The sequence below is a fragment of the Paenibacillus polysaccharolyticus genome, assembly GCF_900102085.1.
GTDB lineage: Bacteria > Bacillota > Bacilli > Paenibacillales > Paenibacillaceae > Paenibacillus > Paenibacillus polysaccharolyticus.
Genome location: NZ_FMVM01000009.1, coordinates 1 through 230,686 on the forward strand (window position 1 = coordinate 1; position 230,686 = coordinate 230,686).

Annotated in this window: 214 protein-coding genes and 4 pseudogenes (1 of these 218 cut by a window edge); 31 read left to right on the forward strand and 187 right to left on the reverse strand. The window is 44.5% G+C overall.

Annotated features, from left to right (window positions below; all coding sequences use genetic code 11):
• A partial coding sequence (locus tag BLQ13_RS13435) for an integrase core domain-containing protein (RefSeq protein ID WP_139168893.1) occupies positions 1 to 278 on the forward strand: 278 nt, incomplete at its 5' end.
• Positions 279 to 793: 515 nt separating this feature from the next.
• Here the strand turns inward: BLQ13_RS13435 and BLQ13_RS13440 are convergent.
• The 11 genes from BLQ13_RS13440 to BLQ13_RS13490 form a co-directional block, all read right to left on the reverse strand.
• Positions 794 to 1,768, reverse strand: a complete 975-nt coding sequence (locus BLQ13_RS13440; RefSeq protein ID WP_090920541.1) for a sugar phosphate isomerase/epimerase family protein — start codon at positions 1,766 to 1,768, stop codon at positions 794 to 796.
• Positions 1,769 to 1,886: 118 nt separating this feature from the next.
• Positions 1,887 to 3,581, reverse strand: a complete 1,695-nt coding sequence (locus tag BLQ13_RS13445; RefSeq protein ID WP_090920544.1) for a hypothetical protein — start codon at positions 3,579 to 3,581, stop codon at positions 1,887 to 1,889.
• A gap of 20 nt (positions 3,582 to 3,601) precedes the next feature.
• Positions 3,602 to 4,474 (reverse strand): carbohydrate ABC transporter permease, encoded by an 873-nt coding sequence (locus BLQ13_RS13450; RefSeq protein WP_090920547.1) that lies wholly within the window; start codon positions 4,472 to 4,474, stop codon positions 3,602 to 3,604.
• Positions 4,475 to 4,534: 60 nt separating this feature from the next.
• The gene (locus BLQ13_RS13455) at positions 4,535 to 5,437 is read right to left on the reverse strand and encodes an ABC transporter permease (RefSeq protein WP_090920550.1); all 903 of its coding nucleotides are present in this window, start codon (positions 5,435 to 5,437) and stop codon (positions 4,535 to 4,537) included.
• 116 nt (positions 5,438 to 5,553) lie between these two features.
• Positions 5,554 to 7,158 carry an extracellular solute-binding protein gene (locus BLQ13_RS13460; protein ID WP_090920553.1) on the reverse strand — a complete coding sequence of 535 codons (1,605 nt, stop codon included), beginning with the start codon at positions 7,156 to 7,158 and terminating at the stop codon, positions 5,554 to 5,556.
• A gap of 392 nt (positions 7,159 to 7,550) precedes the next feature.
• Positions 7,551 to 7,922 (reverse strand): hypothetical protein, encoded by a 372-nt coding sequence (locus BLQ13_RS13465; protein WP_090920557.1) that lies wholly within the window; start codon positions 7,920 to 7,922, stop codon positions 7,551 to 7,553.
• 170 nt (positions 7,923 to 8,092) lie between these two features.
• A complete protein-coding gene (locus BLQ13_RS13470) occupies positions 8,093 to 10,336 on the reverse strand; it encodes a helix-turn-helix domain-containing protein (RefSeq protein ID WP_090920560.1) in 2,244 nt (747 codons plus the stop codon).
• A 45-nt stretch (positions 10,337 to 10,381) separates the two neighbouring features.
• Positions 10,382 to 11,605 (reverse strand): MFS transporter, encoded by a 1,224-nt coding sequence (locus BLQ13_RS13475; RefSeq protein WP_244159311.1) that lies wholly within the window; start codon positions 11,603 to 11,605, stop codon positions 10,382 to 10,384.
• Between the two features lie 62 nt (positions 11,606 to 11,667).
• Positions 11,668 to 12,684: an ROK family protein gene (locus BLQ13_RS13480; RefSeq protein ID WP_090920563.1), complete on the reverse strand. Its 1,017-nt coding sequence runs from the start codon at positions 12,682 to 12,684 to the stop codon at positions 11,668 to 11,670.
• A 74-nt stretch (positions 12,685 to 12,758) separates the two neighbouring features.
• The gene (locus BLQ13_RS13485) at positions 12,759 to 13,997 is read right to left on the reverse strand and encodes an ROK family transcriptional regulator (protein ID WP_090920566.1); all 1,239 of its coding nucleotides are present in this window, start codon (positions 13,995 to 13,997) and stop codon (positions 12,759 to 12,761) included.
• A gap of 176 nt (positions 13,998 to 14,173) precedes the next feature.
• Entirely contained in the window at positions 14,174 to 15,013 is an 840-nt protein-coding gene (locus BLQ13_RS13490; protein WP_090920568.1) for a YitT family protein, read from the reverse strand.
• 422 nt (positions 15,014 to 15,435) lie between these two features.
• On the opposite strand from BLQ13_RS13490, the gene desA reads away from it, so the two are divergent.
• From desA to BLQ13_RS13505, 3 genes are all read left to right on the forward strand, one after another.
• A complete protein-coding gene (gene desA, locus BLQ13_RS13495) occupies positions 15,436 to 16,494 on the forward strand; it encodes a Delta(5) desaturase DesA (protein WP_090920571.1) in 1,059 nt (352 codons plus the stop codon).
• 92 nt (positions 16,495 to 16,586) lie between these two features.
• On the forward strand, positions 16,587 to 17,735 hold the full coding sequence (locus BLQ13_RS13500; protein ID WP_090921108.1) for a sensor histidine kinase: 1,149 nt from the start codon (positions 16,587 to 16,589) through the stop codon (positions 17,733 to 17,735).
• The gene (locus BLQ13_RS13505) at positions 17,732 to 18,331 is read left to right on the forward strand and encodes a response regulator transcription factor (protein ID WP_090920573.1); all 600 of its coding nucleotides are present in this window, start codon (positions 17,732 to 17,734) and stop codon (positions 18,329 to 18,331) included. The genes BLQ13_RS13500 and BLQ13_RS13505 overlap by 4 nt, the downstream gene beginning before the upstream one ends.
• Before the next feature lie 173 nt (positions 18,332 to 18,504).
• On the opposite strand, the gene BLQ13_RS13510 is transcribed toward BLQ13_RS13505, so the two are convergent.
• From BLQ13_RS13510 to BLQ13_RS13540, 7 genes are all read right to left on the reverse strand, one after another.
• Complete coding sequence (locus BLQ13_RS13510) at positions 18,505 to 19,389, reverse strand: hypothetical protein (protein WP_090920576.1); 885 nt, start codon at positions 19,387 to 19,389, stop codon at positions 18,505 to 18,507.
• 64 nt (positions 19,390 to 19,453) lie between these two features.
• Complete coding sequence (locus tag BLQ13_RS13515; RefSeq protein WP_090920578.1) at positions 19,454 to 20,197, reverse strand: polysaccharide deacetylase family protein; 744 nt, start codon at positions 20,195 to 20,197, stop codon at positions 19,454 to 19,456.
• A 447-nt stretch (positions 20,198 to 20,644) separates the two neighbouring features.
• Entirely contained in the window at positions 20,645 to 21,148 is a 504-nt protein-coding gene (locus tag BLQ13_RS13520; protein WP_090920581.1) for a ferritin, read from the reverse strand.
• Positions 21,149 to 21,313: 165 nt separating this feature from the next.
• Positions 21,314 to 21,433 carry a hypothetical protein gene (locus tag BLQ13_RS13525; RefSeq protein WP_017688846.1) on the reverse strand — a complete coding sequence of 40 codons (120 nt, stop codon included), beginning with the start codon at positions 21,431 to 21,433 and terminating at the stop codon, positions 21,314 to 21,316.
• Between the two features lie 104 nt (positions 21,434 to 21,537).
• A complete protein-coding gene (locus BLQ13_RS13530) occupies positions 21,538 to 21,795 on the reverse strand; it encodes a YolD-like family protein (RefSeq protein WP_090920584.1) in 258 nt (85 codons plus the stop codon).
• A gap of 161 nt (positions 21,796 to 21,956) precedes the next feature.
• Entirely contained in the window at positions 21,957 to 23,669 is a 1,713-nt protein-coding gene (locus tag BLQ13_RS13535) for a DUF11 domain-containing protein (protein WP_090920587.1), read from the reverse strand.
• Positions 23,666 to 30,379 (reverse strand): DUF7507 domain-containing protein, encoded by a 6,714-nt coding sequence (locus tag BLQ13_RS13540; RefSeq protein ID WP_090921110.1) that lies wholly within the window; start codon positions 30,377 to 30,379, stop codon positions 23,666 to 23,668. Before BLQ13_RS13540 ends, BLQ13_RS13535 begins: the two co-directional genes overlap by 4 nt.
• A 232-nt stretch (positions 30,380 to 30,611) precedes the next feature.
• On the opposite strand from BLQ13_RS13540, the gene BLQ13_RS13545 reads away from it, so the two are divergent.
• Positions 30,612 to 31,730 (forward strand): GGDEF domain-containing protein, encoded by a 1,119-nt coding sequence (locus tag BLQ13_RS13545; protein ID WP_090920590.1) that lies wholly within the window; start codon positions 30,612 to 30,614, stop codon positions 31,728 to 31,730.
• Between the two features lie 121 nt (positions 31,731 to 31,851).
• Here BLQ13_RS13545 and BLQ13_RS13550 read toward each other — a convergent pair whose 3' ends face one another.
• Together BLQ13_RS13550 and BLQ13_RS13555 are read right to left on the reverse strand one after the other, a co-directional pair.
• The gene (locus BLQ13_RS13550; RefSeq protein ID WP_090920593.1) at positions 31,852 to 32,376 is read right to left on the reverse strand and encodes a hypothetical protein; all 525 of its coding nucleotides are present in this window, start codon (positions 32,374 to 32,376) and stop codon (positions 31,852 to 31,854) included.
• A gap of 90 nt (positions 32,377 to 32,466) precedes the next feature.
• Positions 32,467 to 34,107, reverse strand: coding sequence for a sensor domain-containing diguanylate cyclase (locus BLQ13_RS13555; protein ID WP_090920596.1), 1,641 nt, complete (start codon positions 34,105 to 34,107; stop codon positions 32,467 to 32,469).
• Between the two features lie 308 nt (positions 34,108 to 34,415).
• On the opposite strand from BLQ13_RS13555, the gene BLQ13_RS13560 reads away from it, so the two are divergent.
• From BLQ13_RS13560 to mnhG, 6 genes are read left to right on the forward strand one after another with little or no spacing between them, the layout of a single operon-like run.
• Positions 34,416 to 37,370 carry a Na+/H+ antiporter subunit A gene (locus BLQ13_RS13560; protein ID WP_090920599.1) on the forward strand — a complete coding sequence of 985 codons (2,955 nt, stop codon included), beginning with the start codon at positions 34,416 to 34,418 and terminating at the stop codon, positions 37,368 to 37,370.
• 1 nt (position 37,371) lies between these two features.
• Positions 37,372 to 37,710, forward strand: a complete 339-nt coding sequence (locus BLQ13_RS13565; protein ID WP_090920602.1) for a Na(+)/H(+) antiporter subunit C — start codon at positions 37,372 to 37,374, stop codon at positions 37,708 to 37,710.
• Complete coding sequence (locus tag BLQ13_RS13570; protein ID WP_090920604.1) at positions 37,703 to 39,181, forward strand: Na+/H+ antiporter subunit D; 1,479 nt, start codon at positions 37,703 to 37,705, stop codon at positions 39,179 to 39,181. Before BLQ13_RS13565 ends, BLQ13_RS13570 begins: the two co-directional genes overlap by 8 nt.
• A gap of 6 nt (positions 39,182 to 39,187) precedes the next feature.
• The gene (locus BLQ13_RS13575; protein ID WP_090920607.1) at positions 39,188 to 39,664 is read left to right on the forward strand and encodes a Na+/H+ antiporter subunit E; all 477 of its coding nucleotides are present in this window, start codon (positions 39,188 to 39,190) and stop codon (positions 39,662 to 39,664) included.
• Positions 39,664 to 39,948, forward strand: coding sequence for a Na(+)/H(+) antiporter subunit F1 (locus tag BLQ13_RS13580; RefSeq protein WP_090920611.1), 285 nt, complete (start codon positions 39,664 to 39,666; stop codon positions 39,946 to 39,948). The genes BLQ13_RS13575 and BLQ13_RS13580 overlap by 1 nt, the downstream gene beginning before the upstream one ends.
• Positions 39,932 to 40,324 carry a monovalent cation/H(+) antiporter subunit G gene (mnhG, locus tag BLQ13_RS13585; RefSeq protein ID WP_090920613.1) on the forward strand — a complete coding sequence of 131 codons (393 nt, stop codon included), beginning with the start codon at positions 39,932 to 39,934 and terminating at the stop codon, positions 40,322 to 40,324. Before BLQ13_RS13580 ends, mnhG begins: the two co-directional genes overlap by 17 nt.
• 333 nt (positions 40,325 to 40,657) lie before the next feature.
• Here mnhG and BLQ13_RS13590 read toward each other — a convergent pair whose 3' ends face one another.
• The 4 genes from BLQ13_RS13590 to BLQ13_RS13605 form a co-directional block, all read right to left on the reverse strand.
• Complete coding sequence (locus BLQ13_RS13590) at positions 40,658 to 41,776, reverse strand: rhamnogalacturonan acetylesterase (protein WP_244159323.1); 1,119 nt, start codon at positions 41,774 to 41,776, stop codon at positions 40,658 to 40,660.
• A gap of 142 nt (positions 41,777 to 41,918) precedes the next feature.
• Positions 41,919 to 42,938: an alpha/beta hydrolase family protein gene (locus BLQ13_RS13595; RefSeq protein ID WP_090920618.1), complete on the reverse strand. Its 1,020-nt coding sequence runs from the start codon at positions 42,936 to 42,938 to the stop codon at positions 41,919 to 41,921.
• A gap of 265 nt (positions 42,939 to 43,203) precedes the next feature.
• Positions 43,204 to 45,354, reverse strand: a complete 2,151-nt coding sequence (locus BLQ13_RS13600; RefSeq protein ID WP_167375730.1) for an MMPL family transporter — start codon at positions 45,352 to 45,354, stop codon at positions 43,204 to 43,206.
• 181 nt (positions 45,355 to 45,535) lie between these two features.
• Entirely contained in the window at positions 45,536 to 46,156 is a 621-nt protein-coding gene (locus BLQ13_RS13605) for a flavin reductase family protein (RefSeq protein WP_090920624.1), read from the reverse strand.
• A gap of 250 nt (positions 46,157 to 46,406) precedes the next feature.
• Between BLQ13_RS13605 and BLQ13_RS29020 the strand changes: the two genes are divergently transcribed.
• Positions 46,407 to 47,045: a hypothetical protein gene (locus BLQ13_RS29020; RefSeq protein ID WP_090920627.1), complete on the forward strand. Its 639-nt coding sequence runs from the start codon at positions 46,407 to 46,409 to the stop codon at positions 47,043 to 47,045.
• Positions 47,046 to 47,119: 74 nt separating this feature from the next.
• On the opposite strand, the gene BLQ13_RS13615 is transcribed toward BLQ13_RS29020, so the two are convergent.
• Together BLQ13_RS13615 and BLQ13_RS13620 are read right to left on the reverse strand one after the other, a co-directional pair.
• Positions 47,120 to 48,358 (reverse strand): multidrug effflux MFS transporter, encoded by a 1,239-nt coding sequence (locus tag BLQ13_RS13615; RefSeq protein ID WP_090920630.1) that lies wholly within the window; start codon positions 48,356 to 48,358, stop codon positions 47,120 to 47,122.
• Between the two features lie 45 nt (positions 48,359 to 48,403).
• On the reverse strand, positions 48,404 to 49,150 hold the full coding sequence (locus BLQ13_RS13620) for a GTP pyrophosphokinase (protein WP_090921112.1): 747 nt from the start codon (positions 49,148 to 49,150) through the stop codon (positions 48,404 to 48,406).
• A gap of 232 nt (positions 49,151 to 49,382) precedes the next feature.
• Here BLQ13_RS13620 and BLQ13_RS13625 point away from each other — a divergent pair, with 232 nt between their 5' ends.
• On the forward strand, positions 49,383 to 50,108 hold the full coding sequence (locus tag BLQ13_RS13625) for a YoaK family protein (protein WP_090921114.1): 726 nt from the start codon (positions 49,383 to 49,385) through the stop codon (positions 50,106 to 50,108).
• Between the two features lie 44 nt (positions 50,109 to 50,152).
• Here BLQ13_RS13625 and BLQ13_RS13630 read toward each other — a convergent pair whose 3' ends face one another.
• Positions 50,153 to 51,064, reverse strand: coding sequence for a LysR family transcriptional regulator (locus tag BLQ13_RS13630; RefSeq protein ID WP_090920633.1), 912 nt, complete (start codon positions 51,062 to 51,064; stop codon positions 50,153 to 50,155).
• 175 nt (positions 51,065 to 51,239) lie between these two features.
• Between BLQ13_RS13630 and BLQ13_RS13635 the strand changes: the two genes are divergently transcribed.
• Together BLQ13_RS13635 and BLQ13_RS13640 are read left to right on the forward strand one after the other, a co-directional pair.
• Entirely contained in the window at positions 51,240 to 51,956 is a 717-nt protein-coding gene (locus BLQ13_RS13635) for an O-methyltransferase (protein ID WP_090920637.1), read from the forward strand.
• 77 nt (positions 51,957 to 52,033) lie between these two features.
• The gene (locus BLQ13_RS13640; RefSeq protein WP_090920640.1) at positions 52,034 to 53,368 is read left to right on the forward strand and encodes an MFS transporter; all 1,335 of its coding nucleotides are present in this window, start codon (positions 52,034 to 52,036) and stop codon (positions 53,366 to 53,368) included.
• 84 nt (positions 53,369 to 53,452) lie between these two features.
• On the opposite strand, the gene BLQ13_RS13645 is transcribed toward BLQ13_RS13640, so the two are convergent.
• The 11 genes from BLQ13_RS13645 to BLQ13_RS13695 form a co-directional block, all read right to left on the reverse strand.
• Positions 53,453 to 53,656, reverse strand: a complete 204-nt coding sequence (locus BLQ13_RS13645; protein ID WP_090920643.1) for a hypothetical protein — start codon at positions 53,654 to 53,656, stop codon at positions 53,453 to 53,455.
• 73 nt (positions 53,657 to 53,729) lie between these two features.
• Positions 53,730 to 53,993: a YkgJ family cysteine cluster protein gene (locus BLQ13_RS13650; protein WP_090920646.1), complete on the reverse strand. Its 264-nt coding sequence runs from the start codon at positions 53,991 to 53,993 to the stop codon at positions 53,730 to 53,732.
• Positions 53,994 to 54,030: 37 nt separating this feature from the next.
• Positions 54,031 to 54,885 (reverse strand): chemotaxis protein, encoded by an 855-nt coding sequence (locus tag BLQ13_RS13655; RefSeq protein WP_090920648.1) that lies wholly within the window; start codon positions 54,883 to 54,885, stop codon positions 54,031 to 54,033.
• A 243-nt stretch (positions 54,886 to 55,128) separates the two neighbouring features.
• Entirely contained in the window at positions 55,129 to 57,123 is a 1,995-nt protein-coding gene (treP, locus tag BLQ13_RS13660; protein WP_090920651.1) for a PTS system trehalose-specific EIIBC component, read from the reverse strand.
• A gap of 37 nt (positions 57,124 to 57,160) precedes the next feature.
• Positions 57,161 to 58,876 carry an alpha,alpha-phosphotrehalase gene (gene treC, locus BLQ13_RS13665; RefSeq protein ID WP_090920654.1) on the reverse strand — a complete coding sequence of 572 codons (1,716 nt, stop codon included), beginning with the start codon at positions 58,874 to 58,876 and terminating at the stop codon, positions 57,161 to 57,163.
• Positions 58,877 to 59,166: 290 nt separating this feature from the next.
• Complete coding sequence (locus tag BLQ13_RS13670; protein ID WP_090920657.1) at positions 59,167 to 59,859, reverse strand: metal-dependent hydrolase; 693 nt, start codon at positions 59,857 to 59,859, stop codon at positions 59,167 to 59,169.
• Positions 59,860 to 60,009: 150 nt separating this feature from the next.
• On the reverse strand, positions 60,010 to 61,713 hold the full coding sequence (locus tag BLQ13_RS13675; protein WP_090920660.1) for a glycoside hydrolase family 13 protein: 1,704 nt from the start codon (positions 61,711 to 61,713) through the stop codon (positions 60,010 to 60,012).
• A gap of 182 nt (positions 61,714 to 61,895) precedes the next feature.
• Positions 61,896 to 62,765, reverse strand: a complete 870-nt coding sequence (locus BLQ13_RS13680; protein ID WP_090920663.1) for an AraC family transcriptional regulator — start codon at positions 62,763 to 62,765, stop codon at positions 61,896 to 61,898.
• 271 nt (positions 62,766 to 63,036) lie between these two features.
• Positions 63,037 to 65,469: a glycogen/starch/alpha-glucan phosphorylase gene (locus BLQ13_RS13685; RefSeq protein WP_090920665.1), complete on the reverse strand. Its 2,433-nt coding sequence runs from the start codon at positions 65,467 to 65,469 to the stop codon at positions 63,037 to 63,039.
• A 332-nt stretch (positions 65,470 to 65,801) separates the two neighbouring features.
• Positions 65,802 to 66,905 (reverse strand): glucose-1-phosphate adenylyltransferase subunit GlgD, encoded by a 1,104-nt coding sequence (glgD, locus tag BLQ13_RS13690; RefSeq protein WP_090920668.1) that lies wholly within the window; start codon positions 66,903 to 66,905, stop codon positions 65,802 to 65,804.
• 34 nt (positions 66,906 to 66,939) lie between these two features.
• Positions 66,940 to 68,103: a glucose-1-phosphate adenylyltransferase gene (locus BLQ13_RS13695; protein WP_090920670.1), complete on the reverse strand. Its 1,164-nt coding sequence runs from the start codon at positions 68,101 to 68,103 to the stop codon at positions 66,940 to 66,942.
• A 756-nt stretch (positions 68,104 to 68,859) separates the two neighbouring features.
• Between BLQ13_RS13695 and BLQ13_RS13700 the strand changes: the two genes are divergently transcribed.
• On the forward strand, positions 68,860 to 71,163 hold the full coding sequence (locus BLQ13_RS13700) for a tetratricopeptide repeat protein (protein WP_090920673.1): 2,304 nt from the start codon (positions 68,860 to 68,862) through the stop codon (positions 71,161 to 71,163).
• Here BLQ13_RS13700 and BLQ13_RS13705 read toward each other — a convergent pair.
• The 5 genes from BLQ13_RS13705 to BLQ13_RS13725 form a co-directional block, all read right to left on the reverse strand.
• Positions 71,141 to 72,121, reverse strand: coding sequence for a D-alanine--D-alanine ligase family protein (locus BLQ13_RS13705; RefSeq protein ID WP_090920676.1), 981 nt, complete (start codon positions 72,119 to 72,121; stop codon positions 71,141 to 71,143). The genes BLQ13_RS13700 and BLQ13_RS13705 overlap by 23 nt on opposite strands.
• Positions 72,122 to 72,164: 43 nt before the next feature.
• Positions 72,165 to 73,103, reverse strand: coding sequence for a tyrosine-type recombinase/integrase (locus BLQ13_RS13710; protein ID WP_090920680.1), 939 nt, complete (start codon positions 73,101 to 73,103; stop codon positions 72,165 to 72,167).
• A 144-nt stretch (positions 73,104 to 73,247) separates the two neighbouring features.
• Positions 73,248 to 74,582, reverse strand: a complete 1,335-nt coding sequence (locus BLQ13_RS13715; protein WP_090920683.1) for a glycoside hydrolase family 32 protein — start codon at positions 74,580 to 74,582, stop codon at positions 73,248 to 73,250.
• A 228-nt stretch (positions 74,583 to 74,810) separates the two neighbouring features.
• Positions 74,811 to 75,962, reverse strand: coding sequence for an iron-containing alcohol dehydrogenase (locus tag BLQ13_RS13720; RefSeq protein WP_090920686.1), 1,152 nt, complete (start codon positions 75,960 to 75,962; stop codon positions 74,811 to 74,813).
• Positions 75,963 to 76,167: 205 nt separating this feature from the next.
• Complete coding sequence (locus BLQ13_RS13725) at positions 76,168 to 77,862, reverse strand: M3 family oligoendopeptidase (protein WP_090920688.1); 1,695 nt, start codon at positions 77,860 to 77,862, stop codon at positions 76,168 to 76,170.
• Positions 77,863 to 78,456: 594 nt separating this feature from the next.
• Between BLQ13_RS13725 and BLQ13_RS13730 the strand changes: the two genes are divergently transcribed.
• Both BLQ13_RS13730 and BLQ13_RS13735 read left to right on the forward strand, forming a co-directional pair.
• Entirely contained in the window at positions 78,457 to 79,212 is a 756-nt protein-coding gene (locus tag BLQ13_RS13730) for a hypothetical protein (protein WP_090920690.1), read from the forward strand.
• A 120-nt stretch (positions 79,213 to 79,332) separates the two neighbouring features.
• Positions 79,333 to 79,545 carry a cation:proton antiporter regulatory subunit gene (locus BLQ13_RS13735; protein ID WP_090920691.1) on the forward strand — a complete coding sequence of 71 codons (213 nt, stop codon included), beginning with the start codon at positions 79,333 to 79,335 and terminating at the stop codon, positions 79,543 to 79,545.
• 107 nt (positions 79,546 to 79,652) lie between these two features.
• Here the strand turns inward: BLQ13_RS13735 and BLQ13_RS13740 are convergent, their stop codons facing one another.
• Together BLQ13_RS13740 and BLQ13_RS13745 are read right to left on the reverse strand one after the other, a co-directional pair.
• Positions 79,653 to 79,988 carry a response regulator gene (locus BLQ13_RS13740; protein WP_090920694.1) on the reverse strand — a complete coding sequence of 112 codons (336 nt, stop codon included), beginning with the start codon at positions 79,986 to 79,988 and terminating at the stop codon, positions 79,653 to 79,655.
• Between the two features lie 3 nt (positions 79,989 to 79,991).
• Positions 79,992 to 82,412, reverse strand: a complete 2,421-nt coding sequence (locus BLQ13_RS13745) for a PAS domain-containing protein (RefSeq protein WP_090920697.1) — start codon at positions 82,410 to 82,412, stop codon at positions 79,992 to 79,994.
• A 202-nt stretch (positions 82,413 to 82,614) separates the two neighbouring features.
• Between BLQ13_RS13745 and BLQ13_RS13750 the strand changes: the two genes are divergently transcribed.
• Entirely contained in the window at positions 82,615 to 83,439 is an 825-nt protein-coding gene (locus BLQ13_RS13750) for a protein-glutamine gamma-glutamyltransferase (RefSeq protein ID WP_090920700.1), read from the forward strand.
• A gap of 116 nt (positions 83,440 to 83,555) precedes the next feature.
• Here BLQ13_RS13750 and infC read toward each other — a convergent pair whose 3' ends face one another.
• The 19 genes and pseudogenes from infC to BLQ13_RS13840 form a co-directional block, all read right to left on the reverse strand.
• Positions 83,556 to 84,047, reverse strand: coding sequence for a translation initiation factor IF-3 (gene infC, locus BLQ13_RS13755; protein ID WP_090921116.1), 492 nt, complete (start codon positions 84,045 to 84,047; stop codon positions 83,556 to 83,558).
• Positions 84,048 to 84,236: 189 nt separating this feature from the next.
• The gene (locus BLQ13_RS13760) at positions 84,237 to 85,169 is read right to left on the reverse strand and encodes a manganese-dependent inorganic pyrophosphatase (protein WP_090920703.1); all 933 of its coding nucleotides are present in this window, start codon (positions 85,167 to 85,169) and stop codon (positions 84,237 to 84,239) included.
• A 210-nt stretch (positions 85,170 to 85,379) separates the two neighbouring features.
• Positions 85,380 to 85,703 carry a (2Fe-2S) ferredoxin domain-containing protein gene (locus BLQ13_RS13765; RefSeq protein WP_090920706.1) on the reverse strand — a complete coding sequence of 108 codons (324 nt, stop codon included), beginning with the start codon at positions 85,701 to 85,703 and terminating at the stop codon, positions 85,380 to 85,382.
• Positions 85,704 to 85,820: 117 nt separating this feature from the next.
• Positions 85,821 to 86,567 carry a metallophosphoesterase family protein gene (locus BLQ13_RS13770; protein WP_090920709.1) on the reverse strand — a complete coding sequence of 249 codons (747 nt, stop codon included), beginning with the start codon at positions 86,565 to 86,567 and terminating at the stop codon, positions 85,821 to 85,823.
• Positions 86,568 to 86,708: 141 nt separating this feature from the next.
• Positions 86,709 to 87,716, reverse strand: coding sequence for an LLM class flavin-dependent oxidoreductase (locus BLQ13_RS13775; protein ID WP_090920719.1), 1,008 nt, complete (start codon positions 87,714 to 87,716; stop codon positions 86,709 to 86,711).
• 213 nt (positions 87,717 to 87,929) lie between these two features.
• Positions 87,930 to 89,873 (reverse strand): LTA synthase family protein, encoded by a 1,944-nt coding sequence (locus tag BLQ13_RS13780; protein ID WP_090920722.1) that lies wholly within the window; start codon positions 89,871 to 89,873, stop codon positions 87,930 to 87,932.
• Between the two features lie 271 nt (positions 89,874 to 90,144).
• Entirely contained in the window at positions 90,145 to 92,304 is a 2,160-nt protein-coding gene (locus tag BLQ13_RS13785) for a putative PEP-binding protein (protein WP_090920725.1), read from the reverse strand.
• A 233-nt stretch (positions 92,305 to 92,537) separates the two neighbouring features.
• Positions 92,538 to 93,944 (reverse strand): helix-turn-helix domain-containing protein, encoded by a 1,407-nt coding sequence (locus BLQ13_RS13790; protein WP_244159312.1) that lies wholly within the window; start codon positions 93,942 to 93,944, stop codon positions 92,538 to 92,540.
• Positions 93,945 to 93,947: 3 nt separating this feature from the next.
• Positions 93,948 to 94,205 (reverse strand): annotated as a pseudogene (locus tag BLQ13_RS29175) (AraC family ligand binding domain-containing protein); the annotation flags it as partial.
• Between the two features lie 110 nt (positions 94,206 to 94,315).
• A complete protein-coding gene (locus BLQ13_RS13795) occupies positions 94,316 to 95,302 on the reverse strand; it encodes an ABC transporter substrate-binding protein (RefSeq protein WP_090920731.1) in 987 nt (328 codons plus the stop codon).
• 222 nt (positions 95,303 to 95,524) lie between these two features.
• A complete protein-coding gene (locus BLQ13_RS13800; protein WP_090920733.1) occupies positions 95,525 to 95,968 on the reverse strand; it encodes an Imm8 family immunity protein in 444 nt (147 codons plus the stop codon).
• Positions 95,969 to 95,998: 30 nt separating this feature from the next.
• The gene (locus tag BLQ13_RS13805) at positions 95,999 to 96,358 is read right to left on the reverse strand and encodes a hypothetical protein (protein WP_090920736.1); all 360 of its coding nucleotides are present in this window, start codon (positions 96,356 to 96,358) and stop codon (positions 95,999 to 96,001) included.
• Positions 96,355 to 97,044, reverse strand: coding sequence for a 3'-5' exonuclease (locus BLQ13_RS13810; RefSeq protein WP_167375733.1), 690 nt, complete (start codon positions 97,042 to 97,044; stop codon positions 96,355 to 96,357). Before BLQ13_RS13810 ends, BLQ13_RS13805 begins: the two co-directional genes overlap by 4 nt.
• A gap of 5 nt (positions 97,045 to 97,049) precedes the next feature.
• Positions 97,050 to 97,628 (reverse strand): histidine phosphatase family protein, encoded by a 579-nt coding sequence (locus BLQ13_RS13815; RefSeq protein ID WP_090920743.1) that lies wholly within the window; start codon positions 97,626 to 97,628, stop codon positions 97,050 to 97,052.
• Positions 97,625 to 99,784: a class I SAM-dependent methyltransferase gene (locus BLQ13_RS13820; protein WP_090920746.1), complete on the reverse strand. Its 2,160-nt coding sequence runs from the start codon at positions 99,782 to 99,784 to the stop codon at positions 97,625 to 97,627. The genes BLQ13_RS13815 and BLQ13_RS13820 overlap by 4 nt, the downstream gene beginning before the upstream one ends.
• Positions 99,785 to 99,806: 22 nt before the next feature.
• Positions 99,807 to 100,640 (reverse strand): aminoglycoside phosphotransferase family protein, encoded by an 834-nt coding sequence (locus BLQ13_RS13825; RefSeq protein WP_090920748.1) that lies wholly within the window; start codon positions 100,638 to 100,640, stop codon positions 99,807 to 99,809.
• A 33-nt stretch (positions 100,641 to 100,673) separates the two neighbouring features.
• Positions 100,674 to 101,174: pseudogene (locus tag BLQ13_RS13830) on the reverse strand (GNAT family N-acetyltransferase); the annotation flags it as partial.
• Positions 101,175 to 101,630 carry a RidA family protein gene (locus tag BLQ13_RS13835; protein ID WP_090920754.1) on the reverse strand — a complete coding sequence of 152 codons (456 nt, stop codon included), beginning with the start codon at positions 101,628 to 101,630 and terminating at the stop codon, positions 101,175 to 101,177.
• Positions 101,631 to 101,702: 72 nt separating this feature from the next.
• Entirely contained in the window at positions 101,703 to 102,599 is an 897-nt protein-coding gene (locus BLQ13_RS13840; RefSeq protein ID WP_090920756.1) for an AraC family transcriptional regulator, read from the reverse strand.
• Positions 102,600 to 102,724: 125 nt separating this feature from the next.
• On the opposite strand from BLQ13_RS13840, the gene BLQ13_RS13845 reads away from it, so the two are divergent.
• Together BLQ13_RS13845 and BLQ13_RS13850 are read left to right on the forward strand one after the other, a co-directional pair.
• Entirely contained in the window at positions 102,725 to 104,014 is a 1,290-nt protein-coding gene (locus tag BLQ13_RS13845; RefSeq protein WP_090920758.1) for a Gfo/Idh/MocA family oxidoreductase, read from the forward strand.
• A 209-nt stretch (positions 104,015 to 104,223) separates the two neighbouring features.
• Complete coding sequence (locus BLQ13_RS13850; protein ID WP_090920760.1) at positions 104,224 to 104,649, forward strand: hypothetical protein; 426 nt, start codon at positions 104,224 to 104,226, stop codon at positions 104,647 to 104,649.
• A 171-nt stretch (positions 104,650 to 104,820) separates the two neighbouring features.
• Here BLQ13_RS13850 and BLQ13_RS13855 read toward each other — a convergent pair whose 3' ends face one another.
• From BLQ13_RS13855 to BLQ13_RS13910, 12 genes are all read right to left on the reverse strand, one after another.
• On the reverse strand, positions 104,821 to 107,994 hold the full coding sequence (locus BLQ13_RS13855; RefSeq protein ID WP_090920761.1) for a bifunctional cytochrome P450/NADPH--P450 reductase: 3,174 nt from the start codon (positions 107,992 to 107,994) through the stop codon (positions 104,821 to 104,823).
• A gap of 365 nt (positions 107,995 to 108,359) precedes the next feature.
• Positions 108,360 to 109,085, reverse strand: coding sequence for a LutC/YkgG family protein (locus tag BLQ13_RS13860; RefSeq protein ID WP_090920763.1), 726 nt, complete (start codon positions 109,083 to 109,085; stop codon positions 108,360 to 108,362).
• Entirely contained in the window at positions 109,075 to 110,595 is a 1,521-nt protein-coding gene (locus BLQ13_RS13865) for a LutB/LldF family L-lactate oxidation iron-sulfur protein (RefSeq protein ID WP_090920765.1), read from the reverse strand. Before BLQ13_RS13865 ends, BLQ13_RS13860 begins: the two co-directional genes overlap by 11 nt.
• On the reverse strand, positions 110,592 to 111,320 hold the full coding sequence (locus BLQ13_RS13870; RefSeq protein WP_090920801.1) for a (Fe-S)-binding protein: 729 nt from the start codon (positions 111,318 to 111,320) through the stop codon (positions 110,592 to 110,594). Before BLQ13_RS13870 ends, BLQ13_RS13865 begins: the two co-directional genes overlap by 4 nt.
• 50 nt (positions 111,321 to 111,370) lie before the next feature.
• Entirely contained in the window at positions 111,371 to 112,132 is a 762-nt protein-coding gene (locus BLQ13_RS13875) for a DeoR/GlpR family DNA-binding transcription regulator (protein ID WP_090920803.1), read from the reverse strand.
• 2 nt (positions 112,133 to 112,134) lie between these two features.
• The gene (locus tag BLQ13_RS13880) at positions 112,135 to 113,631 is read right to left on the reverse strand and encodes a rhamnulokinase (protein WP_090920805.1); all 1,497 of its coding nucleotides are present in this window, start codon (positions 113,629 to 113,631) and stop codon (positions 112,135 to 112,137) included.
• Between the two features lie 254 nt (positions 113,632 to 113,885).
• On the reverse strand, positions 113,886 to 114,377 hold the full coding sequence (locus tag BLQ13_RS13885) for a DUF2500 domain-containing protein (protein WP_244159313.1): 492 nt from the start codon (positions 114,375 to 114,377) through the stop codon (positions 113,886 to 113,888).
• A 92-nt stretch (positions 114,378 to 114,469) separates the two neighbouring features.
• Positions 114,470 to 116,272: an oligoendopeptidase F gene (pepF, locus tag BLQ13_RS13890; protein ID WP_090920807.1), complete on the reverse strand. Its 1,803-nt coding sequence runs from the start codon at positions 116,270 to 116,272 to the stop codon at positions 114,470 to 114,472.
• A 220-nt stretch (positions 116,273 to 116,492) separates the two neighbouring features.
• Positions 116,493 to 116,867, reverse strand: coding sequence for a winged helix-turn-helix transcriptional regulator (locus BLQ13_RS13895; RefSeq protein ID WP_090920809.1), 375 nt, complete (start codon positions 116,865 to 116,867; stop codon positions 116,493 to 116,495).
• A gap of 181 nt (positions 116,868 to 117,048) precedes the next feature.
• Positions 117,049 to 117,612: a 6-phospho-3-hexuloisomerase gene (gene hxlB / locus BLQ13_RS13900; protein ID WP_090920811.1), complete on the reverse strand. Its 564-nt coding sequence runs from the start codon at positions 117,610 to 117,612 to the stop codon at positions 117,049 to 117,051.
• 4 nt (positions 117,613 to 117,616) lie between these two features.
• On the reverse strand, positions 117,617 to 118,249 hold the full coding sequence (hxlA, locus tag BLQ13_RS13905; RefSeq protein ID WP_090920812.1) for a 3-hexulose-6-phosphate synthase: 633 nt from the start codon (positions 118,247 to 118,249) through the stop codon (positions 117,617 to 117,619).
• A gap of 633 nt (positions 118,250 to 118,882) precedes the next feature.
• The gene (locus tag BLQ13_RS13910; protein WP_090920814.1) at positions 118,883 to 119,965 is read right to left on the reverse strand and encodes a lactonase family protein; all 1,083 of its coding nucleotides are present in this window, start codon (positions 119,963 to 119,965) and stop codon (positions 118,883 to 118,885) included.
• A gap of 222 nt (positions 119,966 to 120,187) precedes the next feature.
• Between BLQ13_RS13910 and BLQ13_RS13915 the strand changes: the two genes are divergently transcribed.
• Positions 120,188 to 121,117 (forward strand): AEC family transporter, encoded by a 930-nt coding sequence (locus BLQ13_RS13915; protein ID WP_090920816.1) that lies wholly within the window; start codon positions 120,188 to 120,190, stop codon positions 121,115 to 121,117.
• Here BLQ13_RS13915 and BLQ13_RS13920 read toward each other — a convergent pair.
• The 5 genes from BLQ13_RS13920 to BLQ13_RS13940 form a co-directional block, all read right to left on the reverse strand.
• Positions 121,095 to 121,691, reverse strand: a complete 597-nt coding sequence (locus tag BLQ13_RS13920; RefSeq protein WP_090920818.1) for a DUF2062 domain-containing protein — start codon at positions 121,689 to 121,691, stop codon at positions 121,095 to 121,097. The genes BLQ13_RS13915 and BLQ13_RS13920 overlap by 23 nt on opposite strands.
• Before the next feature lie 58 nt (positions 121,692 to 121,749).
• Positions 121,750 to 122,208, reverse strand: coding sequence for an OsmC family protein (locus BLQ13_RS13925; RefSeq protein WP_090920820.1), 459 nt, complete (start codon positions 122,206 to 122,208; stop codon positions 121,750 to 121,752).
• A 42-nt stretch (positions 122,209 to 122,250) separates the two neighbouring features.
• Complete coding sequence (locus BLQ13_RS13930) at positions 122,251 to 123,018, reverse strand: DeoR/GlpR family DNA-binding transcription regulator (protein ID WP_090920822.1); 768 nt, start codon at positions 123,016 to 123,018, stop codon at positions 122,251 to 122,253.
• A 169-nt stretch (positions 123,019 to 123,187) separates the two neighbouring features.
• Positions 123,188 to 124,321 carry an NADH-dependent flavin oxidoreductase gene (locus tag BLQ13_RS13935; protein WP_090920824.1) on the reverse strand — a complete coding sequence of 378 codons (1,134 nt, stop codon included), beginning with the start codon at positions 124,319 to 124,321 and terminating at the stop codon, positions 123,188 to 123,190.
• A gap of 296 nt (positions 124,322 to 124,617) precedes the next feature.
• Complete coding sequence (locus BLQ13_RS13940; RefSeq protein WP_090920826.1) at positions 124,618 to 125,295, reverse strand: SOS response-associated peptidase; 678 nt, start codon at positions 125,293 to 125,295, stop codon at positions 124,618 to 124,620.
• A gap of 228 nt (positions 125,296 to 125,523) precedes the next feature.
• Here BLQ13_RS13940 and BLQ13_RS13945 point away from each other — a divergent pair, with 228 nt between their 5' ends.
• Both BLQ13_RS13945 and BLQ13_RS13950 read left to right on the forward strand, forming a co-directional pair.
• Complete coding sequence (locus tag BLQ13_RS13945) at positions 125,524 to 126,045, forward strand: zinc metalloprotease (protein ID WP_090920828.1); 522 nt, start codon at positions 125,524 to 125,526, stop codon at positions 126,043 to 126,045.
• Between the two features lie 60 nt (positions 126,046 to 126,105).
• Positions 126,106 to 126,771: a hypothetical protein gene (locus BLQ13_RS13950; protein WP_090920830.1), complete on the forward strand. Its 666-nt coding sequence runs from the start codon at positions 126,106 to 126,108 to the stop codon at positions 126,769 to 126,771.
• A gap of 146 nt (positions 126,772 to 126,917) precedes the next feature.
• Here BLQ13_RS13950 and BLQ13_RS13955 read toward each other — a convergent pair whose 3' ends face one another.
• The 6 genes from BLQ13_RS13955 to BLQ13_RS13980 form a co-directional block, all read right to left on the reverse strand.
• The gene (locus BLQ13_RS13955) at positions 126,918 to 127,958 is read right to left on the reverse strand and encodes a sensor histidine kinase (protein ID WP_090920832.1); all 1,041 of its coding nucleotides are present in this window, start codon (positions 127,956 to 127,958) and stop codon (positions 126,918 to 126,920) included.
• Positions 127,955 to 128,659: a response regulator transcription factor gene (locus BLQ13_RS13960; RefSeq protein WP_090920834.1), complete on the reverse strand. Its 705-nt coding sequence runs from the start codon at positions 128,657 to 128,659 to the stop codon at positions 127,955 to 127,957. The genes BLQ13_RS13955 and BLQ13_RS13960 overlap by 4 nt, the downstream gene beginning before the upstream one ends.
• Before the next feature lie 118 nt (positions 128,660 to 128,777).
• A complete protein-coding gene (locus BLQ13_RS13965; protein ID WP_090920836.1) occupies positions 128,778 to 129,332 on the reverse strand; it encodes a hypothetical protein in 555 nt (184 codons plus the stop codon).
• 202 nt (positions 129,333 to 129,534) lie between these two features.
• On the reverse strand, positions 129,535 to 132,084 hold the full coding sequence (locus BLQ13_RS13970; protein ID WP_090920838.1) for a beta-mannosidase: 2,550 nt from the start codon (positions 132,082 to 132,084) through the stop codon (positions 129,535 to 129,537).
• Between the two features lie 245 nt (positions 132,085 to 132,329).
• On the reverse strand, positions 132,330 to 133,361 hold the full coding sequence (locus tag BLQ13_RS13975; RefSeq protein ID WP_090920840.1) for a LacI family DNA-binding transcriptional regulator: 1,032 nt from the start codon (positions 133,359 to 133,361) through the stop codon (positions 132,330 to 132,332).
• A 201-nt stretch (positions 133,362 to 133,562) separates the two neighbouring features.
• The gene (locus tag BLQ13_RS13980) at positions 133,563 to 134,474 is read right to left on the reverse strand and encodes a DMT family transporter (RefSeq protein WP_208606789.1); all 912 of its coding nucleotides are present in this window, start codon (positions 134,472 to 134,474) and stop codon (positions 133,563 to 133,565) included.
• A gap of 182 nt (positions 134,475 to 134,656) precedes the next feature.
• On the opposite strand from BLQ13_RS13980, the gene BLQ13_RS13985 reads away from it, so the two are divergent.
• A complete protein-coding gene (locus BLQ13_RS13985; protein WP_090920841.1) occupies positions 134,657 to 135,538 on the forward strand; it encodes a LysR family transcriptional regulator in 882 nt (293 codons plus the stop codon).
• 48 nt (positions 135,539 to 135,586) lie between these two features.
• Here BLQ13_RS13985 and BLQ13_RS13990 read toward each other — a convergent pair whose 3' ends face one another.
• The 4 genes from BLQ13_RS13990 to BLQ13_RS14005 all read right to left on the reverse strand — a co-directional run bounded on the left by BLQ13_RS13990 (position 135,587) and on the right by BLQ13_RS14005 (position 138,413).
• Complete coding sequence (locus BLQ13_RS13990) at positions 135,587 to 136,069, reverse strand: tetratricopeptide repeat protein (protein ID WP_090920843.1); 483 nt, start codon at positions 136,067 to 136,069, stop codon at positions 135,587 to 135,589.
• Positions 136,070 to 136,190: 121 nt separating this feature from the next.
• Positions 136,191 to 137,048 carry a heme o synthase gene (gene cyoE, locus BLQ13_RS13995; RefSeq protein WP_090920845.1) on the reverse strand — a complete coding sequence of 286 codons (858 nt, stop codon included), beginning with the start codon at positions 137,046 to 137,048 and terminating at the stop codon, positions 136,191 to 136,193.
• Positions 137,049 to 137,208: 160 nt separating this feature from the next.
• A complete protein-coding gene (locus BLQ13_RS14000) occupies positions 137,209 to 137,775 on the reverse strand; it encodes a hypothetical protein (RefSeq protein WP_090920847.1) in 567 nt (188 codons plus the stop codon).
• 284 nt (positions 137,776 to 138,059) lie between these two features.
• Entirely contained in the window at positions 138,060 to 138,413 is a 354-nt protein-coding gene (locus BLQ13_RS14005; RefSeq protein WP_090920849.1) for a DUF3243 domain-containing protein, read from the reverse strand.
• 221 nt (positions 138,414 to 138,634) lie between these two features.
• Here BLQ13_RS14005 and BLQ13_RS14010 point away from each other — a divergent pair, with 221 nt between their 5' ends.
• Entirely contained in the window at positions 138,635 to 138,844 is a 210-nt protein-coding gene (locus BLQ13_RS14010; protein ID WP_090920851.1) for a hypothetical protein, read from the forward strand.
• Positions 138,845 to 138,933: 89 nt separating this feature from the next.
• Here the strand turns inward: BLQ13_RS14010 and BLQ13_RS14015 are convergent, their stop codons facing one another.
• The 27 genes from BLQ13_RS14015 to BLQ13_RS14145 all read right to left on the reverse strand — a co-directional run bounded on the left by BLQ13_RS14015 (position 138,934) and on the right by BLQ13_RS14145 (position 161,533).
• Positions 138,934 to 139,848: an NAD(P)/FAD-dependent oxidoreductase gene (locus BLQ13_RS14015; protein WP_090920853.1), complete on the reverse strand. Its 915-nt coding sequence runs from the start codon at positions 139,846 to 139,848 to the stop codon at positions 138,934 to 138,936.
• Positions 139,849 to 140,034: 186 nt separating this feature from the next.
• Positions 140,035 to 141,678 (reverse strand): S-layer homology domain-containing protein, encoded by a 1,644-nt coding sequence (locus BLQ13_RS14020; RefSeq protein ID WP_244159314.1) that lies wholly within the window; start codon positions 141,676 to 141,678, stop codon positions 140,035 to 140,037.
• Between the two features lie 122 nt (positions 141,679 to 141,800).
• Positions 141,801 to 142,400 (reverse strand): nitroreductase family protein, encoded by a 600-nt coding sequence (locus BLQ13_RS14025; protein ID WP_090920855.1) that lies wholly within the window; start codon positions 142,398 to 142,400, stop codon positions 141,801 to 141,803.
• A 102-nt stretch (positions 142,401 to 142,502) separates the two neighbouring features.
• Positions 142,503 to 142,751, reverse strand: a complete 249-nt coding sequence (locus BLQ13_RS14030) for a hypothetical protein (protein ID WP_090920857.1) — start codon at positions 142,749 to 142,751, stop codon at positions 142,503 to 142,505.
• A 240-nt stretch (positions 142,752 to 142,991) separates the two neighbouring features.
• Positions 142,992 to 143,840, reverse strand: coding sequence for an AraC family transcriptional regulator (locus BLQ13_RS14035; RefSeq protein WP_244159324.1), 849 nt, complete (start codon positions 143,838 to 143,840; stop codon positions 142,992 to 142,994).
• 86 nt (positions 143,841 to 143,926) lie between these two features.
• Positions 143,927 to 144,475 carry a glutathione peroxidase gene (locus BLQ13_RS14040; RefSeq protein WP_090920861.1) on the reverse strand — a complete coding sequence of 183 codons (549 nt, stop codon included), beginning with the start codon at positions 144,473 to 144,475 and terminating at the stop codon, positions 143,927 to 143,929.
• Positions 144,476 to 144,561: 86 nt separating this feature from the next.
• The gene (locus BLQ13_RS14045) at positions 144,562 to 145,041 is read right to left on the reverse strand and encodes a GyrI-like domain-containing protein (RefSeq protein ID WP_090920863.1); all 480 of its coding nucleotides are present in this window, start codon (positions 145,039 to 145,041) and stop codon (positions 144,562 to 144,564) included.
• Between the two features lie 76 nt (positions 145,042 to 145,117).
• The gene (locus tag BLQ13_RS14050) at positions 145,118 to 145,975 is read right to left on the reverse strand and encodes an aminoglycoside phosphotransferase family protein (RefSeq protein ID WP_090920865.1); all 858 of its coding nucleotides are present in this window, start codon (positions 145,973 to 145,975) and stop codon (positions 145,118 to 145,120) included.
• A 14-nt stretch (positions 145,976 to 145,989) separates the two neighbouring features.
• The gene (locus BLQ13_RS14055; protein WP_090920867.1) at positions 145,990 to 146,271 is read right to left on the reverse strand and encodes a hypothetical protein; all 282 of its coding nucleotides are present in this window, start codon (positions 146,269 to 146,271) and stop codon (positions 145,990 to 145,992) included.
• Positions 146,272 to 146,287: 16 nt separating this feature from the next.
• Positions 146,288 to 146,563, reverse strand: a complete 276-nt coding sequence (locus tag BLQ13_RS14060; RefSeq protein ID WP_420848940.1) for a hypothetical protein — start codon at positions 146,561 to 146,563, stop codon at positions 146,288 to 146,290.
• 231 nt (positions 146,564 to 146,794) lie between these two features.
• Positions 146,795 to 147,334 carry a GNAT family N-acetyltransferase gene (locus BLQ13_RS14065; protein WP_090920869.1) on the reverse strand — a complete coding sequence of 180 codons (540 nt, stop codon included), beginning with the start codon at positions 147,332 to 147,334 and terminating at the stop codon, positions 146,795 to 146,797.
• Between the two features lie 218 nt (positions 147,335 to 147,552).
• On the reverse strand, positions 147,553 to 148,755 hold the full coding sequence (locus tag BLQ13_RS14070) for a glycoside hydrolase family 5 protein (protein WP_090920871.1): 1,203 nt from the start codon (positions 148,753 to 148,755) through the stop codon (positions 147,553 to 147,555).
• A 228-nt stretch (positions 148,756 to 148,983) separates the two neighbouring features.
• Complete coding sequence (locus BLQ13_RS14075) at positions 148,984 to 150,015, reverse strand: alpha/beta fold hydrolase (protein ID WP_090920873.1); 1,032 nt, start codon at positions 150,013 to 150,015, stop codon at positions 148,984 to 148,986.
• Positions 150,012 to 150,662 (reverse strand): hypothetical protein, encoded by a 651-nt coding sequence (locus tag BLQ13_RS14080; RefSeq protein ID WP_090920875.1) that lies wholly within the window; start codon positions 150,660 to 150,662, stop codon positions 150,012 to 150,014. Before BLQ13_RS14080 ends, BLQ13_RS14075 begins: the two co-directional genes overlap by 4 nt.
• The gene (locus BLQ13_RS14085) at positions 150,659 to 151,192 is read right to left on the reverse strand and encodes a GNAT family N-acetyltransferase (RefSeq protein WP_090920876.1); all 534 of its coding nucleotides are present in this window, start codon (positions 151,190 to 151,192) and stop codon (positions 150,659 to 150,661) included. The genes BLQ13_RS14080 and BLQ13_RS14085 overlap by 4 nt, the downstream gene beginning before the upstream one ends.
• 40 nt (positions 151,193 to 151,232) lie before the next feature.
• The gene (locus tag BLQ13_RS14090) at positions 151,233 to 151,472 is read right to left on the reverse strand and encodes a hypothetical protein (protein ID WP_208606790.1); all 240 of its coding nucleotides are present in this window, start codon (positions 151,470 to 151,472) and stop codon (positions 151,233 to 151,235) included.
• A 41-nt stretch (positions 151,473 to 151,513) separates the two neighbouring features.
• Positions 151,514 to 151,972, reverse strand: coding sequence for a GNAT family N-acetyltransferase (locus BLQ13_RS14095; RefSeq protein WP_244159315.1), 459 nt, complete (start codon positions 151,970 to 151,972; stop codon positions 151,514 to 151,516).
• A complete protein-coding gene (locus tag BLQ13_RS14100) occupies positions 151,947 to 152,438 on the reverse strand; it encodes a GNAT family N-acetyltransferase (protein ID WP_090920880.1) in 492 nt (163 codons plus the stop codon). Before BLQ13_RS14100 ends, BLQ13_RS14095 begins: the two co-directional genes overlap by 26 nt.
• Before the next feature lie 41 nt (positions 152,439 to 152,479).
• On the reverse strand, positions 152,480 to 153,463 hold the full coding sequence (locus tag BLQ13_RS14105) for a phosphotransferase enzyme family protein (RefSeq protein WP_090920881.1): 984 nt from the start codon (positions 153,461 to 153,463) through the stop codon (positions 152,480 to 152,482).
• 34 nt (positions 153,464 to 153,497) lie between these two features.
• The gene (locus BLQ13_RS14110) at positions 153,498 to 154,376 is read right to left on the reverse strand and encodes a class I SAM-dependent methyltransferase (protein ID WP_090920883.1); all 879 of its coding nucleotides are present in this window, start codon (positions 154,374 to 154,376) and stop codon (positions 153,498 to 153,500) included.
• A 149-nt stretch (positions 154,377 to 154,525) separates the two neighbouring features.
• Positions 154,526 to 154,993: a DUF2691 family protein gene (locus BLQ13_RS14115; RefSeq protein ID WP_090920885.1), complete on the reverse strand. Its 468-nt coding sequence runs from the start codon at positions 154,991 to 154,993 to the stop codon at positions 154,526 to 154,528.
• Between the two features lie 17 nt (positions 154,994 to 155,010).
• Positions 155,011 to 155,538: an AAA family ATPase gene (locus BLQ13_RS14120; protein ID WP_090920887.1), complete on the reverse strand. Its 528-nt coding sequence runs from the start codon at positions 155,536 to 155,538 to the stop codon at positions 155,011 to 155,013.
• Between the two features lie 112 nt (positions 155,539 to 155,650).
• A complete protein-coding gene (locus BLQ13_RS14125; RefSeq protein WP_090920889.1) occupies positions 155,651 to 156,712 on the reverse strand; it encodes an ABC transporter substrate-binding protein in 1,062 nt (353 codons plus the stop codon).
• Positions 156,713 to 156,839: 127 nt separating this feature from the next.
• The gene (yjfF, locus tag BLQ13_RS14130; RefSeq protein WP_090920891.1) at positions 156,840 to 157,814 is read right to left on the reverse strand and encodes a galactofuranose ABC transporter, permease protein YjfF; all 975 of its coding nucleotides are present in this window, start codon (positions 157,812 to 157,814) and stop codon (positions 156,840 to 156,842) included.
• Positions 157,804 to 158,847 (reverse strand): ABC transporter permease, encoded by a 1,044-nt coding sequence (locus BLQ13_RS14135; protein WP_208606791.1) that lies wholly within the window; start codon positions 158,845 to 158,847, stop codon positions 157,804 to 157,806. Before BLQ13_RS14135 ends, yjfF begins: the two co-directional genes overlap by 11 nt.
• 4 nt (positions 158,848 to 158,851) lie before the next feature.
• Entirely contained in the window at positions 158,852 to 160,384 is a 1,533-nt protein-coding gene (locus tag BLQ13_RS14140) for a sugar ABC transporter ATP-binding protein (RefSeq protein ID WP_090920893.1), read from the reverse strand.
• A 123-nt stretch (positions 160,385 to 160,507) separates the two neighbouring features.
• Complete coding sequence (locus tag BLQ13_RS14145) at positions 160,508 to 161,533, reverse strand: ABC transporter substrate-binding protein (protein WP_167375734.1); 1,026 nt, start codon at positions 161,531 to 161,533, stop codon at positions 160,508 to 160,510.
• Positions 161,534 to 161,780: 247 nt separating this feature from the next.
• On the opposite strand from BLQ13_RS14145, the gene BLQ13_RS14150 reads away from it, so the two are divergent.
• From BLQ13_RS14150 to BLQ13_RS14160, 3 genes are read left to right on the forward strand one after another with little or no spacing between them, the layout of a single operon-like run.
• Complete coding sequence (locus BLQ13_RS14150; protein WP_090920897.1) at positions 161,781 to 163,592, forward strand: cache domain-containing sensor histidine kinase; 1,812 nt, start codon at positions 161,781 to 161,783, stop codon at positions 163,590 to 163,592.
• Positions 163,589 to 165,187, forward strand: a complete 1,599-nt coding sequence (locus tag BLQ13_RS14155; RefSeq protein WP_090920899.1) for a response regulator transcription factor — start codon at positions 163,589 to 163,591, stop codon at positions 165,185 to 165,187. The genes BLQ13_RS14150 and BLQ13_RS14155 overlap by 4 nt, the downstream gene beginning before the upstream one ends.
• Entirely contained in the window at positions 165,180 to 166,190 is a 1,011-nt protein-coding gene (locus BLQ13_RS14160; RefSeq protein ID WP_090920901.1) for a sugar ABC transporter substrate-binding protein, read from the forward strand. The genes BLQ13_RS14155 and BLQ13_RS14160 overlap by 8 nt, the downstream gene beginning before the upstream one ends.
• A gap of 95 nt (positions 166,191 to 166,285) precedes the next feature.
• On the opposite strand, the gene bglB is transcribed toward BLQ13_RS14160, so the two are convergent.
• The 10 genes from bglB to BLQ13_RS14215 form a co-directional block, all read right to left on the reverse strand.
• Positions 166,286 to 167,365, reverse strand: a complete 1,080-nt coding sequence (bglB, locus tag BLQ13_RS14165) for a beta-galactosidase BglB (protein WP_090920903.1) — start codon at positions 167,363 to 167,365, stop codon at positions 166,286 to 166,288.
• Positions 167,366 to 167,400: 35 nt separating this feature from the next.
• Positions 167,401 to 169,956: a hypothetical protein gene (locus tag BLQ13_RS14170; protein WP_090920904.1), complete on the reverse strand. Its 2,556-nt coding sequence runs from the start codon at positions 169,954 to 169,956 to the stop codon at positions 167,401 to 167,403.
• A 5-nt stretch (positions 169,957 to 169,961) separates the two neighbouring features.
• Positions 169,962 to 170,786: a carbohydrate ABC transporter permease gene (locus BLQ13_RS14175; protein WP_090920906.1), complete on the reverse strand. Its 825-nt coding sequence runs from the start codon at positions 170,784 to 170,786 to the stop codon at positions 169,962 to 169,964.
• On the reverse strand, positions 170,786 to 171,691 hold the full coding sequence (locus tag BLQ13_RS14180) for a carbohydrate ABC transporter permease (protein ID WP_090920908.1): 906 nt from the start codon (positions 171,689 to 171,691) through the stop codon (positions 170,786 to 170,788). The genes BLQ13_RS14175 and BLQ13_RS14180 overlap by 1 nt, the downstream gene beginning before the upstream one ends.
• 112 nt (positions 171,692 to 171,803) lie before the next feature.
• Positions 171,804 to 173,075, reverse strand: a complete 1,272-nt coding sequence (locus BLQ13_RS14185; RefSeq protein WP_090920909.1) for an ABC transporter substrate-binding protein — start codon at positions 173,073 to 173,075, stop codon at positions 171,804 to 171,806.
• Between the two features lie 22 nt (positions 173,076 to 173,097).
• Complete coding sequence (locus BLQ13_RS14190; RefSeq protein WP_090920911.1) at positions 173,098 to 173,979, reverse strand: AraC family transcriptional regulator; 882 nt, start codon at positions 173,977 to 173,979, stop codon at positions 173,098 to 173,100.
• Between the two features lie 598 nt (positions 173,980 to 174,577).
• Positions 174,578 to 175,024: a GNAT family N-acetyltransferase gene (locus BLQ13_RS14200; protein WP_208606792.1), complete on the reverse strand. Its 447-nt coding sequence runs from the start codon at positions 175,022 to 175,024 to the stop codon at positions 174,578 to 174,580.
• 117 nt (positions 175,025 to 175,141) lie between these two features.
• The gene (locus tag BLQ13_RS14205; RefSeq protein ID WP_139168895.1) at positions 175,142 to 176,086 is read right to left on the reverse strand and encodes a hypothetical protein; all 945 of its coding nucleotides are present in this window, start codon (positions 176,084 to 176,086) and stop codon (positions 175,142 to 175,144) included.
• Between the two features lie 25 nt (positions 176,087 to 176,111).
• On the reverse strand, positions 176,112 to 176,936 hold the full coding sequence (locus BLQ13_RS14210; RefSeq protein WP_090920917.1) for a methyltransferase domain-containing protein: 825 nt from the start codon (positions 176,934 to 176,936) through the stop codon (positions 176,112 to 176,114).
• A gap of 43 nt (positions 176,937 to 176,979) precedes the next feature.
• Positions 176,980 to 177,756, reverse strand: coding sequence for a class I SAM-dependent methyltransferase (locus BLQ13_RS14215; protein ID WP_167375735.1), 777 nt, complete (start codon positions 177,754 to 177,756; stop codon positions 176,980 to 176,982).
• Positions 177,757 to 177,930: 174 nt separating this feature from the next.
• On the opposite strand from BLQ13_RS14215, the pseudogene BLQ13_RS29240 reads away from it, so the two are divergent.
• Positions 177,931 to 178,014: pseudogene (locus BLQ13_RS29240) on the forward strand (DUF1569 domain-containing protein); the annotation flags it as partial.
• A 116-nt stretch (positions 178,015 to 178,130) separates the two neighbouring features.
• On the opposite strand, the gene BLQ13_RS14220 reads toward BLQ13_RS29240, so the two are convergent.
• From BLQ13_RS14220 to BLQ13_RS14500, 57 genes and pseudogenes are all read right to left on the reverse strand, one after another.
• Positions 178,131 to 179,699 carry a glycoside hydrolase gene (locus BLQ13_RS14220; protein WP_090920921.1) on the reverse strand — a complete coding sequence of 523 codons (1,569 nt, stop codon included), beginning with the start codon at positions 179,697 to 179,699 and terminating at the stop codon, positions 178,131 to 178,133.
• Between the two features lie 173 nt (positions 179,700 to 179,872).
• Positions 179,873 to 180,886 (reverse strand): carbohydrate ABC transporter permease, encoded by a 1,014-nt coding sequence (locus BLQ13_RS14225; RefSeq protein ID WP_090920923.1) that lies wholly within the window; start codon positions 180,884 to 180,886, stop codon positions 179,873 to 179,875.
• Between the two features lie 20 nt (positions 180,887 to 180,906).
• Positions 180,907 to 181,806, reverse strand: a complete 900-nt coding sequence (locus tag BLQ13_RS14230; protein WP_090920925.1) for a carbohydrate ABC transporter permease — start codon at positions 181,804 to 181,806, stop codon at positions 180,907 to 180,909.
• A complete protein-coding gene (locus tag BLQ13_RS14235; protein WP_090920927.1) occupies positions 181,803 to 184,475 on the reverse strand; it encodes a DUF5696 domain-containing protein in 2,673 nt (890 codons plus the stop codon). The genes BLQ13_RS14230 and BLQ13_RS14235 overlap by 4 nt, the downstream gene beginning before the upstream one ends.
• A gap of 22 nt (positions 184,476 to 184,497) precedes the next feature.
• Complete coding sequence (locus tag BLQ13_RS14240; RefSeq protein WP_090920930.1) at positions 184,498 to 185,121, reverse strand: Yip1 family protein; 624 nt, start codon at positions 185,119 to 185,121, stop codon at positions 184,498 to 184,500.
• Complete coding sequence (locus BLQ13_RS14245) at positions 185,108 to 186,547, reverse strand: hypothetical protein (RefSeq protein WP_090920931.1); 1,440 nt, start codon at positions 186,545 to 186,547, stop codon at positions 185,108 to 185,110. The genes BLQ13_RS14240 and BLQ13_RS14245 overlap by 14 nt, the downstream gene beginning before the upstream one ends.
• Before the next feature lie 17 nt (positions 186,548 to 186,564).
• Positions 186,565 to 187,428, reverse strand: coding sequence for a carbohydrate ABC transporter permease (locus tag BLQ13_RS14250; protein WP_090920933.1), 864 nt, complete (start codon positions 187,426 to 187,428; stop codon positions 186,565 to 186,567).
• Between the two features lie 3 nt (positions 187,429 to 187,431).
• Positions 187,432 to 188,337: a carbohydrate ABC transporter permease gene (locus BLQ13_RS14255; protein ID WP_240037208.1), complete on the reverse strand. Its 906-nt coding sequence runs from the start codon at positions 188,335 to 188,337 to the stop codon at positions 187,432 to 187,434.
• 72 nt (positions 188,338 to 188,409) lie between these two features.
• Positions 188,410 to 191,283: an extracellular solute-binding protein gene (locus tag BLQ13_RS14260; RefSeq protein WP_186812291.1), complete on the reverse strand. Its 2,874-nt coding sequence runs from the start codon at positions 191,281 to 191,283 to the stop codon at positions 188,410 to 188,412.
• A gap of 147 nt (positions 191,284 to 191,430) precedes the next feature.
• On the reverse strand, positions 191,431 to 192,840 hold the full coding sequence (locus BLQ13_RS14265) for an ABC transporter substrate-binding protein (RefSeq protein WP_090920935.1): 1,410 nt from the start codon (positions 192,838 to 192,840) through the stop codon (positions 191,431 to 191,433).
• A 31-nt stretch (positions 192,841 to 192,871) separates the two neighbouring features.
• Positions 192,872 to 194,263 carry an ABC transporter substrate-binding protein gene (locus BLQ13_RS14270; RefSeq protein WP_090920937.1) on the reverse strand — a complete coding sequence of 464 codons (1,392 nt, stop codon included), beginning with the start codon at positions 194,261 to 194,263 and terminating at the stop codon, positions 192,872 to 192,874.
• A 382-nt stretch (positions 194,264 to 194,645) separates the two neighbouring features.
• Positions 194,646 to 195,236, reverse strand: coding sequence for an HAD-IA family hydrolase (locus BLQ13_RS14275; RefSeq protein ID WP_090920939.1), 591 nt, complete (start codon positions 195,234 to 195,236; stop codon positions 194,646 to 194,648).
• Positions 195,237 to 195,341: 105 nt separating this feature from the next.
• Positions 195,342 to 196,277 carry an acetamidase/formamidase family protein gene (locus BLQ13_RS14280; protein ID WP_090920942.1) on the reverse strand — a complete coding sequence of 312 codons (936 nt, stop codon included), beginning with the start codon at positions 196,275 to 196,277 and terminating at the stop codon, positions 195,342 to 195,344.
• Positions 196,274 to 196,762, reverse strand: coding sequence for a DinB family protein (locus BLQ13_RS14285; RefSeq protein WP_090920944.1), 489 nt, complete (start codon positions 196,760 to 196,762; stop codon positions 196,274 to 196,276). The genes BLQ13_RS14280 and BLQ13_RS14285 overlap by 4 nt, the downstream gene beginning before the upstream one ends.
• Before the next feature lie 117 nt (positions 196,763 to 196,879).
• Entirely contained in the window at positions 196,880 to 197,266 is a 387-nt protein-coding gene (locus BLQ13_RS28855) for a DUF5662 family protein (RefSeq protein WP_338060876.1), read from the reverse strand.
• Positions 197,267 to 197,291: 25 nt separating this feature from the next.
• Positions 197,292 to 197,804, reverse strand: coding sequence for a DUF6886 family protein (locus BLQ13_RS14295; protein WP_090920946.1), 513 nt, complete (start codon positions 197,802 to 197,804; stop codon positions 197,292 to 197,294).
• Positions 197,805 to 197,827: 23 nt separating this feature from the next.
• The gene (locus tag BLQ13_RS14300) at positions 197,828 to 198,361 is read right to left on the reverse strand and encodes a hypothetical protein (RefSeq protein WP_090920948.1); all 534 of its coding nucleotides are present in this window, start codon (positions 198,359 to 198,361) and stop codon (positions 197,828 to 197,830) included.
• 55 nt (positions 198,362 to 198,416) lie between these two features.
• Positions 198,417 to 199,010 carry a hypothetical protein gene (locus BLQ13_RS14305; protein ID WP_090920950.1) on the reverse strand — a complete coding sequence of 198 codons (594 nt, stop codon included), beginning with the start codon at positions 199,008 to 199,010 and terminating at the stop codon, positions 198,417 to 198,419.
• 116 nt (positions 199,011 to 199,126) lie between these two features.
• A complete protein-coding gene (locus BLQ13_RS14310) occupies positions 199,127 to 199,645 on the reverse strand; it encodes a phosphotransferase-like protein (RefSeq protein WP_090920952.1) in 519 nt (172 codons plus the stop codon).
• A 110-nt stretch (positions 199,646 to 199,755) separates the two neighbouring features.
• Positions 199,756 to 200,295, reverse strand: a complete 540-nt coding sequence (locus tag BLQ13_RS14315; protein WP_090920954.1) for a class I SAM-dependent methyltransferase — start codon at positions 200,293 to 200,295, stop codon at positions 199,756 to 199,758.
• A gap of 111 nt (positions 200,296 to 200,406) precedes the next feature.
• Complete coding sequence (locus BLQ13_RS14320; RefSeq protein WP_090920955.1) at positions 200,407 to 200,706, reverse strand: hypothetical protein; 300 nt, start codon at positions 200,704 to 200,706, stop codon at positions 200,407 to 200,409.
• Positions 200,703 to 201,248, reverse strand: a complete 546-nt coding sequence (locus BLQ13_RS14325; protein ID WP_090920957.1) for a P-loop nucleotide/nucleoside kinase family protein — start codon at positions 201,246 to 201,248, stop codon at positions 200,703 to 200,705. The genes BLQ13_RS14320 and BLQ13_RS14325 overlap by 4 nt, the downstream gene beginning before the upstream one ends.
• A 131-nt stretch (positions 201,249 to 201,379) precedes the next feature.
• A complete protein-coding gene (locus BLQ13_RS28860; protein WP_244159325.1) occupies positions 201,380 to 201,880 on the reverse strand; it encodes a helicase in 501 nt (166 codons plus the stop codon).
• A gap of 63 nt (positions 201,881 to 201,943) precedes the next feature.
• Positions 201,944 to 202,450: pseudogene (locus BLQ13_RS28865) on the reverse strand (YfiT family bacillithiol transferase); the annotation flags it as partial.
• A 146-nt stretch (positions 202,451 to 202,596) separates the two neighbouring features.
• A complete protein-coding gene (locus BLQ13_RS14335; protein ID WP_090920961.1) occupies positions 202,597 to 202,884 on the reverse strand; it encodes a hypothetical protein in 288 nt (95 codons plus the stop codon).
• 39 nt (positions 202,885 to 202,923) lie between these two features.
• Positions 202,924 to 203,406, reverse strand: coding sequence for a macro domain-containing protein (locus BLQ13_RS14340; protein WP_338060877.1), 483 nt, complete (start codon positions 203,404 to 203,406; stop codon positions 202,924 to 202,926).
• Positions 203,407 to 203,596: 190 nt separating this feature from the next.
• On the reverse strand, positions 203,597 to 204,256 hold the full coding sequence (locus BLQ13_RS14345; protein ID WP_090920963.1) for a hypothetical protein: 660 nt from the start codon (positions 204,254 to 204,256) through the stop codon (positions 203,597 to 203,599).
• A 64-nt stretch (positions 204,257 to 204,320) separates the two neighbouring features.
• Positions 204,321 to 204,755 (reverse strand): DUF6557 family protein, encoded by a 435-nt coding sequence (locus BLQ13_RS14350; RefSeq protein WP_090920965.1) that lies wholly within the window; start codon positions 204,753 to 204,755, stop codon positions 204,321 to 204,323.
• 89 nt (positions 204,756 to 204,844) lie between these two features.
• Positions 204,845 to 205,294 (reverse strand): hypothetical protein, encoded by a 450-nt coding sequence (locus BLQ13_RS14355; RefSeq protein ID WP_090920967.1) that lies wholly within the window; start codon positions 205,292 to 205,294, stop codon positions 204,845 to 204,847.
• 63 nt (positions 205,295 to 205,357) lie between these two features.
• Positions 205,358 to 205,813, reverse strand: a complete 456-nt coding sequence (locus BLQ13_RS14360; RefSeq protein WP_090920969.1) for a hypothetical protein — start codon at positions 205,811 to 205,813, stop codon at positions 205,358 to 205,360.
• Between the two features lie 14 nt (positions 205,814 to 205,827).
• On the reverse strand, positions 205,828 to 206,409 hold the full coding sequence (locus BLQ13_RS14365) for a hypothetical protein (RefSeq protein WP_090920971.1): 582 nt from the start codon (positions 206,407 to 206,409) through the stop codon (positions 205,828 to 205,830).
• Between the two features lie 30 nt (positions 206,410 to 206,439).
• Entirely contained in the window at positions 206,440 to 206,859 is a 420-nt protein-coding gene (locus BLQ13_RS14370) for a GTP pyrophosphokinase (protein ID WP_338060878.1), read from the reverse strand.
• Positions 206,860 to 206,876: 17 nt separating this feature from the next.
• The gene (locus BLQ13_RS14375; protein WP_090920973.1) at positions 206,877 to 207,206 is read right to left on the reverse strand and encodes a low molecular weight protein tyrosine phosphatase family protein; all 330 of its coding nucleotides are present in this window, start codon (positions 207,204 to 207,206) and stop codon (positions 206,877 to 206,879) included.
• Between the two features lie 24 nt (positions 207,207 to 207,230).
• The gene (locus BLQ13_RS14380) at positions 207,231 to 207,704 is read right to left on the reverse strand and encodes a hypothetical protein (protein ID WP_090920975.1); all 474 of its coding nucleotides are present in this window, start codon (positions 207,702 to 207,704) and stop codon (positions 207,231 to 207,233) included.
• Between the two features lie 40 nt (positions 207,705 to 207,744).
• Positions 207,745 to 208,311, reverse strand: a complete 567-nt coding sequence (locus tag BLQ13_RS14385; RefSeq protein WP_244159318.1) for a DinB family protein — start codon at positions 208,309 to 208,311, stop codon at positions 207,745 to 207,747.
• 4 nt (positions 208,312 to 208,315) lie between these two features.
• Positions 208,316 to 209,311, reverse strand: coding sequence for a phosphotransferase enzyme family protein (locus BLQ13_RS14390; protein ID WP_090920980.1), 996 nt, complete (start codon positions 209,309 to 209,311; stop codon positions 208,316 to 208,318).
• Positions 209,312 to 209,370: 59 nt separating this feature from the next.
• Positions 209,371 to 210,021, reverse strand: a complete 651-nt coding sequence (locus BLQ13_RS14395; RefSeq protein WP_090920982.1) for a Type 1 glutamine amidotransferase-like domain-containing protein — start codon at positions 210,019 to 210,021, stop codon at positions 209,371 to 209,373.
• Positions 210,022 to 210,074: 53 nt separating this feature from the next.
• Complete coding sequence (locus tag BLQ13_RS14400) at positions 210,075 to 210,620, reverse strand: GrpB family protein (protein WP_090920984.1); 546 nt, start codon at positions 210,618 to 210,620, stop codon at positions 210,075 to 210,077.
• Positions 210,621 to 210,773: 153 nt separating this feature from the next.
• Positions 210,774 to 211,706 (reverse strand): aminoglycoside phosphotransferase family protein, encoded by a 933-nt coding sequence (locus BLQ13_RS14405; RefSeq protein ID WP_090920986.1) that lies wholly within the window; start codon positions 211,704 to 211,706, stop codon positions 210,774 to 210,776.
• 19 nt (positions 211,707 to 211,725) lie between these two features.
• Positions 211,726 to 212,214 (reverse strand): NUDIX hydrolase, encoded by a 489-nt coding sequence (locus tag BLQ13_RS14410; protein WP_090920989.1) that lies wholly within the window; start codon positions 212,212 to 212,214, stop codon positions 211,726 to 211,728.
• Between the two features lie 246 nt (positions 212,215 to 212,460).
• Positions 212,461 to 213,342, reverse strand: a complete 882-nt coding sequence (locus BLQ13_RS14415) for a GNAT family N-acetyltransferase (protein WP_090920991.1) — start codon at positions 213,340 to 213,342, stop codon at positions 212,461 to 212,463.
• A 66-nt stretch (positions 213,343 to 213,408) separates the two neighbouring features.
• Positions 213,409 to 213,915: a hypothetical protein gene (locus BLQ13_RS14420; RefSeq protein ID WP_090920993.1), complete on the reverse strand. Its 507-nt coding sequence runs from the start codon at positions 213,913 to 213,915 to the stop codon at positions 213,409 to 213,411.
• A gap of 161 nt (positions 213,916 to 214,076) precedes the next feature.
• The gene (locus tag BLQ13_RS14425) at positions 214,077 to 214,604 is read right to left on the reverse strand and encodes a GNAT family N-acetyltransferase (RefSeq protein ID WP_090920995.1); all 528 of its coding nucleotides are present in this window, start codon (positions 214,602 to 214,604) and stop codon (positions 214,077 to 214,079) included.
• 70 nt (positions 214,605 to 214,674) lie between these two features.
• Positions 214,675 to 215,340, reverse strand: coding sequence for a P-loop NTPase family protein (locus tag BLQ13_RS14430; protein WP_090920999.1), 666 nt, complete (start codon positions 215,338 to 215,340; stop codon positions 214,675 to 214,677).
• A 378-nt stretch (positions 215,341 to 215,718) separates the two neighbouring features.
• Complete coding sequence (locus BLQ13_RS14435; RefSeq protein ID WP_090921001.1) at positions 215,719 to 216,126, reverse strand: hypothetical protein; 408 nt, start codon at positions 216,124 to 216,126, stop codon at positions 215,719 to 215,721.
• A 300-nt stretch (positions 216,127 to 216,426) separates the two neighbouring features.
• Positions 216,427 to 217,122 carry a hypothetical protein gene (locus BLQ13_RS14440; RefSeq protein WP_090921003.1) on the reverse strand — a complete coding sequence of 232 codons (696 nt, stop codon included), beginning with the start codon at positions 217,120 to 217,122 and terminating at the stop codon, positions 216,427 to 216,429.
• A gap of 106 nt (positions 217,123 to 217,228) precedes the next feature.
• Entirely contained in the window at positions 217,229 to 218,026 is a 798-nt protein-coding gene (locus BLQ13_RS28540; protein ID WP_090921005.1) for a TIGR02391 family protein, read from the reverse strand.
• Between the two features lie 206 nt (positions 218,027 to 218,232).
• Complete coding sequence (locus tag BLQ13_RS14450; protein WP_090921007.1) at positions 218,233 to 219,657, reverse strand: hypothetical protein; 1,425 nt, start codon at positions 219,655 to 219,657, stop codon at positions 218,233 to 218,235.
• Between the two features lie 199 nt (positions 219,658 to 219,856).
• Positions 219,857 to 220,456 (reverse strand): hypothetical protein, encoded by a 600-nt coding sequence (locus tag BLQ13_RS14455; protein ID WP_090921008.1) that lies wholly within the window; start codon positions 220,454 to 220,456, stop codon positions 219,857 to 219,859.
• Between the two features lie 160 nt (positions 220,457 to 220,616).
• Positions 220,617 to 221,357 (reverse strand): hypothetical protein, encoded by a 741-nt coding sequence (locus BLQ13_RS14460; protein WP_090921010.1) that lies wholly within the window; start codon positions 221,355 to 221,357, stop codon positions 220,617 to 220,619.
• A gap of 198 nt (positions 221,358 to 221,555) precedes the next feature.
• Positions 221,556 to 222,491: a hypothetical protein gene (locus tag BLQ13_RS14470; protein WP_090921014.1), complete on the reverse strand. Its 936-nt coding sequence runs from the start codon at positions 222,489 to 222,491 to the stop codon at positions 221,556 to 221,558.
• A 782-nt stretch (positions 222,492 to 223,273) separates the two neighbouring features.
• Positions 223,274 to 224,371, reverse strand: a complete 1,098-nt coding sequence (locus BLQ13_RS14475; protein WP_090921016.1) for a Gfo/Idh/MocA family protein — start codon at positions 224,369 to 224,371, stop codon at positions 223,274 to 223,276.
• A gap of 111 nt (positions 224,372 to 224,482) precedes the next feature.
• Positions 224,483 to 225,655, reverse strand: coding sequence for a Gfo/Idh/MocA family protein (locus BLQ13_RS14480; RefSeq protein ID WP_090921018.1), 1,173 nt, complete (start codon positions 225,653 to 225,655; stop codon positions 224,483 to 224,485).
• Positions 225,652 to 226,572, reverse strand: a complete 921-nt coding sequence (locus BLQ13_RS14485) for a sugar phosphate isomerase/epimerase family protein (RefSeq protein WP_090921021.1) — start codon at positions 226,570 to 226,572, stop codon at positions 225,652 to 225,654. Before BLQ13_RS14485 ends, BLQ13_RS14480 begins: the two co-directional genes overlap by 4 nt.
• Before the next feature lie 276 nt (positions 226,573 to 226,848).
• Positions 226,849 to 227,346: a metallophosphoesterase family protein gene (locus BLQ13_RS14490; protein ID WP_090921023.1), complete on the reverse strand. Its 498-nt coding sequence runs from the start codon at positions 227,344 to 227,346 to the stop codon at positions 226,849 to 226,851.
• A gap of 17 nt (positions 227,347 to 227,363) precedes the next feature.
• Entirely contained in the window at positions 227,364 to 227,813 is a 450-nt protein-coding gene (locus BLQ13_RS14495; RefSeq protein WP_090921025.1) for an Rrf2 family transcriptional regulator, read from the reverse strand.
• Between the two features lie 41 nt (positions 227,814 to 227,854).
• On the reverse strand, positions 227,855 to 228,232 hold the full coding sequence (locus BLQ13_RS14500) for a DivIVA domain-containing protein (protein ID WP_090921028.1): 378 nt from the start codon (positions 228,230 to 228,232) through the stop codon (positions 227,855 to 227,857).
• A gap of 201 nt (positions 228,233 to 228,433) precedes the next feature.
• Between BLQ13_RS14500 and BLQ13_RS14505 the strand changes: the two genes are divergently transcribed.
• A complete protein-coding gene (locus tag BLQ13_RS14505; protein ID WP_090921030.1) occupies positions 228,434 to 229,000 on the forward strand; it encodes a TraR/DksA C4-type zinc finger protein in 567 nt (188 codons plus the stop codon).
• 203 nt (positions 229,001 to 229,203) lie between these two features.
• On the opposite strand, the gene BLQ13_RS14510 is transcribed toward BLQ13_RS14505, so the two are convergent.
• Positions 229,204 to 229,983, reverse strand: a complete 780-nt coding sequence (locus BLQ13_RS14510) for an ArsR/SmtB family transcription factor (RefSeq protein WP_244159319.1) — start codon at positions 229,981 to 229,983, stop codon at positions 229,204 to 229,206.
• Positions 229,984 to 230,072: 89 nt separating this feature from the next.
• Positions 230,073 to 230,686: the 3' portion of an MFS transporter gene (locus BLQ13_RS14515; RefSeq protein ID WP_208606793.1), read on the reverse strand. Its footprint extends 643 nt past the window's final position; the window shows 614 of its 1,257 coding nt (coding positions 644-1,257); the start codon falls outside the window, past its right edge; the stop codon is at positions 230,073 to 230,075.

A 230,686-nucleotide genomic window follows, 5' to 3' on the forward strand; every position in this document is an offset into this window, starting at 1 on the left:
ATAACTTCTGTGAAGAAGCAGGTTTAGAGCATGAGCGGACACCCGTTCGAACACCGAATAAAAATGCTTTTATTGAATCGTTTCATAGTGTTCTGGAACGTGAGTGTTACCAACGACATTGTTTCGAAAGCTACGAAGAAGCCTTTTCCGAGGTAGATCGATACATCCGTTATTACAACAAAGACCGTATTCACGGCAGTCTACACGACTGGTCGCCGACAGATTACCTGCGCCTGGTCAACGAAGGAACCATAGAATCCAAATCCATTGCGTTATGATGCGTCAATCTGAGAAAAAGCTAGCTAGTGTCCAATATTAAGGGGTTGAACCGTGAGAGAGCTTATTTGGACCTTTGTGGCGGTTTTAAAATTCTAACGATCTCAGATGACGCTATTTTCCAAAAAAGGCCTAAATACACCCAAAAAGTTACTGAAACAACGAAATAAGCTCTCTGGTGATCGTTAGAATTTTATATCAGTCTAGATGGAGGAAATAAGCTTCCTGCAGATCGTTAGAACTTTAAGGGTCAGGATTAGAACTCATTTTTGCTATTCTTATCTGATACGTTAACGTGTTCCGATCACCGCTCCGTTCAATCGCTCTCTCCATTCCGTTCCTCCCCTTGACTTGCTTGACGCACTCAGCTTCAATGCATTAAACAAAAAACACGAGAGAGTGTATGCTCTCCTCGTGTTTCTGTGTTTCTGTGCTTTCTCTGTTTTCTGCAATTTCTGTGTTTGCTCTATTTACTCACGCTTGTTGTACTTTGCACTTCCCCAATTCCACTACTGCATCACAATTCGTTCGCCAGCTGCTTATCCTCCCGACGTTCAGCAATACGAGCGGTAATGAGTTTATGACTTTCGTCAATCTCCTCGGGTGTGCAGGCCGCTTTCAGTTCATACACTTTCACAGGAGATCGATCGATGATATCTAGAAATGAATCAAAATAGCTCATGTCCTGACTATGAATATACGGACACCAGTGATCGGACAATCCTACCGTTTCATGTATGTGAACCCCCACGACATGATCGATCAGCGCATTCGCTTCGCGCACATTGTCATACAATCCCATGCGATCCATCATCATGCCGTGGCCGATATCATACCATAACCCAAGCGGTGCACCCTTCATCTGACCAATGATCGTTCCTGCTTCCTGCAACGTAGGCATCTGATAACAGCGCGAACGGGTTTCAATTCCGAAATTCACACCATATCCACGCTGCTCTGACAGATTACATACCTCTTCCAGACTTTCCTGTATACGTCTCAAGTAGTGCTCACCACTAGCCTGTCTCTTCTCCAGCATCTCATGCCACAACGCTTGATAAGCCGGTGAATCCTTGCCTTGCTTGTGATAGATCTTTTTCAGAGCTTCATCAATGTTATACTCAAACGGTACTTCCCCCGGGTGCACAACAACCGCCTTCGCACCGTAGCGATGAGCATATTCGGCAGAACGAAGCAGCAGTTCAATCGCCTTTTTACGCCGCGCCTCATCGTCGAATCCAAGCAGCACCGAATCCGTTCCATAATCCGGATCGGCTACATGCGGAAACGTGTTATGCACGCTCGATACACCCACTTGCCCACGTTCAATCATCGGTTCAATCGTCTTTAATAGCTCATCCGTCACATTATAATTCAACTCCACCTGTCTGAAACCAAGCGACAGTATCTCGTCGATCATACCTTCACCCGTCGTATGGCGCTTGATATTCCAACATGTCGAGAACGAGTATTCTTTTTTGTCTGTATACATTTACTCTGCCCTGCCTCCTTCCGCACATTAGCCCTATCCCAGTCCTTCTAATAGCCTTCTATAGAAGTCCACTTTTAGTCTCCTGCCTAACCTTATGATACCGTCTCGTCTCATCGATCTATTCGCTGATCTCGAGTTCAAACTTCATCCGGTTCTCCGTCACACCCGGAACATAACGATAGATTATTTCAGCATAGTCGGTATACATTAATACTGCCGGCGCTGGCGCTTCTGCTTTTACAGAACAGGTTAGCCCCGGAAGCGTCCAGCGTGTCGGTTGTAAATGCTGAAGATGCAGGTGAGGTCCTTTGATTTCAAAATAAACCTCGATCTCTTCCGCCGTATCCAGCTGCACTTCAATATGCAATGTTTCCGGCGTGACCTCCGCTTCAAAAGTGATACCCCGCAGATGGCTGTTCCAGTCTCCACCTGTTTCGCGCCGAACAAGACGCAAATAATACCGCTCTCCTGTCTCGGTCTGCCAATGAATCGTTGCCGGATGCATCTGGCCGTTGGTATTGCGACTGCCAGACATCGCTCCCATCATTCGTCTCTCCCCAATCCAGGCCGAAGCGGTGCACAAGTTTCGATTCGCTTTTGGATCGTTACGTTCACACAGCTCCATGAACTGTTTTTGCACGAGTCGGTCTCCTTGATGGGCTTTGAAATACGGTACAGCCTCTTCAGGGACATCAACACCCAACAACGCGATCATCGGATCATGCCCCGATTCACAGTTCATGCCTGTCAAATACTCGTAGCCTTCTCCCAGCAAAAGATAGAGAAAGACACCGATCGAGCTATGCTCCCGCATCTCCATATCATATGCCCGTGCAAATGGCCCGGAGAGATTCTCCAGATTGGCATTGTAATACAGCGCGATATTGTTCCATAATCCATGCTCAATCGAGTGAGCAATTTCAGTCATGCGCTCAGTTACAGCATACTTTCGGAACATGCCAAGTACGGCGAGGTCCACTCCGTAATAGGTCGTGGTATTGAACTCGGCAAACGTGCCTCCGAACTGCTCAAACTCCTGTAACAGACTTTCGGCCTGTGCATCCGCATGCTGAATCCAATCCATCCGCTGGAACCGATGTCCATAATAATGGGTAATAAAAATATGCATCAGTTCAATGTTGGTGTTCATTGGAATCACATCTGACCTTCTGCGATCAACTGAGCCCTGAACGGCACGTTCCATCGCTTCATCCATCCGCCGAATAAGCGTATCCGGCAGAAGTGCCGCAAACTCGGCTGTTGCTATAGCACACACACATGCGATAAATTCCCGCCAGTTCGGATCATAACTGATCCAGACCGGGGGCAAAACAGCGTTCACGGACGCATAGAACAGTTCTTTCAATTGTTTGGCGTCTGCACCTTCCTTCATCAAATCATTCTCTTGCTGCAGATTATGAATAAACTGCGCAGACACCTTCTCAAAGGTGCGTTCCAGGAAATAGGCTGTGCCTGGCGCAAATGATTTCCATGCATAATGACCCGCGGGTGGGTGCTCTTCGTTTGTCTGGGTAGCAAAGGTGCCGTGATAGATTTCTTCTGGCGCATCATATTGATAATCGAACACTTTGTGAAACACACGAACAGCCCGCTCCACATCGCCGGGCTCCTGACGAATCAGCAAGCCCAGCGCATAATGTGCACTGCCTCGTGTACCATGCTCTGATGCATCGTCTTCAAAGCTGCGAAGCAATGCGAATTCATCGTCATAAAAACGATCCATCATAATCATGGACTGGTGTACTAGATGTTGCTGCTCCTTGGACATCTTCTTAACCATCGGTTGTGTCATGCCTATGACCTCCTGGGACGTTAACCTTTTACAGCACCTACCATTACACCGCTGATGAAAAATCGTTGCAACCATGGATAGACGAGCAGGATTGGCAACGTCGAAAATATTACGCTAGCTGCTTTCAAGCTTTCCGGTAACACATGAACTGCACCAATACCTTCATTTTGCATCAGTTCAGTGATTTGGTTTTGCTGAATCATCTGATATAACTTCAATTGTAACGGATACAACTCCGGTTTGGTAATATACATTAACGCATCCTGGAATCCATTCCAGCGTCCTACAGCGTAAAACAGGCTGAGCGTTGCCATTACCGGCAGAGATAGTGGCAGTATAATGCGCATTAACGTTCCAATCTGGGTACTGCCATCAATATCAGCAGCTTCCTCCAGACTCTCCGGAATGCCGCGGAAAAAGGTGATTAGAATAATCATATAAAACGGACTGATCAGGCCGGGAAGAATTAAACCCCATGTGCTGTCAAGCAGATGCAAATTTTTGATCAAAATATATTCCGGGATAATGCCCCCGCTAAAAAACATCGTCACAACAATGACCAGCATGAACCATTTGCGGCCTCTCAGACTGCTTTTGGCAAGGGGATATGCTGCCATAATCGTCATAAGCATACTAAGCACCGTACTCAGAACCGTTAGCCAGATCGTATAGATCAGGGAACGAATCATGGAACCATCACCGAATACCTTGCCATAGGCCTCCCAGGACAGCTCTTTTGGGAAAAAGGAAACCTCTCCCGAACCGATCGCCCGGTTCGAGCTAAGCGAGATCGCAATGATATGGATAAATGGTGCAAGGCACAGTACCATCGCAATGACAATCAGAATTACATTTACTGTGTTGAATATTCGATTCGCCGTGTTTTCCGACATCTCACTCACTCCTTACAGATCATAGATGGATACCGTGTTGCCGCAGAAGCATTCATTCCGTTACATAATGCTCTCATCTGTCAATTTTTTAGATGCGTAGTTTGCACCGAGGATGAAAATCAGTCCAACGACAGCCTGGAACAGTCCCACTGCGGTCGCCAGAGTTACCTGGCCGGATTGCAGACCCAGACGGTACACAAACGTACTAAGCACATCCGAGTATTCGCGTACTGCCACATTTCCGATGATAAACGGCCTGTCAAAACTGATAGAAATCATGTTACCAACATTAATGATTAGCAAGGTAACAATCGTCGTTTTGATGCCTGGCAGGGAGATATGCCAAATTCTGCGCAAACGGCTGGCTCCGTCTACCTCGGCTGCTTCATAGAGTTCACGGTTAATGCCTGTAAGGGATGCCAGATACAAAATCGTTCCCCAGCCTGCGCTCTGCCACACGCCCACGGCGAGATACGTAAAGATCCAATAGTTTTTATCCGATAGAAATGGAAGCGGATCAAGCCCCATGCTCATTAACATGTTGTTAATGAATCCAGATTGTGTGCCAAACACCTGGAGTACGATACCACCAATGATAACCCAGGAAATAAAGTGCGGAATGTACAGCAGCGTCTGTGCCATCTTTTTGAACCAGGCAACTCGTAATTCAAACAGCAGGATGGCCAGAATCAGCGGTGCCGGAAAAGATACTAGCAAGTCTAGCAAGTTAAGCACAATCGTATTACGCAAGGCGGTGTAGAACCCCTGATTCTGAAACACTTCCTTAAACCCATCGAATCCAATCCACTCACTGCCACCGATTCCTTGGAAAAAGTTAAAATCCTTGAATGCGATCTGTACCCCATACATTGGACCGTATTTGAAAATGATGAAGTATAACATGGGCAACACAAGTAATGCGTACATTTGCCAGTTTCTGCGGAAATAAGTGCCTGTCTTCATAATGTTCCCCCCAAGTCATGAAGGATGTCTCATGGAAGGCGATCCTTACATCGCCCCCATGAAAAATCCTGTTCAATACGGCCAGACCTGTCTAACCTGCGCTATATGATGAATAATTACTTCATCGCTTTGTAAGCCTCCGTACGCTCATCAAGAACAGCTTGGCCTCCACTTGCCATATAATCACTCATCATACTGTTATACACAGCTTCAAAATCAGCCGGTTTGGAGATGGTTGTTTTCACAATAAACTCAGAGAATTTGTCTTTTAAGCCGTTACCATAACGAGATTCCGCTTCAATAGGTTTGGAGAAACGCACGGGTTGAATCGTATCCGTATTGGAGATGGCTACCGATTTACGCATGTCATCCCGATATTTGGGATCTACCTGAACGACATAAGCCTCTTCGTTTTTCTTTTCATCTCCGACATATTTTCCGTTTACAATGATGGCAATGTCACCAGAGTTGTAGATCCGACCAGCAATTTCAGGAGAAGCATCTTCTTTAATCTGTGGTACTCCGTCCACCAGTTCATAGTTCTCGTCTTTCACGCCGTATTGCAGATCAAACAAATTGTTGCCAGAAGCCATCCAATCCAGATATTTCATAGCCGCTTCTGCGTTCTGACTTGTTTTGGGAATCATGACATACATCGCATTGGGTGCATATGCCGGCTTGGCAAATTTGCCTTCCGAATTTTTGAATGCATCAATCGGTGTCATCACCGCATCAGGTTTATTCGTTTGCAGATTTTTATACGTACCTGAGATGTAAATCTCTCCTGCATCTTCACTGTAGAAACCTACTTTCCCGTTGGATACATCTTCCCATAGTTTTTTCTTGTCTTTATCCAGCCCGAAGTCTGCGCTCATTAATCCCTCGTTATACAACGTGTTCATATATTTCAGTGCATCTTTGAAGCCAGGGAGCAACGTTGGATAATCATTAGAGCCTAGCTGTTGAGTCAGTGTATATCTCTGTTCTTCCGTAAGAGGTTGAATGAAAGACCAGATCAATGGCTCATATTGCGCCGAAGCGATTGACATCCCCATGGGAATGAGTGCCGAGCCCACCTTGCCCGGGTCTTTCTCCTTGAATGCTTTCAGGGCGGTGTGCAATTCTTCAGCCGTTTGAGGCGTTGGCAGTCCAAGTGCATCCAGCCAGTCCTGCCGAACATAAGAAGCGTACTTTCCTAACACCAGACGTTTACCCGGAACTGCGAATTGTTGTCCGTCATACTGACCGTATGCCAGCGTGTCATCACCCAAAAATGTTTTCAGATTGCTTCCCTCTTTGTTCAGCAGATCAGTCAACTCTGTCAAACCGCCTTGTGAGGCATAACGATTAAATGTACCGGAATCATAAGTGAATACAATATCAGGCACTTCAGAACCACTTGCCATGAGCACGTTAAGCTTCTGCACTTCTTCTGAGCGGGGAACGGGAACAAATTGAACATCAATGTTGTTCGGGTCACCAAATTCCTTTTGAATGAAGCGTGTCAGATAACTATCGGAGATGGTGTAACCAGCCGGTGTATTTCCCCGGTCAAAAATTTCTACTTTCAACGTGGTTCTGTTCCCCGCCCCCGCTTCCCCGGATGATGAAGATGATGATTCACTGCCTGACGAACACGCGGATAATAATAGAGTGAATGCTGTTACCGCTGCGAGAATCGAACTTGCCTTTCCTGCCTTACGTCTTTGAAATAATTTCATTTGACCTTTCCCCTTTCGCACTCATTCTGTAATGATTCACATGATCGCCACTCCGTTATGGTTGTCCAACTTGTTGCACCTGTGAATGTCATTAATTATTACATTGTTTTCTGAAAATCGACAATAAACTATTTTCAAAACAGGATAAAGCTATTATCACGTTAAATAACCTACCTTTATAAACAATTTTCCTGACAATAAACTTTTTTCACACTGATTATGTTATATAAACTAACACGAATATAAGTTATTCTCACTCTTTTTCAGGTGGTAATTCACTCTAATTCGACAATCAACGACAAATACTAATCCATTTTCCTGATCTGCGCGCAAATAAAAAAGACCGCCTTATCCGCGGTCATTTCTAAACAATCTATGATGATGCTACCCGGCTAGTTTCTTGGAGCAAGATTAAAACGCACTTCTCCAAAAATCGTATCTACTGCGCTTCCTCCGAATCCATCCAGTACATACTCTTTACTCTTGTCGAGATGTTCCAGAATTAATACGTTCAGCTTCTCATCATCATGAATCCCGCCCAGCCTGAACTGTACAGGTAAGCTCAGATGCTCAGCTGTCTCAGTCATGATCTGAACAAGCTCTGACTCATGTCTGTTCCTACTGGTCATGTAGCTTCCCGCTGGAATGTCGAAAGAATATTGCAAACCATCTACGCTAAAACCGAAGGTACTGTTATCCGTTGTAATGTTAACTTCGCTACCCAGTTCCACGGAGCCCCAAACTTGCTGTCCATACTGATGCATTTTGTCCCCTCCTTTTGATATATGTATATATAGTTTAGAACATATTGTTTATTTTCTAACTGTGTTCTTACGTCATTTTTCCAGTAGCGTCACAAAAAAACTCCCCTACGACGCAACAGTGAACATGTACGTTGCTAAAGTAGAGGAGTTTTCAATAATAATGCTTCTCTTCATTGTTCTTCTTGTTTGCCATATTGCTTGCGATAATCCCCAGGAGTCACGCCAATCACACGTTTGAACACTCTACCAAACGAGATCGCATTAGCGTATCCCACTTGCTGGGCGATATCCTGAATAGCTGTATCCGTTGATGTTAGCATTCGGCATGCCTTTTCTACTCTCAATTTCACAAGAAAATCAACAAACTTCATACCGAACTCTTCTTTGAACAAATAACTCGCATATTTACCCGAGATTTGAAAACGGTCACTCAGGTGTTTCAGCGACAGATCCGGATCATCGAAATGCTCCTCAATGTATACGCGCAGCTCGTTTATCATCGCACGGTGACTTTTCGTTTCGTTAACGGCAACATAATTGCGATAGACCTCTTTGAGCCAATCCAGCAAAATCCCCCGAATGCCTTCGAGCGTATCGTCCTCCTGAATTTGCGAGCGAAGCCGCGCCAAAACCAGCTCATCAAATTGGTTTTGCAAACGTTCAGATAACTCCCCGAACTCACGCGCCATCATCTGGATCAACGATTGCAAGAGCATACGAATATCTTTATCGTTCATTTGGTCTTCATTGAACGCAATAAACATCTGGTCAAGCTGTGCTCGCCAGCCATCCCCCGTAAGCCTGAACTCCCGAACGATGTCTGCGAGCATTTGCAAATATTTATACGAATGCAGTTCCATGTGGCCTGGTAGTTGTTCACTGAGTACAATCGCATTCTGACCAAGGGTGAGCCGGTGCTGCAGAGCTGTGTCTGCACTGCTATAGGATCGAGTGATTTCTTCCCAGCCATTAACCGTCTGCCCGATTCCAAACGTAAACCGAATCCGGAAATGCTCAGCGATCCACATATGCAACTGTTTAGCCAAATCCATCAGCAGTTCACGACTCAGTCTTTCTTTTTCATTGCAGGCTACCACAACGATTAAACGCCGATTGCCAAACCATTCTGCCCACGCACCAAAATTGCTCTCTTTTTGCACCAGTTCCTTGAACACATTCATCAGTGCCATTTTCAGCGTATTGGAAGGAGCGGGCAGGTCTGCCCCATTCATCTCAGCTACCAATACAGCGGCGCACTGCGGTTCAAGAAACCTTTCCTCAAGCGGTTGCAAGTGACGAAGACGCTGACGGAAAGAATCTATACGTTCACCCTCCATCAAGTCCACAAGCAACTGCCTGCGATGAATCAGCAGATTCTCATGATGCTGTTTCTCGTAATCTACGGTTTGAGCAATGAGATGTTCAAGCGCCCGGTCGATCAGTGCAAGCTCGTTTTTGACAGAAGGTGCGGCATCCTCTTCATGCACACGGGGCTGTAACGCCTGAATGCGATTCATCATCAGTTGCATGGGTTTTACGTTTCTACGTGTAATATAGATCAGACCTGAGACCGCACCAGCAATGGTGAGAATACCAATTCCAATCCACACATAGGACACCAGCGATACCCATGAATATAACTGACCTGTCTGAATGCCACTCTCAAAGGTAAGTCCTAGCTTCTCAGCCTTGACCTGATTAAGGACATTCCCCTCCGCCGCATCAATCTGATGAGCCGAATATACGAGATCCCCATGACTATCCTTCACCTGTAGAAAAGAGAGATTCGCATCCGTCATATTGTCAATTTGCCTCTCCAAGGCATACATCCGTATGGTAATAACAAGCAGACCTTCACCACCCCAAGGCAGTGGTAGCCATTTATTCATGCTGATGACCTGTGAAGGGACATCAAATGAACGTTCTTTGTAGGATCTGGGCTGATTCCAACCCAGATTCAATTTATTTTTCAACGCCTGTTCGATATACGATTTATCCTCAAATTCCTCAAAACTTACCATTCCTCTAGGTGTAATAATGCTCGAATCCGACATTCGGTAGAGGTAAATCGACTGCACCATACCCTGTTGATCCACCATACGGTTCAGATCACTGGCTGCATCATAAATAAACTGACTGGACAATTGTCCTTTTTCGGCTTCCAAAAAACGACTGTACATTGTGTTCGTTACAATTTCATCCAGCAGTCTCATCTCAATATCGCCTAATGAACGCTCCAATGTGCTGACGATGTAATGTGTAGAGATCATATCCGCTTTTCTGGTTTCTTTTCGTGACAGTTCGTTAACAACCAGGAAGGAGAGAAAGATCAGAATGGAAATCGTGAGCAGAAATAGGGGGAAATATGAATAAATCAACCTGGTGTGCCATGTCCGCTTCAGATTTACCTTCATAGGCCTCAGTTCCTTCCGTTTCTACTTTAGTTTCTAACTCCATTTCTACTCTAATGGGTAGGCCCTTCTCTGCTCTTTGGCCTGTCTGCTGACGATATACAGAATGATTGCCCCCATTGCCGCACTGATGGTACAAGCCAGATACATCATTGACGGACCGCCAGTATCCAACAAATAGCCGTTAAGCATATTTCCCACAATGCCTCCGAGTCCTGCAAACACCATGTTAAACAAGCTTTGACCTGTCGCCTGCATCTCACGTCCAGTAACAGACGCCACATATTCCACTGCCGCGATATAGAAAAATCCAAATGACAATCCGTGCAACACCTGAACACCAATCATCACTTCAGGACTTGGCCACAACCATTGAATTCCCCAGCGTAACATGTAGGCTCCCGCTGCCAGCAACATGGTTCGTTCATGTCCCCACCTGCGTAACACATAAGCGGCTACCAGCATAGAGGGTACATTGGTGATGGAAGCGATCAAAAGAGCTGTACCCGTCAAGGCAACCGAGCCACCAGCCATCTGAAATGAAATAACAAAAAAGGAGTTAAATGCTGTAAGGGTCTGATTCACCAGAAAACAACCCGTGAGAAAGAGAAGGAACGTGCGATTTCGAAGTAATCTTGCCAAACCTACGGAGAAAGTTACCGAGGACGAGGAGATGCTCGTCTGCTTGGGGAGTGTGCCCGCCAGTATTGCGCTCAAGATGTTGAAAAACAGAAAGGGCAACCATAACATATGAATGGAAAACTGGGAGAGATACATCCCTGCAGCGAATCCGCCAACCCCTGTCCCCAGGCTCCCGAACAGCCGAATCATACCGTAAGAGGTATTCGCCGCTCTTGCTGCCGTTACCGCGTAGGAGTCAGCTACAGGTATCTGTGTCACTTGAAATATAGTGCACAAAGTATAAATCAAAATTAATATAATGTACACCTGAATATTATAAAAATACGCTAACGCTGCTGGAACAAGCAGGCTGACCACCAATACAAGGCGTGTCTTTTTGAATTTATCCACCAAAATCCCCCAGACTGGCTGGAGAATAATGGATATTAATGTTCCGAATGCCATGATGAATCCGGTATCCTTACTCGAAAAACCCTGAGCAACCAATATCGGATTGATGTAAGGGTTAAATATGCCTCCAGCAAGTCCCATAAACAGATATAAACCCTGCAATTTAATTAATACAGCTTTTGCTTCATTGAATTCGGCTTTTGTTTTTTTTGTAGTAGCCGTCATATGTCTATCGCTCATCCGGATCTCCATCCTTTGATTTCTGTAGTCTCTGTGTATGGTTTACTCCTATGACTTAGCCGCTACATACGTTCAAGGTGACGTCTAATGGAAGCTAGCGCCCCGATTGCCCCTGCTTTATTGCCAAGCTCGGCAATAACCACTTGGACCGGGAGCACAACATAACGTTTGAGTCTGGCCTGAACTTCATTCAGATAATAGGCTGGATTGGATGCAGCTACTCCGCCGCCGAGTACGATAATCGACGGGTTCAGCAGCGCCGTAATATTCGCGAGTCCTCTTGCCATATAACGCATAGGCAGTTCCAGAATTTCAAGTGCAGCTACATCGCCTGACTCCGCCGCCTTGAACACATGTCTTGCTTCAATCTGTTCCACTTCGCCTCCGGCCAGACTCCAGATCAGGGATAGTTCACTTCCCTTACCCGAATTAAAATAATGCCTTGCCCGCTCCGTAATGCCGGTCCCCGACGTCACTTGTTCAAATACACCGAAGGCATCACCATCTGCTACATATTCGGAACTCAGTCCCTCATCACCTGTGATAAAATGTCCTATCTCACCGGCCGCACCGTGCTGCCCACTGTGCAATTCTCCATTGAGCACGAGCGCAGCGCCAATGCCTGTACCTACGGTTACCATTACACTATGACGATGTCCTTTGGCTGCCCCCTGATCCACTTCTCCCATGGCCGCCATGTTCACATCGTTATCCAGAACGATCTTTCCGCTGTAGTACTTAGCGATTATTGGCCGAATATCTTCTTCAGGCCACTGGAATGCAGGAGCATTCCGAAGCACAGCTTCATCTTGCAAAATAACACCCGGGAAACCTAGCCCTACACCCGCGAGCCGATCCAAATCACATCCAATCTCTGCACAGAACGTTTTTAATTCCGTGAATAACCACTGGAAAAACAGTTCCGGTTGCTCCGCGGATTGTGTTGGCAATCTGCGCTCATGCACTTCTCCACCGCATTTCTGATTGGATAACAACATCAGTATTTTGGTTCCTCCGATGTCAATACCGGCGACCCATGAGCCTTTCGCTTCGAACCCTTCAAGCTGTGCTTCTGTCATTACACTTCCTCCTTGGCAGATCTGTTCTTTATTATTCGTAGTACAACGGTTCAAAAACTTATTTTCTTTGATTTCTACTCTTCAGTCGTCCCTTGTTTAAGCTTCATCAATGTATGTTGCAAAGCTACTTGCACAGCCCCTGTAACGACCGCTCGCTCTCCAAGATCCGAACATATCAGCTGTGGTTGCACCGGAAATTGTTCGGCAACAGCTTTCCTTAGCAGAGGTAACAATACATCACCATTCCCGCCAATGCCGCCTCCAAGCACGATTAATTCAGGGGCAAGCAACGTGCTAATCTGACGCAACGCCGAAGCGATCATCTGACTGTACTCCTTCATCATGCTTATAGCCCATCCCTCTCCGCTACGAGTCGCCGCAAAGATATCCTCAGGTTGCATGTCTGAACTTAAAAGGCCTTTTAAGTAATGTCGCTTCGCCAGTCTTATCAGCCCATCAGCCGACAACACATCTTCCAGACGGCAGCCATCCTGCATCCGCATCTCAGCTACTTCACCAGTTAGTCCCCCCAAGCCATGTAATAAATGACCCTGAACCATAATCCCTGCACCCGTTCCCGCCCCAATGGAGAAAAATATGAACAAAGGCGAATTCATCGCAGCTCCCTTTCTATATTCCCCGAGCGCAGCGAGATTCACATCATTGTCCAGCATAATATCACATGGAAAAGCACGAGCTAAGGCATCACGGGAGAAGTCCTGCTCCATGCCTGCAAGCGGGTCAACAATCCGGCTAATCTTGCCTGAGACAGGCAAGACAACACCTGGAATTCCAAACCCAATGCAGCGAAGATCACTCCACTGAAGGCGATTCTTCTGAAGCAGCTGATCCACATAGCTGTGTAACAAGCGAAGTACAGGCACCTCAGAGGGAACAGATGTCTCCTGTCCATCCTCGACTCCAGCCACTCCAGAGGACTGCACGTTTACTGAGTTGAACTGCACGTACTGACCTGGATCAATTGGCGGATAGGTATCATATGCAATGATTTGCCCATTCAGGTCAGACAGGGCAATTCGAATTCGTGTAGCCCCGATATCAATACCACAGACATAATAAGCTGTTTCATTAAATTGAATTAAAGTGGCTTTACGCCCTTGGGCATTGTCTGCCCGACCTGTCTCCTTCACCAGATTACGCTCAATCAGGTGCTCTACCGCTGATGATACTGTCGGTTTACTAAGTCCTGTTTGACGGCTGATATCCGCTCTCGACATGGAGCCTTGTGTAATCAAGGCATCCATAATCAAGTTTTCATTCAGATTACGGATATATTGCGGTGTGCCAGCCATTTTATCACCTTGGTTTCATAGTTAGTTAAGTTTCTTAACGAATTAAATTCAATATATCATCCTCATTGAAGTGTGTACAGCACATTTTCCGTAAATCCACAACGCAAAAAGGACCAAATGGGAATGGTTTCCCCACTTCGTCCTTATCCACGCTTGAACCTGTACAATATCATATATTATGACTTCGAAAGCTCGATAAAACCTTCCCCGAATACGTCGCGCACGTCATGAATGGTGATAAACGCAATCTCATCCTCTGCACGTACAATTTTCTTCAGCATTGGAACTTCTTGCTTGCTGATCACAATATACAAAATCTCTTTCGGATTCTTCGTATAATAACCGTGGCCGGACAGAACCGTAACCCCACGATCCATCTTCTCAATGACCTGCTTCGCGATCTGATCCTGCTTCGATGAGATAATCATAACTGCTTTTTTCGGATTCAATCCTTCAATAATAAATTCCATCGTTTTCGTTCCAACGAATAGCAATACAATCGTACACATCAAACCCTGTGGCCCAATGATAAAGTAAGAAGAGAATGCTACGATCAGATCAAAGAAAAGCAATCCGTAGCTGATATTCCAATCCAGGTATTTGTTCGCAAGCCGTGCCAGAATGACCGTGCCTGCCGTTGTTCCTCCTACTTTAACAATTAAACCGATCCCGAGACCTGCAAATACACCTGCAAAAATGGTATTAACCCACAGCTCATCTGATGCAATGCTCCAGCTTTCTGTCAGGTGCAGGAAGAGCGAGTTAAAGATAACCGCAATAATCGTATACACTGTCGTGGTTCGATCCAAAAACTTATAACCTACGAGTAGTAATATACCGTTGAGAATCAGGTTCATCAGTCCGGGAGACCAGTGAAAGAGATAGTACAAAATGATCGTGATCCCTGTTACGCCCCCCTCTGCCAGATCATTGGGGATGACAAACAAGTTTACCGCCAGCGCAAACAGAAACGCACCAGCCATAATAAATAAAATATCCGTGATTCTTCTTTTCATTCGGCGCTCCATCCAATCCATCCAAAAATAATAGCTTATCTAAATCTTCTAAATTAATCGCCTTACCTTAACTAATACATCTAAAAATAACCCTATACCTAATAACCTGTCATATACACTCCAGGATAGATTCTACCATGCTCTTCGCAAAATTTGTATACATAATACAAATTGTTGCGTCATTTGTGCAAAGGAAATTTGGAAACGTCATCTTTTCGCGCTCTGTATCATGTAAAACGGAAACAGACCATGACAAATGTCATGGTCCATACTTGATATTTGTCATTACAGCAGGCTGACGTTTGTGACTTACCGTCATGCGCGCATTCTTTTACAATTATAAAAACGCTTCCCAAAAGAGCATTATCGGGGATCGGCAGGGTACAGACCGCTATGGTTTGTACGCATAAGGAGGAACATGTATGAGTAGAGGCAAAGAAATGGCGCTAAAAAAAGAAGTTACACCTTTTGAAAAAAATGATCTCAAACTTAGCATTCGTCAATTAATCAATACATTAGTCCCGCTCTTTGTATTATGGGCAGCTGCATATTACAGCTTATCGATCTCGTACTGGCTTACGTTCCCTATTGCATTAGTGGCATCGGGATTCGTGCTTCGAACGTTTATTATTTTTCATGACTGCTGTCATGGCTCATTCTTCAAAAGCAAGCGGGCTAACGATATTCTCGGCACCATCACGGGCGTATTAACCCTGACCCCCTACCAGCAATGGAAAGCAGAGCACTCGATCCACCATGCGACAAGCGGCAATCTGGATAAACGCGGTGTAGGCGACATCTGGGTTATGACCGTCGATGAATATAAGGCTGCTACACCTTGGATGCGTCTCTTCTATCGTGTGTATCGTAACCCAGTGATCATGTTTGGCATTGGACCGATCTATGTGTTTCTGTTTGCCTATCGTTTTAACCGCAAAGCGGCAAGACGCAAGGAAAGAATTAATACCCATTTAACAACGATTCTAATCATTGCTCTGTATAGCTTTATGTGCTGGTTGATTGGATGGCAAGCTTTTGTCATGGTGCAAGCACCCGTATTTTTCTTCTCCGGTTTCTTTGGCATCTGGCTGTTCTACGTACAGCACCAGTTTGAAGAAACATATTTCGAACACGAAGACGAATGGAGTTATGTCAAAGCTGCAGTAGAAGGAAGCTCCTATTACAAGCTGCCGAAGTTGCTACAATGGATCAGCGGAAATATTGGATTCCACCATGTGCATCACTTGAGCCCACGTGTGCCGAACTACTATCTGGAAGAAGCACATAACTCAACACCGCCTTTGCAGAAGGCCACAACGATCACACTACGTTCCAGTCTGGTTGCACTCCGCTTCCGTCTGTGGGATGAAGAGCACAAACAATTCATCAGTTTCAGAGAGCTGAAACAAGCATCACGCAAAAAGTATATTCCGAATCCTATTCGGGTAACTAATCAAGCGGGTCTGACAGAGAAGCCTTAGGCTCTGTCGGATTCGTTTTCTTGTATTCGGACAGCAGTCATGCTACAGTCAGGCTAAAGTCCAGTAACACCTTTTTCAAGGAGGAGAATGATATTCAGAAGTGGTCGCAACTATTTTATAAAAATACAGGGTTGAATCCATATGTATGGCTTGTTTTTTTCATTCTGCCCTTCTACTACATCTCTCAATATTCGCAATTGTGGACACTGGTAACTGGTATTATCATTATTCTTGTATTTTTCGTGTGTTATCTACTGGCCTTCATTACCAAGGGCTGGCAGGTCTACATGTGGATCGGACTACTGATTGCCATATCCATTACGATGACGATTGCATATGATTATGCCTATTTCTCATTATTTCTCGCTTTTTTTATTGGCAATATTAAAAATAAAGCTGGATTTTTCACCCTTTACTCGGTAAATCTCGGTGCAAGCTTCCTTACGGTCAATTATGGTTTTATCAATCAAAACTCAATGCTGCTCAGCCAGTTTCCATTTGTCTTTATCAGCCTGATGGCCTCTATTCTCCTACCGATTAGCACGTACAATAAAAACAAGCGAGAGCAACTAGAAGGCCAGCTGGAAAGTGCGAACAAACGGCTGGACGATCTGGTGAAAATGGAAGAGCGTCAACGGATTGCACGAGACTTGCACGATACACTGGGGCAAAAGCTCTCGCTGATCGGTCTCAAAACAGATCTGGCCAAGCGCTTGCTTCGCAAAAATCCGGATCAAGCCATCATTGAACTGAATGAACTTAGACAGACAGCAAGCACAGCTTTGAAGGAAGTTCGCGAGATGGTTACAACGATGCGCGGAACGCAACTTGTGGATGAGATGTTCCGGGCGGAGCAGATTCTGAAAGCCGCTTCCATTGAATTTATTTTACAAGGCAACCCCAAGCTACAGGACACCTCTCAATTAAATGAAAATGTGCTCGGAATGTGTTTAAAGGAAGCGGTGACCAATGTAGTCAAACACAGTCAGGCTACAAGGTGTATTATTGGAATTGAAGAAACCCCTTCCCACAATGTCTTAACCGTAGACGATAATGGGATAGGCATGGAGCGCACGCGCAAGCAAGATCGACGCGGAACGGGCATTCTCGGCATGAAAGAACGACTGGAATTTGTGAACGGCTGCATGGACATTCGGTCAGGTACAGGAATCGAAGGTACATCGCTGATCATCCATGTGCCCAAGCTGGTACGCAAACCGATAAAGGAGGCAGAAGAATGATCAGAATCGTCATTGCTGAAGATCAGCGCATGATGCTAGGCGCATTATCTTCGCTACTTAATCTGGAGGAAGACATGGAGGTTGTTGGACAAGCTAGCAATGGCCAGGATGCTCTTGCGCTCGTACAACAACATACGCCTGATATCTGTTTAATGGATATCGAAATGCCTGTTAAGAGTGGGTTAGAAGCTGCCGAGGAACTCAAAGGCATGAACTGCAAAGTCATTATTCTTACCACGTTTGCCAGAACCGGATATTTCGAACGTGCGCTTAAAGGCGGTGTTCGCGGTTATTTGCTTAAGGACAGCCCTATAGAAGAGCTCGCCGAAGCGATTCGTCAAGTGATGAATGGCAGACGCATCTTCGCTCCTGATCTGGTCGATGAAGCTTATGTAGAGGAAAATCCATTAACCGAACGTGAACACGCTGTACTTGGCCTCATGGCTGACGGAAAAAACACAAAGGAAATTGCCGGACACTTGTTCATTACAACGGGCACTGTTCGGAATTACATCTCGATTATTCTTAACAAATTGAATGCAAGTAACCGCATTGAAGCGATCACCCGTTCCAAAGAAAAAGGGTGGTTTAAGTGAAGGAGCCGGTAATGGACGCAAACGATAAACGGTCCCCATTACCTTGCATCAGAAACGCAATAACCAAAAAGGCTCGGCTCAAGAAGGTTCCTCTTGTGCCAAGCTTTTTTTGCTTATTTGCCTTTGGTTTGACTGTTCGCGATCATCATTAAGATACGTTATGCAATAAGCCATCATTTTACCGACACAACCATGCCAAGCGCATCCAGTGGAACTTGGTCTGTTTTCAACTGATGAATTCGTTTGCCGTCTTGCCATGAAATTGCAACACGCACGCTTTTTCCGCCACTAGCATATTGCACGTCCACAAATCCTTTGTCTTTGGGGGCAGGAAGCGTATGTGACTCCAGATACTCAACCATTTTCTTCGCAATCCCTGGGTTGTTCATCTGATCCTCAGACACAGATCGAATCTGTAATGTCCACCGGCCCTCTTGCCATGTCAGATACTGACTCCCTGCGGCACCTTCGACCATACCTTTGATACCGTGTCCCAGATCCACACTCATATCCTTCGGTATGTTTTGCACATCCGTTTGAGGGAATAAGTCCGTTTGATCGGGATTCTCATAGGTTTTCACTTCATAACTGGCTAACCAAGGCGTTTTACTGTTTGACTTCGTAAATGAGGGATCATTTAAAGTCGTTGGTTTGTCTCCTGTATAGAAATTTACATGTGAAGCATCTATCGTATTTGTTGTAATGGCTGCGCCCAAATACTGACCCTTAGCTAATGGGAAGGTTGTCGGAAGTGACACATCCTGATTCTTCAACTCATTACGAACAGCCTTTACTACTTCGTCAACATCGGATAACTCTGAATGAGTTGTACTTTCATTCGTGCTTGAATTGGCTGTGCTGTCTTTGCCCGTTGAAGCAGAAGAATCATCGGAAGAAGCGGAGTTCCCGCTGCCAGACTGCGTTTGCTCACTACCGGTTGTTGTAGATGGTTGCCCACTTGTTGATGGCTGATTGGAGTCTGGCCCTCCGCATCCAGCCAGCGCGAGCACAACGGCTGTCGTCACCGGAATGGTCATCCATATCGATTGTTTTTTCATGATGTATACCTCCTAATGATTGCACCGGCCCAGTTTCTAGTTTTTCGTTTCAAGTAACCTGTTCTCAGCGCTTGTCATTCCAGAAATTCACCGGTTGCACATTTTTGGTTAAAATTTCGAATTGATATCCTTCAGCCTTCAATGTTTTCAATACTTGAGGCAGTACTTTCAACGTAGCCTCCTGATCATGCATAAGTACTACTGGCGTGGTACCATTTTTGTGGACGTTGTGAACTTGCTGCATGACATTGTTGTAAACTTTCTGATGATCCTTTTTGTATTTCCAGTCGAGTGAGTCAACATTCCAATCCCACAGATGAAATCCTCCCTGCGCAAGAAGCACGTTACGGTAAGCAGGTTTCAAATAAGGTTTACTGCCATAGGGCGTGCGGACAAGACTCGTTTTAACACCGGCAACCTTATTCAAGCTTTCATTGGCTTGTTGCATTTCTTTCAATCCGCTGTAAGCATTTTTATAAAATTTGCTTGGCACATGGGTTACACCATGCAATCCAAGTCCATGTCCTTCTTTGACAATACGCTTCGTTGCTTTCTGATATTGCTCCATATGAGGCCCAAGCATGAAAAAGGTAGCTTTAACTTTATATTGATCCAAAATATCGAGAAGTTGATCGGTATGTGCTGTAGGGCCATCATCAAAAGTCAGATATAAAATTTTCGTACTGGCCTTAGAGTTTGATTTATCGGCGGATGACGCTGTGGCCGATGCAGACTGTGGCAACAATAACAACGGAAACAGAAGTAAAATAGCAAGTGTAGCAACGAATGATTTACGAAGTTGTAGCATAATAATAGTCTCCCTTGTGTGTGTTTTTACCCGGGTGTGTGTATCCTCTTAACTCGTATCCCTTGGCGATTAATTTTAATAGTATCAGAGACACCTTTTATTCTTCTCGCTTCAAAGGCTACGGATGAGTTACACTTTTGTCAGATAAACTTAAAAATTAAAACGATTTTGATAGATTTGATCTCCAACCTAGCATCTGTATCCATAGATCAATGTTGACATATTATTTATTACCCTATTTTTATATTCTGATAGACTTATAATGAATTTAGGAGGATTGAACACAGCAAAAAAGCTTGCACGAATGCAAGCTTTCTTCCGTATACACCACAATCTGAGTGGAGCACTGACCATTTTATAAAATGACTTGGCACTCCTTCTAGGGATACAGTAGTAGGCTATACGGTATGTAATGTTACGAATATACGCTTTGACGTTTAGCTCTGCTTACTCCGCAGGAGCCGTAAATGAACGTTTGCTGAACTCTGCATCCAGCATGTAGAAGGCGTTGCTGTCATTCTCAATGCGGCGCAGCTTCTGAATGATGTTATCAAACAAAGCTTCCTCTTCAACCTGTTCATCGATGAACCATTTCAAGAAATACATGGTTGCGTGTTCACGCTCATTCAGCGCGATATCCGCCAGCGCATAAAATTTCTTCGTGTTTTGCTGCTCGTGTGCATAACCGTGTTCAAACACATCCAGCATGGAGTTGTATTCGTTTTTCGGTTCAGGCATCGCAGCCAGTGTAGCACGATGTCCGCGGTCATTCAGAAATTTATAAATTTTCATGCCATGGAAACGTTCTTCTTCCGCTTGTACAAGGAAAAAATTGGCGAATCCATCCAGGCTTTTGCTGGAACAATACGCAGCCATCGCCATGTATACATGAGCAGAGTAAAACTCGAAGTTCATCTGCTCGTTTAAAGACGCAGTCAGTTCTTGACTCATGAAAAAACACCTCTTTCTGTGGGAATGTTTTCATTTTAACACAACACGAAAGTAGCTTGCATCCGATTTTCTACATTATTCGTCAAAGGACGAATTCACGGAACATAATAATAAAAAAGCTCTGCCATGACGGCAGAGCTTTCTTTTATCATTTTTATAAAATGATTATACCAAGAACGCTTTGGAGATGATTACCAACAGGATGAACAGAACGAGAATCGCGCCTACAGAAGTGAAACCACCATAGCCGTAACCTCTTGTTTCTCCACCTAAAACTTCGCTCATTGATTGTACCTCCTCTGCAACAGGTATGGGTTATCTTATGCAGAGAACAAAACTTTGACAGGGCGAATGCCCCATTGTTAAAATTCGTTTGAATTCATTTTGAATCAGTACCGTGGCGACTGCACCTGCATGATATCCATAAAAGGCACCTTCGCCGTGAATTCCTCTTCCGTATGCTCAACATGTACAAGGCGTGTACGCGAATCCATTTTTACAATAATGCCCTGCACCTGCTCCTCCTTACCCCAGACGGTCAATAACACTTCTGAGCGCTCATGAAAAGCCTCCACAAGTTGATTCCCTAATTCCTCCAGTTCGAACTCATCCCGTGTGGGTCTTTTTGCGACTTTTGCTTTGGCCAAAACAGCTACCTCCTCTACTACGACGTCCCGATTCCACGGTTGCTTGCCGAGTGCATATTCAATTAGTATACCATTCATTTACGTTTGTGTAATGTCATGACACCTTTTTTTCGGTAAGTTCCTTCGTATATATTCAACTTGTATTCACTTCCCATCATCTCTTACTCATCCTGAGCTTCAACCAGTATGGTATATTCGTTCGATCTAGTCTCTCCTGAGCGTCGTTGTGCATTCCACTCATACGTGTAGAGGGCCGTCAAGGTCCCTTGCAGAATACCCGTTTGCTCAGGAGCAAGTTGAACAAGATAAGCAAATTCTTTTACCGATCCTGCGCCGAGCTCACCAATGTGAAGATACCTTGGAGTCGAATATTCGGGGACATTTAACTGCATCGGACCACTCTCCTGTCCCACCCATTTAGCTCCCTGAGGCAGAATATTGCCCAACTGCACGCGTGCAGGCAACGAACCCGTATTACTGACACTTACGTTGAAAGTGACCGTGCCTCCCTGCTCAACAATAGGGGGAAATACCTCCACATGAACCTGAATAACAGGCAATCTGACCTCCAGAACAGCTTCATTTGAGATAAGTCTGCGTTGAACTGTACGAGAATCCGGCAAGCGGAATGTGTATAGTAATACGGCGCGATTCACATAACTGTGTTGCGTGGAAGTCACTGCCCCAGCCACTTTGTTTTCCACCTGAGCCTCAAATTGAATATGTAGCTCGGAGCGGGCAGTTAATGTGCCCAGGTTTATCCCTGTATTGGGGTTCGAACCTGGACGTTTGACTCCGTTCCAGCTGAGACTACCTTCAACAAAGACCAGCGCCGCAGGCAAAACATCCTGTAGTTTGGCATCCACCGCATAATTGCTTTGGTTGGACACGGTGATATGATATTTCGCCGTATCTCCTGGTGTCGTTATTACAGGTGAGACCGTTTTGACAACAGAAATTTGAGGTTCAACAATAATCAGTGTGACCACATTGGAATATACAACTTCTTGTTTCCCCGCAGTAATGTATTTTAGGACAGCTTCACTTGATAATTGATCCGGCGCTTGCGAACCTGTCACCTGGGTTACAGTTACCTGTACTCGATACTGCACCCGAACCACACTTCCTGGCCCAATATCACCAAGATCAATTCCAGCATCCGGTGTGACTTGTGGTGCGAACATATCGTTAATCGTCACACTTGCCGGGATAAAGATGGCACCTTGGGGTAACCTCACTGTTAATACGGCATCTGTCGCCGCGGCAAACCCCGGATTGCTCACCAGCACCGTATACATCAAGATATCTCCAGCAAACGTGTTACTTCGGTCCACTTGCAAACTTACTTCGAGCCGCGATGTTTCGATACGAACTTCAACAACGTTGGACTTTTCCGTCCCGTTAACCGTTCTGCTCTCTGTTGTGACAAACTCATATTTCACTTCCGCCTGGTTCAATAGCGTGAGATTCTCAGGCACTCGCACAATAACGACTTGAAAATGATAGGTCAGCACTGCACCAGGTGCTATTTCTGAGGGAGGTAATCCCTGCGCGGGAGAGACTCCCGGCAACGGGATGCCATTCCTCAGCACGCTGTTCGGCAGAAGCGAGGTTTCCTGAGAGATCGGGTCTACCACACGGACAATTGCCGTGCGGTTTCCGGTGTTTACAATCTCAATCTGATAAGTCAGAGATTGGCCCAAGGCTGCTGTCGTTACATTGCATTGTTTGCTTACCTTGATCCTGGGGCCGATCCATGGTGTCACAACGGTGTTGGAATAAGCCACCTGTTCCAGTTCAGTCGTACCCGAGCTGAATCGAACCAGGGACTGATTCTTTAACCAGTGGGACAACGTACCTGGAATTTCGCTCATATCACCACAACCTCTACATTGAATGTAACTGTAGTAGAAGCTCCAGCAGCAATGGAACCTAAAGTTATACCCGTATTCGGATTACCCGTCGGTCTCGCCACACCGTTCACGACAACGCTCCCCGGCACAAATACAGTACCGACAGGTACCGGGTCGACCATGACCACGTTGTTCACCGTTTCGATGCCACTATTGGTCACAACTACCGTATAGGTGATTACATCACCAACGACAGCATCAATCGCACTAGTGCTCTTGGCAACAACTACATTTGGAGCTGATACAGGAATGATAAGTACATTGGATGATACCGTTCCCGATAGTACGCGACCGTCTGGCGGACTAAACGTATAGTTTGCGACTGCTTGGTTGCGGAGTTGCTGATTTTGAGGCAACGAATCGACTGTTACGCCCAGGGTGACCGTAACATTTACAGAGCCACCAGGAGGAATATTGCCTACGACGATACCCGTTTCGGGATTAGCCCCCGGCTGCGGAACACCATCGATCAGAACGCTGTTCGGGAGAAGCACCGCACCGGTTGGAATGTTATCTGTTAATGTAAGATTGGCAACAAGGTTACCGCTGTTGTTAATTGTAAATGAATACACGATGTCGTCACCAACCGTAGCGTTGGATGTGCTTGCTGTTTTGGAAACGGCAATAATGGGCTGATAGATCGGAGTAACAATCGTATTGGAATACGCTGCTCCGGAGAACACACCTGATGTAAAACTTACGGAAGACTGGCTGCTGACTTGCGGCGGTGTCGGAAGTGAGTTAACACGGACCGCGTAGGATACCGCAACCGACTCTCCCGGAGCCAGCGTACCGAGTGCAATGCCAAGTGCCGGGTTTGCCAAAGCCCGAGGTATGCCGTTAACCAGTACACTTCCCGTAACAAAAGTGGTCGCCGGATCAATCGGGTCTGTCAGGACGATATTATTGACTGGGTCTATACCACTGTTGGTCACAACCATCTCATAAACAATGGTGTCGCCTACGACGGCATCTGTAGAAGTTGTTGTTTTCACAACAGTGACATTCGGTGCAGAGACCTGAATGATCAGAGCGTTCGAAGTAATGCTTCCCCCAAGTGTTCTTCCATCCGGTAGCGTGTACGTAAAGGTTGCTGACGCCTGATTTGTAATGGACTGGCTTACGGGTAGCGTTGTGATGACGATTGAAAAAGTAACGATGGTCGTGGTGGATACCACACCAAGTGAAATTCCAGAAGCAGGGTCAGCGCCAGGCGCCGATGCCCCATTAATTACGACACTGTTCGGCACAAACTCTGTACCGGCAGGAATCGTATCCGTCAGTGTCACAGAAGCACCATAGTTTCCGGTATTTGTGACAGCAATGCTATAGATTACTGTATCCCCCACCGTGGCAATAGCTTGATCCCCTGTTTTGACTGCAGCCAAAATAGGCTGGTATACCGGGGTCGATACTGTATTGGAGAACGTAGTCGCAGAGAATGCTCCTGAGGTAAAACTTACCGTTGATTGATTGTTCAATACTGCTGGTGAAGGCAGACTCGTCACACTTACACTAAATACAACGGTTACGGTAGCTCCAGGTGCAATGGAACCCAAAGTAATGCCTGTGGAAGGATTTGCATTAGGACGAAGCACCCCATCCACAAAGACACCGCTAGGCGCGAGTACTGTACTTGCAGGCAAAGCATCGGTAAATATGACATTGCTGACATTGGCGATTCCATTGTTGGTCACTGCAATGCTGTAGGTTACGATATCACCCACAGAAGCGGCTGTGGACGTGGTAGATTTAACAACATTTACGTCAGGAGCCGACACCGGGATTGTCAGTACATTAGACAGTACGGATCTGTTGATAGTTCTCCCATCTGGCAAGGTGAACGATAAAGCAACTGAAGCCTGATTCACAAGTTGTTGCGGGCTTGGAAGTGTATCTATGACAACCGAAAAAGTAATCGTCGTTGTCGCTCCGGCTGCAACCGTCCCGGCAGAAATACCCGTTGTCGGACTGGCAGCTGGCAGTGGCTGACCATTGACGATAACACTGTTCGGCACAAGCACTGTGCCTGCAGGCAAATTATCGGTCAGGTTAATCTGCGCTCCATAATTCCCCTGATTATTCACACTAATCGTATAACTGACCGTATCACCTACGGTGGCATTCTGAGTACTGGCTGTTTTCTGAGCGACTAATACGGGCTGGAATACCGGAGTTAAGACGGTATTCGAGAACGTTGTACCCGAGAATGTTCCGGAAGTGAACGTAACCGTTGACCGATTACTCAACTGATTATTCGTAGGAATTCCGTTAACAATGACGCTAAATGTAACGGTTGCCGTTCCGCCTGGAGCAAGGGTACCTAGCGGTATTCCTCCTGACGGACTTGCTGCGGGTTGTGCCACACCATTTATCGTTACAGTGCCTGGAACAAATGAAGCCCCTGACGGAATCGGGTCTGAGAACTGCACACTGTTCACAGGCGCAATACCGCTATTAGTCACCAATACGGAATAAACAATAGTGTCACCTACGGTTGCAGCTGTAGATACCGTGCTTTTAACTACACTTACATTAGGCGATGAAACCGGAAAAGTAAGTGTGTTGGACGTTGCTGTTCCTGTCAACGTTCGCCCGTCAGGCGGCGTAAATGTAAACGTCGATGAAGCAAAATTGCTAAGTTGTTGCGGAGATGGCAAAGAATCCACAACAACCGCAAACGTTACAATGGCTGTTGCCCCTGCCGCTACAATACCTACCGGAATGCCAGCGCCTGGCGTAACTCCCGGCTGTGGTACACCCGAGACAACAACACTATTAGGCACAAGGGTTGTCGCTGCCGGGATCGTATCCGTTACGGTAACATTGGCTTGCAGATTTCCGGTATTGCTCACCGTTATCGTATAAACAACAGTATCTCCCACGGTAGCATTGATGGTGTTTGCCGTTTTGACTAGTGCAATTTGCGGCTGTATGACAGGGGTCTGTGTTGTATTGGAAGATGATGAACCCGAGAAAGAGCCGGAAGTAAAGCTGACCGTCGACTGATTGTTAATCTGGGAAGGGATCGGCATAGTTATCCTCACCTCAAAAGTTACGGTAACTTCAGCTCCCGGGGCCAAAGTACCGATTGGGATGCCGGCGGTCGGATTGGAGAGCGGTGAAGCAGCGCCGTTCACCAGGACACTTCCGGATATAAATGGGGTGTTCGAAGGCAGCGGATCGATAAAAATGACGTTATTCACAGCGGTGGTTCCATTATTTCGAATCACAGAAGTATAACGGATCACATCTCCAGACACCGCATAATCAGCATTATCCGTTTTAACAATGCTGACGTTCGGCAAGGACACCGGGATCGTAACCGTATTGGATGGAACAAAGCCTGCAATAACTCTTCCGCTCGGCAGTGTATAGTTATATGAGGCAACTGCCTGGTTAATTAACTGTCTTGGATCAGGCAGACTTGTGACGGTTGACAGAAAAGACAGCGTCACGGACGCTCCGGCAGCCAGTGTTCCCAGACTGATTCCTGTATTCGGACTCACACCTGGAGCCGGGTTTCCATTAATCAAAACACTGTTTGTCACAAATATGGCCCCAGCAGGAACAGGATCGGTCAGGGTAACGACTGCAGGAATATTGCCGGTATTGGTAATTTGAACATTGTAGTTGAATGTGTCTCCCACCGTCAGACTTGACGTACTTGCTGACTTCAGCACTTGAATGACCGGTTGATAGACGGGGGTGTTCACGGTTACTGATGAAGACACACCATTAAAGCTGCCTGAAGTAAAGGCGGCACTTGCCCTGTTACTCACGACACCTGATGAGGGAATAGCAGTAATTCTAGTCTGATACGTCACTGTGATACTAGCGGAATTACTCAAAGTCCCCAAGGCGATACCTGCGACAGGACTGGCATTACTTTGCACCACCCCGTTCACTGTAACCGTTCCCGCTATGAATTCGGAGCCGGCTGAAGGTATGTCGGAGAGCACCAGATTTTGTACAGCACCCCCACCAGCGTTTGTGATAACAACCCTGTATGTGAGAGCATCTCCAACTGTGCCATCTGTGGTGTTTACTGTTTTCGACAAGCTAATATTAGGTGCTGAAGCAGGGATACGGACGATATTGGAACTGGAGCTGCCAGATAGATTTCGGCCACTTGGAAGCTGATAGGTGTAAGTGGAGAACCCCTGATTTTCTAATACAGGTGGAGAAGGAATAGTAGTTAATGTGGCTCGGAATATTACAGTTGCGCTTCCTCCAGGCAAAATACTTCCCAGTGTAATCCCCGTCAGTGGACTTGTTCCTGGTCTAGCTGTGCCGTTAACCGTTACTGAATCCGGCACAAATGTAAGGCCCGCCGGAATCGTATCTGTCACATTGACTTGAGCCGCAATATTCCCTGTATTGCTGACAACGAGTGTATAAGCAAGCTGATCTCCCTGTGTTGCATTGGTCTGACTTGCCGATTTCACAATGTTAATCACAGGCTGATATACAGGTGTGGTTATTGAGTTGGAATTGGATATGCCTGTAAATGCTCCTGAACTGTAAGACACAGAGGCCCGGTTAAGAAGTGATCCTCCTGTTGGTACAGACTGCACACTTACTTGAAAAGTCACCGTTGCGGAGGTCCCTGCATTTAATGTTCCCAGAGCGATTCCGCTGGCGGGGTTAGCTGACGGCACACTTGTACCCCGAACCGTGACACTTCCAGGGACAAAGTTCAGCCCTGTTGGAAGACTATCTGACAATATTGCATTCGTGATTGGCTGTATGCCCCCGTTGGTCGTGACCACTGAATACGTGAAGGTCTCTCCGACAGCAACATCCGTAACCGTTGCTGTTTTGAGAACCGTCACATTCGGCAGAGTTACCGGGATGGTTAGTGTGTTTGATGCCGCTGAGCCCGTGATGGTTCTTCCGTCTGGTGAGTTAAACGAATACGAAGCAGTCGCCTGATCAACCAATGTGGGCGGTGTTGGCAGGTTGGTTACCAGCACTTGAAACGTAATGGTTGTCACACTCCCTGCTGCCAGTGTACCCAAATTGACACCCGCAGCAGGATTGGCTCCTGCCACCACCGTTCCATTGACACGGAAACTACCAGCTACATAGGAACTGCCAGCTGGGATATTATCAGCAATCGTCACACTTGCTCCTACATTTCCTCCATTCGTCACCTGAAGCGTATAGGTCACCTGATCGCCTACCGTTGCATTCGTGGTATTCGCTGATTTTACGATAGAGAGATTCGGTGAATATACAGGAAGTGTTGAATTATTAGAAGGAATAACCCCACTAATTACCGGACCACCAGCAACACTTTGAAAAGTAAATGCGGCATTCGCGGAATTGACGAGTTGTAATATACTTGTATCGTTTGTAATCTGAGCTCGGTAAGTGACGACAACACTGCTATTGAGCGCCAAAGAGCCTAAAGGTATACCTGATGTCACATCCAGTGTTGGCCTGGACACCCCGCCTACCGTAATGCTTCCAGGTACAAATGTTAAACCGGCAGGTAGCGTATCCGACAGAACCACACTGGCTGCACTAGCTGAGCCACCATTCGTAATGGTCGCTGTATACGTGACTGTATCTCCGGCAACTGCGCCCGTTGCTGTAAATGACTTCGCCACCGTAATCCGTGGTGCGTTAATATCGACCTGAATGGCGTTACCATTCACGATGTACGCATCGCCAGATGTGGTAAGTGTCAATACTGCTGAAGACTGATTGTTAATCAGCCTTGCTGACACATCCACATTGGTAATATCCCAGCCCTGACGTCCCCCGACGATATTGGTTCCGGGTGCTCCATTGATCTGGTTGCGAGTTCCAAAGGTACCTGTCGTATTCAGGGCACCTGTATCTCCATTAATCTGTGACGCAAAAAAATTGGCCGCTAGATTGTTGGGCCCGGACAAGGCGACTGAAGTTGCGGATGTCGCTCCAAATAACGCCTGATCTCCTGTGCGGTTCGCATCCCCCTCCTGCGCACTGAACAGCGCTCTGCCCCCCAAAGCTCCTGAGATGGGTGTTGCAAAGCCTGTAAGCGTCGTAACAACCGGTGCCGAACTCGCTTGAACCAGTACTCCTCCCGCACGTAAAGACATGTTACGAAAAGGTAGATTTCCATTTTGATAAATAACGCCCAGCGTCCAGCCTGCATGATTCGCTGTAGCATCATTGGTAATCACAATCGTTCCTACGACTCCCCCGGTGACATATGTACCTGCTCCCCCATTTTGTACAAGGGTGGTAACGTTAGCCGATCGGACATACCCCGCTGCGTTGTTGCCAAGGTCAAACTGATTATATGTGGCCGGATCAGGCGTAACACTGGTTGTGCCCGCAGGGGTAGTAAACGTAACCGGGTTATTGATTGCCGAACTGAGGTTAACCGTCCCGTTAATATAACTTCCGCCCCAGATCAACTCCGCATAAAGAACAGTACTTCCCGCAGGCAGAACCAGAATCGCTGCTGAACTGTTGCTTTGGTACAGACTGGTTGTACCTGCCGGGTACGTTCCATAAGTGGAAGCCGTATTAATCGTTGTAAATCCTCCGATACTGTCTTGCGTCCCTGGCACTCCTGCCGTGTCAGAACGGCTTAGTCCAAGTGTATTGCCCGTGAACGTAATTGCACCTGTAGCGTTGACAGTTGAACGAACGACAAGAGGAATGGATTTCACCTCCCCTTCAGCGGAAAATGGGAATTCTGCAACAGAGCCTGTTATCAGTCTATGATGCAAAGTCAGGGAATTTGTATGTCCACTTCCGAAAGTTTGGATATTCATTGGATTATTATGTAAGGTTTATTATCATGTTTAAAATTTTATCCCTTGCGTTTTGCCGATTCTATCTTATAATCTACTTATACGAGAGCAATCTGTCGTATCATTTTGATGCAGTCAGCGGTGATTTATGAACAGTTCAGCAGAACATAGCAGACATATTCCAAGAGAGTATGAGATCAAGCATTCCAAATGGTTACGTAAAATGCTTCATGCTTATTGGGTCGTTGTTATTGTACATTTTTTAGTTCAGATTGGTTGTTATCTTTTTTTGAAATATGATCGCGCCCCCCTGGATTTCATCGTAAACGTTTTATTTTGGCCCACAGTTTTAGCTGTTTTTTGTATTTTGCTCACCAGTTATATGGATCGAAAATTTCCTTCCTGTTCGTTCACTACAATGTCCATAACCAGTACAGTAATTGCCTGGACCATTATTCATGTTAATTACGACATTCGAATTATGCCAGCCATATGTCTTTTACCGATCTTTGCCTCTGTGTTGTTTTATGACAGCAAACGCGTTTGGTTCATTTTTTCATTACAAGTGGCAGGATATGGTCTTCTACTACTTGACCCGGTGTATCGTGCATATCTTAGCTCCTTTGACATGGTTTCCATTCCGATATTTCTGATCCTGGCCACCTATGTGGCACAAATCATTGTGACTACCGGCATCGAAGTACTGGACGATTTGCAGACAAGCATGAACGCCAAGGAAGACCTTATCGTCAGAAATGCCATCATTGCAAAACAGTCTAAAACAGACGGGTTAACGAATCTTTATAATCAGAGCTCGTTCAAAGATTATTATGAGAAGGCATTTGAGTACGCCAATCTCGGGATGAGTCTGCATTTGGCGCTGATCGATATTGATGATTTTAAAGTGATCAATGATACGTATGGTCATCGTGTGGGCGACATCATTTTGGAAAAGGTGTCCTTGATCATTCAGGAGAGCATCACGGCTAGTGACATTGCTGCGCGGTATGGCGGTGAAGAATTCGCTTTGTTAATGTTCGAACAATCCTTTGAACAAGCTTATGATCTGGTTGAACTTATCCGGCAAAAAATTTCATTAATGGGCCATCTGGAACTTGGGGGTGCTTCCATCACCGTAAGTATCGGCCTCAAAGGATACAACCTTGATTTGAGTAAAGATAAGTTGTTTGAAGATGTGGATGCTTGCCTGTATGCTGCCAAACGTACTGGTAAAAATAAAACCGTAACCTCACTAGTTCCAGCATGATGATTAATGAGAAAGTAAATTGAAAAAAGTTGTGTGGTGTACACCCGGTCAAACGGATCACCACACAACTTTTTTTGTTTTCATACGAATCTGCCTGTTTTTTTGAACTGTGGTTCTTTCTTTATTCTGTTGCCCACTCCCAGCGATGGCGATATTGCTCCAGCCTTGGATGGACCTCGTCAGACTGACCGTCAATAATGAGGCGAAGTTCCTTGATCCAATCGGTAAAGGAGTCAAAGGATGCCCATTGATTAGCCATTTCTAAAGTCATATACAGAAAAAGAGGTGACGGGTATTCCGCTTGAATATGTCTTAAGGCTGTATCAATCGGGGTATACTTTTTGCGCTTCCCCTCTAGTCCTTCCACCCGGATTGGTGCAGATGCGTGATCACGCCGCCATTCGTGAAGACGATCCTCTCTCTTGTAAAAGGATTGTACCGCGTCTCGGCTCATTCGTTTTACCGTGCTTTCATGTAATGGGTAAAGCACTAGCTGCTTGAAAGCTCTCGCATTCATAATCGTTGCTGCACGCTCAAGCTGTTCGTTCGTTACGTTCTCGAACGAGTCGTAGAAGATCAACGTGCCCTTGCGACTAGGCTGAACAGGCTCATAGCCAAAGGGTACGTTTGCATATTTTCCAGACAAGCGCCCCACCTCCCTTCTCAATTACCTCACTGTCCATGCACACCTGCCTTAATGCTCAAGTGACTCCCCACTTCATAGTACTATTATATGCTAATCCTCGTTTTCCAACTCGAAATAAAATGTGACTCTGTTCTTGCCCGCACGTTTGGATCTATATAGTGCCTCGTCTGCCATTCGAATAATCTCACTCGGATTGTTACTATTCGTCGGATACTCCGCTCCTCCAATACTGCATCCAATATGAACTCGCTCATACTCAATAATGAATGGTTTGTTCAGAGTTTGAATAATATCTTGCGCATACTCCATCGCTTCCTGCCGCGGATCATCCAAGGCTGAGCGAAGTACAATCAGGAATTCATCACCGCCAAGCCGAACCGTTATACCATCCTCATGACTTAGGGCTGTAAGTCGCTGAGCAACTTTTTGCAGTAAAACATCCCCCGTCTGATGTCCCAGCGAATCGTTCACACTTTTGAAACCGTCCAGATCCAGATAGAGAAAAGTTAACGTATGATCCTCGCTCTCCATCTCCAGAGTTTCCTCAAGATACGTCTCTAGGGCTGTGCGGTTCTTCAATCCGGTCAGCTGATCATAATGTGCAAGATTCTGCATCACAACCAGTTCCGAGTCTTTATTCATGATCGAAGAAACCATGTTTCGTAGTGACCGTGACAATGCCTCAATTTCCTTCAGCCCTTTGGTCTCGGGGATGTCAATATTTTCTCCTGCACCAAGACGATCTGCAACACGGGTTAATCGAACCAGTGGAGCCGAGATGAGTCTGGAGAGAAGCCACCCAATCGGCGCAAACAAAAGCATCACAACGATGCCCGCACCGATGTTAAACCACATCAGATCAACAACGGAGGAAAAAGCTGCAGATTTACCCTGACGGATGATAATGGTCCAACCCAGTCCCGGATAATCTTTATATCCCTGGCTATAGGCTAAACCGGTAACATATTCCTTGCCATCCGGCCACTTTTCAGTGGACCAGCTGCTTTTACTGTTCTGATGATTTTCAATCTCTTCTAGTGCAAGTGGTTTACCTACCCACTCTTTGGGGCCGAGAAGCACAGTGTGCTCTTTTTTGCTAACGATAAAGAATTCAATATCTTTCTCCTCACGTTGTAAGGGAACGAGTACGGAAGCCTCGACTTCTTTGGCCCACGCCCAACTGAGATGTGCTGCTAATACACCATGAATCTGTCCATCACTATCCTTAAGCGGGAAGCTGATATCTACAAATTGCAATGGCTCTCCCGATGGATTAGGCAATAGTTTGGCGAGCAGCACCGCATTATGTACGTCTCCAATAAATTTACCCTTGATTCCTTCCTGGTACACAGGCCGCTCCGATAAATCTTCGCCTAAAAGTATTCCGTCTGTAGCGGCTAGCACTTTTCCTTTTGGATCCATGAATCCAACCCATGAAAAAGAGGGGAAACTATTTTGCAGCTGATCCAACAGCATTTGAATATCCTTGTGATTAAATTCATCATTCATAGATGCCATGTTGCCCAAAAGATTCATTTCACCAGAACGAGAGTACATGAAACGATCCAGCTTGTCCACGGTCTGTAGAGCCGTGCTTTCCAAAGAGTGCCCGATTTCGGTTTCCACCGCATCAAATGATTTTTGGCTGAAAACATAACCAATGGTTAAGATAACAAACAGAGATAACACAGCGAAAATGACGGTGAGCACCGTTCTAAGTTTAAATGACATAATTCCTCCTGCACATACGGTGAACCGCTCTTACAATCTCAATCATCCACAGCTCTGCGCTGCAAAATGATAAGAAATAGCTCTCACTTATTTTGAATTATATCGGTATTTTAGTTTGCATTTTTAATATATGCACCCATACAAAATTCACCCGAAATCACGACCGAGTTTCTTCCATTCAAAGAATAGTCACGATTCTGTATATACAAACTTGGGTTATGAATAGAGAGAGCAAGCATATCCTTAAAGGATTGCGCCTGTATGTCACAGAGAGAATGACGAGAAAAAAACATTGGGGGTGTAATTATTTGAGCCTGCTTCACATTGCTGTTATTTTGCCTTTTGTAGCTGGCATCGTACTCGCACTGATGCACAGAATATTCAGTAAAATTCATCTGGGATGGCTGGTACTCGTCGTACCGGCATCGTTATTTGTCTATTTTGCAAGCCAGATTTCTGCCGTGTCCCAGCGTCACCCGGTATCCGGACAGATTCCCTGGATTCCGTCCCTGGACATCGGATTTAATCTATATTTGGACGGACTAAGTCTACTGTTAACGTTGCTGATCAGCGGAATAGGCGTGCTTGTTGTCTTTTATTCCATCTTTTATATGAGCAAAACAGAGGCTTTAAACCGGTTCTATCTCTACTTGTTAATGTTTATGGGCGCCATGCTTGGTGTCGTATTATCTGATAATATGATCGTGCTGTATGGATTTTGGGAACTCACCAGCATTACGTCATTTTTGTTAATTGCCTTTCATTACAAGCGTAAAGCTTCCACATCGGGTGCACAAAAATCGTTCCTGATTACGGTTTTTGGCGGATTCGCCATGCTTGCCGGATTCATGTTGATGTACCTGATGACAGGTACGTTCAGTATCCGTGCAACCATTACCGAGTGGGGGCATATTCAGGACAGCCCACTATTCTTGCCGGCTCTCGTTCTTATTCTGATTGGGGCGTTCACCAAATCGGCACAATTCCCGTTCCACATCTGGCTGCCTGACGCCATGGAAGCTCCAACTCCAGTCAGTGCGTATCTGCACTCCGCTACCATGGTCAAAGCCGGGCTGTATGTTGTTGCCCGCTTCACACCCATCTTCGGTGGACAGGGACTCTGGTTCTGGCTTGTAACTGGCGTCGGACTGCTCACACTGGGTTACGGATCATTTTTAGCCGTGAAGAAAAACGATCTCAAGGCCATTCTTGCGTATTCCACCATTTCACAACTCGGTCTGATCATGTCCCTCTTCGGGATCGGATCTGCTGCTCTCTATTTCGGATATGGCGAGTCCTCTGCCATGTACACCGTAGCGATCACTGCTGCACTGCTCCATTTATTCAACCACGGTACCTTCAAAGCTGCTTTGTTTATGGTCGCCGGCATTGTCGATCATGAGACAGGTACACGAGATATTCGCAAGCTTGGCGGACTGGCAGCATTCATGCCTGTCACATTCAGCCTGGCGCTGATCGGTTCACTAGCTATGGCAGGTATTCCGCCCTTTAACGGATTCCTTAGTAAGGAATTGTTCTTTCAAGCGATGGTACAGATTACAGATCTTCGTATCTTTGGAATGGGCTCCTGGAGTATTCTCCTACCTGTCATCGCGTGGCTTGCCAGCGTTTTCACATTGATCTATGCCCTGATTTTTGTGTTCAAAACATTCCTCGGTCGTAGCCGAAGTGAGTTACCTGTCGAGAAATTACATGAAGCGCCTATCGGCTTGCTCATCCCACCGATCGTTCTAGGCGCGCTGGTCATCGGTTTTGGACTCTTTCCGGATCTACTGTCCGGGTCATTGATCGAACCGGCAATGGCTGCCGTTCTCCCTTCCCTTCTGAATGGGGATGAACGCTTTGATGTACATTTCTCCTTATGGCATGGCTGGACTCCCGAATTGTTCATGACTATCGGCGTTATTGTGCTGGGGGTCATGTTATACAAGTTACTGCCACGATGGAGGAATATTTATGAGCATTATCCACAGGGATTAACGATTAACAATATGTATCATGTTGTTCTAGACAATGTACAGCACTATGCACAGAAGTGGACAGAAGCTTATATGAACGGCTCCGTCCGCAATTATCTGGTTTATATATTATCATTTACCGTTGCGCTACTCGTTTACGCCTTCTTCCGGTCTGGTGAAAATATTACCTGGCATGTGCAGGATAATGCACCCTACTCATTCTATGAAGTCGTGTTGCTGGTCACGCTGATTGCAGCCGCCATTTCCATTCCTTTTGCGAAAAACCGATTATCTGCTGTCATTATGACCGGAGCTGTCGGCTACCTGGTTACACTGCTGTTTGTCTTGTTCCGGGCACCCGATCTTGCGCTGACGCAGATGATTGTAGAGACGGTCTCCGTCGCATTGTTCCTGCTCTGCTTCTACCATCTGCCCGAGTTACAACGCGGCAAGTCCAGCTCCCGCTATCTCACGGTGAATGCCATTGTAGCTGTTTCCGTTGGCGTTGTGATGACATTCGTCGCACTCGCTGCAAGCGGCACAGTATCCTTGGATAGCATCTCGGCTTTCTTTCTTCAGGAAGCTTACAGTTCCGCGGGTGGTAAAAATGTCGTAAACGTATTGCTGGTGGATTTCCGCGGTTATGATACATTACTTGAAATTATGGTTCTTGGCGTAGCCTCATTGTCCATCTACTCCATGATCAACCTGAATCTCGAAGCGAAGGATCTTGGAGCCCGTTTGAAATTCCGTAAAAATGAGGAGAAAAAGGACGAAGAACCCGAACTTGACGATGAAGCGGACAACACCAAAAAATACGGAAACCGCGAGCGTAGTACATTGTCCTGGGACACGGTTCCTTTGCAAAGTAATGATGTTTTGTTGCAAACCACAACGAAAGTGGTTGTGTTTATCATTTTAACCTTCTCCATGCATCTGTTCTTTGCCGGGCATCATAATCCTGGCGGTGGTTTCATCGGTGGACTCGTCACAGCTGCAGCCCTCGTACTGATCGCTCTGGCCTTCAGTACGGATACGATACGCAAAGCGCTGCCCATCGATTTTCGAAGTTTGACAGCCATTGGTTTAGCCATAGCTTTGCTTACTGGTGCAGGTTCATTCCTGTTCGGTGTCCCATTTCTCAGCCAGACATTCGGATATTTCGAACTGCCCCTGCTGGGCGAAACAGAGCTTGCTACAGCCATGCTGTTTGACCTAGGCGTATACCTCGCTGTGCTCGGCGTCACCATGACTATCATTTTACAGATCGGGGAGGATCGTTGATATGGAAATTTTGATGTGTGTGGCCGTAGGCATTTTGTTTGCGGTTGCCGTCTTTCTAATCTTGTCACGGAGCCTGCTCCGTATCGTACTAGGAATGTCGATTCTGACACATGGAGTGCACCTGTTGTTAATTACGATGTCACGTCTCAAGACGGGGGCTCCTCCACTACTGGGAGAAATGGCGGAGAAATACGTTGATCCGCTCCCTCAGGCGTTGATTTTAACGTCCATTGTCATCAATTTTGGTCTGACAGCCTTCTTTTTTGTCCTTTCTTACCGTTCTTATCTGAAGCTGAGAACGGATGACATGGAAGAAGTAAGGGGGCGTCCATATGAATAATCTTGTGGTTCTGCCTATCCTGCTTCCACTGGTCACGGGCGTGATCACTCTGTTGTTCTTCCGTAAAATCAATATACAACGTTTCTTTAGCGTGATGGGTCTGTTAGCCACTGCAACGGTCTCAACCATACTCATCACACGTGTTGCCCAATCTGGCGTATTGACACTCAATATGGGTGGCTGGAAAGCACCTTATGGAATCGTACTTGTTGCCGATATGGTCGCAGCCTTGCTGGTTGTTGCTGCTTCCATCATTGCGCTGGCTTGCCTGCTCTATGCTTTTCGAAGCATCAACAAGGAGCGGGAGCAACATCACTTCTATCCGTTCTTTCATTTTTTGATTGCGGGCGTGAACGCATCGTTTCTAACCGGGGATCTGTTCAATTTGTTTGTCAGCTTTGAATTGATGCTGATCTCTTCTTACGCTCTCATTGTACTCGGAGGCACGGAAAGACAGCTGCGTGAAACGATTAAATATGTACTGATCAATATCGTGTCTTCTGCCTTATTTGTCGCTTCCATCGGCTTCCTGTATTCCATCACAGGTACGCTGAATATGGCCGACTTGTCGGTACGCATTGCTGAAGTGGGACAGAGCGGAGTCGTCACACTGATTGCAGTTCTTTTCTTGATCGTATTCAGCATTAAGGCGGGCTTGTTCCTGTTCTTCTGGTTGTCCGGCTCTTATGCGGCTCCGCCTGCCGTCGTTACCGCGTTATTCGCCGGTTTGCTCACCAAGGTTGGCCTGTATGCCATTGTGCGGACATTTACGTTGATCTTCTATCATGATCCAGACTTCTTTAATGCTCTGATCGGCTGGATGGCGGGTGCCACAATGGTTTTGGGTGTGATTGGAGCGATCTCCTACCGTGATGTGAACAAAATTTTGATCTATAATGTCGTCGCTGGCGTAGGTTTCGTCGCGTTTGGTATGGCTGCTGCCAGCCGTAGTGCTCTGGAAGGATTACTGTTCTATATGTTGCATGACATGTTGATCAAAACACTGCTTTTCCTGCTCGGCGGTGCTCTCATTGCTGTTGCGGGAACTTCCAGGCTCGATAACATGGGCGGACTAATCCAACGTTATCCCGTGCTGGGATGGATGTTTTTCATCAGTGCGCTTGCGCTTGCGGGTCTGCCTCCGTTCAGTGGATTCCCGGGAAAATTGATGCTGTTTGAGGGTGGCTTCGAAGCCGGATTATACGGTTTAACTGGTGTTGCCGTTCTCTCTAGTCTACTCATGCTGTATTCGGTACTCCGCATTTTCATTCAGGCGTTCTGGGGTGAGCCTCCTGCAGGCATGGCAAGACGTCCCTATGCAGTGAACGGACTGCTGATTCCTGCCGGAATTCTGTTTGCTTTTATCATCGTCATGGGTCTGGGGGCTGAAGGTATGTTTCAGCTCACGTCTCGCGCAGGTGATATTCTGCTACATCCCAACATTTATATTGATGCCGTATTGAAGGAGTAGATGTCTATGGCCTTTCAAATTGTACTCAATCTTATCATTGCCTTTGTATGGATGTTTTTGAATAATGCCTGGAATGGCGTTGGTTTTCTCATTGGATATATGCTTGGATTGCTCCTCATCGGAGGCATGCGACGTTTCTTCCCGCAGCGCTTCTACATCGTTCGAGTGTGGGCTATCTTCAAATTGATCGGATTGCTGTTCAAAGAACTCGTTCGAGCAAGCATTGAGGTCATTCGAGAGATTATCAAACCACGGCTAGACATTCGACCAGGCATTTTCACCTATCGTACACAGTTATCTTCCGATTGGGAAGTGACACTGCTGTGTCTGCTGATCTCATTGACGCCAGGTTCACTGCCGCTTGAAATTTCGGGGAATCAGCGTAAGCTTTTCATCCATGCACTGGATATCAAAGATGAAGAGAAACTGCGAAACGATATTCAGAATACGTTTGAAAAAGCAATCATGGAGGTGACACGTTAATGTTATCCTCACTACTGTTTATCTCACTGCTCATTCTATCTCTAGCGATTCTGGCCTGTTTGTATCGTGTTCTTCGCGGTCCCTCCATGGCTGACCGGATTACGGCTCTTGATACGATCGGTATCAATGTCATTGCCATCGTAGCTGTACTCTCCATGATGCTGAAGACACAGGCTTATCTGGACATCATTTTGCTGATCGGCATTCTGGCTTTTCTAAGCACAGTCGCATTTGCACGTTATATTGAACGAGGGGCGGTGTTTAAAAATGAAGGAGATCGTTAGTAGCACCGCTGAAACGGGAATTGGGCTACTGGTGTTACTAGGGGCCCTCCTCAGTGCACTTAGTGCCTTCGGACTCCTTCGTCTGCCTGATGTATATTTGAGAGCCCACGCTGCCACCAAAAGCATGACACTAGGCGTGTTTTGTGTGCTGAGCGGTGCATTTTTCTTCTTTTGGTATTTTGACAACTATATCAGTGCTCGCTTGCTACTCGGTATTTTGTTTGTTTTCATCACTGCGCCTGTTGCGGGGCACCTGAACGGCCGTGCGGCCTACCGCACCGATGTACCTCTCTGGGAGCAAAGTGTACAAGACGAACTTGAACCGTTGTTAAAAGGGAAAAAGATGAACCACGAAGCAAAGGATATGATGGAGTAGCTTATATAGAGGCTAAATTAAGAGGTTTACACTGGACACTCCGATGACAGAATAACCTTCCGATCGCTGTTATCCCCGGATTTTTTTTATTCCCTTTTCCAAAGGGGAAAATCCGGGGATAAAGGCGAGCGCTTCGCTTCTTCAGGTTTTTTCTGTCCTCTCCGTTAAAGTGTAAAAAATAATTCAACTTATATAGTGGCGAAATATAATACAAACAAATCCCCGAAGGATGCATCGCTCTTAAGCGGCTTTCCTTCGGGGATTTCTTATACAATCTAATATGGTGTGCATACTTCGGTACAGAGCGAGTGTATTTATAAAGTCACTATTTTATCAGAAACCGTTTAAGCCTTGGCGTTTCAGATCCGCAGCCACGATTCGAGCAAGCTGTGATGCCCCTTGCCGATTCGGATGCAAGCTATCGCCATTCATGTACAGAGCAAGCGTAGCTGCCGGCCCAATCGAAGTGAAGTATGCCGAGCTGAGCTTGTTCAGATCCACGAGTGTTACTCCCTCTTCCTGTGCCAGTGCACGCGTAGATGCGTTATACCAACGGTTCTCGGCTTGATGCACATTGGCCGAATTAAAGTCTGTTGCCCGCCCTTGAGGTGTCGAGAGAATAACGGTTGCGCCTTTGTTTTTCGCCTGACGAACCATATCACGCATGATTTCTTTGAACTGGGCCTCAGTTGTATTGTTCTTGGCGTTTGTATCATTAATTCCGAGCTGTAGAATAAAATAGTCACCCGGTTTGATATACTTCAGAATCGCTTCCATCTGACCATCATCACGGAACCCTCTGGCAATCTGCCCGCTTGTCGCCATGTTACGAACCTGGAAAGTTGTATTGTTTACATAGGTGGGAAGCAACTGCCCCCAGCCCCCCTGTACACTGCTACCAAGCGGATAATAGTTGCACACCGTTGAATCTCCACCAATATAGATCGTGCGATTCGTCACAGGCTGGTTGGACAGTTTCCGAATTTCAAGGGCACTTAACGTAAAAGCAGTACCCGCCTTCCCTTCCGTTACCAGCAGATTCAACTGTCCGTCTGTCACTGGAATCTGGAATTGATCGGTTGCACCATTGCCCGTCATATTCATAATCTGATAGACCCCTTCGGCTGCCACACTAGCTCTGGCGGTGTTACCCAGAGTCACTTTGACCTCATACAGACCATTCGGCAGGTCAACATTGAACGTATTATCACTTTTCGTACCAAATTTCAGAAATTGAACGGCATCACTTGCAACACCACTACCGGATGCGGAAACATTTTTCATATTACCCGGAGTGTTGAAACCATACCCCCTTGCAGCTGTATAGGCCGTTGAGGCAGACACTCCAGTATATCCGTTCGCGACTGCTCCTGCGCCAAAATCGAATTTGTAATGATCCGATGCCGCCTCAGCTACATCTACTCTGTCACTTCCAAACCCAACCGCGATCATACTCGCAGCAAGTACAGTACATAACATCATTCGTAAAGAAGTTGACCATTTCATCATACAGTGCTCCTCTCGAATTCAAATGATAAGGTTTTGTACCCATCACATTCCAGATCATGATGAAAAATTACGGTTAATACTACGATTACAATACCTGTTCAAGCCAATCATAAGCTTTTGCACCGCTTATCTCATGTCCACCGTCGAAATAATCGGCATCCAGCGCTTGTTCTGCTCCTGCATGTTCATAAATCATTTTCAACCGTACGTGAGCCTCCCGTGCGGAATGAAGCGGAAATACAAGATCTTCACTTCCGATCTCCAGAAATAGAGGACGCGGAGCAATCAGACCGATGATATCCGGCAGCTCTGCTTCCTGCAGAATCCCCGGAATGTAGTTGTCGAGGCAATGATTGCGATCCAGAATGCTGCCATGGAACGTACTTGCGTAACCACTGACCACGACCACTTTGCATCGTTCGTCCAATGCTGCTGTAAAGGCTGTAACCAGCCCCCCACCGGAGATACCCATGCTTCCGATCCGCTCTGAATCAACTCCAGGTCGAGTGGATAAATAATCCAACACACGCGTTGTTTCATAGACCCGATGTCCTGCGAGCGTTTTACCCACCATAAGCAGATGTGCGGCGATCTTCGTACAGGAACTTGCGCCTGGCGGCGCCTCTCGATCCTCATCCAGTCTTCTGTCTCCAAACCCAAGCAGTTCTGGAGCAGCCACAACGTACCCACGCTTCACGAGCGCAACGGCAAAATCTTTGTGTAATCCAGGCTCCCCTGCCCGCGGTGAACCATCCGGCTCCATTCCGCAAATCTCCCGGCTCCCATAGCCGTGTCCATGACAAGCAACAATAGCAGGCCTCTTCATATCGGTAGCGCTTACATTATTGGGGGTTAAAAGATAAATGGGCATCCGTAATCCCTCATACGTTGTGATCTCAATCCGCTCACGGATGTAGCCATCGCATGGAACACGTTCCAGTACGACAGGGTTCAAAGCAGCGGGCATCATCGGAAAATCGCCCAGCCTTTCTTGGACACGTGTACGCAATTGATGTTGCCATAACTCCAATGGTTGATCTGCATCATACGCAGAACGACCTCGAAGTGTGGTTTGTTGCTGCAGATAAGCTTCGATTTCGGACATGTTTCAGTGTACCTCCTATAGGTGCTGGAATGATGCTAGTGGTGAATTGAAAAATTTGGTAACCCTTATCTATTATAGTACTAGAAGTAACATCGTCGCCACCTTTAGTTTACGGCTTTAGACCACAAATCGCTTTCATTCTAATAAGTTAAATAAAAAAGAGTATTCCGTAGCCCGAATTCAGGTTACATACAAAATACCCTTTTTCTTTCTACAGACAACAGAAGTCTGGTGCTTCCATATCCCCTTCTTTGTTTACACTACGTCAGCCAGGTAACCACCAGTTCCATCTCCCCATTAGTTTCATCAAGGACGGAACAAGCACAAGACGGATCAGCGTCACGTCGATGAATACAGCTGCTGTTATGCCAATCCCTAGCTGCCTTACCCCTTCAATCTCGGCAAAAGCAAAAGGAACCGTTACTGCCAGTAAAATACCTGCTGCAGACGTAATTAAACGACCTGTTGAAGCCAAGCCTTGTTGAACCGCTGTGTCACTATCTCCTGTTTGTCTGTATACTTCCTGAATACGGCTTAACATGAAGACGCCATAGTCCATCGATATGCCGAACACAAGGCCAGCAATGAATACCGGAATCATGATCGCAATTGAAGATACTTCCATACCCAGATGACCTTCGTTAAAGACCCATACAAGTATGCCAAAGGATGCGGCCAGACTAAGCAGGTTCATCAGAATCGCTTTTAGTGGTATTAGTAGTGAACGGAATGCGAGTAGCAACACCAGATAGTTGCTTACCACGACAAATACAAGTACTTTGGGCAACTGTTGCGCAATTTCATGCATAATCTCATCCTCATAAACTGCTTCGCCGCCATAACGAATCGGAATGCCTTCCGGCCCAGCTGTTACATCCTCTGCTCTTGTCTGTCGCAACCATTCTTTCATCTCATCTGAACCCGCTTCGCCGTATACACCGACCGTTAAGCGAATAAAAGAATCCGAAATATCCCCTTGAGAGTGAATACTCACCACTCTTTCATCCTGTTGAAACCTGGTTACTTTGTGTTTGGCCACCTTCCAGTGAGAGTCTGTTAACGGCTCATCCTTTTTCCCGATGATCATATCGACCAGAGTAATATGCTTCTGACCGAAATTTTGCTCGATCTGCTCCGATGCTTGACGGGACTCCATTCTGGCAGGTAAGGAGGAAGCATCGGGAACGGACAAATCCATCCGTGTAAAGGGAAACACACAACATAGCAGCAGCGTAGTACCTGCAAGCCCCATCCATACAGGACGTTTCATGACCATCGCTGACCAGCGGTGCCAGAAGTTTCGTTCAAGCGTTTCATCTTTTATTCGTTCTCCAGAATTGCTGGCTGTGGGTTTTATCTGAGCAAATACTCTGTTTGCACTTATTGAAAGAATGGCTGGCAACAACGTTACATTTAACAATAAGGACAGCACCAGAACAATGGTAGCCCCAAGCGATACACTGAGAAACATAGGTAGCCTGATCCAGAGAAGACCCAGCAAACCCAGGAACACACATGCCGCTGAGAACAGAACCGCTCGACCAGCTGTGCACAATGTCCGTTCCAAAATTTCGCGTTGGTTGATGCTGTTGCGCTCACTATTGAACTTGTCTCTGCTTGCGTAACGCTGCTTTAATTCCTCCCTGTATCTGCTCAAAATAATAAGTGCAAAATCAATACTGAGCGCCATACCCACCATTGGAATAACGTTAATAATAAAATTGGACAGTTCCAGGTATTGACCCAGTAGAGACGTTATGCCCATTGCCATAATCACTGCACTGATTCCCATCATGACAGCAATACATGCCGCATACAGTCCTCTGAATGCAAAGCAAAGAACGATTAATGCAATCGGTATCCCGACGATCTCTGCTCGTTCTAAATCCTGAAAGCTCAGTCGATTTACATCCTGTTGCACAACTGTTTTCCCTGTAAGTTGTACGGTTCCAGGCAGATGGACTTGCTTGTCCTCTTCAAGAAGCTCGCGTAATTGAGCTAGTGGATGCTTCATTCGGTGAGGTGCGATGTCCATGTGCACCAGAGCGTAAGCCTGATTATCACGCAACATTCTACCCTGTGTGTTTACATCAAAAGGGGAAATCACTGAGGATATCGCTGGCAAGGTACGGACTGCGGCAAGCTGTTCTTGAATCCACGTCTTGAAGGATATCTCAGAAGTATTGGGATGTTTATTAAAAAGTAACACGACCGGATCGGGCGGGGAGCCAAATTCCTGGTCCAATATCTGTTCTACGGCTTGGGCTTGTCCCCCAGCCAGCTTCAACCCGTGATCCTGAACCATGTCAGGCAACTTCCATGCCCAGGCGACCGACATCCCGATGATAAACACCCAGCAGATGATAATAAACCACGGATATCGACTAATGAGAGCAGCCAAGCTTCGATATCCCATCCCCAAGCTCCTCTGCATATAAATTGGATTCTAATTATGGTTAGCACCATATGATATGCTTTGTGTAGTACAAGTCTATTCATGACCAAACATGATTATGTTCCTAATAAAACAAAGACAAATAGCCTCATGTATATGCTACATGTGGCTGTCCGTCCTCACTGTTTTAATTTACATCCAATTATTCTGGCCGAATGACGGTGAATCGATCACCCAGTTTGGCATAATCATTCCCTGCCAGACGGCTGACTGGTTTTAATTGATCCATTAAGATATAACCTTTATCCGCAAGATAGACCTTTTCGCTAAAATGATAATGTACAATGCGCACGAGAAGCAGGTCACTTACAGGCACGCCTGCATCATTCGAGATCGGAATATGTTGATACAGCTTGCACTCCATCCGGATCAGCGCTTCCTGAATTCCGGGTACAGCGACCACGGAACTGGGTACAGTCGTCAGATGAGTCCGTTCTAATTCACTTTCATGTGGCTCCAGTAAAGCCGCAGTTTCATTCACGTCTTCAATCATGTCTTCGTCACAAATGTGCACAACCAGTTCATTATGGGCGAGCACATTGCGTGCCGTATCCTTCATTACACCATTTTTACGTCCCACCGAGATGGATAACAGTGGTGGATCAGAGCTCACGATATTGAAAAAGCTAAATGGCGCTGCATTAATGATTCCATCATGATCTGAGAGCGTAGTTACAAAGGCAATCGGACGCGGTACGATTGAACCGCTCATTAATTTATAATTATCTTTAGCCGTGAGTTCTTCCGGATTTAGTGTATACATATGTAAGTCCCCTTTCCTAATCGCATGCATGAGGCTGATCCTCAGCTTCTTAACCTTCGACTTCTCCTTCGTTATTATATATGCATACCGTCCATAAAAACAAAAAAATACTTGTATAGACCTAATGGCCATCATGAGTGTCCCATTTTCATTGCTCATGTTTAGAAATACACTTGTTAACAATCACATCTAGGCGAATACCGTCATAGACTGTTTTCAGAATAAGATGACAGGAAGGATGTTTTTGAATATGAACCATGTTTATTCCCCTTATGAAGGTTATTATGATGGTCGTTATACAAGTTACGGTGAAGATCGTTCCATTCAATTCCCTCCACTCTTCCCGGGTGGAGGCAGTCTCCCTGGAGGGCAAACTCCGCCAGGCATTCCCGGAAGCCCGGGCTCCTATCCTCCTTTCATTCCTGGTGCAGGAACCCCTCCTGGTCCCTATTTCCCTGGCGGCATGCCGGGTCCTGTTCCTGGTCCAGGCCCAGCTCCAGGTGTGCCAGCACAGCTAGCTCAGGGGAATCTTCCTTCCTTGCTAAGTGCCTATCCTCGCCCGGTTGGTCAGCCGCCTGCCGAGATGTTATTTTTGTATAACCTTATCAAAAGCAGTCCTGGTCTGCTGCCACTCTTCCTGCAGCAGCAACCGCAAAGCCTGACACAAGCCGTTCAATTTGCCCAAACAGGTGCGGCCGCGCCACGTGATCAAGAGCAGCGTGTACTCCCTAATTTCTGTTATAACCGTTGGTCGCTCGTGTTTACGTATAATGATGTGTATTTAATGTGGCCTGCTATTAATCTGTTTGGCTTTGTTGTCGGCTATTTCTATCCATACCAGACACCAGGAATTCTGCTCAACACCCAAATTCTGTTCGCCCTTTGTTAGTGGCAGACAGACTAAAACGGCCCGCATTGGAAGACTATGCTTCCCTGCGGGCCGTTCCTGGTTATACTTAAGCACTATGATGTTGTAGAAACAGTCTGTTTCGGTTTACTCCTACCGATCATGACAACATACAAGAGCAATGCCCCCAGATCAGCACATGCGATCACAATTCCCATGGGCACTGCTGTATGTTCTCCTCCAAGACCCACGAGTGGAGCAACGAGTCCGCCAAACAGAAAGGTCATAACACCAATCAACGCTGATGCACTTCCAGCCGATTTCGCCTGATCAGCCATAGCCAGCGCGAACGACGCTGTATTAATCAACCCCACGCTGGACACAACCAGGAATAAGGGGATTAGAACTGAAATCAGCCCGCCTCCAGCAAGAATCGCGACAAGTAAGGAAGTTCCTCCGACAGCCGCTATAAGTAATCCGGCGATTAACAGCCGTGTCTCCGATACCTTACCGGCTAGACGTCCGGCAATCTGGCTGGCAAGAATAATGCCAAATCCATTGATGGCAAAACATATACTGAACATTTGAGGGGACACCCCGTATATTTTCTGAAGCACAAATGGTGATCCCGATATGTAAGCGAACATGCCTGCCGCTGCGAAACCTTGCGTTAGAGCATAACCCATAAAACGGCGATTCCTCGCTATGCTGCCAAACGTCAGCAGCGTCTGCTTAAGCCCCCCGCTCGATCTTTTATGCGCCGGAAGTGTCTCGCCCAAACCAAAGATGACTGCGAGAAGCGCGAGCACCCCGATAAGACTTAGCAAAATAAATACGCCTCGCCATGAAGTATACGTCAGAATTTGTCCACCTATAATCGGTGCCGCGATAGGTGCCACTCCATTAATAAGCATTAACAGAGAAAAGAACCGAGTCAGTTCTGGACCCTCGTATACGTCCCTGACCACTGCACGTGCGATGACAATCCCCGCCGCTCCGGCCAGACCTTGAATAAAACGTAACACAACGAATGACCCCATCGTTGGGCTAACCAGGCATAATATAGACGCAATCGTATACAGCACAAGTCCGGCAATCAGCGGTATGCGACGGCCTCTCACATCGCTTAATGGCCCCGCAAGCAGCTGGCCCAGCGCAAGCCCGATCATACAAGCTGTCAGGCTGAGCTGGGCGTACGAAGTGGACGAGCCAAATTCATCCGCGAGCGTTGGCAGGGCTGGCAGATACATATCCAGAGACAGCGGTCCGAATGCGGAGAGCGTCCCGAGAATTAGCGCCATTCTCACTCTTGGCGTAGCCGTGGTGTGTAATGAAGCTGCTGCTTTATTTTTCATCCCAAAGATGTCCCTTTCGTTCCAATCGTGTTGCCATGTTCATTTTTAGTTCTCTCCATCTCCAAGCAATCTGAGCAAGTTGTTCGGCAGGGTGAACTGTTGGTTATTGATAATAATCCGGCGTAACTCCTCCTCATCCCGCTCGTTCTCGGCGTCCTTGATCTCCTGGATCTCACGGTGCAAGCGTTCCATTTGGTGATCCAATGCATTGGCAGAATCCGCCGCACTTTTCAATTCCCTTGTTAAATGTTCCGGAACATCTTTGTTATATTTATAAAAGATTTTATGTTCCAGACTCGCCCAGAAATCCATCGCGATCGTACGAATCTGAATTTCAACACAGGCACGTTCCTCGCCATTGGACATGTATACCGGCACTTCAACAAGAAGATGCAAACTTTGATACCCGTTCGGTTTCGGATTTTGGATGTAGTCTTTCACTTCGAGGACACGCAAGTCACTTTGGTTGCACAGCATATCCTTAATTCGATAAATATCAGAAATGAACGAACATGTGATACGTACACCAGCAATATCCTTAATATTTTGCTTGATGCTTTCAAATGTCAGCTCATGATTTTTACGGAACATTTTGTTCATAATGCTCTCGGGAGACTTCAATCTCGACTTGGTATGCTCAATCGGACTGTAGTCATGAAGGGACTGGAACTCTTCCTTCAGCACTTCAATTTTGGTTTCCATCTGATCCAGCGCAAATTTATAGATCATCATAAATCGTGTAATTTCGTATTTGAATTTCTTGAACTGGTCAATCGGATGCGGAGCATTCATCATCAGTTTCTTCCTTTCTTTTGACACCTCTATGATTTGATAACCAACTTGTATACGTTCGTATGCATGCTGGTCTTATGACATGTCTTCTATATCATTATAAAACATCTGACATGAATAAACGAATTTTAGAAATGTGCGTGTGCCGCTTTGGTTGAGATTTCGTTTTGATGAAGGCGGTAAAATAGCTGTATACTGGAGAAGTTATGTTTGCTTGAAAGGACGGGAAAATATGAATCACAATCACCTCCAGAAATACGCCATGTTACTGCTCTGCATGTCAGCCGGTATGGTCGATGTCATCGGATATCTGGGACTTGGGCATGTACTCACAGCTAATATGACTGGAAACATCGTGCTGCTGGGTACCGCGATTGCCCGCGCTCAGGAATTTGTTGTACTGCGGGCTTTGCTCGCCCTCATCGGTTTTATTGCGGGGAATGCAATTGCGGCACATATGCTTGGAAAGGTCAAAACCAAAAATGGTTGGTCACCGCGGGTAACTGCCGTATTTACCGTTGAAAGCATACTACTTCTGCTCTTTGCAATCCTTATGATCACTCCCTTTTCCGAGCAATTATCCTATCTGTTAATTGTACTGCTTGCGATCGCCATGGGGATGCAAACAACGGCTGCCCGAAGGATTGGTATTGCGGGAATCTCTACAACGGTGCTCACCAATAATCTGGCAGCGGTGATTGAAGATGCTGTAAGCATTCTTCATCGGTTAAAACATGCCAATATCCGCTCCTTGGTCAAAGCGCTGTCCACTGACGCCTACCTGCGAGCAGGCGCAGTTGTGATCTATCTCGGCGGGGTCATCATCGCAGCATTGCTTTTCCATCATGTGCCATTAGTAGCGGTCTGGGTTCCTGTACTGGTCATTGCTGGCGTAACGCTTCAGGCAAAATTCGCGTCTTGGGGCAAAGAATTAGAGCTACATCGTAATCCCGAGTGAGGAACATCTTGCGAATATGTGCTACTGAAACAATTTCACAACGCTCAATGATTTATTGCAGAGTGCATCGCAAGGGCTTCTTTCCTGATCCATTGAACCAATTGTCTTGCTGCCGGCGTCAGCTGTTCCCCTGCCCGTGTACAGATGGCAATCGTATTCTGTAACTGTACGTTTTGCACGTATACACGGGCAAGTTTGCCTTGATTAACGTCCTCTCTTACAACAAGGGATGAGATGAAATTAGCACCATATCCTGCCTTTACTGCGCTAATCGTTTCGTTCAATCCGTTGAACTGAAGTGTGATCCGTGGGGAGGGCAGGTTATTGGTCGTACACAAGGCAGCCAGTCGTTCTCGTGTTGCACTGCCTTTCTCACGCATGATGAATGGCTCAGCCATCATCTCGTGTAATGTAATGTTTTGACCTGCATACGGATGATCTGGATGCACCACAAACCACATTTCATCTTCGAATAACTTATCCCAATGCACACCCGGATGACTGACTCCACTTCCTCCGTATATCGCAATCTCGGCTTCATAACGAAACAACTGGTCAAAAGCCATCTGTGTATTGCTTGTGCTTACGACAAGCTCGACATCCTCATGTGTCTGCTTGAACGTGGCAATCCAACGTGGCAGCAAAAAATTGGCTGGCAAGTAAGTCGCCGTAAGACGGATCAGTCCTTTTTTCCCCTCCCTCATGTCCTCTACAAATTGCTCCACCTCCTGTTCCAGCATGAACACACGCTCGGCATATTCCATTAAATGTTTCCCTGCATCTGTGAGTACAAGCTTTCGTCCTTCGGAACCAAACAGCACTATGCCTAGTTCACGCTCAAACCGTTTGACCTGAGAAGATACCGCAGGTTGACTGATATTCAATTCTTCCGCAGCCCGGGTAACTCCGCCGTACTTCACAATGGCGTGAAACAATCGTAATCCGTGCAAATTCATACATCTTCTCCTCTTCCTTGCTTACTTACGTACTGGTCCAACATTTTTATCCATCATAATATATAACTTTAATATATATTAACATACAAAATATATATTTTATTTATATGCCAATCCCCTCTATAGTTGAATTATAAGAAATACGAATTCAGCTAAACAGAAAGGAAGATGTGTAATGAGTAAGTATGATTTGAACAATAGCAAAGTTAACCCGTCCGCCCGTTGGAATGAGGTCGATCATTATATAAACAGCCTTCTTCTTCCAAACGACAAAGACTTGCAAGCTGCACTTGAAGCCAATGCAGAAGCAGGGCTACCGTCACATGATGTCACACCGAATCAGGGAAAGTTCCTTCAGCTATTGCTGAAAATACAGGGGGCCTCGCGCGTACTGGAGATCGGAACTCTAGGTGCTTACAGCACCATCTGGATGGCCAGAGCCCTGCCAGATCATGGACGAATTGTCTCGCTGGAGTCAGAACCTAAACATGCGGCAATCGCACAAGCCAATCTGACCCGGGCCGGACTAATGCACAAAGTAGATCTTCGAGTAGGCCCGGCACTAACCTCCCTTCCTGATATTAAGGAAGAGTACCCTGAACCCTTTGATCTGATTTTCATCGATGCTGATAAACCGAGTAATCCGGATTACCTGAGATGGGCTTTACGTCTGACACGACCAGGAAGCTTGATCATCGGAGATAATATTATAAGGGACGGGGAAGTCATTCACTCTGACAGTGAAGACGCAAGAGTTCAAGGGGTTCGAACTTTTCTCGAATGCATCGGAGATCACCCTCATCTTGAAGCCACGGCACTGCAAACCGTAGGTAGTAAAGGATACGACGGATTTGTGATTGCTCGTGTCACAGATTCCCCTGTAACAAAATAAACAGTGGTCAATTCTTCCGAAAATCTGCCTTTCCTGTTACACTGGTATCACTGCACAGGCAGACTGGAGGGAGTCACTTGAGAGCTTTACGACAGATTCATGTTGAAATTGGCGGGTGGTCTCGCAATATTCAACTGTTCTTTCTGGCAAGTCTGCTGTATCAGATCGGAAACGGCATGTTCTCGGTTCTTTATAATCTGTACATTCAAGGCTTAGGTTACGATGACACCATGAATGGTCAAATTGTCAGTATCCAATCTCTTGCTACAGCAATCATGTTCATTCCTATTGGATTTGGCGGTGACAAGTTCAGCCGCAAAAAATTGTTGATTATCGGGGCACTATTCAGCGGTGCTTTTCTGATCGGACGATCCTTCGATTATGCCGCCAGCGGGTTGATCTGGTTTGCTGTATTTTCTGGGCTGTTTGCTGGTGTTTTTCAGGTACTCGCTATTCCTTATCTCGCAGAGAACGTCAAAAAAAGTCAGCGTCTCAAAATGTTCAGCTATTATTCCTCTTTGGTGCTCGCATCTCAGGTTCTGGGCAGTCTGGGCGGAGGCGTGCTTGCAGACGTGCTTCACTCTGCCGGCATGGCCAAAGTCACCGGATTGCAGACGGTCCTATTTATGGGTGGAGCTGCGACACTAGCCGCATTCATTCCGTTGCTTTTTGTAACCGAGAATCAGAAATCTAGTACAGATCTAAATACGAAACAACTTCAGCCTGGCCAACAATCTGTTCAGGGGGCTGAAGCGGAGCTTACTCGTGCTGTGATAACACCATTACCCGTTGATGATGACACACGTATTAAAAAAAGAGATACCAAACTGATTGCTCAGTTCATTGTGACACAGTTGCTAATCGGATTAGGATCAGGACTCGTTGTGCCTTATCTGAATTTGTATTTTACGAATCGCTTCGCCGTATCATTAAGCGGCATGAGCATCCTGATTGCACTCGGTCAGATCATGACCATTGTGTCCATGCTGATTGGCCCAACGTTAGCTGCCAAAGTTGGCAGTGTACGAGCTGTAGTTATTTTTCAAGTATTATCGCTACCCTTCCTGTTATTTACAGGTTTCACCAACCTGCTTTTCATTGCATCTGTCAGCTTTTTGTTCAGGCAAGCGCTGATGAATGCGGCTAATCCAATTCATTCCGCCATATTAGTGGACCGGATCTCGGATAAACGCCGCGGGATCGCCAACTCCATGATGCAAACTTCGTTTATGATTGGTTGGGCCACGATGGGGCCCGTGCAGTCATATCTGGTTACTACCTATGGAACCTATTGGGGATACGCGATTACGTTCAGCATTACAGGCTGTCTTTATGTCATCTCTTCCCTGATGTACTTCTTCATGTTTAGAGAGCCAAAGCCCTCTGTTACTGTTCTTGCAGACAGATCGTAACCATAAACAACTAAAAAAAGAGTATCCTCATGCTGTAGCACTCACGGGATACTCTCTTTTTTTGGATTATTTCTCCTTGATTACCTACCAATATTTTGGATTATACATAAGAACGACTATACCCACCGTGACTACCGTTGCTAGAACTACAAAAGTGTAATATCTCGGTTTATTTTTTGGACTTGGAGCTTGCTCATCATAATGATCGGAGTTGCGGCGATATGAACCCATCCACAGATCGCTCATCATATGGCCAACCACTTTCACTAGACGTTTGATCCAATCCATTATTAATCCTCCTTCCACAATCAATATTATTCCATATTAAGTATAATTAACCTTCTATAATCAAACAAGTCTTTCATCTTAGGCCCGGTGCTGTCTGCCGTTCCAACTGTGTCAAAATATGAAAGGCTTCCTGATTGTTGCTGCCGCACATCGCTTCCTCAGCCTGCAATCCACTACATACTGCCGGGCGGCTGGCCTGACCGAATATACCGCAGCGATTATCGTCCGTCAGTTGGATGCATCGCATTCCCGCAGGTTTGCCTTCAGGCATGCCGGGAATCGGTGATGATATGGATATGGCAATACAACATGCGGCACATCCCGTCCTGCATTCCATGATGTTTCCTCCTTCATCTGCTTCATATAGCATTCTGTTACCTTGAGCGATTTACCCATGTCCATGTTCGCGCTAACCCTTGGGCGATTCTGCGGTTCATGTGCTCACTGGTAAAATATCCTCCGTGGCTCAGTGGATTCCAGCTTGTAGCTGGTCCACCGACACGCACCTCAATATCCTCCTTCACAGCGACCGCATATGCCGGGTCAATGGGACGTAATGGATAACCTAATATATCGTTGCTTTCATAAAAATTAACCCACTCCCCTTCCAGATGTGGAAAGTAATGCGTGGCCTGCGGCGCAGGCACCCGAATGGGACGGCTGAAATTATCGTAGCGCAGACTCCATAGCGGCAATGTTGTGCCAAAAGAGTAAAAATTGGTCAGCGTATCTCCCCGCTCCAAAGCCGAATTCACATCCACTATTTCCGGTATTCGGTTGGATGACGGATACTGCAGATCATAGAAAAAGTTGCTTGCAATGACAGCTCCGAGACTATGAGCGACGACACAAAGCGGCGCTTCCGGCCCATTGCGCTGTGCGAGAACGTGCATGGCCTGATTCAGCGTCCGGTGCACGGCATCATAATGATGTCCTTGGTTCTCTACAGGTTGATAAGCCACCGCATCGGCGAGATAATGAATGACAAAACGGCGCAATGCCTGATAGTGCAGTCCTGGTGAACGAACCAACTGTTGAAACAAAGCCTCTTCCCGCTCCTCGAACACGTCCGCCCAGAAGACAGGTTCAATATCCAGCATCTGTTTCGCGGCGCCTGGCAGCACCATGACACGTTCCATTTCTTTGCTCAAGCAAGCGATCAGCTTGTCAGCATAATCCTCTTTTTGCATACCCAGTCCATGAATGACCATCACCGCTACCCGAGTCATGGCTTTCCTCCTTATCATTTGACTAGGAACACGCCTTGTACACCCACTGTATGAACTGCTTTTTCTCCGTATGACTGACATTCAACTGAAGCGCCAAACGAGTGCACTTCGACTCATTATCAAAAATTGTAATTACTTGATGGCATAACTATTTTATCATGATGACTATAGAAAATCACACCTGTAAACGCCAAAAGAAGCTGCAGGTTTCACAGCTCCTTTTGACTACTACCAGATATGAATTTATCCTTTCAGATGAATCCTTAGAACGCCGCTCTGACTTGAAGTGACATCTCCTGTCACCGTTTCAACCCGTTCAACCATATCCTGACCATCCGGGATAATAATAGGCGTAATGAGTGAATAACCGGCATTTTCGATAACGTTACGGTCAAATTCAAGCAGCTTCTCTCCGGCTCTCACGCGATCACCCGTGTCTACATACATAGAGAAACCTTCTCCTTTAAGGGATACCGTATTAATGCCGACATGAATCAACACTTGAAGTCCGCTCGCGTGTTCCAATATAACCGCATGTTTGCTTTTAATGACATGTGCCACTTTTGCGTCAAATGGGGCAACCACTTGATTCCCCGAAGGTTCGATTGCGATGCCTTCACCCATTTGTTTCTCGGCAAACGCCGGGTCAGGAACTTGCTCCAGCGGTACCGCTTTACCCGTCAATGGCGCCATGACTTCGAGTGTTTTTGATGATGCATTTCCAGGCTTCGCTGTACTACGATTACGCTCAGCCATCTCTGTTCCTGCTCCTGTCTCGGCAGATGTGATCCCTGAAGCGGACTCTCCGTTCGCCATGAGTCGATCTTCTTTTCTCAACTTCGCCCGTCCAAACACAACGGTCAACAGGAACGGCACCACCAGAACGATAGCCATACCGATAAAGAACACACCCCATTTATCCGGGAAAATGGACAGGAATCCAGGCACACCGCCTACACCGATGGACGTGGCCTGAACATTATTCATCGTAAGCAGTACACCACCAATGGCGGAACCGACCATACCGAAGATAAAAGGATAACGATAACGAATATTCACACCAAAGATGGCTGGCTCGGTCACTCCGAGGAAAGCAGATACGGATGAGGTCGCCGCAAGCCCTCTCATTTTCTTCTCACGTAACACAAGCATCATCGCAAGTGCCGCCGAACCCTGCGCAATATTGGACAAAGCCAGCATCGGCCACAAGAAGGTGCCACCTTGGCTACCAATTAGCTGTACGTCTACGGCAAGGAACGTATGGTGCATACCTGTAATAACGAGTAACGCATACAGACCACCGTAGATCAGACCACCCAGCGCAGCATACGAATCATAGACGTAAATCAAACCGGATGTGATGGCGTTTGCAATTGCAAATGTAACCGGTCCAATAATCGTAAATGCCAGAAATCCGGTAACCAGCAATGTCACAGGAGCTACGACCAGCAATTTGATGGAATCATGCACCCTTTTATTCAGGAAAATTTCCATCTTGGCAAGTAGATACGCCGATACCAATACGGGTAATACCTGACCCTGATAACCGATCTTCTCAATCTCCCAGCCAAACAGATTCCAGGTCGGAACCGTGCCTTTGTTTACCGCATCAGCGTAACCATATGCACTCAGCAGATCGGGATGTACCAGAATCAGACCCAGCACAATCCCGAGCAACGGACTGCCGCCGAATCGGGTCACCGCTGACCAACCGATCAAAGCGGGAAGGAATGTAAACGCAGTGCTTGCTATGGTGTTAATGATGGAGGCAAGGTCTTTCCATGCCGGGTACACATCCACTAATGATTTTCCATCAAAGAAAATACCAGGACCTGTCAAAATGTTGTTAATCCCGAGTAGTAGACCTGCTGTAATAATTGCTGGCAAGATCGGAATGAAAATGTCCGAGAGCGTTTTGATGGCACGTTGCAACGGATTTTGCTTTTTGCCCGCGGCTGCCTTCACATCATCTTTGGAAGACCGTTCGCCTCCGGTAATCTGAATCATCTCTTCATATACTTTATCCACCAGACCTGGACCGATGACGACCTGGAATTGACCTTGGGAGGAGAACTGCCCTTTGACCAGATCATTCTGATCGAGAAGCTCTGTATCCACTTTGTCCTCATCATATAGAGCAAACCGTAGCCGTGTCACACAGTGTGTCGCCGCTTCAATATTGTCTTTGCCGCCGACCGCCCGGACGATCTCTTCGACCTGTTTTTTATCGATTGCCATAGTGTCACTTCCTATTTATAAAATGGACTTCATTCTGTTACTGCTGGATTAACCACATATAAGAAGCATACGGACTGAGCGTGATTTGCTGCTTCAGCTCAGGTTTTGCATCGGTATTACTGACAAGTAGTTCAGGTGATTTACCTGCAATATGATTGTTCCAGACCGCTTCAGGAACTTGAAATGCTGTATCCTGTTTGCGGAAGTTGGACACTACGATTAATGTCTCATTGCCGTTGGTGCGTGCATATGCAAATACTTCAGGGTGGGCATCATCCAACCGTTCATACAAACCGTCAGTCAGTACATTCACCTCTTTACGCAGAGCGATCAGCTTCCGGTAATGATGATAGATGGAATCCGGATCAGCCATCTGCTCTTCCACATGAATGGACGGATATCTCTCATCCACCTTGAGCCAAGGTGTTCCGGTTGTGAATCCAGCATTAGCCGAACCGTCCCACTGCATCGGTGTTCGGGAATTATCCCGGGAACGCTCCTTCACAATCCGGAAAGCTTCTGCGGCTGTTTTGCCCCGCTCTTCCTGCAACAGACGATACATATTTGTGGACTCAATGTCGCGGAACTCGCTGATGTCATTCCAAACAGGGTTAGGCATACCAATCTCTTCGCCCTGATAGACATAAGGCGTTCCTTGTAATCCATGTAAAGTCGTCGCCAGCATTTTGGCACTCTCCACGCGATAATCCCCATCATCCGCAAAACGGGATAACGCACGCGGTTGATCATGGTTGTTCAGGAACAGTGCATTCCATCCGCCACCAGCCTGCATTCCGGTCTGCCACTCACTGAACAGTTGCTTTAAGGATTCAAAATCGTATGGCATGAGCTCCCATTTCTGCCCATCCGGATAATCCACTTTCAAGTGATGGAAGTTAAAGGTCATCGAGAATTCTCTGGAAGCCGGATTGGAATAACGAATACAGTGCTCAAGCGTAGTCGAGGACATCTCCCCTACCGTCACCATGTTATAGGGTCCAAATACCTCATCGTACATTTCTGTAATATATTCGTGCACACGCGGCCCATCCGTGTAATACTTGCGTCCATCGCCCGGTGACACGCTACCATCGTCGTCCGGGAAACGCTGGTCTTTGGAGATGAGGTTAATGACGTCCATCCGGAATCCATCGACTCCTTTTTCAGCCCAGAACTTGATCATATCGCGCACAGCCTTGCGCACTTCTTCGTTCTCCCAGTTCAAATCTGCCTGCGTTCGATCAAACAACGTTAGATAATATTGTCCGGTCTGCTCATCATACTGCCAGGCTGGCCCGCCAAATTTGGATTGCCAGTTGTTGGGTACACCGCCGTCCGGCGCGGGGTCTCTCCAAATGTAATAATCCCGATAAGGATTGTCCTTCGATGAGCGAGACTGTTTGAACCATTCATGATCGGTTGAGGAGTGATTCACTACAATGTCAATCATCAGCTTCATATCACGCGCTTTCAACTCGGCAAGCAATTCATCGAAATCCTCCATTGTTCCAAAGTCAGGGTTAATGCGGTAATAGTCTGCTACGTCATACCCGTTATCCCGCTGCGGGGATACGTATACGGGTTGCAACCAAACAATGTCGATCCCCAAGTGCCGCAAATAATCCAGCTTCTCGGTTAACCCCCGAATGTCGCCCGTTCCCGATCCAGTTGTATCATTGAAACTCTTCGGATATACCTGATATACCGTTGATTTCTTCCACCACGTGGACGGCTCCTTATGATTTGCACTCATGTTAACGCCTCCAATATGTTGTATTGCCCTGATCTAACCCACCTGTTAGCTTCTTCATCTATATTACATAAGTAAACATGTATATACAAGTTGAAACGGAAATTTGGTTGATGTACCTCTTCTACAACTTCCCCATAAATAGTTACTCTGTAACAACTATTTTCGAACTCACGTTTCGTAAATCCACTGATAGCAGTCTTTATTCAGAAAATATTGACAAGAATGAGAACGCAAAAAAGACGATACGGATCAACTCCGCTTCGTCTTTTTGTTTGAATATGTGAACATCGTTACAGTGAAATGGACTCACCAGGGGCCAGCACACGACCCTCTAATCCTTTGGAAGCCAGTTGCTCTACAAAATGCTCCGCATCCTGACGAATCGCAGGGAAGGTATCGTAATGAACGGGAATCGTCAATTTGGCGTTAAACCATTCCGCTGCCTGCAATGCATCTTCAGGCCCCATCGTATAATGTCCACCAATAGGCAGGAATGCAACATCGATTTGATGCCGATCCCCAATCATTTTCATATCGCCGAACAAGCTTGTGTCGCCAGCATGTAGAACCGTTTTACCACCGATATCTATGATATATCCGGCAGGCAAACCTGCATACATAATCCGCTGTTCCTCTTCCAGTACAATACCGGAAGTATGGAATGCCTGAATCATTTTCGCTTTGGCAAATTCAAGATCCACCGTACCGCCCATATTCATGCCAAGAGTATCAAGCCCCTTCCACGACATATATGTAGCCAATTCCACAATCGCCACCACTTTGGCATTGTTGGCTTTGGCAATCGGTTCCGCATCCAGAATGTGATCCATGTGCGCATGTGTCAACAGGACAACATCCGTCTTGATGTCCTCTGGTTTGGTTACCGCTAACTCATTGCCACGCAAAAACGGATCAATCATGAGTGATTTATTTTCTGTGCCCAGTTGTACACTGGAGTGTCCGTGGTACGTAATATTCAACAATTCATATTCCTCCTGACTTTAATATAAGTTGTCCTCTCCGTTGCTGTGTGAACCAAAAACTCAACTTATATTTTTAGATTATTATAATTCAGAAAGCTTTGCGAGCGCAAAACTGTCATCCTTGTTACGTTCGACAGCTAGTTATGCATATTACTCGCCGCTTGTACGCTTTTTGCAATACACCCTTGCTTCATACGGCTGGAGCAAGATAGCTCCTTCATCCGTAGAATAACGTCTGCTCACGTTGCCGATCATTAATTTGCAGTCTTCTGCATTCCAGCCTTCCGGCCATGTCATCTCTGGCTCATTCGCACTGAAATTCATTACAATTAACCACTGCTCATCATCCAGTGTACGTGTATATGCATAAATCTCCGGGTCATCTGGCAAAAGCAGTTCATACGCGCCATAGATTAACACATGATTTTGCTTACGCAATGTGATTAATTTACGATAATAATGCAGAATGGAATGTGGGTCCGTCTCCGCATCCGCCACATTGATGTCCTTATAATTGCTGTTCACTTCAATCCAAGGATTACCTGCCGTAAAACCGGCATGCTCGGATTCATCCCATTGCATCGGTGTTCGTGCATTATCCCGGCTTTTCAGCCAGATCGCCTCCATCACCTCATGCTTGGATTTCCCTTGGCCTATATAGTGATTGTAATAATTTTTAGTTTCGATGTCCCGGTATTGGTCAATGTCAGGGAACGCTACGTTGGTCATGCCAATCTCTTCTCCCTGATAGATATACGGCGTGCCTTCCAGCGTTAACATCCAGGTTGCCAGCATCTGTGCAGAACGAACTCTGTATTTACCGTCATCTCCAAAACGCGAAACCGGGCGCGGCTGATCATGATTGCCCATATAGTTGGCGTTCCAGCCCCGGCCGTGCAGCACCGTTTGCCAGCGGCTCATGATTTCTTTTAGCTCTGTCAGCTTCCACGGTTTGTAATTCCATTTCCCTATACCAGAGGACTCAGCATCCACAAACATGTGCTCAAACTGAAACACCATATTCAATTCATCCCGATCCGTACCTACATAAGCTAGAGCCTGCTCAGGCCCAAGCCCAGAGGTTTCACCCACCGTCATCGGGCCGTATGGCTTCAGTATCATCTGATTCAACTTGCGGAGGATGGAATGTACCTGCTCCAGATTGGAAAACAGCTCATATGCCTGCACCACAGGCAGGTTGTTCGGATTATGTGCATTTGGCAAGCCATCGGCTTTGGCAATATGGGCAACTGCGTCAAAGCGGAAGCCATCCACCCCTTTTTCCAGCCACCAATGCACCATTTCGTACATTTCTTCAGCCATCTCCGGATTATTCCAGTTCAGATCGGGTTGATGCTCAGAGTATAGATGCATGTAATATTCGTTCGTTTCCGGATCATGCTTCCATACCGAACCCCCGAAATAAGACTCCCAGTTGTTCGGCACCTGCCCGTTTTTACCGGAACGCCAGATGTAATAGTCGCGTCTTGCATTGGTTTTGGAAGAACGGGACTCCGCAAACCAGGCATGTTCATCCGAAGTATGATTTAGCACAAGATCCATCATGACTTTGAGTCCACGCTTATGCGCTTCGGCAAGTAGCCGGTCAAAGTCCTCCATCGTGCCGTATTTTCGTAAAATCGCGTAGTAATCTCGGATATCATATCCGTTATCATGACCTGGGGAATCATAGATAGGACACAGCCAGATGACGTCTACGCCGAGCTTTTGCAAATAATCAAGCTTTTCATAGATCCCCTGCAAATCGCCATATCCATCTCCGTCGCTGTCCTTGAAGCTACTTGGATAAATCTGATATACCACACTTTCCTTCCACCAAACGATAACACCCACCTCGCTTTCTTCTCTTGTGAAGCAATTCACCCGTTAATATGTTTTATCCGAAAAGAAACCCTTATAAACACCTGAACTCAGGTTTTATACAAAAAGACAAAAGACCCGAAACCGCAATCGCAGCACGCGATCAGCTTCGAGTCTTTCTTGACCTTCTTTTCCCGCCAAATAAGCAGTAAGGTCTATTTTATCGGGATGTAGATCTTCATGTCTAACCGCTCAGGTGTTGATTTCCACACATCGGTCACTTCAAAGTCCGGCCCCTCCCGGCGCTCATACTTGGAAGCTGGCAGCCAGCTTCCGTAGATCATTTTGCGCACATCCTGCTCTGAGCCTTCGGTTGTAAACTCGGCATACAGCCCGCCTGGAATCTCCAGACAGGTATATCCGGGTTCTAAGGAATCACCGCTTCCTGAGCTCTCTTCGCCAACGATAAAAGAAAATGCCCCATCCTCCTGAAAATGAGCCGCAACACCATACGCCATATCGAGGCGAATTCGCTCTGGAATGTTCATAAACTTCTGCTCACGCCCAAATTCATGATAGAATCCGGGAATCTCTGTATAATGTTGCTCTGAATTCAGGTTGGTCTTATATTCATATCCAATGATCCGGATCGGCTCCAGTGTCACCATACGTGGCGGATTCATATGGAACGCGGTGCCAAGCTGTAAACGATATTCATTAAAATCAATACGTTGTTGCATGAATTCCTCTGTTAAAGCCTTCTGCTCCAGCTTGCGAAACCGCGCCGGTGTGATACCAAAGTGCGTATCGAAAGCGCGGGTAAAGGCTTCCTGCGAATGATAACCATAGCTAAGCGCAATCTCAAGTACACCCTGCGCCGTGTTTCTCAAAGTCGAAGCAGCCTCCGTTAGTCTTCGTCTGCGCAAGTATTCCAGAACAGTAAAACCTGTAATTGCCTGAAACAAACGTTGAAAATGAAATGCCGAAAAACTGGCCGCCGCCGATACATCCTTCATGTTGAAAGGCTCCTGCAGATGCTTCTCCAGATGCTCGATGGCAAGCTGAATACGTGCATAGTGATCCATATGTCCCGTCTCCTATTCATTTGCGTGATATGTAGTCTACGTTGTCTTCCGTGCTGGTTTGTTGCTTCCCTAAGTATGACTGAAATGCCCCAGCATTTTTTGATGCTGAATGCGAACTTAGGGTATTCATAACAAAAATCTCTTGTTCCTGTCCGCAGCCCTGCAGCGAACTTCCCACTGCCAGGCGCAGACATCAAACAAGAGAGCGTGAACTTCCGTTTGTAAAGCTAATTTATCAGTTCTATTTTTTTAAACATGCTTCTTCTTTACACTAACCATTCCAGTGCCCGGACACAGGATGAATACCCCATATATCGGTTGCATACTCACTGATTGTCCGGTCACTGGAGAAAATACCTGAATGAGCTGTGTTAAGCACAGCCTTGCGAGTCCAATCCGAAATATCACGATATGCTTGATCAATCGCTACATGTGCGTCAGCATACGCTGCAAAATCCCGTAATACAAAATATTCATCCCCATGTGCGAGCAAAGAGTCATAAATATCCCAGAACTCCCCATCCCGATAACAGAATGCCCCCGGATGCACCAATTGCTCCACGACTTCACGAATACGTTCATCCTGATCCACGATTTCGTTCGGACGGTAGTTACCGTTCCGATAATATTCCAGCACTTCGTCGGCACGCAAGCCATAGATGAACATATTCTCTTCACCGACCTGCTCTGCCATCTCCACGTTTGCCCCATCCATCGTGCCAATCGTCAGTGCGCCATTCATCATAAATTTCATATTACCTGTACCCGAGGCTTCTTTTCCCGCTGTCGAGATCTGTTCACTGACATCTGCCGCAGGGATAATTTTCTCGGCAAGCGAGACAGAATAGTTCTCCAGGAAAAAGACCTTCAACCGGTCATTTACCGCTGCATCGCGATTCACGGTATCTGACACCGTATTGATCAGTTTGATGATCTTCTTGGCAAAATAATAACTTGGCGCGGCCTTTGCTCCAAAAATAAACGTACGCGGCACCATATCAAACGACGCATCGCTTTTCAACTTGTTATACAGATGCATTACATGCAGAATGTTCAGGAGCTGTCTTTTGTACCCATGCAGCCTTTTCACCTGCACGTCAAACACGGAATCCGGGTCAACGGGTACACCCGTGTGATCCAGGATGTAGGACGCCAGACGGTTTTTGTTATCTCGTTTGATTGCACGAAATTGCTCCTGGAACGCGGATTGATCGGCGTAATCAGCCAGTTGCTCCAGTTTGCCTGGTTCCGTGACCCATTCATTGCCGATCGTCTCTGTAATAAGATTCGACAGCTTCGGGTTGGCGTGCATTAACCAGCGACGGTGTGTAATACCATTGGTTTTATTGTTAAAACGTTCAGGGTACAGGGCATAAAACGGCGCCATCTCCCGCTCTTTCAAAATCTCGGTGTGCAGTGCAGCCACACCATTGACACTATGACTGCCTACGATGGCAAGGTGTGCCATGCGAACTTGATCATTCGCAATAATTGCCATGTGCTCGATACGTTCGCCATCACCCGGATAACGATCCAAGAGCAACCCGCAGAAACGTTTATTAATCTCTTCAATAATCATATAAATACGTGGCAGTAGCTTGCTGACCATGGATACAGGCCATTTTTCCAGAGCTTCGCTTAGTGTCGTGTGATTGGTATAAGATACCGTGCGGGTAGTAATATCCCACGCTTCATCCCAGCCGTAGCCTTTATCATCCATTAGAATTCGCATCAGTTCGGGAATAACCAGCGTAGGATGGGTGTCATTGATATGAAAGGCCACTTTGTCCGGCAGGCGGTCATAAGACAGTCCCAGCTTGCTAAATGTACGCAGCGCACTCTGCACTCCTGCGGAACACATAAAATACTGCTGTTTCAAACGTAGCAACTTGCCTTCGTATTGGGAATCATCCGGGTACAGGAATTCCGAGATCGACTCCACGGAACGGCTGTAATCCAGGTATCCGTAATAGTTCGACGGGGTGTCCAATGACGTCTCCCGTTTCGGCTCTGCACTCCATAACCGTAATGTGTTCACATGGGACTGGCCATAACCGATAACGGGCACATCATACGGTACGGCAACAACCGATTCAGCATCCTTTGTCACAAAATGGTAATGTCCATCCTGCTCATAGGCTTCAACTCGGCCCCAGAACTGAACCTCCACCTTTTTGTCTGGACGGCGAACTTCCCATTCATTGCCCTTATCCAGCCAGTTATCAGGCAATTCGACCTGATTACCATTAATAATTTTTTGCTCGAACAGACCGTATTTATAGCGGATACCACATCCATGTCCCGCATAGCCAAGTGAGGCCAAGGAGTCCAGGAAACAGGCAGCAAGCCTTCCGAGTCCTCCATTGCCTAGCCCTGCATCTGCTTCCTGTTCCTCAATACATTCCAGTGAAAAGCCAAGTTCCGCCAAACTGTCACGAACCAGTTCCAGCTCATTTACGTTCAGCAGATTGTTACCAAGCAGACGTCCAATCAGAAACTCCAGCGAGAAGTAATACACCTGTTTATCCTGACGCTGCTTGAATCCCTGATTCGAGGCTGCCCAGTCCTGACCCACATATTCCCGAATCATACTGCCGAGCACATGGTACACATCTTCCTTGGTAGCTTCTTCAATTGGTTTGCCCAGTTTGCTGACGAGATTCCGTTGAAAGATTGATTTGAACGTTTCTTTGTTGTCAAACAAAAGTAGGTTCCTCCCGGTGAAATCCTGCGGGTGAGGACGGTTCGTGATTTAAAGTAATCAGGCCTCTCTGCTAAGTGACCGTTTCGGTCACGAATCATTCTTTCGATCGCTGTTGTCTCTTCCATTTCCTGATCACCTTTCACAAGGTAGAAATGGAGAGACAAAGGCGAGCGCTTCGCTTCTCCAGAATTGATTTCGTGCCCTGCACTACGCTGCACGTTAGTGAGAACGCGAACCCTGAGTTACTTCTAGTGCACACAAACCTGAAAACTTACCCGTAGGATTTTATTTTTTTATATATAGTTATGGATGATATCGGATAGATTTCGGTTTTAAATAATAGTGCTTTTGGCTAAAATATACGGGTTCGACGGGGCACCGATTAACGTCTGCCCGCCGGTCAGCTTCACATCTTTATCCAGAATGACATTCTCCAGCACAGTCCCCTCGCCAATGTAACATTTCTGCATAATGATCGAACCCTTAATCTTCGCCCCCTTAGCCACATGCACACCCCGGAACAGGATGCTGTCCTTCACTTCACCGCCTACGATGCAGCCATTGGCAAGCAAGGAATGTTTGACATCCGCTGATTCCAGATATTTGGCGGGGGCTTCGTATTTGATTTTGGTTTGCACGGGATCTTCTTTGAACAACTGTTCATATTGTCCTGTATTCAGCAGATCCATGCTATTACGGTAATAGCTGTCAATCGAGTTAATTACGGCATGATATCCTTCGTAGGCATAAGCCGCAATCTTCAATCCACTCGGATTTTTCAGGATGGCGTCACGGAAGAAATGAGTCTCCCCATGTTCAATGCAGCGCTGCACCTGTTTAAGGAAAAGTTCTTTTTCCATGATGAAAATCTCCGTATATATATTCGTGTGGTCAGCACATTGGTGAATGTCCACCACATTGCCATCTTCATCATGATCAACCTTGACGCAGGATTCATGCTCAGGCAACACACGGTCTACTTTTTTGCAAACAAGCGTGACGTCTGCTCCTTTACGGATATGATACTGATAGACATCCTGAAGATCGGCTTTGGTCACATGGCGGCTGCCTGCGTGCACAACGTATTGCCCGGCGCCTCTGTGGAAGAAATCCAGATTGTTGTGAAAATGTTGCAAATCTCCCTGCGACGTGTCCGTTGGATCGTTCCAATCCGGAGGAAGAATAAACATGCCCCCATGTTTGCGGTCCAAATCCCAAGGCTTACCGTCACCCAGATGATCCATCAGCGAACGGTATTTGCGGCGAACAAAGACACCAATGCTCTCAATACCCGCATTCATCATGTTAGATAGGACAAAATCAATCAGACGATAACGCCCGGCATAAGGTACCGCGGCTCCGCAGCGAAAGTACGTCAATTCCTTCAATTCTTCCAGTTCATGGTCAAGGTTAATAACTCCAATTAGTGATTTCATGCCGCGCACCGTCCTTTGCCAACATTTTGGTCAATCAATTTGCTATGCCTTGACGCAATTGTCTTTCCAATTCTTCCTGATCTACCAGTAAGATGTCACTCTCGTCTCCAGGCGCGGGGGCAATCTGGGTTCCATCCGGAATGACTAAGCCTTCGGCGATAATGGCGTTGTGAATGGACACATTACGGCCAATTTTGACCCGAGGCATAACAACGGAATCGATTACTGCACTGTTCTCTCCCACCTCAGTTCCATAGAACAGGACGGAATGATTCACCTCACCGTGCACGATGCTGCCCTCACTGATGATGCAATTGCGCACCTTGGCGGCAGGCGATATATATTGAGCAGGCTGGTTCGGGTTGCGCGTGAAAATGCGCCAGTTGGGATCATTCAGATTCAGCGGTGTCTCCTCGTCCAGCAGATCCATATTGGATTCCCACAGACTGCGAATGGTTCCAACGTCTTTCCAGTATCCTTGGAACGGGTAAGCAACTAAAGATTTATCATTTTCAAGCAACAACGGAATGATGTCTTTACCAAAATCGTAGGAGGTGGATGCCTGCTGTTCGTCCTGAATCAGGAAACGTTTCAGTACATCCCATTTGAAGAGATAGATGCCCATGGAAGCAAGTGTGCTTCGGGGCTGAGAAGGTTTTTCTTCGAACTCATAAATGCTGTAGTCTTCATACGTATTCAAAATGCCAAAGCGGCTCGCTTCTTCCAGCGGCACGTCAATCACGGAAATGGTGCAATCGGCATCTTTTTCCTTGTGATACTGGAGCATCTTGTCGTAGTCCATCTTATAGATATGATCACCGGATAGAATCAGCACATGTTCGGGATCAAATTGTTCGATAAAGTTCAGGTTACGGTAAATCGCGTCAGCAGTCCCACGATACCAGTTACTTCCATCTTCCCGTTCATGAGGAGGAAGCACATAAACCCCGCCATTTTTACGATCCAGGTCCCAGTCACTGCCAATACCGATGTAGGAATGCAAGACAAGTGGTTCATATTGGGTCAACACACCCACGGTATCAATACCTGAATTCGAGCAATTGCTGAGCGGAAAATCAATAATGCGGTAGGTTCCCCCAAAATAAACAGCGGGTTTTGCCAGTGATTTCGTCAATCCCTTTAATCGTTTCCCCTGCCCTCCGGCGAGCAGCATCGCTACAACCTCTTTTTTTGCCATCATTACAGCCTCCTCCACGTGCATTCATTCTGATTCATTTCAGAGCCCATAATCGATATTCTGTTGTGAAAATACGACTGTCTTGATTAGGAGCATGCTGTACAGATGTGTAACGGAATAAAGACATCATTCATATGTAACCGGACGTCTTTCGTTAGATGATCACTGGAATGTTGATGCGGATCGAATTAATGATCCAGTTTGGTTCGAATTTCTCTTCAAATGCAAATAATGCGACGATGATGGTGTGTTTTAAATCATGTAGATGGTGTTGGTGTTGCAGAGCATGTTGATTGTGTAGAAAATGACTTGGCTTGCATTGTAGACTGTGCTAATGATGGGTAATGAAAAATGAGCTTATTACCCATTAAACAGGAATTCGATCGGGGAATCTTGCGGTAACAGCAAATTTGAAAAAAAATCAGGGCATCGCTGGTTTGAACCTTACGCGCTCCTGTAACGACGCTGTTATTTTAATCTATTCGATAGACACGAATTAAAATCCTCTTGGTAATAATATGGTAAACAGCGGGTGATCTGAACCTTTTATCCTATGGTACTAACAAAGAGGGTCTTATGAATCAGAAATGGGCGATTTTTTTGTAAATTTTTAGAGGAATATAATAGAAATGTGTCGAATAACAAAGGTGGTATGAAAGTAAGATCAAGACATTCAGCAATGAATCGAGAAATTACATACTAATAACTATAAATTATTTGGAGATAACTCTCTATAAAAAGATTGGAGTGGGATATATGACATTTTACAACAGAGTGCAGGAAACTAGAGATATAGTTAAGATTATGGAAGATAAGAAAAGTTGGAACAAGATTATTTTACTTTATAGTCCAAGCGGTGTTGGAAAAAGCGGTCTTGTTCAAAAGTTATTTAATGAAGAATTTAAAGATTATTTATCCTTTAGAGTAAAAGTAAGTCGAAGTTCACCAGATACAATTGAGAATCTATGTTATATAAATAGGCTTTATAAAGAGATATCCGAATTAGCTAAAAATGAAGCCCAATCAATTCCTACCCCAGAAGGCCATGCTCTTAAGAATCTTAAGGGAATAGCCCTATTCTTTTATAATTTTTTGAGAAATAAGGTGGGGATCGAAAATGAGAACAAGCTTTATGAGTCTTCTGAGGATATTGGTATTACCAGAAAAAAAGATTATCTAATTCATGTGTTAAGTACACAAACTTTCTTTATATCCATTGAGAATATACAAAACATAGACACTCAGTCTATTGAAATACTTTCAGATATCTTAAAGAAAGTATCTAATTTAAAATTAATCTTCGAATATACTAGTGAAATTGAAGACTATAAAGATGTTTCGACATCTGTAGTTCGCTTCATGGAACAATTGGATTTAGACAAAAATACTTCATATGAATGTTATGAAATCAAAAAAATGGATTTCAGCGAAGCGAAAAAGCTAATTCCTCCTACAGCCTTAATTACTGACTTAGAAAAGGTTAAGGAAATATACGATAACGGATATGGGAATTTACAAAGAATGAAGCTTCTAACATCAGATATACCAAGTGAAAATAGCCCTATACAGTATTCGCTTGAAAAATTAGATTCCAGCGAGAGATACGTCGTTAATACTGTCTATCTCAATGAAGGTAAAATTGATTCTACTCTCCTTGTGCAACTTCTAACAAATGAACAAGATCAATTTTTACTCTTCACCCAACAAAAAGTTGCTGAAATTTTAAAAAAATTAGAGCAGAAATACATAATTTCTACAATATCAAATGAAATTGAAATTTCCCATGATTCAATTATTTTAGAATTGGAAAGACAGAGCCATAATCCTACATTAGCTGCTGCATATCGTCTCTTGACAAACTATTACAACAAATCAAGAAATGAGATGCGTGACAACAATGTAGCAACTGAGAAATTATTCATGCTGTATCTTAAATTCCATGATGAATCTATCATTGGCATTTTGAAAGAAATTAAAGAAATGATAATACAACAAAAATATCCCCAAAGAATATTATCCAAATTAGTCTACTTACGTGATAAATTATTAGACAAAAATAATCCAAATATTAGAATTAGTGATGAAATCTCACTCGCTTTACTTGAAGTTTCATATCAGATGGAATTAGGACAGTTTGCCGAAGAATCACTAAATATAATTTACAATAAAGCTAATCCTCTTCATAGAGCCTACTATGTAGGCCTAAAGGTATTAAATAATAACAATTCTGAGACTCAAGATGAAGTTCAGCAATTAATTCAAGATGAAGTCCAGGGAAGCCAATGTCGCTTAACAATGGAATTAATGCTACTTTCATCTATGATGGAGACTAAAGGCTTACATGAATCAAAAGTTTTTGCTCTAAAAATGCTCTCAGTAAAAAGTTACGAGAAATATATGGAATATGCATTTCTTTTGAGAAACTATGCTGAACTTGTTGAATCCACAGAAAGCTTAAAATTATATAATAAATGTTTAGATATATTTGATTCCTTTAATCGAAAAGATCTCCAAGCGCAAATATATATATCTATAGCAATGTGCCATTCATATTTAGGAGAACTAGATGCTGCCAAAGAAGATCTCGAAATGGCAGTAGAATTGAGCGAAGGAAAAGTAAAAGAAAATATGATATTAAATAATTATGCAGTAATAGACATGCTCTCGGGAAATTTTACGGAACCAGTTCTAAAGAACTTGAAGGACGCTTTACTCTTAACCTCAAATCCTTATGAAAAAATCATTGTTAAATGTAACCTTCTGGTTTTCTACACAGTAAAAAAGGATTACACAATTGCTCACGAACTATGCAGAGAGATCGAACAATCAGAGTTTGAAAACTACAAATATGAAGAGTTTTTACACATCGTATATTCAAACTTGTCCTTTTATTATCAAGAGATAAATAACCCCAACCAACTAATTTACTCCAAAGAAATAAGTGAATTGCAATCTGTGAGAGCGGAAAATTTGAACCCATATGTTACTCCAAATACACCCTATCGTCTTGATTTTTTAGGGTATTGGAATATTGAAGTTAGCAGAGATTTGCAGCATTAATGATTAGTGACTCAAACATCTCCTCAAACAATAAGTTATTTTGTGCAAAAACATGATAAAAAGCACAGTCTTTACCCAGAAAACAATCTGGAGATAATTCAATAAGATAAAACTCATCATTACTAATGCGGCCATCAACACGCATAAACTCAATTTTATCGAAAGACTTGAACAATGTGATCATTTTTTCTTTCACACTAGTTGGTATCAAATTACTAGTTAGAAAATCAACAGAAGAATCATCAATTTTCTTAGTTTCATATCCCCAAATTTCTCGTTTAAAAAATGTTGTTTCATCAATTTTTAACTGTGCTTCTCCTGAAAGAATAATCTTGTTTTTGTTTCCGAAAATTGAGTATTCGACTTCATATCCTTCAATATATTCTTCAACTATAATTGGAATATTATGAAAAACAAAAAGTTTATTTATTAAATCTTCAGCCTCGTTATATGAATAGACCAAATTATTATTTGAAATGCCAGTCGACCCACCTCCATAATTTGGTTTTATTACAAGAGGAAGATTCAAAGTAGGGAGATATTCAAGAATTCTATCATTAAGTTTACGAACTAGAAAACCTTTAGGGACAGAAATCCCAAATTCTTTCGCATATAATTTTGATAAATGTTTATCATTGCATAATGAATGTGTGAAAGAATCTCCTCCCACGTATTTTAAGTTGTTAGCTTCACAAATGGCTGGTAAAAGGCTTTTAGAGTTGGGAGAGTTCTCACCGAATCTCATGGGGAATATAATATCATCCTTATGTTGAGGAATATTCGTTGTAAATAGTTCTAGATCAGTGTAATGAATAACTTTCTTGCATATTTTATTGAGGGCGTCGATTATGCTTTCCGTTGAAGAAGCATTATTTCCTTCAAGGTCTTTTCTAGACAAGTCTGCAAAGTTATATTCTTTTTTTTCATCTGTGATAAGAACTATGTTATGATCAATCACTACAAAACCTCCAAATAATTTATAGTTATTTGGAGGTTTTTCTCTACACTTTTAAGTTATTTCTTGGATTAAACCTCGACAGTACATCCTTCTTTCGTTCCACAGAGACTTCGGTATAGATTTGTGTCGTGCTTACATTGGTATGTCCAAGAATCTCCTGTACCGATCGCAGATCTGCACCATTATTTAGCAAATGAGTAGCAAAACTATGGCGAAGATAATGCGGAGTTGAATTTTTACTTACTTTTGACATATCTCTAAATTTCGAAAAAATGTCCTCTATAGAATATATGGAGAGCCTATGGCCGTATTTATTAAGAAAAAGAGCGTCACTTTGAGGTTCGAAGTTCTCACGAACTTGGAGCCAGCTCTTAATCTTTTGAATAACCTCTTCACTTGAAATATATAAGAGTCGCTCCTTACGCCCTTTCCCAAAGATGAGCACGGTTCTCTCTTCAAGATCAATATGCTCAATATCTATACTAACCAATTCACCAATACGAATCCCGATGACGTATAACAACTCAATAATTGCGGCATTTCGCAGGTTTATCCTCTTTCGAAAAATCGTGTGTAACTGTTTCATATGCTCTTGGGGGGCATTTAACAATTTCTCAATCTCATTGACGGAAAGTGTCTTGGGAATGCGCCTTGCCGTTTTGAATTTCTTCCCGTAACCATCAATGGGTGATTCCTTCAGATTTCCGTTCTGCACGAGATAATTGAAAAATGCTTTAAAACATATGTATTTCCTCTTAATCGTAGAGTCTTTAAGTGTCTGTTCACTCGTTAATTGTTCAAGATATTTGCGCAGATTATCTCTAGTCACTTCGTGTAATACATGCGAATCAAGCCAGATTACAAGTCTATTCAGATCAGATAAATATGCTCTAATGGATTTATGAGAAAGATTGCGTTCTACACTCAAATAGATCTCATACTGTCGCAAATAATGGTTTAGATCAGTTGTGCTGAGTTTCATGATGCCTCCTGAAGTGCATGTCATATGCTGCCAATAGTCCGACCTACATTATTACGCATTAGACTTTATTTGTGAAGATGTCTATAGACACATTGAATACGTATGCATCAAAGAAGCCGGATTTCTCCGGCTCTAACACTGCACTTATCCTATTTTACACTCTAATTCACCCGTATAGCTTACATAAGCTTTCAGATCATATACCACATTGCTTAATACATACTGCCCCTGATTCACAAAAATTTCAATCAAGTTAGGCTCTACAAAGATGTCGAGTTCACAGTTCCCCTGAAGCTCCGGCGTCTGAAATTGAAGATCATATTGATCCAGGCCTCTAAACACCTCTGCCCGATCGGTATGCACTCTTCCGTTTTCCAGCCATATGCGATAACCGCCAATATCCAGAACCTGATGTTCCTGCAACGCAACTTTCAATTGAAATGGCTTGGCATAATTAATCTGCTCGACAGGGATAGGGGTCTTAAAATGTGTCTCCACCTCAGGATGCACTCGGAAATATATCTGTTCGTCCTCGACCTCGATGACTCGTGGCAGGGCCATCATGCCAATCCACGACTTCTCACCCGGATTCTTCACAGGTAGCGGCATTCGCATCCAGGCTACCATAACCCTGCGCCCTGCGGCATCCAGATTCGTCTGAGGCGCATACAAGTCCCCACCATAATCAACCATATTCAATTGATCCGGAATGACGATATCACAGCTTTCTTCTATGAAGGAAACCAGACTGCACATCGCGTGACTTGTATACAACGGTTCCTTTTGAATCCCTTCAGGAGACATCAGTAGTACAGTCTGCTCGGCTCCACTCGAACGATCTGACAACCTGAAAATATCCGGACATTCCCACATATAACCGAGCCCTGGCTTGGTATAGCTGTTCACATACGTCCACTGGAGTAGATCCTCGCTTGAATAAAACAAAAGCTTGCCCTGCTGATCTCTCGTCTTCGTGCCCAAAATCATATAATACCGATCCCGATACTTCCACACTTTAGGATCACGTGTATGCGTGCGATGCCCCAAAACAGAATCGACGATCGGCGGGATGATCTGTTGCTTGGAAGCGAGGTTGTCAAACGTATAACCATCCTCCGAGATCATCAAAGCCTGACTGGACTCGAATTGATCATCCACAATCACATGAACGTTCTCCTCATTGAGCACATCGTATTTGACAGCGGTATAAAATATAAACATTTTGCCCTGCACTTCGAGTGCCGTTCCAGAGAAACACCCATTTTGGTCATACCCTTTGCTTGGATATAGAGCGATAGGATGATGTGTCCATGTGACCAAATCCGGACTGGTCGCATGCCCCCAATGCATCGTGCCCCATTGCAGGCCATACGGGAAGTATTGATAGAATAAGTGGTACTCTCCCCGGTAATAGATAAACCCGTTCGGGTCATTCATCCAGTTGCCAGGTGCTTTTACATGTAATTGATCCTGTTTCATCACGGCCTCCATCAACGATTTAAATAAACCGGAGTCTCCATCATAATATGTAAAGCCAACATCGTTAACTTTTCTCAACGACAGATGTAAGCGTATCCTACAATACATATCTGTTCAAGCCAAAAAAGCCGCCGATCTCAGCGACTCCATTGTAACATTATTTTTTTCTCTGTAGTCTATATCGGAGCAGATATATAGGTTTCTCTCTATCATTTATTTGTATCTGTTCTAGATTATCTTTCGGAAAAGGTTCATAACCTCATCCTTGGACGGTTGATACGGATTACCTGGTGCACAAGCATCTTTCATTGCATTACTTGCAAGCAACTCCACATCCGGGTTCTGTACCCCAAGTTCGGACAGCTTTTCAGGAATCCCCACTTCTTTGGCCAGGTTCCGAATCGCAGTAATGACGTATGCTGCACATTCCTCATCGGTGCGCTCCTTTACATCCATCCCGATCGCCTTGGCGATATGACGGAATTTGTCCGGCACATGTTTGGCATTCATCTCTTCAACATAAGGAAGCAACATCGCGTTACACACACCATGCGGTAGATCATATACCCCGCCTAATTGATGTGCCATGGCATGAACATATCCGAGACCCGCATTGTTAAAAGCAATACCTCCCAGGAAACAGGCGTAAGTCATATACTCCCTTGCTTCCAGATCAGTCCCATCCTTCACTGCTCTTGGCAAATATTCAAAGATCAATTTGACCGCCGCAGCAGCCGTTGCACTTGTAACCGTAAACCCACCTGGTGTAACCATCGCTTCAACCGCATGGGTTAACGCGTCCATCCCCGTTGCAGCAGTCAGACTCGCAGGTTTACTCAGCATAAGCTCAGGATCATTTACCGACAGATCAACTAGACAGTTCCGGTCTACCATCACCATTTTCACTTTTCGCTCCTCATCTGTAATGACGTAGTTCATCGTCACCTCGCTTGATGTACCAGCTGTTGTATTCACAGCTACAAGCGGAACCGATTTGGTTCGGGATTGGTGCAGTCCTTCATATTGACGGATGTGTCCACCGTTTGCAGCAACGATTCCAATCGCTTTTGCAGCATCCTGCGGTGAACCTCCGCCTATCGATATAATGGCGTCACAGCCATGGTTCTGGAATACTATTAACCCTTCATGCACTTGCTCGCATGTTGGATTGGGCTGTACCTCATCATATACGACATAGTCTAACCCTGCTTTCCGCAGCGTAGACAGTACACGTTCGGCAATACCTGACGTAACCAGTTCTTGATCCGTAACGACCAGAGCCTTACGTATACCCATCTGTCCAATCATTGGAGCTGCATCCTGCAAACACCCTCTACCCATCAAATTCACGGGTGGGACATAATATGCATGCGTTGCCATCTGAACCAGCCTCCTGTAACCCTGATTTACTACCTTTATTGTAACTGAATCCGTTTCCAGCTATAGTGAAATAAATCACAATCAACTGATAAATGTTACATTGTCCCATGCAAATAACCGGATTTTATAGTTTCTTTGATCATAAAAAAGACGACTTGGACACCCTCAGGGTCTAAGCCGCCATATCGTTTGATTACTTTTCCGATTACAATGCCTTGTCGTTAACACCATCAAGCCAAGCTTCAATCTCACCAATGACGGATGATACACAGCCGTCTTCAAATGGTGATTTTAAACCGGCAAGCTCCACCAGACCTGTGAAGGACAGGCTACCACCAGCTTTGCACAATGTCAGATAATCAGCCCATGCTGATTTCATATCTTCATTACTGCGTTTCCAGAACTGGAACGCACAGATTTGTGCCAGCGTGTAGTCAATGTAATAGAATGGTGAAGAGAAAATATGACCTTGTTTATGCCAGAATCCGCCTTGCTCCAGATATGCGTTATCCTTGTAGTTGATATGCGGCAGATAAGTTTTCTCAATGTTACGCCAAGCCTGCTTGCGTTCTGCTGGTGTCGCATCCGGGTTCGCATAGACAAAATGCTGAAATTCATCCACAGATACACCATATGGAATAAACAACAGGGCTGAGGACAAATGATCGAACTTGTACTTGTCTGTATCTTCCTTGAAGAACAATTCCATCCACGGCCAAGTGAAAAACTCCATACTCATCGAATGAATCTCTGCGGATTCAAATGTAGGCCAGTTATATTCCGGCACAGCAAAGTTACGGCTCTCATACACCTGGAAAGCATGTCCAGCTTCATGGGTCAATACATCAATGTCACCTGACGTACCGTTGAAGTTGGAGAAAATGAACGGCACTTTGTAATCATTCAGGAACGTGCAATATCCGCCGCCCTGTTTGCCTTTTTTGCTTACCAGATCCATCAATTCGTTGTCAGTCATCATCTGGAAAAACACATCTGTTTCTGGTGAAAGTTCTGCGTACATGCGTTTCCCGTTCTCTACGATCCAGTCCGGATCACCTTTGGGTGTTGGATTGCCTGTTTTGAAACTAAAACCTTGATCGTAAAAATAAAGCGTATCGACATCAATCCGGCTACGCTGACGCTCTCTGAGCTTGGTCGCAACAGGTACGATGTAGTCGCGGACTTGCGCGCGGAAATTAGCGACCATCTCCGCATTATAATCTGTACGGTTCATACGGTCATAACCAAGCTCCACATAGCTCGGATACCCCAGTTTTTTCGCAATCTGTGTACGTACCTTCACCAGTTCATCGTAAATGCGGTCAAATTCAGCTTCGTGCTCCGCCATAAATGTATACCGGGCTTCCGAAGCACGTTCACGCATCGAGCGATCCGTAGACAGCTCAAACGGATGAAGCTGAGGCAGCGTGCGCTCTTCACCTTCGAATGGAATTTTGGCAGAAGCAATCAGCTGATTGTATTCTGTAGAAAGTTTATTTTCCTTTTGAAGATCCTCAATGATCTCCGGGCTGAATGTTTTCAAAGCTTGCTCAGCGAGCTGAAACAGCTGGGGTCCCCACTTTTTCTCTAGTTCTGCACGGAACTTGGAGTTCACCAGCGCACGGTAAAAATCGGTAATGTATTCTTGGACAACAGGCTGACTATCATCCAGGAATTCATTCTCTGCCTTATAAAACTCATCATTGGTATCAATAGAATGACGGATATAGACCAGCTGTGCTTGCGTTTCAAAATCGTTACGCAAAGCATTGATCTTGTCCATGAATTCACTCTGCTCTTCCACTGTAGATGCCGCTTCGAATCCCTTCAGCAGTTCACCGAAAGAGGTCTTGATGTGTTCCAGATCGGGACGTGTATACGTGTATTCACTAAACTTCATTTATGTACACCCTTTCCTGTTTGGCAAATTTCGGGAAAAACCCGAGAAGCTATCCCTTATTATACAAAAGTGAAGCCTAAAAATCCCAACTTTACGAAAAATATTTGTCCATCGGTCAAATGCTTTTACAAAAATATCAAATAAGCCCGCCTCGCATCCGCGAAGCAAGCTTATAGGCTTGTCTTTTTTTCAATTGTTCCTATGGATGGTTCCACAATTAATGTTTGTCTTCGTCAACAATCTTATAGAACCAGCCCATTCCAATCATACCCACAACCATAATCGCAGCTAGAATAATAATATAAGTCATGAATGTACCTCCCTTGCCCGTATATTCATCTCTATCTTAGTGTACACGCGGAATGGCCGTTTGAATTAACCGAACATTGACAAAAATACGAAATCTTTAATTTTAATCAACGATAAACATCACTTTTACTTTACTTTTTTAATCCAGCGCCATAGTAATCTCACCATTTACCCCGTTTTATACATCTTGTTCGCATCTCCGGTCGTTCCGTTGTATACTATACTTCTGGATTGGATAGATATGGACATTACCACACTAGACCTACGCAGAAAGGCAGGCTTCACATGTCAACTCGCATTTATATACGTCAATTATCGCTTTCTATTATGTTTGCCCTCATGCTTATCATGTTGTCCGCCTGTGCAGATGGAGAAGCCCATGTAACTGTGAATACAGATGGAACGGCCGATCTGGATCTGAATCTAAGTGTGTCGGACTCGGCCCTTGGCAAAATTGGACAAGACAATCTAATGCCCTTGCTAGCTGAAGCGTTGGAACGGAATAATTTTAAGACAGAAGTGACCAAACAGGCGGACCAGAACGTGTTGAAAGCAACGACTCATTATGAAAAAAGCAACATGACCGGATTCGATTCCTCGAAGCTACCGCCAGGAATTCATATCGAACAATCCAAGACACCAGGCTTTTTCACATCCCAATTGCATATCCTTGCCGAAGCTGACCTTATGGAATCCATGCCCGATGGGGATATTAAAGATAGGATCAATAGCGTTCCGGGTTTTCTCAAACGGCTTTTGTTAAAAGATGTGAATTTTGACTTCAAACTCTCTCTGCCGATTAAAGCCCAGAATTCCAATGCTGACCAGGTAGAAGATGGTGGTAAAACGCTAATCTGGAACGTTTCTCCTTTGCAAAAGAATAAGCTGGATTTGACAGTACAGATTCCGAATATTCGGAATATCCTGTTAGTTGCCATCGCAGGCCTTGTGTTGGTCCTGGCCTTGCTCATCTGGTTCTTCATACGGCGCAGACGGACAAGACGACGGCGAAATTCGATTGCAGATCTAAAAAATTCATGACCCCTTCCGGGCAATGAGATTTGTGACTTGCCAAACGGTGTTATGGATAGTAGAATACATCCGTACTGTGAGAACGGTTAACGATGATTAAAGCAAAAACTAAAGAGGTGAACAAGTTTCATGAATATCCGGGAATGCGCCCTGCCTGGTATCGGGGTGAAGTACCAGTTTCATACAAAAGGTGGTAATCAGTTAGTTATCATCAAACACGAAGATGGACGCCGTGAGTTATTTTCGGTAAATCCGCAAGATAATGAAGAGCTCACACTGATTGCAGAATTGGAAGATGATGAATGTGTAACACTCTCAGGATTAATCGGAGGATGGTCCTGAGTACGAGCTTCCTAGCAGTTTAGTAACTTCAACACACTTAAGCGCAAAAAAACAGCAAATTTTACCCAAAAAAACCTGTACTCCATTGGAGTTACAGGTTTTTTGAGTTAATCATTCCAATTCCCCCGGTGGGATTGAATATAAGGTACCCATGTGTTCAGCACTCGGATAATTTCTGCAGAGTGGAAAGGTTTGCTTATGAAGTCTTGCATTCCGCATTGCAAACAAGCTTCCCGATCTCGCTCCCCTGCAAAGGCTGTTATCGCAGCGATCACAGGGATTTCCGGATGCATTTTCCTAATCTCACAAGTCGCTTCAATCCCATCCATCACAGGCATTTGGATATCCATGAAAATCAGATCATAAGGGGTAGTTGCAAGCAAATGTATAGCTTGTTCTCCATTTTCCACAATATCGCACACCCCGCCAAATTTGCGAAGCATTTCCTACAGAAGATGGCTATTCACAGCCTGATCCTCGGCAATCAAAATCCGAATGCCTCGTGCAAGGCGGTTACGCTCTGGCAATTCTACCGTGACAGCAACCTCACCTTCTTCTGACACCATTTCCTCCTCTCTCCACTTGTCCAGCATAATAGTAAACTGGAATTCCGCCCCCTGCCCAATCTCACTTTGAACTCCGATAGCTCCGCCCATTAGCTCCACTAATTTCTTGCTAATGGCAAGTCCCAGCCCCGTTCCTCCAAATTTCCGATTAATCGCTGGGTCCAACTGGGAGAAGGATTGAAATAATTGATGCTGTTTATCAAATGCAATACCAATGCCTGTATCTTTAACTTTAAACGAAAGCATCAGCTGATCTGGACCATATGCTTGCGAAGAATCCATCTCCGCAACGATCGTGACGCTTCCTTTTTCAGTAAATTTAACAGCATTACCCACCAAATTAATCAGAATTTGACGAATTCTTGTCTCATCTCCGCATACACGTTCCGGAATGTGATCCGATATTTCACTGTACAGCTCAATATTCTTCTCAGAGGCTTTAATGGAGAACAGCTCTATTACACTGCCTAACATGTCCCGAATATCTACTGGCCCCTGTTCCAGATCCATTTTGCCTGCTTCGATTTTACTGAAATCCAGTATTTCATTCAAAATATAGAGTAGCGACTCCCCGCTATCAATCATGATCTCGGCAAATCCCTGTTGCTCCTCATTCAGCTCCGTTTCCATCAAAAGATGTGCCATTCCCATAATCCCGTTTAGCGGTGTACGAAGCTCGTGGCTCATAATGGCAAGAAACTCGGATTTTGCACGATCCGCATGCTCTGCTGCTTCCTTGGCACGAATGATTTCTTTTACCGAAGTCATATCACGGAAGACCAGCACAGCACCACGTGTTTTCCCTTGATCCATAATCGGCTTCAGTTGGAACTCTGCAAGAAAACTCGATCCGTCCTGACGCCAAAATACGGATTCTGTACGAGGCAAGGCCCTACCTTCACGCACAGCACGCAAAATAGGTGTGCCGTTCGTCGGATATGGAATGCCCTCGCTCTGCATCTGTATCATCATTTTTTCCAAAGGTTTACCGTTCATCTCACTCGGACAGATATTCATCATCTCCGCCGCTGCAGGATTGGCAAAATTCACGTTTCCATCCAGATCCAGCCCAATCACACCTTCGGACATTCCATTCAAGATCAGTGCTCTTTCATAACTTAAATTTTCAATCTCTTCGACGTAACGTTTGGCTGCTGTAACATCACTCGTAATGCCATAGACACCAACCACTTTATCTTCTAATAAAATAGGAACGTTGATCACACTTGTCTCGATTCGTTGTCCATCCTTATGAATCAGACCAATCTCATAACGCTGCGCTACACCCTTGACCGATTCTTCAAAATGATAACGCGTCTTCTCCAAGTCGACCGGATCAATCAGATGATCAAAAGGTCGGCTTAACAGTTCTTCTTTGCTATGCCCTGTTAATTGCTCCTGCCCAACATTCGCTTTCAGCAAGTTCCCGTCCAGATCCAGAGATGCCACACCAAGCGGATTACAATCAAACAACGACTTGTACTCCTGCAAATTCAATTGTTGCTGTTTGCTTTCTGTAATATCACGTGTGACTGCAACCATCTCTTGCAAATTTCCCCACTCGTCACAAACATAATGAGTCAGCGTATCCGCCCATACAAGGGAACCATCTTTGTGCACTAGACGATAACTAATCCGCTCCGGAGTGAGCCCGATCATCTGACGGCGGATATAAGCCTTTACAGCCGGGATATCGTCCTGATGAATACAGAACATTCCTGAGCGTCCGATCATTTCTTCAGGCTCGTAACCGAGCATTTTTCTGCTGGCATGTGATACATATTTGAACGTGCGCTCGGCATCCGCTTCGTGAATTGCAATCAGATCCATGGATGATTCAGCCAGGATGCGCGAAATACGACTACTTTCTTCCAGTTGTTGACGCTGATTAAGAAGCGTTTCTTCCGCCTCTTTTTGCTTCGTAATGTCTGCAGCTTGTACTAGTAAATATAAAGGCTCTCCGCTTACCTCGTCCCGGACAATGCAAGCTCTAATTGTTGCCCACAGCAACGTGCCGTTTTTTCGTTTCAGGCGCACCTCTGTTTCATACATCGGCTGTTCACCGTTGGTCATTTCCCAGAAATTACGGCGAAACTCTTCGTACCTGAGGTCCTCTTCATAAATCATATGTACAACGGAAGTATGCAACAGTTCTTCCTCCGTTGATCCAAGCATCTCGCAAAAAGCTGGATTTAACTGCACCCATAGTCCATTAACATGAGAAGCGACAGCAATGCCGATTGGCGCGTGTGTGTATAATTGTTCGAACAGAGACCGGCTCTGTGTGATGGAGTTCGACACTACGTATCCTCCCTTACCGAGAATGTAAATGTTATTCGTATGAACAGATCGACCTGAACATAACTATATCTTATAGAGTAGTACCCCAAATACCACGATAGTTAAACGAAACAAAAGTAAAAAAACATGGCAACAATCGACACGTTAAGATCTTCAGCTTTTCAGCACACCCAGGTCATGAAAGAACGGAGGTTATTGCCCCATGATTATTGTTGCGAATCAACCGATTCAACTGTCGCCATCCGAATGGTCTGCATTTGAATGGTACTGGTTACAGCAGCTACAAAACCGCCCCATAAGGTATGTGTATCAATCCATGGAACATCTCCATTTTGAATGGAGCTTAAGAGAATCCCTTGTTGATGCAGCCGAAGGGTTGAACCGAAGCGGTGTCAGCTTTGCCTCATTCGAAGACTCCAGGTGTAACCCTGCCTTTTGGAATCGAAATGCACGGGGTGGATTCGAGCTAAGGCCAGATGTAACACCTGCAGAAGGCATCCGAGATATATGGAGAAACGGACGCTTATATGCGTTCGAGTGTGCAACTGCTACCGTTATTGTACTCTATGGAGGCGTACTTGGAAGCATCCGTGAGGATGCCTTTAATTCATTATTCCGTAATCTGTTGCTATTTGACTGGCATTACGACAGTGATCTGCGTTTGACAGAAAAGAATGGCAAGGAACTCGCACTACCTGGAGATGTGCTTTATTTCAAAAATCCAGACGTGTCACCCAAAACCCCTGAATGGCAAGGTGAAAACACCATTATGTTGAGGGAAAACTGGTACTACGGACATGGTATTGGCATTGCAAACGGTCAGGAAATTATTCGAACCTTAAATCATTTTCGTTTTCCCGGCAGCATGACCTCGGCCTATTTAATGGATATGGTCATATATCCAGACTTCCTTTATTTATCCCGCTATGCCAAAAATGCCACCGGCAACAACCCGGACATAACCACACCCGTATTACCTGGACAAATGTATGTTCGAGTGGGCGGCAGTCGCTATTTGCGTACTTGAATGTCCGATCATGAGATCAGTTACGCGTCATTAATAGAATAACCCACACGTTGCAAAAAGCCCAATCACAAGCAGCCATGGCGCTGACTTGATATTGGGCTCCTTGCAATATGTTATCAGTTCAGTGGATCAAGCTGAACCACGACTTGCTTGCCGCTAACCTGAACTCCTGTTGTTTTAGTGCCGTATTCTTTCAACGCTTTGCACAGTTCTTCTGCCCAGGCTTTGCCTGACTCTCCCTCTTTGGCTCCATGCACTTGGATGACCAATTTCACGGAGTCACCTTTTTTCAGAATACGCTCTGCTTGTGACTGCTTCACATCCCGGTCATGATCCTCCATTTGCAGATGCAGGCGAATTTCCTTTACTTTGCGTTTATCCGGAGATTTGCCTGCCTTTTTCTTCGCCTGCTGTGCTTCTTCACGGGCAGCGCCCTCACCAATCAGTTTACACGGAGGTGGGCTAGTCATCAGGGACAAACATACCAAATCTACCTTATGCTGTTTGGCCAGCGCCAGTGCTTCCCGTGTTGACATGACGCCCAGGTCTTCTCCATTCAGACCGGTGAGTTGCACTTCGTTAGCTTTGATCTTTTCATTTTTAATGATCTGAGCCATGCATCTTCCTCCTTGACATGAAAAGCCTGTCCTGATCACTGAAGATCAGAGCAGGCTTAAATATTAGACTACATTTCGTGTGCTGTTATAAACGTTACCTACATTGCATACGTTGCGTTAAGATTAACAACCTGTCATAACGATGACTTTTTCTCGTAATATCGTGGCGTGTCCCCCGAATTACAACGAGTTAAATGCTTCTGTCAGAACAGGTACGATCTGCGATTTGCGAGATACAACACCTTTGAGCAATGCTTTGTTATCTGTCAGCGTTACGTTGTATGCTTTTTCAACCGCTTGAGTAGATGCACCATAAGCCAGTCCAACGGAGTCATTGTTCAAGATATCCGTCACAACAAACAAGAACAGGTCAAGTCCTTTGCTGGAGATAATCGCTTCAATCGCCGCTTCAAGCTCTGGCTGTTTTACCAGCACATCATTAACGTCAACCGCATTCACTTGGGCGATTTCCACTTTCGCTGTACCCATAGCGAATTCTTTCGCATCCAGAGAGATCAGCTCAGCAATTGTTTTCTGACTCAAGTCTGCGCCAGCTTTCAGCATGTCCAGACCATAGCTATCTGCATCTACACCGGCAATAGCAGCCAGCTCACGTGCTGCAGCTACGTCTTGCTCTGTGCAAGTTGGAGATTTGAACAACAAGGAATCCGAGATAATCGCGGACAACATCAGACCTGCGATCGGCGCACTGATTTCAATGCCGTTCTCTTTGTACATTTTGTTCAAAATCGTTGCAGTACAGCCTACAGGCTCCGCACGGAAATACAAAGGCTGACTTGTCTCAAAATTGGCAATACGGTGATGGTCAATGACTTCAACAACGGTTACATCTTCAATATCACTTACACTTTGCTGACGCTCATTGTGATCCACCAGAATGACTTTATTCACTTCGTTAGCCGCTGTTTTGATCATACGCGGTGCTTCAACTTTGAATTGATCCAGTGCGAACTGCGTTTCGCCATTCACTTCGCCCAGGCGCACGGCTTCAACTTCCTGTCCCAATTTGCTTTTCAGGTCTGCATACGCGATTGCTGAGCAGATCGTGTCTGTATCCGGGTTTTTGTGGCCGAAAATTAGTACTTTTTCCATATTCATAGCCCTCCGTCAATTCGAGTTTAAGTTAATCTTATCCTTATTTGAATCATACCTTACTGATTATAGCGCTTATACGTCTTAATTCCAATCCCTTTACAGCGAATTAATCAGAGATTACATGAAGGCCAGTTTCGCAAGTAGCGAACGCCGGGAATAAAGAAGAAGCTATTGGCTTATTATCATCAACAGGTATCCACGTCTGTTCTAATTTGCAGGGGTGTTCGCTACATTTGTAATCAGATGTCCGTCCAGCTTGTCACCTTTACACAGGGCTTGCACGAGCTCCCGGCCTGATTCCGGGGTCATTTTACCGTACCAGTCCCCTTGCGGATACACAATGGTTACACATCCATCATCACAGCGGCCATTACATTTGGTACGTGTTGTATGAATGAATCCTCCGGCCTGTTGTTTCGCAATTTCGTCCCGCACCGCCTGAGTGACTTCTTCCCCCTCATTACGCATGCATGTTCCGCCGTTACAGAGTAAAATATGGTGTTGCAGTTGATCCAGATCATAGATAGCCAAACTCGCTTCATTCCTCTCACATCAATAGGATATGTATCTTTTTATGATTGCACAGTATAACATTACAACTCTATAAATTAGCACATCTATCCAGGTTTGTGCAACGATAACGATAAACTACAGCTCAGGATCGAACGTATTCAATCCTTTTTTCACAAAGAATGTCTGCAAACGACCTGCTTCGTTAATCTCCAGCAAATTCAATTGTGCGCCATAAGCACATCCACCGTCTATACCGATCTTGTCTCCGCGCGGGTCCATCCAGATTCCAGGCTCATCCTGCAAATATTGCACAGGGGTATGCCCAAACACAACAATCTCCTTAAGTGCTGTAGGTCTGCTGTAAAAAGGTTCGCGAATCCAGATAAAATCCCGTTCGGACTGGTTTCTCCAGTCGGCTACATCCGGGTTAATGCCCGCGTGTACGAAAATGTATCCCGGAATTTCATACGACAACGGAAGCTCGTCCAGAAAATGCAGATGATGCTCATAATGAGAGCGCATCCATTGTTTATCCTGAGCATACGCTTGCCAGTCCATCTGATCACCATCATACGAAACGGGGAGATAACTCGCCAGCGTCTGTAATCCGCCATTGCGAATCCAGTGTAAATCGTACTCTTCGACATCATGGGTCAGAGCCTTCACCATCATGGCATCATGATTCCCCTTGAGAATAACGATTTGGTTCTCTTGTCTTAGCTTCATAATCTGCTCAATGACCTGTTTGCTATCAGGGCCTCGATCTACATAATCCCCCAGCAAAATCAACTCATCCTGCGACGGGTCATAATGAACCTGCTCCAGCAGTGCATTGAATTCATCATAACAACCGTGAATGTCACTGATGACACATCTGCGCAAGTGAATCTCCTCTCTTTCCGGTTGAGCCCAAAATGCAAACCGAAACCTTGTCTTCCTGCTGCAACAACAACTGCAGCCAAGTCAGCAAGGTTCCCGTCTTATCCAAACTTATATTCCAGATCCTATAGGTATAATCCTGCTTTAGTTCTGATTCAGACCGAAAGCTTCTGCAATCAGACGGAAAGAACGAAGACGTGCTTCGAACGAATGGATGGCAGACGCAATAATCACTTCATCGGCTTCGTGACGTTCAGCCATCGCAATAATTTTGTCCTTCACCTGATCCGGCGTGCCAATGATGGAGAATGAGCGGCGCTGACGAATCTGTTCGAGCTCCATCGCTGTATATGGGTAGTTATTCACCGTTTTCAGAGAAGGGAAGGACTTCTGTTCCAATCCGCGTCCAAGTCGCAGGAAAAATAACTCATTGCTGCGAGCCAGTTCAGCAGCTTCTTCTTCTGTATCCGCACAGAAAGCGGAGACCGCAATCATGGAGTGAGGTTTGTCGCCTAGAATGGACGGTTTGAAGTGGCGACGATAATGTTTCATCGCTTCCTCGCCGCCTGGTGTTCCGAAGAACTGGGCAAAGGCATAGGCAGTCCCTTGCGCCGCGGCAATCCTTGCCCCTTCCGAGCTGGACCCCAAGAGCCATACTTCGGGTACCGTTGGAACGGAAGGTCCGGCTACAAGGGAAGCAAAACGATGATCTTCAGGCAACTGCTCGTGGAAGTAACCACCAAGATCCGCAATCTGTTGCGGGAAAAACTGTACATTCGATGATTTGCCCTCGTTCAATGCCCTACTGGCAATAGGCATACCTCCTGGTGCACGCCCAATACCAAGGTCGATACGTCCGGGGTGCAAAGCTTCAAGCAAACGGAAGTTTTCCGCCACTTTATACGCGCTGTAATGCGGCAGCATAACGCCTCCTGATCCTACTCGGATACGCTCCGTATGGGCAGCCACATGGCCAATCATGATTTCCGGGCTTGAAAAGGACAGCGCACCTCCGCCGTGATGCTCGGACATCCAAAATCGGGAATAACCTAGTTGTTCAGCATGTTGCGCTAACGTTACAGCTTCCTGCAAGGCATCATGTACATGGCGACCCTCACTAATGTGTCCATGCTCCAGTACACTCAATTTCATATATATTCATTCCTCTCGTCAGTGAAGTGATAGAATAAAGGTGCTTTTCCTTCTTGCTTACTTGTCCATTGTAACATTAAAAATTACAGTTTGAAACTTTACATTGCTTTACTCTTCATTTTCCCCTGACATATCGAAAAGAAAATAAAAAAACACAGCCAGTTTTTAGCTGGCTGCGTTATAGGACATTATGCACTATTTAACTCATTTAAATTAAGGTGCTCGTTTAGGTAATAACTTCACGTACTCATCAGACAGCTTCATCAAGCTGAGCACATGTTCGTAATCGGAACGGTATGGTTCCAGATTCGTGACTGGCTCATAGGTTTTGAGCGAGTATGCCGTTCCATCGTCAAAGCCTGCACCAGGAATGAACATGATGTCATTATTCACAAATGAACCTGTTGGCAAGTAATAACGAATACCGAATGCATTGTGATCCATATTGAGCAAGTCGTGCCCAAACGCTGTGAACTTCTCTTGCTTCAGCGATACGCCCATCAGATTCATGACGGTAGGCAGAATATCCAGTTGACCACCCGGCTGCTCAATCACTTGCCCTTTCGTTTGTTTCGGCGTATGAATCATCAGCGGAATATTGAATCGGCTTACTTTTCCATCGTAAGGGATATCCAAGTTTTCCTGAATCTGCTGTGTAATCTCTGGTTCCTCCGGTAGTCCAAAGTGATCGCCATAGAGCACAAGCGTTGTATTATCCCATAAACCGTTGGCCTTCAATTCGTCAATCAGTTGACCTACTGCGTAGTCTGTATAATTGATCGCTTGCAGGTAATCATGTAACAGTTTGTTTGTAATCGTCGCCGGGATTTCAATACGTGCGCGATCGGCTGGAACAGTAAACGGCGAATGGCTTGACGCTGTGATGAACTGAGCATAGAACGGCTGTTTGGCAGCCTGATGCGCAGTCATTTTTTCCACACCCACCCGATACAATTCTTCGTCCGATGGCCCAAAATCGTTGAATTTATCATTCGTAAAGCTCGGTTTATCGAAGTATCTTGTGAAACCCAGGGCAGGGTACATCTTGTTGCGGTTCCAAAAAGTTACGTCATTGACGTGGTATGTCTCGGACTCATATCCTTCTTTCGCCAGCAGTTTGGGAAGGCTTGGAAGGTCACGGTCACTATACCCGGCTGACATCGGTACAACTCCTGTAGGATAAATGGACGTATTCGACATAAACTCCGCATCCGATGTATTTCCTTGACCGATCTGTTGGAAGAAATGAGAGAAATAATAGCTTTCTTTCGCAAGATTATTTAAGACTGGCGTTAATTCTTGACCATTTAGCGAAGCATTAATCGGAAAATTTTGAAAGGATTCCAATTGAAGCACAATCAAGTTACTGCCTTTTGCTTGACCAAAATATTTGGCCTTCACCAGTGCACCGTTATCCGTGTTGTTCTGGTATGGATATTTGCTCACCAATGCATTAATCTTGGCAATCGTTTCGTTAATATTGCCACTCGCAATGGCTTCATTTTCCTTGCTCGTCAGTATTGCCGAGGACACCTGATAGTTCAGAAAACCGAGATTTTCAGCCCGTACCAGCTCGTTATCAATCGTTTCCCCCTTGACGATAAAGCTGCCAGACAAAACGATGCAGAACGCCGCTGTAAGTGCAACACCCAGTTTGCCCCAGTAACGGCTACGATGTTTGCCAAATGTCAGGCTACTCTCATGGTAACTGCTGCGATACGCCCCTCTGCTACGTCTGCGTCTGATCAACCCGAGCGGTATAGCCAGAATAATATCGGCAAAAAACATAAAGTGTTGCGGCCGGACCAGCGGTCCGATACTTCCTCTCACCTGAGCGACCTGCCCCAGTTCACTTAACGCGGTGTACGTAGGTACCGAACTGAAGTGTGCATTATATAGCGTGGCTGCAAACAAAATCAGGGAGAACAACACATTAAACGCCCCGTATACCGTGCGCTTCCAGCTCAGCGGTACAATTAAATCCAGCACGCATACAATGGTAAGCGCAGCGAGAGCATCGGTGAAAAGGCCTATGCCCGATAACCCATTGAAGAAAAAATAACGCAGAAGCGATAACTTCAGCAGCATTAAAATAAACAAGACGGCAAATAAGGTCCGTGATGTTGACTGCTTGCTTTTATTCGTCGATGTAAACATGGTCGTTTTCAACCCTTATCTGAAATTTTACGTTCATTTTACAAAACGCATATTTCAGTATAACAGTTTTCGTGTCACTGTTCCATTGAGGTTATGCTATATAAGTAGAACTAAAATGATTTACACGGGCACTCCAAAGACAGAATAACCTTTCAATCGCTATTATCCCCAGATTTTTCTGTCTTCTCCGTTCTTGTGTAAATGAATCGTTCAACTTATAAAGACGTCCACACTGGTTCAGATGTGTTTTAATGAAGGACGAGGATGGGACTCAGGCGATCGTGGATATATCCTCGTTCTTCATGCTTTGATGGTTGCGCGATGCTCGAATGACTGCCTGCGCTGCTGCAATTCGAGCCCATGGAATCTGCTCGGGTCTGCAACATACAGCCACTAACTTGATATCATGGATAAACGAAATGGACGCTGCATCTAGTATATGTTCACCGGTTATGGATGTTTTCAGATGTGGTTTGCGAATTCGCCCTTGCGTAGCTGTCATCTCCACTAAACTGCCTACCCCTTCTATATCAAAGGTATGAGAAGAACTACATTCCCTCTGGAAAGTCTCCTCGTCCACCAGCTCTCGCCCAGTTGTTTCCTCACGAGTGTTGCCGTATATAGATTGTGTCAGAGTATCTGCATCAAACGAGATAAAGTCTGCATAACGCGCGATTTGTGCTGCTTTCCTTGCAGAGTTTTGTGAGGTAACTGCAGCCCCTACCTTATAAATACAGTGGCGTCGCTCTTCACCAAGCACCTGATCCGCTACATGATCCACCAATGCTCTCATTTTTTGAATTTCTTGTACATGCTCCACATGCGGAATCATGATTTCGGGACGAACCCATAGCCCTTTACGGATACTCTTGACCGCTGCCTTGAAAATAGCCTCCAATTGCATTTCATGAATCCGGGATAAAATCAGTGCCGAAGCATTACTATCCTGCTCCAGCACATTTACATCCTGGAACAACTCTTGCAGCGAAAAATCAAATAATTGAATGTTCACCGGTCGTCCGTCCATCACTTCAAAAAGACATTCCATATCTGACTGCTGCATCGGCAGCAATCGTTCCAACCCACACCTGCGATCTGCTTCCGTATCCGCCAAGAGCATCTTCTGCATATAAGGCTTTCTGGACGGAGACAACAGCATGGTCTCGGTTACACATAACCCGATTCCCTCTGCATCCCATGCTCGCGCATGTCCAGCCTCTGATACATATTCCACCTTGGCGAGAATGGATAACTCTTTTATGTCATCAGCCCATTCCAGCAAAACTTTCAGTTCGGGCAGCTCCTGCTGCATACACGCTGTTACATCTTCTGATCTCATTCGGAGGAGAGCTTCCTCTTTTGAAACCAGCCCCTCATGCACGAAATGGACTGCGTTTCTGATCGTAGCCAATGAACTTAATTTCGCAGGTTGCACATGTTGTATGCATACCGAGCCCGACTTCACCACGTAGGAGAGTTCAAGTACTATTCCTGTGCGTCTCTCTAGCTCCGTACAGATTATCTCTAGATCTGTATAGCGCTTTGAATTATTTCTTTTTAAGTAAGAGAGCGCATGCACCATTCCAGACTCGCTTCTTGACGGCAGATAATCTCCTATCATGCCTTGTTCCCCCGTTGCCGGATTACGGGTGAAGACTTTCCCTGAACCTATATAATCGACATCTTTACCCTCTACCATGGCCTGTATAAGTACAGCTGACCCGCTTGTTGCTCCGTTTGCTGTTCCTTTTATTGCTTCTTCCTTTGTTTGATCCTCAAGGAGACCAGCTCTATGATTCATCTTGTTAGCAGAAGAGAACACCGCTCTAACAGCTGTTTGAAGTTGAGAAAATACATCCTGTGGAAAAGGACTTCCGCTGACCCCCTGAATCAAATCCTTCCATTCTTTAATCAATGATTCAAGCTCCGCTTCTCCTGAAAAATAAGGCTCTGAATCTGCCATCTTCACAAATGTCATTTTATAAGGAATACCATGAACCATGTGCCCGTACTGCTGAAGTAAGGCGAGATAACATTGAAGCGCATAAAAACGATTGCCTGTCTGGTGAGCGAGATGTTCGGCGGTTTCATCATTCAGACCTACGTAAGATATAGCGTATTCTTCGGATACCGAAGAAGAACCAGCCTCATCTGATCGCACATCAAACAGAAGCGGATGGTTCGGTCCTCCAAAAGATGTACCCGTCTGTTGCTCCAGATGTCGGATGGCTCTAACCAGCTCTTCCATGATTTCATCGGAAAGTTGACCAAGACGGGTACAATATGCGCGACAGCCATCCGTCGTAACGACCATTCCCGCTGGAACAGACCATCCTGCTCGCATCAGTTCTGCGAGGGCTACCCCCACACCATGCGTCAGTCCTTCCACGTCTGCACCTCTTTCTCCCAACAGCATTACCCGTTTAGTCATTGCAACTCTCCCATCTGCCGTCCATGGCTGTGATTAGTTAGCAGCGTCGTTAGGCCTTAAAACAGCGCTGCCTTCACTCTAATGTTATGTTGCAGGAGCGTCTTCAAAGACTACAGGTTCAACATTTTGTGAACGTTATTCTGTTTTTTTTGTTAAATTTGATTCCGTGCAAAGCAAAAACTCCCTCAGCATGAGCTGAAGGAGCCTTTGTTTGTTTTTTTGCATAACCAATACTACCCTATAAACCGCAAGATATCGTCGATTTTCTTCCCATGAGAGATCACACCGTAGTTCATCCACGTCAAAAAATCTACCTCATAAACATTACCACTCTTCACGGCAGGAAGTTGCCTCCATTCCGTTCTATCCAGCAGTTGCCGTTCCTCTCCGAAACTTAAAGAGTCACGAGTATCAAAGGTAATCAATAGATGATCAGCTCGAAGCTGACTTAATTGTTCTAATCCAATGTCGACTCTCCGCTCATGTTGTGTCCACTGTGTCACATATTCATGAGGGTTGAGACCGAGATCCCGATAGATGACTGGGCCTACATAACCAGATTGATCACCGTAAAGTGTAATTCCCGAAGCCGAAACACGGAGAAAAGCAACCGATTCTTTGCGCATACGTCCTTGCAGATGTTTTTTGGCCTCCATGGCTTTATCTTCATATGACTCAATAACGTCCTGGACTCTATTGTTTCTGCCAAGCACGTCTGCCGCCGATTTCAAAATGGCACGCCAATCTTCACCCTCTTGATGTACATAATACACGGGCGCCACCTGCTCGAATCGATCCAGGTTCCATGTTTTATATCCCATGTCCAGCATGATGAACTCTGGTATATGCTCCGCCTGAAACTTGGCATCCCGCTGACTGACGTCAAATTCGGGCACATCATCCAGCTGTAAATAACGTTGTTTGCCCCATGCCCTGTGCGAACCTTGCAATATCGGCTTTACTCCGAGCGCCAACAGGAAATCCTCCAAGTAAGGAGCAAACACTCGCACCTCCTGGCGGTGATGACGACGGTACACACCTGGTGAGACACCCGAGTATTGCTTGAAGCGGCGACTAAAATAATACTCATTGTTAAATCCCACATGACTCGCAATATCATGCAGACGATCATCCGTTATCTGTAACAGCTGTTTGGATCGCTCCAGTCGAACACGGTTCACATAATCAAGAGGAAGCTGGCCTGTCAATCTCTTGAAATGCCGCGTATAACTTGTTCTGGATAGACCGGCTCGGGAAGCTAGCTCGTCCACTGTAAGTATCTGATTATAATGTGATTCAATGTATTGAACGGACTGCTGGAGAGGGGGCCGATCATGATTCGGTTGAAGCTCTGGATCATTTTGACGAATGACATCTCGGAACCACTGTTGAAACTGGATTTGTACATCCCACACGTCATGCACAACTGTAACATGTTGCTGGCGATATAACTGTTCTATACACTCCACACAAGCACTCCAAGGGGTATATGTAAACTCAATTACGGATACTATATTGTCAGTAACCAAACTTATTTCACGGTTAATAGCCTGCTTCTCCAGATTGTTTTGGATCGGCATTAACTTACCCGAACAGCTGTCTTCGAACATTGAATTCATATCCATTTTATAAAATGTCAAGGCCTCTTCTTCTCCAACATCAGCTGTTACAGAGAAAGAAACATCTGCACGTACCAAACATATGGAACCCGGTTCCAGCTTTGTTTGACCCTCAGAATACGTTAGAATACCCCTTCCTTGCACCACAATAATAAAAGAATGAGCTTCCGTTTGCTGAAATGAATATGTTGAGCTTGTTTCCAATGTATAATTTACGTATTGTATGCGTTGTAAGGAGCAGAGCCATGGCTTGGTCATGATGTGCTGTATTGAAGCGTACATTGTGCATCCATCTTCCTTATATGAGAATTGTTATCAATTAGATTTAGTGTAAACGAAAAAAGAAAGCTCTTCAACCCACGCTGAAGAACTTTCTCTATTCAATTCACAAGTTATGGCGTCATCTTTTCCAACAAATCATCAATCTTCATGGAATTTGCAATGACTGCTCCGGACTGCCACTGAGACCTTTCCATCATGTAGACATGTTTATTTTTAACTGCAGGAAGCGACTGCCACAGTTTTCCGTCCAACATGTGGATGGCTTCCTGATTTTCTGCGGAATCCCAGGTTCCGTTCGAAGGAAACACGATAATGTGATCGGCATCCAGACTCGGAATCGCCTCTTCGGACAGAATCTCTTGGTACTCTTTCATATCTCGTGCAAGTGGATGTGGAGTAAGTCCAAGATCAGAGTAAACAAATCCGGTATACCGATTTTTGACCCCGAATAACGCCAATCCTTTGTCTGCTACGTTTAACCTCACAACCGCAACCGTCTCATTTCCGATGGTTTGTTGTAATTTTGCTTTTGCATCTGCAATTTTTTGTTTGAATTGCTTTTCAAATGCTACCCCTTTTTCTGGCTGCCCTACAATATCGGCAATGGTCGTCAATACCTGATTGGAGTCCTGAAGAACACTCTCCGGCAAACGGTAGGTTGGGGCTACTTTGCTATATTGTTCGTATTGTGTTGCATCTACCCCACCGTCCACAATGATCAGATCCGGGTTGTATTGCAAAAGTGCCTCGATGCTGCCTGTTGTATCAAACTTTGGCGCATCTAACTTCAAATAATCCTGTACTCCCCAAGTGGGATGATACCACTGTACAACCGGTGTAATATCCAGCGCCTTGAGATAGTCCTCGACATAGATACCCGCAATCCGCTGTGGATGGACAGGGATCGTTACTTCTCCAAACTCATCCTTCACAACACGTGTCTCGTTGTTTGGAGCCTCCGTTTCTACAGAGGTACTATTCTTGGCTTCTCCCTGTTGTGCTGACGTTTCCGTATTTGCGCTACAACCGGATATCACCATTGCAGTGAGCAATAACAACATCAACCACCCTTGAATTACTTTGCTTAGCCTTACCATCATGCATTTCCCCCTATGTGTAATCTGTAGATGTCATCATGAGAACAGAATACTTTAATCTATAATGATAATCATTCTCATAAAACTCTGTAGGTGAATTGTACATGATGTAGCTGTGTCGTCACAATACACATTTGAAGACTCTTTTTTATACAAACGAAGCATTCTTGATAAAAAATAACCCCTGCAAACAAATGCAGGGGCTGTTTATCTACACGTGTTTTAATTTAGACTCTCTTCCTGATGTCTTCTAATCATCTCAAGAAGCTCTTCCTCACTATTTAAGCGTACTGAACCGGTATATTCGAAATCGAAATAAGGCGCGAGATTTACGGCAATATCAATATCCTCCCATGTGTCTCCTTCGTGCTGTAGAAGTATTTGATTTATTTTATTAGTAATCAATTCAAAATCTAGCCGACTAACGATAAAACACTTCGCACCCGTTATAATATCTGAGCTCTCTTTAAGTTCTCTTTCCAGCGCTTTTGGGGTTATTATTCCAAAGTCAAAATTATACGCACCTGTGTCATCTTCAGTTCCGATGCAAGCGGTACCTGACAGATAAAAGTCATCTCCAATATCTTCTGTTTCTGTGAACTGTAATTTGCCATGAATATTGGGGTTTCCTGTAATGACAATATCTTTTAGTACGGGTTGGATCATATTAGTGCACCTCTTATTTCCCTAATCTCCCTACGTCTTAACGTATCCCTCATACAACCGTTCCACAAATGCATCCTGCTCGCCACCTTGCAACAAGTAACAACCGATCAATCCAAAATCATCGCTGACATATCCCGCTAACTCCGGTTCACCTGTTAAGGCCAGTGTTCGTTTAAATGCTGTCTCCCTGATCTGTCGCAACACTTCATCTTCAGCTACGACCGAGTCCCCTGCATAACGTTCGTAGGCCTGCATCCACGCATCTGCAAATGGGGGTTCATCCCTTTCATCCAGATACGCATCTACATCAAGTCCTTCAAAATTCCGTTTGTCAAGCAAGCGTCCTTCCTTCAAATCTTGCAACAACGTGTCTACATCGCTTCTGCTCATTTCGTCACTCCTTCATTTTCCTTCTTCAAATACATCTCAGGTATAACAAAACGTTTCATGTGTTTACTTGAATCTGCTATAAAATGATCTAATCCCCGTTCCTCGTATTCTTCAAGTACACATTCGAAGATACGAGCAATAATGCCACAATCCGCCAGCGCATCATGTCTGTGAATGCCTTCTGTGTTCAGATCGTAATATGCGATAAGAAAATCGGTTGAAACAACGTCCGTTACCTCTGGATGAATATATGTAAACATCGCCTTGGTATCCAGCACCTTGTTGGTAAACATGGTTAACCCGAATTCTTGACAATGACGCTCCAGCATGGGCAGATCATATTCGTATCCCGCATGAGTCACGAGCACTTGATCTCCGATAAAGCTGCAGAATCGCTCGTAAACCTCTTTAAAAAGCGGAGCCTGTGACATCGCTTGATTCGTAATACCAGTGAGTTTCTCCACCGATGCCGGAATTGGTTTGGATGCCCGAACCAGAGAAGAGAAACTGGATCCACTGGCTCCCTCGCTCCTTTTGTAGCGTACTGCACCAAACTGAGTGACACTCTCCACGGCTACATCAATACCTGTTCCTTCCAGATCAAATATGCAGTATGTTCTATCCTGTAGCGGTGTCACATTTAGCTCGTCCACCGTATATGTACCCGGCAAAAACGTGATTTTCACATCTTTCACTCCCACATTCGTGTAATCTGAAGCATCTTGTCAGCTTGATCCAAATCCATCCTGTAGATATCCGGCATCGTCGTGCCCTTCCAGAAATCGAAACCATAACTCGGATTATAATGCTGAAAAATAAGGGTCATGATATCACCATGCGTACCGATTACGACCTTTTTCCCCCTGTGCTCGCCTAACATTTGTTCAATGGTGTTAATAGCCCTCTTCTGAGCCTGAATACCAGACTCTCCACCTGGAAAAGCAAAAGTGGCATCACGATACAGCTGCCGCTTGGCTTCATGAAAATCATCATGTTTTACGTGGGAACAAGACAGCGTACGCTCACGTAAATCTTCCTCAATGAATACAGACTTTCCGCACAAGTCAGCCAGACGCTGAATGGTGTGTACAGCCCTGAGATAAGGACTGGAGTAAAATACCTCCACGTCCTCTTTATGCAAAAGCTGAGCGACCTTGTCCGCGTCCAAATCCCCTTGCTCAGTCAGTCCACGTTCGCGCTCTTGACCTTCGATGAACCTGGATTCTGCATGTCGCACAAAATACAAGCTTGTATAAGCTTCTACGCTCATGCATCTACTCTGCCCTTCTTCTCGATCACAATCAGACAGGTGCTGTCAGGCAAGGAGACAGGTTTACCCTTCTCATCCATAAAAATAATCCGATCTGCCAAAGCTTCGGTATACCCTTCTTGCAGTAAATGACGTAGCATGATGATATCCGCTTGCTCCCCTAACGTGTCGCGTATGCATTTCTCATAGGCTTGTGGTGTGAATATACCAAACTGCTCCTGAACTTCATGCACATAGGCTTCCTCCCCCCAAGTATACGTGTACAAAAACTCCATCGCATCATTAATTGGCATAATCACCTCATCATCGGATAGACGCTTGTAACTGATCCCGCGCCCTTTAAAGTCAGTTGCATAACGTTCCAGCCAGCTTAAACCATCCGGCTCCATGAATCGAATTCGTCGTTTTTGTGACTCCGGTTCACTCATAATACCATCCCGAATAAGGATTCTTCCGCCCGGCGAGAGCACCTGAAAAGCACTTTGCAACGCAGCCGCCACCGTATCAGTATTAAATCTGCGTCCGTCACGCTCAATATATGAATACAACTCATGCAGGATAGAGGAAAAGATCACCGTATCTACTGTTCCCGGCTCCACATACTGATTCAGTTGCAGCGCATCCCCTTTCATCACATGCCAGCGATGGGACTCCCGTTGCTTCTTGCGTTCCAGCGCTTCGATCACGTTAGCCGAAATATCGATGCCGATCGCTTCAACCTCGGGCTTCTCCTGCTCAATCAAATCCAGCAACACACCGCCACCCGGACCGATATCAAGCACACGTTTGCCCACCATATAGTCGAGTAGCACTTTTTTGTAGTCTCCCGAACTATTCATATCCGAAAGGTACGTCTCTTCGTTGTGGAACCGATCATACGCATCCCGTCGCAGGCCAAACAGATCAAATAAAAGCAGTACCGCCTGTTCGTACAACGGAGATTTCTCTGCTTCGATGCAAAAAGCGATCAATTTCTCGGCCGCAGGCGAGAATTCAAAGGTTACAAACAACGTATCCGGCAGATCGGGATACCGTTCAATCCGATGTCCCAGATGCGGATAAGGTAATTGCTCGCCAGCAGTAATCTGTTCCCATGAATACTGCTCCAGATATTTTTCAATCATACGTTTCTTGTAAATATTTAGCTTTTTGACACCTTTGTAGTCGTAATACATCGTGTTCATTAACGGTTCGAAGCTGATATGACGTATAGAAGTCAATGAAGAATCCTTTGAATGTCCCTCCATTTTCTTCTCCCACTCTTCGCTATGAAGTGCAAGTAAAAACACCTTGACCATCTCTTCCAGCGAAAAATCCCTCATGGCTGACTCCACATACCACAATGTACGCGAAGCAAGAGCAGACAGTTGTTGCTCCACAGGAAACTGTTGTTTCAGCTTGGCATACGTTTCATCCATCGCTTCACCTTGCTGGATTGAATTACTTCTTAAGCGAGATAATCGCTCCTTCACGCTCCAATCTGTATGTTCCGTTCCTGACACGATCCAGTCCACAATCTGCGTTACTTCACCCTGAACCTGCTCCCAAAGACCAGAATCAACCGCTCCAATAATACATTGGTTCAGAGCCATTAACAGAATACGAAGTTCACCGCTGGTAACCCAGCCTTCGGTAATCAAAGCACGCAACGGTGCATTCTCAGCGTACGGAATTTCCCCCCGTATGTATTGCCCAATCAGTCCATGTGTTGATATTAAAATACGAATGATCTCCTGTCTCGGCGAAGCTGCCGATTCCAGTCCATTTTCTTGCTCTGTAGTATATCGATGATATAGCTGAGCCGAGCCAATATTATGTACAAACAGGTTAATTCCTTGCTGTTGCCACGTTCTGCGCTGTTCTAGTGAACCCCCTTTTGCGGTTTCCGACCAGGCCAGCACCTCTTCCAGCAGTTCCCGAATCCAGAACGAAAGTTGCATTCCATCCAGCATGTGAAGTGTGCGTTCGGTGTAATCCAATACCGCATTCGTCTTCTGAAGTTCGGCAATGGAGTGAATACGCTCCAGATTAATTCGCGGCTTCTCCGCCGCTACTAACCATTGCAGCCATTGTGGCTCTTGTTGTTCTTTTTGCAAATGTTGTTGTTGGGTCTTTCCTGATTTATAACGTTGAATCACTTCCAGCGCGTGCAGCATGGATTCTCCACCCTCTTTATTTTCATGATGTTGTATGAACCGTTTCATCCAGCAAACGCAGTCTGTCCCGCACTAACTGAAGGAGAACCTCCTCTTCCGAGAAAGGCAAGCTTTCGTCCAAACGTGCCGCTGCGACAGGTAACATCCAGGCATCGATCTGCTCACGCGTGATCCCGGAAAGAGCGACGTAATGTGCTATATACTGCTCCAATATCAAATTTCGAGCTTGCTCGAATCCTTCTCGAATCGCAGGTTCCGCATCGTCTGGCAGCTTGCCGCTCTTTAATATTACCCATGTCCTGGCCACATCACCCGCAGGATCACCTGCCATGCCAGTCATCCAGTCTATGACACAATGTTGTTCTCCGTCCTTGCTTAGCATTACATTATCAGGATGATAATCACCATGGCAAATCGCCCGTTGTTCAGGCAATACGGACAAATAGTGAATCAGTCGTTCGTGTTCAAGATCGGAGAAGAGCGATACGCGCAGCATCGCGTGCTCCAGAATTTTTTTTTGAGAAGGCAATAAGTCACCCTCATCCTGTACCATGTGCACTTTATAATGAGTTGCCGCCATGATGTAGGATAGATGTTCCAGCAATTCCGGTTGCTGAATCATCAGCGATAACAATGTTGTTCCCTCAAACCGCTCAAATACAATACCCGTACGTGTAGCATGATGCATTTGTTTCACAGCTCGAGGAACGGGCAACCCCTTTTCATATACCCACTGACTCATGCGATATTCATTCTGTACCGCTTCCTTTGAGAACCCTGTCCGGTATAATTTTAAAATAAGATCATCTGCATAATGGTAAATTTCCGCCGTTCTTCCTTGCCCAATCAGCTTCATCTGCTTATCCCCCTGAGTACGTGAGATTTTTTGCTAATCAAACTCAATGCCTCTGACTTTGGAAAAAATGATCATATCTACCCATGCATCTGTGCGATCTCGTTTTATCCTACGCAATATTCCTTCTTGTGTGTAACCGAGCCGTTTAGCTACACTGGCACTGCGCACATTTCGAGTATCACAACGAATTTCAAGCCGATTGGCCTGCAAATGTACAATGGCAAACTGCTCTATACCCCGCACAGCCTCTGTAACCAAACCTTCGCCCGACCGGGAGGTCCGCACCCAGTAACCAATCTCGAAAGAGCGTGCATTCCAGTCCATCCGGTGTAGACCGCTACTGCCCACAAACTCATCTGAAGCTTTATCGCGTAAGTGTAACATGAGGTCACTGCGTTCCAAAAATTGTAGTCTGGCTTTACGTACAGAAGCTTCTGACTCCTCTAATGTAGGAATGTTCTCTGCAAAAGGTAACCACGGCCGTAGCTCTTCCACACTTTCCTGAAGGGCTTCATTAACATCTGCGCCATCACCCTACTCCTCCACCTGAAAGATCGAATCAATAATTAGCGGTAGCTGATCTCTGACAGAAACGGCCCCGAGAACAGAGCGGGCATGCATTCCCTGTTCTTCTCCAAAAACGTCGATCATCAGATCCGAGAACCCATTCAGCACCTTATGATGCTCCTGGTAGGAAGCAGAAGCGTTGATGAATCCTTGCACTTTAACTACCCTTTTAACCCGATCAAGCGAACCTAGCACGTCACGAACAACCGCGAGCACCTCAAGTCCTGCATTCCGGGCAAAATCATATCCCTGTTCTGTCGTAAATTCCACGCCAAGCTTGCCGCGCTCATCCGTAGCCGGTCCTTTTCCTGATACATACATCATGCCATTTACAATGACAGCATTCGCATATTTCCCCGCAGGAGAACTGGATTGCGGTAGCGTGATTCCTAGTTCCTGTAGTCTGGCATCGATTATGTTCATATCATCAGGCTCCTTCTCTATTTTAGTCATGCATTCGTTGAATTCTTTCCCTACCTCACTATAGTTAACTCCTCAGTTTATTGTTGTTTGTGTTTTTATAATTCCATCCCGTCCATTGTACTCCTGCCTGTAAGTTCTTGGCGACATCTGAACCGAGCGTTTGAACATCTTGCCAAAATGCGAAAAATTGCCGAATCCCGCCAGCAAAGCAATATCGGTCACCGACTCTTCACTCTCACGCAGTAACCGCTGGGCCTCCTTCACCCGCAGTAAATTCAGATAATCGCTAAATGTAAAACCCGTCGTTTGTTTAAACAACCTACTTAGATAATGTGGACTAATCCTAAACTTGTCTGCCACCTCCGGCAGCGTAACCGGATTCTGATAATTTTCATTCAGATAACGGACAACGACCTGAATCTTGGGGTGAAGGACAGGGGCCTGATCATCCGACTGTATACGTGCTAGATGACGGTGACGGTACGTGTGTAGCAACAGCTCCAGCGCACGGTGACGTAGCAGCATTCCACTTCCCTCGTCGGGGTTACGCATTTCTCGGACCATTTCTGCCACAATCTCCTCTGTCACCTTGGCGACCTGAGCGGGGAATCTCACAATCGGTATGTCCCAGCGAAAGGGCTCCGTTAACCCTTCTGTGAGCTCACTCGTGACCGCCATAGCGGCAAACAGTTCAGGTTGCAGATACAGCACAATTCGTTCGTGGTCCGGCATTCCACTTTCCAGTGTTTTGTGCACCGTATTGCGGTCTACAAATACCAAGTCACCTGCTTTGACCAGATACGAACGATCTTTGATAAAATAAATGCGCTCCCCGGAAAGTAAATAATACAACTCATAATGGTCATGAAAATGATCATTAGGCATAGAGTAATATCCGATCCGGCGATCGTATTCCATATGTAATAAATCCGTTGCATCATGATAATCTGCACGAATGGCTTCGGTCATGTCACTCTCTCCTTTTTCACAATTATAGCAAAATATGCGGCGTTTGAAAGCGGTTACGCATAAAATGCGGTGAAAGAAGTGCTCCTTTGTTATAGTCTAAACCTACATTCAAGGAGGCGATATATGTGGGGAACAAAAAACGTTATGTATTAGTCGGAACCGGTGGTCGTGCTGAATTTTTCTATGGTGCTTTGACCCGGGATTTTAGCGCTACTTCCGAACTTGTCGGCTTTTGTGATATCAATCAAGTACGTATGAACTATGCGAACAAGCTATTGCGAGAAAAATATAACTATGCTGAGGTGCCTACATACCTGGCAGATCAATTTGACCAGATGATTGAGAACGAGAAGCCCGACTACGTTATCGTGACCAGCGTGGATCGAACTCACCATAAATACATCATTCGAGCAATGGAACTCGGCTGTGACGTTGTTACGGAGAAACCGATGACTATAAATGAAGAGAAATGTCAGGACATTCTGGATGCAGTAAAACGTACCGGACAGAATGTACGCGTGACATTCAACTATCGTTATGCACCGCATCACACGAAAATACGCGAGCTTATTCTGAACGATACCATCGGCAAAGTGACTTCTGTGCATTTTGAATGGCTACTGAATACCCGTCACGGTGCGGACTATTTCCGCCGCTGGCACCGGGATAAGCGCAATAGTGGAGGTCTGCTGGTTCACAAATCGACGCATCACTTCGATCTCGTCAACTTCTGGATTGGCTCACAGCCAGATACTGTCTTTGCGTTTGGAGATTTGATGTTCTATGGCAGAGAAAATGCCGAGGATCGCGGAGTTACCCAATTCTACAACCGTGCTACAGGTAATCCGCTCGCACAGGATGATCCATTTGCACTGCATCTGGATTCTGATGATCACCTGAAATCGATGTATCTGGATGCCGAGACTGAAGATGGCTACCAGCGTGATCAGAGTGTATTTGGTGAAGGAATCAACATCGAAGATACGATGGGTGTTCTTGTCCAATATCGGAACAAGGCAATCTTGACGTACTCCCTTGTTGCTTATCAGCCGTGGGAAGGTTACCGCATTGCGATTAACGGTACTAAAGGCCGTATCGAAATGAGCATTATCGAACAATCCTACGTCAATTCCCTGGGTGACAAAAGCAAGGAAGGCGCTTTGATTGGCAAAACACTCCGTGTACTTCCGATGTTCGGCTCACCTTATGACGTTGAAGTCGAGGAAAAGGAAGGCGGCCATGGCGGAGGCGACCCTGTACTGCTCAATGATCTGTTCGGCGCACCGTCAGAAGATCCGTTCCATCGTGCAGCCAATCATGTGGATGGCGCCCGTTCGATTTTAACAGGCATTGCAGCCAATCGTGCGATTGCAACAGGCCTTCCCGTTAAAGTGGATACTCTGGTGCAATTCTAATAAAGTGCACGTAAAAAGGCATCGGATTAGAGACCTTGTATCTCTAACCTGATGCCTTTTCTGATTTTCATTTCAATGCACATTCTATTTCACATACATAGTACTTCTCACGTACGTTGCATCCCGGCATCAACATGGGCTGTCAAGTATTCACCTTCCTCCTTGCTCCGTTCATATACTAGGTATAAATGATGAACGGAGGATAAATTATGAGCTGGCAACATCTTCGTACAGGCAAAACACTCCAGCAACGTTTGGCCCAATTCCAGGGACATCTTGCTGAGCTTAACGCCCCGCGTTCCGGTCTGGAGCCTGGACGCATCCGTCGGGTATTCCCTCGTAATTTTGTCAAAATCAATCATCAATTATTTATTCCGCTTAGCCTGAATTCCATTCGTGTGTTCAACGTTCCACGCACACAGCGAGGGATTCGGGTTGGCATTCGTACAACATTTCCTTCCCGCAATGCATTCCGAAATATTAGACTGGTTGGCGTTGGACTCAATTATATTGAGGTACAAGGCAAAGGCAGAGTTCCTTCACGTATTCTGTTTCCGCTTTCCAGCGTGGAGTCCATCTATCGCCCTCGCAAGCGAACCTTGAAGCGGAAAGGTGCTTGTATCCGTCGTAGATAGATCAGATCGAGTTGAAAGAACTGCTCAAGTTAGATAACTAATCAACAAGCCCATGAGAAAAAAACGGTGAGAATCGGTTGTCTCCGCTTCTCACCGCGAGGCTAGATGCGCACATTGCTACGCATGCTTGCTGTATTTATTCAAATCTTAGAACGCGTTCGCTCCATCCAATCAAATGCCTGTCCAGACATCCTTGGCATAACGACCTTGCTCTTGAAGCTGATTAAGCCAGGCTTCTGCCTCTTCTACCGTCTTACCTTGAGTATCTGCATAAGCCTGTTTTAGCGTTGTTTCCACATCAGGAGCCATTTTACTGCCATCTCCGCAGATGTATAGATGCGCCCCGTTTACCAGCAAAGGAATTAACAGATGTGCATCCTCTTTCATCCGATGTTGCACATAACATTTGTCTTCCCCTTGAATCCTGGAGAAAGCTGTATGAAGCTGTACAAGCCCCTCCTGCTCTGCAGTTTCCAGCTCGTTTTTGTACAAATAATCATGCGCCGGATTGCGGCAGCCAAAATACAGATGCGCTTCACCAACTGCCTCGCCTTGTTCCTTCATCACATGTCTCGCCTGTAAGAAACCACGGAACGGCGCTATCCCTGTTCCCGGACCCACCATAACGATCGGCACGTCTGCTCTTTCAGGCAATTGGAAGCCGGATTCCGGTGTACGGACAAACATCACAACCTCTTCACCAGGCTTCAGATCAGCTAGATAATTGGAAGCAATACCTTTATATATCCCTTTTCCACTCCAGGCAGATGCCTTTACGACACTTACCGTAATGCTCGCTTGCGCTGCTTGTACCCGTGGAGAGCTGGATATGGAATAGTATCTAGCCTTCAACGAAGGCAATAATGCAAGAAAACGTTCAAATGGCAATTCACATGCTTCATATTTCTCCAGATAGTCCAGCATGGATATCCGTTTGCCACGAACTTCCTTCATATATGATGCCTCATCCAAGAGCGCTTCAAGTTCCTTCTTGTGTGGAGGGCAGACCGTATATGCAGCAAGTTCCCTTAATTGCGCACGTGTTGCGGCCTCTTGCAATTCCACACTGTGGCTGAGCAGATCGTACAAGTTCACTGGCCGTTGCAATGGCAGATGCGCCGCGCTTCTCCCCGATGCATCCAGTACCAGATGCTCTGTTCCGGTGAAACCGTAACGACGCAGCACACGCTCCACAAGCTCTGGTGGATTTCGTGGCAGAACGCCAAGATGGTCACCTTCCTTATAAGTGATGCCCTCCGGCAGCTTAATCTCCAAATGTCTCGTGCTTCGCTCGCTCCCTTCATCATGAAGCTCCCGATTCTCCAGCACGGTTGCAACATGAGCTTCATAGGTTTCAACCAGCGGAGTAACCGCTCTGCCACTAACAAATTGTACCGACAGGGAGCTGTGTTCACTTTTTGATCCCGTATTCAGATTCAGTTCCAGCGTTCGTGCAAGATCAGGCCATAACTGTTCCGTCCAATCCTCGACCTGCTTCTCGAAATCCCCGCTGGCATCTGACTCTCCCAGAGAGGATAAACGCTTGGCTCCCCGTAAGGCCAGCTGTTCATCAATCAAACGTGGAATTCGCTGATACGTGCTAGCCCAGTTGTGATCACCGCATCCAAGAACCGTATATTTTACGCCCTCGAATTCCTTCTGATCTGCATGCTGAATCCACTCTACAAACGTTCTGGCATTACTTGGCGGCTGACCATTATACGATGCGCTGACAATGATGACAGCTCCTTCTTTAGGCAGCCTGCCGACGCGATCATCCAGCGCAGCCACTTCACTGCGGAAACCTTGGTGTCTCGCGGTATCCGCTATTTCGCGAGCGATCCCTTCAGCCGTCCCGAGATTCGAACCGTAGAGTACAAGCAAGGGAGTATCGTGTGCTTCTACAGCACCTTGTTCATCCTTTTTCACTGTGTTAGCAGGCTCTTGTATAGCCACACCAGGTACAGCCATCACAGGCTTACCTCCGCGCGCACGTACACGAATGATGAATTGATCGGGTTTAAGTGTCAATGTCTCTTTGACTTTTAACTGATAATTCATATGATCGATGAAGTCAAAATGTTTCAGGACCATGCCCAGCACAAGCGTCGCTTCCTGAAGCGCAAACTGCTGACCAATACATGCGCGTTGACCGTTGCCAAACGGCTTATACGCGTTATGCGGTACTTTGCTTGGGTCTTCGAAACGTTCAGGGCGAAACTCCTCTACATCATCTCCCCATGCCTCACGGTCACGGTGCAACTTGGAAATGAGCACACTGACACTGTCCCCTTTTTGAAGCGGGTATTGTCCGCCGAGCATTGTATCTTCTTTTGCATATAACGAAAATGCTGGCGCGGTTGGCCACAAACGTAGTGCTTCACTCAGCACCATACGTATATATTTCAATTGACGAACTTGATTGTACGTTGGCACCGGGTCTTTCAGAATCGCATCTGCTTCCGCCTGAGCTTTCGCGAGCTTATCCGGGTTTTTCATCAGGTAGTACACGGCAAACGATAATAAACCACTCGTCGTTTCATGCCCTGCAATTAGAAATGTAATAATCTGATACCGGATATTTTCATCATCCAGCGTTTCGCCTGTCTCCGGGTCCTTGCCGCTAAGCATGTGAGAGAGCAGATCATCTGCCCCTTCCTGAGGCTGCGCTTTGCGCTCTGCAATGATGTGATCCACTAGCGAGAACATGGAACGGATATCCTGTTCGAATTGTTTCTTTTTACTGATCATCAATTTGTCCTGCAAACGCAGACGTTGCAACGAACTCATGGATTCATCCAATGCACGTACCATGCTTGTAATAAATGGATGTGGCTCTTCGCGGTAGAAGCTGTTAAAGCGATAGTTAAACCCACATAAACCAATGGTGTCTAACGTCAAACGAGTCATATCATCCGGCACATTCACCGTTTCATCGGGATTAAGTCTGGACCACTTCTGCACAAGTTGCACGGCAAGATCCACCATTTTGTTATGATAACCCTGCATCGCACGTTGACTAAAACTTGGAAGCAACACATTATGTGCCTTTTTCCAGTTCGGCTCGTCCGTCCAGCTGGTAAAGAGTCCATCCCCGGCAAAAGCACGTACCTTCGCAAGCGGGGCCCATACTCTTTTATCAAATTTGGACTCATCCGTCACTTCGGCTACATATTTCTCACTTGAAATATAAAGCTCACTTCGTCCAGGGTAATCCATGCGAAAAATAGGTCCATACTCGCCTGCCAGCTTAACCAAGGACTGGGTCGGCTCATCAAAATTCAACTGCGGCAGATTGCCCAGTGGACCGTACGTTTTGGGCTGAGGCACTGAAATAGATGACATAGCTCTCACTCCTTCTTTCTCTCCAAATGTAAATAATGAGTCCTGAAGCATAGTGCGTTGAATCAGATTTCAGTTGAATCCATCTTTTATTCACGTGTGTGTAGTGTGTAATATGTCATACCCAAAACCAACTGACCAGAATCGTAATTCGGTCAATTCCGAGTAAAAAAAATGGGCATTTCTCTATGTCTATCTTTACCATATCATTTCCAGTTACAATCTTCAACTGCCCTAAAGTCTCAGTTTCTCTTTCGGCATCCTCACTTCTAAAAAAAACAAAAACTGTCCTCAGCAGAAACTCTACCTTAAGGACAGTTCTATGTTTACAATTGCTCTACGTTTCAGGCGGGCTAGAGATCAGCGGGCTAACCGACAATTAGACCATACACAATCCCTGGGCCATGAACCCCGATGGTTAAATCATTTTCGATATCGGATGATCGGCTGGGACCTGATATAAAATGAATGCCTGCTGGTAGCTGCGCTCTTCCTGCTTCGTCAAAACGGTTCAGTGTCTCTCCAAGCCTTGTATGCAGCCGTTCGACCGGAATAATCAGGATCAGCACGGTTGGCAGAAGGCTGACCGAACGTCCTTTCTCCGGGGAAGAAAGAACAGTGACTGAGCCTGTGTATGCTGTGGCATAATCCGCCATAACTACACCGATATCGGCTTCGGCTGCTCGGGCTCGCCAGTCTACATCCGGAGCACTGTTCCAAACGGATACTTCTACATTGGGAAGCTGTTCCTCCAGTCCCAGATCCGTAAGAGCTTGCTCATTCTGGCGAATTAGATATTTAGCGCTTAATTCATGTGCTTTATTGCCTATAAACCCTGCTACTTCTTCCATATTTGACATTCGGGCAATATGAGCACCGACGCTAACAAAGTTATCCGTAAACGCCTGTATTCGCTGTTCCTCATCCCATTGCAGTTCATTCCAGAAGTCCGGGGAACCTCGAAAAGCATGGATCGGTGTATGAAGCTGTCTAGGTCTTTTCAACTTGGTGGCGATATCGTCCATGAACTTCTCCTGTCTACGCCTTGACTTTTCCTCCATGGATGCAAGCCATTGCTGATGTTCACTTCCCATGCTTCGAACCTCCCTCCCCGCGATCACGCACAATCTGTTGCATACGCTCTCGTACAGATGTATCCATAGCAGTATGTTGCTGCTGATTCAACTCTTGATCCAGACTGTTCCACTGTTGTCGGAAGGACTTTTTCGCGAGACTGGGGGCTACTCTATACGTATTCCAGCCTTTAAGCGGGCCAAGCTTCAGTGAAATACCATTATTGCGCACAACTGCTTTTTGTCCGATCTGTCCGAGCCGAATAGCAAGAGCGAAACGTTTGGAGTTTGCCGCAACCGCCGCAAAGCCCTTCATGCCCATCGTTTCCAGCTTATTTCCATGTCCGTCTTCCACCTTACGTCTCCGTAAATATACAAGCATGTCATGCAGTGGAATCTTAACGGGACAAGCTTCATAACAAGCACCGCACAGACTTGAGGCGCTCGCAATATCGTTCCACTCCTCAATGTTACCGTTTAATGCAGGAGTCAGCACCGCCCCAATCGGTCCACTGTAGATTCCACCGTAAGCATGACCGCCAATGTGCCGATATACCGGACAAGCGTTAAGGCATGCCCCGCAGCGAATACAGTTAAGTAGTTCCTGGAACTCGGGATCTCCGAGTTGTAAAGATCGTCCATTATCTACGATAATGATATGCATCTCATCCGGACCATCTGCATCTGCCGAGCGACGAGGACCTGTAATGCCTGACATGTACATCGTGAGCTTTTGTCCAGTGGCAGAGCGTGGCAGCAAGGTTGCCATGACTTCAAGATCTGCCCATGACGGAATAATGCGCTCCATGCCCATAAGTGTAATCTGTGTTTTTGGCACGGTAGATACCATACGGGCATTGCCTTCATTTTCAAATAAAACCATCGAACCGGTCTCCGCAATCGCAAAATTGCAACCTGTCAGACCAATATCAGCCTCCAAAAATTTCTCGCGCAGCTTTTTGCGGACGAATCCGGCAAGGACCGTCGTATCTGGTTCCAGTACCTCTCCAGCTTCCTTGGATAATAACTCCGCAATTTGATATCTGTTTTTGTGAATAGCCGGTATAACGATGTGGGACGGCGCTTCACCCGCCAGCTGTATAATGTATTCGCCAAGATCGGTTTCAATGGCTTCTATGCCTGCAGATTCTAGCACATGGTTCAGATGTACTTCCTCGGACACCATGGATTTGGATTTCACCACACTTGTAGCTTGCTTGTGGGCGGCAATATCAAGGGCAATGGAAGCCGCTTCCGCTGAAGTATCTGCAAAATGAATATGCACTCCGTTCGCACGGGCGTTGTTCACGAACTCATTCAAGTAATAATCGAGATGTGCGATTGTATGCAACCGAATCTGGCGTCCACGCTCCCGCCATTCTTCCCAGTTGCCATGCTCTTCCGACGCAGCTTTCTTGCCATTCCGCAAACGTTCCGTTGTGAACTTGACCGCTTTACGGAGAAAATCATCATTCAGTGCCAAACCCGCACGGGATTTGACCGTTTCATCCATAACACCAGGTTGGCTCATCGTGTCTGCACCCCCTCATATAAAAGTTCAGCCAGATGCATCACTCGCACAGGTTCATTTCGGTGCCGCAGATTACCCGCAATATTCATCAGACAAGCCATGTCAAGCCCAACGAGAACTTCGGCTTGTGTTTCTTTCACATGATCCACCTTTTCGGTCACCATCGCCCCGGAAATATCCGACATTTTAATCGCAAACGTACCTCCGAATCCGCAGCAATCCTCTGCATGAGGTAATGGAACGAGTTCAAGCCCTTTCACGTTGGACAGCAAGGCCAGCGGTTCGTCCTTCACCCCAAGCAGACGACTGCCATGGCAAGACGGGTGGTAGGTTACTTTATGCGGAAAATGTGCACCGAGATCTGTTATTCCTAACACCTGTACTAGAAATTGTGTGAACTCGTAAGCCTTGGCCTCAAGGCGCTTCGCTTTATCCAGCCATTCTGGATCATCTGCAAACAGCTCCGGATAATGATGAATCATATATGTGCATGAACCTGACGGACAGACCACAAAATCACTGTCATCAAACGCTTCTAATATCGTCTTGGCAGCTACCCGGGTCTCATCCCAATATCCACTGTTATACGAGGGCTGACCACAACAGGTCTGAACCTGCGGAAATTCCAGCCGAATGCCATGTGCGGCCAGCAATCGAACCATTGCCTCTCCCACTCGGGGGTATATGGCATCACTGAGACAGGTTATAAACAAGGAGACTTTCATCATTACACACTCCAATAAACAAATTATTTCATGTCAACGTCTGATTATCGTTACACTGTGCGAATCAGCAATTGGTAGTTACTGCACAAGGAAATCTGCTCTTCGGTCAAGGGTTGATCCGTAATAATCGTGTGCACCTCATCCAGTCCGGTCACACGAGCGAAAGCCCTCAGGCCAAACTTGCTCGCATCAGCCAGCAGGATCACCTGATCTGCAATACCTACCATCTTCTGTTTTAATCTGGCTTGAAGCTCATTGGATTCACTGATGCTGCCGCTTTCAAGATGCACGCCCTTGCAGGACAAAAAAAGTTTGTCCACATGATACGTTTCGAGAGAACGCTCCGCCAGTGGTCCAACAAAGGATAAGGAGCGGGCAGCCAGTTGCCCTCCAGTAGAAATCACCTCGATGTTGTCCCGACTGCTCAGTTCGGTGGCAACTTGAATCGAGTTGGTCAGCACCGTTAATGGCATATCCGGCATGTTCGCCGCCATATAACCTGCCGTTGTACTGGCATCCAGCAAAATGCGATCTCCCGCCACGATTAGCGCCAATGCCGCATCAGCAATCCGTTTCTTCTCCATTGCATGTGTCGTTTCCCGTATTCGGTAAGGAATCTCCGGCTGATCCTCCTTGACACTCACCGCTCCGCCGTGTGATCGGCGCAGCCGACCAGCCTCTTCTAACCGATCCAGATCACGGCGAATCGTCTCCTCGGTTACCCGGCAACGTTCACTAAGCTCAGATACTCGCATGCTGCCCTTAATATTGACTAACTCTACAATCCGGTCATATCGTTCTGCCGCGAGCATGCCTACACCTCACTCCCGGTTTCTGTACCCGGCGACAAGGCCGTTATTCGCAAAAATCGTTCATAGGCTTCTGCCCAAGCCGACCTGTCTTGCGGTTCATATTCCTTTACCGGGAATGAATCGCGAATAGCCCGGCGCGCTTCCCAGATATCCTTAAACGTTCCGCTCGCGATCCATTGCACAGCCATATTGCCGATTGCACTTCCCTCCGCTGGCCCTGCCCATACAGGCTTGCCGATAGAGTTCGCTGTCCACTGGCATAATAACTCATTCTGAATACCGCCGCCCACCATATGCAGTCCGCCGAATGTTTTCTCTGAGAGTTGCTCTGTCCATTCCAGCACCCTTCTATACTTCAAAGCAAGACTCTCCAGAATGGACCTGGCTATACTGCCCTGATCCTCTGGCACACGCTGTCCTGTCTTCTGGCAATATTGACGAATGCGTTCCGTCATATTGCCTGCAGGCAGAAACAACACATCATCCGGGTCAAAAAGGCTTGCAAACGCCGGAGCTATCTCAGCCTTCGCGAGTAATGAGCCATAGGTAATTCCTCGCCCTTCCCGTTCCCATTGCCGCATACATTCCTGTAGGATCCAAAGACCCATAATGTTTTTGAGCAGACGATATGTGCCACCTGCACCGCCTTCATTCGTAAAGTTCAGTTCCATGCTCTCTGCACTGATGACGGGCTGATCCAGCTCTGTACCCATCAGGGACCACGTTCCACAGCTTAGATAAGCAAAGCTTGTTTCCGTGGCTGGAACCGCTACCACAGCCGAACCGGTATCATGCTCTGCTACAGCCAGGATGGGAATCGACGCAAGTCCGATATCATTACATATACTGCTGCGTAATTGTCCAACAGTACTCCCCGGTAGGACTACATCCCCGAACCATTGGTCAGAGACACCAATATGAGCTAGAAGTTCACGATCCCATTGTCCGAGTACAGGATTGTATAACTGTGTTGTTGTAGCATTGGTGAACTCATTTACCGCTTCTCCAGTAAGAAAATACCTTAGTAAATCAGGGATCATTAGAAAACGCTCCGCTTCGCGCAGCAATGGAGAAGCACTCCGCTTAAGTGCCGCGAGTTGATACAATGTATTAAATGGTAGAAACTGTATCCCCGTGCGCTCGAAAACTCGCTTAGCCGTTAACTCCTGACAAACCGTATCCATCACACCGTTGAACTGTGTGTCACGATAATGATAGGGATTACCAAGCAGTTCGCCGTTACTACCAAGCAAACCAAAATCCACGCCCCAAGAATCAATGCCCAAACTCTCCGGCACTTCACCTTGCTGTTTTATAAGCGTCAAGCCCTGCAGTACTTCATGATGTAGCCGCAAAATATCCCAGTGCATCCGGTCACCAATCTTCACGGGCTCGTTTTTGAACCGGTGAATTTCACGGGTTTCGATCCCTCGATCATTCAGATGACCAAGTATCGCTCTGCCGCTTCCTGCACCCAAATCATAAGCCAGCACACTCACTGCTCTCCCGCCTTTCTGTTATTATTGTCTTCATATTCGCTATTATCTTTATTTAACGGCCAAAACACTGTTTGTTTATCTTTGTTTTATACTGTTTTGTTTTATTTTACGAGTATAACATCATTGTAAACGTTTGAATACCCATGAATTCGCTTTCCTCATTACAAACAAAAAACGACTCACTCCCTTTAGGGAGGAGCCGTAGCTTTATTTTTTTACACATAAGACAGTCCACTCTCCACCCCGGATACGGATTACCCGAATTGAGGCTGGATATCTCGTTCAAAATGTTTAAAACGTGTCCCCTGATAGGTTAACATGCCTCGATCCTGCTCCACCAGCATACCGTAATTTTGACCACCTACATTTAACTCAAGTCGTTCCCCATTGTCGAACTCAAAGGTTGCATAATAACTCGTTGTTGCACTGCTGTCCCCACTTCCACCACTGACCTCCGTTCGTTTTGTAACGACTCTGGAATGTAAGGTAAGGACAGCTGCAGCATTGTTGGAAGACCAGGTTCGCACACCTGAGAAGATGGCATATACGATGCCGCCTGCCACAACCAGAAACACGATGCCGATCAAAATAGGAACGATCGTGCCCATTGCTCCAAGCTCGCTGAACCCAGAAAAAAAACCACTCTGATTGCCTTCAAACCCCGGCACGCCACTCATATCATCGAATCCACCAAAGCCATCTACACTTAAATGGCCTACTGACGAAAATATGCCCGTAACCGCCATAACGCATCGATCCTTTCCCCACGCAAAATAACACCTTTTCTTGTTCCGGCAGATAACCCGCTCTGCCTTGTCCCTATACTATATGAGCCGAATCAGGAATACAGACGTTCAAGTTCGTCCACAAGACTGCCGACATAAGCCACTGCAGTGCGGATTGGTTCAGGACCGGACATATCAACACCTGCAAGCTTCATCAATTCCTGCGGTGCGAGACTGCCCCCGGATTTGAGCGCTTCAAGCCAGCGGTCCACGGCGGGTTGCCCTTCCTCTCTAATCTTCTGTGCAGCTGCTGTTGACGCCGTTAAACCTGCTGCATACGTGTACGGATACAAGCCCATATAATAATGCGGCTGTCTCATCCACGTCAGCTTGGCACCTTCGTCCACTACCAGCTCCGGCCCCCAGAATTCGGAAAGGATCGCACCTTTCAGCTCACTTAACGTCTTAGCAGTAATTGGCTTATCGTTCGACGCGAGTGCATACACCCTACGCTGTAGTTCGCCTTCCAGCAGATGTGTAACAAAGTTATGATAGTACGTATTCAGCAATTGCAAAATCACCCAACGTCGCATTCTCGGATTTTCAGAACGATTCAACAGATGATCCGCCAGCAACATTTCGTTCATTGTCGAAGGTGCTTCTATAAAATAAAGAGACGGCCGCGTATTCGTAAGCCTCTGATATTTGCCAGCTAGCATAAAATGGCCCGCATGCCCCACTTCATGCGCCAGTGTAAACGCTCCGCGCATGTTATTCGCCCAAGAGATTAAGATGTAGGAGTGCGCGCCATAGATGGAGGAACAGAACGCCCCAGTTGATTTACCTGCATTGTCCGCGTAATCTACCCAGCGATCATTAAAGGCTCGTTCAACAATCTCCCCATATTCCGGCCCCAGTACATCCAGCGCCTCACGGATCAACGTGCACGCTTCATCATAGGTAATCGCCGGACTGAATTCGGCATCCAGCGGAGCCTTGAGATCACAGAACATCAGCTTGTCGAGTCCGAGCTCACGTTTTTTTAGCGCAGCCAATCTGCGCATATGCGGAGCAAGCTCTTTTTGAATAATATCAAGAACATTATTGTACATTTCCTTGCTCACTTGCTGTGGAGCTAATAACATGTCCGTCACGTCTTCATATCCACGTAGACGGGATAACACCACTTGTTTTTTGACCTCAGCAGCATATCCTTCAGCAAAGGTATTTTTGTATTGATTCAACGTTTCACAAAAAGAGGAATAAGCGGAACGACGCAACTTGGTATCCGGTGACATCTCGTAATTATTTTCGTAAAAAGACCACGATAATGGACGTGCTTGATCCTCACCATCAAATACCTCATCAAAGGTCATATCCGCCAACTTACCGCGTTGATAGATTCGATAGGGGGAATCCAGCACTTCACCAAGTGAAGCAAGCACTTTCTCGGTTTCAGGCGAGAGTCGATGAGCTTTTTCTTCAATAAGTCTCTCCAGGCTACGCTTGTACGGTTCGAGACCCGGTAGTTCACTCAAATACTTCTCTATCGTGCCTTCTGGCAGCGAAACAATCTCGGAGTTGACAAATGACAGACTGGACGACAAGTTAGACAGAATATCACCAGCTTTAGCCGCGTTCTCGATATTCACCGGATTCGTGCTGTCCTCGGATTGTTTTAAGCGCGCATACGCTGCCGTTTTACCGATTCGTTCCTGCAAAGCTTCACGAGCATCAAGACAAGCGAGCAATTGCCCCGCACTTTGACCCAGTGTACCTTTGAATGTTTCAATATCAGCAGCAGCATCCGGTAGCGATAGAAGCTCCTGTTCCCACTGCGCATCGGTTGCAAATAAATCAGACAAATCCCAGGTTGTTTCTTCCAAAACCTCGGAACGTATATGTATCTTATTCATTTTGATTGTCATCCTCCTTGCATTTCCAATATCTCTCATCGTACCATACTCTGCCAATCGATACATGACATCTCCTGATTATGAGACTTTTGGTTTAAATCTGCAGAAATCAATCCGGCTGGAAAAGTAAAAAAACGTCAAGCACCGGAAGTGTCCAGTTTACTCAACGTTTCGTTAATCGATCATTCATTTCTGATTCTTATAGATATTCAATGGTGTTCTATAAGATATTCATTTCATCCGGTTTCCAGATGACATTCTCACCGTAGTTTTTACCCCAGTTATACATCGCATGTAACACCGGCATTAGACTCTGCCCATGATCCGTTAGTGAATATTCGACTCGGGGCGGAACTTCGGCGTACACTTTGCGTTCCACCAGTTTGTCCTCCTCCAGCTCCCGTAGCTGGTTGGTCAGCATCTTTTGCGTGATATGGGGGATCAGGCGTTTCAACTCACTGAAACGTTTGGTGCCCTCCAGACCCAAATGCCACAATATAATCAGTTTCCACTTACCGCCAATCACCGCCAGCGTTAATTCCTTTTCACAGTTGATTTCTTTTAAATTAATGCGTTCTTTGACTTCGGACGCCATGGCTCCAAGCCCCCTTTATCTCGTACGATATCAAACTCTAATACTTCATTTTACTACAGTACGGATCGAATGCAAAGTTCGCTCATCTTTTTCACAGAAAAGACCGCAATCCTTGCAATAGCACAGGATTCCGGTCTACTTCATTTTTAGCTATATTAAACGCGTGAGCACTTCAATCGAACTACTCCAGATTCGCGTGCCGGCTGAACATATCTGCACCAGTCATGCCCTTCATCTCCATCATGGTGAGGATCAACGCATCCATGCTGAGCAACAAGGATTGTTCAAACAAGGAACCCATAGGCTGAATGGTAACATCCGCTCCGGCTCCCGCCGCATCCTCTTTTGCAGAGGCAGGTAGCCGAACGACCACTTGTGCCAGCTGTGCAATTGTGGAATCCGGCTTAATTGTGATTAAGCCTACAGGTGCACTCGCTTGATTCGCCTTTCTTGCCATGGCAACCAGCCCGCCTGTCTCTCCAGAACCAGAGCATAGCAGCAGGAAATCTGCTGAGCTAATCCCTGGCGTCACCGTCTCTCCTACGACATAAACGGTAAGTCCCATCTGCATCAATCGCATCGCGAATGCTTTTCCCATGAGACCTGAACGACCCGCTCCAGCTACAAAAATGCGTTCCGCTGCTAACACCTGCTCGGCCATTGCCTGCATCTCGGTATCATCAAGCTGGCTTAACGTGCGTTCCAGTTCCTTCAGGATATCTGCGGCGTATTGTTTGCTGCTCATCAGCTTACCCTTGCTGGACAAGGCGCTGCATTTCGGATGCTACAGCTGCTTTGTCTGCTTGCCCTGTAATACCGCCACCAACGATGACCAAGTCAGGTTGTGCTTTCACAACTTCTGGCAATGTGTCCAATTTGATACCACCAGCAACCGCAGTTTTTGCATTTTTCACTGCACCTTTGATCGTTTGCAGGTCTTCGAAAGGACTTTGTCCAACCGCTTGCAGGTCATAACCGGTGTGAACGCAGATATAGTCTACGCCCAGAGCGTCAACTTCACGTGCACGTTGTTCCAGGTTAGGCACGTTGATCATATCCACGAGAACTTCTTTGTTTTGCTTTTTCGCTTCTTCTACAGCACCTTTGATCGTCATATCGTTACTTGCACCCAGCACGGTGATCAAGTCTGCGCCCGCTTCAGCTGCTTTCATAATTTCATATCCGCCAGCGTCCATAATTTTCAGGTCTGCAAGAACTTGCAGGTTAGGATAAGCTTCCTTCATTGCTTTTACAGCATGCAATCCTTCGTTAATAATAATCGGTGTGCCGATCTCAACGATATCAATATATTGTTCAACTTCTTTAACCAATGCGATACCTTCCGGGATGTTAACCAAATCAAGTGCGAGTTGTAATTTCATGTTTTATGTCTCCTTTGTATTTGAGGTTGATTAATGATGCTGTATAAGTTGAAATAAAGATTTACACAGTCCACTCCGATGACAGAAGAACCTTCCAATCGCTGTTATCCCCAGATTTTTTTGATTCCCTTTTCCAAAGGGAAAAATCCGGTGATAAAGGCGAACGCTTCGCTTTACCAGGTTTCTTCTGTCCTCTCCGTTAACGTGTAAAAAATAGTTCAACTTATATAGATCCAAATGTTTATTTTTACCGCCAATGATCCGTTGCTGAGGCCAGCATCTCGTAATGGTGGTTGCTAGTTCATTGTAGAGCCTGACTATCCATTCAGGAAGTACGCACTTTCAAGTGAGGTAGTTACTTGGACGAAACTAATGGATATTTGACGTTGTTATACGAATCCTATCTTGAGATACATCTATCTTCATCTATTCTACAGTCAGTGCTATTTACGAACAGCGTATTGTTTGTACAACATCAATGATGTAGGTTTCTTACAATGGATGTTATTCACTTTTCATAAAGTCTTTTATCAAAAAGAAAAAGAAGAACCCTGTCTTTTCAGGCAGGATTCTTCTTGATTTTTCATAGCAGCATAAGCGCTGTATGTTCCTATCTATTTATCCATCGACCTCTTACAGATATACGGGTTTCACACATACCGGCTTGGACACACCTGTACTGTGACCTGTGTATTTCAGGCGACCGCTCTCCTGATCTACTGTAAAGGTAACCATGTTGTTTGTATCACGGTTAGCCGCAATCAGCAGTTTACCATTCGGTGTCAATGCGAAATGACGCGGGTGCTGTCCTTCTGCGGAGACATGCTCTACCAGGCTCAGATGACCTTTGTCTGCATCTACTGCAAATACGACGATGCTGTCATGTCCACGGTTGGAACCATACACAAAACGGCCATCGTTCGAAACCGTAATCTCAGCAGTAGTATTCTCAGCGCCGTCATAGCCGTCTGGAAGCGTTGAAATATTGGAGATTTCGGTCAGCGTACCCGCAGCTGCATCATACTTGTAAGATGTGATAGACGAATCCACTTCGTTGATCACATAAGCAAATTGAGCATTCGGATGGAACGCCAAGTGGCGTGGTCCTGCGCCCGGATGAGTTTTCGTTTCACTGTGAAGCACCAGTTCATTGGTGTCTGCGTTAATGGAGTAGATCGCAATTTTATCTGCGCCCAAATCCTGTACCATCATATATTTACCATCCGGGCTGAAGAATGCCGAGTGCACATGTGGCTTGTCCTGACGCTCAGGATGTGCCCCGTGTCCTTCATGTTTCTTCTCGTCCAGAAGTGCTCCAACTTCACCATTATCTGTAAGGGCTTGAAGTCCTACCAATCCACCGTGATAGCTGGACAGGATCAAATATTTACCGGAAGGGTCACGCTGAATGTGGCATGGCGGAGCAGAGATGGAGTCTTTGCGATTGAGCAAAGTCAATTTACCTGTCGAAGGATCTACGCTCAGTGCTACCGCTTCAGACATTTTATTGCCCTCGGCAGACGCCGTTTCACCAATCGCATATAGCTTGTTTGCTTGCGCATCCACGTTAACAAACGTCGGGTTTTTCACGCCCGAAATGCCGTCCAGCTTCGCCAGACTGCCTGTATCCTCATTTAATTCATATGCGTAAATGCCCTCATTTTCCGCTTCGGCATAAGAGCCGACTAGTACGAGCAAGCGTTTTGATTCACTCATTACAGTTTCCTCCTCTATGTGTATGTAATCTTGTTGCACCTCTTCTATAATAAATCTGCCATATCAAAATAGCAATCGGACCCCTGCTCACTCCACCGGTGCCTGCCATGTTTAACGCAATGAAATGCGTATCTGTATAAGGATTGTGTCCTTATACATTCAACTGTCGAGCATTTCCTGCTATGATAAGATAGGTTTTTCATCTAGAAAGGACTGAACAGATTGTTTACCTCGTTTTTCATTACGCTCTATCATGTGTTCCTACCCATATCCTTGCCCGTCATTGGCGGAATATTGTTAAAACATTTCAAGGACTGGGATACACGGCCGCTTTCGGCATTTTCACTCTATATTTTAAGTCCTGCGCTTATCTTCCATACCCTGCTACACGCAGAGATTACCTGGACGGATGTTACAAGCACTTTCTGGTTTTCTATCCTTAACTTGATCGCCCTCTGGGCTCTCGCTGAGATCATAAGCAGAATCTTTGGTCTGGGTGCACCTGAAAAAGCAGGACTGACCCTCGTTTCCACATTTACCAACTGTGTGAACTACGGGCTCCCGCTTGTGTTGCTTGCCTTTGGTCAACTTGGACTGGACAAGGCTTCGGTCTACGTCATTGGACAGATGATCATCGTCAATACGGTAGGTATCTTCTTTGCCGCAAGATCCGAATTCACGGTAAAAAACGCGATGCTGTCCGTATTCCGCATGCCTACCATCTACGCAGCTGTGATCGCAGTCATCATGCGGAGCTCGGGTATCTCCCTTCCTGATGCTCTGGATGGGGGCGTTTCGATGATGGCTACCGGTTATTCTCCCATTGTCTTGGCGATTCTGGGCGCACAGATGTTACGACCCAAAGGAGATACAGCACCTTGGCAATCGAATGTTCGTAAGGCTTTTTGGGCCGGACTTGTTGTCAGGCTGGTTGCAGCACCGATTTTAGCCTGGCTTATACTGAAAGCACTGCAAGTCGAAGGAACATTACTCCCTGTGTTGCTTATCCTTGCCTCGATGCCAACCGCAGTGAACGCTGTTATTTTGGCTGAACAGTTCGGTGCATCTCCGCAATTTGTATCCCGCTGCATTCTGTGGACTACCGCTGTTTCCATGGTCTTCCTGCCAATTATGATTGTGATGTCTTCCTGATCAGTACAGACGCTGTGCTAAGGCCTGAAGCGTTTGCCGCTTGGCGGCGCTTCTCCAGCCGGCGTTCATGCCGCCGATGAAGAGCTCTGACATAGAAGTATTTGACGACGAAATACGAAATGAATCCCAAAATTAACCCGAGCACACTCATACCTGCCAGGATATCAAGTCCACCGAGCAGCAATTCACTTACCGCTGACCAGTTTCCATGAAACAGTTCCCTCCAAGCGCTCTCATGCATAGGTCCCTGTCCCATACTGTGCGCTGGCAAAATCCATGAACCTATCTGTTTCGCAAGCGGCATAAGAATAATCGGCAGAAATGTCAGCTTGCCCACAACGTTGCCTACAATGGCCGCTGGCATGGAGCCGCCAGACAAACGAACGATCGGATAAAACACAAGGTAAATCAGGGATGCAGTCGAGATTACGATCAGTTCGAGACCGAACCCTATAGCAAATCCGGTAGATACCTTATGAGCACCACCCGGAGCACGTAAAAGTTTGAGAAAATTCAGTTTCATTGCACGAGTCAAACGTGCCATTCGATTGGGTTTGCGCTTCTGGTTTTTCATCCTGAATTTCTCCTTATTTGCACAAATGACGAATCATGTCGTCTACCCACCAATTATATCACAATGCGTCAGCTCCAGTGGTTACAATCACCGGACAGGTTTCCATCCTCACATTGCCAGATACTGCCCGAGAGATCATACAGGATGCTTCTGCCTTATGCGCCAGCTTCTCGGCCTTACTCAGATCCGATTCGGATGTATCTTGTGGAAGCACAATTCGCGGCTTGTGCACGATACGTTCATACGTAAAGATGTTATTAGTCACATCCACCGTTGCCTCCGATTCCAGCGTCAGCTCGTCAGGTGTAATATCTGAACGCTCCAGCATCGCCGCAAGGGTAATCAGGTAACAGGTTGCCGCTGCCCCCAGTAACATCTCGTCCGGGTTCGTTCCTGTACCAGGACCGCCCATCTCCTGCGGGATCGAAATGACGGTTTTCAAACCTCCTGCATCAATCGTGCCCTCACTGTTACGTCCGCCATTCCATACCGCCTTTAAGTGAAACGGATGTTTCATTGTCATCGATCCTTTCTGTACCGTTTATATAAGTTTATTCCGTCACACACGTATACACGGAATTTGAAGTTCGTTCAGTGCGTTGACATGCTCATCCTGCACACCCTGATCGGTGATGACCTTCCCAACACTCTCCATGCCAGCTACCCTTGTAAAAGCTTGAATGTTAAATTTGCTCGAATCAGCTAGCAAAATAACCTCGTCAGCAATATGAATCATTTTCTGCTTCACCAAAGCCTGTAGTTCATTCGACTCGCTGATGCCCTTGGTCAGATGTACGCCTTTGCAAGACAAAAACACTTTATCCACATGATACGTATCCAGCGAGCGCTCTGCGAGCGGTCCGACAAAGGATAAGGATTTGGATGCAAGCTGTCCACCTGTAGCAATGACGCGAATCTGTTCTTTCGTACTGAGCTCAGCGGCAACCTTAATTGAATTGGTTAACACCGTCAGCGGAATATTGGGCAGTCCAGCTGCCATATACCACGCGGTAGTGCTTGCATCCAAAGCAATCCGGTCACCAGGCTCCACCAGCTTCACTGCTTCGCTTGCAATGCGACGCTTCTCATCGGCATAAGCAACAGCACGCTCGGGATATGGAATCTCGGTTTGCGATTCATCCTTGTATTTCACACTCACCGCTCCACCATGCGAGCGTCTGAGCCTGCCCGCCTGCTCCAGCTTGTCCAGATCACGGCGAATCGTTTCTTCGGTCACTCCACAGCGCTCACTAAGCTCAGTGACACGCATGCTTCCATGCGCATCCACCCATTCCACAATTTTTTCATAACGTTCCGCAACGAGCATCTTCATTCACTCCAAACCGTTAATATACCAATTAATCCTGTTCCCCCATCATACCATAGAGCGGTTGGAAGGAGAATTTCACACATCTACAAGAATTGACGTCCATAAACATTCATGCATATGCAAAAAGAGGAGGCTTTCGCCTCCTCCATCCAGTCATTCCGATAAATTATTTATCCTCTGCCATAGGGAACCAACCCGGTGTGTGGATAATTGCATTCCACAATCCATCAGGAATCACCAAACGCTCTTGATCGGATTTCGTCAGAATGGTCTCAATATCCTCTTCACGTCCGCTTTCAATCTTCTCGACCCAGTCTGGCTCGATGATCAGCTCACGTCCAATCGCAAGCAACGGTACGCCGGTTTCCAGCGCTTCTGCTGCTTCATCGGCGGTATGAATCGATCCAACACCAATTACAGGTACTTTACCGCCAACACGATCCAGGATAAATTCAATTCTGGCACGTGTGTCCCCTTCACCACGTCTTGGCTTCGACCAGAACTCATTCAAGGAAACATGCAAATAGTCGAGATTTTTATCTTTCAAAGCATCAACCAGTGCATACGTATCCTCCATTGTTAGTCCTGGCGTTTCTGGCTCTTCCGGCGAGAAACGGTAACCCACAATAAACGGAAGTTTAGTATGCTCAGCAACGACACGCTGTACCTCATCTACAACGGCTAATGGGAACGCCAAACGTTTCTCTACACTGCCGCCCCAGCGATCTTCGCGCCGGTTGGAATGTGGAGAGAAAAACTGCTGAATCAGATAACCATTCGCACCATGAATCTCAATACCATCAAAACCAGCTTCAATAGCACGGCGAGTCGCTTCACCGAAATCACGAATGACAGAAGTAATCTCTTCATCCGTCATTTCTCTTGGTTCCGGTGAACCTGGGCGCTCACTTGCGACTGCACTAGGTGCAACCACTTGGCCCGCAGGAACGGCTTGTTCCGGAGTCAGACGACCTGCATGGAACATTTGCAGTACAGCAACAGAACCTTGTTGTTTAATCGTTTCAGCCAGACGTTTCAGTCCCGGCACAAAGCTGTCATCATAAGAACCAAATTGTGCAGGGAAGCCGATACCGTTAGGCGTAACATGTGTTACCGCTGTAACCGACATGCCAGCCCCACCTGTGCGACGTGCATAATATGCAAGCTCAGCATCAGATACCGTACCATCTGAATTAGAGGACATATGAGTCATAGGAGCAAGCACGATCCGGTTTTTCAGTGTAATGCCGCTGCTTGGCAGTGAAACTTGTTCAAACATTTTCGAATACTTTGGATTCATTCGTGGTTCCCTCCTGATATTATATCTCTTTAAATAGATATATGGATATATACATTCAACTACTGTAATTATTATAGTTACGTTTCAACTCAATTGCAACTTTTCTTTTTCCATTCCTTGTCAGCCTACAGCAGAAACAATGACACAACTAAAAAAGGACAGAGTGTCCTCAGACGCCCCATCCCGTTTTTCAACCATTTCCAGAGTTCAGAAACTTAGAAACCATAAACATGAACGTAGCTAAATCTTCAGAAAACCTCGGTAATACCTTAGGCATCCCTCAGTTGAGTCATTCCTCAGTAACTCCGCACGTAAGCCAGCTTCTGCTCCATCTCTTCCACACATTCATAACAATCATGTTCGTCGTTCGCCACCATCGGCGTGACCGGGTATAGATTCATCTCTGTGCGATTGTATGTTTTAAGCAGTGGCAACAACTGTGTAACTCTGGTATTGGCCGGATCAAGCCAGGTGTTGATTTCATCATCCATGAGAATAGCCGGCATTTTGTTTCCAAACTCACGAGTCGCCAGATTCGCGCCAGCCATGAGCATCGTACAGGTGCGAAGCGGTTGCTTGCGGGTATCTTTCCAGATCTCATACAATCCCGCAATGCCAAAAAGTCCGCGATCCGGCATGACAACACGAACGGCATAACGCTTCTTGCCTTCTTGTCGCCAGTAATACAACCCATTGCATGGAATAACACAGCGTTTGGTCTCCACCAACTTATAATACGCGGGGTTTTCATGCACAGTCATTAAGTTGGCATTCACCGCATCCCTACCCCAGAACGGAATGAATCCCCAACGAAACTCATCCAGCACACGTTCTCCATCCTGATGCAGAATGATCGGCGTATGTTGCGTTGGACTGATATTATAGCGATTTTTATAGTAATACATGACTCGTTGTACCTTGAAATGATCCCGAACTTCATCTAGATCAGCCGCGAGTGAAAAACGTTCGCACATCCCTATACACTCCTTTTTCCTAGTCAGGTTGAGTGTATTATTTGTGAGTTAAGGGAATTTATGCATACGTTCCCCAGACAGAATGTGAGTTGTTGTGACAACATTCCTTTGTGGCACAGGTTTTTTTCCTTTTTTTCATAACAAAAACAACGACTTGAGACTCATTTCAGGTGCACATTTCCTTGTTACTATAATAGAGAAAATATACATTTATTGGAGGTTTTAAGCATGAAAAGGAAGTTTTTGATGAGCCTGATGTTGTTCTCTGCGCTTGCGATGTTTGGTAGCACGATCTACGCAGCAACCTTTTTGAATTACGGCTACCCAAGCTCCACCATCCCGATTCGGACCTACAACTACGCTTCTGCATGGCAGGGTCCAATGGATGCTTCTCTTACCAACTGGAACAATGCGGGAGCCAAAGTGCAATTCGTCAAAACGAATAATTCTCCGAACACGATCACCGCTGGTAACTTCAACAATACCGCTTATGGTGTCAACTACGCTTCCGTCTCCGGCAATCAGGTTGTCAACTTCCGCATCGAACTCAACGCCTCCACGATTACTGCTGATGCATCCAACCTTTCCAACTTTATTCAAAGTGTGTTCGTCCATGAACTGGGCCACTCCGTCTGGCTTGGGGACAACCCGACAACGAACAGTCCTTCCATTATGTCTTACACACGTAACCGGAATTCCATGACCAAACCGCAAACCTTCGACATCAATAATGTCAGATCCAGATACTAATCTTTCGTACGTCATCATTCCACTTCATTTATATTTTATTTCCAAGGAGGATTCCAATCCATGAAAAAGAATCGAGTACTTACCTTGCTCGTCTCGTCCATCTTTATCCTGTCTGTCGTCGGCTACTCTTCAGCAACTCCGGCCGCTTCTCCCCCCGATACTCCCGTCAAAATCATCGCATCCGAGGATTATCCCAGTTATGGAAGTGTAGACGCTTTGTCAGAGCGGGCCGACACCATTGTGAAGGGCAATGTCATCCAAACCAGGGTTGAAGCTTTAGATGACAGGGGACAAGCTGATTCCCAAGATCAGAATCATATGAATGCAGCGGGAAGTGCGGCAGATGCTCAGGTTTCTTTTGACAAAATCTATACGATCTATACGGTTCAGGTGACTGAATCCTACAAAGGGGGTTACACAGCCGGGGATCGGCTTGAAGTCAAACAGCTTGGCGGACAACTGGGTAACACCGAAATCGTCAACGATGACAGTCTTAAGCTTATGCAAACCAAGGATTATGTACTTTTTCTTGAAACATATGCGGACACCCCTGCAAGCCTGCTAAACAGCGTTCAAAGTCTCTATGTGGTCAAACCTGCTTCGAAGTCAAACCAGGCCAGCCAGCAATCCCAGTCTGAGGTGATTGTCAGTGCAAACCCGGAGAATGATCTGACGCTCAGCCTGAGCGAATTGCAACAAATCAAAAACGAACAGTCCAATCCGTAACGTATATTTACTCTTTTACCTACTTACTTATTTGATGTCCATCTCAACATGCCGCTCTACATAAGAATAATAAAACGTGCTACCCCAAATACCGGGTGGCACGTTTTTACGTTATCGCTATGATCAAAATCTCTCAATGCCAATGGCTAGCGATTGACACACACCGGAAGGGTAAACCAGAAACAACTTCCTTCTCCCTTCTTACTCTGAACTCCAATTTCGCCTCCATGCCGTTCCACAATGGATTGAGCGATCGCGAGCCCAAGTCCAGCTCCACCACTACTTTTGCTACGGGATTTATCAATCCGGTAAAACCGTTCAAAAATACGTGTCGTTTCTTCCGCTTCAATCCCCTCACCTTGATCCAACACCGCAATTTGCAAAAACGCTCCCTGCTCTGTGGCAGTAAGCATGATTGTGCCTCCTGTAGAAGAGTATTGGATGGCATTTTGCAATAAATTGGAAACCACCCGTTTCATCTGCGCAGGTACCATCATGGCAGCTGGCAATTGATCAGGCAACTCAATCTCCACATTCAGCTCTTTCTCGGCAAGATGGAACGAAAAACTCTCGAGTGTGCTAACCAACAACTCATCGACATGGCTGGGCTCTGGATCAAATGGCTCCCCTTGGGCCTCCAGACTCGATAGATCAAACAAGTCCTGGATCAGCCCTCCCAGCCTCTTCGTTTCAAGGCGAATCGTATTCAGATAACGCCTGAAGGTGGCTTCATCCTTAATCACATCATCCTCCAGCGCTTCGACAAAGGCCTGAATCGAGGCCAGTGGTGTACGTAAGTCATGAGACACATTTGCTATCAGCTCACGCCTGGCCGATTCGGATTGATGAAGATCGTCAAAGCTATCCTTCAGTCTGGAACTCATTTCATTAAATTGCTGTGCCAGCAGTTTGAATTCCTGTGGCCCGATGAGAGGGACTTCCGTATGGAAATCCCCTTCGGCTACCTTCACTGTACGCTCGGTAATACGAGCTATTGATTTTTCCAATGGCTTCGTTAATACATACTGGAGAACAAACGAAAGTAAACCTACCCCGGCCGTTATACCCGACAGCCAATACAATTGATCAATGGTGAGCAGCATTTTGGAATAACTGACGAACAAACAAATCAACAATACACCGATGCCCAGAAGACTGGACAATACCAGATACGTGCGTAATTTCATGATGAGCCACCTGCAAACTTATAACCTATACCCCAAACCGTTTTAATATATTTTGGATCGGAAGCATTTTGCTCGATCTTCTCTCGTAGTCTTCGAATATGCACGGTTACGGTCGTCGTATCTCCCTCGTAGCTAAAATCCCAGATTTTGCTTAACATCTGACTACGCGAAAACACCTGTCCCGGGTGGCTGGCTAGCAAATACAACATCTCAAATTCAGTAACCGTCAAGTCAATCAGCCGTCCGTCAATCTCTACCTCACGTTTCACAAAATCAATGGTCAGCCCTTCATATCGAATCGTATGTGATGAATGAGTGGCAGGCGACACCTGTACCGTTCGCATTCTGCGCAATATCGCTTTGACACGCAGCACGAGTTCTCTCGGACTAAACGGCTTGGTCAGATAATCATCTGCTCCCATCGTCAGACCCATCAGTCGATCCTGCTCTTCCCCGCGAGCAGTCAGCATAACAATAGGTACATCCTCGCTTTGCCGAATCTCGTTACAGATTTCCCATCCATTTTTGTGTGGCATCATCAGGTCGAGCACAATCAGATCTGGCGTGTGGGTGCGCCACAACTCAATCGCCTCCATACCATCCTTAGCCGTCACCACGGAATAACCTTCCCTTTCGAGGTACCTGCGACAAACGTCTGTAATATTACTGTCATCATCGGCAACCATGATACGCTCATTCAATGAACTCACCCCATATTCAAAACAAACATCTGGCATCATCATATCACAGGGCAAGGATCATGTTTCAGTGTTATTAATCTGCCTTACTTTCTATTTTTTTACGTTTACTTCGTCACCTTCACTTCATAGCCTTCATCGGCATCATGTATTTGGAAATGACCATATCCGTTACATATGTGTTGCCCTCATGAATCATGGGCATTGACTTCAAGGTAACCTGCATACCATCTACCATCATTTTTGTAGAACCAACCCACACCTTAATGGTTTTAGCTGCAGGCATCATAGCACCTTCCATCATCATGTCGTCCTTCATCATCATGTCATCTTTATTCATTTGGTCGTCTTCCATCATCATGTTATCAGCCATCTTCGTGTCATCTTTCATCATATCATCGTGCATCATCATGTCATTTTTCGTTTTCATATCTTCTTCCATCATCGTGTCGTGCATTTTGTCCATATACATTAACGTTACCGAGCGGTCTTTGCTGTCCCACATAATGCTGTAACCATACATTTTTGCCGCCTGTCTCAATTGCACAAGTTCCATGCCATCCTTTTTAATCATTTTCATCTCTGTAGCGCTTGCACTTGCTAATCCTGAAAAAGTTAAAGACATCATCAAAACTGCTGCTGCAATCATTTTCTTGCTTTTGCTTGTTTTCATCATTGTTATCACTCTCCATGGTTTAGTTACTTGCATGGACTACAATAAGGAAAACAACTTACGATTCTCTAAGCAAAATGTTACGAAATCATTACGATGTAATTTGTGGTATCATCCTGTCACAAAAAACGGTTGAAGTCCCTCTCCGTAAGAGACTTCAACCGTTTTATTCGTTGCTACGTCTTATTTTTCCCTTGCCTCACATTTAGTTCACTCGAATAAAATCAGCCATGGAGCGAACCTCGACCGCCCCTGGATTCGAAATGACATCTGCTTGCTGTAAACCTTCTCTGGAGGTGAACTTCACCTTTACCGGAAATCCAGGAATCAGATCAAAGAAGTTATCCGAGAAGACCCCTTCAACTTCCGAAGACATCCACACCTGCTTGGCAAGTACGTCACTTTCCAGCACTAGATGTACACCATCCTCATCGGCTCCTCCGCTGACTTTGATGCTCGCAGGCTGAAGCGCAAGCTCTTTGGCAGGCACGAAGTAATGCTCCTGGACAATGTCTGTTACTCCCTCTTGACGGAGAGCGAGCCGCAGTAGCGTCGTCGCAGCATCATGCCCTTCGAGCCAGTCTGCATTACGTAAGGACAACAACTTCTCACCTGCATTGGGTGCTACGTTTACTGCAAAAGTCTCTTCCCGGTGCACCATGCCATCGAATCCAATCAATTGAACTTGAAGCTCTCCCTCCACCTTCTTCAATAGATCAGAAACCACATAGATATCTGTGACATCTTCTTTGGTACCATCCACGGAAACCAATACATCATTGAAACTACGTTTCGCATAATATTGCAATGCCTTCCAGCGACCAAGATAGTCCATCCCTGCCCACGAAGCGACAGGCCAGCAATCATTCATTTGCCAGTAGAGCGTTCCCATACAGTAAGGTTTGCGGCGGCGGTGGGCTTCGATTGCGGTTTTCATCGCTTCCGCTTGAAGGACCTGACTCATATACAGGAAGGATGGGAAATCCTTCGGTTCATGCAAATACATATCCATATACTGCTTGATCAGTCGATTACCCGCACCGTTCTTTTGATGTGCAAGCATGACCTCTGACTCCAAGGCCAAGTCTTCTTCCTCAGCGTATGTGCGTACCGACTTGTATTCCGGGAACGACTGGAACCCATACTCACTCATAAAACGGCCTACATATATATTGTAATTCTCAAAAGGTTCCACATTGTGCCACACGCCCCAATAATGGATGTCTCCTTCCGATGTAGACGGATGGGCATGCTGCTTTTCATCTCCTGTCAGCGATACAATGGGGGAGGAAGGCCAGTAGTCAATGTCTGGTGCATACGCTTCGACCACTTCTGGCAAAAGGTCATGGAAAATCGCTTCATAATCCGCCCAGATGCGTTCGCGCTGTTCGGCGTTGTAATCTTTTTTCCAGCCCCAGCCACCATTTTCAATATAATGCGCCCAAGCCGAATCTATCTCATTGTTGCCACACCACAGTACAATACTCGGATGATTGCGCAGACGTCTCACATTGTCGATCGCTTCATGACGGACACTGTTCAGGAACGCTTCATCACCCGGATACATGCTGCACGCGAACATAAAATCCTGCCACACCATGATACCGTATTCATCACACAAGTCGTAGAATACATCCTCTTCGTAAAAGCCACCGCCCCATACACGTAGCATATTCATGTTGGACTCCGCTGCCGATATGATCTCATGCATGTACCGTTCTCGTATCACTTCGGTAATAAAACTGTCATTGGGAATGTGGTTGGCTCCTTTGGCGAACACCGCGACTCCGTTCAGTTCAAAATAAAAGGAAGCCCCGGCTTCGTCCGAATCACGTACAAGACGGATAGAACGAAGTCCTGTTTTGACCTCGTGCGTTGCGACAGCACGCTCCCCTTGAAGTACTTCGGCAGCAAACGTATATCGATACGCTTCACCCAATCCACGGCTCCACCAGAGCTTTGGATTCTGAATCGAGATCGTGACCTCTACCGTATGGGAACCAGATTGCAAAGATACGGCCTTCTCCCAGCGCTGACCATCTGCACCTATGCGAATAACGGTATCTATAGGCTGTGAAGTTTGCAATTCTACCATGGCGGTGACTTGTGCCGATGTGGCATTTACTTCATTTTGACGGATAAATAAATCATTAATTTTCACATCTGTCCATCCTTCAAGCCTAACTTCACGCCAGATGCCACTGGTGACAAAACGCGGACCCCAATCCCAGCCATAGTGATATGGTGCTTTGCGCGCAAAGATACTGACTCGTTTATCCCCGAGACCGCCCACATCGGATTGGTCATTGGATGCAGGCAAGGCATATCCCAGCTTCTCCAGCTTCGGTAAATCCTCCTGAATGGGAGAACGAAAATGAATGCGAAGCATGTTCCCCTGTTCCTTCACTAATGCTTTTACATCTGCCTTCCATACTCGAAACATGTTATCCGCAGACAACACATGTGTGTCATTCACATATACATCCGCATACGTATCCAGTCCGTCAAAAACTAGTTCGAGATGCTCCTGCTTATATAAAAAAGATTCAATATCGAACGTTGTACGATACTCCCAGTCCTTCTTGTCGATCCACTGCACTTCCTTCTCATTTGTCCCGTAAAACGGGTCAGGAATCTTGCCTAATCTCAGCAGATCGGTATGTACGCATCCAGGCACCTGAGCCGGCATCCATTCCTTATCCTCACTAGCCTTGAACGTCCAGTTTTCAAATCGTTGTGATAGCTTTGTGCTCATGACAGCCTCCCATGTCGTTAGATTAACCAACGTATTTTGTTAGGTTTTGTTATTATATTAGCAAACAATTCACAAAACAAAATTAACATGTTAGCCGTATAACAGTCAATGCATTTGGTCAATTAAATTGTTCTATTATCACTGCAATCACAAAAAAAGACATAGAGATTTACTTCTCCATGTCTTTTCCCTTCTATTTTGTTTCCATCCTGCTAGGAAGGTCCACAACCACAAACTTTACCTGACTACTCCCATAACATATGATATTCGTCCCGCATAATGATGTCCGCATGAATAAGCTTACGCTCATATGGAACATTCGGATTGCTAATGCGCCACAACAACTGATCTACAGCACGGGCTCCGAGATGTTCCTTATGAATATGTGCCGTAGCCATAATAGGATCATCTGCCCTTGTATTATCGAACCCTGTTACCGCGCACTGTTCAGGCACCTGAACGTCGCGACTTCGCAAAGCCTCAATGATAATAAATGCCGTGTGGTCATTCGCGCAGACGATCACCTCTGGAATATCTTCAAGCTTGAACTCTCTGATGGTTTGTTGCATCTCCTTATACTCCTGCACAAGCAGCCCCGCATGCTGTTCAGCCTGTAGTTGCATTACTTCAAGTCCCATCCGATACCCGAGCCACCGTTCCCTGAAACTAACCGCATCAGGTAGCTGTCCAGCGAACTGGAACCGTTTATATCCCTTCGCCGCAAGCATAAGGACTAACTCCTTCATGCCTTTCACATTGTCAGTAAATACAGTATCGGTATGTATTGCCGAATCCTCGTGATCCACCATAACGAGCGGAATGCGCAAGCGATATATTTCGAGCAGCACTGGCGTTGAGATCGTGCCTACCGTAATAACACCCCGAATGGCGTCGGGATTGAGAACCGAAAACATATGATCGGAAGAAGGTTCCGTCAGTGTCAAAATATCCATACCCCGCTCATTCAAACGCGCTGAAATCCCGTCGAATACAGGCCCCCAATACAAGGAAGAACGATTTTGAGAGCGTATATTCGGAAACAAAATCAATATGGTACCTTCGTTTTTCTTCCCCATTGTGTCACCGAATGATGTATGAGAATCCACTGCATTATATTTTGGCTCTATTTTAAAATAACCCAGTTGCCCCGCGGTTCTGACAATCATCTCACGCGTGTGCTCACTAACCCCCGGCTTACCCGTCAGTGCACGGGAAACTGCGAACTTGGATACTCCTGCAGCATCTGCGATCTGTTGCATGGTCACTCTTTTGCCCATCTTGCTCACCCGATTTCCCTGATTTTTCATCCAGTGTAGCATAAAACCCCGAATGAACAAAACATGTTTTGTTCATTCGGGGTTTGTTAGGTTAGAACGAAGTAAAACGGAATAACCTGTAACTTCGTTTATCTATCGTTTATTTATGGGCGACTGTCTTCCACTACATATATTTAGATGGACAGAGAGATTCGGTTAACACTATAACGCCGGGCGCTTTCTGCGTCTGAACAGATGCAGTGGCAGTTTGATCTCCGTAATCAATACGCCAGCCAGCATCAACGCTGCTCCGCAGTATCCTTGCAACGTAAGAGACTCTCCCTGAAAAATAAAAGCAAACGTTGCCGCAAACAGTGGCTCCAGCGAAAAGATCAGACTCGTTCTCGTAGGTGAAGCGTGGCGCTGGGCAAAAGTTTGCAAAATATAACCAAGCCCACTGCATAATACTCCGAGTCCCAAGATCGATGCCCATGATTCCGGCGTATCTGGTAACTGCGGTGTTTCAAACAAAAATGTGGCTACCGTTCCCAACAATGCCGCTACACCAAGTTGAACGATTCCGAGTGTAAGTGGGTCATGCCGAGGTGTATATTTACCCGCCAGCAGAATATATATGGCGTAAACCAGTGCCGCGATAATACACAACAGATCTCCAAGGTGCAAACTCATTTCATGCTGAAGGGTCAATAATCCAAGCCCTGCTACTGCGACCACAATACTGACACTAAGTCGTTTGTCCGGCAATCGCCGGCGCAAGACTGTCGTTAAGATTGGCACAAAAATGACGGCCAAACTGATCAAAAACCCCGCCTGAGATGCCGTCGTTCGCTGTACACCATAGGTGATGAATACAAATGCAGCAAACAATGCCGTACCCAGCACGCCTCCAGCAAGCAACGTCCCACGATCCACACTTCTCAAACGACGGTGAAAGAGTAGCCCTGCCGCTACAAAGGCGATCCCAAATCGCAAAGCAATCAAATTTAGTTCTTGCATTGAAGCTAGTCCCGATTTCATAAACAGATAAGAAGAACCCCAAATAACGGTTGCAAGCAGCATCTGCACGTCTGCTCTTCGTGATGCCTGAATCTGATTTACCTGTACCCCATTCATCTAACTTCTACCTTCATTCTTCTAAAATAGTCTGAGCTACGTTGGTTATATGTACTAAACTAACTCGCCTTGGCAAGTATAAACGATCTCTTTGCATTATAAAAATGAATATTTATAATAGTTAATATGAAATAAACTCATGTATAGAAATGTAGATTAATCTGGAAGGGAAGTACTATAACATGTCACTGATTAAATACGAAATTCTAAACACGGTTGTCGAATATGGCAGTCTGACCAAAGCATCGGAGGCCCTGAATATTACACAATCCGCCGTCAGCCACGCCATCGCCAGCCTGGAAAGCGAATATGGTTTCTCCTTGCTGCATCGCAGTCGTTCCGGTGTCCGGGTCACCGCGGAAGGTGAGCGCATTCTTGGTTATACTCGTGAAATCATCCGCTGGGCCGAACTAATGAACCAGGAAATCTCCCTGATTCGCGGTGCCGAGATTGGTACGGTACGAATCGGGACATTTGCTAGCGTATCGACACAGTGGCTTCCGGGTATTCTCAAGCAGTTCAGGCTCCGGCATCCGGGAATTGAGATCAAGCTGTGGGAAGGTGATTATGCCGAAATTGAGAACTGGCTCGCCAGCGGTGCCATAGACCTTGGTTTTTTGTCTCTCGGCGACTCGTCGCCATTCGAAACGATTACATTACAAAAAGACAGGATGATGTGCATCCTGCCTCTGGATCATGCGCTGGCTTCAGAGAAATCGATATCTTTTGAAGTTTTGCTAGAGCAGCCTTTCATTCTTCCCAAATGGGGCGGTGACAACGAAATTGAACGTTTGATTCGTCAGCATGCTGCCAAATTAAATGTGGTATATGAGGTAGCCGAGGATCAGGCTATTATGGCCATGGTACGTAACGGACTTGGCATCAGTCTTCTTCCCGAGATGGTGCTGCAGAATCATACGGAATCACTCGCGCTGGTGCCACTTTCAGGTGACCCTTACCGAATGATCGGTTTAGCTTGCGCTTCCCTTCGGAATATTTCACCAGCAGCACGTCGTTTCATTGAAGAAGTCCAACAATGGCTCATCTCTAATCAAGAAGTTTAGTTTCACGTGACTCACACTCAGGTGAACAGGCTTAAAGACGATCCTATCTTATTCCCAGACCCGATCTAGCTGATCTGCATAGTAGCGTATCGCCCGGCTGTAGTCCATTATTCGCGAATCTCCAGAAGTATCTGCAAGCTGAACAAGCAGCCGCCCCATCGCTTCTGCGTGTTCGCCGAGATTATAGAGCACCATGGCATAAAATACTTCAAATTCCCGGTGCTCGGGAAATTCCGATATTCCTGCCAGCAGCCATGTTTTGGCCTGCTCGTATTGCCCAAGCGTACGAAAAGTACTCCCTAGTCCGAGAATTGCACCAGCCCGATCTTCTGCCGATAGTTCCAGCTGCAGTGCTTTTTCATAATAAGGCACAGCCTCACGTTCCAATCCTAGCGAGTCATGTGCCCATGCGAGTTGATACCAGCCTTCCCCATTTTCCGGCTCAAACTCTGTAATTTGGTTCAAAAGCTCAATCGCTTCCCTCACTTTGCCTTCCTGTCGCAGGCAGATCGCTTGTTGCAAATCACTCATGTTATTGTCACATCCAATAGCTGTTAATAATAAACAAGCACATCTTGTAATAATACCAACAACGAGGTTGTCCGTTTTATTCCAACATGTGCTCTCTGAGGGAATCCCTGCTCTCTTCTGTTTAAGACCAAGTTGTATTCACTACCATTAAGATGAACAGGAGCATTAGGTAATTGACCGAGATCAAAAAGTTAACCTTCGCCCACTTCTCATCATCCTGTGTTTTCAATCCGCCAAGTGTATGTACAAACCAGATCAAGCTGCTAATCAGAGATACAATCAGAAACACCAGTCCAACGTAATCAAAATAATACAACAGGAATACAGCAGGAATCAGCAGAAAAACATAAGGAATCATCTGTAGCTTGGTACGTTTCACACCTTTGACCACCGGTAAGAGTGGGAAGCCTGCAGCACGATACTCTTCCACACGGCGAATACCCAGCGACCAGAAATGTGGAGGCTGCCACAAAAATAACACTGCAAACAACAGCCAGGCTCCTGCATCGATTTCATTCGTTACGGCGGTATACCCAATGACAGGTGGCATCGCCCCTGCAATTCCGCCCAGCGATGTGCTCCATGTCGATGTACGTTTTAGCCACATCGTATAGATCACAATATACGCAAACCAACCGAGCAAAGCCATCCAGCCGGATAACGGATTCACCAGTACAAACAATATCGCTAAACCAGCGACTCCGAGCACCAAGCCGTAACCAAGAACAAATCCTGGTTTCAGATGATTAATGTAATCCATTCTTTTTTTCGTTCGTTCCATCTTTTGATCCAGCTCACGGTCCCAATAATTATTGATGACACATGCCGAAGCAATGACGAGCGTTGAACCAATCACGACCATAAGCAGAGATATCCATGCGATATCCCATTGTGAAGCAACCCAGAAACCGACGGCAACCGCAAACACATTCAATCTTAACAGTCCGGGCTTGGTTAATGCAATCATGTCCTTAAACATCAGAAGCCTCCTGAATGATGTAAAAACGCCATTCCTATAATGATACATGTACCACCAATAAATTACAATCGCTTTCAATCATTTGTCATAACAAAAAGCATTCTTCACCGTTTACTTGAACGGAAAGAATGCCTTTTAGGTTTATTTGTATGTTATCTGTTTAAGGGATATACTGTTGTACAATTTTAATTACTTTTCCATCTTGAATCGTCAGGTGGTAAGGGAACACAGACATATCCAGAATGCGTTTATCCCCATACAACGACTCAAACTTGGTCAAGCTTACGGGTTCGTTCCACTGAATTTCCGCTCCTTGAACCGTACCATCACGGTCATACAGTTGCATGAGAACATTGGCGTCAGCTTTGACCTCAACCTGTTCTTGTTCTTTGTTATCATTAACAATATAGTAACCGTCAGGTGCTTCATCCATGCCCGCATCCGGATTACGTTGTTTGAAAATCGTATTGGCTTCCTCACCCTGATACCAGCCGATTTTATCTACAGTCAGCATTAATTTACCGTCTTCCACACGCATCCCGTCAATATAAGCTGTATATACTTCAGAATTGGCCAACTGGGCCTTATTAGCAGAAGGTGACTGAACATCGGTACGCTCCTCTGCGTTTGCAGGGGTAAGCAAATATGTAGTCAGCACGATGATGCCAAGTAAAGCCACTGCTGCACCGATCATCCGATATCTCCATTGTTTCGCCGCGTTCTTCATGCCAGCATCTCTCCTTATTTCATACGTCTCTTTAATAATTAAACGAAAGCTTTTCTTCTCAAACGGACACGCCAAACATTAACGATTCGTTTATGTTGTACTCATCATACGTCATAGCACCTTCTGAAAAGTATCAGCCAGATTAAAAATAGTTACAATTCGCGTCATCACTACTGAGCTTGTCCACCGCTTTACATGGAGAAACCCCAAATCAGCTGCATTCGGGGTTTCTGCTGCATCTATATTAATCTATGCTTGTACAGTCCATTTATGCCTGAACTTCTTTAATGACTTGTTCTGGTGTCTTGCGCCAAACGAACCAGCATATGAGCAAGCATATGGCGTTCCTCTTCTTTACCAACGTTCCAGAGTTCCTGTAATAGCTTCTCTTCCCGGTTGCGAGGTTCTTCGTTAGCTGCCAGATGATCTGCTACTTTTTGTGCAATTTTAGCCATTTGTTCTTCACTTAAACCGATGGATTCGCCCATGGCAATCCGTTTACCGAGGTATTCCTTGAAAGCATCAAAATTTTGTAAAATGTGGCCTCTTTCCTCCGGTGCAATCTTTTCGATTGCGTTGTCTACCTGATCTGTGGAAACCTGCCCGTCTTTGTGGATCACATGATTTTGTTCATTCATGCTTATTACCTCCTTCAGTTTAATTGCATATTCATTTTTATGACTTATGTTGAGCTTGCAATAAGCTTCACAACCTTGGGTCATTTATAATATAAACGTCTCGCTGAAGTTTAATCAGCCGTTTCAAAAATCGTAGTTCGGTTAAACGTTTTACATATACATGTAGATGTTTGGTTATGTTAGTAAACATTGATTACTACCGAATTTAAGGAGGAGATCTCATGAATGACAAACCTAAACATGACAAAACAACCGATGAACTCAAACCCGGTGTAAATACCATCATTGAACCAGACAAAAAAAATCCGGGACCTACGGACATGATTGAAGGTGTCGTCGGAGATATTGTAGACAACATTCGCAAAGACTTTACCCATAAAGGACATGATCATTCTTCCAATAAAAATGTAACAGATGAACCGGGTAAATAATCCTTAAAAGAAACGCACGAAAACAAGTCCTCCTAAACCAACTGGAAAATAGAGGACTTGTTTTTTTGTGTTTTTTTTATTATATGCTATTAACCCTTAGCCATCTTCTGTAACGCTTTGTGAATCCAGATGGCCGCAATCGCCCCTTCGCCCATAGCAACAGTCGCTTGTTCGGCATGTATACCAAGATCTCCAGCAATCCAGACATGAGGAGCCGCCTGCATACTACGAGGATTCGCTTCTACATGTTTATTGTCTGCAATGACGGCTCCAAGCTGCTCAGCGAGCTCATAGTGAACCCGGTTCCCTCCAAAGGCGATAAATCCACGTTCTGATTCAAAAATCTGACCATCTTCGGTTAAAACACCTGTAATATGGCCGTCCTCCATCTGTTGTACTTCCTGTACCGCTGCTTCAAGATAACGGACTCCTGCTTGTTTCATTTGACGATGAAGGTCAGCCGAGATCGCTGTCTGCTCGTGGTTGATATATAAAAGATCATTAGTACGTTCAATTAAGGTCATGGCCATATTCGCTCCAGCTTCGCCAGCCCCCAGCAGGATCGTTTGCTTCCCTTGAATCTCATAACCGTCACAGTCAGGGCATACATACACGGTTCTGCCGAGTGTAGACTTCAGTCCCGGAATATCAGGTATTCGATCCGACAACCCGGTTGCCAGCAGCACTGTTTTGGCTTGATACAGGGTTCCAGAGGACCCTTTAAGCCTGATCTTGTCCTCATGCACACGCATGGCTTCTACAATTCGATCCTTTTCAAACAAAACACCTGTCTGCTCAGCTTGCATCCTGCCAATGGCCCGTAATTCTTTGCCCGACACCCCATCCGGATAACCGAGAATGTTATGATAGGTTCGGCATAACGTTGATCGGCCTTCCCCAGCATCGACTACCAGTACTTGATGCGCTGAATAACGTCCCAGCTGAATGGCTGCCTGAAGCCCTGCAATCCCTCCGCCCACAATAATACAATCCATCTCTCGCATGTTATTCCCTCCTGAATATCCAGTACTCTCTCTTTTTAAAAAGTATATTTTTGCATGATGATTCTTGTCCTTCTATACATTAAACCGTACAAACAGGCTTAAACGGCCTGACTTATTCCATAGCTTAAACCAAAAATAAAAGACCCAAACCTCCGGTTTCAAACGAAAGGTTTCGGTCTTCAAGTGTTAGAACTGATACGATTCGAATCGCATGGCATTGGTGATGGCGTTCCATACATCCGCAGTTTCGCCGCCCATATACCAGTAAGCCAGTCCTGCAATGTTTCGCTCACCACTCATCCGAACTTTGGCAGACAAGGAGCGACTCTCTTCCGCCCAGATGGCTCGTGCCACCGAGTTAGACGTGTAGTTAATGATATACTGTTTCAGCTGTGTATCCCAGTTCCTTAGCGAACCTGATGCCAATGCCCGAACTCCTTGCTCTCCCAGTGTAATGTCCCAGGAAGCTGTTGCAGGATTCACGGTGGACCAATCCCGCGTATATAGTGGAAGCGCCAAAATAGTCTTGGTACGTGGTACCTCGGAGAGCATCTTTGTCAGTGCTCGATCCACCCATGGAAGCGAAGCGACCGAACCGGGCTTGGGGTCACCGTTCCAATGCTCTTCATAACTCATAAGTACCATATAATCCGAGATCGCCCCCAGCTTGACATAGTCAAAGGCTGCTGTCCAATCTGAACCGAGATTGGGAGATACATCAACCGATACCACAGCGCCAAGTGTGTGCAAGGATTTCGTTAACGAAGTCACAAACGCGGTAAAACCTTCGCGATCGACAGGATCTACATTTTCAAAATCCACATTAATACCGCCGAGTTTATATTTTTTCACATAAGCACTCACTTGATTGACAACTGCTTCCCGGTTCGCTGAGCTCGACAGCATCTGATGTGTCATCTCTTTGTTGGAACGATTACCCAGCATCGGCCACAACGCTCTGCCCGAAGCAGATGCCCAAGAGATCAATGTAGCATTGGCGTGATCCGAAACGTTCATATCTTGATTCAGGAAAAACCAACGCGGAACGACCGTGTTCACAGGCGACTGGTCGACTTGTCTTATAAATTCTGCTGTCGATGAATTGTACTGCCATCCCAGTTGAATCCCATGATCCTGCTTCCGCTGAATTTGCGTGGCCCATGTGTTGTTTTGCAAGATCGAATCCAGCATCACTGCTGCCTCTTCCCGTGTGACTTGGTCAGCCGGCCGGAACATGCCGCTACTTCCGCGCATTAATCCAAGTTGATGCACCTTCTGTACATATGGAAGAGCCCAGCTTGAGATGTCCGCTGCGTCTACATATGTATTGTATATACTATCGCTTGCCACAGGGTGCTGTTTCAGCATACGAACAAGCAAAGCAGCTGCCTCTTCCCGTGTAATGGAAGCGTTAGGCTGAAACTGGTTCTGGCCTTTACCCTCAAGAATCGATAGATTAGTCATCGCAGCTACGTTACCGTAATACCAAGCTTTCGCCGAAATATCTGCAAAAGGTTTAATGTTGTTTGAAACTGGCTCTAGTCCGAGCAATCGAACCGCAAATGATGCAAATTCAGCGCGTGTGACCGCTTTTTTCGGTTCAAACGTGTGCTCCGTTGTTCCTGCTACAATCCCTTTTTGTACCAGTCGCGCAATGGCTTCTTTTGCGAAGCTTTTGCTTGTATCCTGAAAGGTCGGCTGCCCACTCCCCGCCCCGTTAACGATACTTCCATTTCCAATCACTGAACCGAATAAAATGACGCCGCTTAATACGATCTTCCATACGGGATGAAAGGTTCGAGAAGCTCTATTATCATTTACTATTTTCACATTAAAAAGCCTCACTTCAATAGATTACGATCTTCATTATCGTATCAAATTGAAGCGAGGCCGTATGTGGTTAAATATTGGTAATGTTCAAGAATTACTTGTGTACTTTGACGCGCTCTTCCTTACTTGTGTACTTTGACACGCTCTTCGATTGGTTGGAACTCTTTCTCGCCTGGGGTTGCGGTTGGTTTACCAAACGGCATCTGAGCGATCAGTCTCCAGTGCTCCGGAATATTCCATTCTTGCTTCACTTTTTCATCAATCAGTGGATTATAGTGTTGCAGGGATGCCCCCAGTCCTTCTTGCTCCAATGCAGTCCAAATGACCAGTTGCAACATACCATTGGATTGGTTAGACCAGATCGGGAAGTTGTCTGCGTAAGCAGCAAAGTTTTGTTGAAGCTGAGCTACCACATTGTTGTCTTCGAAAAACAGAACCGTACCGTAGCCACTACGGAAACCTGCCATTTTCTCAGCTGTGGATTGGAATGCCTCTTCGTTGCCCACAACTTCACGCAAAATTTCTTCCGTGTGATTCCATAGTTTATCATGCTGTTCACCAAGCAATACGACTGCCCGGGAAGTCTGTGAGTTAAATGCAGTTGGTGTATACTTTACCGCTTCTTCGACGATTTCCTGAATTTTAGCATCCGAGATTGTGGATTCCTTACTGATTCCATAATAAGATCTTCTGTTCTTCAACGCATCAAAAAAAGTAGACATTCATATACGCCTCCTAAGTCATTTGTAGTTCATTGCCGATAAGGTAACTATAATATAGTAACATACATTAGTCAATAAACTATTTTATTTTCATTATATTATTTAATCCCTCTTACGATAGTCTGCCCGGTATTTCTCTTCTGTAGCCGAATTACTTTTCGTCTGATCCTTATTCTTCTCTTCCTGCGCTTCCATGTTCAAATCTTGCATTGGAATCGGATCAACCGTTTGTTCTTGCTCGTATCGATCCAACATGCTTTCATGTTCAGTCTTATGTTGCTCCGGGTGGTCTGGCGGCATTTTATCTCGTTTGCCATTTTCCCGTTGTTGCGCCGGTGTTTGCTTCTCCATTCACTTTTCGCCTCCTGTAATCGTCTTTTTCTCGTTACCTTTCTTTACCTGTTCGTTTGGCATTCTAAACATCTGCGTTACGTGAAGGGTGCTGACCCTTGCTCGCTATTTGATCATGGTTATAAAATAAAGCTAAAGAAGCCGACCACGATGAATCTGCGGTTCGGCTTCTACATGGCAACCATTTATTCCTCGTTTACGCTAACAGCGCTAAACTTCGTTTCAACATCCCTATCGACCCTACAGCTGCCGATGCAGCTGGCTTCGATACAGATCAGGCGAACAGCCCACGCTTTGTTTAAAAATTCGGCTAAAATGAGACAGCCTTTTAAAACCAGACAATCGACTGGCCTCCGTCACACTCATCTCGGGCTGAAACTGGAATAGCAGTTTCGCCTGATTAATACGCCGGTCATACAAGTACTTAAATATGGTCAGTCCCGTCATCTCCTTGAACATACCTGCCAAATAGGGCTTGGACAGATGTAGTTCCTGAGCGAGATCATCCAGACCGATGTCATGCATGTAATTCGTATCCACGTATCGGATGATATGCTGGACATGTCTTTCTTTTTCCGATGAAGAACGCTGTTCCTGCACATGTCCCTGACAGATCTCTGCTACACAATATAACAGATCACAGACCCGGATATGCATACGCTCCTGTCTAAATCTGGATGAGTGAGAAGATAACTGGTGCAGATCATGTAGCAGTGCTTCAAATTCAGCGCGAACCTCACCGGTCAGGTTCACCCGGCAATTGCCCAGCTCATCGAACGGCTTCAGCACTTCATGGATGCGTTCGGGATGCAGGCTTTTACGAATGGCAGAAGGGTCGAAATGAAGCGTTGTGCGAACGTAAGGTTTTCCAACTTTGGGATGCGGCCGATGCAAAGTCAGTCCATGCATTAACACCAAGTCCCCCGGCTCCAGTGCATATACCCGATCTCCAATAATATAAGTGCATTCCCCTTCATGAAAATAATAAATCTCATAGTGTGGATGCGAATGAAATCCGTCCGAATTACCCGGGTCAAACTGACTGGTGGCTCTATAGGTATACGCCAGTGGGGAATTAAACTGCATCATGCTTGGCACATCATCACCTCCTGTGCAAAAAAAGAAAGCGGGATACAACGTTATGCTTGGTTGCCCCGCTAATGTTCATCTAAATTTTATAACAACTCTCGGATACTTGCTTTGATCTCGTCCATGGAATCCACCGGCTCGAAGCGCCGAACGACTTGACCTTCTGCATCAATCAGGAATTTGGTGAAATTCCATTTGATCGCATCGCCGTGCAGCCACTCTGGTGCTTTGTCTGCCACCATCAGCTTGAGCAGTTTGGCCTGAATGTCGCTTTCATCAAAGCCGGCAAACGGACCTGACTTTTTCAAAAAGTCGTACAACGGATGCGCTTCCTCTCCATTCACATCCAGTTTCGCAAACATCGGGAATTTCACCCCGTAGTTGATCTGACAGAAAGACTCGGCCTCAGCACTGCTACCCGGTTCCTGCTCGGCAAACTGATTACATGGGAAGCCAATGACCTGCAATCCCTGATCCTTGTACTCATCATATAACTTCTGGATATCATCGAATTGATGTGTATATTTACATTTGCTTGCCGTGTTCACAATCAGTACAGGCTTTCCTTCATATTGAAAGAGCGGAAAACGCTCTCCACTCGTTCTCGTCACAGTGAAATCATAGATCGTTGGCATAAGTCGAAGTGCACCTCGCAATAGTATGTAGTTACTTGTTTTGTAGAGTCATCTTTCATTATATACGAAGTCAGTCATGACGAATACTAAGATTGCAAAGCCACATAAACATCGATCTCGTTATTGACACTATCCGGCTGGTAGCGTTCATCCCAAATTTCAAAATCATAACACTCAGGTGTGTATCCAGCATCCTCTAACCACTGTCCATAGATGTAGTCATATGTATCACCTATGTCGGATTCTAGTCCTCTGTGCGTACATGTAACGTATGAACGAGCTGGCACATGATGAATAATCATTCCAGGCGGCGTGCCCTCCGTCTCGTTTACTTCATAGCATAATACATGTGCGAATGGATCTACTTTGGCATTAAAATCCTCATAGGACGGATACAGCTGCATTAAGAGAACCTGGTCGTTTTTACGATGCTTGATCTGATCCCTCTTCTCTATTAACTTATCATAAAGATTCTGTCGTAATCCTGCCTCAAACTCTTCCACCGTAGCTTCAATGCGATACCCTGCAACATGAAATGCAGCCAATGTAACGATCTTCGTTTCCATCTTTTTCTCCCCCAATGAAAAAATAGAATACAAACCGTTTTAACGTTGCATTTACCCGAAAAAGATACGACAAAAACTATGTCCACTCTTGCCAATGTTGCTCCAGAAAAATCACTTCTCTCTCGTAGTGAGCCAGATGACCTTCTTCAACCATTTTCACAAAGGCTAAGTCTCCTGCTAATGCACGATCCTCTAAAGTTTTGCACATAAAGCGAATACGTGACACGACCCAATCTTTCAGATCAGGTGGAACATGTGAACCGTAAGCTTTCATAAACAATTCAATGCGTTTTTTCCGAACGTTTGCGTGCATTTCTCTATCATATGAGGTAACTGATTTCTCTTGCTCTTCAACCTTGGGCGAAAAATTCGCAAGAGGTACACACGTATATAAAGTATAGGCAATATCCCACATACGCGGCCCCGGGTATGCCAGATCAAAATCAATAATGCCCTGCGGCAAACCTTGTCTGAACACGATGTTGTATAAAGCAAAGTCGTTATGGCAGACCACTTCGGAATCCTCTGAATTTGTATCTACTGATTCATGTGAGTGTTCATCTCTACCTATACCTGGATAAAGGTTATCAGGCTGTTCCACCGTGGTGAAATTTACGGTTGCATCGTGGTAGGCTCTTAATAAATGGGCAACGGCAATCAGTGATTCGTCTGACCACATGTAGCTTTCGATCTCCGGATAATCATTACCCGGGACGTCTCCGTCAAGGTAAGAGAGTATTTCCCTGCCCTTCTCATCCATGCCCAGATACTTCGGTGCCTGATGGAAGCCTTCTTTTTCCAGATGCGAGAGCAGTTCGTGTACATAACGATTTGCGTTAATACTCGGGTCACTACCCCGGCGAACCGTATCACCAACGCGCACAACTTCATTCACGTTACCACCTGTTAACTTCTCCTCCGGTTGTTGAGACAACTTAAGTCCCCCCTCTATGTGTAATTCTCTGGCCGCTCCTGCTGACGTTTATTTTTGTTTTTGTACGTTCCTGGGAAACCGGCAACCAGCAATACAAATCCAACAAAAAACATGAAATATACGAGTAGTCCTGTGGGTACATCTACTGTCTGTGTAACTTCTCGCAAACCTTGCTCCGATCCGCTTCCCGCCTCAATCAGTGCTGTTGATAAGCGGATGGACATTCGTTCAAGCGTGGATATGAACACACTCGCAACCATCAATACGACACCCAAAATCTTATTCATCTGATTCAAAATGTAACCTCCTCCTCTATTCAAAACAAATCTCGCTGTACACTCCAGTCAAAAAGGTCTTTAGCGTTTGAGCCAGTGCATAGTGATTAGGCAGATCTTTAGCAATAACGCCTCCAATATTACCTGCCTCGCCTTGGGTTAGGCACGTTAGTTGAAGCTCATTCGAATTCCCATATATGTATGAGAGTAAGTATTCCAGTGGCGGTTCTTGATATATTCGAATTTTGGTACCTGCCCAGATCGGCTCCTGATCCTGAATCTCCTCCATTGGAATCCATACTTCTGTTGTCAAAACAACAACCTCCTTCAATACACTTCACCTTAATTATAATCCATGTTCTTCCATTAAGGAATTTCTATAACTCTTTAAACGAGGTATGCAGTAGTTTTTATTCCGGAGTTTTCACCAATGCTTCTACGAATGAAGCTATACTTAGTTTCATAAGGTCGTTTCCTTGTATATCAAATAGCACCGTCATCTCTGACGGCGCCTGGTATACTCATTTACTACTCCCAAATTGTCTTACGTAGCTAAAATGTGATGCAATTCCATATGACTTTCGAGAAAAGTAGCACGTTCGACATGGTACAAATCATATATGGACTGCTTCGCATTAATGGACTGCGTGACCTCTGGATACAGGTCATTGGAGAGGTTAACGTAAGGTAGTTTCTCCACCGCTTTGCGGGAACGAACATTTTGTTTGCGTATTTTCATAAAAACCGTCTGTATATCTTGTTCAAGAAACAATTCTGTCAAAAACGCGGACTTGGCTCTTTGACTGTATCCTTGTCCGAAATAAGGAGCACCAATCCAAGTTGCCAGAAATCCAGTCTGGTTGACAATGTGATACAGATCAATAGTGCCAATTGCGGTGCCTGTTTCATTCAAAATCGTACGCGTTATAACACTTCCCTGTTCTTCTTCTGCGATCAACTGCCTCGTTAAAAACATAAATTCCTCTTGCGACTGACATGCATAACGAACATAAGGGGAAACTGCGGGATCCATCATCAAGCTGTACAGAGATTGACATTCATGCATCTCACGCTTCTTCAACATTCTGTCTACCACCCAATCCTTCAAGTTCGCTAGATCAAAGCAAAATTAAGTATAACCATGATTGTGTGGCATTTAATGAATTCTACTTGCGGCTTGTGTAAAAATTCATGAGAAATTACGAGTGAACTCGCATCACCTTTTTTGAGAAAACATACTAAAGCGGCATGTCCCTGGTTATAAGAAACATGCCGCCCCATTCTTCCTTCTGACAATATCAATTATTGCATGCCTTGCATGATCGCATTAATGATATTTTGCTGTGTTACCGTATTGTTAAACCGGTTGAACAGCGCGAATCCATGCTGGCCGTTGAACCCGTTGTCCCAATAAACCGGAACCATTTTATATTTTTTCGCCTTGGCAGTCACGGCTTTGGCATAAACCGCTCGATAGGTACTGTTGCTGGAATCGTAAGAAGATTTGTCAATGGAACCGAACTCACCCATAACGACTGGATAACCTTGAGTCACAAATTTATCGTACATAGATTTGAACTGAGATTCCAAGTAATCCTCTTGCCCCCATGTCGATCTTTTGGAAGGATTCGTCGCGGTAGCTCCCCATTGCGTAATGTTTCCATTTTCTTCACCAGCAAAATCCCATGGCGAGTAATAGTGTGCCGAGATCATGATTCGCTTCTGAGAGCTTGGAATGGCGGAAGATCTGAAATTATCACTTGGAACGACAAAACCATAATTGCCCACAGTGTAGTCTATGTTTGTGTTCCAGCCTGGAACAAGCAACCATCTTGCATTGTTGTTGCCACCTGTTTTGCGAACGGTATCCACAAAGATCTGATTGTACGCATTCAAGTTACCATAATAAGACGTATTCGGATTGTTGTAATTTCCGTCAAACACCTCATTCATAGATTCAAAAATCAGACGTTCGTTATAATTACTGAACTTGTTGGCAACTTGTTGCCACACCTTTTGATACTTCTCACGAATAACGTTCTGATTGCCACTGTTCACATGTAACCACGAGCCCGGAATCGAGTGGAACCCGTCTCCATGCATATTGATGACTACGTATAAACCTTCGTTATACGCATAGTCCACCACTTGCTGTATACGATTAAGCCAAGATGCATTCACTGTATAATTGGGAGCGCTTCCAATATAATTCAGATAAGAAACCGGAATACGAATCGTTTTGAAACCTGCCGCTTTTACCTTTTTGATCAGCTCAGGTGTGATCGTTGGATTGCCCCATGATGTTTCATTCGGGGTCCCGTTTACGGTAGCTTCCAGCTGATTACCCAGATTCCAGCCTGCCCCCATCTCCGCCGTAATCTGCGCAGCGGTTAACGATCTCATATCAGCGGCCGATGCTTTGGAGCCCCATCCCGCAAACGCCGCTGTGGCCATAAAAAGCAGTGCCAAACTGGCTATGCCAATTTTTTTAAACGTTTTCGTCATAACGGTACCTCCGCTTATTTTATTTTAGAACAAGCAGTGCAGTTATTCTAGTAATTCATCTAGATGGTTAAAAAATGGATTGATTGAAGAAATACGAAAATATATTCCTCCCTTCTCTATGAATAGAGTGGTGAGCGAAAAAACGGTTCGCACCAACATAATACCACAATTATGGTAAATAAAGTTCATTCTCTTGTCCTTTTTGACAGGTTTTTACACTTTTCAATCCTATTTGAAATGTTCAATCAGCCAAGCCAGGAATTGTTCCTTCTCTTCAAACTGAGGATAATGCGCGGACTCATGAAATATAACCAGTTCTTTCTCGGGTGCTTTCAACTTTTGCAAGTAATCCTTGGCAGCATTAAGGGTCGTCATATAATCATATTGCCCCATTAGGAAATAAGTCGGAACTTGGATCTCGTCTACAATCTCAGGCAATGGGTGATCCAATGCTTCTTGCACAAGCCGATCTTGCAACTGGAGAACCCCTGTATAAAATCGAATGACATCCCATCCGTTGTGCTCGGGATTTATTAGAAATCCTTTAACATAATCAGCATTCTCGTTAATGAGTCTGGCTGAACCGCCATATTTTTGCACAAACGTTCGAGGAGTCAGTCCTTTCCCTTGCTGCACAGAATCACGCAATAACTCTAATTGTTTCACATCCGCTTTGTTTCCTGCCGCGGTTGCCTGCTTTATCGTATAATCCAGCGTCTCCATTTCACTCTGAATGGTGTCGGCCACCTGTCCGATTCCAATATAAGCTTCAAACTGTTCTGGAGCCTTCGCAACCGCCTTGATGCCGATATACGTCCCAAAAGAATGCCCGACCAGGATCACCTGCTCTTGATGAAGTTCCTCAGTAACATACTTTGTCAGAGCGATTAAATCATCTGCAAGTACATCGGTTGTCAGCTTTGAATAATCCGCTGTAAAATGGAACGACTTTCCGCTACCGCGTTGATCATAATGAACAATTGTAAAATACCGCTCGAGCTCACGCTGATATTCTCTTACATAAGGAATCTCTGAGTACCCAGGTCCACCATGAACAAATAACAATACCGGATTGGCTCGATCCGCTCCCCTGATCATCACTTCGTGCCCTTCACCGTTGATGTCAATCTGCTCTATACGGCTTATACTGTTCTCCCCTTCGATACTCGGTGTCCATGTAGGAAAAATGAGAAAAACTACGAACATTCCTACGACGGTAAAGAAGGTATATTTACAGACTTTTGCTATCTTTTTTCTCATTCGTTCTCCTTTAATTTTAACGGATACATCCAATGAAAAGCCTCATTCTGTAACTCATCCTGAAATATGTAATTGTGATCCGCACCGACAATGCAGAGAATTCGCTTACCTGCGTACTCCTTCATCGCATTTTTCACTCGCTGGATCATAATTTGGTTACGAACCTGCCAGCGCATATTTTGCGACTTGGGGCTAACCTTACTTAACCATTCATATTTCATTCTAGTAATTTGATCGAATTCATTCGAATTAAACGGAATGTTCCCATACGAGCTAGTTTCCATTTGCTTTATAAACCAGGCATCATCCTGCTGCTCTAGTTTCTTACGTTCTTCGACTCCATACCCGATAAACGGATCAAAGTCATGCCACACATCGAGTTCAAACCAATCAATAGGAACAAAAGTAATGCGATGTTCTTCACACAATGGAAAAATCAGTTCCCAATATTCACTGGCTGGTTCTCCCCAGTATCCCTTGTCTTGTGGATCATTTATATACTTCTGCCAGCTCTGTGGGTGCACCTCACCACAAATCACGTCAGGTTTGAATTCGTGAATGATCCGCTTGTATAGAGACAGCGAACAGTTGTACCGCTCTCTAAGTTCCGCGTTATGAATGGTTCCTAACAAACCAACCGTCGTCATCCGTTAAGCTCCTTTACCATATGAATATCTTTGGGCTCTTTGGTGTACAGTTCTTCGTCCACCTCTCCTGTCATCTCACTGCCCTGGCTTTGATAAAAAGAAACCGCTGATCTCGTTTCGGTTGACGAGATGTACAAGGACCGCGCTCCACGCCTTCTTGCCTCTTCACTTAAAAAAGCAAGAATGCGTGTCCCAATTCCCTGCCGTCTGTACGCTCTGGAGACATACATGAGATCGAGCTGCAACTGATTCTGCTCTTTCCCCCTAAATTGATGGGCAAGTACACCAAAGCCTACTAATCTCGTACCATCAAAAGCCCCATAAGCCATCCCCCCTTGCTGCAATTCATAAATATAGCGATCCTGCATCTCTTCCAGTTGCCCCTGATCCCAATTCGCACACTCATGATCTTGTTTGTGCTCAACTAAGCCCTGATCAGTTACCTCATAAATGAGGTCGATATACTCAGAACGGTCAACTTCATGTAACTGTTTTACATGATCCAGGTTCAAGATTTGGTATGTAATCATTCTTTTGTCTCCTTTTTATTGGCCCAGTATGGTGTACCCCTCAAGATTTTAGGGTGGTAAACATAATATGACCATTGGTTGATGAGAATGCTACGTTCTGATCTATAAATCGTTTAGCTCCAGTGATCGTTGGCGGAAGTTCAACAGCACATTCAAGCAAAATGCGCGCAGGAGTGTCAAAGCCTCCTGTATAACAGTTCTCCCAGTTCTCTTCTTCAAAAGCTCTCAGCCTTACTTTGTCATCTTGCCAGTAATACTGGCTGTAATCAATTGTTCTCATAAAAATACCTCCCTCTAAACGATGTATGTTGACTTTGTGATTCATCTTATTTTCAATCTGTAAATAATTTCATCATCCGAATTGGTCAGATTCTCGCTTACAAATGACATGCTTGTATATAAGTGCTGGGCAATATGGTTATCTCGTTCAACGGTCAGAGAAAGGACGTGACATAACGGATGTTTATCGGTGAGAAAATCGATGATGGCTCTTAAAGCTCGTTTTCCCATCCCTTGCCCTTGGAACTTCTTGTCGATCTGAAAGCCGCCAATCCAATAATTATCTAAACTCTCAGGTGTATAACTCAAATAAAAGAATCCGATTACTTGATCTTCTATCTGCAAAACGTAAGGATCGAATGCTTCATCCCATGGTTTAATATAGGCATAAGCAAGTCCTTCCGTAATACTTGGAACCAGATGTTTTTGGTTTTCATGTAGCGAAATTTCTATAGCCTGTTCCCAATTATAATTACTACACCTCGATTGAAAATACGGCAACTTGTTTCCCTCTGATGTCGACGTCCTTCTCATGGGTCATGCCATTCTTTTCCGCGACCCGCATCGAGCCTGCATTTCCGTGTTGGATCAAGGAAATCAAACGTTTCTCTCCTTGTTGCAAACCGTACTCCTTCCAAGCTTTAGCTTGCTCATACCCGTAGCCTTGTCTCCAATAGGGCTCTCGCACCCAATAACCGACTTCCAGCTCATCGGTTCCATCAATCACTTGCGGTATCAATCCAGACGTTCCAACAAGCTGCTGATCTTCTTTGTTAAAGGCAAGCAAAAGTCCTTTGCCTCCCTTGTTCCATTGAATAAACTTCTCTAGTGTCTGCATCGTTTCTTCTTTCGTCCATGGATTTCCGTGGCGAATGTATTTCATCACATTTGGTTCACTTGTCATCATATATAAATGTTCAAAATCATTCTTAGTATATTCACGAAATATAAGCCTTTCTGTCTCCATCCTATACACCACTCCTCGCTTTAACATCCCCATTTGGTCTTCTAAAGTTTAAAACGGCAACCTTCAAACGTTAGATCATTTTGGATCAGATCAATAGCTGCTGAGATAGCGTTTTTTTGATGATCGGACAAGCTACCTTTGTCTCCGTTCCAATCTTTCAACCACCAGAAGAATGAACTTATATTTCGGTACTCCATGAATAAAGGAATCCGAGCGATCCATTCCTGACTTATTGGCTGTTGTTGCACATACCCTTCCAGAAAAGCGGTCAGAAACGTCTTCGCGAACTCATCCTTCGTTCCCCACTTCGGATCATGCGCCCCCCACCATACCGCATGTGCAGCCGCGATACCAATATCCAGAGCATACCAGCCGCGTATCGCATCATCAAAGTCAAAGACATTAAGCTCACCCTGATCAATCAAAAAATTATAAGGATGAAAATCATAATGAATTAGGCCATAACCCTCGGCCTCTCTGGGCAAATCCGTCAGTTGTTGCTCCAATGCTCGAAGCTTCCCTAGGAGCAAGGCATAGTCACCTGTATGCAGATGTGGATTCTCCAGTTCCAGTGGCGCCCAGTCCGCTCTGACTAACCTCGGATCTTCGGGTTGATAGCTTTGTGTTAAATGGTGTAACCTGCCCATCACGCTCCCCCATCGAGTAAATAAATCCGTATCCCACACACTCCAGTCATAATCAAAAAAATATCCGGTCGCCCCTTCAAATACCGTGGCAACATAACATTTCTCTTGATCACGGCATACAGCAGTCAGCTTGCCTTCTACTGTAAGAATGGGTAATGATGCACGAACCCCCTTGGATACCAGATAGCGAACCCAGTGAACTTCTGCCTGAATAGATGTTTCATAAGCTGCCGGTTTCTCCGATAACCGAAGAAAATATGTTTTATTTTGCTGATGGTATTTGTAAACCACATTCGTGGATTGACTTACTAAAACCAGTGAGTCCGGAGCAATGCCAAAGGATTGAGAAGCTTGTGAAAGTATTGCTGTAGGCACCATATAATTTACTGCCTTTCTTCGGTATACATTCAATTTATCCGATTACAATCCCGCTAGTAATTTTCATGTTCGGAGCATACGTCATATACGTGTGTTCATTGAATTCCCTGGCAAATCTCTCTTCTGCCTCATACTGATGGATGGCTTCCTCGGAAGTTAATCCTCGTCCAATAAGGTGGGCAATGGCTTCTTCTCGGTTACCCGGGAGAGCCCCTAACCCTTCTTCTTTTAACGCGTTATACAACGTATGTTTATCCGGTTCATCCATCTGTTGATCTAAAAAGTTCACACGATCGCTTACTCGGCATTCCACGCCTCTAACACCAAGCTGACTGAGCAGTGTCGGAATCTTCATTCCTATATTCCCGTCTTTGCCACTCTCTCCGGCAACCTGCTCATACAACTTCTGAAGTACGCCCAGGTGCACAATGCTGGACTGCTCCATACCGTCTATTGCATAACTCGCCATGTTGGCAATCCAGTGTGGCTCGAAACAAATCACTCGGCCTCCATCCACCACACTGCCAATCATCTTTTCTAATATCACACGTGGTTCTGTCATATGTAACAAAAAAGCATGACTTATCGCGATGTCATAAGCTCGTTCGAACTGCACCGTTTCAATGTCACCTTCTATGAATTCAGCCTGATAAGTTGTGTGTGCGTAGAGTTCTTTCGCATGTTTAATCAGTTCTGATCCTTGATCTACTCCCGTGTACCGTGAGCCAACAGGCAGGAGCGGGAGTAACTTCAGTCCCATGTAACCAAAACCACATCCATAATCAATCATATGTACAGCTTGCTTAATCTTCCAAACGCGTTCAACCAAAAATTCGAGATAATCATCGTTATAATAAAGCCAGCGTGTATTTCTCAGATACTCTATTTGGTTATCCCAATAATAATCCGACAATAGTTACACCCCTTAATTGTAAACGCATTCACATTTCCAAAGGACTTCATCTAACTTCATTTACAATTCAATACATCTCATTCTACTCCTAAAATATGTCATAGTCTATCCAACTTCAGGATGATCTGATCCCGTACTTCCAGCAATTATCACCAGACGGACAGTTTTGTTCTTACGTCATTATCATCCGTAATATAATCCAGCGCTTCGTATCCCATTCTCTTGATATGCTCAAACATTTCTTCCCGTATTTTAGCATCTTTAATGTATACCGCAACGTAACTGCTATCTATGACAAGCAATGCAAGCTGACAATCACTCTCTGCATAGTCTTCATATGTCTCTATATCTATAATTGCTGTACCTCTCGTATAGGCTTTCAGATTGGCAAAGATCAAATAATACTTGTTATCATCAATCATTGTCTGCAACTCTTCTCCTGCCATGCCCATAACCCGGTCTGGAAAAAGACTCTCTCCCAAGCTATTCTTAACCACTAAATAGGACTCTTCCCCGCCAACAAACCAGTCATAATCCGCGATCTTGATCGGTTTCAGGATTTCTCCCAAAAAGCTCCCATATTCATTTGGAATTTGAAATTGTATGCCTCTTGTCATACTGCCTCCTCTTAGTTTTACCCTTTCACTTTCTGCAAAATGATATCGATCACTTCATCTGTTGCCAGATGATCTGTCGCAATTCGGGTTTCGAATACATCTGCCTTGAACGCTTCAACACACTTCGGAGCCTGTTGATATTGCCATCCGCCGAATTCATCTCCACGCTTGGCAAGACGCTTATATATCGTCTCTAGTTCAGCCGTTAGACAAAAATGATGTAGGTCCGGGTCGATCTCCTTTAACCCACTATAAATGTAATCAAAGTTATCTTTTTTATAGAGCGTCATGGGAACAATCAGATGTTTATTGTATTTTTGCTTCACCTCTCTCGCAGCGTTCACCGTCAACACTTTCCAGAGTTCAATATCCTGAAAATCATCGGTGCGCTCCTGTTCTTCCCGATGTTCCTCAGGCAGAAGCTTTCGGATCATATAACCAATCTCTTCGGGATCATAGATCATGCTATTTTCAATTCTTGGCTGTAGCGCCTTCGCTGCTGAGGTCTTACCGGAACCAAACGCACCATTAATCATGATGATCATACACTCACTCCTTCACATCAAATCATATCGGGTAAATACTATATGCCATCTTCAATAAAAATGCAAAATCCCGTCGGGATTGTCCAACAGGATTTTTATAAGCTCTAGCCGCTCAAAATTTTCGATTAAGCATCTCACGCTTCGCACTTTCTTGTGTGAAAATATCCTCTCGGGGTACCATGCGTTTGGGAAGTGTTCGCCCTGCCATAATTTCTTTGGTAGCTTGCATCAGCTGAGGTCCAAGTAACGGGTTACATTCCACCACGGCATTAATCTGCCCGTCCGCCAAACTCTGCAGTGCTTTCCGTGAGCCGTCTACCGACACAATAATGATGTCTTCACCAGGTTTCAAGCCAGCATCCTGAATCGCCTGAATAGCACCAAAAGCCATCTCGTCATTATGCGCAAAAAGGACTTGTGGTCGCTCCTCTTCCCGAACCTGAAGAAAACCTTCCATCACTTGCCTGCCCTTGTTTTCTGTGAAATCAGCAGGGGCACTTTGCGAGAACAAGATCTGGGCTTTATCTCCTAAAATGCTTCGAAAGCCCTCTCCCCGCTGGATAGACGGCGTTGATCCACTTGTGCCCTGCAATTCAGCAATGCGAATCGTTCCTGGCATATTCCGTAGCCGATCCTGAATATACTTTCCGGCTTTCACACCCTCTTCATAGAAGTCCGAGCCGATCGTCGTTACAAACAGAGAGGTATCTTGAGCGTCAACGGAGCGGTCTACGATGATGACAGGAATTCCGGCTTGCTTCGCCTCCTGCAGAATATCATCCCAGCCCGATTCCACCACCGGTGCAATCGCGATCACATCTACTTTTTGCTTGATAAACGAACGAACAGCCTCAAATTGTTTCGTCTGAGACTGCTCTGCATTTTTTATAATAAGGGTAATCCCGGATTCCTTGGCGGCATCCTGAATGGAGGTGGAATTGGCGATTCGCCAAGCACTTTCCGTACCCAGCTGCGAAAAACCCAATATGATTGGTTCTTTGGATGGCATGTTATATTCCTGTGATTGCATCCATTCCTCTAACGAGGGCAGGGATTCAACGTTTGAAGGGACCGGAAGAGGTTTGGGTTTGGACTCGGACTCAACCAGGGTGCAGCCTGAAAGACATAACAGTATCAGTAGCAGTACACACAACCCAATCGCATTTGTTTTCACCAATTCCCTCCCCCTCTTACATCATTTATACCAACCAAGTCTGCCAGCCTCTCACTACATTCTGATCTGACGTGCTTTTCTTAAATGTGTGTTGAGAAATTAAACTCATCAATGGTTATAAAGTAGGTTAATGCAATGATTTGGCGGATACTCGCCGTTCACTGAGAAGTCGTTGGAATAAAATAAAGACAAACAGCATCAAACCGATCACAATTTTCGTCCACCAGGAGCTGAGCGTGCCTTCGAAACTAATTATAGTTTGGATAACCCCCTGGATCAATACACCAAGGAACGTACCTGCTACGTAACCAACGCCGCCCGTCAGCAATGTCCCCCCGATAACTACCGCAGCAATCGTATCCAGTTCCAGACCCATGGCGTGTAATCCATAACCCGACAACATATAGAACGTAAATACAACTCCTGCCAGTGCAGAGCAAAAACCGCTGAAGGTATACACCAAAATTTTGGTGCGTGCTACAGGTAGACCCATCAGCATGGCCGATTGCTCACTTCCGCCAATGGCATACACATTACGTCCAAAGCGGGTGTAGTGGGCAAGGAAGATGGCAAGCAATAAGACGATCAGAGCTATGATTACATTAACGGAAACGAAGCTGCCTTCAGGTAACGGAATCTTGGCTTGTGCAACGTCCGTATAGAACGAGTTGGTAATCGTAATGGTGTCGGTACTGATGACATAACAGAGTCCCCTTGCCAGAAACATACCGGCGAGTGTCACGATGAAGGGCTGAATTTTAAAATAATGAATAATGGCTCCCATCAATGTACCAAATACCGCACCCATTATGAGCACCATGGGAATGACTACGGTAGGCGACCAGCCTTGTTTTTCAACCAAACTCGCACTAATAATCGTGGTCAGTGCAATGACCGAACCGACGGACAGATCAATGCCGCCGGATACGATGACAAAGGTCATGCCAATTGCCGTCACAATGAGAAAAGCATTGTCAATCAACAGATTAAACAGTACTTGTGTGGAAAAGAAACCCGTGTAACGGAACGAGCCAATGGCAATCATAACAGCCAGTAAGCCAAAGGTGACCAGAACCGGGAGCAGCTTTCGATTAAGATACATGGCGATTCACCCCTTGTTCAGCTGGAAACTTCCGCTTTTTCAGGCGTTCTGCCATGGACTTGCGGAAAGCATCGGATTGGATTAGACATACGGCGAGCACAACAAAGGCTTTGACAACGAGTGTAACCTCAGGCGGTACACCAATCATGTAGATGGTTGTCGTTAAGGTCTGGATAATGAGCGCACCGACCACCGTGCCCATCAGATAGAAACGTCCACCGTTCAGCGAAGTTCCGCCGATGACGACGGCTAGAATAGCGTCGAGCTCATACCACAGGCCGGCGTTATTGCCATCCGCACTGGATACGTTGGAGCTTAGAATCAGTCCCGCAATTCCGGCACAGAGACCACAGAACACGTACACGGCAAGGATAACGGTTTTGGAACGAATGCCAGCAAGTTGGCTCGCCCGTGCGTTATTCCCCACCGACTCAATAAACAGTCCGAGTGCTGTTTTTCTGGTGAGAAGTACAGCAATAAGCAGTACCGTCAGTACGATGAAAATTGAGAAAGGTAACGCCGCAAGTGAACCCGCGCCAATGTACTGATATTGTGCATTGGACACCGTTATAATCTGTCCGTCGGTGATTAATTGCGCAACACCTCGGCCAGCCACCATAAGAATGAGCGTTGCAATAATAGGTTGGATTCGAGCTACGGATACCAGCGCCCCGTTCCACATACCGAGGACCAGGGAAAGACCGATGGATAACGCAAGTGCACTCAGAACAAGCCAAAGTGAACTTTGATCTGTTCCTTTACTGATCGTCATACAAGCCATCGCGCCAGAGATCGCTACAATCGAACCTACGGACAGATCAATACCGCCGGTTGCGATGACCAGTGTCATACCTATGGAGACCAGAATCAGCGGTGCGCCGAAATTAAGAATATCGATCAAACTGCCATATAGATTGCCTTCACGTATCACCAGCGAGAAAAAATCGGGTGAATAAATCAAGTTAAATAATAAAAGTAAACCGAGCATACATAACGGCCAAAACAAATGATGTTTTCGCATCCTGCTCATCATGACGTCAACCTCCTGCCATCGCTTTCATAATTTGCTGCTGATTGATCTCTTCTCCACTGAGCTCTTTCACTTTCTTCCGGTCTCGCAACACCGCTACCCGGTCGCTAACCCGAATCACTTCTTCCAGCTCCGACGAAATAAACAGAACACCCATGCCTTGCTTCGACAATGAGAGCACCAGCTTCTGTATTTCCGCCTTCGCCCCGATATCAATGCCGCGTGTAGGCTCATCAAGGATCAGCAGATCGGGATTCATCAATAACCAGCGTGCAAGCAATACTTTCTGCTGATTGCCACCACTCAGGTTTTTGATCAGCTGCTCCGGATTTTTAGGATGAATATGCAACAGATTGATATATCTCTCTGCAAGCTCATCCTGCTTTTTGCGCGAAATAGGCTTCGACCAGCCCCGTGTCGCCTGATAGGCAAGAACGATATTCTCCCTGATCGTCAGATCATCGATGATGCCTTCGGTTTTGCGATTCTCCGAGCAGAAGGCAATATGTTGGTCAATCGCATGCCGCGGTGACTTTACTGAGTTACCTGTGTCTGCAACCGTCAGCTTGCCTTCATCCGCACGATCTGCGCCAAAGATCAGACGAGCAATCTCCGTACGACCTGATCCAAGCAATCCAGCCAAACCCACAACTTCGCCCTTACGAATCGTTAAATCGAATGGGTCGATGGCTCCTTTTCGTCCGAGCCCTGTCGCGGTAATCATGATTTCCCTTGCGTCTGCCTCCACTTCTGTCTCTGACTTTCCTTCACCTGTTTGCTTAGGAAGATCCTCTAGTATTTCGAGTTCTTTACCAATCATCTTGAGTACGAGTTCCATACGTGGAAGCGATGCAGCAATGTATTCCCCTTCGAGTTCCCCGTTGCGGAGCACGGTCAGACGATCCGACATTTCGTACACTTGGTCAAGAAAATGCGTGACGAACAGAATCGCCAGTCCTTCGCTTTTCAGCTTGCGCATAATCTGGAAAAGTTGCTGCACTTCATTTTTATCCAAACTGGAAGTGGGTTCATCTAAAATAAGTACTTTAGCCGAGATGCTAAGTGCTCTTGCGATGGCGATGAGTTGCTGTACCGCTACCGAATAAGACTGCAGAGGCGCTTTCACGTCGATGACCAGATTTAATCGTTCACGTAACAGCTTCTCCGCATCCTGGTTCATCTGTTTCCAATTGATTCGGCCATACTTCATCGGCTCCCGCCCGATATAGATGTTCTCTGCTACCGTCAGATTCGGACAAAGATTCACTTCCTGATATACCGTACTAATCCCCGCTTTTTGCGCCTCTAGCGGCCCTGATATGGCAAGCGTTCGATTGTCCATCGTCACCGTGCCTTCGTCAATCGAGTAAACCCCTGTCAATACTTTGATCAACGTTGATTTTCCCGCGCCATTCTCACCCATCAATGCATGAATCTCACCTGGAAACAGGCGAAAACTGACGTCAGAGAGTGCTTTAACGCCTGGAAAACGTTTGGTGATCCCCGTCATCTGCAGGATCGGTGCGTGATGATCCTCCATATCCATCTCTCCTTTATTGTAGAAGCCGTTCGCATTCGAACGGCCATCCGATTGGGATAGAAAAAAGTCATTTAGCGACAGTGAGGTCGAAAAATGACTTTTCGGTGTTAACCGCAGCTGCTTTTAATATTGCCGTGATGGCAGTGCTTCTTTGGCTTGCTCCGATGTAAAGGTCGTTTCTTCCGTGACGATACGCGGCTCGATCTCTTTGCCGTCCACCACAGCCTGAACCGCCTCCATCAACTGAGGTCCGAGCAGCGGGTTACATTCGACGATAAAATTGATTTTGCCATCGGCAGCTGCCTGCATACCGTCTTTCACGGCATCAACCGAGATAATGGTGATATCTACACCTGGTTTTAATCCCGCAGCTTCAATGGCCTGAATGGCCCCAAGTGCCATGTCGTCATTGTGTGCATAGAGAACGTCGATTTTTTTATGAGCTTTGAGGAATGCTTGCATAACTTCTTTCCCTTTGGCACGTGTAAAGTCGCCGGATTGGGACGCGATCACTTTCAGCTTGGCATTGGAACCAATAATCTCCATAAAACCTTCCTGGCGATCATTCGCTGGAGCAGAACCTGTTGTACCTTGCAGTTCAACAATATTGATCTCCTCTTGTGCATCTTTATACTTATCGCTCAGCCACTGGCCTGCTTTACGTCCTTCTTCTACAAAGTCGGAACCGATAAACGTCTTGTACAAGGATTTATCCGGCGAATCTACGGCGCGATCCGTCAGAATGACCGGGATGCCTGCATCCTTTGCTTCTTTTAAGACCGTATCCCAACCGGACTCCACCACCGGAGAAAAAGCAATCACAGTCACCTTCTGTTGAATAAAGGAGCGCAAGGCTTTGATCTGATTTTCCTGTTTCTGCTGCGCGTCCGAGAATTTCAGATCATACCCGGCTTCTTTGGCTGAGTCCTGAATGGATTTGGTGTTGGCTGAACGCCAGCCGCTCTCCGCTCCTACTTGAGAAAAACCAAGTGTAATCGTCTTGGAAGTCGCAGGTGCACTTCCGCTATCTCCTCCAGAACTCGCTTGATTTGTACCAGATGTCCCATTACCGCTGTTACACGCTGTACTTACAAGCATAACCATCGCCAGTGTGATGGCGAGTCCCCACTTTTTTTTGCTTCGCATCATGTGATCCTCCCTTTTTCAGTTCACCTTGTGTGGTGTGATCACATTATAAAACGCTTACATCGTTTACTAACATGGAATGTGATGTGAATTTTATGTAATAATTTAGTAATTGTGGAGGACATGTCATATAAACGTGTAATTTTTTTAGTGAATGGTGTACTATTTTGCGATACGCTTTCATTGTTCAAAATCATGTTATAATAATATCACCTTTAGATCCTGATTCCTTCAGATGGAGTGGAATACGTTGAAACTTGTTAGGTGGATAGCTTCAAGCCTCAGACTTAAATTACTCAGCATGTTTATCATCCTCAGTTCTGTACCGCTGATTATCGTTGGATTAATTTCGTACCACAAGTCATATACCGTTGTATCGAATCACAACAAAGCCTCCACCCAACTGGCTGCGGACCAGCTTGCCAGAAATATTGACATCATGTTTGAAGATACGGAGCGGCTACTAGAACTGGGCAAGAATCCACAAGTTCTACAGTATTTGTACGCACAATCCGAGTCGTATGGCGAAGCCAAGGCTATTTTACAGACCTACAATCTTTACCGTGAAACCTACAAATACGATAAGGTACTCAACATCTCATTTGTTAACTTCTATGGCAAAGGCATCAGCGAACGAAAAGGAGTATTCAAGCTGGAACGCAACCCGCTTCGCAATCCCTATTTTCAGTATCTGGTACAGTACCCAAACGCTATTTTGCGAATTCCTCATGCTGCACCTTATGCTGAATATAACCGTTTGGATGGATTCGCGTACCCAAAAGAGAATGCGCTTTCAATTATGACAACCGTCAAGGAACGCATTACACATGAAGTCATCGGCTTTATTGTGATTGATATGAATGATTCATTCATTGATGATTTTTTGACAACGACGAAAATTAAAGATTCCGGCTTCTTCTATATTAACGATCAATATGGGAAAACACTTTTCACACCGCCTGCGGGCGAGGCGTCTCTCGCCATCATCAACCAGATCAATTCCGTGCCTCTACACGCAGAGCAAGACAGCTTCAACTTGTCCGCAGGCTCGAAACCGCAGTTTGTCGTATATAGTACATCCAGGCAGACGGGATGGAAAATCATCGGAGCTGCGCCTTTTCAGGAAATTATTACGGAGGCCAATGGCATTCGCCAGCTAATTATCATCAGTGTTTTATTAAGCGCATTTTTTGCGATTTCTTTATATTTTTTCCTGAATAACAGACTCATTCATCCCATACAAATTCTCATGAACAAGATGCGTAAAGCGGCTAGCGGATATCTGGAGGTCAAAGTCACCCCTACCGGTTCGGACGAAATCGCGGATTTAGGGCAAAGCTTCAACATCATGCTGGAGAAAATTAAAACGCTGATTGACCAAAGCATCAAAGAAAATGAACAAGTCAAAATAGCCGAATTACGAACGTTGCAAGCGCAGATTAACCCGCATTTTCTATACAATACGCTGGAGTCCATCATCTGGATGGCTGAAGCCGAAAAAAAGGAAAGTGTGATCAAGCTGGTTCAGGCGCTCTCCAGGTTCTTTCGGTTGGGTCTGAACAAAGGCTTTGATTGGGTATCGATCCAGACAGAGCTTGAACATGCGCGCAATTATCTGGTAATTCAGCAGATGAGGTATCACGATATTTTGACATACGAAATCAAGGTCGAACATGAGCTTCAAGAGTATCCCATTCTGAAAATGACACTACAACCTCTGATCGAAAATGCCATCTATCATGGAATCAAAAACAAACGGGGTCAAGGACTCATCTCGATTCAGGGATACTCGGACGATACAAGCATTGTGCTCACGGTGCGTGACAACGGCATTGGTATGAACACCGAACAACTGACACAGTTGAGAGAAAAATTAGATCAACCTGCTGGTTCCCGTTCTCCTCAAGAAAATGAGCAAGACGGCGGGTTTGGTCTGCTGAATGTGCATGATCGCATTCGTCTCTATTTTGGCCCATCCTATGGTGTTGAGATGGAGAGCACGTATATGGAAGGAAGTACATTTCAGATTCGCATCCCCAAAAGCAAGGAGGTTCAGCATTGAAAAAGGTAATGATTGTCGATGATGAGATCGGGATTCGGGAGAATATACGCAACAGCGTACAATGGGAAAAGGAAGGTTTTCACTACTGCGGAGATGCACCGGATGGGGAGCTGGCTTTACCCTTAATCGAAGAATGGGCACCTGATATTCTCATTACCGACATTAAAATGCCGTTTATGAACGGTTTAGAGCTGGCCTCTATCATCCGTGCGCAAAAACCTCATATCAAAATCATTATTATGAGCGGACATGATGAGTTCAGTTATGCTCAGGAGGCAATCCGGCTTGGCGTTACTGAATATTGTCTTAAACCCGTCAGTGCAACAGAACTTCTTCAGATATTGCATGAAGTCAGTCAGAAGATGGATGAAGAAGAACAACGACTGACCAGTCTTACGATGACCAAAGAAAAATTGCTCGCCGATCTGTGCGGTGGGCTCATCGGTACATCGGATGCCATCGATTCTGCCAAAAAGCTCTCACTATCTCTTTCTGCCAAATTCTACACCATTGTCATTATGGATATCAGACCCCATGATGATTCTCAAAATTCGGAGTTATTATTAAATAAAACACTTCGGATTCTGGAGGAATGCGGTAGCGTTGATGTGGAATTTCTCTCTTACATTCGTAGCCGGACGGAACGGGTGCTGTTGCTTAAATCCAGCTCCGAAAACCGTATTATGGCTTATCTGGAACAGCTTCGAGGACAGATACGTCTGGATCTGGAGCAACAATTCAACTGCAGTGTCGTTATTGGCATTGGAAGTCATCAGGAACGCCTGCAAGGCATTCATGTTTCCTATCTGGAAGCAGATGAAGACAAATATATCACGCGTTTGACCCAGCAAAACAAAGCCTCGTTACGAGAGATTCACCTGGATGAGAAAATGAATATTTTGTTAGATCGCAGCCGGTTTCTTGAATTTCTCAAGATTGGTGACCCCCATCTGCGTGACAGCTTTGTACAGGAATTCGCAGCTCCATTACAGTCGATAGACTGGAATTCTTCATCGTATGGCGTTTATTTGTTAAACGATCTTACCCTTGAATCCTTCCGTCTTGCGAATCAAATCTTTCGTATGGGCGCTGACCCGGACGAGAACATTCGGAGCTTGCAGCAGATGATCCGGGGAATTACAAGCTGGGAAGCCTGTACCCGATACTTGTGTGAACTGCTCGATCAATTATGGCAGCGAAGAGCAGCATCTTCTGGCAAATACAGTGATGTCATTGATCAGGTCAAAGCGTATGTGTCTGGGCAATACAATAACGAGCAGGTTTCCTTGAAGAGTATCTCAGCACATGTGCGTATTAGCCCAAGTCATCTCAGTAAAATTTTCAGCCAGGAAACAGGTCAGACCATAACGGAATACTTAACCCAAGTGAGAATCGGCAAAGCCAAAGAACTGCTGAAAACAACGAGCAACAAGACATTTGAGATTGCATTCAAGGTTGGATATAACGATCCACACTATTTTTCAAATATATTCAAAAAGACAACCGGATTTACGCCCAAGGAATATCGCACACGGGGGGCCGTGGTACCCGATGAATCATCTGTGGACATGAGAAAAGAGCCCATGTATGAGTAAGCTCCAAAGTGCTGGCTGGTTCTTGTTGTTAATCTTGCTTGCATCATCGATAACCTCTTGCACGAGAGCCCCTTCGAGTTCAACGATCCATTCGGATTCAGGTGATTCACATCCCAAAAATCAGGAAGTAAGCCAATATGTTGCTACAGCTGAGGAAGCATCGGCGTCCAAAAACAAAACCTTCGGAATCATCTATCCGATGACCTATCCGACATATGAGATGATTACAATGGATGCTACACAATCTGCTGAAAAACATCATGTGACGCTTACCGTCAACGCGCCGGACGAAGCAAGTACCGAACAGCAAATACGCATTCTGGAAAATATGATCAAACAACATGTTGACGGAATTGCCATCGCTCCTATTGATATTGCCGCGCTTACACCGGTCATTCATAAAGCTACGGCAGCAGGTATTCCGGTGATCACATTTGAATCGGATGCACCTTCCAGCGATAGAATGGCGTATGTTGGAGCGGATAATTATCAAACGGGCCGACAGTTTGCTCAGACCACAGCCAGGCTCCTGAATAATGAAGGCATGATTCTAGTCGAAAGTGGTATGGAAGAGATGGTTGGTCTACAGCAACGTCTGGACGGATTCATTGATTATATTCGTAATGACACTGACATCGAAATTTTGGAAGTCAGATACAATCAAGGCAATGAAGATCGAGCGGTCAACGATATTGAATCCATGATTGATGCGCACCCCCATTTTAATGCAGTGGTGGGGCTGGATTTTGTATCCGTTTCAGCCTCTACCCTTGTTTGGAAAGCCAAAGGCTTGAACCGGCATCTAATCGCTTTCGGTGGCAATTCCATTAGTGAAAAAGGACTGTCAAATGGGCAGATATCAACCGTGATTTCGCAAAATGAGCAGGTATGGGGAACAAAAATGATTGAGACGCTGCTACGTGCAAGCGAGGGACTTCCTGTTGAGAATTTTATTAATACCGGGATAAAGGAAATCAACCAAACTATACTTCCATCTGAATAGTAACGAATTGAAATCACCCTATAGAAATAGCCTTTCAGAGGGCTTCGCTATAGGGTGAAATTTTTTATCGAATCATGTAGAGAGTATTATCTTTTTTAAGACACTTCTGCAACGACTGAAGACCGCAAGCCCTCAATGAGGATAAATAACGTCAAGGCTTGTCCATAGCCCATCGGACTAATCGGTATTTCTTTATAAAACTGGGCATCATGCCCTACAGGTGTTCCATAAGATACTTGCTGTACAACTCCGGTTTCATCAATATGTTGTAACACGGCTTCAAGCGCCCTCATCCCCGTATCAAGATAGGATTCATCCAGGTAGCCGTACCGGATTCCCTTGAGAATTCCGTATCCAAACGCCGCCGTTGCGGACGTTTCTTTATAGGAGTCTGGATCATCCAGTACCGTATGCCACATGCCATCCTCATGCTGCAGCTTGCTAAGTGCTCTCACTTGCGCAGTCGCTGTATCCAGCAGATAAGCCTTGAGCCCATCTTCAATGGGGATGATATTTAGAAAATCCATAACTCCGGCCGTATACCATGCATTTCCTCTTCCCCAATGAACAGCACCATAGTTGTGGTTTTCATTGAAATCCCAGCCGTGATAGAACAATCCGGTTTGTTTATTGTACAGATATTTAATATGCACAAGGAATTGCCGCTTGGCTTCTTCCACATAGGATTGTTTCTTAAAGTGCACTCCGGCTTTGGCCAAAAACAACACCGTCATAAAAAGGGTATCAATCAGAATCTGTCCGTCATTTGCATCTCCCGTGATCATATGCTGAAACGCACCATCTCCGGTCCGTAGCAGTTCATCCATAATCCAGCTGCTCCATTCTTCACAGACACGTTCGTACTCATTGTTTCCGGTCAGCTGGCTTAGTGTCATTAAAGTAAGCAACGGTGCACAGGTATTCACATTTTTCTCGGGTAGTCCCTCCATCAGCCTGGCATCATACCAGGATTCAAGAAAACGAAGCACTTCAGCATCGTTGGTTGCTTCATAGAGCTGAAGGAGACCGTAAAGTCCGACCCCTTGCGGCCATTCCCATAGATGAATGTCGATCAGTCCAATCGGAAACTGCTCGTTGATGCTTGTGTTTTTCATCGATTTCATCGCACCCGATACCTTGCTTATTTTCTCCAGAAGTACCTCTTGATTCGGCATTTTGGCTGTCACTCCCTAGATTTATTGCATACGATTCAACGTTTAATGTCCTGTAATTGCAACTTTCCTCTTACGCCGTAACCTTCATGTACGATTTCCTCTCCTTGGACAAATAAAGGTTTGTTCATTCCCCATTGAACGGAACCGTATATCGGATCGGTCAGGCTAAGCGTCAGAGAAGTACTGTCAAATCGCGGGCTGGAAGAACGAACTTGATCTATAAATTGGCTGAATGATCCGAATTGCGATTCATTTCCTGCTCTGATAATCCATGCGTTACGTAATCCAGGAGAAACAAGCTCACGCTCTCTTGTCACTCCGTTCTTCTCCATTCTCGTTCCATTCGCTGCATATAGAGCCACATACCCTTTATTCAGACAGCCAAAATACCAATGCTCATGTTTCTCCCATGTTGTGAAAAATGATGTAGGAAAATAAGCATGTGTCCAATCCGAAGTATGCGTTGCTGGAATGTCAAACATCATCAAAGCGATCGCTTCATGCTGAACAACGTCAGGCAAAATACCATTTCCAGCCCAGAAACAAGGCCTACCATCCCCATGTTTGTATATCTCTGCGGGATGATTCACCCATACCTGCGCCTCTGGCGACAGGGACAGATGGTTAACATGCTCCTGATAACCTGGCTTTCCTGGTCTAAAGTTTATAATGGAGGACAAAGCGTACTCCGCTGTTCGATAATGATAGAGTCTGGCATACCCTCCCTTGCCCTGCTGATTGGTAAACGTTAACTGTTCATTTTCCTCAAGCAACAGATGTTCCTGATAAGCCGCAGGAGGGATATAATTGGATAAACTCAGAGCCACGTTACTAATCGAATAATTGTTCACATGACCGACACCATAACCGATCCAGCACATAGACGTTGTTCCCGCGGCATAACTCCCCAGCAATTCTTTCTCGTAGCTACGGCCAAACGTGGTTGACATCACCCCTTGATGCATCTGAATCGTAATATAATAAAATAACAAATCCATTGCTTTTTTCGCTTGCTCTCTAAGTTGTTCATTCTGAGCAAACTCATAAATATGCAAGAGTCCAACGGCATCAATGGGAATGTACGCACTAGAATTCCATTCAGCCAATCCTTCTTCCATAAAGCGTTCAAACCATAAAGCAAGCCGCTGCTCTGCCTTCTGACGATGTACTTCACCGGTTTCACCACTATTCGTGAACATTTCTTCCCCAAACAATTGCCCCGCTAACAGTTCATTCGTATGGAACAACAACGCATGATTCTCACTGAAAAACCACATCACATCATCGCCAGGTTCATCGATCCAATACCGATAATTCACGATACTTGCTTTTACCCGCTCCCAGAATGCTTCACTGAACAACCCACTATCTCGTTCATCTCTCCATAGCCGGAACAGCCCTACGAGATAAAAATCACTACAATCCTTCCGCTCTTCAATGCCCTCCACACCTTCTAACAGCATGTTCTCCGCGGCTTGCACATTGCCATTTGTTTTTAGCATAGCGATCGCTGTGTGAATGTTAGAGCTACCCTTCTCGGCAATACACTTCAGAGCCAGCGATTTGCGGGCTTCAATATCTTTGGCTTGTTGAGCAGCCTCATCATATCGGGTATCGTAGGATTGGCAGCCAAACTTCTTGGTGAGCACTACGTTTGAAACCGAAAGGGTCAGCGTGAAATAGACGTAATGATGTCCAATTTCATTGGTATGTCCCAGAACCAGATCCGCTTCCTTCTCGGCGATCTGTATCGTCTTATTTTCGGTGCCATCAAAGAAATTGCCATACTCAACACGCATCTCTCTGACGATATCCGGCAAGGAAAGCGGAAGCTTCAGTTTAATCTGTTCGCCTTTAAAAATATCCGAAGGAAAGTAAGCTTGTTCCAGAGCACGCTCGGCGGATCGCACAGGCTCTACCAAATGGGAAGCAATAGGCAACGAAACTTGCAATTCTTCTTTTCCAAGGTATTCTAAGGCAAAAGCATACATCGTATCTCGTTCAGCCAAATCCTCCCAGCAGGCATAAATCTCATTGATTCCGGCTACAAGATCGGCTTGAATCACGATTTCCTGCTCCTTGTTACGAATAAGTGGCGCAAAATCCGTGACCTGTTCTCCATTGATCCACAGTGTCAGGCTTCCATACGTTTTGATTCGGAATGACGCCTTATGAGCGGTTGGAGAGACCAGACGTGTCGCGGCATAGCTACGTAGATGAGTGGGTACAAACCAGAAACCTGATTTCTCTACTCGCGGATTACCCCAGGGAGAATAAATCTCCCATGGCTTTTCACCCTGTTCTCCACGAAATCGATCTCCCGGACTCGGGAACTCACTCCATTGATCGAAAAATCGGGATACAGGCTGTGATCTTCTATGTTCAACAAACTCCTGCCTGCACGGGTTTTCGTGAATGGCAAATCCATCGATAAGCCAATCATTAATATCTCCCTCCATCGTTGTTGGAACAAACGCAACAGGCTCCGTATATATACCATTGATCAACCAATGATTGATCACTTGATCTCTGCCTAGTTTCATCGGCTTGTAATTCAACGTATCCGTCCCGCCCTGGGTGGATTCTATCATTTAACTCATCCTTTCATCCCTGAAGTAATCATACCGCTGACAAAATAACGCTGGAAAACCATAAATACAATTAAGACCGGAAGCATCGTAATAACGGACATCGCAAGCAGGCTTCCCCAATCGACGTTGTATTCCCCAATAAAATTAGAGAGCGCCAGCTGAATGGTGTATTTGGATGGATCACTGATTGCAATCAAAGGCCATACAAAATCATCCCATCTCCACATAAACGAAAAGATCGCAAGTACAGCCAAAATGGGTTTGGCTATCGGAAGAATAATGCTCCAGTAAATTTTCCATTCCCCGGCTCCATCCATACGAGCCGCTTCTAACAACTCATCCGGTACGGTCAGCAAATATTGCCGCATAAGGAACACACCTGTCGGCGTTGCTGCTGGCGGAATGATGATGGCAAGCAGGCTGTTATATAAACCAAGTGCACTTAGCACTTTGAAGATTGGGATCATAATGACCTCAATCGGGATCATAAGTGTTGAGATAAAAGCAATAAGTATAATGGAGCTTCCACGGAAACGATATTTTGCGAGTGCAAACCCTGCCATGGAATTGATCAATAACAGCAATAACGTTGAAGATATCGTGACGATCGTACTATTCATAAAATACAAGCCAAAATCACCTTTTTTGAATGCCGCTTTGAAATGTTCAAAGGTCACAGGGTCTGGCCACAATTTAGGAGGAAAGCTATACAGATCGCTATTCGTCTTCAAAGCAGAGATGACAACCCATAGCACTGGCAGGAGCCACAACACTGCGGCCACACTCAACATGCTGTAGATTGCAATTTTGACTATAGGTTTCATGACCATCAGACAGCCCCTCCTTTCGATAGGCGGAATTGAAGTGCCGAAAATCCGCCGATGAGAATAAACAGAATGACCGACATGGCACTGGCAAGACCTAATTCCTGCCTATTAAATCCAATCTCATAAATGTATTGAACAATAAAGGTCGTTTCTTTACCTGGCCCACCGCCTGTAAGCGCAAACATAAGTGGGAAGGCTTTAAACGCGTCAATCAGACAAAGCATAACCACGAGTAAACTTGTCGGCTTCAATAGCGGCAGGGTAATATAACGAAAAACTTTGGTGCCCGTTGCTCCATCCAAGCGAGCGGCCTCATAATAATCTGTGGGTATAGCTTGTAATCCCGCGATAAAAATGACCATGAAAAATCCCGCTCGTGACCATACCGTCGCCACAATTACGGCCGTATTGGCCCAGAAAGATGAGGTTAGAAAGCCTACAGGTTCTGCACCTGCCATCGTTAACAGATGATTCAGAATGCCGAAAGAATCTCCGAAAATCCACTTCCAGGTTAAACCTACAATGATAAAGGAAATCATGGTCGGCCAGTAAAAGATAGCTCTGAAGAAACCGCGCATACGAATCTCACGCGCCAGCAACAACGCAATGCCTAAAGCCGCTGCATAAATTAACGGAACAACAATGACAGCATAAACGCCTGTTCGCCCTAAGGTTGACCAAAATTCCTGATCCGTCAGAATCTTCAAATAATTGTCCAACCCATTAAATTTCATCGGATTCAACCCATCATAGACATGGAATGAATAGTACAGCCCCAATAAAGAGGGAAAAACGATAAATGTACTAAAGATCAGGAGATTTGGAAGTATGAACAGATACGGAGCGATAACGAGTTTCCTGTTCTGTTTGGTCAATGTTTTATGATTTGTTCGCTGTGCTTCACTCATCTGCGTGCCCCTTCCCTATAAATTAAACGAAAGGGAGGCCTAACTGGAATCGCTAAGCCCCCGGTTGTGATGAACATTTGGCTTTACGTTTAACTTTGTGTTTGGTTAGCCCTTATTGACTGCCAATGGCTTCATTGATCTGCTTAGCCATCTGATCCAATGCATCCTGCGGGGTTGCTTTATCGGATAACACGTCCATAATATGATTTTTCAAATCCGTAGAAATCTTGGATATAAGCGTTTGTCTGGACCAATCATTCGCTGCAAGCGGCGAACTGTTTTTCAGTTCATCCGAGAAAACTTCAAACATCTCCTTGCCAAATTCATAATTCAGTGTGGAACTGTCCTTCCTTGGACTCATAAACAAAGACTCCTGATTATATTTGGAATTCACTTCCTTGGACGTCAAATATTCAATAAACTTTGCAGCTTCCTCTTCCTGCCCGCTGCCCTTAAAGGCCATAAGGAACTTCCCTCCTGGTACGGAAGAACGCTGCGTTCCTTTTGGCATGTAGGTGACACCCCATTCGAAGTCGGTAATATCCTTATAATTGCTAATCATCCAGTTGCCAGCCCAGTGTGCCGCTACCGTTCCGGAACGGAACAAGTTGTTCGGATTTTCTCCACCCAGCCATACCGATTCAGGCATGATACCCTCTTGATGAAGTTGTTTGAACATCTCCATGGAGCGAATTCCAGCTTCACTGTTAATCGCCGCAGCAGCGCCATCCTCTGTCAAGATGCTTCCGCCATTCTGGTACAACAGCGTAGACCACCGATGGGGAGTGACATCCCAAACCATGCCATACCGCGCTCCACCTTTGTCCATCACCTGCTTTAATGCAGCGATATATTCATCCCAAGTCCATACTTCATCTGGAGAAGTTGGCACCTTGACACCGGATTTATCAAACAAGGTTTTGTTATAAATCAATCCATTTGCTGTAACATCCATCGGTGCGGCTACCAGTTTGTTATCCATAACATAGTAAGGTTTAAGCGAGTCGATAAATTGATCTTGGAATTGTTCCGCATTCTGTACATAAGGGGTAAGATCAACAGCCTGATTGGCAAAAGACCCCGTATCCGTCACCCGGCTCAAGGCTGGTGGTTTACCTCCGGATAACATCGTTTTCAACTTGGTTTGAATATCCTTGAAGCCGACTTCAATCAGATTGATTTTTACGTTAGTATTACTTTGCTCGTATTCCTTAATGACCTCCTTGATGACTTCTCCTTCTTTCCCATCAGAGAACCATACAAAATCAAGAGATTTTTGTTTGCCATTAGCGTTGTTACCTGCATCTCCACAAGCACTCAGCAGGATGAGCACCGCTGTTAGTAACACGCTGATGCTCATCTTAAACCATGTTTTTCTTGTCATTTTAACCTCTCCTTAAGAAGAATTAATGATTTTGGGATACATGAAGCAATTCGTTTTTACGGAACAACTGTGGAGAAACACCGACGTATTGTTTGAATGCTCTGCTGAAATACACAGGCGTATTGAAGCCTAATGTCTCGGATATAGACAAAATCGGTGCATCGGTAGATAGCAACAGCTTTTTGGCCTCTGCCACCCTTTTGCGTATGACATAATTGCTGATCGTATATCCCGTTGTTTCTTTAAAAGAATGACAAATATAATATTTATTCAAATGTAGCGTTTTGGACAGTTCATCCAGCGAAACGTTCTCTGCATAATTTTGGTTCAAATAATGAAGAACCCGGCTCACACTGGACTGCTTCTGTGAGGAAATCAGAATCGGATCGACCGATTGCGCCGTAGTCATTTTTCGATAAATCCGCAGCAGCAACTGAGTAAGAATCAATTTAACCATCGTTTTACATCCCGCACTTCGGGCATCCATCTCCTCTTTAATCCCTTTAAATGTATTTGAGATGTATTCACGCTCCTCCGGGGACCAATGTACCAATAAACCGTCGGGGTGACGGAAAATAGACATCAGATTCTCTAATTGACTAAGTTCAAGCATGTCTAATAGCAATATTTCCGTAAAATTAACAAAACTTCGCTTGTACACAATCTCTCTCGAAGGATTAATCCGATGAGGAACTCCACCTCTGAAAATAAACATATCCCCGGGCTTCGGCTTATAGATTCGATCACCGATCAAGAAGGTTGCATCCCCTTGGATAAAATAATGAATCTCATACCCGTTATGTGTATGAATGGGCCATTCATCCTGAAAATTGTCAGCTTCCGAGCGCACATAAACTTCATTTTCCTGCAATGCCATATTCGTCGGGGTGTGTATAGTTAACATCAATAAAGATCTCCCTTCTCTGAATATAAATAGCAATATAGTTTAACCATTTGTAATGATAGCGCTTTACAATGAATTGTATCACAGATATTTCGAACTAATATGAACTATATTGCTGTATTGTTGATCACAATTGTTGCAAATGATTCCAAAGGATCTCAACCATCTAAATGCTGGAAATCAAAAAACACGCCATAGCTCTCAGTCTATGACGTGATGGATCAACCATTATTGAATAGTACCTCCCGATTTACTCCTTGTTTTTACTCTTCTTTATTAATTTATCAATAATCAGACCCAACGCTGTCCAAAAAAGCAGATGTAATCCACATATGAGAGGCTTAAACAAGTACGTTGTCTCCGGGTTCATATTGATGTCTGTTAGCCAGCGGTTTAATAGTGGATTGAATGGATTCGTTAAATATATCAAAATGTTTTTATCGTCATTGCCCGTTAGGTTATTGAAACACACCAGTAATGAGAAAAGGACTAACCAAAAGGTCAGCCTTTTGAATATGTTCATCTTCGTCTGTCCCTCCTCTCTAAACAAGTTGAGGCTCATGGGCTCAACCCATCATAAAGATGTTATTCAAACCCTTTATATGCCGAATTTCAGAGCTCGAACAACCTCACCATCAATAAGTTCCTCGCTGATCCGCTGGAAACCGAGAGATTCGTATAAGACGCCGGCAACGTGATTATCAGGCCTATGTCCAATTAGAATGCGTTTGCAGTTTAGTGTCTTTTGCATCCTTTGAATCAAAGCACGAAGCGCTTCTTTTCCATATCCTCTGCCCTGATATTTACTATCAATCATCAAAGCAGGCAGCCAATAATCACCCTCGTCATGCTCTTGATCAGAATACACCGCAAAACCGACCAAATCTGAATCGTTGTAAATTGCCATAGGATCTTTGACAAACCTGGACTCAGCCAACCAGTATACAACTGGTGCAGGGAACGTTGATTTCTGTTCTTCACTTACCTGCAATTGAGTACAAGCAAACCAATCATCCATCGAAACCGGTCTCACCTGAATAGTCATTTAAAAATCCTCCTAATGGTTTTCTTCGTTTTATAATGCACATATTCAACTGTTTACTCATACTGCATCACTCCTTTCACATAGGTTAAAGGTATCTCCGTGTTTTAAGGTTGTTGCTTAAATCTGATCTCCGATCTCGACAAGAGTAGGACTATGTTTAGTCAGTTCAGGGAACTCAAAAGATTTGTTAGCCACCATTGCTTCCCGAACAGCTCCTAAACCTTCCGACTTCCAGATCGAGTAAATATATTTGGAAAAGGCATATCCATTCAAGACGTACCCGCTATCTTGTAGCTGTCTGAACAACTTCGCACTCTCTTCAGACTGTTCAATATCCGCTAGAATACAAGCCAGATTGTTTAGCGCAATGTGAATATCTCTCTGTGATATTCTGCTCGAATTCACATCTTCCCAACTGCCGACAACTTCTTCTTTTTTCATTGGCTCTAAGGAAGCCCAATCGATGTGATCTATTAAATGCATCGTTTCATGCATAAGTAAATCTACTTCTTTTTCATTCCTGGAGTGATACAAATAAGCTAGACGCTGTTTGTTGTATGTAATTCGGGCAAAAAGAAGATTGTCCCACTGCTGATCTTCTTCAATAAGCCGTTTCATATGTTCTAAGACTTCCGGCATCTCGCTGTATCTCTCTAATGCCCAGAACGTACCGCTTAAGGCCCGGTGGCTCTCAAAACGAACGACGCGATTGGAATCCAATCTTGGCGCATGATCACAAGCATATCGATACCAGTCTATCCAATGATTTAAGTAATTCCCCAGAGACAACGACAAAGCCTGTGTAGAATCAGAAACGACCCAATGGTACTGTTCAGGGGGGAGAATCTGCTTTCCCCATTCGAAAAATGCCAAATGATTGGCATAAAGTGGCTCCGGATCTCTTAAAAGGGCATAACCATCTGAAATATTCCAGTATACCCAGCCTCGTTCATTCACAGCTAGTTCGCCGGATTGTTCATATTCTTTCAATAAGTTGATCATCCCCTGATGATCGCCTCGAGCGACTGTTTCCTGAAAAGCATGAACGATACTCTTCCTCATCTTCATCCTCCGTCCCTCATAGCCCTTACAATGGCTTCGTGCCGCAAGCAGTAATAAAATTCATCATGGCATAGGCTTCTGGTGAATGATTTATAGCTTCGAAAGCTCGCTGTAACTGGACAAACTCCTCCCGGCTAATGATACCCTTTTCAACAAAATGTACAAAACGCTGGAGATTAAATTGTTGCTTGAAACCCTCTATACCGATGATGTCGCTGTGTTGAACAACCGCATCGATGTCAACATCAATGTATCCACTCTCAGAGAGGAGCCGCGGCAAACCTCTGCCAATTAATCGATTACCGCCATGTTGGGCTACAAAGTCCGCGATTTTCATTAATACGGTATGTAGCGCCGGTATATCTGGATTAACTGCGCCAAAAACACCATCGTCAACATCAATAATGGCCAGCCGGCCACCAGGCTTGAGCACACGATAAATTTCTTGCGCAGCTTCGATCGGATTGTTCAGGTGAAGAAAGATCAGCCTAGCCACCACAAAATCAAAGGAGTTATCCGGCAGATCCATCTGATAAATGGAAGATTCCACAAATTGCAGTCGCTCGAAAGAAACGTCTTTTAGCCGTTCTTTGGCTTGCGCTTGTAACGTATGATCTATCTCAAGCGAGGTAATCTCGCTGCCCGGTAGACTGTTCAATAATTGTTCCGTGATGTAGCCGGGTCCGCTTCCGACCTCTAATACACGCATTCCATTTTTGAGCCCATACCACGCCAGATTACGAAATTCTTTGGACCATCCCATGCCGGCTTGCATCTTTAACCTCTCTAATTCAGCTTCGAAACTTAATACTGCGGTTTGGATATTGTAAGTTGAACGCGGGTCAGTCATATTCCTTTTCCTCCTCTTGATTAAAATGATAGAACCTGTATTTTTACACTTTTTTTCTACCTAAAAAAAGAGCGACCTTGTGATGTTTGTCTATCGTTCCGCCTGCATGATCTATTGAACGTTTGATTCTCTCCAAAAGCGTACTCCGAACATCCTCAGAAAGCTGCTGATGCTTGGAATTTGTATTTAAAAGTGCGACATATTCATCGCTCGAACAGGACTGTATCCAGTTATATTCCTTGACCTTAATGTCTGTGAACAAGCCCGAACGCTCCGTTATTTCTTTGCGCTCCTGAATGACTTCATCAGGCGAAGGATATTGAGAATCATCCAAATGAGGGGCTAGCGCAATGTAATGCGCACGGATTTCTCGATGCAGCTGGTCGTAGCCAGGAACATGAACTGTCAAAAAAAAACCTATGCATCCCTCATCCTCAAGCACTTCCCAGGCCCTGCGGTAGCCGATCTCTGGATCAATAAAATGAAAGGCTGTCCCTGACACCATCAACTTGAAAAGCTTTCCTTCTTCATTCCATTCCTCAAACGAAGTGTTGATCACTTGAATGGATGGATACGATCTGAATTTATCTGCGGTAAACTGTGCCAAATTGCTACCTAATTCAATACACGTAATGTTGGTGTAGTCCTTACTCACCAAACCACCAGTGGCCTGCCCTGTTCCGCAACCAACTTCAAGAATGGAATCTTGCTTATCAAGCTTCGCATATGTAAAAATATCATCAAACATTTCGCTCGGATAGACAGGTCTGTAACGCTCATATTCACTCACTACGAGATTAAATGTTTCCTTGTTTTCCATGGTATCCGCCTCCATTTTGCTAACATTATTTTCCTTGTTTTCATTGACTAAACTTACCATATTTTATTATTGTTGAACATATCAGAATAAACCTCTCAATAATGGAATGATACCGTCTCTAGTTCATCAGTTACTAAAATGGATCGAGGTGTTCCGATGAAAATATCCCCATTCTTTTTCGGGAAGCTGACAGATGAGCAATGGGGAAAAGGAATCTATAGACATCTGGACCATCATCTCAAACAATTTGGAGTTTAATCTAATCTTGGCAGATCGCATAATCCGGAAAAAGCCCATGACAACATTATGGCTTAATCACACATCTCTGCATGGTTTAAGCTTCATGATGTCATGGGCAATATGAAGTGAAGCTCTTACTCTTTACTTTCCACTTTCTGAACACAGCCAGTGACGGTCACAACCGATTTTCCTGGAATGTTCACGATAAAAGATTGCTCCTCTTCCGCTGCGGTAACTCTCTCCTGACAAATCAGATCCAGTTCCGCATTGGTTACGTAAGACTGCATTGTTGCAATTCGTTCATTTAATCCCAGCTCATGGAGGTCTAATTGCAAGCTTTTGTCCTGTTCACCATGATTCACAAAAACAGCAGTCACGGTCTGCTCTCCTTCATGGACATAAGCAGAACCTAACAAACCGCTATCAGCTTCCTCACCAAGTCCGGTCAAGTCGATTCGCTTCGCACCAGGCCGAATAAATCGGCTATAGTTACCGAGCACCCAGAGCATTTTAGATGTCAGAATATTTTGCTCATCGCCTGTTTCATTAAAATCCGTATAGATTAATCCATCTTTGTAGTCTACTTTGGAAACCGCTGTCCACCATTGCCATGCTGCCGCATTCGCTTCCACCAGATCAAAATGAATCGTTCTTGCCACATGAAGGGCTGGCTCAATCCCTAAATCACGTCCAGGACCATAATCCCCCAGAATGCAATATTCCGTCACCCAGTATTTGCTCTCTTCATCGTAATGCTTCATGTTCGTGTGCAGCAATTGCCTCAATCTGACTAACCGATCATCCCCCGGATTACTGTAGTCAGACCAGTATGAATGGGAAGCCATTTTATTGCCTATCGCTTCTTTCAACTCAGGATCACCGATCATATCCTTTATGTATTCCCGATACTTCCCTGTTCCCAGCTTGTTAGCGCCGCTGGAATACGTTCCACTTCCCGCAAACTGACGATAGTATTCGTCGTCCAAGAGCGCCGTAATTTCCACACCGTCCGGTGCACTGATCCGTGTCTGCAAATCGGTCTGCTGTAACTGGCGATATAATTCCAGAATCACTTGCTTCAGATCATCATTATTATAACGATTTCCCTCCTGCCAAGACTGATTCCAGTCCCAAGTCGGCTCGTTGATCGGGCTAATATAGTCAAAAGCAAGTCCTTTTCCCTTGAAATACGATAAAACATCAATTAGATACGACGCGAACTTTCCATTATACTCCGGTTTCAGATTCGTCGAACCCACTTCAAGATCAGGCTGGGCATGCCCATTTTTGGTCATCCATACCGGCGGACTATTTACAAAAGCGATAAGTGTCTCAACTCCCCGATCACGCGCAGCTTGAAGGAACCACTGTTGGCCCGACTGTTTACTCCAGTCATACTCGTGCTCCTCTGATATTTTGAAAGCTTCGGCTCTTCTCCAAGGGTCGGGAATTCGATCCTGATCGGTTTCTGTTGAACCTGCGCCTATGTTAAAACGCCATGCGGACAACCCGATGCCTCGCTCCCTGGAAAATAACAGATCGGCGATTTGCGCCTTGTTTTCCTCGCTCCAATGCTTCCCTAGCGGTTCCATCGACCACGCATCCGACGCGCCAAAATTGTCTATACTCTGATAACATATATTTCCATCAATCGTGACTTGTGCATCCAGCCTATCGTTTGCTTTTGGGGTATCTCTTTGCATCCCTCATCCTCCTCTTCCTGATCTATCTTTGCAGATCTTTGCACTCCAAACCGTTCATTGGCTAATGGTTAGAGACTGCCAGTTATGTAGGCAGCCTCTTATATTTTTTGGAATTCAGTGTCTTCTCAGGTTATAAAGGAATATCCCCCCTTTATTCCCTGCCCCGATTCCTGTTATCCTACAAGACCAGAACGTTCCACACTCTCCACAAAATGACGCTGAACGAACAGATAAATGATAATCAGCGGCAGAATCGCCATCAACACACTCGTATTCATCATCATAGACATGAAAAACGGGTCTTGTGTATAAGATGCCGCAGCCTGGCCTCCGCCCGTTAGATACGTCGCAATGGTAAAGCCCGAGGACGACATCATCGACGACATGACTTTAGGTTCATTCAAATACATATTGGTGAAGAAGGAATCATTCCATTGCCAAACGAATGAGAACAGCATAACCGTAACCATTGAAGGGATCGCGTTAGGCAAAATAATACGTCCAAACGTTTTGAAATATCCTGCACCATCCACGTAGGCAGCTTCTTCAATCTCACGCGGAATACCTCTGAAGAACTGGCGGAAAATGTAGACGTACAGACCTGTTTTCACACCCATACCGAGTGCTGCGGAGATCAGAAACGGCCAGTATGTGTTGATCAGATTAGCAGGACTGCCACGAAACAGCTCGATTAAACCCATCACATCAAAGTTCTTAAAATTCAGATAGAGCGGAATCATGATCGTCTGTGTAGGCACCAGAATGGTAAATATTACGGCAGCAAACAACAAACCACTGCCTCTGAACTTGATTCTTGCAAACCCATAGCCGGCTAGCACACAGGTTATCGTTTGCAGGAGCATAACCGCAGAGGATAACCATAAGGTGTTCATTAACACGCCGGGATAGTTCATTGCCGTGAAGACCAGTTTAAAGTTTTCGAGCGTAAACGTACGCGGAATCCAGATCACCGTTGGGTCATACAGATCGGACATGCTTTTAAAGGATATCGATATTTTCAATAAAATCGGATATAGAATGACAAATGAAATGCCAAAGATCAAGACAAACCGAACCAGAATCCACGCCCACTTCTTGATCGCTTCAAACCAGTAGGCCGTGGAACCTAGGCGATGCAGCCATTCCTTTTTCGCTGGCGGTTGCCCTGCTGCGGTTTCTGTCTTCATGTCAGGCCTCCTTCAGAATACTAGTTTTGATAAAAGACCTTGCGGGATACCAAGGCGGTCGTTACCCAGAGAATCAGTGCAATCACAGCAAAATACATCCAGGACATCGCCGCACTGAGCCCGAAGTTAAAGCTTTTGAAGGCCGTATCCACCACAAGTCGGCTCGTCTGATCACTGATGAAGCTATCCACGATGGTATACACCAGATTCGTCAGAATCAACGGGCTTAGCATCGGGAACGTAATTTTCCAAAAGGCTTCATAGCCTGTAGATCCTTCGATTTTGGCTGCTTCATACAGTGATGGAGAAATCGACTGCAAACCGGCAAGGAAAATTAGAATCTGGACGCCTGATTGACTGACAATCTCGTATATCCGGCTAACCGCACCTGTCAGATATTCGACCAAAATCGGACTCATGCCGGATTCAAGCAACATAATGGTCAGATCCAGATTTTTCATCACGGACAGTCCACCGCCCGTCATATCGTTGGCACTACGTACAACGGATTGCATCAAATCCCCGTTTTCGATACTCGCAATAATACCCGAAGCCAAAATAACCGGAAGGAAAAAAATCGCTCTCGCCAGCACCCTTCCATGAAACTTCTGATTCAGAATCACCGCAAAAAACAGGCTGAAAATAATGATTAACGGTGTATTCACGACAATATTGATTACAGATTCCGTCAACATCCTCACATAGGATTCATGAGAGAATAACGCCTCACGGAAATTCGCCAAACCGATAAACTCCAGCGTAAACCCTTCATTGGACACCTGCAGATTGCTCAGACTGTATCGGAACGAAGAGATCAGCGGCACCATGAAAAGTAACAAGAAACCGATGAACCAAGGCAGGATGAAATACAAACCGTAATATCTGTTTTTTTGCTCTAGGGATAATTTCTTAAGTTTCATTCCGGCATGTCACCTCCTACCCAGTAGCTCTTCGCTGCCACACGTGTGCCATTCCACTCCACAGCAGCATCGTTGTAATTCACAATGACCGTTTTACCTTTTTCGTAAGTCGTTTGATAAACACCCTTACTCAGCTTCTCATGTTTAACAATCGTTTGATTCTGTACATCTTGCAGCACATTCCTAAGTTCCTTATATCGCTCTGCTGATTCCTCGATCCAGCGCCGATAATCGGCTGAATATAACGCGTCAAAACTCGTCAGTTTGATCGCAGATGGATCTGCATAGAACCACGTGTAATACGGTGCCGATCCGGTTTCGATCGCCCGGAGCATCTGTACATGGGAATCCTGATCATCCGCCATATTCCAGGCCTGCCCTGCATATTGCACGAAGCCGTGATAGACCAGTTGGAAAAAGGGCACCGCTTCATCGGTGATGTTAAACCCGCTGTTGCTAACAGGTGCATCTACGATATGTCTGGCATAGGGGCTTGCATAACTATTGCCGCCCTCTACAAGAAGCGATGCATCCGAGCTGCGTACCTGCTCAAGCTGATTCATCACAACCTCTTTGGCTTGTTCGCGATTGATCACATTAGCGCGGTTAAAATCGGAATTAAGCTGGTCGCCTAAATCTCGAAGCGACAGACCTGTAAGTCCTGTTTCCTTATAATCTTGTAGAAATCCGCTCACAATGCCCGGCACCGCTTCCGGACTCAGGACATAACCCGGAGAGGCTTCACTCTCCTGTGTAAAGGAGGCGATATAGTACGGGAACAACTGCGCAAGTTTACCTGTAATTTGGCGAGAAGCATACGATTTTTTGAATCCCTTCGCTTCTGGGAACGCCTCCAGGAAGGATACGTCCGGATATAATCCAAAACCATTCTCTTGTGTATAGGCCTGTAGGCTTTGCAAACCTTTAGCGCCACCAAGCTTTTTATCAATATCGATGGACTTCGGCATATCATGATGCATACCGCCGTTAAACCACCCCGAGTACCGAAGCTGGATATCCTCCACACCAAGGCTTTGCATTTCTTTTAAAATATCCTGTGCCTCTTCGAACGTGGTAAGCGACTCGTAAGCATTATACGGGATGCCGAGGAAAAACTTTTTCTTCGGGATACCGCCGATCAATTCCACGTAAAAAGGGAGTTCCGTATCATCACCTAAACGGGTGAGATTCTTTTGCTCCGTCAGATAATCCCGATAAGTCGAGGCCATACCGGAATAGCTCGCATCATCTGCGCTCAAAAATTCATAGATAACGGACATTTCATTATGAAAAGGCTGTGCCTGAAACCGTTTGACTGTGCTGGAACGCCAGCCGTTCGTCAGGGTAACCTCTTCCATACTGCTGAGTGAAAAACTGGAATGCACCGTATTGTACTGGTTCAATCTTCCGCTGACATCCGCTTCAACAGACGCAACCGCATCACCTTTATCAATGACAGCAAGATATCCTTTGTCTCCGTAACTCATACCAAACACCGGCATTCTTGCCTTCTGTTCCTTCTGGATCTGGGAGAGCTGATTTACAGCATGATCACTTCCATACAGAGCCGTACTATATGGGGATACTGACGTTTTTTTATTATTAAAATAAATCAGAGATCCCGATCCGTCTGGCACCAGACTGTATCCTTTATCTTTTGGACCGCTTGCTCCAAAAAACGGCAGCAGGGACAAGGATTGAATTTTCATCGTATCTGGATACTGGATTCCATTTTCCGGAATGGAAACACGCAGATGTCCTTGCTCCAGCCGATACTGGACAGGCACAATGACACTTGCGCTCCCGCTTTCCTCTTCACCGTAGGCCGCTTTGTCTATGGCAATCTGTGCCTCATCATAGCCGACAGACTCGAAAATTCGGGTTACTTTGGACAAACCTACGCCTTTCAGAGATGAATCCCGTCTTTCGTAGCGTTTGTTCTGCTCATCATACTTAAAGCGCTTCTCAATCTCTTTCTGGTCTTGTTCTTCCAGTTTCCCGAGAATTAATGTGTTAAAACGTTCTTCGCTAATATATTTAGGGATAGCTTCAATATCACTTTTGACTTCACCCAGCGTGTATACAACGTTGAAGCCGTCCTCTACTTTTTCAACTTCAAACTGACCACTCTCTACACTGTGCGTAAAATTATCGTATTTGAGCGCATTGCCCGTATTATCGTAATACGTCAATTCAAATTGCACATTCAGCTGGGACTTGTTATAACCGGTCGCAATGGTATCCTGTTCACGATCCTGCGGGTTAGAAAACCACATCGCACCATTCTTCTGATCCTTGACCGCAATCTCTGTCGTTTCCGGCTTTAGATACAGGATCAGGCCATCCTTTTCCGCAACAACTTCCATCCCCTCAGGAACAGTTACGGCTTCGTTCTTCTGTTGATTCGCAGATGCCGTCTGCGGTTCAGAGCTGGTCGCATCGGATTGCTTTTCCCCCTCACGTTCAGGATCCGTCGTTGTAGACTCTTGTTTTGTTAAAGTTTCCTGTGTTTTAGAAGACTCAGTAGCCGTACTCTGATCTGCCTCCTGTGAATCGCCAGATGTGGTTACCACACGTTCCGATACGGATTCCGCATAGTTGATATTTTGAGCCATAAACAAGCTTGCAATAAGGATGACCGCTGCAAACGCGGTACGCTTTTTTCTCATATCAGGCACCTCCCTTCTTCTCCTATTCGCGCAGTGTAATCTCTTGAAAGAGGGTATAACCGAAACTGATGATCTGCTGGATCAGGCTGAAGAAAAGCAGGCCCAGGAAGATCACAACACCCATGACAACTAGCGTAAGCAGCATGGTGGTAATCGTTTTCATGACCGAGTATTGATGTACTGTCTTGGTTCCAATAAACAGCAGCCACACAAACCAGATGACACCGAACGAATCCAGCAAGTAATAAAAAGAAGATTCGCGCAGCGTAATCACATTACTCAGCAAAATATTAGGAATGTTGACCAGAATAAGCGGAAGCATCGCATATCCTGTTGCAATCAAGATGTCTTTGAACTTACCTTCCCCGTCCATCAGCGTAGTCAAGGACCAATTGGAAATACACCAGAGTAGAAAAGGGAGAACGATATATTTGAACTCGTTAATACTATTAAGCGAGAGCGGATAGTTATCATTGACAACATACCCGGCAAACTGTCGCTTCAAGATCATCGTTATCGTGACAGCCAGAAGCACTAGCAATGCAACGCGCAATCTGCCTTTATTTTCATATTTCAAATCCCAGTATCCGTCAAAAGGACGTACCGCGACATGCAGAGAGTATTTGAGTTCCTTAATTAGCGACATCTCTGACCCCCCTCTCATTCCTTGTTCTGGCGATCCGGCGCCAGACGATGACGCTGATTAGCAAGGCAATTGCTACAGTCATGTACATTCCGAAATATTCACGCATGTATTCTCTCCGATATTTCGCCAAAGCTTTGGAATAGTATTCGCGGTCATTCCCTAACTTCAGATAGGTCATTGCGTCCTTGTACTTCCCTTCTCGCAGCATCGATTTGCCGATACCGATATAGGCCATCTCATAGTTCGCGTCAAGGCGCAACACCTCTTGCCATAACTTCGCGGCTTCCGTATGTTTGCCAGAGCTGTACAACCGATTGGCCTCATTAACTAGGCTTCCAAACGTTGTTGCCTTGAACTCCGTAATTCGCCCGAGATCTCGATCCAGTACGTAGATAGCGTCCCCATAGCTTTCGATGGCAACCGGATTTTTGAATGTACCGATCTGGTTGCCAAGCTGACCTATGACATAGAGCAGATTACCATCCTCGTTATACGTGAACACCCGACCTCTTGTTGAATCCAGCGCACGATAGACACCGTTACTGGACACCTGGATATCCACGAAGGAAGAGCGATTGAAGGTCAAGTCTCCGACCGGTGCAAATTCACCGTTAACCCGAAGTACGTCAATACCGGAGGGATTCAATCTTTTGACCGCAGAAAGCGAGTTTTTGTCCGCTGTTGTGGTGTAGATAAAACCGCCATCATCGATGTCCGCGTTGTTGAACTCCAGCGGGATAAAACGAATCATTTTCTCCCGTTGTTCCTTGGTGGATACGGTTTTCCAGAACAGGTCGACCGGATCAAACTGCACTCGATTGGTACCCATAAATCCGGTGAAACGTCCGTCACTATCAAACTCGATCAGTCCTTCAAAGACCCCGCGACCAACCACGTAGATCCGTCCAGCTTTGTCCACGATAACCTTGCGAGGAAAGTATTCAAACGTATCACTAAGCACATCCGACTCTGGTGCACCGATGGCCCGCACAAAAGTACCATCTTGATTCAACTCTACGATTCGTCTGTTTTCGGTATCCGCAACGTAGATTTGACCTGCTTCCGTCACAAAAAGTCCCTCAGGATTGTTAAAGCTGTCCTTTTTACCGTCATGGTTAAACTCTTGAATGACCCGAACCGTTTCCCATTTCTCGTTCAAGACAACGATCCGTCCATTGCCTGAATCCAGAATATAGAGCAAGCCATCTTTCGCAGCATATAAATCCAGCGGAGACTGCCATGCTCCTGTTCCGGCCTCATCCCCTGTGATTACTCTGGAGGGAAGAAACGCAATCGGTGACTTCACCGCATCTCCCCAATAGTTGTAGGTATATCCCTCATACGGTGCCGCATGAGCCTGGTTATGTCCGAATCCGGCAATCAGCAGGGAAGCTGCCAGAACGATTAGCCATGATTTCACTCTCATCTGTAACACCCTCTCCCTTAATCCTTCATGCCGGATGAAGCCATCGTTTGAATGACATTGCTCTGCGACAATACAAACGTAACGATCGGCACCGTCATCATGATGACCGCTACTGCAGCGCCTACCCCTGCACGAGCAATTCCCCCTTGAACAATCTGTCCCATGGCGTAATGCATCGTTTTGAGCTGCTCACTGTAGATAAAACTGCCGCCATCCGTTCCCCACAGCATCTGCATCATCAGGATTAGCAGGGTTAACCAAGCCGGTTTAACGAGCGGCATAACAACCTGTATGAAAATCCGGTATTCGCTCGCACCATCCATTTTCGCCGCTTCCAGCAATGCATCCGGGATCTGCTCCATAAACTGCTTCATCAGATACAAACCCAGCGGATAAGCAAAGGCAGGGATAATAATCGCTTGATACGAGTCGAGCCACCCAAGGGTCGACATGATCATGTAATTCGGGATTGCCGTGACATGTGGCGAGAACATAAGCGACAATACGATGACTGTAAACAGCACCTTGTGTCCGCGAAATTTATGTTTCGCTAGTGGGTATGCAGCCGCCGAGGCCAGAATGATATGACCGAACGTACCCGCCGCAGTAATAAACACGGTATTAAAAATGTATCTCGAAAAAGGAACCCATGAATTTTTCATCACCTGAAACAAATCCGAGAAATTCTCGAACGTCGGATTGCGAACAAACAGGGTTGGCGGGAAAATGAACAGCTCATCCAGCGGTTTAAACGCATTATTAATGACATAGATGAGCGGAACCGCCATAAATGCGCCAAATCCGCCAAGTAGCAGGAACAGCAGGATGTCGACCTGCCAGGATCGGTTGATTTTTCGTTTCATACGCAGGGCTATCTTCATCTGCTATTCCCCCACTCTCTTCAGAAGCTTTTGTACAAGCAGGTTGGAACCCAGCATCAGACCGAACAACACCGTTGCAATGGCAGACGCATAACCCATTTCGAAGCGGATCGTTCCGTAATCCATCAAGTGAGTGACGATCGTATGCGCACCGTACTGCACACTTGGGAACCCTGCTAGCGCCGTAGCAACTTCGGCAACCGCCAAGGACGCAGTAATCTGAATGACCGCACCAAACATCAACTGAGGCCGCATCGAAGGCAGCGTAATGTACCATAACTCCTGCCAGCGATTTTGTACCCCATCGATTGCTCCTGCTTCATACAGCGTACGATCCACGGTCTGCAAACCGGCGATGAACGCCAGGAAACTGGTTCCCAAGCTGAGCCACAGCTGCACTAGCATGATGATCGCCAGCATATATTTCGGATCTTGAAGCCACAGGATCGGTTCGTAAAGAATGCCTGTTTTCATCAAGAAACCGTTCATAATGCCGTATGAATCCCCGGAGAATATAATTTGCCAAATAAAAAACACATTGCCTGAAATTGAAGGTGCAAAAAAGATCAGGGTCATAAAGGCTCTCACCTTGGGATTCAGCTCATTAATCAGCCACGCGAATACAAAACAAGCGATGTAGCTGATTGGGCCGGTGACCACCGAGAAAATAATTGTATTTTTGAGACCAATCAAGAACACATCATCATTCCAGAGCAGCTTGGAATAGTTCTCCCAGCCGACCCATTGCGGAAACTCCAGCATATTGAAGTTAGTAAAGCTGAAGAAAATGGAGATGATGACGGGAAACACGGTAAATAGTAAAAACAACAACATATACGGAGATAGTAGAACATACAGATGTTTATCCCGCTTCATATCTCTGACAAAGAGTTCCCATTTCCCCGGCATGCCGGCAGGCGTGCGCTTGGGCCGAGAACCGGTTTTGTTCACCATTTCTGTCTTTTGCAAAAGAGTCCCTCCCTAGCGCATTCCGTCCAATTTAAACTCTTTTCGTTTCTGCTGAATTTCGTAGTTAATTTCCTGCACATAATCATAGATGGCATCCGTGGAATTGGTACCGTTATTCACGACCTCACGCAAGGCATTGTCCAGATGGCGACCTGTAAAGTAACCTCCAGGCACTTCAGGCACGCCCTGCACCCACTCCCATTGTTCTTCCAAACTGCGATAATCGCGGATTGGCCAAGGCAATTCCTGTAATGCTTCAATGTTGGCTGTCGGATAGCGCGCCGCAGCTCCCATCAGACCTTCCATTTCCCGTCCGAATCGAACTTGTGCATCCTTACTAACCCACCATTTCATGAATTCCCATGCCGCATCCTTATGTTTGGATTGTTTCAGCATGACCGTCGCCGTGCCACCACTAGCCACATCCCGTTTGATGCTTCCGTCCTTCTGCTTGATTCCTGGAACCGGGATAAACTCCCATAATCCTTTGATCTCTGGCGCAGATACAGACAAATAGTTGTAGAAGGTGTAATCCATAATGCCCACTGGCATTTCACCTGTTCTAAAGCGCATCGGGAAATCAAAGGTGAGCGGAAGTTTATAACTGGTATAAAAATTCGTCCATTCTTTGAACGCTTCCAGCCCCGTTTCCGTATCCATACCACTTCTGGCACCTTGGTCTAAATAGAATGAACCACCCATTTGATAGAGCAGCATTGCATACGCCCGGTTTACTTCGAGTACCGGTACACCTGTGGTTTGAGCAAGCGGCAGTGCCATTTCCATGTTATGCTTCTGCAGCACCGGAATCATGGCATACACATCTTCCCACGTCTGAGGTGGCTCAAGGTCAAGCTGTTCCAGAATATCTTTCCGGTAAAATAACATATTGAATATTTGCTGTTCCGGTAGGGCAAATACTTGATCCTCAAATTGATAAGGAACCATGGCACTGTCCCTGAACTGTTTGATCAATTCGTGGTACCCCGGATACGTAGACAGATCCTCTGCCGCATGCCGCATCCCGAAGTTAACCGGCACATCATTGCCTACTTGCATCGCCACATCCGGTCCTTCTCCTGCAAGGGAGGCGCGGAGCAACACGTCGGCATTGACCAGCTTGAGATTGACACTAATGCCTGTCAGCGGTGTAAACGTGTCATCAATCATCGCTTTTAATACCTGCGCCTGGTCGCGGCCTGTACCAATCCAGACGGTAACGGATTTATCTTCATCCGCTGTGCTACCGATGGTGTCGTAATCTTCAAAGAAAGAATGGAAGAAAGACGAAACCTCATGCCCTGCTTTGCGGAAGGCCGAATCATTTGCGTTTGGCAACTTCTCATCAGGGGAAGCTAAGAGCAGATAGTCAATTTCCAGCGGTTGCTCCCGAACTTCCAGAAGCCAAGAACCGACACTTCCGACGTTGATTTTGAATTGAGATAACCGTTTCTGAACCGTTTCCGGTTTGTCAGCCAGATCAGCCAGTTGATAAGCGGTTTTATTCAAAATCGCGGTTTTATCACTCTTTTCACCTGTTAGACGAATTAATTCTTCAGAAACCGCATTCAAGATATCGCTTTGCTTATGAAATACTTCCACCATATCTGGAATCTGCTTCTCTAATTGATAATCGCGATATGGGTCAGGCACATTGCCTGTGATCATCAGAATTTTTCGATACATCGCATTGATCTCAAGCACGCTGGCTTCAACCTGACGGATCAAAGGCGCAATGGCCCCAAGACTGACCTCAAGCCGCAAATCATGTTTTCCTTTGGTTAAATAAAATAAATACGGCTCTTCCTCGCTCCCAAGCACATGCATCTGCCAATCCGAATCATAGAAGAATGGAATCTGCATCATCTCTTTGAATGGCGTTTGGTTATCGATCTGCAACGAGCGTGTGGAATATATGCCTCTCAGCAATTCCTGTCTGCCTTTGATTGCAATTTTATATAAGCCATCCTCCGGAACATCCATTTCCCATGCAATCCATTGCCCCGGCACACGCCAGTTGTTCCCACCAATGGTGTTCATTCTGATTTTGGAAACATCATAAGGTTCTGTTGAGGTGCTGGATCGATCTGTAATCGGATACAAGGTCGGTGATGACTTGGTTGCGGCCTGTTCCCCTTGAACTTTGATCAAGTGTCCGCTTGTTTCCGCGTATCCTTTCGATTCGTACTCCTGCTTCAGTTCCGCATAGGATGGCGGCTCTTCGTAATGATGTAGTTTGATCGAATCAATGACCATCGGCTCCCGTGTCGATACAAGCTTTATGGAGTGTTTCCCTGCTGAAAAATAAAACTGGTACGGCTCTTCATAATAGCCTTCTTTATCTCTCAGGATGGACTCCTGCCACATGGGTGCTTCAATCTGACGCGGACGCAAGTCATTGCCTCTATTGTCTTGCTCAATTTCGGATTTTTCATTGACCCAAACCCGATGAAAGCTCATGTTGCGTGCACTGTTGAAAGGGATCTCCCCATCAATCCATAACTCGCGTTCGATCGCAGAGCTCTTTCCTTGAATCGGGTAATAACGCAACGTCATGTGATACATGCCGGATTCCGGAACATCCACGTCCCATTGCATGGAACCGCTCTCCTCTGTTCGTATAAACTTGCCCGTTTCGCCGCCGAGCTCTGTGATCATCTCTGGTTTCATTCCTTCAGCAGCTGTGTAATCTGCTCCCTGAATGACAATTTCTCTGGAAGGCCGCTTCTCGTTCTGGTATTGCTGCAGATAATAATCATAGCTACCCTCCGCAGCAGACTCCGATATCGGCATCACACGGCTCGGATCTGATGTTCGATTTCCGGATTTGGAATTACCGCTCGCACCGGAACTAAATATCGCGTACACCACGACGAGCATGACCATGACGACGACAATCGTCACTCGGGATAATGTGAATTTCACCCAATGCCCCTCCTTTAACTGACTCTCTTAAACGTAATCAGATGGACGGCCTGCAAATTTGTTTCCCGGCTAACCGAGAACAGATATGAGGCCGTCAACTTATATCCATTATTTTTTCTTGTCTTGCTCTCCGCTTAGTACTTTTTTCGCCGCAGCCTGAGCAGGTGCAATGACTTGTGCAATACCTGTAGAAGGTGTAATTTCACCTTTCACAAATTTCTCGGTTACGCTGTCCAATTGCTCTTTGATGCCCAGACCGCCGAAGCGTCCGCCAAACAAACGTTGTACCTTGCCATCATCATTCATCGCATTCGCGATTGAAGTTTCATCCGGTAAAATATTTTCAAGAGACAGTCTGCGGTTATCCTGCCAGTTATCAAAGTCTTGCAGATCTTCCCAGATCTTCACGATCACATCTGCATCCTTAACACCTTTCGGAATAACATAAGCTGCCGTCTGACCGAAAGGTTCAAAGTAAGAGTTCGCTTTAGGACCCTTAGGCATATAAACATATCCCCACTCATCCTTCAGCTTATCTACGATCCGGCCTTCAACCTCCCAGAGTCCACCGGGATACATTGCAATCGTGCCTTCTCCGAAATATTTGGCTGGATCTTCCCAGTCGTTGCCTCCGTTGGCTTTGATCACTTTATGCTCGGTGTACAGGCTATGCAGGAAGTTAAGCGCTTCCATCGCTTCGGGAGAATTAAACGTCACTTTGCCTGTCTGCTCATCGTACAGTTTGCCACCGTTGCTCGCGATCAGCATCTCCGAAAGTACGTAATGCGCTCCAGCAAGACCGTATTGATCCATCTTACCGTCACCATTGCGGTCAACGGTTAGCTTTTTGGCTGCATCCAGCATCGTATTCCAGTTCCAGTTATCCTCATCCATTAACTGCTGTGGGTCTTTTAAGCCCGCTTCCTTAAAAATTCGTTTGTTATAGAACAGACCGCTGTCATTTGGTGAATACCAGCTTTCGAGACCATACACCTTGTCACCGCCAAAGCGCATCGAGTCCACAACATCCTTCTCGACCCGAGTGTCTTTGAGATAATCATCCAGCGGGGTCAGGAATCCACCATGCATAAGTCCCCAGATGAAACCATCGGGAATGCGGACAATTTCCGCAAAAGGCTCGTTCGCGAGCACGGAGGAAGACAGTTTTTCAGATGTAGACCAGTATTCGGTGTTCAGATACTTGATTTTCACGTTATATTTTTCTTCCACCATTTTGATTCGCTCACGCGCCAGTTCATCTGACTCTGAATCTCCTTTGGGAGTGGCATCCCACCAGTGAGATATGCGAATGACCCGTCCGTTCAAATCAGGAGCTGGCACAGCCTCTTCCTTCTCTTCTTCCTTGGCAGGTGTGGTGTTAGTCTCCGTCTCAGCTGGTTTAGTCGCAACAGGCTCGGCTGGTTTATCATTAGAACCACTACATGCAGACAAAAGCATAATCAAAGCGGCAAACAAAACGATGAACATGATTTGGTTAGAAATCAATTTTTTCAACATGGGTTGCCTCCCTTAAGTAAATGATTTTACTTTACTTGCTTTTTTCGCCCTTCAGTACTTTCTGAATTCCTGCCTGTGCAGGTCCGATGACCTGAGCAACACCTGTAGATGGAGTCACTTCACCTTTCACGAACTTTTCGGTTACACTGCCGAGAGCTTCCTTAACACCTAATCCTCCAGCACGAGCACCGTATACACGTTCAACCTGTCCGTTGTCATTCATGGCATTAGCGATCGAAGCTTCGTCAGGCAAAATGTTTTCTAACCACAGACGGTGATTATCCTGCCAGTTGTCAAAGTCCTGAAGCTCTTCCCAAATTTTCACGATGATATCGGCATCCTTAACGCCCTTAGGAATAACAAAACTTTCTGTACTGTTGACTGTATCCAGATACGTTTTTGCTTTTGGACCTTTAGGCATGTAGACATAACCCCAGTCGTCCTTTAACTTATCCAGAATACGGCCTTCGACTTCCCATAATCCGCCAGGGTACATCGCAATGTTGCCTTCTGAGAAAAATTTGGATGGGTCTTCCCAATCATTACCGGCATTGGCCTTCACAACTTTGTGGTCGTTGTACAGACTATACAAAAAGTTAAGCGCTTCCAAGGATTCAGGTGAATCAAACGCTGCCTTTTGCGTTGCCTCGTCATACATCTTGCCGCCGTTGCTTCCAATCAGCATTTCGTGAAGTACATAGTACGCACCCGACAGACCATACTGATCCATCTTGCCGTCACCGTTTTTATCTACGGTTAGCTTCTTGGCAGCATCCAGCATCGTATCCCAGTTCCAGTTATCCTCTTCCATCAATTGCTGCGGATCTTTCAAACCAGCTTCCTTGAATATTCGTTTATTGTAAAACATTCCGCTGTCATTCGGGGTATACCAACCCGTCAGTCCATATACTTTATCACTGCCAAATCGCATCGAATCGATGACATCCGGCTTGATCTGCGTATCCTTCAGATATTCGTCCAGTGGTGTAAGGAATCCGCCCTGCATAAGACCCCAAATATTACCGTCAGGCACACGCACAATCTCTGCAAATGGTTCATTCGCCATCACGGATGAAGAAATTTTCTCGGATGTTGCTCCGTAATCTGTATTCAAGTAAGAAATTTTAACGTTGTATTTCTCTTCTACATTTTTGATTCGTTCACGAGCGCGCTCATCCGCCTCCGAATCTCCTTTGGGAGATGCATCCCACCAGTTCGATATGCGAACAGCTCTGCCGTTCAAATCCACCTTAGGCTCCTGTTTTTCCTGTACAGGTTCGACTGCCGCTTCTTTGTTTTTATCCGCCGGTGGCTGGGTCGCTGTATCAGATGGTGTACTTCCACCACTGCAACCAGCAATAATGGTTACCAGTAAGGTGAAAATCACCAACAGGCTGAACCTCTTCTTTCTCACAAACTTCATCTTTCACACGCTCCCCCTCAAAGTTAGATAAAGATGAATCAAGCTTGCATCATACTTGGATGACTTCCTCGAGTGACTTAATTCATCACAAGGCTGTCACGGATGGGAACTTGAAAACCTGCCAACCCCCTTCATCAGAAAGCGCTTACGAAATTGTTAGGAGTTAATGAAACGGATTTCATGAAACCCATTTCATTATAGTATCATGAAAAGCCTTGGGTCAATACATATTCTGTTATTATTTAGAATATTTTGATCCCTTCTAATTCATTCCGCACAATTTAAGGAAAACATAACACTTAAAGGGGATAAATCTTCAAAACCCTCTAACATCAGACTAAATGACATCGTAGAGGGCTTCAGTAATATATGAAATACGAATTTAAATTTGAAAATTTATGAATGATTCTACTTCTTGAGTCCATTTCCCCTCTTCATCCGCCAACAATGTCTTCCATCCGAGGTGTTTAGCCGAATGCAAATTTTTCTCTTGGTCATCAATAAACAGTACGTCTACTCCACCTGCCAGATGCGTTTCAACCAGTTGATATATTTCAATCTCCGGTTTGCATAAACCTACTTGATTCGAGATCGTTACACTTTTTGCATAATGGCTTAAGCTATCCAGATTCGGTTGTATCCATTCGCTGCAATGATTGCTAAGTAGATGAATATCGGCGGACTTACTCCAGCGCTCAAGGTACCCAGCAGCAGGTAACGGAACGATTGAATCAAATAGGATGTCTCTTGCTCGGCCGATCGGTAATTCAGGAAACATTTCGCCTAAGGAAATCCAAAACTCTTCTTCCTTTATTTTCCCAGTCCAAAGCTGTTTCTTAATGCTCCCAAAATGGATTTTTAATTGATCTGCTGACAGGTTCGTTTCCTGAATCATTTCTTTCCAGCACATTAACGACATATTACTTAACAACACACCTGCAATATCTAAAACAAGCTGTGGCTTGTCTCTCATCACATCAACCTCCGGTTCATTGATAATACTGAATTAAAGATGTGTCCACTCCGTGATTATGTAAATCATCTATTCAATTTGTATAAGCAGCATAACCGTTTCAAATCACTTAAAAGCATCGTGGGGCAAAAAGGCATGCACACCTTTCACACCATTCACAATTTGCGTGATACGCAAATCAATCACTGCGCTTCCCAGCGCAATCGCTTCTACCCGCTCCAGGCCATATAACTCGCCCATCAGGCCTAACATGCCATCCAACGCTTGAACCGTTGCTTCATTCAAGTCCTCATCAAAACCAAAGGTAATCCATCCAGAAGGCGTATGCGCACGTGGATTGGTCAGCTTTATATCATCTATGACATTCACTGTAATATCTACAAGCTCCGTGGCACATTCAATCGCCTGACAGCTGACTTCCCCATCGCCTTGCCGTGCATGACCATCACCAATCGCCAGATAACCCCCATCTACAGGAACAGGCAGATATAACTTACTTCCCTGTACTAGTTCCTTGCAGTCGATGTTCCCTCCACAATATCGCGGTGGCCAGGTCGTATGAATCCCTCCTGATTCTGGCGGCATGCCGACGACACCCATGAATGGATTTAAGGATACGCTGTATGACTTGCCCCGTACCTCACAAGAGCCACTCATCGCTTGTCGATCAAGTGTCCAATTTAGAGACAGTTCTTCGACCTCTGTTAGATGCAATTTCTGATTCTGCCAGTTGGGATATCCACCCGCGGAAGTAAACCCGTAACTGCCTGGTATAATCTCATTGAAAATGATCTCGAGTGTCTTTCCCTGCTTCGCTTCTTCAATATAGATTGGGCCGATTAAGGCGTGCCCTCCATCTTTTTCACCTTGTCGTGGAAAAGGTTTGATTCGTTTCGCATAACTTACTCCCGTGCCCCAACCTGCGTCCAGCGTTTGAAAACGTATGGAATCACCTGACTTGATCTTTAAAATCGGCGTTACCTCATCCGTAAATGAACCAATCAGATTTTCCTGAGCTAATGTAATCGTATGAATACTCACAACAATCCCTCCCCGGCCAGATATTGTTTTAACGGCTCCATATGATGCTGGTCATGCCATATAAAATCTTTAAGGTATTGGGGAATGTAAAATACATTATCCTTGTTCTCTGGATCCACATATCGTTGATAAAGCTGTTCCTCTGATAACCCTCGAATATCATTCATAATTTTGTGACGGTAAGTGATCGCCTTGTCGACAATTTCGAACGGCTCTGTGCGGTTCCCGTACTCCACAGCTTTGCGATTAAACTCATCAAAATCCAGATGCTTCAACGTAATCTGCTGATTCAGGGCAATCTTCTCAATCGCTTCCTTGTAAAAATATCGATCCCATAACATCATATGGCTTACGATGGATTTGATCGTCCACTTTCCTTTTTCTAGACTGGAATTCCAGGTCTTTTCTTCGAGACGACTCAACGTTTTGGCAAACAGCGTCCATTCTTCAAAAGCTAAAAGCAGTTGTTCCATTTCTTTATTCACACCAAACTTCCCCCTTCTCTTTGTAGAAGATGAACCATCACGATTCGCCCTTTCTAGTAAGCAACTGTTCAAGCGATTCTCTCGTCTTTGGATGCAAAATAATATCTTCCGAGTTCATCATGCCTTCTGCCAGATTGAATCTTTGACTCTACGACCCCATTTTCTCGTAAAAGATCTCCAGTCACATACCATCTCTATAGTATATTTTTGCGGCATAGGCAGAGCTTCTTTTGTATTTCTGTTCACGATCCAATACTCCCAATGATGTTTATTATGATTCTGATGATGAAGCCATGCCTTCTTCCACCTTAGTTCTGTGACTTCATCTTTACGGTCCGAATAGAACTTGATTGCATAAGGGAAAAATTCGTGAGGACAAAATTTCGTTAAATCATGAAGTATCCCTTGTAAATATAACCCTTCATGCCAGCACTCAATGAAAACGTTCAACTTATGTTCAGTTACATATAAGAAATACCTCCAATAGGCAGAAAGCATGGTCATCCCCCTAACTGGCTATTCCCGCCCTCTACACTGGTTTAGCATGATTGAAACGATGTATTCCGAATTGTTGGAAGTCTGAGTGTAACACGGCATTTCTCAGAGGATATAGATTTGTAGTGAATCGCAACTCAACCCCTCTGGCCAAAAGCCTATCTACCAGATGATCGATTTTCTCTATGTAACTTGGTGTAACCACCTGATCAGAAATATAGTACCCTGCGGTTTCATCAAAAAGTTTAAACGACGCTGCATCCAGATGATACCGATACAACGTTTGTTGCATGATCCTGGAGTACCACTCGTTCTCAACCGTTACAATGAGGTCTGCATTTGAGTGTTTAAAAAACAACTCATGATGCTCATCACTAATGTCGTTCGTTCTTCGAATAACAATGCGAGGACAATCTCTCGGAAAGTAATAACTGAATTCATGTTGCTCATCAATCGCCCAGACAACCGCCGGAAACTCAGGCCGATTCTGCTTCGCTCTTGGTATAAAGATATGAATATCAGATTCTTCACTGAAATGATATAGCATTTGATACACCTCTGTTCGTGAAGTTAAGTCTCAAGCAGTGTGTTCAATCCTTTTCTAATCCCATACGTTAAAATGTCGTTCGCTAACAAGCTCTTAATCAGATCCTGATTCACATACTCATTGCTTGTTTGCAAATAATCTAAAATCAAATCCGCTTTCTCATGTCTACCCATCATCTGATAAGCAACGTACCACACTTCAGGACTTGAAACATGCATTCCGTGCCATTTTACATTTCGAATAGGCGATATAGGTAACTCCAGTCGTCTTCCATCTACATCAAAAGCAAATCCGCCAATGACATCCACATTTAACGACTCAACCTCCATTCTATATTCACTTGCAAATGGTTTGTCGCCGCTCTCCTTCTCGATCCACTCATATCCAGCAATCACTTCTATAAATTTGAATTTTGGACAATCGACCATCAGATCCCAATCGTTCACGGAATCAACTAAGCCAAGAAAACACAACATCGCACTTCCACCCAGTGAATATGCAATATGATTCGCTTCTAATCGTTTGACTACTGGTAAGATCTCTTGAGGATCTATCATTATGTGTCCCACTCCTAGCGCACATTTTATATCAATCATTCGTTTCTAAATTACATTAATATAAAATCTCGATCTGGTTATATACGTTCAGCGGCTCCTGATCAATCAACACATTTGGATCTTTCTGCTCGGTAAGTAACATATTCAATATATTTAACTCGTAGTACCATTCTCCGGTATCCTGATAGATATGCCTTCCGTTGTACACCACTCTTCCATATTCGTTTGAAGTCAATCCAAATGCCCGCTCTGTCAAAGGCTGATATCGCTTATCATATCGGATAGGTTTCCCACATTCCGGGGAGTAGGTGAAGGTTACATCATATTCGGAATTTTCGGATTCGGGCTCCTTATTATCAATCAAAACACATCCCAATTTGAAATTATTCACAGTAGGTTTCAGAATGACACTTTTATCTTGAATCTTCTCAAAACCGTTCTTGTTCTGCAAAATGAGCATTCGGTGGTAAGGCAGACCATAGGACGTATCGTAACTGAACAGCATATCCGGTAAACGGAAGGCTTTCTCCATATCATTTCGGGCAGTGGAAAAAGGGGCCCCTCTCACTTCCTTCTCCCAGCGCAAGGTTATGAATTGAAGAAGTATTCTTTCTCGATTCGAGCGCTCTTTATGTTTCCCAAACTGCATATCTGTTTGCTCCTTCTTCCTGCTATTGTGCTGAAATAGTCAAGAAGCTGGACCATCTTGCTTTAGACGTCCCAGCTTCATTTTTATTCTCCTCGTTTCATGCCACAGAAGAAACCTTATTCACTTTTGAATAACGTGTTGATAATCATCTCGGCGCATTCTTCAGGTGTATGCTGACTCGTATCAACCGAGTACGTATACTGAATGTCGGACGCCATCATACGATGTTGCTCTTCAGACTGGTCTTCTCTGCGGTCTCCCCGTTCAAGGTTACGCTGACGACAGATATCGAGAGGGCAATGTAGCTCCACAATCTCTAGTGGATATCCTTCAAATATCTTTTTCACTTGTTCATAATGCGGTGCAAGCTCCGGTCTCTCCACCAAAATCCCATCGATCAGCACATGCTTGCCATGGTCTGAGAATACCTTCGCTGTGTGATACATCATGATGATGGCTTCGCTTAGGTATTTCCAGTAATCGGTCTGTAGATGTTTATCCCCGATTGTATTCTCAAATAAATCGTTCGCCACAACATAAAAGAACGGATCGTCGTATGACTGCATTGCCTCTACAATTGACGTTTTCCCCGAACTCGTTACACCATTCAAAAAAATAATTTTGCCTTTATTCATTATGATATCTCCCTTTGCTAAAATAAGAATTTATAAATATTTTACAGCATGAACTAACACGCATTCCAAAGGGCATCCACTATCAATGCCTAACATCATGAGAGTACGATTCATAGAACCCCCGCCTTTTGGATCTTCATGCAATAAAAACTGACATTTGAAAATCGGTTGTATTCTTCGATATGCATCAGCTCAAAGTTCAATTCAGTCAACAGTTCGAATAAATCTTCTTTTTTGTGGTATCTATCAAAATCCATATACATGAATTGAGCGTTCGGTTTTAACACCTCTGATATTTTCTGCAAACCTTTCCGGTATGCGCCTGTCTCTTGCAGAGCAGAGCCAATCATGGTGACCAGATCATAAGTTTGAGGCAATTCACATGCTAAAAAGTCCTCACATATAACAGTAGAGGCATTGGGATGGCCCTCCTTTTGTTGTCGGTATTTAAATATGTCACATATATCCTTGTTAATATCAATACTTGTTAAACAACCCACACCATTCAACAAGTAACCGATATAATCGTCCCATTCTCCTACTCCAATGCCAACATTAAGCGCATTCATGCCACTGAACATTTCAAAGTGTTTTGCTAAAAATCTCTGGTCTCCAATTCCAAATACAAGCTTGCAGGTGATAAATTCCATTGATAGGCTTCCTTCTCCCTCATATGTAAATAAAAATTCAAGAGATTTTGATCATCCATTCGGGTCACCACCTGAGAATTTATAATCATAAACTCCAGCGTACGCCTGGTATTATCTATGTTGCTCCTCAAACTCTTTGTCTCTCTTTTTCATTTCGGTAATCGAATGTTGAAAGAAAGCAATGTGGCGAATGAAGTAAATCGTTCCAATCAGAATACAGATACCTCCAACCCAGTAGTTCAGACCCAAATCCATCTCATAGTTAATCGGGCTGTAACTTCCTGCTGCTGCGGACTGAAATGCGGTATATCCCAGTTTGGGGATTACCTCTTCAATCGTTTTGGTAAGTGTCACTATACTGATTCCTACAATAATGAGAATGAACGAAAAAATTTTGGGTAGTGCCTTCAACTCGGGTGACCTCCCTTCAATATAAACCTAAAGTTGTTTTGAATTTCTTCAATAATTTCAGATACTTGTTCTCGCCTGTACTGCTGCGTATAGAGTTTATGTTGTTCTTTTAATTCTGAGCACGCTTCAAATTCCTCCAGTAAAACCAAACTGCGCTCACCCATCTGTACTTCTGCTGATCTCGATTGGTCCCTGGCAATCAGGGTACTTCGATCTACCAACAAGACAACATAGACGATCCTGTATTGAAAATCTGTTAACTGCTGCACAAACCATTCTATTTCTGAAGGGAAAGTAACGTAGTCGATGACAACATCATAATCCTGTTCTAACAGATTCCGGGTTAAGCTCAGTATATTTTTCCATGTCAGATCAAACGTCTCTTTAAATAACCATGGTTTACCTCGTCCATTCACTGGAATATGACTGATTGCATCTCCCGAAATATACGCACTTTTGCTCAATGCCTGAACAAGCTGTTGTGACGTTGTCGATTTTCCTACCCCAGCCGGCCCCGAGATCACGTATATGGTTTGACTCATGTTGTCCTCACCTTCTATTTATACATCTGGATATACCACATATCGAATCCTAATTCTTCGTAAAATGATGCCGTATCTTTCCATCTCCGATTGGATGATCCAACCAAAGCCCTCTCAATCTTGCGCTACAGTCAAGTTCTGCAAAAGATAAAACGGTCATGAGGGTTCCACACATGCAGATCATCCGCAATGTAACCTCGTAACCACAACTCGCCTTCTATATTTCTGAGATAAAAACCTTTTGGAAAATGATCATCCTCAGTAAGAGGTTCAGAGGCTATTGTGAGTGAACCTGATGGTGCTTGGTTTCCTTTTTCAGTGCTTGATGTACATGTCTCAGGTTGATCCAAATATTGAATTCTAAGATAGGGACTCAAATCAATAGGACATAACTGCAAACCAAGAGTATCTGCCATTTGAAAGAGTTGTAGGGTCGTAGCTCCATCCAAAAATCCTAGATTTCTAACAGCTAACTCGACCGTCTCTAGCCGCCTCTTGGTGGGAGAAATGACAAATTTCTCATCATCAAACAGCTTAATTCCGTATTCATTCATTCGAATTGAACACTGCTGTAATTTATCTTTAAGCTGCGGTTTGCTTACTCCCCCAACTTCGACGACTCTTATTTCCATGGGACAATGAGGGTAAATTTCTTCTTGGTTAAGCACTCCTATTTTTGTGACACTTTTCAAAGATTTAATCTGAGCAATATGATGCTGTCCATGCCAGACCAATCGTTGAATGGCGACATCCAGCGTAATGCTACCCAATACCTCTGTTCGCAGTTTCCGCCTAAATTGTTCGGGTTGTATACCACGTAGCAGCGTGAGAAATCGTTTGTGCAGTATTTCAAGCAACATGATTGAATCTTCCATTGGCAAATCTTTATACTCCTGTAACGATGCCCACAAATCCTCGCGATACGAGCTTGCGAGTGGTTCCTCTTCAGTTAAAGCTCTTTTGAACCTTATGTACGCGTTCATATCGTTGTCTGCAAGATGGTGTACAATCTGGATGATCGTCCAGCCGCCTGTACGATAAGGAGTACGAAGTTGCTCATCATTAAAATCTTGTGTAACCAATCTTAAGTTTTTCGCAATCTCGGGAATTTGATCCAATATGTGTTTTCGATCCTCATCAGTAAATTCAAATCGGGGCTCAAAGTGTCCAATCGGAAAACGTATCTTTTCATCTAAGTCCATATTTAACACTGCTCCAATCGTTTACTACAGGATCAAATCATATCCAATATAACCCACAATGTTCCATTTGCGAAGTGGAAAAATAAAAAAAGAAGCAGCCATGATCCTAACGGCTAGCTTCAATGACTCCATCTTATATAGTAAAATCAGGCATAGTACCCTCCTTCTTTTAGATACGAACCCGTAACTTTATAATGTTTATAGATCTTACTGAATGCCCGGTTTGCTTTATGTTGATGTTCTCCATCACTTAAACACGGCTTGGTTACCTTAACAACTTCTCTCATATCTGTATCCATGCTCATTTCGCCTGTGAGCAGGCGTTCTATATTTAATTCAAACCGGCCTTCAAGATTCTCAGAGCAGTCTCCGTAAGCATACGTTGCAGTACCGTCATTGACACAAATTAATTTAAAATCAATACAAAATGCCATTCATTCGCTCCTCAGTTTACAAATGATGCTTCATTTTCGTTATCCCAATCTCTTTAATTCATTCGTGTATATTTCTAAACTCTCGTCATCAAAACAAACAAATATTACTTTCTGAATTTTTGTTTGATTTTTCAATAGATATTGTGATACCTCATCCAAGGCCACATTACAGGCTGATTCTTTGGGATACTTATATATGCCTGTACTTATATTAGCAAAAGCCAAGCTGGAGACGCTATGAAGATCAGCTTGCATTAACGAATTTTTATAACAGTTTCTGAGTTTTTCTTCTTCATTGTTTTTTCCACCATTCCAAACAGGGCCTACAGTATGAATCACATATCGGCATTTCAGGTTACCCCCAGTCGTTACTACTGCTTCTCCGACTGCACAACCACCTCGTTGATTCCAGATCTTTATACAATCATCTAATAATGCTTTTCCTCCAGCTTTATGAATAGCACCATCTACTCCGCCCCCTCCCATTAAACTAGTATTAGCAGCATTGACTATAGCATCCACTTCTATTTTGCTTATATCTCATCGAACTAGTTGAATTATCGAGTCATTAAACATTGCTTCCATCGTTGCCCTCCGGTCACATCATTATTTCTACTTTTTTATCTTACTACGTTACCCCCTAGCCATGCTAAACCAAGGCGAATTCCCCTTTCAAGGATATAATAGGAATGTTGTTATTCACTTAAAGCTATTATATGGTTTCTATATTCCAATTTTCTGCAAAAATATAGATTGATTCATAAGTGTTTGAAGACTCTGATCCCGAGAAATAAAACAGTCTTTTATCCGTTATAGTGCCTACCTGGCTAATCTTTAAATGCTTCAAAGCAAAGCTGATGTTCGGTACTTCCCCATCTGACAAAATGCAAAAATCCTGAATACGACCTAGGTTCTCAATAATTGTCCCTTCTTCTGTCTGATAAAAACAACTACCTACGTTGTAAAAAGTCAGTTCTGCTTTTTGATAATCCCAAGAATCAAGTTTGATATGAAGAACGACTTCCCTTGGATCATTCACAGAAATTGAATCTATGGTTGAATCATGGAAACCGAAACCATTAAAATCTGAAGGTAATGAGCTATAAGGAAAAAACAATGGCATTCCATCTAACCCTTTCAAGTTTGGAGACTTTCTTGGCCAACTTAGGCATTCCAGCCAGAATAATTGATAATCAGCAGTAGAATTATCTAACTTACTTAGTTCGTTCAATAGCTCGTTGTGATGAATATTCCATACTTCTTTGGTTAACAACCTAATTTTATTATATGTACTTGTGTAGTCCTTTTCCTCAACCAAGTAATTAGCAACATTGTATACAAGCTTGGTAATGGTATTTATTTTGTGCTTCATCCTGATCACCCCAACATCATATCTGCGCCAATTTGGCCTAAAGTCCCTGTGTTCACTCCGATTGTTAATCATCTTCAAGATGATCAATCCGATCCTTGATTCGTTCTTCAGAAAAACCAAACCAAGTCATTTCAACCAAACAAAGTGCGACGATTTGTTCAGTTGAGAATTGCTCAAGTACCTGTTGATCTACATAAAAACCTAACCATTCTCCCCACTTACTTGCGGAAAGATCCCAATATCCTTCCCACTCAGGTGAATTATTCTTTCCGTGTACTCTATATTCGATGTCTTTTTTATCCTTATCATCATCAGAATCAATCGAGTCTATATGAACAATCATTTCAACTACATTAGTTGCAGAGTTTTGTAAAAGAATGGATTCATATACTGTTACATATTTTTCTTTTATTTGAGCCATATCAGGATAGTATTTAATCAAGTTATCCCAAACGGCATCGAAAGTAACACGCTCTAAAATCTCTTTAAAAGTAATCAACTCATTGTACTCCTATTCTTTATAAGACTCTCAATGGTTAAGGGTAGCGTTTAATTGCTATTCTGAGAATTTAATAGGTACAGTCGCCACTATTTCTCATTTATTTCATACCAAATTCTATAACCCTCAATGTTTGTTTCGGAATAGTCGCTAGCGTTGGATGTTTTGAAATATCTCGCATAATAAGCATGTTCAATGGTTTTCGTATCCTCATCCGTATTCATATCAAGATAAATTTTGGATATTTCCAGTCCCCATTTAACGCTACGAGCAATCTCATTCATGTTATCCACTGTAGTAAATCTCTTAATTACTGTAAGAATTGCTTCCAGTTCTTCTTTACTCGGTTCTTCGCTCATGTCTATTCTGCAAGAGAGATTCGGACGGGTAAACGTAAAATGAACTTTTTCAATCGACGGAAAAATTTCCTTCAGCTCTTTTGTTAATTCTTTGGTTGAATCGGTATGGATCTTATGTGTAGTACTGCAACCTGTTATAAGTAGAAGGACACCTATCAATATAGGAATTAATTTACTCATCCTGGACTCCAATCATTGATTATTTGTACAGATTACTCTGAGCAGCCCAGCTTCCATGATCTATTAGATGTCCTGCTCATGTCTCATGGCTGCATCAATAAGTGATCTATCCAATGTTTTTGAAATCTTTCCAAATGATTGTGAATTGATTCCTTCAATCAAAGGGGAATAGAATACGATCACATTAATCTCTTCATTAGCCACATTTAATCCCTTCGCTTTGAAAAACCTTGCTGAATATTTATTTTCAAATCGATCTGTAGAGCAAATTTCTTCTCCCGTAACCTCACTCACTTCAATGGATACCGTGAAATATTCCTCAAATTCAATTCGATCCTTAATTAACGTCCATCGGAATAAGGTAATCTCTTGACCATCAGGTCTTAAATAGGCATGACATCCCGTGCCATCCGCATGAAATTCTAACTGTGTATCTTCAAATGCATCATAAAAAAACGCTTCAGATGACCACACTCCTATAAGATCATCATTATAAAAAAACTGCACTGGTTCACTCATATAACATACCTCATTTAATTATTTCGCTTCATATTACGTATAATCAGTTCTATAGATTTCTTGGTTGAATACTGATCAAAATGTGAATGCCCTGAATACGAGCTTGCTAAGTATGCACAATGATGAATCAATAGTTCGTATCCCAGCTGAGATGCATTAATGATGGCTAAATCTTTGTTCGCCATAACTCTCAATTGTTCATCGTATTTCCAATGTTGCCAAGTCTTCCACATTGATTCACCGTGAGAATCTATCAACGGAATTGTATAAGTTCCTGGCTGTATATGCTTTATCACTGTTTTTAGATTTTTTAAATCTCTTTGATTTATTGGAGTTATCGCACCGTTAAATACCAAGAGATCACAACTTGAATCATCTTCTCTCGCCAAATAAATAATGTCGTGAGTATACATGGCGTGCTGAAATAAACTGGCTAATAAAAACATTTCAGGACAGTCCCTAGCATCTACTAACAGTAGATGACCCAGCTCTTCTTTTACTTTGATATTTATATCCTTCTGTCTTAAGACTACTGCTGTCCACACAGCACTTTGAAATTTTAACTGTATTCTAGGAATTGTAATTGTCTGGGACATAACGTACCTCTTTTTAGTTTCTTTCACATGTTATTCACGCTCTAATCTTTCCAACGCCTTTCTATATTTCTCAAGTCGATTATAGTCTTCCTCCGTCGGATTCTTTATTCTTGATATATTCATATTCTCTTTAATATCAGCGATTTTTACATTTCTTGCAGTTCGATTCATTATCGTCTTATCAATAAATTCTTCGTAACTATCCTCTGTAGATCTCGTCAACAACTGAATGGCTGTTAAAATTTCTTCCGAAAATCCCAAACCTCTTAACTCTTCAATTGTGACTTCTGAATCTTCAATGACATCATGGAGAACAGCCACGATCTTCTCTTCCATGCTTTCCACTCTGTTCATAACAGCTAACGGATGTAAAATATACGGTTGTCCACCTTTATCAAGCTGCCCTTTATGAGCTTGTAACGCGACAGATATAGCTGATTCGATGTCCAAAATAATCAACTCCTTATTTAGATGGGCACTTCAATATATTCGGATACTCTTGCTTTCAAAATTTCTATTAATTCTTCATCCATGAATTGATAATCATCTGGAATATCCAGACAGATTAAACGTTTATCTTTTAGACTTGTTGGAAATTTTTCCTTCAATCTTCTCACATGTTTTTTCTCCATAACAAAAATTAATTCTGACCATCCAATGTGCCCTCCTGTAACCTTAATTCTTGCTCCCGTTTCGGTTCCTGCCGACCTTACTTCATATCCGTTGTACCCTTCAAAAATTTTCTCAGCAGTTAAGCTACGCCATTTATTCCGGCTGCAAATAAACAGTAATTTGATGTCATCTCACCTATCCTTTTTTGGTTAATCATTTTTTTGACTTATTATTTTAGGATAAATATTCTCAATATAGTCATTTTCAATGGTTTCTTCTATCCAAAGCACCCTGGTTTCTTCTTCATCGTAGATAGCATGCTCATATGTAAAAAGTTTGAATCTACAGTCATTCAGCCCCCCATTCTTTGGTACTACTATGCTTCGATAAGTAATCCTGTCTCGATTAATAATATGTATTAAATCGTCTCGATCATGAGGCTTATACCAATAAACTAATTCATTATCGACAAATGAATAATTCATTTCAAACACTTTCTCTTTGCTCCTTATTATTGTTCGCTCTTCAATATATGTCCGATCCTCAGGAAATGCCCAAAAATTACATTCAAAATAAGGAAATAACAAGTCATGGTCTGCATCTATAAACTGACTTAAAATTGTTGCTTCTTCTTCAGTTGTTAAGTTGAAATTGTAAATAGCCAGATTCTCAAAAATCAACATTGTATTCACTCCCATGAATGGATAGTAGTCTAATCCGATATTATCTAGCCCGAGTTTGTTTCTTTAATAACATAATTTGTCCAATATGATATGCGCTATGAATACTTAGATTAGAAACAACTCCCCACCAAGGGGCATTAAAATATTCTGGAAGTTGCTTCGTAAGTTTAGATTCATCTGTTTCTTCTAAAACTACTCTCCAACTGATAAAAACATGCTCAAGTCTATTTAATGTTTCCTTCCAGCCAGCATCATTCAATTGATCTTCATTCAAAACAAAAGTTTCATCATTATTGATTCCATGATTTAATACAAATTCTCCAGCCTTATAACGCTCAAGCCATTTCTCATTCCAATAAATAAGGTGATTCACAATGGACCAAATGGTTTGTTTATTATCATCCTCAGTCAATGCTTCTTCCATTGTTACATCTTCCAATATGTCCTCCAGCGGAATAAACCAGCTCTTATCGTTATAACATGCAGATATTTGATCTGTTAAAATGGATTTATAGGTCATCAGTTGCTCCTCTTCTCTTGATTTTTCAGGTGTTAATTCTTCAGTAAACGTCCTGCATTTATAATACAAGCTTAGCCCATACCACATTAAACTACCTGCTAAAATCCATATCAATATATGGAATATCATGCTCGATATTATTCAGATAGAATTTCAACGCTTCTTTGTCCCAATCACTCCAGTTGTTATAGTTATCAAAATTATAACTTCTATAAATCGCGGAAACTACACCAGACTGTCTAAGATTAATAAAATCAGGGATTAATTTTAACCATGCGTTATCTATTGTATTTTCTTTAACATAACCATCCATGAAATTGTAGTAATACCTCTTGGTTATCTCTAACCTTTGCTTTCCATCGACTACCCAAGGGATTGGAATTTCATAGAATAGCGGGATAGCAATATCACTCACAAACCAACTGTATTCGGCTTCATCAAAATCAATAAATACAACATCGTCTTCTACATTTAAGTAATTCCCATGATTTAAATCCCCATGAATCATTCCATACGAATCCGTATTCTTTGGAAGCTGACTAAGCTTTCTCTTCAAGATTTCGTACTTATCCATTACATAAGAAAGTTCCGCAGGTAAATACTCTTTCATATGGATCAAAAACTCTTTTTCATGCCATTGTCTCCTGTTTAAATGATGTATCAGATTTGACGTCTTTGAAAAACTATGTACTCTTCCTGCATGACCACCGATTCTTTGATAGAACAGATCGCTCTCTTCAGCAATTTTAGCCTTTCTTCCACTAGAAAACTCAAAAGATGTTGCATAAAATTCCCCATCACTGATTGCCTCCACAAACTTCCCGTGAATAGATGTTTTAGCTTTGGAAACAGATACATGATGAGAAGACAGGTGATTTATAAAATCGATTTCAGATACAATCTCTTTTTCGGTTCGATGGGATTTATGTGTTATCCGGAGGACAATACTTTCATCATTTGACTTCCCAAAATAAACAAAGTTCTGAAACCCTTGCAAGTCTTTAAGACTGGATTGAATAATATTAAACCTTTGAGCTGCTTCATGAAGTACTTCCTTAGTAAATAGTTCTTTAAGACGCTTTTCCATCAAATCTCTTCCTTTCTATATCACGATCTCGTCTAACATCTACGTATTTACTTAGCCTTCTATGGCTTAAGGGCTTCAGCATTTACAATTTCTACTGTGTTTAAAATCGAAATATATTCATCATCTCTAAGCCTTGTCACTTTACAATTCTCATTGGATTCAAATTCTAAGATTCTCTCTTCAATTGTTCTATTCGTACTATCTCTAAATATGTCCTCTCGATCATAGTGAGGAAAGATAAGCTTGTCGGTTACACCTAATGCCCTAAAATCCGTTACATCCATCGTATTCATCTCTGGAGTAAAGTAACCGACAATGTTAATATTCGGCCCCAGTATTAACGCTCCAGCACTTACTCCAACTATAATTACATTCTGCGAAGCCAATGTTTTAATAATTGCATCAGCACCACTTTTCTTAGCGTAATACAATAATGTATATGGATTTCCACCATTGATATATATAACATCTCTATGTACGAGAACTTGCGGGTCATCAAATTCGATATCTACAAACTCAATATGGTGAAACCCCATGTCTTTGAAATCTTGCATTGCCCTTAGTGCATATCTATTATTTTCTTTCATAGGAGATGCTGTCGTAATAATAGCGACCTTTAATTGAGAAATATCTCTATCAATAAAATCCAGAAATTGATTTTTAATATCTTCCGTATTAAACCCACAAGAGGTCAGTAACACGCTACTCATTGGAATCCCCGCCCTTAATAAGGATTTATCTGATCTTCATAACCTGAAATACGCTACAAAACACCTTTGTACTCTTCCATTATCCTCGTAACAAATTCTGTTTTCCCTTCAGTATAGGCTTTGCGATTGTTTCTGAATTCAGATGACAGTTGGATCTTCAAATTTGAGTACTCAGATACCAATAGGGGATGCTTCCTTAATATGTCTCGAAACATGATATGTCTTTGTAGTTCCTCACTTTCTATATTACATACGTACAGATGATGTTCGTACTTGATATCGCTTTCACGGCTGTAAGGTACATAAATGTCCTTTCTCGCAAATGCCTCCCTGTTCTTAATGCCTAAATCACCTTCGTGAATGTATCCTAATTCCTCTAGCTTTTGGATTACCCCTGGCAGGTACTCCATAGAATAAATAACTACATCAATATCAATGATTGGCTTGGCAGCAAGTTTCGGTACCGCTGTACTTCCTACATGCTCGATTAGCAACGCTAGACCATGAAGTTTATCTGATAAAATTGATTTTATTATAATAAATGCTTTTGGCCATTCTTCATTGTATTCTTCAATAACTACTGGTTGTTGATTCTCCATCGCCATCCTCCTTGAGTTTGAAAATATTTCTAAAAGATCTACGATATTCACGGCTCAAGGATACTGATTTTCCGGCGAATGCAGGGCCAAGCATGAATATCCGCAACATAAATATTACGTTATATCCCTTAACTAAAGTAGTTTCAATCTTATTTAGGATATAGTCATATTTATATACTTGTTTAATTCGTCCAGCCATCGCTTATCATCTTTCCACGTGGATAAAAACCATGACATATATCGTAATCCCAAGTATCTGGACGTAATTGTATAATTCAGTTTATATTTATCCTGCGATAGATTTAATCCTCTCGAATTCATCAACATTCTATAGTTCTCGGCTTGAGAAAGCTCTCTATACCTAAGCGCTACATCAATGTATAAGGAACCATAATGTGCTTCTTCCCAATCAATGAAATATACATTTCGGTTTTTGTGAACTAATGTATTGCCGGGGTGTAGATCGTTATGTACAAGGGTATGGGAGCTTTCATCTCTGAGAACTTTATCCATGTCCTTAACTATATGCTCTGCAACCTTATCAATCTCTGGAATAAGATCACCAAAATGACTTATAAAATTCGGATCTGATTTTGCATTATTCCAAGTCGGTCCCCATTTCTCGTTCAGTACTGATTTAATATATCTTGAATCAAGCAATGGAAGCCATTGCAATTTATAATATTTTTTATAGTTGAACGCATGTATATCTGCCAGAGCAGCTTGTTCATTTTTTTGAAGCAGTTCGATATCTAAATTATTGTAATCCCTTTCATAATCTACATCCTGCATGCAAAGATATTCTCGGCTGTTACTTGCCATATTTAATGTAAAACTAAATGGAACATTTGCTGATTGATCATATAGATAATTTAATGTACGCCTTTCACTGAGTGACGCTCTCTTTGAAATAAGATTAATACTCCAATCACGAGTATCATTTCTAAGTAATATTTCATGTCTTTTAAGTTCTACAGCTGAGGTGCCGTAAGCAAGATCCTGATCTTTAATACTCAATATTTCTGCATTAGGCAATACGAAACGGTCAATTGTATTCTGCATTGTGTTTCTAAGTTCTGTATTCATTTATCCTCCTTAATAAAAATTATAAATACCTTTGAACTTTTACATTACATTCTGTCGTGGTCGGAGTAATATACTCAATATAATTCACCGAGTCACTAAAATTTAAATAAGCTTCGTAACGAGTTCGAATGGCTGGGAGAGTAATAAAATCCAGAACCTTGTCCTTTGCAACCCAGCGGCAATCACTTGTTTCTTCAGAAGTACTTAACTCTCCTCCCTCAACTTTACATACAAAATCAAACATAACCTTCGTTGGAACATCAGTTACTCCGTCATACCACTTATGTATTCCCGTGCTTGATACAATGTTAACTAAATGGCTTACTGTAACATCAATTCCACTTTCCTCCTTGATTTCACGGATCACACCATCAATTAGATTTTCCCCAACTTCAGTAATCCCACCAGGATATACCCATCCATCATCATGAGCTTTTACCAAAAGTATATTTCCGTTTCCATCCTCTACTATTCCACCCGCTGATACGATATGTGTTGGAAATCCCATTTTATTACCTCCTATTCACCAGTTATATTTCTTTATTTTGTTCCTGTATTCACGAATTTTCACTGCCTTAAGTGAATAGAGAGATCGGTTGTGACGCGATTAAACAGTGCAAGGTTGTCCGACCGAATATGCCTCCCTGCTACTGAATCAGCTTCTTTGAAACCTCATCTATGCTTCAACTTGGATCAAAGATAGACAAGGACTCAACTTGAAATATGCAACTCTCACTTAACGATGATCGAAATATCAGCTATTATGCCAATAAAAAGTATAATGTGAATGTTGCTGAAATCCTAATGACTTATAAAAATGACTATCAGAAATAACATATGCTTTCTCAGCACCTAAGGAACGACTTCTTTTTAAAACTTCCATAACCACTGCTTGGCCCAGACCCTTATAACGATACTCAGGAACCGTACATACAGGTTCAACATAAACATAATCTGTTTTCGGACTATACCATAAGCCACAGTATGCAACATATTCCCCATCTTTATTTTCAGCCACAACATGTAGAAAAGGGTTCAAATGGGTTGCGGATAACATTTCTTTTTGCTTATTCATCGTAACTTCATCAACGGGTACAGGCCCTTCGTTATCAAATGCTTGCCATAACATATGATGAAGTTTATATAGGTCATTCTTTATATCAATGTTTTTTAGGGTTATGCCTTCAGAAATTGTACCTTCAAGGCTAACATTCTCTAGTGCAAGCTCAAGTATGTTTTCCGTCTGATCATGCGTAACAAAATGATAACTACGCAGTAAATCTACAGTATGGATATCTTTATCATTCACCGCAATCCCAAGGCCACCTTCATTACTGAAAGTAGCAATAGCATATTCTAATATATCTTTTTCTAACTCTTCAAATCCCTGTTTAGTAGCAAAAAATGCTTCTCCGAAATAATGGTCATACGTTGCTATAGCTACTAACTCATCAGCAAGATACCATAATCCAATTTTATTTTTTAAGTCACGATTAAATTCAGGATGAAAAAACATCCATTCCCACCTTGCCCAGTTCCAATTAATATGTTTTCGGTCGTCTTTTGATAATTCAATTAAAAAGTCACAAACTTGTTCATAACAAGAATCATCGAAATTTCTAAAAACAATTTTCATTTTAAACTCCCATATCATATAAATTCTGAGTCTATTTCTGATAACGTTCCCGTATTCACGACCCGACTAGGTCCTTATGATCTTTATATATGTCTTTGCGACAACAGGAAAGATATCTTCAGACTGTACTTCTAGATGGTCTTCACTTGTTTCATTCTCTATGATTTTCAATCCATCAAAACAAGCATTTTCTTTAAACCAATCAATTAGTTCAGGCAAGGAGCAACTTCCCTTCAAACCCTCGTCTTCATAATAAGAAAGCAATGTCACTGTAAATGCAGGTATTAAGGAATCCGCTTTCAAATACAAAATAAAGTCTTTACTCTTATAATACGTTTTAAGATACTGCTCAATCTCTTCCTCTAGATAAGAAAAGGTTTCGATTAATTTCTCTGATGATATTCGATTATGCTTAATCAATCGGTTGAATCCATGGATGTAGAAGTAGTTATGATAGAGTTCCTTCTCTCTTAACTTGGGATCATTAGCAAATAAAAAAACGGGGGAAGTCGTTATCGAATGAACTTCTCCATATGCTTTTTGAGCATACTTCTTTAAGTACTCCAGGATCAAAAGCTCACTCCTCGTTGGTAATTTTTCTTAACGTTCCTGTATTCACGGCCTCAGCGTATGCTGAGTTTCCAGTTGCTTCTATACTTCCTCGAAATCCCTCTTCTAGACGCCTGGAGCTTAAATATAATGTTAACTCATCTCGCTACATCATTAATTTACATTCACAGCTCATTATCCAATGGTTTAATTAGATACATCAGCAGATCATCATCTACCATCACTTTCTCTCCGGGTTTTGCTTCAATATTGTTATAGACGATTCCATGACCATCCATGTAATACCCGCGTTTGTTGTACATCATTTGAGCATTACCATAATCTTTATAGAGCCCTACTCCTAAGCCAATGAATCTGGATCTCTTGGATGCTATTCTTTCGAGTTCATCGAACATTGTACTTGCGATCCCCTTCCTCCTGAACTCTGGAAAAACATTCAAGTCATTTATTTCTGGGATATTACCTGTTTTAAAATACGGATAATCCGAAGTAAACATTAAGTGGCAACACCCAGCCAATGTATCTCCATAGTAGGCCATTAAAGTCACTCTCTTGCCTTCTATATTTTCTTCCAAGCACTTATAGAAATAGTCATTCGAGGTGTACCATGGATATCTTTTTGAAAATTCAAAATTTAATAAAGATACTTCTTCATGTTTTGAAAGGTGCCTTATTCTTATTAGGTTTTCCATTTTCATTCCTCTTTCTATCAATTTTAGTTAACGTTCCTGTATTCATGTACTCCGGGATTGTTTGCTTAAATTATGGGATGTCAATATCTTCTTCAAATTTCTCCAAAAAATGATTCACTTTATTCTCATAGTCTTCCCAATTGTACTTTTCGTTTTTTATGATCAATTTTGGTATCTCCCATTCTTGAACGATATTGAAAATGAAATCTTGGTTTTTCGTCCAAAAATGGCCCGCTTCAATAAAATCATTATCCGTGTATAGTCCACAACGATCCTGTGTGAACTCAGGTCCACGAACACTACATATCCATTTCCAATGTTGTTCTACATGAGTTTGATAAAAATAAATCAGGATCGGATCGAGACGACTTAAAATAAGTTGTACTTTCTTGGTCAAATCTAATATTCTTTGTTCGTCCATTTGCATATTAAAGGCAAAACCAAGTGTATTCTGAAAGACGTAACTTTCCATAATTGTAACTTCGTCTCGCCCTACTCTTTCATTGACAAAATCAGTGAATAGCTGTTCAACTTTTGTAGTAAACCACTCCGCTTCATCTTGAATAGTAAAGGAAGTAAACGTCTTATCGTATATTCGCAATGGATGGTTCTCTTCCAATTCATGATAAAACCTATTTTGAATATTCATTTCATTCAACTTTGCACCTATTACTTTTCCAATCGTCGACTTACCGGAACCCGGCATTCCATCTATCAGTATCAATCTTGACTTCATAGATCTTCCTCATTTCTATGTTTGTATTATTCCTAATTGCAGATTTCAGATAACGTTTGTGCATTAACGACCCAGCGAACGCTGGGTGTCCGGCCAATGCCAATTCAAGGGTGTATGCCCGCAGCGTAAATATTATGTTATACGAAGATTCATTATTCTTTGAATAAGCGGCTTGGGGTTCGTTATTGTTTATTCGCCTTCCTATTACTTTCAGTTGATTTAAAAACTCATTTTTCTAAATCAATAGATAATTCCATGTCAATTCTATATTTCCAATTCACAAAATCTTCTGCTATTTTGAAGACAATTTTTGAATATGTTCTTTAGTGATATAGGCACCTTCATATCCTTCAAAAACTTCATTAAATATTCATTCCTTTACAATCTCTCCTCACCATTTTTGTACTCATATAACTTTAAATACTCAAAATTCGATGAGGCTAAAATATCATGGAGATACCTTTCTTGCTCTTCGATTGTTACATGATAAGGTGGTGTTTGATCTATAATATTAGCAAAGAGTATCCAGCCAACGTCCTCGTTCGAAAACTTATATTTCCCTTCTAAATCTTTGTTGGGATAAACTTCTATATATACTTGTTTTTCTTTGTTCAAATTCCAATAATAATATTTATAAACATATGGAAGCCTCGAATCTAACAAGCTTTTGTTCCTCGTTTTTGAGAAAGTTCTATTTAATGGTTCTAAAAAACTGTAAAGAGCACTCATAAGCACCTTTTCATCCTTACTGCCACATAAAAAACCATACTCAACCATTTTATTCATTTCTAATCTCCCGCTAGCCAAAATTTCTTGTATCTTAAGGTTTTGTTTATATATTATCACTTGCACAGGTTTTGTATAACGTTTCTATATTCACGAACCCTCACTGCCTTAAGTGACAGGAGGGAACGGCCGCGACGCGGTTTGGCAATGCAGGGGTGTCAGGCTGAATATGCTACTCTGCTACTGAAATCTCTACTGATGAAGCTTCTCCCTACTTTGGCCGGACCAAGGAGCGATAGCGACGAAGCGTGAATAAGATGTTCTAGGATGTCGTTGGCTTCTAAGATATACTCACAAGAATCATTTAAATTTTATCCTAAGTATTTTAGGATTCGATTGTTGATCGATAATAAAATCAAATATCACATCTTGTAGTAATGTCATTATCTTGGCCATTATTATTAATAGATTGTGAAGTCTATCTCCAAGTGCTTTAGTTTTCTCTTGTTTCTCGATTATACTGATTAACTGATTCAATTGAATGTCTTCTGCAAAGGTATAGTCACTAAACAAATAATGATCGCTTGTCAAAGTGAATTCTGTTCTAAAATCTTCAACATATAATTCATTTAATATCTTCTTTACTGACTTTGCATCGTTCCTTTTTTGGAAGTTATTATAATGAAATACCTTGTTTCGTGATTCATTAATAAAATCCTTCAGGTATTTGTAATCTGGATCATTTGTTATTAGTTCAATAAATTCATCATATTTCTTTTTGAAGTTTTTAATTGATACGAGCCTCTCAGCAATGTTACTTTTCAAACTGCTTTCAACTAAATCTACAGATTCTTTTAAAAATCCAAGACTGATCTTAAACAAGAAAAATGTATAGTTAGGCATTTCCTTAGAGTCACTTAAGTGGAAAATAAGTTTGTGCGTTTTTATTAAATCTTGAAGAGCAATTGCAAAGGATGTAATCCATAGATCATATTCTGAATTAGTATTAATAAAGTTTTCAAGTTTGAACTTGTGTTCAATTTTTTTATACTTCATTGATTCACCTGCTATTATTGAATTTCCGACGATTTCCTATAACGTTCCTATATTCACGACCAGCGAATGCTGGACCAAGGACGAATGTCCGCATTGTTAAATGAAGTTAATCTTCTCTCAAAATGCTACTTGAATTGTCAACTCTGTATGCTAATAGGCTAATTAAAATGATATAATCCATAGCTCTATCAGGATCATCGGTAATATTCCCATGTCCTCTTGGATTTCGAATTCCCATTACAACTCCCTCAAATAAGTGCATGATTCCTTCTTGTTCATCTAAATCAGTCTGATCTATCAAGTTATTAAATCCTAAAATCGGTTTATTTCTCGAAAAAACTGTTCTAACTAAGTTTGTTCCATCTAAGTCATGTCTTTTTGATTTTTCTTTAACATAATTAATCAATGATTTAGAAGCTTCGAATACAGCACTCGAAAAGTGACCATCTTTATATAAATTCAAACAAACATTAGAAATACGTGGATGCAAATTTAATCCATTGAACGTTTGAATTTTGATAGTATCAGGATCTTGTTCCAAATCAAATTTTTTCTCTGCCAATCTTTCTATCAAACCGTTTAACATACTAATTGCATGTTCAATCCCTAATTGAAATTTTGTTTGTTTTCCTAAAAATGAATCACCAATTACGTATGTTCCTTCCCAAATGGTATAGTGTTGATATTTAATAAACTCAGGCGAAAATTGACCATAAACTTCTCTTATTGTTTCTTTGATACTTTCCTCAACATTTTTAATTTTCGGGTCTGAGTAAACAGTCTCTTCTCTTAACTCTTCTACATCTTGAACTCTACGTTCTAATTTAGTGATTCCACGATCTATCTCTTTAATAGTAAATTGTTTTATTTGTACCGTCGTTTCTTCTGAATTTTTCCTTGTCATATTCTAAGCCTCCAACATCATATGTTTAGATTAATTTCGTTTAACGTTCCTGTATTCATGAACCCCAAAGGGGTTGTCTGCTGAAATTCCTCTTCGAAATCCTTCACGCAGACCAAGACTCCGAAGGAGCCGCTGCTTGAATATTATGTTATCCGATGTTGGCGCCTTCATTGAGGAATCTTTAAGTTAGTTATTGTAATTATTATTTATCTGTTTGTTCTGTTCCTTCTTCCACTAATTGCTTTCCTTACTCTGCCTCTCTTTCTGCCTCTTTTTCTAACATACCTTCTATTTTTAGCACTTTGAATTATATCTTCTTCTACCTGTTCAAAAGAATTCATTTGCAGAAAATCATTATTTGTAAACTCTACTTTTACTATAGGCTCCTCAACTTCTTGAATAAACTTGTTATATTCTTCCGATTCTCTAATTTCAGTAAATATAGGCCATTCCTTTAAGTTATCAACAGAAAGATCATTGGGCATAGATATTTTCAATAAATCAAAAAATTCTTCTTTTTCGTTTTTTAAAGCTAATAAAGAAAGTTGAAATTTTTTATTATAAGGACTAAAGTCTGCTTCTTCAATCTCTTTTTTCAAAATTTCATATTGTCCGCTCCTTTTCATACATAGCCAATAATTCACCTTGGACATTAATTTATCTTCTGCAGATATACTAATCTCATTGGAACAAAAATTATAAAGATTTGCAGCTAAACTCCAATCTTCATCTAACATTAATGTATAGCCTTCACCCATTATCTCATCTACACGTTCTTGTGATTTCTTCTCAGCTTTTCTCCACATTTCTAGTAAAATTAATATACCTACATTCTCAATAATTGAAATTGATTTATTTATATATTCTCTGTCTACATTAATTTTATCTCCCAAAGAAATATCTTTCCTCAAGTCAACATTTACATTTTTAAAATAGATAGAATTCACAATTCCATCATTATGTACAACAATATTTCTTCTTTGGAAAATTTCTGATATTAATTCTTTATTTTTTTGAAAATATGAAATTGTTATTTTAACTTTATCGGTTAAATATTTATACCACTTATCGAGACTTCCATACATAATACCTTCAACCTCTTGATCGATAAGATATTTTTCTGCATCTTCGAATGAACCTAATTTCCTTATATCTTCAAGACTTAATGTTTTATCCTTTATACTCATTATTTCAGGAAACTTTGTTATATGCGTGTGCAATACTCTTGAAATTAATAATTCGAAAAATACTATCAAATTTATTAATGAATTTTGATAGAGCATATTGATTTGTCCCTTTTGCAAATTTATCTCTTTCATTGCATTATTGAGCCCAACACCTGCCTTTCCTTTGATAGTAACACTAACACCTTTGGTAAGGTCATCTTCATCTTTTTTTACTACATTCACTTGGTCTTTAAAAATATTAATGCATTCTTTAATTTGTTTATCACTTAATTTATATTTATCAGGATTTAGTTGACTAAATGCAAATATCATTGGTAGTAAACCCATAGAGTTCTTTTTTATTACTTCTTCTTCTTTTTGTAATAGACTAGACTCCACTCCTGATACAAATGATCTTAAAGTTTTAATATTATTCATGTAATTTTTCAGGATCGATTTATACATTGAAATACCCCCATTTATCATTTAAAATAATTAGCGCCAATTTCTTATAACGTTCCTGTATTCACGACGTCCGACAAATGGCGGATGTGTCTGCTGAAATTACTTCCTTTAATTCTATCCAGCAGACCAAGACTCCGTAAGGAGTCGCCGCTTGAATACTATGTTATCGGATGTTCCTGTCCTCTTCGAATTAGCTTAATTACTTGGAGTTCTCTATTTTTTCTAATATGATTTTATTGGTATCTCTGACGATCCATATTTTCGATACCTCGTCATAAGTTGCAATATAATTAGGTAAACCAGACCCTGACAACTGGTTTGTTTCACTGGATAGCGATTGTTTGCTCCGTAGCAAAGACATAATATTATCTAGAGCTTCGCGCATTGCTTCATCCGATGATATTCCATTAAATTTAAAGTTGTAATGATCATCATTAATTTTCACTTCAAACCCAAATGTTATTTGCTTCTCCTCCACGCCATTTTTCGTTATCTTGTTATATTTTTTGTTTTTCACTCTTTTAAAAGTCCGTAATATTACGATTTTTATGCTGTCCCATGTTGCACTAGCAATAATACCTGAAACCAATCCCATAGCTAATGGAGAACTAACTAAAAATGAAAAAACATTAGAAAATTCATCAATCGAAGCATTAATTTGCCCACTTTTATCTAACGCTATAAATTGAATTCCATTCTCTTTCAAATCAGAGCTTATCAATAAAAGATCGCTTTCTTCAATAGACCCCGACACGTAAAACAAACCTAATTTATGTTCAGGTATAACTGTTTCTTTCATTTTGAGCCCTCCAAATAATATTTAATTACTTCACATGAATTTCCGATAACGTTCCTGTATTCACGACTCGACGCATGTCGAGTATCCGGCGACCGCCGGATCAAGGACGAATGTCCGCAGCGTGAATATTATGTTATGGGATGTTAATGCTCTTAATTTTTTATACTTCACGAATCCTTGATTCTAAATATGTTCCTACAAACCAAACACTTGCTGATGGAAGAATCCAAAATAAAAGAATTAACAAAATCATTGTAGCAGATGTAACATTGTATAAAATAAATCCTAGAATTAATTCCATAATTAATATCATAAAAGCATTTCCATGTTCCCTTAGGTGCTTATACGATTCTATGTATTCCTTCTTTGCATTAGCGTTACTCGCTCTTGCATAACTCAATTTTTTGTACATGAGAAATATACTTTTATGTCTAAGCTGAAAAGATATAATGTACGCTTGTAAAAAAAACATCAAAAATAAAATCCAAAATTTCAATTTCAAAAAAACATTATAGTCAACTTCAAAAAATAAAAACACAAAAATACCTATAACAATCAAAACAGACCAATATAAGATCACTTTCCACCATTTTTTAATAAAAGTTGTAGAAACTGCGACTTCACTCAATTGACGACTAAATATGCTAGTTCTAAATGCATGTAAAACCAGTATTGGAGAACTTGCTAAGTAACAAAATGCAAGTCCTATTAAAGCAAAAAGCCATAAGTGTGAGACATTAAACTCTTTAGTTCCGAAGTTAATCATACTAGAGAAAAAAGGATGAAGCAGACTTGACTTATTACTGGCTATAGCAATTACAACAATTGTCCCTACTATCGTACCAACAAAATATCTAACGAGATAAAATTCCCACCATCTTGGATTTGTAACATTCCCCATTTATATCTCCTCCGTTCTCTAAGTTAATTTCCCATAACGTTTCTGTATCCACGACGTCCCACCGACTTAAGGCTGCGCCAGCAGCCGAGCGCGATGCGCTTAGTCGGTGCGGATGTGTCCGCCTGATTCATCCCCTCTGCTAATCCCCTCCGGGCGGACCGAGGAGCAGCCAGGTTCCGATGCGTGGATATACTGTTATCAGATGCCATATGTCCTCCTCGATCTTACTTGTAACAAATATTCATTAAGTGCATTCTCTAATTGCTTATTCCTTCTATTCCCTAAGATTTTATAGTAATTAATAAGGCGCTCCCCATTTGAGGATAGTAAGTCGTGTAAAATTTTTGATCTATTCAGCTTTTGAATATTTACATTAGTAGATAACTTACTACTATTTTCAACTCGACCGTTTAAGATAGCCAACATTTTATTAATACCTGCGTTATTGGCCTTTTTACCATTTATATGTATCAAAAATTCGTTTCTTTTAATTTTTGTTCCGAAGTAATCTATATAATTCCGAAAAGCATTAATAGTTATTTCATCCATTTTTATCACGTCTTCAGCTAAGTAATCATCTCTGCCCCTAATATTTCTAATAATTCCCCCTTCAAGATTAACATCATTCCATGTTAAAGATTGAATGTGTTTTTGTTCAAATAATGCATGATATGCTAATGACCAGACTAATGGAGCTATTATACGTGCCTCAGAATCTCGATCATAAAATCTGTATTCAACTTTTTTACTAAAAATAAAATCAACATCTTCTAATGACATAAAATCTAACTCATCATTTACTGAACTAACGTAACTCTTTATTTCTCTTTTAATCTGTAAATAGTCATGAGGAGGAATCCGGTTAGTATGCAAATAATATTCAAGCAAATTAGATAAAGCTGCTTTTGCTGTTGCCCCTGTGCGTTTACTTAAGTAATCTGAGATCTTTAACCTATCAAATAAATCATTATAACTATCAAACATCGTGGAATTCTCAAAGTAGTTAGTAATGTAATATCTCAGATCACTTAAATAGTGTTTCCGAGTTTCATCTGATATCCCCTTATTCCTTAATTGTAAAAAAACTATAAAATCGCTTGTAATTGTGGACCACACCTTAACAATGAAACTCATCAATTCATCTCCTATGAAAGAATGTTTTTATTTGGTTGTAATATTTTAGTAATTGAATTTTATAGTATCACATACCAATGGGTTTGATAAGTCTCCACATATGGTTTCTGATAACGTCCCCGTATTCATGAACCCCAACGGGGTTGTCTGCTGAAATGCCTCTTCGAAATCCTTCTCGCAGACCCAGGCTCCATCGGAGCCGCTGCTTGAATATAATGTTATTGGACGGTCTTGCCTTCTTCGAATCTACTGCACATTTCTCTTCAATGTTTCTTCATGTATGTGTTTTTTGATCTTTCATGGTTCTCATTTTTTATGTCATTTCATTTTCATTGGTCTTCGTTCTCAATATGTCCTTGATCCTCAACCTCTTTTGATCTTTTGAATGTTACTTGACCTTTTTTAAATCCGATTTTTAAAATCGCTTTTGTCCTTCAATGTCATTTGATCTCTTCTTTAATCCTTTTTGTTAATCGATTTTTGACCTTTCAATTCTTTCATCCGATCAATTCAAGGTTTTTAATCCATTGCAAGTCTGTTCCAATAACATTATATCTACGAACTTCGTATATCCCTCTCATTTCAAACTCATATGCGAACTACATCTAATATAACCCAATTTGTTCCATCTGCGAAGTCGTCAACTGAGAAAAGCAGTCCCTCAACTGCTTCGCTTGTTAGTACTTACTAACAAGCGAACCTACAGTTACAACGGGACTGCTCTGACTTATTATAAAGCCTTACTGCCTCATACCTAAAATCTTACTCCCAACTCCTAAACCTTACTTGCCACCGACACTCCACACTACGCGTTCGCTCATGGCTTTATGCTGGGCGATCAAGCACAGCTCTGCTGCTTTGAACGCATGCTCCTGTGTCATTGCAGTCTCGGTACGATCCAGACAGTCGCGGATGAGCTGACCGAAGAATGGATAACCGACTTTGCCTTTGACATTGTATCTGAACTCACCCTCATGGTTAACCAGGTATACCTGATCCCCTTCCGGCTCGCGTGCAATGTCGATGTACTTGCGTAGCTCGATGTAACCGTCTGTTCCAAGAATCACGGTACGTCCATCGCCCCAAGTACCAAGACCGTCCGGTGTGAACCAGTCTACGCGGAAGTAGCCGGAAGCTCCGTTATCACCGATCAGGGAAGCTTCACCGAAATCCTCCAGTTCAGGGAACTGTGGATGATTAAAGTTGTTGACCCGACTGAAAGCTACCTGTGCATCACTGCACGACGCAAAGGTCAAGAACTGCTCAATTTGGTGGCTACCAATGTCACAGAGAATGCCGCCGTATTGCTGATGGTTGAAGAACCAATCTGGTCGTCCGCCCGCGTTCAAGCGGTGTGGGCCTGTACCCATAACTTGAACTACTTTGCCGATAGCTCCTTGTTCAATGAGCTGTCCCGCATAGATGGCACTTTCCACATGCAAGCGTTCACTGTAATACACCATGTATTTTTTGCCCGTACGCTTCACTTCTTCACGTGCCAAGTCTAATTGCTCCATCGTGGTGAACGGGGCTTTGTCTGTAAAATAATCTTTGCCTGCCGCCATCACTCTCATGCCGAGTGGCGCACGATCTGATGTTATAGCTGCGCTTGCTACCAGCAATACCTCTTCATCCGCAAGTACTTCCGCTTCCGATGCGGCGACCTGCGCCTGGGGGAACTGTTTACGGAATGCCTCCACCTTCGCCGGGTCCGGGTCATATACCCATTTGAGCGTAGCTCCAGCATCCAGCAAACCGCCAACCATACCATAGATATGTCCGTGATCTAACGCTACAGCTGCGATAGTGAACTCTCCCGGTTGACACACAACTTCTTTTGTCACACTTTTGGGTGCATAGAACATTCCGTCTTTCGCCATGTTATCCCATCCTTTTAAAAGTTATATTCATAAACGCATATAGATCAAGTTTGAAGTTCAGAGGTCATCGGAGTGTTCCGTGTAAATCCCCAGTTGAACTTATCTACATCATCATTTAAAGGTCTGACTCAGATCGGCAGGTTGACCGCCCGCATATGCTTTGTCTTTCTTCGTAGTTGAATTGGCGATACGCTCCTGCAAGTGCTCATAGAACAAGTCTTCATTGATCGGCAGATCGACCCAGTTATCCGTCCAAGTGGAGAGTAACATCGCATTGGATAACGTTAAGCCGTGAATACCATCCTGACCGGGAGCAATCAATGGTGCCCCTGTTCGAATCGCATCAGCCCAGTTGCGGATTAACCCTGGATGACCTGTCTCAATGCCTGTAATTGGCACATCGCATTTCCAGCATTCCGGCTGTCCGAATCCGCCGGTAAAACGTTGATTGAACTCTGGCTCCGATTCACGCAAGCGCCAGAAGGTGAGTTGTCCGTCTTCGATGACGATCTTACCGCGGTCGCCGCTAACCTCAAAGCGGTTGGTTCCTGGTGCTTCACCCGTGGTGGTTACAAACACACCGGTCGCTCCATTTTCATATTCGACATAAGCAGTCACGTCATCTTCCACTTCTATGTTCCGGTATTTGCCGAAGGCGCAGAAGGCACGCATACGCACCGGCATCATGCCAATCGTCCATTGCCACAAGTCCAGCTGATGCGGGTCTTGGTTAATCAACACACCGCCTCCTTCGCCTGCCCATGTTGCACGCCAGCCGCCGGAATCATAGTAACTCTGAGAACGATACCAGTTCGTAATAATCCAGTTGGTACGCCGCACCTCACCAAGCTCACCTGAGGCAATCAGGTCACGCAGCTTAATGTACAGCGGATTCGTCCGTTGATTGTACATGATGGAGAACACTTTACCGCTTGCCGCAGCAGCTTCGTTCATCTCCCGTACCTGTTTTGTATACACACCTGCTGGTTTTTCGATCATCACATGCAGGCCATGCCGGAATGCCTGGATCGCTTGTTCGGGATGATCGTAGTGTGGCGTGGCAACAATGACGGCATCAATTGTTCCCGAAGACATCATCTGCTCAGCATCCTGCCAATACGTTACGGTAGACGGAAGGTTACTCGTTACCCAGCTCTCCATCTCTTTTCTCACATCACATACAGCTACTAATTCTGCACCCGGTACTTCTCCAGCCACCAATGTTCTGGCATGTGATGCCCCCATATTTCCAATTCCAATGACCGCTACTCGAACGATACTCATGCTTGCTCCTCCTCGTTTACGCGACGCTCAATTTCAGCAAAAACGTCTGCAAAATGCTGTAACATCGCTCTGGAATCCAAAGTTCCGCTAAAATCTTCGATGCCATAATAACCGTCATAGCCAACCGCTCTCAGATCACGTACCATCTGCACCCAGTCCACCATACCTTCCGTCAGCGGAGCCCAGTGGCATTCCCACAACGTGGTTAGCGATTGTTCAGAGCTGCCGCTTCCAACCAACGATCTCGCATCTGATGTGTCCCCGGAATTCTTCTTGTACCACCCTGCATTTTTCACATGCACATGGGCGAGATACGGACCAAGCAGTTCAAGTCCCATCCGATGATTTTCATACCCTTCGTGCACCATGTTGCCCGGATCATAGAGTACCCCGACATGCTCCGGGTCAAGAGATTGTACAAGACGATAGGCTAGAGAAGCCGTTGGCGCAATCGTTTGATGATGCGTTTCAATGACAGCCTTAACGTTATACTGTTTCGCTATATCCTGAACTTCGTTTAGATAAAGAACGGCCTTCCCGTATAACTCGGGATAAGCTGTACTCCGGTCATAACCCGGAACACCCACACGCATCATAGAAGCGCCAAGTGTAGATGCGGCCTGGAATGCTTGCTCGGTTGCAACCATGTCTCCACAATTGAGATATGGCACAAGTGCAATAGATTTTCTATCATGAACCTCAGCTGCTTCCCGAAAAACAGGAACTTGTTCCTGCCACCTATCCGGATCGATGGAGCACCGATTATTTCGCCAGAACGAAGGTTGTTCAGACAACGCATCCTCCGGTATTCCGCGATATCTCCACTCGATTCCAGCGATACCCGCTGCCGCCGCTGCAGAAGCCAGCTCGTTAGCATCTAGGTCAGGGACAGCAACGGTGAATATGGACAGTTTCATGTTCTTGAACCTCCCCTTTATGTAAACGCATTCATTTCATGTCGTAAACGCATTGTATCACTCTCTCGATCACTGCCATAGAGCATAACGCAAACAGATGAATGACAGATAACAAACCGCACATATTCCCCATTCAGAGATAACGTTTCAAGTCAAAATCATTCTCCAAAAACAAAAAGGTGTCTCTAAATCAGAAATGACTTCTGTTCAGAGACACCTTTTATATGGAATGTTGTTCTATCGTTGTCCAAGCCAACTTGTCCATAAAAACACGATCTATTCACGATCAAAAAAAACATGTTCGGCCTGCAATTTCCCATCTTCAGCCGTCATGATTCCAAACGAAAATCGCTTCTGGAATCGGCGGTCCGTGGGTGAACCCGGATTAAATACAAGTAAACCATCTACGGTATGCATCACCGGAATATGGGAATGTCCATAGACTACCGCATCCAATTGCTCTCCAGCAAAGGTCTGAATGGCGTTCTGCTCTGTTCCGTTTGATCCACGATGACCATGCACAAGTCCAAGCCGTAATCCTTCCGCTTCAACAATTCGGGAGAAACCCAGCTTCTCCCCAATCTCGGATGGGTCCGTGTTACCAGCTACACCTTCGACCGGAGCGTAATGGCTTAGCAACTCATACACACTCCAATCTGACCAGTCCCCTGCATGGAGAATGAGATCTGCGCTAGTCAATGCGTCAACCAATGGTGCTGGTAACGTTTTTGCTTTTTTGGGTAGATGCGTGTCGGAGATAACAATGATTTTCATGTGATTACCGCCTTCCCTTAGTTCGACTTCTGATTCGCCTCTAATTGTGGAGCCTGGATCCGCTCGGTACTGGTACGCTCCATATCTTCAAGCGTAATCGTTGCAAAGAACTGCTCCACTTTAGATTCAGCAATCTGATACAGATTGGTCAGCAGTCCATCCATCTGCATGCCCACCTCGCAATTGGGATTGCAACTTCCATGGATCGGGAACAATGGCCCTTCATCCTTGGCTGCCTCATAAACCATGGCAAGTGTAATTTCACTCGCTGGCTTTGCCAAATAAAACCCTCGAGTGCCTGGTGAAGAATTGACTAATCCTGCCTTTTTCAGCCCTCCCAGTATACGTCTGACAACGACAGGATTGGTATTTACGCTGCCCGCAATTTCAGCAGACGTGATTCGTTCAGGAGCGCTGAGAGACAGTAACAACAAACAATGCACACTGACCGAAAAATGAGTACTCATGATTAACCACCTTTTTTAATATAATCCCGGATGTTCCAGCCTTATTCCGTAAACAGATCCTTTTCAGGACGTGCTCTGACTTTAAGTTGTCGCACAGTATACTCCAATTGCTTCACGATGTCATCCAGTTGTTTGCGATCAATCTTATTCGGGTCTTCGACAGGTTTGACCGAATTTTTGAGGTCACGAATGGTCAACTGTTGCTCCTGCCATTTATCCATTAAATCCGCAATATTCGCATAAAAGCGCTCGTAATCCTTAATCACCAGATCCAGGTATGCGTCTACCTCGTCCGGGTCATAACCACGAAGTTTATAATTGAACTGTTTCTCATGAATTGATAAAGCATCCAGCTGTACACCCAGTTGTTTGAACAATTGTCTCTGTTTGTCCAATCTTCGTTTCATATGTTCATCCATCTTGACAACCCTCCATTATAGCCGAGCAGCGGTTCCATTCATCCGAAAAGAACACACGGCAATTTCTCTCTCTATTTTTTATAACACATAATGCATCAGATATAAAACGAAACCGCCCTCTCATGCGCAAAATGATTGCTTCACTTGCTTTTCGGGTAAGAAGTCACTACAACCCCTCAAACGGGAAAGGAGCATGTCCTTATGAGTACATTAACCCAAGAACAACGTAAAGAATTACAGCAAGCCCTGCTGGAACAGCGTGAGGATCTGCAACGTCATTTTGAATCCAGCATGGAGGATGGTGCACCAGCAGAGTCTTTAAAAGATTCTACTGGCGAACTCTCCTCTTACGATAATCACCCGGCAGATGCGGGAACAGAAACGTTTGAACGTAGCCGTGACCTCGCAATCGACGATACACTAACCGAAGAGTTTAATCAGGTCAATGAAGCCCTCGAACGTATGGATGAGGGTAGATATGGAACCTGTGTAACATGTGGCAAAGAAATCCCTTTTGAACGGCTGCAAGCTATACCTTATACCGCCTATTGCATCGATGATACTCCGAGCAGAGACGTAAGTAATGATCGCCCTGTTGAGGAAGAGGTCATGACGATGCCACCGAGTGGTGCCGGGGAAGTGAGACAGCGTAACGCAGGCAAGTTTGACCATGCCGAAGCATGGGAAGCTGTTGAGGACTATGGTACATCCAATTCCCCCGCAATGGCCGCCAAACGAGATGTGAAGGATTACGACGAGAACATGTAAAGTAACTTCGACTCGGATGGAATCAGCCCTATCGCATTATGATAATAAAAAGCCGCCATTGGCGGCTTTTTTGCTGTAACTCCATGCTACCCGATTGTTCTCTCTTCCTAAAATGAATGAATCGACTATCATACGTCTACATTTGGTCCGTCCTGCGCCTTACACTACAAAGAACTATCATGTTTCATTTCGATCTTGATCAGCTATTCATCTGTAGAATCAAAGGCCTTAGGTTCTGAGACTTTCCGTTTGGCAGCAGGTTTCGATTTCTTCGCCGTACTTGATGTTTCGGATGTTTTCGATGCCTTTGAGGGTGCCTTTGTAGATGCATTGGAAGCAGACTCTATTTCTTTTTCTTTTTTCTGCTCAGCCGAAACTGCCTTTTTCTTCTTAATTCCAGAATCAGAATGCGACGCAACCTGTGCCTCTTTGGACAGCGCCGTGAACAGCTGAAAAACCTGATGGTCTGATTTCTGTTCATCCTTGGTTAAATACGGTTTGCACAGCTCTACAATCTGCTGATATAGCTCCTCTACTTCATCCGCCGTAGCGTAGAGCGTCATATCCGAGATAAAACGTTTCTCCTGTCGATCATGCTCTGCATGATTCATAAAGCGCTGTCTGCTCTGTTCGAACATTTCGTTCAGCAACTTTAGCGTTTCGGAGCGAAAAACCTGCTTCAGCGGCGAATTTTCATCCTCTTCATCCTTGTGACGAAGGTGGATTTCACCCGAGAAGGGCTCGTAATATTTTGCGATAATGCCGTTGATTTCCCGAGTGGATACCATGGTTAGAAGACCGATTTTCTCCAGTTTTTTCACATGATAATGCACCTTCGCAGGCACTTCTCCCATCAGATCTGCAATTTCCTTCACGGTGGAAGGTCTGCCCTGGCGGTTAAACATATTCATAATCTGTATCCGGTATGGATCAGAATATATTTTGATCTCTTCAATTGTTGAGAGCACTTTATGTTGCTGCATATCCGAGTCCTCATTTCCGGGGTACCTGCCTGCCCTTCGTTCCCTATATTATACCGTTCAGACAGGACTTCGGTCAAAAGGACGTACACTTACATCTCCCGCCGAAAACTTTTGCTGGTAAGAAGTAATATCGCAGACAACCCCAGTAATACGCCAAATACAATGAACAGGATCGGCATTGAAAACCAATCGGCCAGAACACCGGACAGAAGGCTACCGAGTGGTGAAACACTTAGGACCAGCATACTTTGCAGCGCAGACACTCTTCCGAGCATATGACCTGGGGTTACTTCCATCAGATATGAAACGAGCGGCGTTGTAGCAAGCGGTATACCTAAACCCATAAGCAGACAGAACACACCTGCCGTTGGAAGCTGGAATGACGTCATATAAGCCGGAAGTGCAGTCATGGCGTATCCGCAACCAAGCATAACAATGCCGGTGATAACCAGCACGCTTTTACGGTAACGCGTCCCTTGTTGTGACATCCACAGACCCCCAAGCACGATCCCTCCAACTAAAAGCCCACTAAGCAGACTTAATCCCCAAGCACCTGCTTGCAGTGTTTCCATCACGTAAGGTGTACGTAGCACATTAAATGGCATCAGGCAGAAGTTAACCCAAGCGAATAACACGGAAGAGACAAATAACAAGGCATGTTTACGTAGAAAATGAAAAGCTTCCGCCATCTCGGAGATCAGAC

What these genes read in the sequence shown, in the direction of transcription:
- BLQ13_RS13620 (WP_090921112.1), bottom strand. Translation starts at nt 49,150, where the DNA reads ATGAATGCTCCGCATCCGATTGACCAGTTCAAGAAATTCAAATACGAA.
- BLQ13_RS14440 (WP_090921003.1), bottom strand. Translation starts at nt 217,122, where the DNA reads ATGAAGTATAAAAAAATTGAACACAAGTTCAAACTTGAAAACTTTATT.
- BLQ13_RS13695 (WP_090920670.1), bottom strand. Translation starts at nt 68,103, where the DNA reads ATGGCAAAAAAAGAGGTTGTAGCGATGCTGCTCGCCGGAGGGCAGGGG.
- BLQ13_RS14000 (WP_090920847.1), bottom strand. Translation starts at nt 137,775, where the DNA reads ATGAAGAACGCGGCGAAACAATGGAGATATCGGATGATCGGTGCAGCA.
- BLQ13_RS14395 (WP_090920982.1), bottom strand. Translation starts at nt 210,021, where the DNA reads ATGAGTAGCGTGTTACTGACCTCTTGTGGGTTTAATACGGAAGATATT.
- BLQ13_RS14325 (WP_090920957.1), bottom strand. Translation starts at nt 201,248, where the DNA reads ATGAGTCAAACCATATACGTGATCTCGGGGCCGGCTGGGGTAGGAAAA.
- BLQ13_RS13970 (WP_090920838.1), bottom strand. Translation starts at nt 132,084, where the DNA reads ATGAGCACAAAGCTATCACAACGATTTGAAAACTGGACGTTCAAGGCT.
- BLQ13_RS13710 (WP_090920680.1), bottom strand. Translation starts at nt 73,103, where the DNA reads ATGAAACTCAGCACAACTGATCTAAACCATTATTTGCGACAGTATGAG.
- BLQ13_RS13600 (WP_167375730.1), bottom strand. Translation starts at nt 45,354, where the DNA reads ATGGGATATCGAAGCTTGGCTGCTCTCATTAGTCGATATCCGTGGTTT.
- BLQ13_RS13910 (WP_090920814.1), bottom strand. Translation starts at nt 119,965, where the DNA reads ATGAGTGAATCAAAACGCTTGCTCGTACTAGTCGGCTCTTATGCCGAA.
- BLQ13_RS13780 (WP_090920722.1), bottom strand. Translation starts at nt 89,873, where the DNA reads ATGTTTACATCGACGAATAAAAGCAAGCAGTCAACATCACGGACCTTA.
- BLQ13_RS14505 (WP_090921030.1), top strand. Translation starts at nt 228,434, where the DNA reads ATGAGTACATTAACCCAAGAACAACGTAAAGAATTACAGCAAGCCCTG.
- BLQ13_RS14235 (WP_090920927.1), bottom strand. Translation starts at nt 184,475, where the DNA reads ATGAGAAAAAAGCGTACCGCGTTTGCAGCGGTCATCCTTATTGCAAGC.
- BLQ13_RS14230 (WP_090920925.1), bottom strand. Translation starts at nt 181,806, where the DNA reads ATGAAACTTAAGAAATTATCCCTAGAGCAAAAAAACAGATATTACGGT.
- BLQ13_RS13515 (WP_090920578.1), bottom strand. Translation starts at nt 20,197, where the DNA reads ATGCTACAACTTCGTAAATCATTCGTTGCTACACTTGCTATTTTACTT.
- BLQ13_RS13825 (WP_090920748.1), bottom strand. Translation starts at nt 100,640, where the DNA reads ATGAAGCTGATTGGGCAAGGAAGAACGGCGGAAATTTACCATTATGCA.
- BLQ13_RS14500 (WP_090921028.1), bottom strand. Translation starts at nt 228,232, where the DNA reads ATGGATGAACATATGAAACGAAGATTGGACAAACAGAGACAATTGTTC.
- BLQ13_RS13735 (WP_090920691.1), top strand. Translation starts at nt 79,333, where the DNA reads ATGAATATCCGGGAATGCGCCCTGCCTGGTATCGGGGTGAAGTACCAG.
- BLQ13_RS28855 (WP_338060876.1), bottom strand. Translation starts at nt 197,266, where the DNA reads ATGACCATGCTTTCTGCCTATTGGAGGTATTTCTTATATGTAACTGAA.
- BLQ13_RS13740 (WP_090920694.1), bottom strand. Translation starts at nt 79,988, where the DNA reads ATGCTTCGCAAATTTGGCGGGGTGTGCGATATTGTGGAAAATGGAGAA.
- BLQ13_RS14345 (WP_090920963.1), bottom strand. Translation starts at nt 204,256, where the DNA reads ATGAAGCACAAAATAAATACCATTACCAAGCTTGTATACAATGTTGCT.
- BLQ13_RS14025 (WP_090920855.1), bottom strand. Translation starts at nt 142,400, where the DNA reads ATGTCTACTTTTTTTGATGCGTTGAAGAACAGAAGATCTTATTATGGA.
- BLQ13_RS14220 (WP_090920921.1), bottom strand. Translation starts at nt 179,699, where the DNA reads ATGCAAAGAGATACCCCAAAAGCAAACGATAGGCTGGATGCACAAGTC.
- BLQ13_RS13595 (WP_090920618.1), bottom strand. Translation starts at nt 42,938, where the DNA reads ATGTCCGAAATCGAAGCTTATCTGCAGCAACAAACCACACTTCGAGGT.
- BLQ13_RS13635 (WP_090920637.1), top strand. Translation starts at nt 51,240, where the DNA reads ATGAGTAAGTATGATTTGAACAATAGCAAAGTTAACCCGTCCGCCCGT.
- hxlB (WP_090920811.1), bottom strand. Translation starts at nt 117,612, where the DNA reads ATGAGCAGCAAACAATACGCCGCAGATATCCTGAAGGAACTGGAACGC.
- BLQ13_RS14135 (WP_208606791.1), bottom strand. Translation starts at nt 158,847, where the DNA reads ATGATGAGCAGGATGCGAAAACATCATTTGTTTTGGCCGTTATGTATG.
- BLQ13_RS13470 (WP_090920560.1), bottom strand. Translation starts at nt 10,336, where the DNA reads ATGAAGGTAAATCTGAAGCGGACATGGCACACCAGGTTGATTTATTCA.
- BLQ13_RS13535 (WP_090920587.1), bottom strand. Translation starts at nt 23,669, where the DNA reads ATGAGCGAAATTCCAGGTACGTTGTCCCACTGGTTAAAGAATCAGTCC.
- BLQ13_RS14310 (WP_090920952.1), bottom strand. Translation starts at nt 199,645, where the DNA reads ATGAATAAAGGCAAAATTATTTTTTTGAATGGTGTAACGAGTTCGGGG.
- BLQ13_RS14225 (WP_090920923.1), bottom strand. Translation starts at nt 180,886, where the DNA reads ATGAAGACAGAAACCGCAGCAGGGCAACCGCCAGCGAAAAAGGAATGG.
- BLQ13_RS14185 (WP_090920909.1), bottom strand. Translation starts at nt 173,075, where the DNA reads ATGACAAGAAAAACATGGTTTAAGATGAGCATCAGCGTGTTACTAACA.
- BLQ13_RS14415 (WP_090920991.1), bottom strand. Translation starts at nt 213,342, where the DNA reads ATGAAAATTGTTTTTAGAAATTTCGATGATTCTTGTTATGAACAAGTT.
- BLQ13_RS13715 (WP_090920683.1), bottom strand. Translation starts at nt 74,582, where the DNA reads ATGAAACAGGATCAATTACATGTAAAAGCACCTGGCAACTGGATGAAT.
- BLQ13_RS14385 (WP_244159318.1), bottom strand. Translation starts at nt 208,311, where the DNA reads ATGTGGTATGGGCTAAGCTTGTATTATAAATGCAGGACGTTTACTGAA.
- yjfF (WP_090920891.1), bottom strand. Translation starts at nt 157,814, where the DNA reads ATGTATCTTAATCGAAAGCTGCTCCCGGTTCTGGTCACCTTTGGCTTA.
- BLQ13_RS14380 (WP_090920975.1), bottom strand. Translation starts at nt 207,704, where the DNA reads ATGTTGATTTTTGAGAATCTGGCTATTTACAATTTCAACTTAACAACT.
- BLQ13_RS13455 (WP_090920550.1), bottom strand. Translation starts at nt 5,437, where the DNA reads ATGAAGACAGGCACTTATTTCCGCAGAAACTGGCAAATGTACGCATTA.
- bglB (WP_090920903.1), bottom strand. Translation starts at nt 167,365, where the DNA reads ATGCCGAATCAAGAGGTACTTCTGGAGAAAATAAGCAAGGTATCGGGT.
- BLQ13_RS14480 (WP_090921018.1), bottom strand. Translation starts at nt 225,655, where the DNA reads ATGAGTATCGTTCGAGTAGCGGTCATTGGAATTGGAAATATGGGGGCA.
- BLQ13_RS14100 (WP_090920880.1), bottom strand. Translation starts at nt 152,438, where the DNA reads ATGGAGACAGAAAGGCTTATATTTCGTGAATATACTAAGAATGATTTT.
- BLQ13_RS14335 (WP_090920961.1), bottom strand. Translation starts at nt 202,884, where the DNA reads ATGGCATTTTGTATTGATTTTAAATTAATTTGTGTCAATGACGGTACT.
- BLQ13_RS14070 (WP_090920871.1), bottom strand. Translation starts at nt 148,755, where the DNA reads ATGACGAAAACGTTTAAAAAAATTGGCATAGCCAGTTTGGCACTGCTT.
- BLQ13_RS13815 (WP_090920743.1), bottom strand. Translation starts at nt 97,628, where the DNA reads ATGAGCGTAGAAGCTTATACAAGCTTGTATTTTGTGCGACATGCAGAA.
- BLQ13_RS14475 (WP_090921016.1), bottom strand. Translation starts at nt 224,371, where the DNA reads ATGGCGAAAGACGGAATGTTCTATGCACCCAAAAGTGTGACAAAAGAA.
- BLQ13_RS14030 (WP_090920857.1), bottom strand. Translation starts at nt 142,751, where the DNA reads ATGGAGAAGCAAACACCGGCGCAACAACGGGAAAATGGCAAACGAGAT.
- BLQ13_RS13805 (WP_090920736.1), bottom strand. Translation starts at nt 96,358, where the DNA reads ATGAGCAGAAGCGATGTAGACACGTTGTTGCAAGATTTGAAGGAAGGA.
- BLQ13_RS14015 (WP_090920853.1), bottom strand. Translation starts at nt 139,848, where the DNA reads ATGCGAGAGATGGATTGTATTATTGTGGGCGGAGGGATTGCAGGGCTT.
- BLQ13_RS14045 (WP_090920863.1), bottom strand. Translation starts at nt 145,041, where the DNA reads ATGGAAACGAAGATCGTTACATTGGCTGCATTTCATGTTGCAGGGTAT.
- BLQ13_RS13950 (WP_090920830.1), top strand. Translation starts at nt 126,106, where the DNA reads ATGAAAAAGAATCGAGTACTTACCTTGCTCGTCTCGTCCATCTTTATC.
- BLQ13_RS13930 (WP_090920822.1), bottom strand. Translation starts at nt 123,018, where the DNA reads ATGCTCGTTGCGGAACGTTATGAAAAAATTGTGGAATGGGTGGATGCG.
- BLQ13_RS13925 (WP_090920820.1), bottom strand. Translation starts at nt 122,208, where the DNA reads ATGAAACATCCGTTTCACTTAAAGGCGGTATGGAATGGCGGACGTAAC.
- BLQ13_RS14305 (WP_090920950.1), bottom strand. Translation starts at nt 199,010, where the DNA reads ATGCAGTTTGGGAAACATAAAGAGCGCTCGAATCGAGAAAGAATACTT.
- BLQ13_RS14435 (WP_090921001.1), bottom strand. Translation starts at nt 216,126, where the DNA reads ATGAATAAAATGGTTGAGTATGGTTTTTTATGTGGCAGTAAGGATGAA.
- BLQ13_RS14300 (WP_090920948.1), bottom strand. Translation starts at nt 198,361, where the DNA reads ATGATAGATCCTCAAGAGATCTTACCAGTAGTCAAACGATTAGAAGCG.
- BLQ13_RS13775 (WP_090920719.1), bottom strand. Translation starts at nt 87,716, where the DNA reads ATGAAATTGAGTGTACTGGAGCATGGACACATTAGTGAGGGTCGCCAT.
- BLQ13_RS14455 (WP_090921008.1), bottom strand. Translation starts at nt 220,456, where the DNA reads ATGAAAGAAACAGTTATACCTGAACATAAATTAGGTTTGTTTTACGTG.
- BLQ13_RS13965 (WP_090920836.1), bottom strand. Translation starts at nt 129,332, where the DNA reads ATGATGAAAACAAGCAAAAGCAAGAAAATGATTGCAGCAGCAGTTTTG.
- BLQ13_RS13440 (WP_090920541.1), bottom strand. Translation starts at nt 1,768, where the DNA reads ATGTATACAGACAAAAAAGAATACTCGTTCTCGACATGTTGGAATATC.
- BLQ13_RS13520 (WP_090920581.1), bottom strand. Translation starts at nt 21,148, where the DNA reads ATGAGTCAAGAACTGACTGCGTCTTTAAACGAGCAGATGAACTTCGAG.
- BLQ13_RS14410 (WP_090920989.1), bottom strand. Translation starts at nt 212,214, where the DNA reads ATGGGATTTCCAACACATATCGTATCAGCGGGTGGAATAGTAGAGGAT.
- BLQ13_RS14390 (WP_090920980.1), bottom strand. Translation starts at nt 209,311, where the DNA reads ATGGAAAAGCGTCTTAAAGAACTATTTACTAAGGAAGTACTTCATGAA.
- BLQ13_RS14160 (WP_090920901.1), top strand. Translation starts at nt 165,180, where the DNA reads ATGAGTAAGCTCCAAAGTGCTGGCTGGTTCTTGTTGTTAATCTTGCTT.
- BLQ13_RS14215 (WP_167375735.1), bottom strand. Translation starts at nt 177,756, where the DNA reads ATGGAAAACAAGGAAACATTTAATCTCGTAGTGAGTGAATATGAGCGT.
- BLQ13_RS14010 (WP_090920851.1), top strand. Translation starts at nt 138,635, where the DNA reads ATGAATGACAAACCTAAACATGACAAAACAACCGATGAACTCAAACCC.
- BLQ13_RS13575 (WP_090920607.1), top strand. Translation starts at nt 39,188, where the DNA reads ATGGCCTTTCAAATTGTACTCAATCTTATCATTGCCTTTGTATGGATG.
- BLQ13_RS13725 (WP_090920688.1), bottom strand. Translation starts at nt 77,862, where the DNA reads ATGAAGTTTAGTGAATACACGTATACACGTCCCGATCTGGAACACATC.
- BLQ13_RS14430 (WP_090920999.1), bottom strand. Translation starts at nt 215,340, where the DNA reads ATGAAGTCAAGATTGATACTGATAGATGGAATGCCGGGTTCCGGTAAG.
- BLQ13_RS14365 (WP_090920971.1), bottom strand. Translation starts at nt 206,409, where the DNA reads ATGTCCCAGACAATTACAATTCCTAGAATACAGTTAAAATTTCAAAGT.
- BLQ13_RS13795 (WP_090920731.1), bottom strand. Translation starts at nt 95,302, where the DNA reads ATGGTAAGGCTAAGCAAAGTAATTCAAGGGTGGTTGATGTTGTTATTG.
- BLQ13_RS14265 (WP_090920935.1), bottom strand. Translation starts at nt 192,840, where the DNA reads ATGTTGAAAAAATTGATTTCTAACCAAATCATGTTCATCGTTTTGTTT.
- BLQ13_RS13570 (WP_090920604.1), top strand. Translation starts at nt 37,703, where the DNA reads ATGAATAATCTTGTGGTTCTGCCTATCCTGCTTCCACTGGTCACGGGC.
- BLQ13_RS13865 (WP_090920765.1), bottom strand. Translation starts at nt 110,595, where the DNA reads ATGAGCCAACCTGGTGTTATGGATGAAACGGTCAAATCCCGTGCGGGT.
- BLQ13_RS14040 (WP_090920861.1), bottom strand. Translation starts at nt 144,475, where the DNA reads ATGCCAACGATCTATGATTTCACTGTGACGAGAACGAGTGGAGAGCGT.
- BLQ13_RS14490 (WP_090921023.1), bottom strand. Translation starts at nt 227,346, where the DNA reads ATGAAAATCATTGTTATCTCCGACACGCATCTACCCAAAAAAGCAAAA.
- BLQ13_RS14075 (WP_090920873.1), bottom strand. Translation starts at nt 150,015, where the DNA reads ATGAGAAAAAAGATAGCAAAAGTCTGTAAATATACCTTCTTTACCGTC.
- BLQ13_RS13630 (WP_090920633.1), bottom strand. Translation starts at nt 51,064, where the DNA reads ATGAATTTGCACGGATTACGATTGTTTCACGCCATTGTGAAGTACGGC.
- BLQ13_RS13800 (WP_090920733.1), bottom strand. Translation starts at nt 95,968, where the DNA reads ATGATCCAACCCGTACTAAAAGATATTGTCATTACAGGAAACCCCAAT.
- BLQ13_RS13760 (WP_090920703.1), bottom strand. Translation starts at nt 85,169, where the DNA reads ATGGAAAAAGTACTAATTTTCGGCCACAAAAACCCGGATACAGACACG.
- BLQ13_RS14120 (WP_090920887.1), bottom strand. Translation starts at nt 155,538, where the DNA reads ATGATCATCATGATTAATGGTGCGTTTGGTTCCGGTAAGACCTCAGCA.
- BLQ13_RS13475 (WP_244159311.1), bottom strand. Translation starts at nt 11,605, where the DNA reads ATGAGCGATAGACATATGACGGCTACTACAAAAAAAACAAAAGCCGAA.
- BLQ13_RS13840 (WP_090920756.1), bottom strand. Translation starts at nt 102,599, where the DNA reads ATGACCGAAGCCATTCGTGCAGATTATCATGATGCAACGGATTTATTA.
- BLQ13_RS13855 (WP_090920761.1), bottom strand. Translation starts at nt 107,994, where the DNA reads ATGTCATCTATTTCAGTGCCTCAGCCCAAAACGTACGGTCCACTGGGC.
- BLQ13_RS13940 (WP_090920826.1), bottom strand. Translation starts at nt 125,295, where the DNA reads ATGTGCGAACGTTTTTCACTCGCGGCTGATCTAGATGAAGTTCGGGAT.
- BLQ13_RS13985 (WP_090920841.1), top strand. Translation starts at nt 134,657, where the DNA reads ATGTCACTGATTAAATACGAAATTCTAAACACGGTTGTCGAATATGGC.
- BLQ13_RS13445 (WP_090920544.1), bottom strand. Translation starts at nt 3,581, where the DNA reads ATGACACAACCGATGGTTAAGAAGATGTCCAAGGAGCAGCAACATCTA.
- BLQ13_RS29020 (WP_090920627.1), top strand. Translation starts at nt 46,407, where the DNA reads ATGAACCATGTTTATTCCCCTTATGAAGGTTATTATGATGGTCGTTAT.
- BLQ13_RS14245 (WP_090920931.1), bottom strand. Translation starts at nt 186,547, where the DNA reads ATGAGAGTGAAATCATGGCTAATCGTTCTGGCAGCTTCCCTGCTGATT.
- BLQ13_RS13785 (WP_090920725.1), bottom strand. Translation starts at nt 92,304, where the DNA reads ATGACTAAACGGGTAATGCTGTTGGGAGAAAGAGGTGCAGACGTGGAA.
- BLQ13_RS14210 (WP_090920917.1), bottom strand. Translation starts at nt 176,936, where the DNA reads ATGACTGACCCGCGTTCAACTTACAATATCCAAACCGCAGTATTAAGT.
- BLQ13_RS14175 (WP_090920906.1), bottom strand. Translation starts at nt 170,786, where the DNA reads ATGGTCATGAAACCTATAGTCAAAATTGCAATCTACAGCATGTTGAGT.
- BLQ13_RS14205 (WP_139168895.1), bottom strand. Translation starts at nt 176,086, where the DNA reads ATGAGGAAGAGTATCGTTCATGCTTTTCAGGAAACAGTCGCTCGAGGC.
- BLQ13_RS13860 (WP_090920763.1), bottom strand. Translation starts at nt 109,085, where the DNA reads ATGGGAAGTGAACATCAGCAATGGCTTGCATCCATGGAGGAAAAGTCA.
- BLQ13_RS13465 (WP_090920557.1), bottom strand. Translation starts at nt 7,922, where the DNA reads ATGCATCAGTATGGACAGCAAGTTTGGGGCTCCGTGGAACTGGGTAGC.
- BLQ13_RS13625 (WP_090921114.1), top strand. Translation starts at nt 49,383, where the DNA reads ATGAATCACAATCACCTCCAGAAATACGCCATGTTACTGCTCTGCATG.
- BLQ13_RS13565 (WP_090920602.1), top strand. Translation starts at nt 37,372, where the DNA reads ATGGAAATTTTGATGTGTGTGGCCGTAGGCATTTTGTTTGCGGTTGCC.
- BLQ13_RS14255 (WP_240037208.1), bottom strand. Translation starts at nt 188,337, where the DNA reads ATGCCGGGGAAATGGGAACTCTTTGTCAGAGATATGAAGCGGGATAAA.
- BLQ13_RS14275 (WP_090920939.1), bottom strand. Translation starts at nt 195,236, where the DNA reads ATGAGAGACAAGCCACAGCTTGTTTTAGATATTGCAGGTGTGTTGTTA.
- BLQ13_RS14085 (WP_090920876.1), bottom strand. Translation starts at nt 151,192, where the DNA reads ATGATTACATACCAAATCTTGAACCTGGATCATGTAAAACAGTTACAT.
- BLQ13_RS14115 (WP_090920885.1), bottom strand. Translation starts at nt 154,993, where the DNA reads ATGACAAGAGGCATACAATTTCAAATTCCAAATGAATATGGGAGCTTT.
- BLQ13_RS14260 (WP_186812291.1), bottom strand. Translation starts at nt 191,283, where the DNA reads ATGGTCATGCTCGTCGTGGTGTACGCGATATTTAGTTCCGGTGCGAGC.
- BLQ13_RS13450 (WP_090920547.1), bottom strand. Translation starts at nt 4,474, where the DNA reads ATGTCGGAAAACACGGCGAATCGAATATTCAACACAGTAAATGTAATT.
- hxlA (WP_090920812.1), bottom strand. Translation starts at nt 118,249, where the DNA reads ATGAAATTACAACTCGCACTTGATTTGGTTAACATCCCGGAAGGTATC.
- BLQ13_RS13895 (WP_090920809.1), bottom strand. Translation starts at nt 116,867, where the DNA reads ATGGCGTCCGAAGTCAAAGAACGCATTAATTTAAAAGAAATCAACTGT.
- BLQ13_RS14190 (WP_090920911.1), bottom strand. Translation starts at nt 173,979, where the DNA reads ATGTTAACTATACACACCCCGACGAATATGGCATTGCAGGAAAATGAA.
- treP (WP_090920651.1), bottom strand. Translation starts at nt 57,123, where the DNA reads ATGGCAATCGATAAAAAACAGGTCGAAGAGATCGTCCGGGCGGTCGGC.
- BLQ13_RS14035 (WP_244159324.1), bottom strand. Translation starts at nt 143,840, where the DNA reads ATGATGCAGTTTAATTCCCCACTGGCGTATACCTATAGAGCCACCAGT.
- BLQ13_RS13975 (WP_090920840.1), bottom strand. Translation starts at nt 133,361, where the DNA reads ATGGGCAAAAGAGTGACCATGCAACAGATCGCAGATGCTGCAGGAGTA.
- BLQ13_RS14400 (WP_090920984.1), bottom strand. Translation starts at nt 210,620, where the DNA reads ATGGAGAATCAACAACCAGTAGTTATTGAAGAATACAATGAAGAATGG.
- BLQ13_RS13730 (WP_090920690.1), top strand. Translation starts at nt 78,457, where the DNA reads ATGTCAACTCGCATTTATATACGTCAATTATCGCTTTCTATTATGTTT.
- BLQ13_RS14460 (WP_090921010.1), bottom strand. Translation starts at nt 221,357, where the DNA reads ATGGGGAATGTTACAAATCCAAGATGGTGGGAATTTTATCTCGTTAGA.
- treC (WP_090920654.1), bottom strand. Translation starts at nt 58,876, where the DNA reads ATGAGTGCAAATCATAAGGAGCCGTCCACGTGGTGGAAGAAATCAACG.
- BLQ13_RS13580 (WP_090920611.1), top strand. Translation starts at nt 39,664, where the DNA reads ATGTTATCCTCACTACTGTTTATCTCACTGCTCATTCTATCTCTAGCG.
- BLQ13_RS13850 (WP_090920760.1), top strand. Translation starts at nt 104,224, where the DNA reads ATGAGCTGGCAACATCTTCGTACAGGCAAAACACTCCAGCAACGTTTG.
- BLQ13_RS13505 (WP_090920573.1), top strand. Translation starts at nt 17,732, where the DNA reads ATGATCAGAATCGTCATTGCTGAAGATCAGCGCATGATGCTAGGCGCA.
- BLQ13_RS28540 (WP_090921005.1), bottom strand. Translation starts at nt 218,026, where the DNA reads ATGACAAGGAAAAATTCAGAAGAAACGACGGTACAAATAAAACAATTT.
- BLQ13_RS13645 (WP_090920643.1), bottom strand. Translation starts at nt 53,656, where the DNA reads ATGGATTGGATCAAACGTCTAGTGAAAGTGGTTGGCCATATGATGAGC.
- mnhG (WP_090920613.1), top strand. Translation starts at nt 39,932, where the DNA reads ATGAAGGAGATCGTTAGTAGCACCGCTGAAACGGGAATTGGGCTACTG.
- BLQ13_RS13650 (WP_090920646.1), bottom strand. Translation starts at nt 53,993, where the DNA reads ATGGAATGCAGGACGGGATGTGCCGCATGTTGTATTGCCATATCCATA.
- BLQ13_RS28860 (WP_244159325.1), bottom strand. Translation starts at nt 201,880, where the DNA reads ATGGAAATAAGAGTCGTCGAAGTTGGGGGAGTAAGCAAACCGCAGCTT.
- BLQ13_RS13935 (WP_090920824.1), bottom strand. Translation starts at nt 124,321, where the DNA reads ATGAATCCAAAGTATTCGAAAATGTTTGAACAAGTTTCACTGCCAAGC.
- glgD (WP_090920668.1), bottom strand. Translation starts at nt 66,905, where the DNA reads ATGAAATCACTAATTGGAGTTATTAACCTTGACCATGAACTGGAAGAA.
- BLQ13_RS14005 (WP_090920849.1), bottom strand. Translation starts at nt 138,413, where the DNA reads ATGAATGAACAAAATCATGTGATCCACAAAGACGGGCAGGTTTCCACA.
- BLQ13_RS14250 (WP_090920933.1), bottom strand. Translation starts at nt 187,428, where the DNA reads ATGAAGATAGCCCTGCGTATGAAACGAAAAATCAACCGATCCTGGCAG.
- BLQ13_RS14090 (WP_208606790.1), bottom strand. Translation starts at nt 151,472, where the DNA reads ATGAGAACAATTGATTACAGCCAGTATTACTGGCAAGATGACAAAGTA.
- BLQ13_RS13680 (WP_090920663.1), bottom strand. Translation starts at nt 62,765, where the DNA reads ATGGATCACTATGCACGTATTCAGCTTGCCATCGAGCATCTGGAGAAG.
- BLQ13_RS14270 (WP_090920937.1), bottom strand. Translation starts at nt 194,263, where the DNA reads ATGAAGTTTGTGAGAAAGAAGAGGTTCAGCCTGTTGGTGATTTTCACC.
- BLQ13_RS14315 (WP_090920954.1), bottom strand. Translation starts at nt 200,295, where the DNA reads ATGGAATTTATCACCTGCAAGCTTGTATTTGGAATTGGAGACCAGAGA.
- BLQ13_RS13490 (WP_090920568.1), bottom strand. Translation starts at nt 15,013, where the DNA reads ATGAAAAGAAGAATCACGGATATTTTATTTATTATGGCTGGTGCGTTT.
- BLQ13_RS14405 (WP_090920986.1), bottom strand. Translation starts at nt 211,706, where the DNA reads ATGAATACAGAACTTAGAAACACAATGCAGAATACAATTGACCGTTTC.
- BLQ13_RS13510 (WP_090920576.1), bottom strand. Translation starts at nt 19,389, where the DNA reads ATGAAAAAACAATCGATATGGATGACCATTCCGGTGACGACAGCCGTT.
- BLQ13_RS13820 (WP_090920746.1), bottom strand. Translation starts at nt 99,784, where the DNA reads ATGCTGCACGCGCTGGAAGTGATTCAACGTTATAAATCAGGAAAGACC.
- BLQ13_RS14200 (WP_208606792.1), bottom strand. Translation starts at nt 175,024, where the DNA reads ATGACTATTCAGGTGAGACCGGTTTCGATGGATGATTGGTTTGCTTGT.
- BLQ13_RS13750 (WP_090920700.1), top strand. Translation starts at nt 82,615, where the DNA reads ATGATTATTGTTGCGAATCAACCGATTCAACTGTCGCCATCCGAATGG.
- BLQ13_RS14145 (WP_167375734.1), bottom strand. Translation starts at nt 161,533, where the DNA reads ATGATGCGAAGCAAAAAAAAGTGGGGACTCGCCATCACACTGGCGATG.
- cyoE (WP_090920845.1), bottom strand. Translation starts at nt 137,048, where the DNA reads ATGTTTAAGGACATGATTGCATTAACCAAGCCCGGACTGTTAAGATTG.
- BLQ13_RS14180 (WP_090920908.1), bottom strand. Translation starts at nt 171,691, where the DNA reads ATGAGTGAAGCACAGCGAACAAATCATAAAACATTGACCAAACAGAAC.
- pepF (WP_090920807.1), bottom strand. Translation starts at nt 116,272, where the DNA reads ATGAATAAGATACATATACGTTCCGAGGTTTTGGAAGAAACAACCTGG.
- BLQ13_RS13655 (WP_090920648.1), bottom strand. Translation starts at nt 54,885, where the DNA reads ATGACTCGGGTAGCGGTGATGGTCATTCATGGACTGGGTATGCAAAAA.
- BLQ13_RS13990 (WP_090920843.1), bottom strand. Translation starts at nt 136,069, where the DNA reads ATGAGTGATTTGCAACAAGCGATCTGCCTGCGACAGGAAGGCAAAGTG.
- BLQ13_RS14495 (WP_090921025.1), bottom strand. Translation starts at nt 227,813, where the DNA reads ATGAGTACTCATTTTTCGGTCAGTGTGCATTGTTTGTTGTTACTGTCT.
- BLQ13_RS14470 (WP_090921014.1), bottom strand. Translation starts at nt 222,491, where the DNA reads ATGAGTTTCATTGTTAAGGTGTGGTCCACAATTACAAGCGATTTTATA.
- BLQ13_RS14080 (WP_090920875.1), bottom strand. Translation starts at nt 150,662, where the DNA reads ATGACGACGGTTGGTTTGTTAGGAACCATTCATAACGCGGAACTTAGA.
- BLQ13_RS13875 (WP_090920803.1), bottom strand. Translation starts at nt 112,132, where the DNA reads ATGCTCGCGGCAGAACGATATGACCGGATTGTAGAGTTAGTCAATATT.
- BLQ13_RS14355 (WP_090920967.1), bottom strand. Translation starts at nt 205,294, where the DNA reads ATGAGTAAATTAATTCCTATATTGATAGGTGTCCTTCTACTTATAACA.
- BLQ13_RS14360 (WP_090920969.1), bottom strand. Translation starts at nt 205,813, where the DNA reads ATGAGTGAACCAGTGCAGTTTTTTTATAATGATGATCTTATAGGAGTG.
- BLQ13_RS14510 (WP_244159319.1), bottom strand. Translation starts at nt 229,983, where the DNA reads ATGCAGCAACATAAAGTGCTCTCAACAATTGAAGAGATCAAAATATAT.
- BLQ13_RS13955 (WP_090920832.1), bottom strand. Translation starts at nt 127,958, where the DNA reads ATGAAATTACGCACGTATCTGGTATTGTCCAGTCTTCTGGGCATCGGT.
- BLQ13_RS13870 (WP_090920801.1), bottom strand. Translation starts at nt 111,320, where the DNA reads ATGAAAGTCTCCTTGTTTATAACCTGTCTCAGTGATGCCATATACCCC.
- BLQ13_RS13480 (WP_090920563.1), bottom strand. Translation starts at nt 12,684, where the DNA reads ATGACAGAAGCACAGCTTGAAGGGTTCGAAGCGAAAGGCTCATGGGTC.
- BLQ13_RS13920 (WP_090920818.1), bottom strand. Translation starts at nt 121,691, where the DNA reads ATGAAAAACCAGAAGCGCAAACCCAATCGAATGGCACGTTTGACTCGT.
- BLQ13_RS13615 (WP_090920630.1), bottom strand. Translation starts at nt 48,358, where the DNA reads ATGAAAAATAAAGCAGCAGCTTCATTACACACCACGGCTACGCCAAGA.
- BLQ13_RS13835 (WP_090920754.1), bottom strand. Translation starts at nt 101,630, where the DNA reads ATGAACATAATCGATGCCAGACTACAGGAACTAGGAATCACGCTACCG.
- BLQ13_RS14170 (WP_090920904.1), bottom strand. Translation starts at nt 169,956, where the DNA reads ATGATAGAATCCACCCAGGGCGGGACGGATACGTTGAATTACAAGCCG.
- BLQ13_RS14140 (WP_090920893.1), bottom strand. Translation starts at nt 160,384, where the DNA reads ATGGAGGATCATCACGCACCGATCCTGCAGATGACGGGGATCACCAAA.
- BLQ13_RS13885 (WP_244159313.1), bottom strand. Translation starts at nt 114,377, where the DNA reads ATGGCGGTTACGGGCATATTTTCGTCAGTAGGCCATTTAAGTGTAGAT.
- desA (WP_090920571.1), top strand. Translation starts at nt 15,436, where the DNA reads ATGAGTAGAGGCAAAGAAATGGCGCTAAAAAAAGAAGTTACACCTTTT.
- BLQ13_RS13590 (WP_244159323.1), bottom strand. Translation starts at nt 41,776, where the DNA reads ATGATCGCGGTTGGGTTTGGAAGTGACAGAGTAGATGTAGCTGAGGCG.
- BLQ13_RS13980 (WP_208606789.1), bottom strand. Translation starts at nt 134,474, where the DNA reads ATGAATGGGGTACAGGTAAATCAGATTCAGGCATCACGAAGAGCAGAC.
- BLQ13_RS14065 (WP_090920869.1), bottom strand. Translation starts at nt 147,334, where the DNA reads ATGTTGAAGAAGCGTGAGATGCATGAATGTCAATCTCTGTACAGCTTG.
- BLQ13_RS13945 (WP_090920828.1), top strand. Translation starts at nt 125,524, where the DNA reads ATGAAAAGGAAGTTTTTGATGAGCCTGATGTTGTTCTCTGCGCTTGCG.
- BLQ13_RS13545 (WP_090920590.1), top strand. Translation starts at nt 30,612, where the DNA reads ATGAACAGTTCAGCAGAACATAGCAGACATATTCCAAGAGAGTATGAG.
- BLQ13_RS14425 (WP_090920995.1), bottom strand. Translation starts at nt 214,604, where the DNA reads ATGGAAAACCTAATAAGAATAAGGCACCTTTCAAAACATGAAGAAGTA.
- BLQ13_RS14105 (WP_090920881.1), bottom strand. Translation starts at nt 153,463, where the DNA reads ATGGTGCCTACAGCAATACTTTCACAAGCTTCTCAATCCTTTGGCATT.
- BLQ13_RS13720 (WP_090920686.1), bottom strand. Translation starts at nt 75,962, where the DNA reads ATGGCAACGCATGCATATTATGTCCCACCCGTGAATTTGATGGGTAGA.
- BLQ13_RS13525 (WP_017688846.1), bottom strand. Translation starts at nt 21,433, where the DNA reads ATGAGCGAAGTTTTAGGTGGAGAAACAAGAGGTTACGGCTATGGTGGT.
- BLQ13_RS13460 (WP_090920553.1), bottom strand. Translation starts at nt 7,158, where the DNA reads ATGAAATTATTTCAAAGACGTAAGGCAGGAAAGGCAAGTTCGATTCTC.
- BLQ13_RS13700 (WP_090920673.1), top strand. Translation starts at nt 68,860, where the DNA reads ATGACATTTTACAACAGAGTGCAGGAAACTAGAGATATAGTTAAGATT.
- BLQ13_RS13605 (WP_090920624.1), bottom strand. Translation starts at nt 46,156, where the DNA reads ATGTATACACTAAATCCGGAAGAACTCACGGCTAAAGATAATTATAAA.
- BLQ13_RS14485 (WP_090921021.1), bottom strand. Translation starts at nt 226,572, where the DNA reads ATGAAACTGTCCATATTCACCGTTGCTGTCCCTGACCTAGATGCTAAC.
- BLQ13_RS13485 (WP_090920566.1), bottom strand. Translation starts at nt 13,997, where the DNA reads ATGGCTGGCACACCGCAATATATCCGTAATCTGAATGAAAACTTGATT.
- BLQ13_RS14450 (WP_090921007.1), bottom strand. Translation starts at nt 219,657, where the DNA reads ATGTATAAATCGATCCTGAAAAATTACATGAATAATATTAAAACTTTA.
- BLQ13_RS14240 (WP_090920930.1), bottom strand. Translation starts at nt 185,121, where the DNA reads ATGTCGCTAATTAAGGAACTCAAATACTCTCTGCATGTCGCGGTACGT.
- BLQ13_RS13555 (WP_090920596.1), bottom strand. Translation starts at nt 34,107, where the DNA reads ATGTCATTTAAACTTAGAACGGTGCTCACCGTCATTTTCGCTGTGTTA.
- BLQ13_RS14295 (WP_090920946.1), bottom strand. Translation starts at nt 197,804, where the DNA reads ATGCTATATCATTTCAGTGAAGAATCTGATATTCATATCTTTATACCA.